The 208,881-nt window shown below is 63.6% G+C and carries 182 protein-coding genes, 1 tRNA gene and 1 pseudogene (1 of these 184 only partly in view); 87 read left to right on the top strand and 97 right to left on the bottom strand.

Features of this window, described 5'->3' with window-relative positions; translation table 11 throughout:
* Positions 1 to 462: 462 nt before the first annotated feature.
* The gene (locus AC07Y9_RS06265) at positions 463 to 804 is read right to left on the bottom strand and encodes a DUF6124 family protein (RefSeq protein ID WP_007929666.1); all 342 of its coding nucleotides are present in this window, start codon (positions 802 to 804) and stop codon (positions 463 to 465) included.
* A 131-nt stretch (positions 805 to 935) separates the two neighbouring features.
* Here AC07Y9_RS06265 and AC07Y9_RS06260 point away from each other — a divergent pair, with 131 nt between their 5' ends.
* Positions 936 to 1,601 carry a LexA family protein gene (locus tag AC07Y9_RS06260; protein ID WP_102679857.1) on the top strand — a complete coding sequence of 222 codons (666 nt, stop codon included), beginning with the start codon at positions 936 to 938 and terminating at the stop codon, positions 1,599 to 1,601.
* Between the two features lie 56 nt (positions 1,602 to 1,657).
* Here the strand turns inward: AC07Y9_RS06260 and AC07Y9_RS06255 are convergent, their stop codons facing one another.
* The 4 genes from AC07Y9_RS06255 to AC07Y9_RS06240 form a co-directional block, all read right to left on the bottom strand.
* A complete protein-coding gene (locus AC07Y9_RS06255; protein WP_102679856.1) occupies positions 1,658 to 3,604 on the bottom strand; it encodes an acetyl/propionyl/methylcrotonyl-CoA carboxylase subunit alpha in 1,947 nt (648 codons plus the stop codon).
* The gene (locus tag AC07Y9_RS06250; protein ID WP_102679855.1) at positions 3,604 to 4,419 is read right to left on the bottom strand and encodes a gamma-carboxygeranoyl-CoA hydratase; all 816 of its coding nucleotides are present in this window, start codon (positions 4,417 to 4,419) and stop codon (positions 3,604 to 3,606) included. Before AC07Y9_RS06250 ends, AC07Y9_RS06255 begins: the two co-directional genes overlap by 1 nt.
* A 17-nt stretch (positions 4,420 to 4,436) precedes the next feature.
* Positions 4,437 to 6,041, bottom strand: coding sequence for a carboxyl transferase domain-containing protein (locus AC07Y9_RS06245; protein WP_102679854.1), 1,605 nt, complete (start codon positions 6,039 to 6,041; stop codon positions 4,437 to 4,439).
* A 106-nt stretch (positions 6,042 to 6,147) separates the two neighbouring features.
* Positions 6,148 to 7,311: an isovaleryl-CoA dehydrogenase gene (locus AC07Y9_RS06240; RefSeq protein WP_102679853.1), complete on the bottom strand. Its 1,164-nt coding sequence runs from the start codon at positions 7,309 to 7,311 to the stop codon at positions 6,148 to 6,150.
* Positions 7,312 to 7,564: 253 nt separating this feature from the next.
* On the opposite strand from AC07Y9_RS06240, the gene AC07Y9_RS06235 reads away from it, so the two are divergent.
* Positions 7,565 to 9,259, top strand: coding sequence for an AMP-binding protein (locus AC07Y9_RS06235; RefSeq protein WP_087091637.1), 1,695 nt, complete (start codon positions 7,565 to 7,567; stop codon positions 9,257 to 9,259).
* Positions 9,260 to 9,916: 657 nt separating this feature from the next.
* On the opposite strand, the gene AC07Y9_RS06230 is transcribed toward AC07Y9_RS06235, so the two are convergent.
* The 3 genes from AC07Y9_RS06230 to AC07Y9_RS06220 form a co-directional block, all read right to left on the bottom strand.
* The gene (locus tag AC07Y9_RS06230) at positions 9,917 to 10,816 is read right to left on the bottom strand and encodes a hydroxymethylglutaryl-CoA lyase (protein WP_038577780.1); all 900 of its coding nucleotides are present in this window, start codon (positions 10,814 to 10,816) and stop codon (positions 9,917 to 9,919) included.
* Positions 10,817 to 10,972: 156 nt separating this feature from the next.
* Positions 10,973 to 11,377 (bottom strand): MerR family transcriptional regulator, encoded by a 405-nt coding sequence (locus AC07Y9_RS06225; protein ID WP_007929654.1) that lies wholly within the window; start codon positions 11,375 to 11,377, stop codon positions 10,973 to 10,975.
* A gap of 168 nt (positions 11,378 to 11,545) precedes the next feature.
* Positions 11,546 to 12,472 (bottom strand): LysR family transcriptional regulator, encoded by a 927-nt coding sequence (locus tag AC07Y9_RS06220; RefSeq protein WP_009044615.1) that lies wholly within the window; start codon positions 12,470 to 12,472, stop codon positions 11,546 to 11,548.
* A gap of 193 nt (positions 12,473 to 12,665) precedes the next feature.
* Here AC07Y9_RS06220 and AC07Y9_RS06215 point away from each other — a divergent pair, with 193 nt between their 5' ends.
* Entirely contained in the window at positions 12,666 to 13,895 is a 1,230-nt protein-coding gene (locus tag AC07Y9_RS06215; protein ID WP_009049813.1) for an acyl-CoA dehydrogenase, read from the top strand.
* A 92-nt stretch (positions 13,896 to 13,987) separates the two neighbouring features.
* Here the strand turns inward: AC07Y9_RS06215 and AC07Y9_RS06210 are convergent, their stop codons facing one another.
* The gene (locus AC07Y9_RS06210) at positions 13,988 to 15,370 is read right to left on the bottom strand and encodes a substrate-binding domain-containing protein (protein ID WP_102679852.1); all 1,383 of its coding nucleotides are present in this window, start codon (positions 15,368 to 15,370) and stop codon (positions 13,988 to 13,990) included.
* A gap of 250 nt (positions 15,371 to 15,620) precedes the next feature.
* On the opposite strand from AC07Y9_RS06210, the gene AC07Y9_RS06205 reads away from it, so the two are divergent.
* Entirely contained in the window at positions 15,621 to 15,947 is a 327-nt protein-coding gene (locus AC07Y9_RS06205; protein WP_102679851.1) for a YegP family protein, read from the top strand.
* Between the two features lie 55 nt (positions 15,948 to 16,002).
* Here the strand turns inward: AC07Y9_RS06205 and xthA are convergent, their stop codons facing one another.
* Positions 16,003 to 16,815: an exodeoxyribonuclease III gene (xthA, locus tag AC07Y9_RS06200; protein WP_102679850.1), complete on the bottom strand. Its 813-nt coding sequence runs from the start codon at positions 16,813 to 16,815 to the stop codon at positions 16,003 to 16,005.
* 203 nt (positions 16,816 to 17,018) lie between these two features.
* Here xthA and AC07Y9_RS06195 point away from each other — a divergent pair, with 203 nt between their 5' ends.
* The 7 genes from AC07Y9_RS06195 (at position 17,019) to AC07Y9_RS06165 (ending at position 28,097) form a co-directional block, all read left to right on the top strand.
* On the top strand, positions 17,019 to 17,669 hold the full coding sequence (locus AC07Y9_RS06195) for a GNAT family N-acetyltransferase (RefSeq protein WP_009044610.1): 651 nt from the start codon (positions 17,019 to 17,021) through the stop codon (positions 17,667 to 17,669).
* Between the two features lie 63 nt (positions 17,670 to 17,732).
* Positions 17,733 to 19,460: an autotransporter assembly complex protein TamA gene (locus AC07Y9_RS06190; protein WP_037035517.1), complete on the top strand. Its 1,728-nt coding sequence runs from the start codon at positions 17,733 to 17,735 to the stop codon at positions 19,458 to 19,460.
* A complete protein-coding gene (locus tag AC07Y9_RS06185; RefSeq protein ID WP_102679849.1) occupies positions 19,457 to 23,131 on the top strand; it encodes a translocation/assembly module TamB domain-containing protein in 3,675 nt (1,224 codons plus the stop codon). The genes AC07Y9_RS06190 and AC07Y9_RS06185 overlap by 4 nt, the downstream gene beginning before the upstream one ends.
* Before the next feature lie 209 nt (positions 23,132 to 23,340).
* Positions 23,341 to 23,814, top strand: a complete 474-nt coding sequence (locus tag AC07Y9_RS06180) for a MarR family winged helix-turn-helix transcriptional regulator (protein ID WP_025804726.1) — start codon at positions 23,341 to 23,343, stop codon at positions 23,812 to 23,814.
* Positions 23,815 to 25,284 (top strand): efflux transporter outer membrane subunit, encoded by a 1,470-nt coding sequence (locus AC07Y9_RS06175; protein WP_062825318.1) that lies wholly within the window; start codon positions 23,815 to 23,817, stop codon positions 25,282 to 25,284.
* A 15-nt stretch (positions 25,285 to 25,299) separates the two neighbouring features.
* Positions 25,300 to 26,502, top strand: a complete 1,203-nt coding sequence (locus tag AC07Y9_RS06170) for an HlyD family secretion protein (RefSeq protein ID WP_102679848.1) — start codon at positions 25,300 to 25,302, stop codon at positions 26,500 to 26,502.
* A gap of 65 nt (positions 26,503 to 26,567) precedes the next feature.
* A complete protein-coding gene (locus AC07Y9_RS06165) occupies positions 26,568 to 28,097 on the top strand; it encodes a DHA2 family efflux MFS transporter permease subunit (RefSeq protein WP_102679847.1) in 1,530 nt (509 codons plus the stop codon).
* Between the two features lie 158 nt (positions 28,098 to 28,255).
* Here AC07Y9_RS06165 and lpxH read toward each other — a convergent pair whose 3' ends face one another.
* On the bottom strand, positions 28,256 to 29,005 hold the full coding sequence (lpxH, locus tag AC07Y9_RS06160) for a UDP-2,3-diacylglucosamine diphosphatase (protein ID WP_102679846.1): 750 nt from the start codon (positions 29,003 to 29,005) through the stop codon (positions 28,256 to 28,258).
* Entirely contained in the window at positions 29,002 to 29,505 is a 504-nt protein-coding gene (locus AC07Y9_RS06155) for a peptidylprolyl isomerase (RefSeq protein WP_007929634.1), read from the bottom strand. Before AC07Y9_RS06155 ends, lpxH begins: the two co-directional genes overlap by 4 nt.
* 277 nt (positions 29,506 to 29,782) lie before the next feature.
* On the opposite strand from AC07Y9_RS06155, the gene AC07Y9_RS06150 reads away from it, so the two are divergent.
* Complete coding sequence (locus tag AC07Y9_RS06150; RefSeq protein ID WP_102679845.1) at positions 29,783 to 31,480, top strand: glutamine--tRNA ligase/YqeY domain fusion protein; 1,698 nt, start codon at positions 29,783 to 29,785, stop codon at positions 31,478 to 31,480.
* Between the two features lie 18 nt (positions 31,481 to 31,498).
* Positions 31,499 to 32,881, top strand: coding sequence for a cysteine--tRNA ligase (cysS, locus tag AC07Y9_RS06145; protein ID WP_053261852.1), 1,383 nt, complete (start codon positions 31,499 to 31,501; stop codon positions 32,879 to 32,881).
* A 79-nt stretch (positions 32,882 to 32,960) separates the two neighbouring features.
* Here the strand turns inward: cysS and AC07Y9_RS06140 are convergent, their stop codons facing one another.
* On the bottom strand, positions 32,961 to 34,811 hold the full coding sequence (locus tag AC07Y9_RS06140; protein ID WP_102679844.1) for a sigma-54-dependent Fis family transcriptional regulator: 1,851 nt from the start codon (positions 34,809 to 34,811) through the stop codon (positions 32,961 to 32,963).
* Positions 34,812 to 35,105: 294 nt separating this feature from the next.
* On the opposite strand from AC07Y9_RS06140, the gene AC07Y9_RS06135 reads away from it, so the two are divergent.
* From AC07Y9_RS06135 to AC07Y9_RS06110, 6 genes are read left to right on the top strand one after another with little or no spacing between them, the layout of a single operon-like run.
* Positions 35,106 to 36,200 carry an ABC transporter ATP-binding protein gene (locus AC07Y9_RS06135; RefSeq protein WP_102679843.1) on the top strand — a complete coding sequence of 365 codons (1,095 nt, stop codon included), beginning with the start codon at positions 35,106 to 35,108 and terminating at the stop codon, positions 36,198 to 36,200.
* Positions 36,200 to 37,315, top strand: a complete 1,116-nt coding sequence (locus AC07Y9_RS06130) for an ABC transporter ATP-binding protein (protein WP_102679842.1) — start codon at positions 36,200 to 36,202, stop codon at positions 37,313 to 37,315. The genes AC07Y9_RS06135 and AC07Y9_RS06130 overlap by 1 nt, the downstream gene beginning before the upstream one ends.
* Entirely contained in the window at positions 37,312 to 38,178 is an 867-nt protein-coding gene (locus tag AC07Y9_RS06125; RefSeq protein ID WP_007929620.1) for a carbohydrate ABC transporter permease, read from the top strand. The genes AC07Y9_RS06130 and AC07Y9_RS06125 overlap by 4 nt, the downstream gene beginning before the upstream one ends.
* An 11-nt stretch (positions 38,179 to 38,189) precedes the next feature.
* Positions 38,190 to 38,990 (top strand): carbohydrate ABC transporter permease, encoded by an 801-nt coding sequence (locus AC07Y9_RS06120; protein ID WP_007929618.1) that lies wholly within the window; start codon positions 38,190 to 38,192, stop codon positions 38,988 to 38,990.
* A gap of 10 nt (positions 38,991 to 39,000) precedes the next feature.
* Positions 39,001 to 39,273, top strand: coding sequence for a DUF2160 domain-containing protein (locus tag AC07Y9_RS06115; protein WP_009044596.1), 273 nt, complete (start codon positions 39,001 to 39,003; stop codon positions 39,271 to 39,273).
* A 50-nt stretch (positions 39,274 to 39,323) separates the two neighbouring features.
* Positions 39,324 to 41,066, top strand: coding sequence for an ABC transporter substrate-binding protein (locus tag AC07Y9_RS06110; protein WP_087091627.1), 1,743 nt, complete (start codon positions 39,324 to 39,326; stop codon positions 41,064 to 41,066).
* Positions 41,067 to 41,244: 178 nt separating this feature from the next.
* On the opposite strand, the pseudogene AC07Y9_RS06105 reads toward AC07Y9_RS06110, so the two are convergent.
* From AC07Y9_RS06105 to AC07Y9_RS05995, 23 genes and pseudogenes are all read right to left on the bottom strand, one after another.
* Positions 41,245 to 41,329: pseudogene (locus AC07Y9_RS06105) on the bottom strand (transcriptional regulator); the annotation flags it as partial.
* Between the two features lie 188 nt (positions 41,330 to 41,517).
* Entirely contained in the window at positions 41,518 to 42,981 is a 1,464-nt protein-coding gene (gene nuoN, locus AC07Y9_RS06100) for an NADH-quinone oxidoreductase subunit NuoN (protein ID WP_007929613.1), read from the bottom strand.
* Positions 42,982 to 42,988: 7 nt separating this feature from the next.
* A complete protein-coding gene (nuoM, locus tag AC07Y9_RS06095) occupies positions 42,989 to 44,521 on the bottom strand; it encodes an NADH-quinone oxidoreductase subunit M (protein WP_007929612.1) in 1,533 nt (510 codons plus the stop codon).
* A gap of 39 nt (positions 44,522 to 44,560) precedes the next feature.
* Positions 44,561 to 46,414, bottom strand: coding sequence for an NADH-quinone oxidoreductase subunit L (gene nuoL / locus AC07Y9_RS06090; protein ID WP_007929611.1), 1,854 nt, complete (start codon positions 46,412 to 46,414; stop codon positions 44,561 to 44,563).
* On the bottom strand, positions 46,411 to 46,719 hold the full coding sequence (gene nuoK, locus AC07Y9_RS06085) for an NADH-quinone oxidoreductase subunit NuoK (protein ID WP_085985111.1): 309 nt from the start codon (positions 46,717 to 46,719) through the stop codon (positions 46,411 to 46,413). The genes nuoL and nuoK overlap by 4 nt, the downstream gene beginning before the upstream one ends.
* A gap of 13 nt (positions 46,720 to 46,732) precedes the next feature.
* Positions 46,733 to 47,233 (bottom strand): NADH-quinone oxidoreductase subunit J, encoded by a 501-nt coding sequence (gene nuoJ, locus AC07Y9_RS06080; RefSeq protein WP_007929608.1) that lies wholly within the window; start codon positions 47,231 to 47,233, stop codon positions 46,733 to 46,735.
* A 9-nt stretch (positions 47,234 to 47,242) separates the two neighbouring features.
* Complete coding sequence (gene nuoI, locus AC07Y9_RS06075) at positions 47,243 to 47,791, bottom strand: NADH-quinone oxidoreductase subunit NuoI (RefSeq protein ID WP_003223795.1); 549 nt, start codon at positions 47,789 to 47,791, stop codon at positions 47,243 to 47,245.
* Between the two features lie 11 nt (positions 47,792 to 47,802).
* Positions 47,803 to 48,810, bottom strand: coding sequence for an NADH-quinone oxidoreductase subunit NuoH (gene nuoH, locus AC07Y9_RS06070; RefSeq protein ID WP_007929607.1), 1,008 nt, complete (start codon positions 48,808 to 48,810; stop codon positions 47,803 to 47,805).
* The gene (gene nuoG / locus AC07Y9_RS06065) at positions 48,807 to 51,521 is read right to left on the bottom strand and encodes an NADH-quinone oxidoreductase subunit NuoG (protein ID WP_102679841.1); all 2,715 of its coding nucleotides are present in this window, start codon (positions 51,519 to 51,521) and stop codon (positions 48,807 to 48,809) included. The genes nuoH and nuoG overlap by 4 nt, the downstream gene beginning before the upstream one ends.
* A 125-nt stretch (positions 51,522 to 51,646) precedes the next feature.
* The gene (gene nuoF / locus AC07Y9_RS06060) at positions 51,647 to 53,005 is read right to left on the bottom strand and encodes an NADH-quinone oxidoreductase subunit NuoF (RefSeq protein ID WP_102679840.1); all 1,359 of its coding nucleotides are present in this window, start codon (positions 53,003 to 53,005) and stop codon (positions 51,647 to 51,649) included.
* On the bottom strand, positions 53,002 to 53,499 hold the full coding sequence (nuoE, locus tag AC07Y9_RS06055; protein ID WP_007929184.1) for an NADH-quinone oxidoreductase subunit NuoE: 498 nt from the start codon (positions 53,497 to 53,499) through the stop codon (positions 53,002 to 53,004). The genes nuoF and nuoE overlap by 4 nt, the downstream gene beginning before the upstream one ends.
* A 2-nt stretch (positions 53,500 to 53,501) precedes the next feature.
* On the bottom strand, positions 53,502 to 55,283 hold the full coding sequence (gene nuoC, locus AC07Y9_RS06050; protein WP_007929185.1) for an NADH-quinone oxidoreductase subunit C/D: 1,782 nt from the start codon (positions 55,281 to 55,283) through the stop codon (positions 53,502 to 53,504).
* Positions 55,284 to 55,355: 72 nt separating this feature from the next.
* Positions 55,356 to 56,030 (bottom strand): NuoB/complex I 20 kDa subunit family protein, encoded by a 675-nt coding sequence (locus AC07Y9_RS06045; protein WP_007929186.1) that lies wholly within the window; start codon positions 56,028 to 56,030, stop codon positions 55,356 to 55,358.
* 10 nt (positions 56,031 to 56,040) lie between these two features.
* On the bottom strand, positions 56,041 to 56,454 hold the full coding sequence (locus tag AC07Y9_RS06040) for an NADH-quinone oxidoreductase subunit A (RefSeq protein ID WP_007929187.1): 414 nt from the start codon (positions 56,452 to 56,454) through the stop codon (positions 56,041 to 56,043).
* Positions 56,455 to 57,053: 599 nt separating this feature from the next.
* Positions 57,054 to 58,379: an isocitrate lyase gene (gene aceA, locus AC07Y9_RS06035; RefSeq protein ID WP_007929188.1), complete on the bottom strand. Its 1,326-nt coding sequence runs from the start codon at positions 58,377 to 58,379 to the stop codon at positions 57,054 to 57,056.
* A 511-nt stretch (positions 58,380 to 58,890) separates the two neighbouring features.
* Positions 58,891 to 59,646: a secretin N-terminal domain-containing protein gene (locus AC07Y9_RS06030; RefSeq protein WP_102679839.1), complete on the bottom strand. Its 756-nt coding sequence runs from the start codon at positions 59,644 to 59,646 to the stop codon at positions 58,891 to 58,893.
* A 196-nt stretch (positions 59,647 to 59,842) separates the two neighbouring features.
* Entirely contained in the window at positions 59,843 to 60,268 is a 426-nt protein-coding gene (locus tag AC07Y9_RS06025) for a GNAT family N-acetyltransferase (RefSeq protein ID WP_007929190.1), read from the bottom strand.
* Entirely contained in the window at positions 60,261 to 61,427 is a 1,167-nt protein-coding gene (locus AC07Y9_RS06020) for a ribosomal protein uL16 3-hydroxylase (protein ID WP_102679838.1), read from the bottom strand. The genes AC07Y9_RS06025 and AC07Y9_RS06020 overlap by 8 nt, the downstream gene beginning before the upstream one ends.
* Positions 61,428 to 61,509: 82 nt before the next feature.
* Positions 61,510 to 62,880 carry an adenylosuccinate lyase gene (gene purB, locus AC07Y9_RS06015; RefSeq protein ID WP_007929192.1) on the bottom strand — a complete coding sequence of 457 codons (1,371 nt, stop codon included), beginning with the start codon at positions 62,878 to 62,880 and terminating at the stop codon, positions 61,510 to 61,512.
* Positions 62,881 to 63,006: 126 nt separating this feature from the next.
* Positions 63,007 to 63,630: a high frequency lysogenization protein HflD gene (gene hflD / locus AC07Y9_RS06010; protein ID WP_007929193.1), complete on the bottom strand. Its 624-nt coding sequence runs from the start codon at positions 63,628 to 63,630 to the stop codon at positions 63,007 to 63,009.
* On the bottom strand, positions 63,627 to 64,751 hold the full coding sequence (mnmA, locus tag AC07Y9_RS06005) for a tRNA 2-thiouridine(34) synthase MnmA (protein ID WP_009044586.1): 1,125 nt from the start codon (positions 64,749 to 64,751) through the stop codon (positions 63,627 to 63,629). The genes hflD and mnmA overlap by 4 nt, the downstream gene beginning before the upstream one ends.
* A gap of 71 nt (positions 64,752 to 64,822) precedes the next feature.
* Complete coding sequence (locus tag AC07Y9_RS06000) at positions 64,823 to 65,269, bottom strand: NUDIX hydrolase (protein WP_007929196.1); 447 nt, start codon at positions 65,267 to 65,269, stop codon at positions 64,823 to 64,825.
* A 117-nt stretch (positions 65,270 to 65,386) separates the two neighbouring features.
* Positions 65,387 to 67,612, bottom strand: a complete 2,226-nt coding sequence (locus AC07Y9_RS05995; protein WP_102679837.1) for an NADP-dependent isocitrate dehydrogenase — start codon at positions 67,610 to 67,612, stop codon at positions 65,387 to 65,389.
* Positions 67,613 to 68,117: 505 nt separating this feature from the next.
* Between AC07Y9_RS05995 and icd the strand changes: the two genes are divergently transcribed.
* Positions 68,118 to 69,374 (top strand): NADP-dependent isocitrate dehydrogenase, encoded by a 1,257-nt coding sequence (icd, locus tag AC07Y9_RS05990; RefSeq protein WP_102679836.1) that lies wholly within the window; start codon positions 68,118 to 68,120, stop codon positions 69,372 to 69,374.
* A gap of 90 nt (positions 69,375 to 69,464) precedes the next feature.
* Here the strand turns inward: icd and cspD are convergent, their stop codons facing one another.
* Complete coding sequence (gene cspD, locus AC07Y9_RS05985) at positions 69,465 to 69,722, bottom strand: cold shock domain-containing protein CspD (protein WP_009044583.1); 258 nt, start codon at positions 69,720 to 69,722, stop codon at positions 69,465 to 69,467.
* A 226-nt stretch (positions 69,723 to 69,948) separates the two neighbouring features.
* Here cspD and clpS point away from each other — a divergent pair, with 226 nt between their 5' ends.
* Positions 69,949 to 70,311, top strand: coding sequence for an ATP-dependent Clp protease adapter ClpS (gene clpS / locus AC07Y9_RS05980; protein ID WP_009044582.1), 363 nt, complete (start codon positions 69,949 to 69,951; stop codon positions 70,309 to 70,311).
* Between the two features lie 29 nt (positions 70,312 to 70,340).
* Positions 70,341 to 72,611 (top strand): ATP-dependent Clp protease ATP-binding subunit ClpA, encoded by a 2,271-nt coding sequence (gene clpA, locus AC07Y9_RS05975; protein WP_007929214.1) that lies wholly within the window; start codon positions 70,341 to 70,343, stop codon positions 72,609 to 72,611.
* 121 nt (positions 72,612 to 72,732) lie between these two features.
* Here the strand turns inward: clpA and infA are convergent, their stop codons facing one another.
* From infA to trxB, 4 genes are all read right to left on the bottom strand, one after another.
* Complete coding sequence (gene infA / locus AC07Y9_RS05970; protein ID WP_002553999.1) at positions 72,733 to 72,951, bottom strand: translation initiation factor IF-1; 219 nt, start codon at positions 72,949 to 72,951, stop codon at positions 72,733 to 72,735.
* A 100-nt stretch (positions 72,952 to 73,051) separates the two neighbouring features.
* Positions 73,052 to 73,759, bottom strand: coding sequence for an arginyltransferase (locus AC07Y9_RS05965; protein WP_087091617.1), 708 nt, complete (start codon positions 73,757 to 73,759; stop codon positions 73,052 to 73,054).
* 57 nt (positions 73,760 to 73,816) lie between these two features.
* Entirely contained in the window at positions 73,817 to 74,497 is a 681-nt protein-coding gene (aat, locus tag AC07Y9_RS05960) for a leucyl/phenylalanyl-tRNA--protein transferase (RefSeq protein ID WP_102679835.1), read from the bottom strand.
* A 71-nt stretch (positions 74,498 to 74,568) separates the two neighbouring features.
* Positions 74,569 to 75,519: a thioredoxin-disulfide reductase gene (trxB, locus tag AC07Y9_RS05955; protein WP_102679834.1), complete on the bottom strand. Its 951-nt coding sequence runs from the start codon at positions 75,517 to 75,519 to the stop codon at positions 74,569 to 74,571.
* A gap of 317 nt (positions 75,520 to 75,836) precedes the next feature.
* Here trxB and ftsK point away from each other — a divergent pair, with 317 nt between their 5' ends.
* The 6 genes from ftsK to cysG all read left to right on the top strand — a co-directional run bounded on the left by ftsK (position 75,837) and on the right by cysG (position 83,353).
* Complete coding sequence (gene ftsK, locus AC07Y9_RS05950) at positions 75,837 to 78,245, top strand: DNA translocase FtsK (RefSeq protein WP_009044578.1); 2,409 nt, start codon at positions 75,837 to 75,839, stop codon at positions 78,243 to 78,245.
* 65 nt (positions 78,246 to 78,310) lie between these two features.
* Positions 78,311 to 78,934, top strand: a complete 624-nt coding sequence (gene lolA / locus AC07Y9_RS05945) for an outer membrane lipoprotein periplasmic chaperone LolA (protein WP_007929220.1) — start codon at positions 78,311 to 78,313, stop codon at positions 78,932 to 78,934.
* A 30-nt stretch (positions 78,935 to 78,964) separates the two neighbouring features.
* Positions 78,965 to 80,290, top strand: a complete 1,326-nt coding sequence (locus AC07Y9_RS05940; RefSeq protein ID WP_009044577.1) for a replication-associated recombination protein A — start codon at positions 78,965 to 78,967, stop codon at positions 80,288 to 80,290.
* The gene (gene crcB, locus AC07Y9_RS05935; RefSeq protein ID WP_007929222.1) at positions 80,287 to 80,661 is read left to right on the top strand and encodes a fluoride efflux transporter CrcB; all 375 of its coding nucleotides are present in this window, start codon (positions 80,287 to 80,289) and stop codon (positions 80,659 to 80,661) included. The genes AC07Y9_RS05940 and crcB overlap by 4 nt, the downstream gene beginning before the upstream one ends.
* 16 nt (positions 80,662 to 80,677) lie before the next feature.
* Positions 80,678 to 81,958: a serine--tRNA ligase gene (gene serS, locus AC07Y9_RS05930; protein WP_062825336.1), complete on the top strand. Its 1,281-nt coding sequence runs from the start codon at positions 80,678 to 80,680 to the stop codon at positions 81,956 to 81,958.
* Positions 81,959 to 83,353 (top strand): siroheme synthase CysG, encoded by a 1,395-nt coding sequence (cysG, locus tag AC07Y9_RS05925; protein WP_102679833.1) that lies wholly within the window; start codon positions 81,959 to 81,961, stop codon positions 83,351 to 83,353.
* 74 nt (positions 83,354 to 83,427) lie between these two features.
* On the opposite strand, the gene AC07Y9_RS05920 is transcribed toward cysG, so the two are convergent.
* From AC07Y9_RS05920 to AC07Y9_RS05885, 8 genes are all read right to left on the bottom strand, one after another.
* A complete protein-coding gene (locus tag AC07Y9_RS05920; protein ID WP_102679832.1) occupies positions 83,428 to 84,429 on the bottom strand; it encodes a glutathione S-transferase family protein in 1,002 nt (333 codons plus the stop codon).
* An 88-nt stretch (positions 84,430 to 84,517) separates the two neighbouring features.
* Positions 84,518 to 85,519 (bottom strand): glycosyl transferase family protein, encoded by a 1,002-nt coding sequence (locus tag AC07Y9_RS05915; protein WP_102679831.1) that lies wholly within the window; start codon positions 85,517 to 85,519, stop codon positions 84,518 to 84,520.
* Complete coding sequence (locus tag AC07Y9_RS05910) at positions 85,516 to 85,851, bottom strand: TusE/DsrC/DsvC family sulfur relay protein (RefSeq protein ID WP_007929238.1); 336 nt, start codon at positions 85,849 to 85,851, stop codon at positions 85,516 to 85,518. The genes AC07Y9_RS05915 and AC07Y9_RS05910 overlap by 4 nt, the downstream gene beginning before the upstream one ends.
* Positions 85,848 to 86,147 (bottom strand): sulfurtransferase complex subunit TusB, encoded by a 300-nt coding sequence (gene tusB, locus AC07Y9_RS05905; RefSeq protein ID WP_087091608.1) that lies wholly within the window; start codon positions 86,145 to 86,147, stop codon positions 85,848 to 85,850. The genes AC07Y9_RS05910 and tusB overlap by 4 nt, the downstream gene beginning before the upstream one ends.
* The gene (tusC, locus tag AC07Y9_RS05900; protein WP_085534145.1) at positions 86,147 to 86,509 is read right to left on the bottom strand and encodes a sulfurtransferase complex subunit TusC; all 363 of its coding nucleotides are present in this window, start codon (positions 86,507 to 86,509) and stop codon (positions 86,147 to 86,149) included. The genes tusB and tusC overlap by 1 nt, the downstream gene beginning before the upstream one ends.
* Before the next feature lie 3 nt (positions 86,510 to 86,512).
* Entirely contained in the window at positions 86,513 to 86,905 is a 393-nt protein-coding gene (gene tusD, locus AC07Y9_RS05895; RefSeq protein ID WP_007929241.1) for a sulfurtransferase complex subunit TusD, read from the bottom strand.
* A gap of 64 nt (positions 86,906 to 86,969) precedes the next feature.
* Entirely contained in the window at positions 86,970 to 87,674 is a 705-nt protein-coding gene (locus AC07Y9_RS05890; RefSeq protein WP_102679830.1) for a YoaK family protein, read from the bottom strand.
* A gap of 51 nt (positions 87,675 to 87,725) precedes the next feature.
* On the bottom strand, positions 87,726 to 88,058 hold the full coding sequence (locus tag AC07Y9_RS05885; protein WP_102679829.1) for a DUF6388 family protein: 333 nt from the start codon (positions 88,056 to 88,058) through the stop codon (positions 87,726 to 87,728).
* Positions 88,059 to 88,339: 281 nt separating this feature from the next.
* Between AC07Y9_RS05885 and AC07Y9_RS05880 the strand changes: the two genes are divergently transcribed.
* Positions 88,340 to 88,588 (top strand): DUF1652 domain-containing protein, encoded by a 249-nt coding sequence (locus AC07Y9_RS05880; protein WP_053261828.1) that lies wholly within the window; start codon positions 88,340 to 88,342, stop codon positions 88,586 to 88,588.
* Between the two features lie 78 nt (positions 88,589 to 88,666).
* Here the strand turns inward: AC07Y9_RS05880 and AC07Y9_RS05875 are convergent, their stop codons facing one another.
* The gene (locus AC07Y9_RS05875; RefSeq protein WP_007929246.1) at positions 88,667 to 88,900 is read right to left on the bottom strand and encodes a DUF6555 family protein; all 234 of its coding nucleotides are present in this window, start codon (positions 88,898 to 88,900) and stop codon (positions 88,667 to 88,669) included.
* Between the two features lie 395 nt (positions 88,901 to 89,295).
* Between AC07Y9_RS05875 and AC07Y9_RS05870 the strand changes: the two genes are divergently transcribed.
* The 3 genes from AC07Y9_RS05870 to AC07Y9_RS05860 all read left to right on the top strand — a co-directional run bounded on the left by AC07Y9_RS05870 (position 89,296) and on the right by AC07Y9_RS05860 (position 92,630).
* Positions 89,296 to 89,631 carry a hypothetical protein gene (locus AC07Y9_RS05870; RefSeq protein ID WP_007929247.1) on the top strand — a complete coding sequence of 112 codons (336 nt, stop codon included), beginning with the start codon at positions 89,296 to 89,298 and terminating at the stop codon, positions 89,629 to 89,631.
* Positions 89,632 to 90,331: 700 nt separating this feature from the next.
* Complete coding sequence (gene mqo / locus AC07Y9_RS05865) at positions 90,332 to 91,978, top strand: malate dehydrogenase (quinone) (protein ID WP_053261826.1); 1,647 nt, start codon at positions 90,332 to 90,334, stop codon at positions 91,976 to 91,978.
* 253 nt (positions 91,979 to 92,231) lie between these two features.
* Positions 92,232 to 92,630, top strand: coding sequence for a hypothetical protein (locus tag AC07Y9_RS05860; RefSeq protein WP_102679828.1), 399 nt, complete (start codon positions 92,232 to 92,234; stop codon positions 92,628 to 92,630).
* 12 nt (positions 92,631 to 92,642) lie between these two features.
* Here AC07Y9_RS05860 and AC07Y9_RS05855 read toward each other — a convergent pair whose 3' ends face one another.
* The 6 genes from AC07Y9_RS05855 to AC07Y9_RS05830 all read right to left on the bottom strand — a co-directional run bounded on the left by AC07Y9_RS05855 (position 92,643) and on the right by AC07Y9_RS05830 (position 103,464).
* The gene (locus AC07Y9_RS05855; protein WP_102679827.1) at positions 92,643 to 94,826 is read right to left on the bottom strand and encodes a TonB-dependent siderophore receptor; all 2,184 of its coding nucleotides are present in this window, start codon (positions 94,824 to 94,826) and stop codon (positions 92,643 to 92,645) included.
* A 305-nt stretch (positions 94,827 to 95,131) separates the two neighbouring features.
* Entirely contained in the window at positions 95,132 to 96,538 is a 1,407-nt protein-coding gene (locus AC07Y9_RS05850) for an ATP-binding protein (protein ID WP_087091603.1), read from the bottom strand.
* Positions 96,535 to 98,346, bottom strand: coding sequence for a DAHL domain-containing sensor histidine kinase (locus AC07Y9_RS05845; protein WP_102679826.1), 1,812 nt, complete (start codon positions 98,344 to 98,346; stop codon positions 96,535 to 96,537). The genes AC07Y9_RS05850 and AC07Y9_RS05845 overlap by 4 nt, the downstream gene beginning before the upstream one ends.
* Positions 98,343 to 99,296, bottom strand: a complete 954-nt coding sequence (locus AC07Y9_RS05840; RefSeq protein ID WP_102679825.1) for a cytochrome-c peroxidase — start codon at positions 99,294 to 99,296, stop codon at positions 98,343 to 98,345. Before AC07Y9_RS05840 ends, AC07Y9_RS05845 begins: the two co-directional genes overlap by 4 nt.
* 26 nt (positions 99,297 to 99,322) lie before the next feature.
* The gene (locus AC07Y9_RS05835) at positions 99,323 to 101,191 is read right to left on the bottom strand and encodes a putative bifunctional diguanylate cyclase/phosphodiesterase (RefSeq protein WP_102679824.1); all 1,869 of its coding nucleotides are present in this window, start codon (positions 101,189 to 101,191) and stop codon (positions 99,323 to 99,325) included.
* Positions 101,188 to 103,464, bottom strand: coding sequence for a GGDEF/EAL domain-containing response regulator (locus AC07Y9_RS05830; protein WP_102679823.1), 2,277 nt, complete (start codon positions 103,462 to 103,464; stop codon positions 101,188 to 101,190). Before AC07Y9_RS05830 ends, AC07Y9_RS05835 begins: the two co-directional genes overlap by 4 nt.
* A 213-nt stretch (positions 103,465 to 103,677) precedes the next feature.
* On the opposite strand from AC07Y9_RS05830, the gene nosR reads away from it, so the two are divergent.
* On the top strand, positions 103,678 to 105,036 hold the full coding sequence (gene nosR, locus AC07Y9_RS05825) for a response regulator c-di-GMP phosphodiesterase, NosR family (RefSeq protein WP_007929289.1): 1,359 nt from the start codon (positions 103,678 to 103,680) through the stop codon (positions 105,034 to 105,036).
* 12 nt (positions 105,037 to 105,048) lie between these two features.
* Here nosR and AC07Y9_RS05820 read toward each other — a convergent pair whose 3' ends face one another.
* The gene (locus tag AC07Y9_RS05820; protein WP_102679821.1) at positions 105,049 to 105,762 is read right to left on the bottom strand and encodes a murein L,D-transpeptidase catalytic domain family protein; all 714 of its coding nucleotides are present in this window, start codon (positions 105,760 to 105,762) and stop codon (positions 105,049 to 105,051) included.
* 141 nt (positions 105,763 to 105,903) lie between these two features.
* Here AC07Y9_RS05820 and AC07Y9_RS05815 point away from each other — a divergent pair, with 141 nt between their 5' ends.
* The 3 genes from AC07Y9_RS05815 to AC07Y9_RS05805 all read left to right on the top strand — a co-directional run bounded on the left by AC07Y9_RS05815 (position 105,904) and on the right by AC07Y9_RS05805 (position 108,338).
* Positions 105,904 to 107,475 (top strand): L,D-transpeptidase family protein, encoded by a 1,572-nt coding sequence (locus tag AC07Y9_RS05815; RefSeq protein WP_102679858.1) that lies wholly within the window; start codon positions 105,904 to 105,906, stop codon positions 107,473 to 107,475.
* Positions 107,476 to 107,583: 108 nt separating this feature from the next.
* A complete protein-coding gene (locus AC07Y9_RS05810) occupies positions 107,584 to 107,856 on the top strand; it encodes a hypothetical protein (RefSeq protein ID WP_087091596.1) in 273 nt (90 codons plus the stop codon).
* A gap of 158 nt (positions 107,857 to 108,014) precedes the next feature.
* Positions 108,015 to 108,338 (top strand): hypothetical protein, encoded by a 324-nt coding sequence (locus AC07Y9_RS05805; RefSeq protein WP_173679778.1) that lies wholly within the window; start codon positions 108,015 to 108,017, stop codon positions 108,336 to 108,338.
* Positions 108,339 to 108,413: 75 nt separating this feature from the next.
* Here AC07Y9_RS05805 and AC07Y9_RS05800 read toward each other — a convergent pair whose 3' ends face one another.
* Positions 108,414 to 108,881 carry a chemotaxis protein gene (locus AC07Y9_RS05800; RefSeq protein ID WP_102679819.1) on the bottom strand — a complete coding sequence of 156 codons (468 nt, stop codon included), beginning with the start codon at positions 108,879 to 108,881 and terminating at the stop codon, positions 108,414 to 108,416.
* A 167-nt stretch (positions 108,882 to 109,048) separates the two neighbouring features.
* Here AC07Y9_RS05800 and AC07Y9_RS05795 point away from each other — a divergent pair, with 167 nt between their 5' ends.
* From AC07Y9_RS05795 to AC07Y9_RS05780, 4 genes are all read left to right on the top strand, one after another.
* A complete protein-coding gene (locus tag AC07Y9_RS05795; protein ID WP_172963055.1) occupies positions 109,049 to 109,285 on the top strand; it encodes a hypothetical protein in 237 nt (78 codons plus the stop codon).
* Positions 109,286 to 109,371: 86 nt separating this feature from the next.
* Entirely contained in the window at positions 109,372 to 109,788 is a 417-nt protein-coding gene (locus AC07Y9_RS05790; protein WP_102679818.1) for a bleomycin resistance protein, read from the top strand.
* 130 nt (positions 109,789 to 109,918) lie between these two features.
* A complete protein-coding gene (locus AC07Y9_RS05785; RefSeq protein ID WP_007929308.1) occupies positions 109,919 to 110,110 on the top strand; it encodes a hypothetical protein in 192 nt (63 codons plus the stop codon).
* A gap of 421 nt (positions 110,111 to 110,531) precedes the next feature.
* Positions 110,532 to 110,966 carry a GNAT family N-acetyltransferase gene (locus AC07Y9_RS05780; RefSeq protein ID WP_102679817.1) on the top strand — a complete coding sequence of 145 codons (435 nt, stop codon included), beginning with the start codon at positions 110,532 to 110,534 and terminating at the stop codon, positions 110,964 to 110,966.
* A 151-nt stretch (positions 110,967 to 111,117) separates the two neighbouring features.
* Here the strand turns inward: AC07Y9_RS05780 and AC07Y9_RS05775 are convergent.
* Positions 111,118 to 111,205: transfer RNA gene (locus AC07Y9_RS05775), tRNA-Ser, on the bottom strand.
* Positions 111,206 to 111,328: 123 nt separating this feature from the next.
* Here AC07Y9_RS05775 and AC07Y9_RS05770 point away from each other — a divergent pair.
* Positions 111,329 to 112,000, top strand: a complete 672-nt coding sequence (locus tag AC07Y9_RS05770) for a Bax inhibitor-1/YccA family protein (RefSeq protein WP_102679816.1) — start codon at positions 111,329 to 111,331, stop codon at positions 111,998 to 112,000.
* A gap of 70 nt (positions 112,001 to 112,070) precedes the next feature.
* Here the strand turns inward: AC07Y9_RS05770 and AC07Y9_RS05765 are convergent, their stop codons facing one another.
* Positions 112,071 to 112,400, bottom strand: a complete 330-nt coding sequence (locus AC07Y9_RS05765) for a YceK/YidQ family lipoprotein (RefSeq protein ID WP_102679815.1) — start codon at positions 112,398 to 112,400, stop codon at positions 112,071 to 112,073.
* Positions 112,401 to 112,482: 82 nt separating this feature from the next.
* Entirely contained in the window at positions 112,483 to 112,920 is a 438-nt protein-coding gene (locus AC07Y9_RS05760) for an Lrp/AsnC family transcriptional regulator (protein WP_009044531.1), read from the bottom strand.
* Between the two features lie 132 nt (positions 112,921 to 113,052).
* Here AC07Y9_RS05760 and AC07Y9_RS05755 point away from each other — a divergent pair, with 132 nt between their 5' ends.
* The 3 genes from AC07Y9_RS05755 to AC07Y9_RS05745 all read left to right on the top strand — a co-directional run bounded on the left by AC07Y9_RS05755 (position 113,053) and on the right by AC07Y9_RS05745 (position 117,631).
* The gene (locus tag AC07Y9_RS05755) at positions 113,053 to 113,949 is read left to right on the top strand and encodes a DMT family transporter (RefSeq protein WP_102679814.1); all 897 of its coding nucleotides are present in this window, start codon (positions 113,053 to 113,055) and stop codon (positions 113,947 to 113,949) included.
* 333 nt (positions 113,950 to 114,282) lie between these two features.
* Positions 114,283 to 116,538, top strand: a complete 2,256-nt coding sequence (locus tag AC07Y9_RS05750) for an FdhF/YdeP family oxidoreductase (RefSeq protein ID WP_102679813.1) — start codon at positions 114,283 to 114,285, stop codon at positions 116,536 to 116,538.
* 139 nt (positions 116,539 to 116,677) lie between these two features.
* Positions 116,678 to 117,631, top strand: a complete 954-nt coding sequence (locus AC07Y9_RS05745) for a Dyp-type peroxidase (protein ID WP_102679812.1) — start codon at positions 116,678 to 116,680, stop codon at positions 117,629 to 117,631.
* A gap of 125 nt (positions 117,632 to 117,756) precedes the next feature.
* Here AC07Y9_RS05745 and AC07Y9_RS05740 read toward each other — a convergent pair whose 3' ends face one another.
* The 5 genes from AC07Y9_RS05740 to AC07Y9_RS05720 form a co-directional block, all read right to left on the bottom strand.
* Complete coding sequence (locus AC07Y9_RS05740) at positions 117,757 to 117,918, bottom strand: DUF2474 domain-containing protein (protein ID WP_102679811.1); 162 nt, start codon at positions 117,916 to 117,918, stop codon at positions 117,757 to 117,759.
* Entirely contained in the window at positions 117,905 to 118,060 is a 156-nt protein-coding gene (locus AC07Y9_RS05735; protein ID WP_164523768.1) for a hypothetical protein, read from the bottom strand. Before AC07Y9_RS05735 ends, AC07Y9_RS05740 begins: the two co-directional genes overlap by 14 nt.
* Complete coding sequence (cydB, locus tag AC07Y9_RS05730; RefSeq protein ID WP_053261802.1) at positions 118,047 to 119,063, bottom strand: cytochrome d ubiquinol oxidase subunit II; 1,017 nt, start codon at positions 119,061 to 119,063, stop codon at positions 118,047 to 118,049. Before cydB ends, AC07Y9_RS05735 begins: the two co-directional genes overlap by 14 nt.
* A gap of 15 nt (positions 119,064 to 119,078) precedes the next feature.
* Entirely contained in the window at positions 119,079 to 120,500 is a 1,422-nt protein-coding gene (locus tag AC07Y9_RS05725) for a cytochrome ubiquinol oxidase subunit I (RefSeq protein WP_102679810.1), read from the bottom strand.
* Between the two features lie 127 nt (positions 120,501 to 120,627).
* Complete coding sequence (locus tag AC07Y9_RS05720) at positions 120,628 to 122,952, bottom strand: FdhF/YdeP family oxidoreductase (protein WP_102679809.1); 2,325 nt, start codon at positions 122,950 to 122,952, stop codon at positions 120,628 to 120,630.
* Positions 122,953 to 123,399: 447 nt separating this feature from the next.
* Here AC07Y9_RS05720 and moaA point away from each other — a divergent pair, with 447 nt between their 5' ends.
* From moaA to moaE, 5 genes are all read left to right on the top strand, one after another.
* On the top strand, positions 123,400 to 124,398 hold the full coding sequence (gene moaA / locus AC07Y9_RS05715) for a GTP 3',8-cyclase MoaA (protein WP_102679808.1): 999 nt from the start codon (positions 123,400 to 123,402) through the stop codon (positions 124,396 to 124,398).
* Between the two features lie 39 nt (positions 124,399 to 124,437).
* Positions 124,438 to 125,337: a bestrophin family protein gene (locus tag AC07Y9_RS05710; protein WP_102679807.1), complete on the top strand. Its 900-nt coding sequence runs from the start codon at positions 124,438 to 124,440 to the stop codon at positions 125,335 to 125,337.
* A 74-nt stretch (positions 125,338 to 125,411) separates the two neighbouring features.
* Positions 125,412 to 125,906, top strand: coding sequence for a cyclic pyranopterin monophosphate synthase MoaC (moaC, locus tag AC07Y9_RS05705; protein WP_102679806.1), 495 nt, complete (start codon positions 125,412 to 125,414; stop codon positions 125,904 to 125,906).
* Positions 125,903 to 126,154 carry a MoaD/ThiS family protein gene (locus AC07Y9_RS05700; RefSeq protein ID WP_007929322.1) on the top strand — a complete coding sequence of 84 codons (252 nt, stop codon included), beginning with the start codon at positions 125,903 to 125,905 and terminating at the stop codon, positions 126,152 to 126,154. Before moaC ends, AC07Y9_RS05700 begins: the two co-directional genes overlap by 4 nt.
* Positions 126,155 to 126,157: 3 nt before the next feature.
* Entirely contained in the window at positions 126,158 to 126,604 is a 447-nt protein-coding gene (gene moaE / locus AC07Y9_RS05695) for a molybdopterin synthase catalytic subunit MoaE (RefSeq protein ID WP_007929323.1), read from the top strand.
* Between the two features lie 30 nt (positions 126,605 to 126,634).
* Here moaE and AC07Y9_RS05690 read toward each other — a convergent pair whose 3' ends face one another.
* Together AC07Y9_RS05690 and mobA are read right to left on the bottom strand one after the other, a co-directional pair.
* A complete protein-coding gene (locus AC07Y9_RS05690; RefSeq protein WP_102679805.1) occupies positions 126,635 to 127,537 on the bottom strand; it encodes a LysR family transcriptional regulator in 903 nt (300 codons plus the stop codon).
* A 136-nt stretch (positions 127,538 to 127,673) separates the two neighbouring features.
* On the bottom strand, positions 127,674 to 128,264 hold the full coding sequence (gene mobA, locus AC07Y9_RS05685; RefSeq protein ID WP_102679804.1) for a molybdenum cofactor guanylyltransferase MobA: 591 nt from the start codon (positions 128,262 to 128,264) through the stop codon (positions 127,674 to 127,676).
* Between the two features lie 251 nt (positions 128,265 to 128,515).
* On the opposite strand from mobA, the gene moaB reads away from it, so the two are divergent.
* Positions 128,516 to 129,055 carry a molybdenum cofactor biosynthesis protein B gene (gene moaB, locus AC07Y9_RS05680; protein ID WP_009044515.1) on the top strand — a complete coding sequence of 180 codons (540 nt, stop codon included), beginning with the start codon at positions 128,516 to 128,518 and terminating at the stop codon, positions 129,053 to 129,055.
* On the top strand, positions 129,052 to 130,257 hold the full coding sequence (locus AC07Y9_RS05675; protein ID WP_102679803.1) for a molybdopterin molybdotransferase MoeA: 1,206 nt from the start codon (positions 129,052 to 129,054) through the stop codon (positions 130,255 to 130,257). Before moaB ends, AC07Y9_RS05675 begins: the two co-directional genes overlap by 4 nt.
* Before the next feature lie 31 nt (positions 130,258 to 130,288).
* Here the strand turns inward: AC07Y9_RS05675 and AC07Y9_RS05670 are convergent, their stop codons facing one another.
* The 4 genes from AC07Y9_RS05670 to AC07Y9_RS05655 form a co-directional block, all read right to left on the bottom strand.
* The gene (locus tag AC07Y9_RS05670) at positions 130,289 to 131,329 is read right to left on the bottom strand and encodes an FUSC family protein (RefSeq protein WP_053261792.1); all 1,041 of its coding nucleotides are present in this window, start codon (positions 131,327 to 131,329) and stop codon (positions 130,289 to 130,291) included.
* A 187-nt stretch (positions 131,330 to 131,516) separates the two neighbouring features.
* On the bottom strand, positions 131,517 to 133,142 hold the full coding sequence (locus AC07Y9_RS05665) for an NADP-dependent glyceraldehyde-3-phosphate dehydrogenase (RefSeq protein ID WP_102679802.1): 1,626 nt from the start codon (positions 133,140 to 133,142) through the stop codon (positions 131,517 to 131,519).
* 231 nt (positions 133,143 to 133,373) lie between these two features.
* Positions 133,374 to 134,411 carry an AraC family transcriptional regulator gene (locus tag AC07Y9_RS05660; protein WP_102679801.1) on the bottom strand — a complete coding sequence of 346 codons (1,038 nt, stop codon included), beginning with the start codon at positions 134,409 to 134,411 and terminating at the stop codon, positions 133,374 to 133,376.
* A 9-nt stretch (positions 134,412 to 134,420) separates the two neighbouring features.
* Positions 134,421 to 135,335 (bottom strand): GGDEF domain-containing protein, encoded by a 915-nt coding sequence (locus AC07Y9_RS05655; protein ID WP_102679800.1) that lies wholly within the window; start codon positions 135,333 to 135,335, stop codon positions 134,421 to 134,423.
* Between the two features lie 383 nt (positions 135,336 to 135,718).
* Between AC07Y9_RS05655 and AC07Y9_RS05650 the strand changes: the two genes are divergently transcribed.
* The 8 genes from AC07Y9_RS05650 to AC07Y9_RS05615 all read left to right on the top strand — a co-directional run bounded on the left by AC07Y9_RS05650 (position 135,719) and on the right by AC07Y9_RS05615 (position 145,849).
* Entirely contained in the window at positions 135,719 to 138,253 is a 2,535-nt protein-coding gene (locus tag AC07Y9_RS05650; protein WP_102681506.1) for a TonB-dependent receptor, read from the top strand.
* Positions 138,254 to 138,404: 151 nt separating this feature from the next.
* Positions 138,405 to 140,303 (top strand): phytase, encoded by a 1,899-nt coding sequence (locus tag AC07Y9_RS05645; RefSeq protein ID WP_102681507.1) that lies wholly within the window; start codon positions 138,405 to 138,407, stop codon positions 140,301 to 140,303.
* A gap of 91 nt (positions 140,304 to 140,394) precedes the next feature.
* The gene (gene tolQ / locus AC07Y9_RS05640) at positions 140,395 to 141,105 is read left to right on the top strand and encodes a protein TolQ (protein WP_087091567.1); all 711 of its coding nucleotides are present in this window, start codon (positions 140,395 to 140,397) and stop codon (positions 141,103 to 141,105) included.
* 13 nt (positions 141,106 to 141,118) lie between these two features.
* Positions 141,119 to 141,565: a protein TolR gene (tolR, locus tag AC07Y9_RS05635; protein ID WP_102681508.1), complete on the top strand. Its 447-nt coding sequence runs from the start codon at positions 141,119 to 141,121 to the stop codon at positions 141,563 to 141,565.
* Complete coding sequence (locus AC07Y9_RS05630; RefSeq protein ID WP_102681509.1) at positions 141,562 to 142,398, top strand: energy transducer TonB; 837 nt, start codon at positions 141,562 to 141,564, stop codon at positions 142,396 to 142,398. The genes tolR and AC07Y9_RS05630 overlap by 4 nt, the downstream gene beginning before the upstream one ends.
* A gap of 342 nt (positions 142,399 to 142,740) precedes the next feature.
* Complete coding sequence (locus AC07Y9_RS05625; protein ID WP_087091564.1) at positions 142,741 to 143,142, top strand: c-type cytochrome; 402 nt, start codon at positions 142,741 to 142,743, stop codon at positions 143,140 to 143,142.
* An 86-nt stretch (positions 143,143 to 143,228) separates the two neighbouring features.
* The gene (locus AC07Y9_RS05620) at positions 143,229 to 144,557 is read left to right on the top strand and encodes a D-arabinono-1,4-lactone oxidase (protein ID WP_173679828.1); all 1,329 of its coding nucleotides are present in this window, start codon (positions 143,229 to 143,231) and stop codon (positions 144,555 to 144,557) included.
* Positions 144,558 to 144,640: 83 nt separating this feature from the next.
* A complete protein-coding gene (locus tag AC07Y9_RS05615) occupies positions 144,641 to 145,849 on the top strand; it encodes a DSD1 family PLP-dependent enzyme (protein ID WP_173679829.1) in 1,209 nt (402 codons plus the stop codon).
* On the opposite strand, the gene AC07Y9_RS05610 is transcribed toward AC07Y9_RS05615, so the two are convergent.
* Together AC07Y9_RS05610 and AC07Y9_RS05605 are read right to left on the bottom strand one after the other, a co-directional pair.
* Positions 145,846 to 145,998, bottom strand: a complete 153-nt coding sequence (locus tag AC07Y9_RS05610; protein ID WP_157832263.1) for a hypothetical protein — start codon at positions 145,996 to 145,998, stop codon at positions 145,846 to 145,848. The genes AC07Y9_RS05615 and AC07Y9_RS05610 overlap by 4 nt on opposite strands.
* Positions 145,999 to 146,012: 14 nt before the next feature.
* Positions 146,013 to 146,963 carry a SphA family protein gene (locus AC07Y9_RS05605; protein ID WP_087091561.1) on the bottom strand — a complete coding sequence of 317 codons (951 nt, stop codon included), beginning with the start codon at positions 146,961 to 146,963 and terminating at the stop codon, positions 146,013 to 146,015.
* Between the two features lie 260 nt (positions 146,964 to 147,223).
* On the opposite strand from AC07Y9_RS05605, the gene AC07Y9_RS05600 reads away from it, so the two are divergent.
* The 3 genes from AC07Y9_RS05600 to AC07Y9_RS05590 all read left to right on the top strand — a co-directional run bounded on the left by AC07Y9_RS05600 (position 147,224) and on the right by AC07Y9_RS05590 (position 150,243).
* Complete coding sequence (locus AC07Y9_RS05600) at positions 147,224 to 148,261, top strand: AraC family transcriptional regulator (RefSeq protein WP_102679499.1); 1,038 nt, start codon at positions 147,224 to 147,226, stop codon at positions 148,259 to 148,261.
* 100 nt (positions 148,262 to 148,361) lie between these two features.
* Positions 148,362 to 149,246 carry a Dyp-type peroxidase gene (locus tag AC07Y9_RS05595; RefSeq protein WP_102679500.1) on the top strand — a complete coding sequence of 295 codons (885 nt, stop codon included), beginning with the start codon at positions 148,362 to 148,364 and terminating at the stop codon, positions 149,244 to 149,246.
* A gap of 28 nt (positions 149,247 to 149,274) precedes the next feature.
* Entirely contained in the window at positions 149,275 to 150,243 is a 969-nt protein-coding gene (locus tag AC07Y9_RS05590; RefSeq protein ID WP_102679501.1) for a Gfo/Idh/MocA family protein, read from the top strand.
* Positions 150,244 to 150,399: 156 nt separating this feature from the next.
* Here the strand turns inward: AC07Y9_RS05590 and AC07Y9_RS05585 are convergent, their stop codons facing one another.
* The 3 genes from AC07Y9_RS05585 to AC07Y9_RS05575 form a co-directional block, all read right to left on the bottom strand.
* Positions 150,400 to 152,058 (bottom strand): phosphoethanolamine transferase, encoded by a 1,659-nt coding sequence (locus AC07Y9_RS05585; protein ID WP_371858197.1) that lies wholly within the window; start codon positions 152,056 to 152,058, stop codon positions 150,400 to 150,402.
* A 132-nt stretch (positions 152,059 to 152,190) separates the two neighbouring features.
* Positions 152,191 to 152,928, bottom strand: coding sequence for a TorF family putative porin (locus tag AC07Y9_RS05580; RefSeq protein WP_102679502.1), 738 nt, complete (start codon positions 152,926 to 152,928; stop codon positions 152,191 to 152,193).
* 158 nt (positions 152,929 to 153,086) lie between these two features.
* Complete coding sequence (locus AC07Y9_RS05575) at positions 153,087 to 154,829, bottom strand: amidohydrolase (RefSeq protein WP_102679503.1); 1,743 nt, start codon at positions 154,827 to 154,829, stop codon at positions 153,087 to 153,089.
* Between the two features lie 103 nt (positions 154,830 to 154,932).
* Between AC07Y9_RS05575 and AC07Y9_RS05570 the strand changes: the two genes are divergently transcribed.
* The 11 genes from AC07Y9_RS05570 (at position 154,933) to AC07Y9_RS05520 (ending at position 169,245) form a co-directional block, all read left to right on the top strand.
* Complete coding sequence (locus AC07Y9_RS05570) at positions 154,933 to 155,850, top strand: LysR family transcriptional regulator (protein ID WP_102679504.1); 918 nt, start codon at positions 154,933 to 154,935, stop codon at positions 155,848 to 155,850.
* Positions 155,851 to 155,888: 38 nt separating this feature from the next.
* On the top strand, positions 155,889 to 156,506 hold the full coding sequence (gene lexA / locus AC07Y9_RS05565; RefSeq protein ID WP_053261774.1) for a transcriptional repressor LexA: 618 nt from the start codon (positions 155,889 to 155,891) through the stop codon (positions 156,504 to 156,506).
* Positions 156,506 to 157,123 carry a translesion DNA synthesis-associated protein ImuA gene (gene imuA, locus AC07Y9_RS05560; protein WP_092421174.1) on the top strand — a complete coding sequence of 206 codons (618 nt, stop codon included), beginning with the start codon at positions 156,506 to 156,508 and terminating at the stop codon, positions 157,121 to 157,123. Before lexA ends, imuA begins: the two co-directional genes overlap by 1 nt.
* A 7-nt stretch (positions 157,124 to 157,130) precedes the next feature.
* Positions 157,131 to 158,546, top strand: a complete 1,416-nt coding sequence (locus tag AC07Y9_RS05555) for a Y-family DNA polymerase (RefSeq protein WP_102679505.1) — start codon at positions 157,131 to 157,133, stop codon at positions 158,544 to 158,546.
* The gene (locus AC07Y9_RS05550; RefSeq protein ID WP_102679506.1) at positions 158,543 to 161,626 is read left to right on the top strand and encodes an error-prone DNA polymerase; all 3,084 of its coding nucleotides are present in this window, start codon (positions 158,543 to 158,545) and stop codon (positions 161,624 to 161,626) included. Before AC07Y9_RS05555 ends, AC07Y9_RS05550 begins: the two co-directional genes overlap by 4 nt.
* A gap of 267 nt (positions 161,627 to 161,893) precedes the next feature.
* Complete coding sequence (locus AC07Y9_RS05545) at positions 161,894 to 162,550, top strand: CsgG/HfaB family protein (RefSeq protein ID WP_223816008.1); 657 nt, start codon at positions 161,894 to 161,896, stop codon at positions 162,548 to 162,550.
* A gap of 26 nt (positions 162,551 to 162,576) precedes the next feature.
* The gene (locus AC07Y9_RS05540) at positions 162,577 to 162,948 is read left to right on the top strand and encodes a DUF4810 domain-containing protein (RefSeq protein WP_087091552.1); all 372 of its coding nucleotides are present in this window, start codon (positions 162,577 to 162,579) and stop codon (positions 162,946 to 162,948) included.
* A complete protein-coding gene (locus tag AC07Y9_RS05535) occupies positions 162,945 to 163,604 on the top strand; it encodes a DUF799 domain-containing protein (protein WP_087091551.1) in 660 nt (219 codons plus the stop codon). Before AC07Y9_RS05540 ends, AC07Y9_RS05535 begins: the two co-directional genes overlap by 4 nt.
* 267 nt (positions 163,605 to 163,871) lie before the next feature.
* Positions 163,872 to 165,983, top strand: coding sequence for a hybrid sensor histidine kinase/response regulator (locus tag AC07Y9_RS05530; protein WP_102679507.1), 2,112 nt, complete (start codon positions 163,872 to 163,874; stop codon positions 165,981 to 165,983).
* A gap of 168 nt (positions 165,984 to 166,151) precedes the next feature.
* A complete protein-coding gene (locus tag AC07Y9_RS05525) occupies positions 166,152 to 168,812 on the top strand; it encodes an excinuclease ABC subunit UvrA (protein ID WP_102679508.1) in 2,661 nt (886 codons plus the stop codon).
* Positions 168,813 to 169,011: 199 nt separating this feature from the next.
* On the top strand, positions 169,012 to 169,245 hold the full coding sequence (locus tag AC07Y9_RS05520) for a DUF465 domain-containing protein (RefSeq protein ID WP_007932361.1): 234 nt from the start codon (positions 169,012 to 169,014) through the stop codon (positions 169,243 to 169,245).
* Between the two features lie 175 nt (positions 169,246 to 169,420).
* On the opposite strand, the gene AC07Y9_RS05515 is transcribed toward AC07Y9_RS05520, so the two are convergent.
* The 3 genes from AC07Y9_RS05515 to AC07Y9_RS05505 all read right to left on the bottom strand — a co-directional run bounded on the left by AC07Y9_RS05515 (position 169,421) and on the right by AC07Y9_RS05505 (position 172,001).
* On the bottom strand, positions 169,421 to 169,558 hold the full coding sequence (locus AC07Y9_RS05515) for a PA0050 family protein (RefSeq protein WP_007932359.1): 138 nt from the start codon (positions 169,556 to 169,558) through the stop codon (positions 169,421 to 169,423).
* Positions 169,559 to 169,697: 139 nt separating this feature from the next.
* On the bottom strand, positions 169,698 to 170,807 hold the full coding sequence (locus AC07Y9_RS05510) for an SMP-30/gluconolactonase/LRE family protein (protein WP_102679509.1): 1,110 nt from the start codon (positions 170,805 to 170,807) through the stop codon (positions 169,698 to 169,700).
* Positions 170,808 to 170,831: 24 nt separating this feature from the next.
* Positions 170,832 to 172,001 carry an SRPBCC family protein gene (locus AC07Y9_RS05505; RefSeq protein WP_102679510.1) on the bottom strand — a complete coding sequence of 390 codons (1,170 nt, stop codon included), beginning with the start codon at positions 171,999 to 172,001 and terminating at the stop codon, positions 170,832 to 170,834.
* Between the two features lie 94 nt (positions 172,002 to 172,095).
* Here AC07Y9_RS05505 and bsrA point away from each other — a divergent pair, with 94 nt between their 5' ends.
* Positions 172,096 to 173,034 (top strand): LysR family transcriptional regulator BsrA, encoded by a 939-nt coding sequence (gene bsrA, locus AC07Y9_RS05500; protein WP_007932353.1) that lies wholly within the window; start codon positions 172,096 to 172,098, stop codon positions 173,032 to 173,034.
* Positions 173,035 to 173,158: 124 nt separating this feature from the next.
* Positions 173,159 to 173,785: a thiol:disulfide interchange protein DsbA/DsbL gene (locus tag AC07Y9_RS05495; protein WP_102679511.1), complete on the top strand. Its 627-nt coding sequence runs from the start codon at positions 173,159 to 173,161 to the stop codon at positions 173,783 to 173,785.
* 108 nt (positions 173,786 to 173,893) lie between these two features.
* On the opposite strand, the gene AC07Y9_RS05490 is transcribed toward AC07Y9_RS05495, so the two are convergent.
* From AC07Y9_RS05490 to AC07Y9_RS05455, 8 genes are all read right to left on the bottom strand, one after another.
* Positions 173,894 to 175,306 (bottom strand): amidase, encoded by a 1,413-nt coding sequence (locus AC07Y9_RS05490; protein WP_102679512.1) that lies wholly within the window; start codon positions 175,304 to 175,306, stop codon positions 173,894 to 173,896.
* The gene (locus tag AC07Y9_RS05485) at positions 175,303 to 176,583 is read right to left on the bottom strand and encodes a Zn-dependent hydrolase (protein ID WP_102679513.1); all 1,281 of its coding nucleotides are present in this window, start codon (positions 176,581 to 176,583) and stop codon (positions 175,303 to 175,305) included. Before AC07Y9_RS05485 ends, AC07Y9_RS05490 begins: the two co-directional genes overlap by 4 nt.
* A 13-nt stretch (positions 176,584 to 176,596) precedes the next feature.
* The gene (locus tag AC07Y9_RS05480; protein WP_007932342.1) at positions 176,597 to 177,292 is read right to left on the bottom strand and encodes an ABC transporter ATP-binding protein; all 696 of its coding nucleotides are present in this window, start codon (positions 177,290 to 177,292) and stop codon (positions 176,597 to 176,599) included.
* On the bottom strand, positions 177,292 to 178,044 hold the full coding sequence (locus tag AC07Y9_RS05475; RefSeq protein ID WP_007932340.1) for an ABC transporter ATP-binding protein: 753 nt from the start codon (positions 178,042 to 178,044) through the stop codon (positions 177,292 to 177,294). The genes AC07Y9_RS05480 and AC07Y9_RS05475 overlap by 1 nt, the downstream gene beginning before the upstream one ends.
* Positions 178,041 to 179,051 (bottom strand): branched-chain amino acid ABC transporter permease, encoded by a 1,011-nt coding sequence (locus AC07Y9_RS05470; protein WP_092421150.1) that lies wholly within the window; start codon positions 179,049 to 179,051, stop codon positions 178,041 to 178,043. The genes AC07Y9_RS05475 and AC07Y9_RS05470 overlap by 4 nt, the downstream gene beginning before the upstream one ends.
* A gap of 2 nt (positions 179,052 to 179,053) precedes the next feature.
* Positions 179,054 to 179,914 carry a branched-chain amino acid ABC transporter permease gene (locus AC07Y9_RS05465; protein ID WP_009044477.1) on the bottom strand — a complete coding sequence of 287 codons (861 nt, stop codon included), beginning with the start codon at positions 179,912 to 179,914 and terminating at the stop codon, positions 179,054 to 179,056.
* Positions 179,915 to 179,995: 81 nt separating this feature from the next.
* Entirely contained in the window at positions 179,996 to 181,198 is a 1,203-nt protein-coding gene (locus AC07Y9_RS05460) for an ABC transporter substrate-binding protein (protein ID WP_102679514.1), read from the bottom strand.
* A gap of 112 nt (positions 181,199 to 181,310) precedes the next feature.
* Positions 181,311 to 182,081, bottom strand: a complete 771-nt coding sequence (locus tag AC07Y9_RS05455) for a FadR/GntR family transcriptional regulator (protein WP_102679515.1) — start codon at positions 182,079 to 182,081, stop codon at positions 181,311 to 181,313.
* Positions 182,082 to 182,297: 216 nt separating this feature from the next.
* Here AC07Y9_RS05455 and AC07Y9_RS05450 point away from each other — a divergent pair, with 216 nt between their 5' ends.
* A complete protein-coding gene (locus tag AC07Y9_RS05450; RefSeq protein ID WP_102679516.1) occupies positions 182,298 to 182,702 on the top strand; it encodes a DUF488 domain-containing protein in 405 nt (134 codons plus the stop codon).
* A gap of 12 nt (positions 182,703 to 182,714) precedes the next feature.
* Here AC07Y9_RS05450 and AC07Y9_RS05445 read toward each other — a convergent pair whose 3' ends face one another.
* Positions 182,715 to 183,176, bottom strand: a complete 462-nt coding sequence (locus AC07Y9_RS05445) for a hypothetical protein (protein WP_102679517.1) — start codon at positions 183,174 to 183,176, stop codon at positions 182,715 to 182,717.
* A 105-nt stretch (positions 183,177 to 183,281) separates the two neighbouring features.
* A complete protein-coding gene (locus AC07Y9_RS05440) occupies positions 183,282 to 183,560 on the bottom strand; it encodes a hypothetical protein (RefSeq protein ID WP_102679518.1) in 279 nt (92 codons plus the stop codon).
* A 198-nt stretch (positions 183,561 to 183,758) separates the two neighbouring features.
* Between AC07Y9_RS05440 and AC07Y9_RS05435 the strand changes: the two genes are divergently transcribed.
* Entirely contained in the window at positions 183,759 to 186,446 is a 2,688-nt protein-coding gene (locus tag AC07Y9_RS05435) for an MGH1-like glycoside hydrolase domain-containing protein (RefSeq protein ID WP_102679519.1), read from the top strand.
* Between the two features lie 182 nt (positions 186,447 to 186,628).
* On the opposite strand, the gene AC07Y9_RS05430 is transcribed toward AC07Y9_RS05435, so the two are convergent.
* Complete coding sequence (locus AC07Y9_RS05430; protein WP_102679520.1) at positions 186,629 to 188,347, bottom strand: hydrogenase maturation protein; 1,719 nt, start codon at positions 188,345 to 188,347, stop codon at positions 186,629 to 186,631.
* 301 nt (positions 188,348 to 188,648) lie between these two features.
* Between AC07Y9_RS05430 and AC07Y9_RS05425 the strand changes: the two genes are divergently transcribed.
* The 8 genes from AC07Y9_RS05425 to AC07Y9_RS05390 all read left to right on the top strand — a co-directional run bounded on the left by AC07Y9_RS05425 (position 188,649) and on the right by AC07Y9_RS05390 (position 202,176).
* Positions 188,649 to 189,161: a sigma-70 family RNA polymerase sigma factor gene (locus AC07Y9_RS05425; protein ID WP_007921828.1), complete on the top strand. Its 513-nt coding sequence runs from the start codon at positions 188,649 to 188,651 to the stop codon at positions 189,159 to 189,161.
* A complete protein-coding gene (locus AC07Y9_RS05420; protein WP_102679521.1) occupies positions 189,158 to 190,111 on the top strand; it encodes a FecR domain-containing protein in 954 nt (317 codons plus the stop codon). Before AC07Y9_RS05425 ends, AC07Y9_RS05420 begins: the two co-directional genes overlap by 4 nt.
* A 105-nt stretch (positions 190,112 to 190,216) precedes the next feature.
* Positions 190,217 to 193,156 carry a TonB-dependent receptor gene (locus AC07Y9_RS05415; RefSeq protein WP_102679522.1) on the top strand — a complete coding sequence of 980 codons (2,940 nt, stop codon included), beginning with the start codon at positions 190,217 to 190,219 and terminating at the stop codon, positions 193,154 to 193,156.
* Between the two features lie 302 nt (positions 193,157 to 193,458).
* A complete protein-coding gene (locus AC07Y9_RS05410; protein WP_102690456.1) occupies positions 193,459 to 196,353 on the top strand; it encodes a TonB-dependent receptor in 2,895 nt (964 codons plus the stop codon).
* A gap of 272 nt (positions 196,354 to 196,625) precedes the next feature.
* Complete coding sequence (locus tag AC07Y9_RS05405; RefSeq protein ID WP_102679524.1) at positions 196,626 to 198,479, top strand: extracellular solute-binding protein; 1,854 nt, start codon at positions 196,626 to 196,628, stop codon at positions 198,477 to 198,479.
* Positions 198,466 to 199,530 (top strand): microcin C ABC transporter permease YejB, encoded by a 1,065-nt coding sequence (locus tag AC07Y9_RS05400; protein WP_087091530.1) that lies wholly within the window; start codon positions 198,466 to 198,468, stop codon positions 199,528 to 199,530. The genes AC07Y9_RS05405 and AC07Y9_RS05400 overlap by 14 nt, the downstream gene beginning before the upstream one ends.
* Positions 199,530 to 200,552: an ABC transporter permease gene (locus tag AC07Y9_RS05395; RefSeq protein WP_102679525.1), complete on the top strand. Its 1,023-nt coding sequence runs from the start codon at positions 199,530 to 199,532 to the stop codon at positions 200,550 to 200,552. The genes AC07Y9_RS05400 and AC07Y9_RS05395 overlap by 1 nt, the downstream gene beginning before the upstream one ends.
* 1 nt (position 200,553) lies before the next feature.
* Complete coding sequence (locus tag AC07Y9_RS05390) at positions 200,554 to 202,176, top strand: ABC transporter ATP-binding protein (RefSeq protein WP_102679526.1); 1,623 nt, start codon at positions 200,554 to 200,556, stop codon at positions 202,174 to 202,176.
* 81 nt (positions 202,177 to 202,257) lie between these two features.
* Here AC07Y9_RS05390 and AC07Y9_RS05385 read toward each other — a convergent pair whose 3' ends face one another.
* Both AC07Y9_RS05385 and AC07Y9_RS05380 read right to left on the bottom strand, forming a co-directional pair.
* Positions 202,258 to 202,572 carry an SCP2 sterol-binding domain-containing protein gene (locus tag AC07Y9_RS05385; protein ID WP_007921837.1) on the bottom strand — a complete coding sequence of 105 codons (315 nt, stop codon included), beginning with the start codon at positions 202,570 to 202,572 and terminating at the stop codon, positions 202,258 to 202,260.
* A 50-nt stretch (positions 202,573 to 202,622) separates the two neighbouring features.
* The gene (locus tag AC07Y9_RS05380; protein WP_102679527.1) at positions 202,623 to 203,333 is read right to left on the bottom strand and encodes a histidine phosphatase family protein; all 711 of its coding nucleotides are present in this window, start codon (positions 203,331 to 203,333) and stop codon (positions 202,623 to 202,625) included.
* Between the two features lie 204 nt (positions 203,334 to 203,537).
* On the opposite strand from AC07Y9_RS05380, the gene sohB reads away from it, so the two are divergent.
* Positions 203,538 to 204,560 (top strand): protease SohB, encoded by a 1,023-nt coding sequence (gene sohB / locus AC07Y9_RS05375; RefSeq protein ID WP_102679528.1) that lies wholly within the window; start codon positions 203,538 to 203,540, stop codon positions 204,558 to 204,560.
* A 163-nt stretch (positions 204,561 to 204,723) separates the two neighbouring features.
* Here the strand turns inward: sohB and AC07Y9_RS05370 are convergent, their stop codons facing one another.
* Together AC07Y9_RS05370 and AC07Y9_RS05365 are read right to left on the bottom strand one after the other, a co-directional pair.
* A complete protein-coding gene (locus AC07Y9_RS05370) occupies positions 204,724 to 205,218 on the bottom strand; it encodes a DUF934 domain-containing protein (RefSeq protein ID WP_102679529.1) in 495 nt (164 codons plus the stop codon).
* A complete protein-coding gene (locus AC07Y9_RS05365) occupies positions 205,202 to 206,860 on the bottom strand; it encodes a nitrite/sulfite reductase (RefSeq protein ID WP_102679530.1) in 1,659 nt (552 codons plus the stop codon). The genes AC07Y9_RS05370 and AC07Y9_RS05365 overlap by 17 nt, the downstream gene beginning before the upstream one ends.
* A gap of 497 nt (positions 206,861 to 207,357) precedes the next feature.
* Between AC07Y9_RS05365 and AC07Y9_RS05360 the strand changes: the two genes are divergently transcribed.
* Positions 207,358 to 208,455, top strand: coding sequence for an ABC transporter substrate-binding protein (locus tag AC07Y9_RS05360; RefSeq protein ID WP_102679531.1), 1,098 nt, complete (start codon positions 207,358 to 207,360; stop codon positions 208,453 to 208,455).
* A 7-nt stretch (positions 208,456 to 208,462) separates the two neighbouring features.
* On the opposite strand, the gene AC07Y9_RS05355 is transcribed toward AC07Y9_RS05360, so the two are convergent.
* Together AC07Y9_RS05355 and metH are read right to left on the bottom strand one after the other, a co-directional pair.
* The gene (locus AC07Y9_RS05355) at positions 208,463 to 208,681 is read right to left on the bottom strand and encodes a DUF2970 domain-containing protein (protein WP_102679532.1); all 219 of its coding nucleotides are present in this window, start codon (positions 208,679 to 208,681) and stop codon (positions 208,463 to 208,465) included.
* Between the two features lie 173 nt (positions 208,682 to 208,854).
* Positions 208,855 to 208,881, bottom strand: the 3' portion of a protein-coding gene (gene metH / locus AC07Y9_RS05350; protein ID WP_102679533.1) for a methionine synthase. 3,684 nt of this gene lie beyond the right edge of the window; the window shows 27 of its 3,711 coding nt (coding positions 3,685-3,711); the start codon falls outside the window, past its right edge; it ends in the stop codon at positions 208,855 to 208,857.

Below are 208,881 nucleotides of genomic sequence, written 5' to 3'. Positions count from 1 at the left end.
GAGTTACAGGGGGGCAATTTCGGCGGGAGAGGGGGGCGTCGTCCTTGACGCGAAAGCAGCTTAGAAGCTATGCGATTGATTCTCAAGCGCTGTTTTTGCATTTGCGAGCCGTTGCGGCGGGCGTCGGCTTGCAATGAGGCATTCTTTTGCTATCATCGCCGCCAATTTAGCGGTACCCAGTCTTCATTAGCCTGAAGCCAAGCCAGAAAAACTGGCAGAAAAAAAAGACCCGGCAAAAAGCCGGGTCAAAAACCGTGATTAGCCTGATGAGGAGATAATCCAGGAGTCCGACCTAAGGTCTCTTGGGTTATCGACTGATCTCGCGACCAGTTGCTTGCAATAATAATCATTATCATTTGCAAGTCAAATGTTTTTCCCCGCCTTTTAGAAAATAATTTCCTGCCCCTGTTGCCAGCCCTGTTCATCGGCCGGATCGCCCGTGGGCGAATTCTGCCGTGGCGCTCATTCCGGGCGATGGCTGTCCAGCGAGCGATCCACCAGCGCCTTGGCCATGTCGATCATGTGCACCACGGAAAACGCCAGGTCGCGCCGGGTACCCCGCAGGTGGTCGGCGGCCTCGTAGGCACTGGCCGCGGCGCAACGCAGCAGGTCGGAAGCGTGGATCATCGCTTCCTCGCTGCTGATGCTGTGTTTGACCTCGAAGAACTTCTCGTCGATCGACGATTCTGCAATAGCCGGTTTCAAGTAGTAGTCCATGGCCCGGCGAGCGGCCTCGCTGTCCTTGAGGGCGTTGAAGCCGACATCGGTTTCCAGTTCCGGTGCATCTTTGCTGGTTGTGCTCATGAGCGGTTCCATCCTTTGACGTGGAATAAGAGGGTCTGAGGAATGGTAATACTTAATGTATTTGTGACTAGGTTTCAAATACTACAACTTGTGTGTTGAGGGCCGAAATACACAACGTATTGTTCCGCTCCATGGACAAATGGATCGAGTTGGTTAAATCCAACATGAAGGACCGCAAGGTCACACAAGAAAAGCTCGCGGAACGCCTGGGCATGTCCCAGGGCGGCATCGGCCACTGGCTGAGCAAACGACGCCAGCCGAAGATCGAAGACATGAACCGGGTGCTGGAAGAAATCGGCCTGGGTTTTCTCGAAGTCGCGCTGGTGATCCGCGAAAAACCACAGGTGGATGACGACGGCCAACTGCTGCTGGAAGGGCCGTCGTTGGTGCAGAAGTACAACCCGTACTTCCGCTATCCGGTCAGCGACTGGCGGGGCGTTGGCGAGGTGCGCGAGGCCGGTGGCGTGGGCTACGCCAGCGAGCGTTACGAGCTGTCCGACTACCAGGCCGAAGGCTCGGCTTTCTGGCTGGTCGTGGTGGGCGACGCGATGATTGCCCCGAGCGGCCTGAGCATCGCCCAGGACATGTTGATCCTGGTGGACCCGGCGGTGGAGGCGGTTCCCGGCAAGCTGGTGATCGTGCAATGCCCGGGCAGCACCGAAGCGATTTTCCGCAAGCTGGTGGAGGAGGGTGGGCAGCGTTATCTGGTGCCGCTGAATCCGACTTACCCGAAGGCGCTTTACAGCGATGACTGTCGGATTATTGGTGTCGTGGTGCAGGCTACCGCTAAATTCTGACGTAAAAATACGATCGTTCCCGCAAGGCTGCGGGAACGATCTTCTGCCTCAGGAGCTTATTCCAGCTCCACCAGGGCACTTCCCTCACTGACCATTTCGCCTTCCTGGCAATACAGCGCCTTGACCACCCCGGCTTGCGGTGCGCGGATGCTGTGTTCCATCTTCATCGCTTCCAGAACCACCAGTTGCGCGCCAGCTTCGACGCTCTGCCCGGCTTGCACCAGAACCCGCACGATGCTGCCGTTCATGGGCGCGGTCAGGCCTCCATGATGGCCGTGGCTGGCTTCCACCGCGGCAATCGGGTCATAGGCCGTGACCCGGTGCATCTCGCCCTGCCACTGCAGGTACAGGCTGTCGCCCTGGCGAATCGCCCGGTGCTGCTGGCGCAGCCCCTTGTGTTCGATCGACAGCTGCTCGCCGTGCAAGGCCATGGCCGCGTTGTGGGGGGCCAGCTTGATCGCCCGGTCCTGGCCCTCGCAGTCGAGGTGCAGCACGGTTTCCCACGGCAGGCCGATGCGCAGGCCGCTGGCCTTGGCCCAGGGCGAGTGGCGGTCGTCGGCGCGCAGCTGGTCCGGCTGGCTCTGGGCGAACGCCTGGGCGGCGGCTTGCCAGAACTCGTCGCTCAAGGCGCTGGCCGGTGGCAGCAACTGGTCCTGATAGCGCGGGATAAAGCCGGTATCCAGCTCGGCGGCGGCGAAGGCCGGATGGGCGATGATGCGCCGCAGGAACGCCAGGTTGGTCTTCAGCCCGCCAATGGCGAACTCGTCGAGCATGGCCAGCAGGCGCAAACGCGCCTGCTCGCGGTTTTCGCCCCAGGCAATCAGTTTGCCGAGCATCGGATCGTAGAACGGCGAAACGCTGTCGCCTTGCTCGACGCCGCTGTCGACCCGACGTCCAGGACCTGCCGCCGATTCGCGGTACAGCGCCAGGCGCCCGGTGGCCGGGAGGAAGTCATTGCCCGGGTCCTCGGCGTACAGCCGCACTTCGATCGCGTGCCCGATCAGCGGCACCTGGTCCTGGGTGATCGGCAGTGCTTCGCCCTGGGCCACGCGGATTTGCCAGGCCACCAGGTCCAGTCCAGTGATGGCTTCGGTGACCGGGTGCTCCACTTGCAGGCGGGTGTTCATTTCCATGAAGAAGAATTCGCCGCGCGAATCCAGCAGGAATTCCACGGTGCCGGCGCCGACGTAACCGATGGCCTGCGCCGCGCGCACCGCGGCTTCGCCCATGGCCTTGCGCTGCTCGACGCTCAGGCCGGGGGCCGGGGCTTCTTCGACGACTTTCTGGTGGCGCCGCTGGATCGAGCAGTCGCGCTCGTTGAGGTACAGGCAGTTGCCGTGCTGGTCGGCGAACACCTGGATCTCCACGTGACGCGGCTTGAGCACGTACTTTTCCACCAGCATCCGCGAATCGCCGAAGGACGACTGCGCCTCACGCTGGGCCGAGGCCAGGGCTTCGGCCAGCTGGCTGACGTCCTCCACCACTTTCATGCCCTTGCCGCCACCGCCGGCGGTGGCCTTGAGCAGCACCGGGTAGCCGATGCGTTCGGCGGCGACGCGGAAGGTTTCCAGGTCCTGGGCTTCGCCGTGGTAACCGGGGACCAGGGGCACGCCGGCGGTTTCCATCAGTGCCTTGGCCGCCGATTTGCTGCCCATGGCGTCGATGGCCGACGCCGGCGGGCCGAGAAAGATCAGGCCGGCGGCTTCGATGGCGCGGGCGAAGCCGGCGTTCTCCGACAGAAAACCGTAGCCCGGGTGAATCGCCTGGGCGCCGCTGGTCTTGGCGGCGGCGATCAGTTTGTCGATCTGCAGGTAGCTGTCGGCGGCCTTGCTGCCGCCCAGGTCGATGCGCAGGTCGGCTTCGCGGCTGTGGCGGGCGTCACGGTCGGTGGCGCTGTGCACGGCCACGGTGGTCAGGCCCAGGGCCTTGGCGGTGCGCATCACGCGGCAGGCGATCTCGCCGCGGTTGGCCACCAGCAGAGTGGTCAGGACAGGGGCGCTCATTAACGCGACTCCTTGGTGATCTGGTCGGGCTGCCAGCTGGGCGAGCGCTTTTGCAGAAAGGCGCGCAGGCCTTCCTGGCCTTCGGGGCTGACGCGGATGCGGGCAATGGCGTTTTCGCAGTAACGGCGCAGGGCCGGGGTCAGGGCGCCGTTGCCGACTTCGCGCAGCAGGTCCTTGCTGGCGCGCATGGCGCACGGGCTGTTGAGCAGCAGGTTGTCGATCCACGACGCCACTTGCTGTTCCAGCTCGGCCGTCGGGTAGCTTTCCGCCAGCAGGCCGATTTCCCGGGCCCGCTGGCCGCTGAAGCGCTCGGCGGTCAGGGCGTAGCGGCGCGCCGCGCGTTCGCCGATGGCTTGCACCACGAACGGGCTGATCACCGCCGGGGCCAGGCCGATGCGTACTTCCGACAGGCAGAATTGCGCATCGTCGGCACCGATGGCCATGTCGCAGCAACTGATCAGGCCCAGGGCCCCGCCAAAGGCCGCGCCTTGCACCACGGCCAGGGTCGGGATCTTCAGCTTGGCCAGGTTGTACATCAGCTCGGCCAGCTCGCGGGCGTCGTCGAGGTTGGTGTGGTAGTCGAGTTCGGCCGACTGCTGCATCCAGGCCAGGTCGGCGCCGGCGCTGAAGTGCTTGCCGCGGCCGCGCACCAGCAAAAAGCGCAGGGCCGGATCGCTTTGCACCTGATCCAGGGCGAGGATCAGCTCGCGGATCATTTCGGCGTTGAAGGCGTTGTTCTTTTCCTCGCGGCTGAGCCACAGGGTAGCGAAGCCACGCGGGTCCTTCAGCAGTTCCAGGGTGTTGAAGTCGTTCATGTCGATTTCGCTCCGGGTCACATGCGGAACACGCCGAAGCGGCTCTGTTCGATAGGGGCGTTGAGGGACGCGGACAAGGCCAGCGCCAGGACGTCGCGAGTCTGCGCCGGGTCGATGACGCCGTCGTCCCACAGCCGGGCGCTGGAGTAATACGGATGGCCCTGGTGTTCGTACTGGTCGAGGATCGGCTGCTTGATCTCGGCTTCCTGGGCGGCGCTGAACGTCTGTCCGCTGCGTTCGGCCTGTTCGCGCTTGACCTGCACCAGCACCCCGGCGGCTTGTTCGGCGCCCATCACGCCGATCCTCGCGTTGGGCCACATCCACAGGAAACGTGGGTCGTAGGCGCGGCCGCACATGCCGTAGTTACCGGCGCCGAAGCTGCCGCCGATGATCACCGTGAACTTCGGCACCTTGGCGCAGGCCACCGCGGTCACCAGCTTGGCGCCGTGCTTGGCGATGCCGCCGGCTTCGTATTTCTGCCCGACCATGAAGCCGGTGATGTTCTGCAGGAACAGCAGCGGGATGCCGCGCTGGCAGGCCAGTTCGATGAAGTGCGCGCCTTTCTGCGCGGCCTCGGCGAAGAGGATGCCGTTGTTGGCGAGGATGGCGATCGGGTAACCGTGCAGGTGGGCGAAGCCGCACACCAGGGTGGTGCCGAACAGCGCCTTGAACTCATCGAAGACCGAAGCGTCCACCAGCCGCGCGATGACTTCGCGCACATCGAAAGGTTGTTTGGCGTCCGCCGGGATCACCCCGTACAGCTCGTCGCTGGCATACAGCGGGGCGATCGGCGTGCGTTGCTGCAACTCGCCCTGTTTGCGCCAGTTGAGGTTGGCGATGCTGCGCCGGGCCAGGGCCAGGGCGTGTTCGTCGCTGTCGGCGTAATGGTCGGCGACACCGGAGATCTTGCAGTGCACATCGGCGCCGCCGAGGTCTTCGGCGCTGACCACTTCACCGGTGGCGGCTTTCACCAGCGGCGGGCCGGCGAGGAAGATGGTGGCCTGTTCGCGGACCATGATCGCTTCGTCGGCCATGGCCGGCACGTAGGCGCCACCGGCGGTGCAGGAGCCCATGACCACGGCGATCTGCGGGATGCCCTGGGCGCTCATGTTGGCCTGGTTGAAGAAGATCCGCCCGAAGTGTTCGCGGTCGGGGAACACCTCGTCCTGGCGCGGCAGGTTGGCGCCGCCCGAATCCACCAGGTAGATGCAAGGCAGGCGGTTCTGCTGGGCGATGGTCTGGGCGCGCAGGTGTTTTTTTACGGTCAGCGGGTAATAGGAGCCGCCTTTCACCGTGGCGTCGTTGGCCACGATCATGCATTCGACGCCTTCGACCCGGCCGATGCCGGCAATCACCCCGGCGGCCGGCACGTCTTCGCCATACACCTGATACGCCGCCAGCTGGCTGACTTCGAGGAAGGGCGAGCCCGGGTCGAGCAGGCGGTTGATGCGCTCGCGCGGCAGCAGTTTGCCACGCGAGGTGTGCCGTTCCTGGGCTTTGGCGCCGCCGCCTTGCTGGACCTGGGCGAGCAGGGTGTGCAGGGCGTCGACCTGGGCCAGCATGCTGGCAGCGTTCTGCGCGAATTCCGGCGATCTTGGGTTTAACTGAGATTTCAGAATCATTGAGGCTCCCAGCGCAGCTCGAAGCGACAAGCTTCAAGCTGCTAGAGTAAATCGGCGTTACGGCAGCTATGGCTTGCCGCTTGTAGCTCGCAACTTGCAGCTGCTCTTACTTGGTTTCGTTGAACAGTTCGCGACCGATCAGCATGCGGCGGATTTCGCTGGTGCCGGCGCCGATTTCATACAACTTGGCGTCACGCAGCAGGCGGCCGGCGGGGAACTCGTTGATGTAGCCGTTGCCGCCAAGGATCTGGATTGCGTCCAGGGCCATCTGGGTAGCGCGTTCGGCGCTGTAGAGGATCACCCCGGCGGCGTCCTTGCGCGTGGTTTCGCCACGCTCGCAGGCCTGGGCCACGGCATACAGGTAGGCGCGGCTGGCGTTGAGCTGGGTGTACATGTCGGCGACCTTGCCCTGGATCAGCTGGAACTCGCCGATGCTCTGGCCGAACTGCTTGCGGTCATGGATGTAGGGCACTACCAGGTCCATGCAGGCCTGCATGATCCCGGTCGGGCCGCCGGAGAGCACCACGCGCTCGTAGTCCAGGCCGCTCATCAGCACCTTAACGCCGCCATTGAGCACGCCGAGGATGTTCTCTTCCGGGACTTCCACATCGTCGAAGAACAGCTCGCAGGTGTTGGAGCCGCGCATGCCCAGCTTGTCGAACTTGTTGCTGCGGCTGAAGCCTTTCCAGTCGCGCTCGACGATGAACGCGGTGATGCCGTGCGGGCCCTTTTCCAGGTCGGTCTTGGCGTAGATCACATAGGTGTTGGCGTCGGGGCCGTTGGTGATCCAGGTCTTGCTGCCGTTGAGCACGTAGCGATCGCCACGCTTGTCGGCGCGCAGCTTCATCGAGACCACGTCGGAGCCGGCGTTGGGTTCGCTCATGGCCAGGGCGCCGATGTGTTCGCCGCTGATCAGCTTGGGCAGGTAGTGGCTTTTCTGTTGGTGGTTGCCGTTGCGGTTGATCTGGTTGACGCAGAGGTTGGAGTGGGCGCCGTAGGAGAGGGCGACCGAGGCCGAGCCGCGGCTGATTTCTTCCATGGCCACCACGTGGGCCAGGTAGCCCAGGCCGGCGCCGCTGTATTCTTCCGGCACGGTGATGCCCAGCAGGCCCATGTCGCCGAACTTGCGCCACATGTCGGCGGGGAACAGGTTGTCGATGTCGATCTGTGCCGCCCGTGGCGCCAGCTCGGCCTTGACGAAGGCCTGCACCTGGTCGCGGAGCATGTCGATGGTTTCGCCGAGGGCAAAGTTCAGGGTCGGATAGCTCATGGGGGCACCTTCAAACTTGTTTTTATGTAAGGGAGTCGGGCTGTGGAGAGCGGCTGATTCGGCTCTCACCTTTACGTTAACGTAAGCCTGCGACGGGTGGCTGTCAATCACCCTTTACGTAAACGTCAACTTGCGCGAATCTGTAGGAGCCGAGCTTGCTGGCGATGAAGGATAACGCGGTCGTATAGCGACACCGCGGCGCTCCAATCGCGGGCAAGCCTCGCTCCTACAATAAAGACAATAGGGGGTCATCATGGATCAACCCGCATCCGCGCCGGGGCGCAGTTACACTCGAGGCACGCAGGACAAGGCCTTGCTGGCGCTGACCATCGGTCAGGCGTTCGATCGCACGGTGGCGTCATACCCTCGGGGCGAAGCCCTGGTGGTGCGTCATCAGCAGCTGCGCTACAGCTGGCAGCAACTGGCCGAAACCGTCGATCTGCATGCCCGGGCGCTGCTGGCCCTGGGGCTCAAGACCGGCGACCGGCTGGGCATCTGGGCCCCCAACTGTGCCCAGTGGTGCATCAGCCAGTTCGCCAGTGCCAAGATCGGCGCGATCCTGGTGAACATCAATCCGGCCTATCGCAGCTCCGAACTGGAATACGTGCTCAAGCAGTCCGGCTGCCAGTGGCTGGTGTGCGCCGGCGCGTTCAAGACCTCCGATTACCACGCCATGCTCCAGGGCCTGGCACCCGAACTGGCGCAGCAGTCCATCGGCCAGCTGCAAAGCGAGCGCCTGCCGGATTTGCGCGGCGTGATCAGCCTCGATGCCCAGCCGCCGTCGGGCTTTCTGCCCTGGTCGCAGCTGGCCGACCTGGGGGCCGGCGTCAGCGTCGAAGCGCTGCGCGAACGCCAGGACAGCCTGGACCCCGACCAGGCGGTGAATATCCAGTACACCTCCGGCACCACCGGTTTCCCCAAGGGCGCGACCCTCAGCCACTACAACATCCTCAACAACGGTTACATGGTCGGCGAGAGCCTGGGCCTGGGCCACGAGGACCGCCTGGTGATCCCGGTGCCGCTGTACCACTGCTTCGGCATGGTCATGGGCAACCTGGGCTGCGTGACCCACGGCACGACCATGATCTACCCCAACGATGCCTTCGATCCGCTGCTGACCCTGGGCGCCGTGGCCGAGGAAAAGGCCACCGGGCTGTACGGCGTGCCGACCATGTTCATCGCCATGCTCGACCAGCCGCGGCGGGCCGAGTTCGACCTGTCGAGCCTGCGCACCGGGATCATGGCCGGGGCCACCTGTCCGATCGAGGTGATGCGGCGGGTGATCAGCGAGATGCACATGAGCGAAGTGCAGATCGCCTACGGCATGACCGAAACCAGCCCTGTGTCGTTGCAGACCGGCCCGGCGGACGAGCTCGAGCTGCGCGTGACCACGGTCGGCCGCACCCAGCCGCAGCTGGAAAGCAAGATCATCGATGAGGCGGGCAATATCGTGCCGCGCGGCACCATCGGCGAGCTCTGCACCCGCGGTTACAGCGTGATGCTGGGCTACTGGAACAACCCCCAGGGCACGGCCGAAGCCATCGACCAGGCCGGCTGGATGCATACCGGCGACCTGGCGACCATGAACGAGCAGGGTTACGTGTGCATCGCCGGGCGTAACAAGGACATGATCATCCGCGGCGGCGAGAACATTTATCCGCGCGAGCTGGAGGAGTTTTTCTTCACCCACCCGGCGGTGGCCGACGTGCAGGTGATCGGCATCCCGTGCTCGAAATATGGCGAAGAGATCGTCGCCTGGATCAAGTTCCACCCCGGCCACAGCGCCAGCGAGGAGGAACTGCAGGCCTGGTGCAAGGCGCGTATTGCTCACTTCAAGACGCCGCGGTACTTCAAGTTCGTCGAGGAATTCCCGATGACCGTGACCGGCAAGATCCAGAAGTTCAGGATGCGCGAGATCAGCATCGAGGAGTTGCGCGGGCGTTCCTGAGCCATTCGAGCAGGCTCCCGCGAATATGTGCGGGAGCGGCTCGCGAGCCGTTTTGGGGGGCGCAGCCGAGTCAGGAGAGGGGAGGGAAACAGGAAGGCCGGAAAGCACAAAGGGGAGCCGAAGCTCCCCTTTAATTTTTGTCGTTGCGTGCTCTTTTTTTATTATTGAGGGGCGGTCTGTTGTTGTTTTTGGCAACCGTTACCCTTTACCGCTGTTTTTGGCGATCCCCATCCGGGATCAAGAGCAAACGTATTTTTTTGAGCGCTGATCTATTTTCTCGCTTGAGCGACCAACCAGTTCGGGAGCTACCTTGGGGTAGTTTTATTGTTCTCTGCCCGGTTGCGGGTGGCTCTTATTGTTAAAGACACCCTGGAAAACACATCCTCTCCAAAAAAATCTGTTAGCTGCGTCTCTGCCGTGTTGTTTTTGTTATGTCAGAGTCGTTTCGTCTTATTTTTATTAGCTTTGCTGCTTTTTATTCTTGTTATGCCAGAGATATAGCAGAAGCCATGCCAACTTTTTAAAACCCTTTAAAATCAATGGTTTGATAAAAATGGCCTTTCATCTGTACCGCTAGAAAATCGACAAACTGTTTCCGTGTTACCCGTTTCGAGCGTGCGCCAGAGCGGCCGGTAACACCCTGAAACAGGCGTGCCCTCAACCTGGGTAACGGGCCTTGGCGACGCGCGAGCCGGTGGGCCGCCCCAGCACGGAGCAGATCTGCTGGCCGGCGAGGATCAGGCGCTCCATGTCGATACCGGTTTCGATGCCCAGCCCGTTGAGCAGGTACAGCACGTCCTCGCTGGCGACGTTGCCGCTGGCGCCCTTGGCATAGGGGCAGCCGCCGAGCCCGGCGATCGAGCTGTCGAACACCGCGATGCCTTCCAGCAGGCTGGCGTAGATATTGGCCAGGGCCTGGCCATAAGTGTCGTGGAAGTGCCCGGCGAGCTTGTCCCGCGGAACATGGGCGGCCACCACCTCGAACATGCGGCGGGTAGCGCCGGCGGTGCCAGTGCCGATGGTGTCGCCCAGGGACACTTCGTAGCAGCCCATGCTGTACAGCTCGCGGGCGACCACGGCGACCTGTTCCGGTGCTACCTCGCCTTCGTAAGGGCAGCCCAGCACGCAGGACACGTAACCGCGCACGGTAACGCCGTGCTGTTTCGCTGCCTCCATGATCGGCACGAAGCGCTCCAGGCTTTCGCTGATGGAGCAGTTGATGTTGCGCTGGGAGAAGGCCTCGGAGGCGGCGGCGAACACCGCGACTTCCTTGACCCCGGCGGCCAGGGCGTCTTCGAAACCGCGCAGGTTCGGGGCGAGGGCGCCGTAGGTCACCCCCGGCTTGCGCTGGATCTGCGCGAACACTTCGGCGGACCCGGCCATCTGCGGTACCCATTTGGGCGAGACGAAACTGCCGACTTCTATATAGCCGAGCCCGGCCGCGCTCAGGGCATCCACCAGTTGCACCTTGTCGGCGACGCTGATGGGCTGGGCTTCGTTCTGCAAACCGTCGCGAGGACCGACTTCGACCAGGCGGACATGGGTGGGGAGGGACATGAGAGCTTTACCTATATTAAGTGGGCACTAATGTAGCCGCTGCCGCAGGCTGCGCTCGGCGACGAAGTCGACGCAAAACCAGGCGCTACGGTCTGTCTGGCAGATTGTCTGTGTTACTGGCGCGGCCGCTTTGCGAGCGATCGCCGCCTGGGGTGGTTACTGCACGGCGCTTTTCTGATTCTGGATGGTCTGCTCCAGCGCCTGGGTGCAGCGCTCTTCCGCAGTGTCCAGCTCCAGCTTCATCTGTTCGATGTCCAGCAACTGTTGCTCCAGCTGCTCACGGCGCTCGGCGATTTTCGCCAGCATGCTGTGCAGCTGTTTCAGGTTGCCGCTGCTGGGGTCGTAGAGTTCGATCAGTTCGCGGCATTCGGCCAGGGAGAAGCCGATGCGCTTGCCGCGCAGGATCAGCTTCAGGCTGACCTTGTCCCGTGGCGAGTAGATGCGTTCCTGGCCACGGCGTTCGGGGGCGAGCAGGCCTTGTTCTTCATAGAAACGGATGGCCCGGGTAGTGATGTCGAGCTCGCGGGCGAGGTCGGAAATGCTGTAGGTCTGGCTGCTCATGGGGGCACTCGAAAAAGGTCTTGGCGTTAAGCTAATTCGAGGTTGACGTATACGTCAAGCAGGATGCCGCCCTATCCGTAGGAGCGAGGCTTGCCCGCGATGGGTCCGCAGAGGTTTCCCTGAACCACCACGTTCTCCCTTATCGCGGGTAAGCGTTGCGCATGCGCATCACTTTTCGAGTTTTTTCTCGTGGGCCGTCACCTGCTGGCACAGCTCGATCATCTGCTCGCGCATCCAGCGGTTGGCCGGGTCCTGGTCGGTGCTTTCGTGCCAGTAGAGGTGGGTTTCCAGCGGCGGTACGTCGTTGACCGGCAGGTTGAATGCCTGCAGGTCATGGCGGCGGGCGAAGCGCTCGGGCACGGTCATGACCATGTCGGTCTGCTGCAGCACTTGCGAGGCCATCAGGTAATGCTGGGAACGCAGGGCGATCTTGCGCTGGATGCCCATCTTGCCCAGGGCCAGGTCGACGTAACCCAGGCCGCTGCGACGGCTGGAAATATGGATGTGGGTCAGCGACAGGTAGTCGTCGAGGCTGAGTTTTTCCTTGTTCGCCAGCGGGTGGCTCTTGCGCATGGCGCACACATAGCGGTCTTCCATCAGCTTGACGTGGCGGACCTGCGGGTCGGTGTTGAGCGGGGCATCGACGGCGAAATCCAGGCGGCCGGCGGCCAGTTCCTTGGTGGTTTCCCGGCGTTTGGACAGGAAACTCTCGATGATCACTGTGGGCGCCAGGCGCCGCAGGCGCTGGAACAGTGGCGGCAGGATCACCGCCTCGGTCAGGTCGGTCATGCTGATGCGGTAGGTCTTGACCGCCTGCAAGGGGTTGAAGATGCGGCTTTCCTGCACCGACACCCGCAGCAGCGAAAGGGCGTTGCGCACCGGGCCGATGATGTTCTGCGCCATGGGCGTGGGCACCATGCCCTGGGCGGTCCGCACGAACAGCGGGTCGTTGAAGGTCTCGCGCAGGCGGGCCAGGGCGTTGGAGACAGCGGGCTGAGTGATGCCGACGATCTGCCCGGCGCGGGTCAGGTTGGCTTCGGTGTAGATCGCGTCGAAGACGATGAAAAGGTTGAGGTCGACCTTGCTCAGATTCATTGCGCTGCACTCTTATTGTTAGGGGCCGGTATTGTTAGGGGCCGGAGGCTGGACTGATTGGCCTGCCCGATCAGTCAATCATATATCGGTGATGAATGTTAATACACGCCGAGAATAGGCTAGGTAAATTTTCGTAAGCTGTTCTAGCATCGGTTCCATGCCCTCAACCACCTCGCCAAGAAGGTAGCTGCCCATGGATTTCGCCTATTCACCCAAGGTTCAGGAACTGCGTGAGCGCGTGACCGCGTTCATGGACACTTATGTCTATCCGGCTGAAGCGGTGTTCGAGCGCCAGGTCGCCGAAGGCGATCGCTGGCAGCCGACGGCGATCATGGAAGAGCTCAAACTCAAGGCCAAGGCCGAGGGCCTGTGGAACCTGTTCCTGCCCGAGTCGGAACTCGGCGCCGGCCTGACCAACCTCGAATACGCGCCGCTGGCGGAAATCATGGGCCGCTCCCTGCTGGGGCCGGAACCCTTCAACTGCTCGGCACCGGACACCGGCAACATGGAAGTGCTGGTGCGTTACGCCAATGAAGAGCAGAAGCAACGCTGGCTGGAGCCGCTGCTGCGCGGCGAGATCCGCTCCGCCTTCGCCATGACCGAGCCGGACGTGGCGTCGTCCGACGCCACCAACATGGCCGCCCGCGCCGTGCGCGATGGCGACGAATGGGTGATCAACGGCAAGAAGTGGTGGACTTCGGGAGCCTGCGACCCGCGTTGCAAGATCCTGATCTTCATGGGGCTGAGTAACCCCGATGCGCCGCGCCACCAGCAGCACTCGATGATCCTGGTGCCGGTCGACACCCCCGGGGTGAAGATTGTCCGGCCGCTGCCGGTGTTCGGTTACGACGACGCACCCCACGGCCATGCCGAAGTGCTGTTCGACAATGTGCGGGTGCCGTACGAGAACGTGCTGCTGGGCGAAGGCCGTGGTTTCGAGATCGCCCAGGGCCGCCTTGGCCCGGGCCGGATTCACCACTGCATGCGTTCGATCGGCATGGCCGAGCGCGCGCTGGAACTGATGTGCAAGCGTGCGGTGAGCCGTACCGCTTTCGGCAAGCCGCTGGCGCGCCTGGGCGGTAACGTCGACAAGATCGCCGATTCGCGGATGGAGATCGACATGGCGCGCCTGCTGACCCTGAAGGCGGCGTACATGATGGATACCGTCGGCAACAAGGTGGCGAAAAGCGAGATCGCCCAGATCAAGGTGGTGGCGCCGAACGTGGCCTTGAAGGTGATCGACCGGGCCATCCAGATTCATGGCGGGGCCGGGGTCTCCAACGATTTCCCGCTGGCCTACATGTACGCCATGCAGCGCACGCTGCGCCTGGCCGACGGTCCGGACGAAGTGCACCGCGCGGCCATCGGCAAGTTCGAAATCGGCAAGTACGTGCCCAAGGAAATGCTGCGCAGCGGGCATTAAAGTGATCGCGGGCAAGCCTCGCTCCTACGGAAGAATCTGTAGGAGCGAGGCTTGCCCGCGAAGCTGCCTCGACTACACCGCTGGTTTCTCTCTCAATACACCCAGACTTCCACCCGCCGATTCTTGATCCGCCCCTCGTCCGCGGTATTGGTCGCGACTGGCATCTGCGCGCCAAAACCGCGGATCTCGCGCAACACCACACCGTTTCTCACCAGTTCCCGGCGCACGGTCATGGCTCTGAGCTTGGACAGCAGCGCCGCGCGTGCCGGATCGTTCTTGGCATCGCCGAAGCCGACCAGGGTCACGCGCTTGGCCAGCTTGTCGTGCCGCTTGAGAAAGTCCAGGACCCGTGGCAGGTCCTGGCGCGCCTTGTTGTCGAGGGTGGCGCTGCCTTCCTCGAAGCGGAAATTCACGGTCAGGCGCTGCGCCTGCCGGGCGATGGCCTGGTAACCCTCGGGCATCTGCGGGGCGGGGGCGACACTCATGGCCAGCACCGTCTGGGCAATAAAACCGGTGGTCGCGACTATGGCCTGGCCCCTGGCGCTCTGGGTGAAACGCACCAGGGCCCTGGCCCAGGGGTTTTGCTCATCGGGAGGAAGGTAGAAGTACAGGCGCCGTGACAGTGGGTAGTCCTCGGTGGCAATCAGGCTGTCGAGGGGCAGCATCGGTTGCGAGCCGCCGTCGACGATCGCCACGGCCTTGGCCTGGCGCACATAAGGCAGGCCGATAAAACCGATGCCCTGGGGATCGCGGCTGACCGCGTCGGAGAGTTGTTCGCTGGACTCGAAGCGTTTCGCCGTGGCGCTCAGGTTCTTGTCGCGGCGTGCCAGCACCAGTTCCTTGAACGTGTCGTAGGTGCCGGAGCGGTCATCGCGGGCGTACAAGTGAATGGCGCCGCCGACGCCGCCCAGTTCTTCCCAGGTTTTCACCTCGCCGCTGAACACCCGCGCCAGTTGTTCGGTGTCCAGCCGCGCCAGCGGGTTGTGCGGGTGGAGGATGATGGCCAGGCCGTCGATGGCGATCACCTGTTCGGCGTCGGGGTCTTTCAGGTCGCCGAGGGCTTCCAGCTCCACCAGTTCGCTGTCCTTGATCGGCCGTGACGCGGCGGCGAGGTCGGCGCTGGCGTTCTTCAACGCGGCAAAGCCGGTACTGGAGCCATGCGCGGCGATCTCGACGACAACGCGCTGGCCCTGGGCATTCTGGCCGGTCACCCGACGTTCGTTGTCTTTGCCCGTCGCCTCGATCCGTATGTCGAGCAAACCTTGTTCTTGCATCAGGCCCTTGACCAGGGCCGGGCCCAGCGCGGCACCGATGGTGTTGGAGCCCTGGATGCGCAGCACCGGCTGGTTGTCGCCAGCCAGGGGCAGGGCGGCGAACACCGACCAGGGCAGGGCGTAGCAGACGAAGCCGACCAGCAGCAGGCAGAGGGTTCGGCACCAGAGGTCCGGTTCACTGACGGTACAAACGCGTGACATGCGGCAATGGCCTTCTATGGCGGGAGCGAGTGCGGCGAGATTAAGTCAGGGAGGTGACGGGGATGTGACGGTTGATGGGGGTAATCGGAGCGTTCCCCTGGCTTTTCAGAATGCTCTTAAAGACCCGGCACGGCTGGCTCAGTAGAGTTGAAAACTTTGTCTGGAGGGGAATTGGCGCACGCCGACTCTCGTCGTCACCAGGCGTCGATGCAGCCCTGGCTGCAATTTGCTTGTGTCAAAGGAGTATGAAATGAGTGGCTGGTTCGAGATGAAGCAATATGGCAGCGGTGGTTTCAGGTTCTTGCTGAAGTCCAAGGACGCGCAGACCATGCTTCAAAGCGACCGTTACCCTTGTCGTGAGAGTGTCGAGGCAGCCATTGCGCTGCTCCGCAAGCACTGCACGTCCCCGGGTAGTTACGAAAAGAAGATCGCCCCCGGTGGCAAACCTTACTTCAATCTCAAGGCCGGCAAGGAGGTGATCCTGGTCAGCCACTTGTATGACTCGGAGCCGACCCGTGAGTCCGCCATCGAGGCCATCATGCAGGCTGGCACCAGCACCCGGATCGAGCTGTGCTGAGACGCTGAAACATTAAAAAAGCCCATCTCAGGATGGGCTTTTTTGTGCCGGGCGATCAGCTCAGTTCGAGCCAGATCGGGGCGTGGTCGGAAGGTTTCTCCATGCCGCGCAGGTCGTAGTCGACCCCGGCATCCTTGATCCGTGGCATCAGGCCGCGAGAGGCCATGATCAGGTCGATGCGCAGGCCGCGCTTGGGCTCGTCCTCGAAACCGCGGCTGCGGTAGTCGAACCAGCTGAAACGATCGGCCACCTCGGGGTTGAGGTGGCGGAAACTGTCCACCAGGCCCCAGTTCTTCAGGCGGGCCATCCACTCGCGCTCTTCCGGCAGGAAGCTGCACTTGCCGGTTTTCAGCCAGCGTTTCATGTTGTCCGGGCCGATGCCGATGTCGCAGTCTTCCGGGGAAATGTTCACGTCGCCCATGACCACCAGCGGCTGCTCGTTGCTGAAGCGGGTTTCCAGCAGGTGCTGCAGGTCGTTGTAGAAACGTTGCTTGGCCGGGAACTTGGTGGGGTGGTCGCGGCTTTCGCCCTGGGGGAAGTAGCCGTTCATGATGGTCACCGGGGTGCCATCGACATCGGCGAAGGTGCCCCAGATAAAACGCCGCTGGGCATCTTCATCGTCGCCATCGAAGCCTTTGTACAGGTCCAGCGGCGCCTGGCGCGAGAGCAGGGCGACGCCGTAGTGGCCTTTCTGCCCATGGTAATGCACGTGATAACCCAGCGCCTGGACTTCGGCCAGGGGGAACTGGTCGTCCGACACCTTGGTTTCCTGCAGGCCGATGACGTCCGGTTGATGCTTTTCGATCAGCGCCGCCAACTGATGGGGGCGGGCGCGCAGCCCGTTGATGTTGAACGAGACGATCTTCATGGTCGGCAGTCCTGGCAAAACTGCGATGCTAGCCGACAAGTCGCGCGGCGGCCAGCGTGGCGGCAGGGCAGATGCGCTGCTAAGGTCCATGGGCGGTGGAACGATCACGAGCCTGAAAGGTTCGTAGCTATAACAACCGCGCAGAAGAACGCCGCCACCCAGCGCGGCCACTTCAAGCCGGGCCCAGGGGGAGACCAATCGCCATGCCTGAAACTTCGACTGCCATCGCCGACATTCACATGCTCGACAGCGGCTACGCCCGCGAAGCCCGCTCCCTGCTGTACCAGGCTTATCGCCACGAGCCGACTTTCGCTTATCTGTTCGAGTCCGAACGCCCGGGTTACGAACAACGGGTGCGGGCCACGGTGCGGGAGCTGGTCAAGCAGCACTTCATTCAGGACCTGCCGGCCATCGGCCTGTTGGTCAATGACCGGCTGATCGGCATCGCCCTGATCGCACCGCCCCAGCGTCGCCTGGGCATTACCGAGAGTTGGGCCTGGCGCCTGCGGATGGTGCTCAGTACCGGTTTCCGTTGCACCCGGCGTTACCTGGACTATCACGCCGCGGTGCTGGGTTGCCTGCCCAGCGATTCGGTGCACGTCCTGCCCTTGCTGGGGATTCATCCGCAATTCCAGGGCAAGCACTTCGGTGAGCAGTTGCTGCAGGCGGTGCACAACTGGTGCGCGGTGGATGAACACTCCCAGGGTGTGGTGCTGGACACCGGCAACCCGCGTTACCTGGCGTTCTATGAGCGCCAGGGTTATGAAGAGATTGGCGAGATCGCCGTCGGTCCGGTCCGCGAGCACGTTTTCTTTCACGCCAACCCGCAGGTTCTGCAAAGCGCGACCGGCTGAACAGAACTTTCCTCACATTTGTGCGCTCTATCGGGCTCCCAGCTCGTGATAGCATTCGCGCCTATGAAGTTTTCAGGAAGATTCACCAGCGGCTTGTTGCTGCTGTTCACAAGCTGTGCGGCACTGGCGCAAAGCGAATTGGACGTCAGGGTCAAACCCTCCAACGATGAACTCAAGGCCAATGTGGAAGGCTACATCGGCGGGGTGGGCGATCGCGACGAGGAAGCCCTGCTGCGTTTCAGCCGTGGCGCCGAGGAGCAGGCCCGCAAGGCCGCCCAGGCCCTGGGCTACTACCAGCCGCAGATCAGCAGCGAAGTCAAAGGCGGCGAAAAGCCGCGTTTGGTGCTGAATATCGATCCTGGCGAGCCGGTGCACCTGCGCAACGTCACCATCCGGGTCGACGGCCCGGCGGCCTCCCTCAAGGGCTTTCGGGTGCCCAGGAGCGACCAGCTGAAAAGCGGCGCGGTCCTCAATCACGGTCATTACGAAGACGCCAAGCGGCTGATCCAGAACCAGGCGTCGCGCTATGGCTTTTTCAGTGGGCGTTTCACCCGGCAGAAGCTGGCCGTGGACCCCCAGGCCGGGGTGGCGGATATCGAGCTGGTCTACGAAAGCGGTCCGCGTTACGCCCTGGGCAAGGTCAGTTTTGCCGGCGATACACCGTTCGACGAAGACCTGCTGCAACGCATGGTGCCGTTCAAGGCCGGTACTCCCTACGACTCCGAGCTGATCGCCGAGCTTAACCAGGCACTGCAATCGAGCGGTTACTTCGAGGGCGTGCGGGTCGACGCGGCGCCGACCGCGGCCGCCGCCGAGGTGATTCCGGTGGCGGTCCAGCTGGAAACCCGCAAGCCGCGCACCATGGGCCTGGGCCTGGGCTTTTCCACCGACGTCGGGCCGCGGGCCAAAGCCAACTGGACCCGGCACTGGGTCAACGCCCAAGGCCACAGCTACGGCTGGGAGGCGGAAGTCTCCGCGCCGCGACAGAACGTCGGCCTGTTCTACGACATACCGCTGGACCCGCCGCTGACCGACAAGCTGCGTTTTGCCGGCGGCTACCAGAACGAAGAAATCGCCAATACCGACACCCTGAGTAAACTGCTCACCCTCGGTCCCGAGTGGCACAGCAAGTTGCCCAGCGGCTGGCAGCGAGTCATCTCGTTGAAGTGGCAACGCGAGGAATACCGCCTGGGCGACGACTCGGGCCTGAGTACCCTGTTGATGCCCGGCATCAGTTATTCCTACCTGCGCAGCGATAACCGCATCGACCCGCACAACGGCTATCGCCTGCAATTCGACAGCAAGGTGGCCAAGGAAGGGCTGGGTTCGGACACCAACCTGTTATATGGCACCGTGCTGCTCAAGGGCCTGACCACGGTGTGGGACAACCATCGCTTCCTCGGCCGGGTGCAGTTCGGTGGCAGCGCCACCAACGGTTACAAGAAGATCCCGCCGTCGCTGCGCTTTTTCGCCGGTGGCGACCAGAGCGTGCGCGGTTACGACTACCAGAGCCTGTCGCCGGAGAACTCCGACGGCGACCGGATCGGCGGGCGCTACATGGTGGCCGGCAGCGTCGAGTATCAGTACTCCATCGCGGAAAAATGGCGCCTGGCGACCTTTGTCGACCAGGGCAACTCCTTCGACAAACTTGAACTGCCGAACCTCAAGACCGGGGTCGGTGTCGGCGTGCGCTGGGTGTCCCCGGTGGGGCCGATCCGCCTCGACCTGGCCCATGCGCTGGACGATGACGGCGGCATTCGCTTGCACTTTTCCATGGGGCCTGAGCTGTGAAGCGTGGTTTGAAGATCGCGGCGCTGGCGCTGCTTGTGCTGGTGGCGGGGCTGGTACTGGCGCTGGCTTCGATACTCGGCACCCAGGCCGGCAGTCGCTGGGCCCTGGGCCTGGTGCCGGGTTTGACGGTGGAGAACTTCGCCGGCCACTTAGGGGGACAGTGGAGCGCCGATCATCTGCTGTGGCAGCAGGACAGCAGCCGGGTCGAACTCCAGGCGCCGAAATTCGCTTGGTCGCCGGCGTGCCTGATGCGCATGACCCTGTGCATCGAGCAACTGGACGTGGAGCAGGTCAGCCTGCAATTCCCGCCGGGCGCGGAAGAACAAAGCAGCGGCCCGATCAGCCTGCCGGATCTGCAGTTGCCCCTGGCTATCGAGCTGGGGCAGGTACGGGTCGGCAGCCTGCAGTTCAATGGCAGCGAGGAGCTCAAGGGCCTGCAGCTGGCGGCGCAGTGGACGGCCAAGGGCCTGCAGATCGACTCGGTGAGCCTGCAACGCGACGACCTCAGCCTGAATCTTTCGGGGTTGCTGTCGCCCAGCGGCGACTGGCCACTGAGTGCCACCGGTACCCTGACCCTGCCGGCGCCGGGCAGTGAACCCTGGGCGTTGGCGCTGAAGGTCGATGGCGACCTGCTGAAGACCCTCAAGCTTGCGGCCGACAGCAGCGGTTACTTGCAAGGCCAATTGAGCGGTGAGCTGCAACCGTTGGTGGAGAACCTGCCGGCCCAGGTGCGGATCACCGCCGATGGCTTCAAGGCCAGCGCCGAGCTGCCCGATACCCTGATGCTCAACCAGCTGGAACTGACCGGCAAAGGCGACCTCAAGGCGGGTTACCAACTGCTGGGCAAGGCCAGCCTGCCGGCCGAGCAGGGGCCGGTGGCCCTGGCGCTGCAAGGCAAGGTCGACGCCAAGGGCGCGCAGATCGCCGCGCTGGACCTGAGCGCCAACGACAAGCAGAACCTCAAGCTGACGGGCCAGCTGGACTGGAGCCAGGGCCTGAACGCCGAAGCCAGGCTCGACTGGCTGGATTTCCCCTGGCATCGCCTGTACCCGCTGATCGAAGAGCCCGCGGTGGCGGTGCGCCGCTTCACTGCCGAGGTCGCCTACCGCGATGGCAACTACTTGGGCAACTTCAAGGGTGACCTCGATGGCCCGGCGGGGGCGTTCAGCCTCAGCAGCCCGTTCAGAGGCGACCTGACGAAAATCTTCCTGCCCCAGTTCAAGCTGGCCGCCGGCCAGGGCAAGGCCGAAGGCCACCTGAACCTGCAATTCGCCGACGGCATCGCCTGGGATACCGCCCTGGACCTGTCGGCGATCAACCCGGCGTACTGGGTCGCCGAGCTGCCGGGCACTTTGGCCGGGCCGCTGCGCAGCCAGGGCGAAATGAAGAACGAGCAACTCAAGCTCAACGCCGACCTCGACCTCAAGGGCAGGCTGCGCGGCCAGCCCGCGGTGCTGCAGGCCAAGGCCGATGGCGCTGGCGAGCAGTGGAACCTGAGCACCCTGGACATCCGCCTGGGCGACAACCGCATCAACGGTTCCGGCCGCCTGCAACAGCGTTTGGCCGGGCAACTCGATATCAAGCTGCCGCGTCTCGGCCAGCTGTGGCCCGAGCTGCGTGGCCAGCTCAACGGCCGCCTCGATGTGGCCGGCACCCTGAAGGCGCCGCAGGGCAAGCTCGACCTGCAAGGCCAGCAACTAGTGTTCGCCGACAATCGCCTGCAGAGCCTCAAGCTCGATGCCAACCTGGACAGCGCGCAACGGGCGCAAATCGACCTCAAGGGGGCCGGCATCCAGGTCGGTGGAACCGCGCTGGGCACGCTGACGGCCAGCGGCCAGGGCGATATCAAGAGCCAGAAGCTGCAGCTGGACCTGCAAGGCCCGCAGCTCAAGCTGGCACTGGGCCTGGACGGCAAGCTGGACCAGGGCAACTGGCGCGGGCGCCTGGCCAGCGGCGATATCCAGACCGGTGGCCAGGACTGGAGGCTGCAAGCCCCGGCCAAGCTCGAATACCTGGCCGACGGCAAGCTCAACTTCGGCGCCCATTGCTGGGCCAGCGGCGATGCCAGCCTGTGTGGCGAGGATCAGCGGCTGATGCCCGAGCCCAAGTTGCGCTACCACCTCAAGCAGTTCCCGATCGACAGCCTCGCGCAGTGGTTGCCCAAGGACTTCGCCTGGAAGGGCCGGCTCAATGCCGATATCAAGCTGGACGTACCGGCTGGCGGCCCGCAGGGGCGGATCCTGCTGGACGCCAGCGGCGGCACCTTGCGGGTCAAGGAAAAGCAGCAGTGGCTGGACTTCCCGTACCAGACGCTGAAACTCGACACCACCCTCAACCCCAAGCGTATCGACACCCAGCTGGCGTTCAGTGGCGGCAAGCTCGGTGAGCTGATGCTGCAGACGCAGATCAATCCGCTGCCGAAAAACAAGCCGCTGTCCGGCGAGTTCCGCCTCAGCGGCCTGGACCTGGCGGTGGCGCGGCCGTTCGTGCCAATGGTCGAAAAGCTCACCGGCACCCTCAATGGCAGCGGGCGCATCTCCGGCGGTCTGCTGGCGCCGCAGGTCAATGGCAACCTGGCCCTTAGTGGTGGCGAAGTTTCCGGCCCTGAATTGCCCATCAGCCTCCAGGACCTGCAATTGCAGGCGCTGATCGCCGGTGAAAGCGTGCAGTTGAGCGGCGGCTGGAAGAGCGGCAAGGCCGGCCAGGGCAGTCTGAACGGCAATATCGCCTGGGGTCAGGCGCTGGTGGTGGACCTGAGCCTGAAAGGCTCGCAACTGCCGGTCACCGTCGAGCCCTATGCGGTGCTGGACGTGGCGCCGGACCTGAAGATCTCGATGAAGGACGACAAGCTGGCGATCGCCGGCAAGGTCCATGTGCCCAAGGGTGAAATCACCATCCGTGAATTGCCGCCATCGACGGTCAAGGTGTCGGACGACACGGTGATCATCGGCCACCAGACCGAGGAGGGCAAAGCACCGATGGCCATGGCGATGGACATCGATGTGGTGGTCGGCGAGGACAAGCTCAGCTTCACCGGTTTCGGCCTGACCGCCAACCTGCAAGGCCACGTGCACATCGGCGACAACATGGACACCCGTGGCGAGTTGTGGCTCAACGACGGCCGCTACCGCGCCTACGGCCAGCGCCTGACCGTGCGCCGGGCACGCCTGCTGTTCGCCGGGCCGATCGACCAGCCGTACCTGGACATCGAGGCGATCCGCCAGACCGATGACGTGATCGCCGGTATCCGCCTCAGTGGCAGCGCCGAACAACCGACCACGCAGATCTTCTCGGAACCGGCCATGAGCCAGGAGCAGGCGCTGTCCTACCTGGTGCTCGGGCGTCCCTTGAGTACCACCGGCGAGGACAACAACATGCTGGCGCAAGCTGCCCTGGGCCTGGGCCTGATGGGCAGCTCGAACATCACCGGCGGGCTGGCCAAGGACCTGGGGATCGACGACTTCCAGCTCGACACCCAGGGCAGCGGCAACACCACCAGCGTGGTGGCCAGCGGCAATATCTCCGAGCGGCTCAGCCTGCGTTACGGGGTGGGGGTCTTCGAGCCGGCCAACACCATCGCCCTGCGCTACAAGCTGAGCAAAAAGGTCTACCTGGAAGCGGCCAGCGGCGTCGCCAGCTCGCTGGATATCTTCTACAAGCGCGACTTCTAGCTCGTCGGCAATCCAGTCCCCTTTGGCGAGGGGGCTGGTGTTCACCACGCCGCCCCTCCAGCCGGTATTTCTCCCGCCGATTCTTGACTTCAAGGCTTTCCCATTAATTAGCTTAATAGTAAGCATGCTAATTATTGTTTGGATATTGGCTGCCTAGGCAGTAACATCTCGACATACTTTCGCTGCCTAGGCAGCTAACAGGTGATCAGATGAAGCACTTCACCCCAGACGGTTTCCAAAATTGCCACCTCGGGCTCTTGCTGGGCCGCGCGGCCCTGCTCAAGGACCGGATCATCGACACCCACATGGAACCCCACGGCATCACCGCCGCGCAGTTCAAGGTGCTGATCATCATGGCCCAGTTCGGCGTCGACACCCCGGCCGAGCTCTGCCGCCACCTGTCCCTGGACAGCGGTTCCATGACCCGCATGCTCGATCGCCTGGAGCAGAAGGACTTCCTCGCCCGCCAACGCTCGGAGCACGACCGCCGTCAGGTGCGCCTGGTGCTCACCGAGGAGGGCCAGAAGCTCGCCGACCGTCTGCCGCACATCGGTGCCGACGCCATGAATGAATTGGCCGGCGCCATTACCCCCGAAGAGTTGAAAACCCTGGAACAGCTCCTCAAGAAAATTTTGCTGGCGGCCGGTGACCCGATCACTGTGTTGCGGGTAGGTGATAAGTAAATGAGCAGTAAAACCTTGCGTGCCCGTTTGAGCCTGGTGCTGCTGGCCATGAGCCTGGCCGGATGTGCCAACTACAGTGGCCTGACAACCGAAGGGGTGAGCCTCGATGCCAAATCCCTCAAGGCCGGACAATCCCTGAGTGGCGTGACCCTGTCGCCGGCGGCCTGGCCGAAGAGCGACTGGTGGAAGAGCCTGGGCGATCCACAGCTCGATGGCTTGATCCGCGAAGCCCTGCACGACAGTCCCGACATGCAGATCGCCAGCGCCCGGGCCCACCAGGCCAGCGCGGCGGCCTATGCCGCGGACGCGGCACGCATGCCGACTCTGGACGCCAGCGGCAGTGTCAGCCGCTCGCGCCTGTCCCGTTCGCAGGACCCGAGCGGGCAGGGCGACAACTACAGCACGATGCGCAGCCTGACAGGCAACTTCAATTACACCTTCGACCTCTGGGGCGGCCAGCGCGATACCTGGGAAGCCGCCCTGGGCCAGGCGCGCGCCGCCGAGATCGATCGCCAGGCCGCGCAACTGACCCTGGCCGCCGACGTGGCCCGGGCCTACAGCGACCTGGGCCAGGCGCATATCGTCCATGACCTGGCCACTGAAGACCTCAAGCGCACCCGGCAGATGCTCGACCTGAGCCAGAAACGCCTGAGCTCGGGCATCGACAGCCAGTACCAGTACCAGCAGACCGAAAGCCTGGAGGCCAGCTCCGAAGCCAGCCTGATCGATGCCGAGAAAAACCTGCAGAGCGCCAAGATCGCCCTCGCGGTATTGCTCGGCAAAGGCCCGGACCGGGGCAACGAAATCGCCCGGCCGAAAGTCCTGCAGGCCAGCGCGGTGGCGTTGCCGTCGGTGCTGCCGGCGGAACTGCTGGGCCGCCGTCCGGACCTGGTGGCCGCGCGCTGGCGGGTCGAGGCGGCGAGCAAGAGCATCGACGCCGGCAAGACCAACTTCTATCCCAACCTCAACCTGAGCGCCGCTGCCGGCACTCAAGCATTGCTGGGGGACGCGATGTTCGGATCGGCCAGCCGCTTCTTCAATATCGCCCCGACCGTGTCGCTGCCGATCTTCGACGGTGGCCGCCTGCGCGCCGACCTGGATGCCCGGGACGCCGACTACGACCTGGCCGTGGCGCAGTACAACAAGAGCCTGGTGAATGCCCTGGGGGATGTCAGCGACACCATTTCCCAGCTGCGTGACATCGGTCGGCAGATCGCCGCCCAGCAACACGCCACCGACATCGCCCAGGACTCCTACGACACCGTGGTCCAGCGTTACGGCTCGGGGATCGGCAATTACCTGGACGTGCTCAGCATCGAGCAGCAATTGCTGCAGGCCCAGCGTCAGCTGGCGACCCTGAATGCCCAGCAGATCGACCTGTCGATCCAACTGATGCAGGCCCTGGGCGGTGGTTTCCAGACCGACAATCTGGCCGCGGCCACTCCGACCCCAGCCTCGCGCACTCAATAATTCAAGGTACTCATCATGGCCACTGTCGAAACCAACAACGCTCCCGAAAATACCCAGGACACCGCCAACCCGCGCAAGCGCAAGGTCATGCTGCTGGGCCTGGTGGCGCTGATCGTCCTGGGCGGGCTGGGGGTCTTTGCCTGGTACGAACTCTACGGACGCTGGAATGAAGGCACCGACGACGCCTATGTGAACGGCAACGTGGTGGAAATCACCCCGCTGGTCACCGGTACGGTGGTCAGCATCGGCGCCGACGATGGCGACCTGGTCCACGAAGGCCAGGTGCTGGTCAACTTCGACCCCAACGATGCCGAGGTCGGCCTGCAAAGCGCCGAGGCCAACCTGGCCCGTACCGTGCGCCAGGTGCGCGGGCTGTACAGCAACGTCGACGGCATGCGCGCCCAGGTGGCGGCGCAGAAGGCCGAAGTGCAGAAAGCCCAGGACAACTTCAGCCGCCGCCGGACCCTCGCCAGCAGCGGGGCGATTTCCCAGGAAGAACTGTCCCATGCCCGTGACGACCTGACCTCGGCGCAGAACGCCCTGGCCAATGCCCAGCAGCAGCTCAACACCACCAACGCGCTGGTGGACGACACCGTGGTATCGAACCATCCGGACGTGCAGGCGGCCGCCGCGCAACTGCGCCAGGCCTACCTGACCAACGCCCGCAGCACCCTGATCGCCCCGGTGACCGGTTATGTCGCCAAGCGCACCGTGCAACTGGGCCAGCGGGTACAGCCGGGCACCGCATTGATGGCGGTGATCCCGCTCGACCAGCTGTGGATCGACGCCAACTTCAAGGAAACCCAGCTGCGTGACATGCGCATCGGTCAGCCGGTGGACATCGAAGCCGATATCTACGGCAGCGACGTCAAGTACAGCGGCACCATCGACAGCCTGGGCGCCGGTACCGGCAGTGCCTTTGCCCTGTTGCCGGCGCAGAACGCCACCGGCAACTGGATCAAGATCGTGCAGCGGGTACCGGTGCGCATCCATGTGAATGCCGAAGAACTGGCCAGGCACCCGCTGCGGGTCGGCCTGTCGACGGTGGTCAACGTCGACCTGCATGACCAGAGCGGCCCCGTGCTGGCCCAGCAGCCGCCACAAAAGGCGTCGTTCAGTACCAGCGTCTACGACCGCCAGCTGGGCGAGGCCGATGCCTTGATCGCCCGCCTGATCCACGACAACAGCGCCGCCATCGGCAAGACCGCGCAGCGCTGATTCGCCGATCCCTCTGCTGCGGCCGTTAGCGGCCGCGGCGTCTGCCTCGCTTCATAGGATTCGCGATGAGCAATAACGCCTCTTTCACGCCGCCCAGCCTGTTGCTCAGCACCATCGGCCTGTCGCTGGCGACCTTCATGCAGGTGCTCGACACCACCATCGCCAACGTGGCCCTGCCGACCATATCGGGCAACCTCGGGGTGAGTTCGGAGCAGGGCACCTGGGTGATCACCTCGTTTGCCGTGAGCAACGCCATCGCCTTGCCGCTGACCGGCTGGCTGAGCCGGCGCTTCGGCGAGGTGAAGCTGTTTATCTGGGCCACCCTGCTGTTCGTGCTGGCCTCGTTCCTCTGCGGGATTTCCACCTCCATGCCCGAGCTGGTGGGCTTTCGTGTGCTGCAAGGGGTGGTGGCCGGGCCGTTGTACCCGATGACCCAGACCCTGCTGATTGCAGTCTACCCACCGGCGAAAAGGGGCATGGCCCTGGCGCTGCTGGCGATGGTCACGGTGGTGGCGCCGATTGCCGGGCCGATTCTCGGCGGCTGGATCACCGACAGTTACAGCTGGCCGTGGATCTTCTTCATCAACGTGCCGATCGGCCTGTTCGCCGCCTGGGTGGTCAGGCAGCAGCTGAAGGCGCGGCCGGTGGTGACCAGTCGCCAGCCGATGGACTACATCGGCCTGCTGAGCCTGATTGTCGGCGTCGGTGCCTTGCAGATCGTGCTCGACAAGGGCAACGACCTGGACTGGTTCGAATCCAACTTCATCGTTATCGGTACGTTGATCTCAGTGATCGCCCTGGCGGTGTTCGTGATCTGGGAAATGACCGACCGCCATCCGGTGGTCAACCTGCGGTTGTTCGCCCACCGCAACTTCCGCATCGGCACCATCGTGCTGGTGGGCGGTTATGCCGGTTTCTTCGGCATCAACCTGATCCTGCCGCAGTGGGTGCAGACCCAGATGGGCTATACCGCGACCTGGGCCGGCCTGTCGGTGGCGCCGATGGGCATCCTGCCGGTGCTGATGTCGCCTTTCGTCGGCAAGTACGCGCACAAGTTCGACCTGCGCTTGCTGGCCGGTCTGGCGTTCCTGGCGATCGGCCTGAGCTGCTTTATGCGCGCCGGGTTCACCAACGAGGTGGACTTCCAGCACATCGCTCTGGTGCAGCTGTTCATGGGTATCGGCGTGGCGCTGTTCTTCATGCCGACCCTGAGCATCCTGATGTCGGACCTGCCGCCGCACCAGATTGCCGATGGCGCCGGCCTGGCCACCTTCCTTCGGACCCTGGGTGGCAGTTTCGCCGCCTCGCTGACCACCTGGATCTGGATCCGCCGGGCGAACGAGCATCATGCCTACATGGGCGAACACATCAGTACCTTCGAACCTGCCACCCGCGATGCCCTGAACGCCTTGGGCGGTGCCAGCAACCAGGCCTACGCGCAGCTGGACCAGGTGCTGACCGGGCAGGCGTACATGATGTCCACCGTGGACTACTTCACGCTGCTGGGCTGGAGCTTCATGGCGCTGATCCTGCTGGTGTGGCTGGCCAAGCCACCGTTCACCGCCAAGGCCGGGCCGGCGTCGGCGGGGCATTGAGGGTGCGGTAGGGCAGAGGAATTATCGCGAGCAAGCTCGCTCCTACAAAAAGGTACGTCTTGCTGTAGGAGCGAGCTTGCTCGCGATAGAACGCGCAGCGTTCGCCTGGAAGGCCTCGCAACAAGGCCCTTCGGGCCTTATCGCAGCCTGCGGCGGCGCTACAGGCGGGGCAATGCCTGCTGCGACGGCACGAAGTCGAAAGCCGCCAGCTGGAAGCCCTGTTCATCCACCTGCAAGGCCCAGCCCTGACGGTCCCAGTCCCCCAGCACGATGCGCTTGGCGGCCTGGTCGCCGATCTGCAACTTGTGGATGGCCGGGCGGTGGGTGTGGCCGTGGACCAGGGTCCGCACCTTGAACGCCTGCATGATCCGCGGCACTTCGTCCGGGGTCACGTCGACGATGTCGTTGGCCTTCATGCGAGTTTGCGCGCGGCTTTCATTGCGCAGCTTGCGCGCCAGCTTGTGCCGGGTGCGCAGCGGCAGGTGCCTGAGGATCCACAACGAAACCGGGTTGCGCAGGTAGCGGCGCATGCGCATGTAGGCTTCGTCGCGGGTGCACAGGCTGTCGCCGTGCATCAGCAGCACCGGCTCGCCGTAGAAGTCGACCACGCTCGGGTCCTTGAGCAGGGTCGCGCCCGCGGCCTTGCAGAAGGCCTTGCCGAGCATGAAGTCGCGATTGCCATGCATCAGGAAAACCTGCGTGCCGCTGTTGCTGAGCTCGCGTAGTGCCTGGCAAATGGAAAGTTGGTAGGGGGTCATGGCGTCGTCGCCGATCCAGACCTCGAAAAAATCTCCCAGGATATACAGCGCTTGCGCCGAGCGGGCACGCCCGCCCAGTAAATCCAGAAACGCCCGGGTAATGTCCGGGCGCTCCTCTTCCAGATGCAAATCTGAAATCAGCAGTATCACTCAACGATCTCGGCTTTCTCGATGATCACGTCTTCTGCCGGTACGTCCTGGTGGCCGGCCTTCATGGTGGTGGCCACGCCTTTGATCTTGTCGACCACTTCGGTGCCGGCGACCACTTTGCCGAATACCGCGTAGCCCCAGCCCTGCACGGTCTTGCCGCTGTGGTTGAGGAAGCTGTTGTCAGCGACGTTGATAAAGAACTGCGCGGAAGCCGAATGCGGCTCCATGGTGCGGGCCATGGCGACGGTGTACTTGTCGTTGGAAAGACCGTTGTCGGCTTCGTTCTGGATGCTTGGACGCTTGTCTTTCTTTTCTTTCATGCCTGGCTCGAAACCGCCGCCCTGGATCATGAAGTTACCGATGACGCGGTGGAATACGGTGTTTTCGTAATGACCGGCTTTAACGTATTCGACGAAGTTGGCCACGGTGACCGGGGCTTTCTCGGCGTTCAGTTCCAGCACGATGTCGCCGTGGTTGGTGGTCAGTTTGACTTGGGTCATGATCGGTACTCTTTATAAGGAGGAGCGTTTTCAAGGAATTCCCGGGTTCCGGGAGGCAGGCCTGGGGCCCGCGGGCCGGAACCGCGCTGGCAAAAATCCGCCAAGGTGCGCAGTTTAGCGTGACGGGCGTGAAATTCGAGGCTGTTTTTTCATTTGCGACGGATTAATCGCGGCAGATTTAAAGCCCGCTCTGTCAGGGGCTTGACCGCATCGGCTATGATATCCGTTTTGATTTATCAGGCCGCACCGGCCGCGCACTTGTACGTTCAAGGATCCTATGAGCAAGCCCACTGTCGACCCTACCTCGAATTCCAAGACCGGACCGGCCGTTCCGGTCAACTTCCTGCGCCCGATCATCCAGGCGGACCTGGACTCGGGTAAGCACACACAGATCGTGACCCGCTTCCCGCCGGAACCCAACGGCTACCTGCACATCGGTCACGCCAAGTCGATCTGCGTGAACTTCGGGCTGGCCCAGGAGTTCGGCGGCGTCACCCACCTGCGTTTCGACGACACCAACCCGGCCAAGGAAGACCAGGAATACATCGACGCCATCGAAAGCGACGTCAAGTGGCTGGGCTTCGAGTGGTCCGGTGAAGTGCGCTACGCCTCGCAATACTTCGACCAGCTGCACGACTGGGCGGTGGAGCTGATCAAGGCGGGCAAGGCCTATGTCGACGACCTGACCCCCGAGCAGGCCAAGGAATACCGTGGCAGCCTGACCGAGCCGGGCAAGAACAGCCCGTTCCGCGATCGCAGCGTCGAAGAGAACCTGGATCTGTTTGCCCGCATGCGCGCTGGCGAATTCCCGGACGGTGCACGTGTGCTGCGGGCCAAGATCGACATGGCCTCGCCGAACATGAACCTGCGCGACCCGATCATGTATCGCATCCGCCATGCGCATCACCACCAGACCGGCGACAAGTGGTGCATCTACCCGAACTACGACTTCACCCACGGTCAGTCGGACGCCATCGAAGGCATCACCCACTCGATCTGCACCCTGGAGTTCGAAAGCCATCGCCCGTTGTACGAATGGTTCCTGGAAAACCTGCCGGTGCCGGCACAGCCGCGCCAGTACGAGTTCAGCCGCCTGAACCTGAACTACACCATCACCAGCAAGCGCAAGCTCAAGCAACTGGTGGACGAGAAGCACGTCAATGGTTGGGACGACCCGCGCATGTCGACCCTGTCGGGCTTCCGCCGTCGTGGCTACACGCCGAAATCCATCCGCAATTTCTGCGAAATGGTCGGCACCAACCGTTCCGACGGCGTGGTGGACTTCGGCATGCTGGAATTCAGCATCCGTGACGACCTCGACCACAGCGCCCCGCGCGCCATGTGCGTGTTGCGTCCGCTGAAGGTGGTGATCACCAACTACCCGCAAGACCAGGTCGAGAACCTCGAACTGCCGCGTCACCCGAAAGAAGACATGGGTGTGCGGGTCTTGCCGTTCGCCCGTGAAATCTACATCGATCGCGACGACTTCATGGAAGAGCCGCCAAAGGGCTACAAGCGCCTGGAACCAGCCGGCGAAGTGCGCCTGCGCGGCAGCTACGTGATCCGCGCCGACGAGGCGATCAAGGACGCCGATGGCAACATCGTCGAGCTGCGTTGCTCGTACGACCCGGACACCCTGGGCAAGAACCCGGAAGGGCGCAAGGTCAAGGGCGTGATCCACTGGGTGCCGGCCGCCGCCAGCGTCGAGTGCGAAGTGCGCCTGTACGATCGCCTGTTCCGTTCGCCGAACCCGGAGAAGGCCGAAGACAGCGCAAGTTTCCTGGACAACATCAACCCTGACTCCCTGCAGGTCCTCACTGGTTGTCGTGCCGAACCCTCGCTGGGCAACGCACAGCCGGAAGACCGTTTCCAGTTCGAGCGCGAAGGTTACTTCTGCGCGGATATCAAGGACTCGAAACCGGGTGCACCGGTATTCAACCGTACCGTGACCCTGCGCGACTCCTGGGGTCAGTGATCAGTTAAGGAACTCCTTGTGCTAACGATCTACAACACGCTCACCAAGAGCAAAGAAGTCTTCAAGCCGCTCGATGGCAACAAGGTGCGCATGTACGTGTGCGGCATGACCGTGTACGACTACTGCCACCTGGGCCACGGCCGCAGCATGGTCGCCTTCGACCTGGTGACCCGCTGGCTGCGTTTCAGCGGCTACGACCTGACCTATGTGCGCAACATCACCGACATCGACGACAAGATCATCAATCGGGCCAACGAGAACGGCGAGTCGTTCGAGGCGTTGACCGAGCGCATGATCGCGGCGATGCACGAAGACGAAGCGCGCCTGAACATCAAGAAGCCGGACATGGAGCCGCGTGCCACCGACCATATCGCCGGCATGCACGCGATGATCCAGACCCTGATCGACAAGGGCTATGCCTACGCGCCGGGCAACGGTGACGTGTACTACCGGGTCGGCAAGTTCCTCGGTTACGGCAAGCTGTCGCGCAAGAAGATCGAAGACCTGCGCATCGGCGCGCGGATCGAAGTCGACGAGTCGAAACAGGACCCGCTGGACTTCGTGCTATGGAAAGCCGCCAAGCCGGGCGAGCCGAGCTGGGAATCGCCATGGGGCGCCGGGCGTCCGGGCTGGCACATCGAATGCTCGGTGATGTCGACCTGCTGCCTGGGCGAGACCTTCGACATTCATGGCGGCGGCAGCGACCTCGAGTTCCCGCACCATGAAAACGAGATCGCCCAGAGCGAGGCGGCCACCGGCAAGACCTACGCCAATGCCTGGATGCATTGCGGCATGATCCGCATCAATGGCGAGAAGATGTCCAAGTCCTTGAACAACTTCTTCACCATCCGCGACGTGCTCGACAAATACCATCCGGAAGTGGTGCGTTACCTGTTGGTGTCGAGCCACTACCGCAGCGCGATCAACTACTCGGAAGACAACCTCAAGGACGCCAAGGGCGCCCTGGAGCGTTTCTACCACGCCCTCAAAGGCCTGCCGACTGTACCGGCCGCCGGTGGCGAAGCCTTCGTCGAGCGTTTCACCGAGGTGATGAACGACGACTTCGGCACGCCGGAAGCCTGTGCGGTGCTGTTCGAGATGGTGCGCGAGATCAACCGTCTGCGCGAGAGCGATCTCAATGCGGCGGCCGGTCTGGCGGCGCGCCTGCGGGAGCTGGCGGACGTGCTGGGTGTGCTGCAGCTGGACGCCGACGACTTCCTGCAGGCCGGTGCCGAAGGCCGGGTCGACGCAGCGCAGGTCGAAGCGCTGATCCAGGCGCGCCTGGCGGCCCGGGCCAACAAGGACTGGGCCGAGTCCGACCGCATCCGCGACCAGATCACCGCCATGGGCGTGGTGCTGGAAGACGGCAAGGGCGGGACTACCTGGCGCCTGGCTGACTGATCGTTGTACTGGCGACAAACAGAAACCCGCCTTGCGCGGGTTTTTGTTTGCCTGCCACTCGAGGGCGGGGTGCGGGCGATCAACCCTCCTGCTGGCGCAATCTTTTATAGAGGGTATTGCGACTCACCCCCAGGCGCCGGGCCAGCAGGGAGATGTTGCCGCCCACGGCCTTGAGCTGGCGGTGCAGGTCGGCGCTGTCTTGCAGGTCGATGTCGCCGGGCGGTTCGTGGCTGGTGGCTGGCTCCATGTCCAGGTCGACAAAAAAGTCGTCCGGCAGGTGCTCGGCGCGGATCGGCTGTTCTTCGGCCATGGCCAGCGCCACCTGCATCACGCTGCTGACCTGGCGCAGGTTGCCCGGCCAGGGATGGCGCTCGAACAGTTCCTGGACGTCGCGGCTGAGCCCGGCCCATTGGCCGGGCTCGCGATGCTGTTCCCAGATGCGCTTGAACAGCGCCTGTTTGTCGCTGCGTTCGCGCAGGGGCGGCAACTCCAGGGTCAGGCCGCCGATGCGGTAATACAGGTCCTCGCGGAAACGCCCGAGTTGTACCTGTTCGCGCAGGGAACGGTTGGTCGCCGAGATGATGCGGATGTCCACCGGGAACAGTTCGCTGCTGCCCACCGGTTGTACGCAGCGCTCCTGCAGCACACGCAACAGGCGGGCCTGGGTCGGCAAGGGCATGTCGCCGATTTCGTCGAGGAACAGCGTGCCTTTGTCGGCCTTGCGGATCAGGCCAATGCTGCCTTTCTGGCTGGCGCCGGTGAAGGCGCCTTTCTCGTAGCCGAACAACTCGGACTCCACCAGTTCGGCGGGAATCGCCGCGCAGTTCACGGCAATGAACGCCTGTTTGCTCCGCGAGCTGGCTTGATGCAGGGCCTTGACGAAAACTTCCTTGCCGACGCCGGTTTCGCCGTGGATCAGCAGCGGAATGTCCTTTTCCAGCAGCCGTTCGGCCTGGCGCACGGCTTTCTCCACCCGGCTGTCGCCGAAGTGCAGGGTGTTCAGGCTGATGGCATCTGTGTTGGCGGGAGCCGGACGGGAAGGTGGCTCGACGAAGACTCGGGCCTGGATCGGCATCTGCCTTGGACGCTTGAGCAGGCAATGGAAGCGGTTGCGACCGGCGGCCTGCAGGGCGAAGGGCAGGCCTTCGGGCTGGTTGAGCAATTCCAGCAGGGACACCTTGAACAGGCTTTCGATGCCGACCCGCGACAGGCTGATGCCCAGCAGGTTGTCGGCGCGGCGGTTGGCCGAAAGCACCTGGCCGCTGTCATCGAAGATCAGCAAGCCGGCCCACTGGCTGTCGAGGTTGTTCAGGCCGGTGTTGAAGGTCAGCTGGAAATGCCGGCCTTGGAACAGGTTGAGGATCAGCCGGTTCTCCACGGTCTGGCTCATCATCTTGACCATGCCCAGGGTATGGGAGGGCGGCAGGTAGCTGTCGCTGGAGACGTCCAGCACCGCGATCACCCGGCGCTCGGCATCGAAGATCGGCGCGGCCGAGCCGGTCATGAAGCGGTTGGCCTTGAGAAAGTGTTCATCGTGCTCGATATGCACCGCCTGTTCGCAAGCCAGGGCGGTGCCGATGGCGTTAGTCCCACTGCAGTGTTCCAGCCAGCTGGCGCCGGCGCTGAAACCACGGGCCAGGCTCGGCTGGATAAAACGCTGGGTGCCCCAGGACGTCAGCACCTGGCCCTGGTTGTCGGCGAGCATGATCAGGCAATTGGAGTTGCTGAGGATGTTCTCGTAGTAGGGCAGGACTTCCTGGTGGGTGGTCTGCACCAGGGCATGCTGGCTCTCCAGCAACTGGGCGATGCGCTCGGCGGGCAGTTGATCGAAGGCGGGCGCGCTCTGGTGGCTGAGGCCAAAGGCCCGGCAGCGACTCCAGGAGTCCTTGATGATGGTCTCGTGAGACAGCGGTGAGGCAGGTGCGCTCATGGCGGTAGGTCTCTGAAAACGCTTTTATTGTTGTTATTGGCCTATGCCCGGGACTGTGGCGTTTACGGGCAAAAGCGTCCATCCAGTGTTGTTCACTCTTGTTCATTGTCAACCGCCGGACTGTTCAGTTGTTCAGTGCGGGTTGTTCATTTCTGTTCAGCTGTGAACCTTCCAATAGCCTGTCTTTTAATAAATATCAGGCTTATCAGTGGCTTGGTTTGCTGCCGCGGTTCTGGCACGAAAGTCGCTCTGCTGCTGCGGTCGCTTGACTCCAATAATAAAAAAGGCCGAGCCATGTCATTAACGCTGGAGCACGTCAGCCGTGTCGTCGAGGGCCAGACCTGGATCGATGACATCTCGCTGCGCTTTGAACCCGGTTCCTTCAATGTCCTGCTGGGGCGCACGCTGTCCGGCAAGACCAGCCTGATGCGCCTGATCGCCGGGCTCGACAAGCCCGCCAGCGGGCGCATCCTGATGAACGGCGTGGACGTCACCGGGCGCCCGGTGCGACTGCGCAACGTGTCGATGGTCTATCAGCAGTTCATCAACTACCCGACCATGACCGTGTTCGAGAATATCGCCTCGCCGCTGCGCCAGGCCGGCGTTTCGGCGCAACTGATCGAGAGCAAGGTGCTGGAGACGGCGAAGATGCTGCGGATCGAGAAGTTCCTGCAGCGCCATCCGCTGGAGCTGTCCGGCGGCCAGCAGCAGCGCACGGCGATGGCCCGGGCGCTGGTCAAGGATGCCGAGCTGATCCTGTTCGACGAGCCGCTGGTCAACCTCGACTACAAGCTGCGCGAAGAGCTGCGCCAGGAGATGCGCGAGCTGTTCCAGGCCCGCCACACCATCGCCATCTACGCCACCACCGAGCCCAACGAGGCGCTGGCCCTGGGCGGCACCACCACCATCCTCCAAGAGGGGCGCCTGGTGCAGAGCGGCAAGACCGCCGAGGTCTATCACCAGCCCCAGACGGTGCTGGCCGCCGAGCTGTTCTCCGAACCGCCGATCAACCTGATGCCGGGGCGCATCGCCGGCAATGAAGTGAGCTTCGCCAATTTCGTGCACTTTCCGCTGAACGTCGATCTGCGCCCGGTCGGCGAGGGCGAGTTCCGCTTTGGCGTGCGGCCCAGCCATATCTCCCTGGTGCCGAGCAACGACGACGACCTGGAGCTGGCGGTGACCGTCGAGGTGGCGGAAATCAGCGGCTCGGAAACCTTCCTGCATGTGCGCAACGAACAATTCCTATTGGTGCTGCACCTGCCCGGCGTGCACGAATACGACGTCGACGCGCCGATCCGCATTTATATCCCCACCCACAAACTGTTCGTCTTCGATGCCCAGGGCCGTCTGGTCCAGGCGCCGGGGCGGCGCGTCGCGAGGGTTGCCTGATGGCCGAGATCCGTTTGCACAACCTCGCCCACAGTTACACCAGTACCCCGGCCGGTCCCGAGGACTATGCGATCCGCGAGATGAACCACGTCTGGGAGCAGGGCGGCGCCTATGCCTTGCTCGGGCCGTCCGGCTGCGGCAAGTCGACCTTGCTCAACATCATTTCCGGGCTGCTCAGCCCTTCCCAGGGGCAGGTGCTGTTCGATACCCGGGTGGTCAACGAGCTGACTCCCGAGAAGCGCAACATCGCCCAGGTTTTCCAGTTCCCGGTGGTCTACGACACCATGACGGTGTTCGACAACCTGGCCTTCCCGCTGCGCAACCAGGGCCTGGCCGAGGCCAGGGTGCACAGCAAGGTGCAGGAGATCGCCGAGGTCCTCGACTTGCAGGCGCTGCTGAACAAGAAGGCGCGCAACCTCAGCGCCGACGAAAAGCAGAAGGTTTCCATGGGCCGCGGCCTGGTGCGCGATGACGTATCGGCGATCCTGTTCGACGAGCCGCTGACGGTGATCGACCCGCACCTGAAGTGGAAGCTGCGGCGCAAGCTCAAGCAGATCCACGAGCAGTTCAACATCACCATGGTCTACGTCACCCACGACCAGCTCGAAGCCTCGACCTTCGCCGACAAGATCGCGGTGATGTACGGCGGGCAGATCGTCCAGTTCGGTACCCCGCGGGAGCTGTTCGAGCGGCCGAGCCACACCTTTGTCGGCTACTTCATCGGCAGCCCGGGGATGAACCTGATCGAGGTCCGGGCAGAGGCCGGCGGTGTCAGGTTCGCCGGCACCCATCTGGCCTTGCCCGAGGCCTTGCAGCAGCGGATCGCCGAGACCGATTACCAGAGCCTGAAAGTCGGCATTCGCCCGGAGTTCATCCATGTCTGGGACGAGCCTTACGAGGAGGCGCTGCAGGCCGACGTGGTCCACATCGAGGACCTGGGTACCTACAAGATCATGACCCTGAACCTCGACGGCGCGGTCTTGAAAGTGCGGCTGGCCGAAGACAAACCGGTGCCGCAGGGCAGGGCCTGCATCAGCTTCCCAGCGCAGTGGCTGATGGTCTACGCCGACGAATACCTGCTGGAGGCCCACGCCACGAACGAGGTTCAGCCATGAACAAAGTGCAGAACAACAAAGCCTGGTGGCTGGTATTGCCGGTGTTCCTGCTGGTGGCCTTCAGTGCGGTGATCCCGATGATGACCGTGGTCAACTATTCGGTGCAGGACATTTTCGACCAGTCCAGCCGCTATTTCGTCGGCGCCGACTGGTACCGCCAGGTGCTGCTCGACCCGCGCCTGCACGACTCGCTGCTGCGCCAGTTCATCTATTCAGCCTGCGTGCTGCTGATCGAAATCCCCTTGGGCATCGCCATCGCCCTGACCATGCCGAGCAAGGGGCGCTGGTCGTCGGTGGTGCTGATCATCCTCGCCATTCCGCTGCTGATCCCATGGAACGTGGTGGGCACCATCTGGCAGATCTTCGGCCGCGCCGACATCGGCCTGATGGGCTCGGCGCTGAATGCCCTGGGCATCGATTACAACTACGCGGCCAACACCATGGATGCCTGGGTCACGGTGCTGGTGATGGATGTGTGGCACTGGACCTCGCTGGTGGCGCTGCTGTGCTTTTCGGGGCTGCGGGCGATCCCGGACGTGTATTACCAGGCGGCGCGCATCGACCGGGCGTCGAACTGGGCGGTGTTCCGCCATATCCAGTTGCCGAAGATGAAAAGCGTGCTGCTGATCGCGGTGATGCTGCGCTTCATGGACAGTTTCATGATCTACACCGAGCCGTTCGTGCTCACCGGCGGCGGGCCGGGCAACGCCACGACCTTCCTTAGTCAGACCCTGACCCAGATGGCGATCGGTCAGTTCGACCTGGGCCCGGCCGCAGCGTTCTCCCTGGTGTACTTCCTGATCATCCTGCTGGTGTCCTGGCTGTTCTACACCGCCATGACCCACTCCGACGCCAATCGCTGAGGACGGCCGCCATGACCAAGCGCAAGCTGATACCGCTGCTGATCTACATCCTGTTCCTGCTGGTGCCGATCTACTGGTTGCTGAACATGTCGTTCAAGAGCAACAACGAGATTCTCGGCAGCCTGACCCTGTGGCCCCAGGACTTCACCTGGCACAACTACAAGGTGATCTTCACCGACCCCAGCTGGTACACCGGCTACCTCAACTCGCTGTATTACGTCAGCTTGAACACGGTGATTTCCCTGAGCGTGGCGCTGCCGGCGGCCTATGCCTTTTCGCGCTACCGCTTCCTCGGCGACAAGCACCTGTTCTTCTGGCTGCTGACCAACCGCATGGCGCCGCCGGCGGTATTCCTGCTGCCGTTCTTCCAGCTGTATTCGTCCATCGGCCTGTTCGATACGCACATTGCCGTGGCCCTGGCCCACTGCCTGTTCAACGTGCCGCTGGCGGTATGGATTCTCGAAGGCTTCATGTCTGGGGTGCCGAAGGAAATCGACGAGACCGCCTACATCGACGGCTACAGCTTTCCCAAGTTCTTCGTGAAGATCTTCGTCCCGCTGATCGGTTCGGGGATCGGCGTGACGGCGTTCTTCTGCTTCATGTTTTCCTGGGTCGAGCTGTTGCTGGCGCGGACTTTGACCTCGGTGAACGCCAAGCCGATCGCCGCGGTGATGACCCGCACCGTGTCCGCCTCCGGTATCGACTGGGGCGTGCTGGCGGCCGCCGGGGTGCTGACCATTCTGCCGGGCATGCTGGTGATCTGGTTTGTTCGCAACCATGTGGCCAAGGGCTTTGCCCTGGGCCGGGTATGAGGAACCGTTGATGGAATGGATGAACTGGACCGCCCCGACGGCGGCATTCTTCGGTGTCATTGCCTTGATCCTGCTGGGCATGACCACTTGGGAGCTGCGTTCGCCGAGCATCCCTCGGCGCGGCTTCCTGCCGATTGCCACCACCCGTGGCGATCGTCTGTTTATCGGTCTTCTCGGCAGCGCCTACCTGCATCTGCTGGTAATCGGCGCCACCGACTGGAGCATCTGGGTGGCGTTCGTGCTGTCCCTGGTGTGGCTGTTGGCTGTGATGCGTTGGGGCTAGCCGGGCGCGTGCGCGGCGGTCCTGCTTCGAAATTCAACCGGGAGGTCTCTATGTTCGACAAAAACAATAAGCTGCGACATAGCGTTTCATTAGCGGCCATGCTGGCATTGAGCGGCCTGAGCGCGACGGCCTGGGCCGACGCCTATGAGGACGCCGCGAAAAAATGGATCGGCAGCGAGTTCAAGCCATCCACCCTGACCGCGGAACAACAGCTGGAAGAGCTGAAGTGGTTCATCAAGGCGTCCGAGCCGTTTCGCGGGATGAAGATCAACGTGGTCTCGGAAACCATCGCCACCCATGAATACGAGTCCAAGGTGCTGGCCAAGGCCTTCAGCGAAATCACCGGGATCAAGCTGACCCACGACCTGCTGCAGGAAGGCGACGTGGTGGAGAAGCTGCAGACCCAGATGCAGTCGGACAAGAACATCTATGACGGCTGGGTCAACGACTCCGACCTGATCGGCACGCACTTTCGTTATGGCAAGACTGAATCCATCACCGACCTGATGGCCAACGAAGGCAAGGACTACACCTCGCCGACCCTGGACATCAAGGACTTCATCGGCATTTCCTTCACCACCGCGCCGGACGGCAAGATCTATCAGTTGCCCGACCAGCAGTTCGCCAACCTGTACTGGTTCCGCGCCGACTGGTTCGAGCGGGCCGACCTGAAAGCCAAGTTCAAGGAGAAGTACGGCTACGAGCTGGGTGTGCCGGTGAACTGGTCGGCCTATGAGGACATCGCCAAGTTCTTCAGCGAGGACGTCAAGGAGATCGACGGCAAGCGGGTCTACGGGCATATGGACTACGGCAAGAAGGACCCGTCCCTGGGTTGGCGCTTCACCGATGCCTGGTTCTCCATGGCCGGCGGCGGCGACAAGGGCTTGCCCAATGGCTTGCCGGTGGACGAGTGGGGGATCCGCGTCGAGGACTGCCATCCGGTGGGCTCCAGCGTGACCCGAGGCGGCGACACCAACGGCCCGGCGGCGGTGTTCGCCACCACCAAATACGTCGACTGGATGAAAAAGTACGCGCCACCGGAAGCGGCGGGCATGACCTTCTCCGAGTCCGGGCCGGTGCCGTCCCAGGGCAATATCGCCCAGCAGATCTTCTGGTACACCGCCTTCACTGCCGACATGACCAAGCCGGGCCTGGCGGTGATGAACGCCGACGGCACGCCAAAATGGCGCATGGCGCCGTCGCCGCGTGGACCGTACTGGGAAGAGGGCATGAAGCTGGGGTATCAGGACGTGGGTTCCTGGACCTTCATGAAGTCCACCCCGGAGAAGCAGAAACTCGCGGCCTGGCTCTATGCCCAGTTCGTGACCTCGAAAACCGTGTCGCTGAAGAAAACCATCGTCGGCCTGACGCCGATCCGCGAATCGGACATCAACTCCCAGGCGATGACCGACCTGGCGCCGAAGCTCGGTGGCCTGGTGGAGTTCTATCGCAGCCCGGCCCGGGTGCAGTGGACGCCGACCGGCACCAACGTGCCGGACTATCCACGCCTGGCGCAGTTGTGGTGGAGCCATATCGCCGAAGCCGCCAGCGGCGAGAAAACCCCGCAACAGGCGCTCGATGGCCTGGCCAAGGACCAGGACGCGATCATGACCCGGCTCGAGCGCTCGAAAGCCCAGGCCACCTGCGCACCGAAAATGAACCCCGAGCGCGACGCGCAATACTGGTTTGACCAGCCGGGCGCGCCGAAACCGAAACTGGCCAACGAGAAACCCAAGGGGGAAACCGTGAGCTACAGCGAACTGCTCAAGTCGTGGGAGGCTGCGCGCAAATAAGGTTGTGGATCGGTAATGCGCAACGGCACCTTCGGGTGCCGTTTTTTTCGAGGCGCGCGATGATTGCGTTGTCGCTTTCGCGAGCAAGCCTACCCTGGCTGCTTCGTGGCGCAGGTGCCGACGGTCTTCAGTTCTGTAGGTGTAGAGGGTTGCCGCTCGATTGCTCGCGACAGCGTCCTGGTGGGTAGTGTGATCCTGCCGTGGCGTTCATCTGCCAGCGCTTCAAGGCCTTCGATCAACTCGGAAAAGATGTCTCGTCTCATCGTCTTTCCTTGCCTCTATTTGAGTGTGGCGTGTGGAGTTCACTTTAAAGCCAGGCACAGTTCGGGTATGTCAGGCATCACGGATTTGCTTGAAGGGCAATTCGCAGGGCAGGGGAGGGCCGTTCCCATAAATGCAAAACGGCGCCCGAAGGCGCCGTCTTGTTTTACTGCGGATCGTGCTTGAGCGATCAGCCCGCCAGACCGGATTGCTGGACCAGGATCAGCAGCGGTTGTGGGTAGACGCCGAGGAAGAACGCCAGGACCGCGATGGCCAGCAGCATCACGCCGCCGGCTTTCTGTTCCCAGTGCAGCTGGGCGTCGACGCGGCGCAGGTTCGGCTCGATCAGGTACAGGGTGACCATGACGCGCAGGTAGTAGAACACGCCGATGGCGCTGCCCAGGACCAGGGAGCCGACCAGCCACCATTGGTGCGCTTCGACACCGGTGGCGATGATGTAGAACTTGCCGATGAAGCCCGCGGTCAGCGGGATGCCGGCCAGGGACAGCATCATCACGGTCAGTACAGCGGTCAGGTACGGACGGCGCCAGAACAGGCCGCGGTACTCGTACAGGGCATCCGCGTCGCGACCCTTGTAGGGCGAGGACATCAGGGTGATCACGCCGAAGGCGCCGAGGCTGGTGATCACGTAGGTGACCAGGTAGACGCCGATGGCTTCCATCGCCAGGCCCTTGCTCGCCACCAGGGCGATCAGCAGGTAACCGAAGTGGGCGATGGACGAGTAACCCAGCAGACGCTTGAGGTTGCTCTGGGTCAGCGCCAGCAGGTTACCGAACAGGATCGAGGCAATCGCGATCAGGGTCAGCACGGTGTTCAGGACACCGCTGCTGGCCACCGGCGAAATCTGGAACAGACGCACCATCACCGCGAATACCGCTACCTTGCTCGCGGTGGCCAGGAAGGCCGCCACAGGCGCCGGGGCCCCTTCGTAGACGTCCGGGGTCCACAGGTGGAAGGGTACCAGCGACAGCTTGAACGCCAGGCCGATCAGCATCATGCCCAGGCCCAGTTGGGCCAGCGGGCTAGGCAGGCCGGTCGCGGCCAGGGCCTGACCGATGCCGTTGAAGCTCAGGCTGCCGGCTTCGGCGTAGAGCAGGGCCATGCCGAACAACAGGAACGCGGAACCGGCGGCCGACAGCACCATGTACTTGATGCCGGCTTCCAGCGAGCGCTTGTTGAAGAAGGCATAAGCCACCAGGCCGTAGACCGGTACCGAGAGCAGCTCCAGGCCGATGAACAAGCCAGCCAGGTGCTGCGCACTGACCAGAACCAGGCCGCCGGCGGCGGCCATCAGGATCAGCAGGTACAGTTCTTCGCGGTTGCCCGGGTAACCGGTGCCGCCGTCGCCCAGGTAGGCATGGGCGAGGGTGACGCAGGCCAGGGTGGCCACCAGGATCAGCGCCATGTACAGGCAGGCGAACTGGTCGATCTGCAGCAATGGAGTCACCGCCAGAGGGGTGACTTTCAGGGCCGGGAGGATCGACAGCAACGCCAGGTTCAGACCGGCGACCGACAGCAGGAAGGTTTGCGAATGGTTGCGACGCCAGGCGATAGCCAGCATCACCACAATGATGGTGAGGCTGGTGATCAACAGCGGCGCAAGCGCGATAAAGTGTTGAATCGTAAAGTCCATAGCGCTCTTACCGGGCCGAAGCGAGTTGAGTGAAGGCGGTGCCGAGCCATTGCTGCACGCCACTCATGGTGGCGGCAGAGGTATCGAGGAACGGTTGCGGGTAGATGCCGATGTAAATCAGCAGCGCCGCCAGTCCGACCACCATGATCAGTTCGCGAGCGTCCATGCCGTGCAGGACCGCGTCCGACTTGGCGGGGCCGAAGTAGGCGCGGTGAATCATGATCAGCGAATAGACCGAACCGAATACCAGACCGGACGTCGCGAGCACGGTGACCCATGGAGCACGGGCGAAGGTGCCGATCAGGATCAGGAATTCGCCGACGAAGTTACCGGTCGCCGGCAAGCCCAGCGAGGCCGCGGCGAAGAACAGGCTGATGGCTGGCAGGTAGGCGATCTTCGACCACAGGCCGCCCATTTCACGCATGTCGCGGGTGTGGGTGCGCTCGTAGAGCTGGCCGCAGAGGATAAAGAGTGCCGCCGCCGACAGGCCGTGAGCCAGCATCTGGATCACCGCGCCCTGCAGGGCCAGCTGGCTGCCGGAGTAGATGCCGATCAGCACGAAGCCCATGTGCGAAACGCTGGAGAATGCCACCAGGCGCTTGATGTCGGTCTGGGCGAAGGCCAGGAAGGCACCGTAGAAGATCCCGATCAGACCCAGGGTCATGGCGATCGGCGCGAACTCGGCCGAGGCATTCGGGAACAGCGGCAGGGCGAAACGCAGCAGGCCGTAGGCCGCGGTCTTCAGCAAGATGCCGGCGAGGTCCACGGAGCCCGCGGTCGGTGCCTGGGCGTGAGCGTCAGGCAGCCAGGAGTGGAACGGCACCACCGGCAATTTCACCGCGAAGGCGATGAAGAAGCCGAGCATCAGCACGTACTCGGTGGTGGTCGACATCTTGGTCTTCAACAGGTCGGCGTAGTTGAAGGTGATCACGCCGGTGTCGTTGAAGTTGACCAGCACCAGACCGAGGATCGCCACCAGCATGATCAGGCCGGAAGCCTGAGTGAAGATGAAGAACTTGGTCGCGGCGTAGATCCGGGTTTTCTTGCCGTCCGAAGAACTGTGACCCCAGAGCGCGATGAGGAAGTACATCGGCACCAGCATCATTTCCCAGAAGAAGAAGAACATGAACAGGTCGAGGGCGAGGAACACGCCGACGACACCGCCCAGGATCCACATCAGGTTCAGGTGGAAGAAGCCCACGTGACGCTGGATCTCTTTCCAGGAGCAGAGGACGGACAGCACGCCCAGGAGGCCGGTCAGCAGGATCATCAACAGCGACAGGCCATCGAGGGCCAGGTGCACGTTGATGCCGAAGCGCTCGATCCAGACGTGCTTGAACTCCAGGGTCCAGGTCGGATCGGCGCCAGGTGCCGGAGCGAATGAATAGTCGCCATGGGCCCACAGCCAGAGGCCGAGAGCGAGTTCCAGGGACATGGTCAGCAGCGCAATCCAGCGGGGGAGGGTGGCGCCGAAGCGCTCACCCATCCAGCACAGCAGGCCGCCGATGAAGGGGATCAGGATTAGCCAAGGCAGAATCATGACGGGCTCAATTCCTTTCGCAAGTTCGCAAGGTTCATATCAGACCGCTACCAGCACGACGGCGCCGATAACCAGCACGGCACCAGCAGCCATCGAGGCGGCGTACCAACGCAGTTGACCGGTTTCCGTACGGCTCAGGGAGTTGTGGCCCCCTTTGGCCAGACGCGGGATCAGACCGATGGTCTGGTCGAGCGGGTCTTTGCGCAGTACATGGCTGATCGCCAGATATGGCTTGACGAACAGTTTGTCGTAGATCCAGTCGAAGCCCCAGGCAGCGAACCACCAGGCCGAGAGGATGCGGCCGATGCCGCTGTTGGCGACGGCGGTAACGAAGCGACGCTTGCCGAGGAACAGCAGCGCGGCCAGCAGGATACCGGCGATGGCGATGGCGCCCGACGCCAGTTCCAGGCTGTGCTTGGCTTCGCCACCGGCATGGCCGACGCTTTGCGGCAGCACACCGTGCAGCGGTGGAGTGATCATGGCGCCGACGGCGGTCGACAGAATGATCAGCACCGACAGCGGCAGCCAGTGGCTGATGCCGTGGCCGGCATGGGCTTCGGTCTTGGCTTCACCGTGGAAGGTGATGAAGATCAGGCGGAAGGTGTACAGCGAGGTCATGAAGGCCCCCACCAGACCGGCATACAGCAGGCCGTGGTTACCGCTGGCGAAGGCTTCCCAGAGGATCTCGTCCTTGGAGTAGAAACCGGCGGTGACCAGTGGCAAGGCCGCCAGGGCCGCGCCGCCGACGATGAAGCTGGCGTAGGCCAGTGGCAGTTTCTTCCACAGGCCGCCCATCTTGAAGATGTTCTGCTCGTGGTGGCAGGCAACGATCACCGCACCGGAGGCAAGGAACAGCAGGGCCTTGAAGAAGGCGTGGGTCATCAGGTGGAAGATCGCGCCATCCCAGGCGCCAACGCCCAGGGCCAGGAACATGTAGCCGATCTGGCTCATGGTCGAGTAGGCGAGAATCCGCTTGATGTCGGTCTGGACCAGCGCGGCGAAGCCGGCCAGGACCAGAGTCACGCCACCGACGACGCCCACCAGGTGCAGGATATCCGGCGCCAGGGCGAACAGACCGTGGGTACGGGCGATCAGGTAGACACCGGCGGTCACCATGGTTGCGGCGTGGATCAGGGCCGAAACCGGGGTAGGGCCGGCCATCGCGTCCGCCAGCCAGGTCTGCAGCGGCAGCTGGGCGGATTTACCGACCGCGCCACCCAGCAGCATCAGGGTCGCCAGGACGATCCAGAAGTCGCCGGCCTGGAACTTCGCAGGCGCCGCGACCAGCAGTTGCTGGATATTCAGGGTGCCCAGCTGCTGGAACAGGATGAACAGGCCGATGGCCATGAACACGTCGCCGATGCGGGTGACGATAAAGGCCTTGAGTGCCGCGTTACCGTTGTTGCGGTTGCTGTAGTAGAAACCGATCAGCAGGTACGAACACAGGCCCACGCCTTCCCAGCCGAAGTACAGGAACAACAGGTCATCGCCGAGCACCAGGAACAGCATGCTGGCGATGAACAGGTTGGTGTAGGCGAAGAAGCGTGAGTAACCGTCTTCACCGCGCATGTACCAGGACGCGAACAGGTGGATCAGGAAGCCCACGCCCACCACCACGCCGAGCATGGTCACGGACAGGCCATCCAGATACAGGGCGAAGGTCGGCTTGAAGTCGCCTACGGTCATCCACTGCCACAGCACCTGGGTGTAGTGGCCACCTTCCGGCGGGGCGACGTTGAATTGCCAGATCACATAAGCCGCGACAATCGCCGACAGGCCAACGGAGCCGACACCGATCAGGGCGGCGAGGTTTTCCGAGAGGCGTCCACGGGAGAACGACAGCAGCAGGAAACCGATCAGGGGGAACAGGAAAGTCAGATAGAGAAGGTTCATCCGCGCATCTCGCTGGCAGCGTCGATATCGAGAGTGTGGAAGCGGCGATACAGCTGCAACAGGATCGCCAGGCCGATACTGGCCTCGGCGGCTGCCAGGCTGATCACCAGGATGAACATGATCTGTCCATCCGGCTGCGCCCATCTGGCACCTGCGACGATGAAGGCCAGGGCGGAGGCGTTCATCATCACTTCCAGGCTCATCAGCACGAAGAGAATGTTGCGGCGCACCATCAGGCCGACCAGGCCAAGGCAGAACAGGATGCCGGCAACGGCCAGGCCATGCTCCAGAGGGATAGTTCCGATAGTAGGCATGGTCTTACTCCTTCGCCTCGTTGCGGCCCAGGTGGAACGCCGTGACGGCTGCGGCGAGCAGCAGCATCGAGGCGAGTTCGACCACCAGCAGATAAGGACCGAACAGGCTGATGCCCACGGCCTTGGCGTCCACGGTGGTGTGGCCGACACCGGTACCGCTCTGGTGGCTGAACAGCACGTACAGCAGTTCCACCAGCAGCAGGGCGGCAAGCACCACCGGCCCCAGCCAGATTCCCGGCTTGAGCCAGATGCGTTCCTGCTGAACCGAGGCAGGCCCCAGGTTCAGCATCATCACCACGAACACGAACAGCACCATGATGGCGCCAGCATAGGCGATCACTTCCAGTACGCCGGCGAACGGCGCGCCGAGGCTGAAGAAGGTCATCGCCACGGCGATCAGCGAAATGATCAGGTAGAGCAGGGCGTGCACAGGGTTGGTGTTGGTCACCACGCGGAGCGTGGAGACAACGGCGACACCTGACGCGAAATAGAAAGCGAATTCCATCTTTCTTCCTTAAGGCAGCAAGCTCTTCACGTTGATCGGCTCGGCTTCGTTTTGCGCGGAGCCTTTTGGCTTACCGGCAATGGCCATACCTGCAACACGATAGAAGTTGTAATCAGGGTTCTTTCCGGGGCCGGAGATCAGCAGATCTTCTTTCTCGTAAACCAGGTCCTGACGTTTGAACTCGGCCATCTCGAAATCCGGGGTCAGCTGGATCGCGGTGGTCGGGCAGGCTTCCTCGCAGAGGCCGCAGAAGATGCAACGCGAGAAGTTGATGCGGAAGAAGTCCGGGTACCAGCGACCGTCTTCGGTTTCAGCTTTCTGCAGCGAGATGCATCCCACCGGGCATGCCACGGCGCACAGGTTGCAGGCTACGCAACGCTCTTCGCCATCGGGGTCGCGGGTCAGCACGATGCGGCCGCGGTAGCGGGGCGGCAGGTAGACCGGCTCTTCCGGGTATTGCAGGGTGTCGCGCTTGCGAAAGCCATGGCCGAAGACCATCACCAGGCTGCGCAGTTGGGTACCAGTACCCTTAACGATGTCGCCAATATATTTGAACATGGGTCAAATCCTCACTGAACCGCGCCTGCTGGCGTGTTCAACAACACAAGCGCAGCAGTCACCAGCAAATTGATCAGGGTCAGCGGCAGGCAGAATTTCCAGCTGAAGTCCATCACCTGGTCATAACGCGGACGCGGGATGGAAGCGCGCAGCAGGATGAACAGCATGATGAAGAACGCGGTCTTCAGGGCGAACCAGACGAAGGACAGTTGCGGCAGGATGCCGAACGGACCGTGCCAGCCACCGAAGAACAGGGTGACCAGCAGTGCCGAGATCAGGATGATGCCGATGTACTCGCCAACGAAGAACATGCCCCATTTCATGCCGGCGTATTCAATGTGGTAACCGTCGGCCAGTTCCTGTTCCGCTTCCGGCTGGTCGAACGGGTGACGGTGAGTCACGGCCACGCCAGCGATGAAGAAGGTACAGAAGCCGAAGAACTGCGGAATGATGAACCACAGGTTCTGCGCCTGGTAGTCGACGATGTCGCGCATGTTGAACGAGCCGACCTGGGCCACGATGCCCATCAGCGCCAGGCCCATGAACACTTCATAGGACACGGTCTGGGCCGAGGCGCGCAGGCTGCCGAGCAGGGCGAACTTGTTGTTGCTCGACCAGCCGGCGAACAGCACCGCGTAGACCGACAGGCCGGCCATGGCGAAGAAGAACAGCAGGCCGATGTTCAGGTCCGCCACGCCCCAGGTCGGGGTGATCGGGATGATCGCGAAAGCGATCAGCAAGGCGCTCATGGCCACGACCGGTGCCAGGGTGAAGATCACCTTGTCGGCAAACGGCGGGGTCCAGTCTTCCTTGAAGAACATCTTCAGCATGTCGGCGGCGATCTGGAACATGCCGAACGGGCCAACGCGGTTCGGACCGTAACGGTCCTGCCACCAGCCCAGCAGGCGACGTTCGACAAAGCTGAGCAAGGCACCTGCGACCACCACGGCCAGCATGATGACCAGGGCTTTGACGACCGCCAGGATCACGTCGATCACTTCAGGGGTGAACCAGGTCATTGCGCTGCCTCCTGCAGACCGTCAACGGATTTGCCAAAGAACGCCGGTGGAATGCCCGCCAGGCCTGCCGGCAGGGCCACCAGGCCAGCGCCCAGCTCTTCGTTGATGCGCAGCGGTAGACGCAAGGTCTGGCCCGCCACGCTCACGGCGAGCAGCGCGCCATCGTTGACGCCCAGGCGGTCGGCTTCGGACTTGGCCAGGGAGACGTAGGCGGCCGGGATGCGTTCCTGGACCGGAGCGGCTTTCGAAGAGTTCTCCTCGCTGCCGAACAGGTGGTAGAACGGCACCGCCTGCCAGGTGCCCTGGGCAGGGGAGAAGGCGCGCGGCACGCTGGCGAACCAGCCGAGGCTGTCGCCCTGGCTTTCGATCAGGCGGGTGCCCGGATCGCCGGCACGCAGATGACCACCGACTTCGTCCTGGAACTTGTTCCAGGCTTGCGGCGAGTTCCAGCCCGGCGACCAGGCGAACGGCACCTGGGAGCGCGGTTCCACGGAGCCCGAGTAACCTTCCATGGAGAAGGAGAACGCGGTGTCCTGGTCTTGCGGGGTACGTGGCTCGTGCACGCTGATATCGGCGCGCATGGCGGTACGGCCGCTGTAACGCAGCGGTTCGCGAGCCAGCTTCAGGCCCTTGATGCGGAACGACGCCGATGGCGCGGCATCGACGATGTGCGCCAGTTGCGGGTTGCTCTGGGCGCAGGCGGCGGTCACGTGGTCCAGCTGGGTCCAGTCCACCGGCTTGTTCAGCAGGGTAGAGCGCAGGGCATGCAGCCAGCGCCAGCCTTCGTGAACCAGGATGCTGGCATCCATATAGGTTGGATCGAACACCTGGAAGAAGCGCTGGGCACGGCCTTCCTGGCTAACCAGGGTGCCGTCGCCCTCGGCGAAGCTGGCCGCTGGCAGGACCAGGTGCGCGCGATCGCTGGTGGCGGTCTTCTGGTGGTCGGCGACGATCAGCACTTTCGCGGCGTTCAGCGCGGCATCGACCTTGGCGGCGTCGGTGCGGGTGTACAGATCGTTTTCCAGCACGACCAGGGCGTCGGCCTGGCCGTCGATGACCGCTTGCAGGGCGGCGTCCACCGATTCGCCACCGAGCATGGCCAGGCCGAGGCTGTTGGCCTCGGGCACGATCAGGCTGATGGAACCGTTCTTCTCGCGCAGCTTGAGGGCCTTGGCGATGTTCGCCGCGGCTTCGATCAGCGCCTTGGAACCCAGGGAGGTGCCGGCGATGATCAGTGGGCGCTTGGCGGCGAGGAGGGCGTCGGCGATGCGCTTGGCCAGCTCAAAGGCTTCGCTGTCCAGGTCTTCGACGGCCGGGGCGCTGGCGTCCAGGGCGTGGGCCACGGCGAAACCGATGCGCGCCAGGTCGTCGGGAGCGGCGTGTACACACTCCTCGGCGACGTCGTCGAGCTTGGTTTCAGCGATGCTTGCAATGAACAGCGGGTTCAGCGCGTGCTGGCCGATGTTTTTCACCGCGGCGTCGAGCCATGGCTGGACGCGCATGGCGTCGGCCATCTCTTCGGCCTTGCCCTTGACCGACTGGCGCAGGGCCAGGGCCATGCGGGCGGCGGTCTGGGTCAGGTCCTCGCCGAGGACGAACACTGCATCGTGGTCTTCGATGTCGCGCATGGTCGGCACGGGCAGCGGGCTGTTTCTCAGCACTTGCAGGACCAGGCGGATGCGCTCCAGTTCGGCGGCTTCGATACCGCTGTAGAAGTGCTCGGCGCCTACCAGTTCACGCAGGGCGTAGTTGCTTTCCAGGCTGGCGCGAGGCGAACCGATACCGACGATATTGCGCCCGCGCAGCAGGTCGGCGGCCTTGTCCAGCGCCTGGTCCAGGTTCAGCTTGGTACCGTCGTTCAGCAGCGGCTGGCGTGGACGGTCTTCGCGGTTGACGTAGCCGTAGCCGAAACGGCCACGGTCGCATAGGAAGTACTGGTTCACCGAACCGTTGTAGCGGTTCTCGATGCGCCGCAGTTCGCCGTAGCGCTCGCCCGGGGAAATGTTGCAACCGCTGGAGCAGCCATGGCAGATGCTCGGCGAGAACTGCATGTCCCATTTGCGGTTGTAGCGCTCGGAGTGAGTCTTGTCGGTGAACACACCGGTCGGGCAGACCTCGGTGAGGTTGCCGGAGAACTCGCTTTCCAGGGTGCCGTCTTCAACGCGACCGAAGTACACGTTGTCGTGGGCGCCGAACACACCAAGGTCGGTGCCGCCGGCATAGTCCTTGTAGAAACGCACGCAACGGTAGCAGGCGATGCAGCGGTTCATCTCGTGAGCGATGAACGGGCCGAGTTCCTGGTTCTGGTGGGTACGCTTGGTGAAGCGATAACGGCGCTCGTTGTGGCCGGTCATCACGGTCATGTCTTGCAGGTGGCAGTGACCGCCTTCCTCGCAGACCGGGCAGTCGTGCGGGTGGTTGGTCATCAGCCATTCGACGACACTGGCGCGGAAGGCCTTGGATTCTTCATCGTCGATGGAGATCCAGGTGTTGTCGGTGGCGGGAGTCATGCAGGACATGACGATGCGACCACGGGTGTCGTTCTCGTCGGTGTATTGCTTGACCGCGCACTGGCGACAGGCACCGACGCTACCGAGAGCGGGGTGCCAGCAGAAATAAGGGATGTCGAGGCCTAGTGACAGACATGCCTGTAACAGGTTGTCCGCCCCATCGACTTCGAGCGCTTTGCCGTCTACGTGGATAGTGGCCATGGTTCAAAGTTCTTCGTTGGCCCGGTGTCAGCGGGCGTGGCTAATGGAATCTTGGTGCTCGCCTGGCGCGTCGCGGCGTCTTCAGGCGATACGAGGGCGGCACGGACCACCCTCGTTCGATACGTTTACGCGCCGACTACGATCGGCCGGGCCAGAGGCGGGATGGCGGCAGCACTGGTAGCTGCGATGCCGGCCTCGAACTCTGGACGGAAATACTTGATGGCACTGCCCAATGGCTCCACGGCGCCCGGTGCGTGAGCACAGAAGGTCTTGCCTGGGCCGAGGAAACCGACCAGACCCAGCAGGGTCTCGATATCACCGGCTTGCCCTTCGCCTTTCTCGAGGGCGCGCAGCAGCTTGACGCTCCACGGCAGGCCATCGCGGCAAGGGGTGCAGAAGCCGCAGGATTCGCGGGCAAAGAACTCTTCCATGTTGCGCAGCAGCGAGACCATGTTGATGCTGTCGTCGACCGCCATGGCCAGGCCGGTACCCATGCGGGTGCCTACCTTGGCGATGCCGCCGGCGTACATTTGCGCATCCAGGTGTTCAGGCAACAGGAAACCGGTACCGGCGCCGCCGGGCTGCCAGCACTTGAGCTTGAAGCCGTCGCGCATGCCACCGGCATAGTCTTCGAACAGCTCGCGCGCGGTCACGCCGAACGGCAGCTCCCACAGCCCAGGGTTCTTCACTTTGCCGGAGAAGCCCATCAGCTTGGTGCCGTGGTCTTCACTGCCTTCGCGAGCGAGGGATTTGTACCACTCCACGCCGTCGCCGATGATCGCTGGCACGTTGCACAGGGTCTCGACGTTGTTCACGCAGGTCGGCTTGCCCCACACGCCGACGGCGGCGGGGAAGGGCGGCTTGGAGCGCGGGTTGGCGCGGCGGCCTTCGAGGGAGTTGATCAGTGCGGTTTCTTCACCGCAGATGTAACGCCCGGCACCGGTGTGGACGAACAGCTCGAAGTCGAAGCCCGAGCCGAGGATGTTCTTGCCCAGCAGGCCCGCGGCCTTGGCTTCTTCCACGGCACGGTTGAGGTGCTTGGCGGCGGTGGTGTACTCGCCCCGCAGGAAGATGTAGCCGCGGTAGGTTTTCAGCGCGCGGGCGCTGATCAGCATGCCTTCGATCAGCAGATGGGGCAGTTGCTCCATCAGCATGCGGTCTTTCCAGGTGTTGGGTTCCATTTCATCCGCGTTGCACAGCAGGTAGCGGATGTTCATGGATTCGTCTTTGGGCATCAGGCCCCACTTCACGCCAGTGGGGAAACCCGCGCCGCCGCGGCCCTTGAGGCCGGCGTCCTTGACGGTCTGGACGATGTCGTCCTGGGACAGGTCGGCGAAGGCCTTGCGCGCAGCGGCGTAGCCGTTCTTGGCCTGGTACTCGTCGAGCCATACCGGTTCGCCGTCGTCGCGCAGGCGCCAGGTCAGCGGATGGGTTTCCGGGCTGCGCTGGATGCGGTTGGCAGGGCCGAAGGATGTCAGGGTCATACGTAGCCCTCCAACAGTTTGGCCACGCCAGCAGGCTGCACGTCGCCGAAAGTGTCGTCGTCGATCATCAGCGCCGGGGCCTTGTCGCAGTTGCCCAGGCAGCATACCGGCAGCAGGGTGAAGCGGCCGTCGGCAGTGGTCTGGCCGAGGCCGATGCCCAGCTCGCTCTGGATCTGGCTGACCACGGACTCGTGGCCGCCGATGTAGCAGACCATGCTGTCGCAGACACGGATGATGTGACGGCCGACCGGCTGACGGAAGATCTGGCTGTAGAACGTCGCCACGCCTTCTACGTCGCTGGCCGGGATGCCGAGGATCTCGCCGATGGCGTAGAGCGCGCCATCAGGCACCCAGCCACGTTCCTTCTGGACGATCTTCAGGGCTTCGATAGACGCCGCGCGCGGGTCTTCGTAGTGATGCAGCTCGTGCTCGATGGCCGAGCGCTCGGTTTCGCTCAGGGCGAAACGGTCTGTCTGGATAAGCGTGCTGTTCATGCTTAGCGGTCCACGTCGGCCATAACGAAGTCGATACTACCCAGGTACGCGATCAAGTCCGCGACCATGCTGCCGCGGATCACCGAAGGGATCTGCTGCAGGTGGGCGAAGCTCGGGGTGCGGATCCGGGTGCGGTAGCTCATGGTGCCGCCATCGCTCGTCAGGTAATAACTGTTGATGCCCTTGGTCGCTTCGATCATCTGGAAGGACTCGTTGGCCGGCATGACCGGGCCCCACGAAACCTGCAGGAAGTGCGTGATCAGGGTCTCGATGTGCTGCAGCGTGCGCTCTTTCGGTGGCGGCGTGGTCAGCGGGTGGTCCGCCTTGTACGGGCCTTCCGGCATGTTGCGCAGGCACTGGTCGATGATCTTGATGCTCTGGCGCATCTCTTCGACGCGGACCATGCAGCGGTCGTAGGCATCGCCGTTGGCCGCCAGCGGTACTTCGAATTCGAAGTTCTCGTAGCCGGAGTAGGGGCGCGCTTTACGCAGGTCGAAATCGCAACCGGTGGAACGCAGGCCGGCACCGGTGACGCCCCATTCCAGGGCTTCCTTGGTGTTGTAGGCGGCGACGCCGATGGTACGACCCTTGAGGATGCTGTTCTGCAGGGCGGCCTTGGTGTATTCGTCGAGGCGCTTGGGCAGCCAGTCGACGAAGTCTTTCACCAGTTTTTCCCAGCCGCGCGGCAGGTCGTGGGCGACGCCGCCGATGCGGTACCAGGCCGGGTGCAGGCGGAAACCGGTGATCGCTTCGATCACGGTGTAGGCGCGCTGACGGTCGGTGAAGGTGAAGAACACCGGGGTCATGGCGCCGACGTCCTGGATGTAGGTGCCCAGGAACAGCAGGTGGCTGGTGATCCGGAAGAACTCGGCCATCATGATGCGGATGACGTCGACCTTCTCCGGCACCTTGATCCCGGCCAGTTTCTCGACCGAGAGCACGTACGGCAGGTTGTTCATCACGCCGCCGAGGTAGTCGATACGGTCGGTGTACGGGATGAAGCTGTGCCAGGACTGACGCTCGGCCATCTTCTCGGCGCCACGGTGGTGGTAGCCGATGTCCGGTACGCAGTCGACGATCTCTTCGCCGTCCAGCTGCAGGATGATGCGGAAGGCACCGTGGGCCGAAGGGTGGTTCGGGCCCAGGTTGAGGAACATGTAGTCCTCGTTGGCGCCGGAACGCTTCATGCCCCAGTCTTCCGGCTTGAAGCGCGCGGCTTCTTCTTCCAGTTGTTGCTTGGCCAGGGTCAGGCTGAACGGATCGAACTCGGTGGCGCGCGCCGGGAAGTCCTTGCGCAGCGGGTGACCTTCCCAGGTCGGCGGCATCATGATGCGCGACAGGTGAGGGTGGCCGGCGAAGTCGATGCCGAACATGTCCCAGACTTCACGCTCGTACCAGTTGGCGTTCGGCCAGATACCGGTCACGGTCGGCAAGCTGAGGTCGCTCTCGGACAAGGCGACCTTGATCATTACGTCACTATTACGTTCGATCGACAGCAGGTGGTAGAACACGCTGAAGTCGGCGCCTGGCAGCCCTTGACGCTTGGTGCGCAGACGCTCGTCCACGCCATGCAGGTCATAGAGCATGACGTACGGCTTGGGCAGGTTGCGCAGGAAGGTCAGGACTTCGACGAGTTTGGCACGGGTAACCCACAGCACCGGCATGCCGGTGCGGGTAGCCTGGGCGGTGAACGCCTCAGGGCCAAAACGGTTATTGAGTTCGACGACCACATCCTGGTCGTCTGCCTTATAAGGCGGGATGTACAGAGCACTGCCTGTAGTCATGGTTTTTTATCGCTTTCGGTCAACGTAAAGAATGAAGCCAGTTTTTCGTTCTTTGTAAGAAGCGTTCTGGAATCAGACTTCGTCGGGGCTGCGCAGGTTGGTTACCTGAATACGCTGTTCGCGGCGCTGTTCCTTTTGCGACGGCATTTCGGCGCGATACACGCCTTGGTCACCGACGACCCAGGAAAGTGGGCGACGCTCCTGGCCAATCGACTCCTGCAAGAGCATCAGGCCTTGCAGAAAAGCTTCAGGGCGGGGCGGGCAGCCAGGCACGTAGACGTCCACGGGCAGGAACTTGTCCACCCCTTGAACGACGGAATAGATGTCGTACATGCCACCGGAGTTGGCGCACGAACCCATGGAGATGACCCACTTCGGTTCGAGCATTTGCTCGTAGAGGCGCTGAATGATCGGCGCCATCTTGATGAAGCAGGTTCCGGCAATAACCATGAAATCCGCCTGGCGCGGTGATGCCCGGATAACTTCGGCGCCGAAGCGCGCGATGTCGTGGGGCGCCGTGAAGGCGGTGGTCATTTCCACGTAGCAGCAGGACAGGCCGAAGTTGTACGGCCACAGGGAGTTCTTACGCCCCCAGTTGACCGCGCCGCTCAGCACGTCTTCCAGCTTGCCCATGAAGATGTTTTTGTGGACTTGATCTTCTAACGGATCGGAAACGGTTTCCCGTTCGCCGATCGGATACTGCTCGTTAGGAGCATCGGGGTCGATCCTGGTGAGATTGTATTGCATCGCCAAAGCCTCATTGTTTTAGCTTCGCCTGCCGCTTACGGCGACCTTCCGGAGCCCAATCAAGAGCCCCCACCCGCCAAAGGTAGACAAGACCTGCCAACAGAATTGCTATGAAAACGAGAGCTTCGACGAATCCGGTCCAGCCGCTTTCGCGGACGGACACAGACCAGGCAAAGAGAAAGAGGGCTTCGATATCGAAGATCACGAAGAGCATCGCGACCAGATAGAATTTGGCTGAGAGCCGCAAGCGGGCGCCACCGGTAGGTAGCATGCCGGACTCGAACGGTTCGTTTTTGCTGCGGCCCCAGGCTTTTGACCCGAGGAGGCTGGAGACGCCGAGCATGAAGGCGCAGAGGCCGCCTACACCCAGAAGGAAAATGGCAAAGCCCCAGTTGTGGGCCATGAGTCCTGTCGCTTCGGGCATGCTGGTAATCCTTAACAGAGAGCAAAGGTCTCTGAGCTTGATAAAGAAATAAAGCAGTGACGATATGTCGCAGTGCAATCAATCGCCGTGATTTTATGGCTAAACACCGGGCAAGTAAATTTTCATGGCGAAATTATTTAGCGGAATAAGGACATAGCTCCCCTTGCAAGCCCCGTAACCCACGGCCTGTGGGCATTAGCGGGTGTTTTGTTAATTATGTTTTGTCCTCGCTGTAACGAACATTACCGCCTCTAAATGATAATCAATATTATTTGGCGCTGCTTTTAAACAATGGTTCTCATGAAGAGCCGCTAAGTTGTCTTTTATATGCTCGTTACTGCAAGTTGCGAGCGAGCCCCTTTTACCCGCTTTTTTCTCCACGCATACCGCTCTGGATCAATGTTTTGCCTGATTGGCAGGGTGTCCGGGCCGACGCCGTCGCGAGCAGGCTCGTTGCTGTCGCAGCTTGGGGGTTGCCGGTGATGCTTGCAAAAGCTGCAGGCAAAAAAACGCCCCGAACCAGTCGGGGCGTCAGATGTGCAGCACTGCAGTTAGCTTTTACCGGGTCTGCAATGGCCGTTTTTCAGCGCGAAGTCGAATCAGTGGAACTGTTCTTCTTCGGTGGAGCCGGTCAGTGCGGTTACCGAAGACGAGCCGCCCTGGATCACGGTGGTCATGTCGTCGAAGTAGCCGGTGCCCACTTCCTGCTGGTGAGCCACGAAGGTGTAACCCTTGGCGGCGTCGGCGAATTCCTGCTCCTGCAGCTTCACGTAGGCGGTCATGTCGTTGCGGGCGTAGTCGTGCGCCAGGTTGAACATGCTGTGCCACATGTTGTGAATGCCAGCCAGGGTGATGAACTGGTGCTTGTAGCCCATGGCGGACAGTTCGCGCTGGAACTTGGCGATGGTCGCGTCGTCCAGGTTCTTCTTCCAGTTGAAGGAAGGCGAGCAGTTGTACGACAGGATCTGGTCCGGGTATTCCTTCTTGATCGCTTCGGCGAAGCGGCGGGCTTCGTCCAGGTCCGGCTTGGCGGTTTCGCACCAGATCAGGTCGGCATACGGCGCGTAGGCCAAGCCGCGAGCGATGGCCTGGTCGAGGCCGGCGCGCACTTTATAGAAGCCTTCCTGGGTGCGGGTGCCGGTCACGAACGGCTGGTCGTACGGGTCGCAGTCGGAGGTCAGCAGGTCGGCGGCGTTAGCGTCGGTGCGGGCCAGGATGATGGTCGGTACGCCGGCAACGTCGGCCGCCAGGCGGGCAGCGGTCAGCTTCTGCACGGCTTCCTGGGTCGGAACCAGTACCTTGCCGCCCATGTGGCCGCATTTCTTCACGGAAGCCAGCTGGTCTTCGAAGTGAACGCCAGCGGCGCCTGCTTCGATCATGCTCTTCATCAGCTCGTAGGCGTTCAGCACGCCGCCGAAACCGGCTTCTGCGTCAGCCACGATCGGTGCGAAGTAGTCGATATAGCCTTCGTCACCCGGGTTCTTGCCGGACTTCCACTGGATCTGGTCGGCGCGACGGAACGAGTTGTTGATGCGCTTGACCACGGTTGGAACGGAGTCCACCGGGTACAGCGACTGGTCCGGGTACATCGATTCGGCGGAGTTGTTGTCCGCGGCAACCTGCCAGCCCGACAGGTAGATCGCCTGGATGCCGGCTTTGACTTGCTGTACAGCCTGGCCGCCGGTCAGGGCGCCCATGCAGTTGACGAAATCTTTCTCAGGACGGAAGGACGGTTTGGCACCCTGGGTCACCAGGTTCCAGAGCTTCTCGGCGCCCATGCGTGCCAGGGTGTGCTCAGGTTGAACCGAGCCACGCAGACGGACAACGTCGGCAGCGGAATAAGTGCGAGTCACGCCTTTCCAGCGCGGGTTTTCAGCCCAGTCTTTTTCAAGGGCTGCAATTTGCTGTTCGCGTGTCAGTGCCATGGAGATAAACCTCGTCGCGTCTTGTGTGAAAAGTCGTTCTTGGGCGGAAAATTCCGACTCGCCAGATACGCAGGTCAAAGGGTGCGTAGTTGGCTGCTCGCTGACCAGAAGCTTAGGCGGTCAAGTCGGGTATGACGCGATGGCGACGGTTGAACGATGGGCTCAAGGGGGAAGTGAGCAGGTGAGGGCCAGCTGTCGGGCGCATTCGGGCGTCGTGGGCCTTCATACGAACCATCAGTGTGTTGCCGATCTACCTAATTAGCTTCCGTCCCTCGGGACAACCTCGTTCCAGTCGCAATCTCGTCAAACACACCTTGTGGGCGGTACAGACACGAATCGGCTCAGGTGGGTAGGTTAGAGCAGCGATCCGAAGGCCCTTGCCAGGGCCCCTGATTAGCGGGAGCGAGGCCATCATGCCTTCGGTTTTTTGCCTCGTCAAACGTTTTGTAGTGCTTTTTTTTCACCACTACATCTTTGGTCTAATACGACTAATCAGTCAGTTTCCGGTGCTTTAGTCCAAGGCGTCGACTTTCACTCGCAAGGTCATGTCATCCCGGCCCTGAGTCGAGTAGCTGCGGGTTGTAGCCTGTTTGTCGGCCTGGTTCTGGCGATTGACGCCGGCCAGGGTGATCCACTCGCCAAGACGGCCGCTGACAGTTGTGTCGGTACTTTGCACATTCACTACATCGGGACGTTCCTGGCTCATGCGGTCACGGTTGGTACTGATGCTCAGGTGGACGGTTTCGCCGGTGACGCTGGCCGTGACGTAGAAACCCTGGGTGACGTTGCGATACTGGGTCTGGTTCTGCAGGCGGCCGTAAGGATCGGTCTGGGTGGTGGTCAGCGGCACGCTCTGGCCGACCTGGATCAGGGCCGGTATGCCTTCGCTGGCCTGGATCTGCTGGATGCCGCCATCGCGGCTGACGGTGCTGCGGCTGATGATGCGGGTTTGCGGCGCGCCGTTGAGCGAATAACCCTGGTTGTTCTGGGTGTTGTTTTCGTTGGTGTCGACCGTAATCAGCAGGCGTTTGGCGGCGGTATCCAGTTGCGTGATGAAGGCGCGCAGTTCCTCGATCTTCTCAGGTTCCGCATTGACGATCAGCTGGTTGCCGTAGGCGCTGACCTGGCCTTCCTTGCCGAGGAAGTTCTGTGCGACGGGCAGCAGGTCGGCGCTGGTGCGGTTGTTCAGGGGCACGATCTCGGTCGCGGCTGTGACTGAAAAGCTTGCAGTCAGCAGCAGCGTCGTGAGCAGGGTGCGTAAGGACATGTCCGTTATCTCCGCTAGGGGTGGAAGCCTTGAGTTTGACAGTTTGTCGGCCCGCGGTGGGGCAAGTTGAATCGCCGATGGCAAAACGCCCCAGCCTCCCTGGAGCCAGCTTAGCTTGCTGGATCCGGGGAGGCCGGGGCGTTTTGTGACGCTTGGCAGGACATCGTCAGCAGGTTCGCTGCTGCGCGGGGCTTGCTCAGGCGTTGCCGCGAACCATGTCGACGTGAGGAATGCCCGCTTCCAGGAATTCCTCGCTGACGATGCTGAAACCCAGGCGCTCATAGAAGGCGGTAGCCTGGACCTGGGCGCTGAGCATCAGCTGCTTGAGGCCACGTTTCTCGGCTTCGCCGATCACTGCCTGCATCAGCGCATCGCCGACCTTCAGGCCGCGCCAGTCCTTGAGCACCGATACCCGGCCGATCTGCCCATCGGGCAGCAGGCGTGCGGTGCCGATCGGAAAGTCGCCTTCGAGCGCGAGGAAATGCACCGCGCTGTCGTCGTCGGCGTCCCACTCCAGTTCAGGGGGGACGGATTGCTCGATGATGAACACCGCTTCACGAATGCGCCGGATCTCGGCGTTATCCTTTTGCCAGTCTGCGACACGTACGCGAATCTTATTCATCGGCAAATCCCAGGCTTCCTTGCTTGACCAGTTCGCACAGCAGGCTGCGTCCATCGTCGTCCGCCAGCCATGGGCCGAGGTTGTCGAGGTGCAGCGCGTCGGCGGCGCAAATCATCTTCAGCAGTTCGCGCAGCTTGCCCGGCAGGTAGCGGCTCTGGCCGCTGGCGAACAGCAGCAGGTCGTCGTCGACTTCGGACCAGGCCAGGCGCGCGCTCGGGTTGCGGATCAGGATGGCGCCCTGCTTGAGGCTGCCGAGCAGGTCTTCTTCTTCCAGCTCGGGGCCGACCACCAGTTCCGGGTAGCGCGGCTCGGTCATGAACTGGCCGAACCAGGTCAGCAGCATGCGCTCGTCGCTCATGTGCTCGGCCAGCAGGCCCTTGAGGCGATCGAGGGCGTCGTGCTGGATCTGGTGCGGATCGCTGACAGGTTGCACGTCGGCGTCGGTATAGCGCTCTTCATCCGGCAGGTACTGGCTGAGGAAGTCGGTGAAGTGGGTCAGCACTTCGGCGGCGCTCGGGGCGCGGAAGCCCACCGAGTAGGTCATGCAGTCGTTCACCGCGACGCCGTAGTGGGCCAGGCGCGGTGGCAGGTAAAGCATGTCGCCGGGCTCCAGGACCCAGCTTTCGGTTTCTTCGAACTCGGCGAGGATGCGCAGGTCCGCGTGCTGCAGCAGCGGGCTCTCTGCGTCGCACATCTGGCCGATCTTCCAGTTGCGCTTGCCGTGGCCTTGCAGCAGGAACACATCGTAGTTATCGAAGTGCGGGCCGACGTTACCGCCGGGAGCGGCGAAGCTGATCATCACATCGTCGATGCGCCAGCTCGGCAGGAAACGGAAATGCTCCAGCAGTTCGGCGACTTCCGGCACGAACTGGTCGACGGCCTGGACCAGTAGGGTCCAGTCACGCTCCGGCAGCTTGCTGAACTCGTCTTCGGCGAACGGGCCGCGACGGAGTTCCCAAGGGCGTTCGCCATGCTCGATGACCAGGCGCGATTCGACCTCTTCTTCCAGCGCCAGGCCGGCCAGTTCGTCGGCGTCGATCGGGCTTTCGAAGTCGGGCAGGGCCTGACGGATCAGCAGGGGCTTTTTCTGCCAGTAGTCACGCAGGAATTCCCGTGCGCTGATGCCGCCCAGAAGTTGAAGAGGAATATCAGGATTCATGTGTAACCTATTGAAAAAATGCACTTTTCATACGGGAATAAAAACGCCCGGCGCTGCCGGGCGTCAAAGGTCTTGCCATCGATCAGATGCGTTTGGCTTGCGCCGCGGCATTGCCGATGTAGCTGGCCGGGGTAAGCTTTTTCAGCTCGGCCTTGGCGGCTTCAGGCATTTCCAACGCGTCGATGAAGGTCTGCAGTGCTTCAGGGCTGATGCCCTTGCCGCGCGTCAGTTCCTTGAGTTTTTCGTACGGGTTTTCGATGTTGTAGCGGCGCATCACGGTCTGGATCGGCTCGGCCAGGACTTCCCAGCAGGCATCCAGGTCTTCGGCGATTTTCTGGGCGTTGAGCTCCAGCTTGCTGATGCCTTTGAGGCTGGCCTCGTAAGCGATCACGCTGTGGGCGAAACCGACGCCCAGGTTACGCAGGACGGTGGAGTCGGTCAGGTCGCGCTGCCAGCGGGAGATCGGCAGTTTGCTCGCCAGGTGCTGGAACAGCGCGTTGGCGATACCCAGGTTGCCTTCGGAGTTTTCGAAGTCGATCGGGTTGACCTTGTGCGGCATGGTCGAGGAACCGATTTCGCCGGCGATGGTGCGCTGCTTGAAGTAGCCCAGGGAGATGTAACCCCAGATATCGCGATCGAAGTCGATCAGGATGGTGTTGAAGCGCGCGATGGCGTCGAACAGCTCGGCGATGTAGTCGTGCGGCTCGATCTGCGTGGTGTACGGGTTGAAGCTCAGGCCCAGCTCGTCTTCGATGAAGGCGCGGGCGTTGGCTTCCCAGTCGATTTCCGGGTAGGCCGACAGGTGTGCGTTGTAGTTGCCCACGGCACCGTTGATCTTGCCCAGCAGTGGCACGGCGGCGACCTGAGCGATCTGGCGCTCCAGGCGGTACACCACGTTCGCCAGTTCTTTGCCCAGGGTGGTCGGCGAGGCCGGCTGGCCGTGGGTGCGCGACAGCATCGGCACGTCGGCGAAGCGCAGTGCCAGTTCGCGGATAGCCCCGGCGGTCTGGCGCATCAGCGGCAGCATCACTTCGTCGCGGCCTTCGCGCAGCATCAGGGCGTGGGACAGGTTGTTGATGTCCTCGCTAGTGCAGGCGAAGTGGATGAATTCGCTGACGTTGGCCAGTTCAGGCAGCTTGGCGGCCTGTTCCTTGAGCAGGTACTCGATGGCCTTGACGTCGTGGTTGGTAGTGCGTTCGATCTCTTTGACACGCTCGGCGTGCTCCAGAGAGAAGTTTTCCGCCAGGGTGTTCAGCACGGCGTTGGCTTCGGCGGAGAACGCCGGCACTTCGCTGATGGCGGAATGGGCGGCCAGGCGCTGGAGCCAGCGCACTTCGACCAGGACGCGAGCACGGATCAGGCCGTATTCGCTGAAAATGGGGCGCAGGGCCTGGGTTTTGCCGGCGTAGCGGCCGTCAACAGGGGAAACCGCAGTGAGCGAAGAGAGCTGCATGGGGTGTTCTCGGACAGTCGGGCAACGAAATGGGGCGCGTATCATACATGAAAATATCCGCCGGTCCGTTGCCAACTGACCAGCGTCTTACGCGTTACTGACTACAAAAGGTCTTGCGGGCGCAGTTCAGCTGCTGCGCATCAGCGGATAAAGCTCTTTGAGCAGTTTGCGGCGGCTGATCACCAGCTGCCAGCGGTGGCCGCCCAGCTGGCGCCACAGCCGCGCCGAACGGATGCCGGCCAGCAGCAGGGCGCGGATCTTCGAGGCATTGCTCGGCTGCTGCAGGTTGCGCATGTCGCCATGCACCTGGATCCGCTGGCGCAAGGTGCTCAGGGTGTCCTGGTACAGCGAGCCGCAAGCGGCAACCACGTTTTCGTGGGCCGGGCCGAAATGTTCGACCTGGGACTGAATCTGCGGCAGGCGCTTGCCGATGATTTCCAGCAGGTCGTCGCGCTTGGCCAGCTGGCGCTCCAGGCCGAGCATCGACAGGGCGTAGCGCAATGGCTCGCGCTGCAGGGTGCTGGGGTCACGTTCCAGGGCGCCGATCAGGGCGCGATAACCTTCACGCAGGTTGATGTCGTCGCCACCGTAGACTTCCAGGGTGTCTTTCGGATCGCGGATCAGCAGGCTGCCAAGCATGCAGCTCAAGGCTGCTTCGGTGACCTGGCCGGTCTTGGCGATCTTGTCCACCAGCACGGCGGCGAGAAACACGCCGCCCAATGCCGTCAGTTGCTCCTGGGTCGGGCTCATGCCTTGCTGCTCCAGGGCTCTGCGACTTCGATCACGCCGCCGCCCAGGCAGATTTCGCCGTCATAGAAGACTACGGATTGGCCGGGGGTGACCGCGCGTTGCGGGTCATCGAAGGTGGCGCGGTAGCCGCTGGCGGTCTTTTCCAGGGTGCAAGGCTGGTCGCTCTGGCGGTAGCGCACTTTCGCGGTGAGGCGGCGCGGTTGGCTCAGGTCGATCGGGTTGACCCAATAGATGTCGGAGGCGAGCAGGGCGCGGGAGAACAGCCACGGGTGATCGTTGCCCTGGCCAACGATCAGCTCGTTGTGCTCCAGATCCTTGATCAGCACGTACCACGGCTCATCGCCGGCGTCCTTGAGGCCGCCGATGCCCAGGCCCTGGCGCTGGCCGATGGTGTGGTACATCAGGCCGTGGTGGCGGCCGATCACTTCACCTTCGGTGGTCTTGATCTCGCCGGGCTGGGCCGGCAGGTATTGCTTGAGGAAGTCGCTGAAGCGTCGTTCACCAATAAAGCAGATACCGGTGGAGTCCTTCTTCTTGGCGGTGGCCAGGTCGTGTTTCTCGGCGATCGCGCGGACTTCGGGCTTTTCCAGCTCGCCTACCGGAAATAGGGTCTTGGCGATCTGTTCGCCGCCGACGGCGTGCAGGAAGTAACTCTGGTCCTTGTTCGGATCCAGGCCCTTGAGCAGTTCGGTGCGCCCATCGATGTCGCGGCGGCGCACATAGTGGCCGGTGGCGATCAGGTCGGCGCCGAGCATCATGGCGTAGTCGAGGAACGCCTTGAACTTGATTTCACGGTTGCACAGGATGTCCGGGTTCGGCGTGCGGCCGGCCTTGTATTCGGCCAGGAAGTGCTCGAACACATTGTCCCAGTACTCGGCGGCGAAGTTGGCGGTGTGCAGCTTGATACCGATCTTGTCGCACACGGCCTGGGCGTCCGCGAGGTCGTCCATGGCGGTGCAGTACTCGGTTCCGTCGTCTTCCTCCCAGTTCTTCATGAACAGGCCTTCCACCTGGTAACCCTGCTCCATCAGCAGGAGGGCGGAAACGGAAGAGTCCACGCCGCCGGACATGCCGACGATGACGCGCTTCTTTTGGGTGTCAGAAGGGGCTGGATCACGCATAGGAATTCAACGGGTGTCTTGAAAAAGGACGCGATTCTAACAGGCTGAGGCCTGCAAGGCTAAAACTGCGGTTAAAGCGACGGACGGATCAGCTCGAGGCTGTGCAGTTGGCCGGCCAGATAGTCGTCGACGCAGCGGATAATCAGCTCGCTGCGCCATTGCGGGCGCAAGGCCAGCAGTTCGTCGCGGCTCAGCCAGCGCGGGCCGATGATGCCGTCGTCCAATTGATAGTCGGGATGGTGCCTGAGCGGTTTGCCGGCAAAGCAGACGCGTTGGTAGGTCACGCCATTGCTGGGGGCGGTGTACAGGTAGATGCCGACCACGCCGGTCAGCTCGATGTCCCAGCCGGTTTCTTCCAGGGTTTCGCGAATGGCCGCCTGGAGCAGGCTTTCGTCCGGGTCCAGGTGCCCGGCGGGCTGGTTGAGCACCGCCTGCTCGCCCTGGAACTCCTCGACGAACAGGAAGCGTCCCTGATCCTCAACGATGGTGGCGACGGTGATGTGGGGTTGCCATTCCATATATAAAGCTCCGTCTTGAGTGGGTGGACATCATAAGGCGAACGCCAGTCCTACAGGTGTTGTCCAAAAAGCACAAACCCCGGCACCTGGCCGGGGTTTGTATGACAGCGGTGTTGCTTAAGCCAGCGCAGCGATAGACGCGTTGAGGGTGGCGCTTGGGCGCATGGCCTTGCTCACCAGCTCAGGGTTGGCGCTGTAGTAGCCGCCGATGTCCACTGGCTTGCCTTGAACGCCGTTGAGTTCGGCGACGATGGTCGCTTCGTTCTCGGTCAGGGTCTTGGCCAGGGTGCTGAACTGCGCTTGCAGGGCGGTATCTTCAGTCTGGGCGGCCAGGGCCTGGGCCCAGTACAGCGCCAGGTAGAAGTGGCTGCCGCGGTTGTCGATGTTGCCGACCTTGCGCGATGGTGACTTGTTGTTGTCGAGGAACTGACCGGTTGCCTGGTCGAGGGTCTTGGCCAGTACCAGCGCTTTCGGATTGTTGTAGGTGTTGCCCAGGTGCTCCAGGGAAGCGGCCAAGGCCAGGAACTCACCCAGGGAATCCCAGCGCAGGAAGTTTTCTTCCAGCAGCTGCTGCACGTGCTTCGGAGCCGAACCGCCGGCGCCGGTTTCGAACAGGCCGCCACCGTTCATCAGCGGCACGATCGACAGCATCTTGGCGCTGGTGCCCAGTTCCATGATCGGGAACAGGTCGGTCAGGTAGTCGCGCAGCACGTTGCCGGTGACGGAGATGGTGTCCTTGCCTTCGCGGGTGCGGGCCAGGGTGAACTTCATGGCATCGACTGGCGACATCACGCGGATGTCCAGGCCGGCGGTGTCGTGATCCTTCAGGTAAGCCTGGACCTTCTCGATCATCACGCCGTCGTGGGCACGCATCGGGTCCAGCCAGAAAATCGCTGGCGTGCTGCTGGCGCGAGCGCGGTTGACGGCCAGTTTGACCCAGTCCTGGATCGGCGCGTCCTTGGTCTGGCACATGCGGAAGATGTCGCCGGCTTCGACGGCCTGTTCCAGCAGCAGGTTGCCCTTGCTGTCGGTGACGCGAACGACGCCGTCAGCCTTGATCTGGAAGGTCTTGTCGTGGGAGCCGTACTCTTCGGCTTTCTTCGCCATCAGGCCAACGTTCGGCACGCTGCCCATGGTGGTCGGGTCGAAGGCGCCATTGGCCTTGCAGTCTTCGATCACGGCCTGGTAGATGGTGGCGTAGCAGCGATCCGGAATCAGCGCCTTGGTGTCGTGCAACTGGCCGTCGGTGCCCCACATTTTGCCGGAGTCACGGATCATGGCTGGCATCGAGGCGTCGACGATCACGTCGCTCGGCACGTGCAGGTTGGTGATGCCTTTGTCGGAGTTGACCATGGCCAGGGCAGGGCGCACGGCGTAGACGGCCTGGATGTCGGCTTCGATCTGCGCTTGCTGCTCCGCGGGCAGGGCCTTGATGCGGGCGTACAGGTCGCCGATGCCGTTGTTCAGGTTGAAGCCGATCTGGCTCAGCACGTCGGCGTGCTTGCTCAGGGCGTCCTGATAGAACTCGGCAACGATCTGGCCGAACATGATCGGGTCGGAAACCTTCATCATGGTGGCTTTCAGGTGCACCGACAGCAGTACGCCTTGCTTCTTGGCGTCTTCGATCTCGGCGGCAACGAAAGCCCGCAGGGCCTTCTTGCTCATGACTGCGCAATCGAGGATCTCGCCGGCTTGTACGGCGGTTTTTTCCTTCAGGACGGTAGCGCTACCGTCTTGAGCGATCAGCTCGATCTTCACAGTGTCCTGGGCGTCGATCAGGGCGGCTTTTTCGCTGCCGTAGAAATCGCCCTGGCTCATGTGAGCAACGTGGGACTTGGAGTCTTTGGCCCAGGCGCCCATTTTGTGCGGGTGCTTGCGCGCGTAGTTCTTGACCGAAAGCGGAGCGCGGCGGTCGGAGTTGCCTTCACGCAGGACCGGGTTCACGGCGCTGCCCTTGACCTTGTCGTAGCGCGCCTTGGTGTCTTTGTCGGCGTCGCTGGTCACGGTTTCCGGGTAGTCCGGCAGGGCGTAGCCCTTGGCTTGCAGTTCTTTGATCGCGGCCTGAAGCTGCGGTGCCGAAGCACTGATGTTCGGCAGCTTGATGATGTTGGCTTCAGGCGTTACGGCCAGGTCGCCCAGCTCGGCCAGGTGGTCCGGTACGGCTTTGTCGCCCAGCAGCTCCGGGAAGCTGGCAAGAATACGCCCTGCGAGAGAGATGTCGCGGGTTTCCACGGCAATATCAGCGGAAGCGGTGAAGGCTTCGACGATAGGGAGCAGCGAGTAGGTGGCGAGGGCGGGGGCTTCGTCGGTGAAGGTATAGATGATCTTCGAGCGGGTGGGCATATTCGGATTAACTCTCTTCTTTGCTAAAGCGTGCGCAGAAACTCGAGGGGGCGCCGGGTAAGCGCGTTCGTTCAAAGTCATCCGTGAACCGAATGTCGAGGTTTCTTCGCGGTGATGTTGGGTGCATCAGTCGAGCGTCAAGCGGGTGGGCTGCGGTAACAACCCGGCTTTGGGCGGAAAGTCTCGGCTCCTTTTTTCCAGTAGCAGAGCGCTCAGCCGTCGTGACTCTGTGGTCAGCGGCGGCATTATACATAGGTAGCTGGCAAAACGCCGACGGTTCATATGCAACCGATCTCGTCCATTGGTCTAAAGGTCGCAGGCGGGGTGGCGGCGTAGAGTCCTCCGCAGTGCTCAAGTTTGGCGCTTTTCCCTTTGCTTTCAGGCTTGTAGGCCACGAACTGCGCAGCCTTCACGGCATATGAGCGGAACATGAGGTTCCCGTCCAGATTCAACTGGGGTACGCTCGAACGCAGCCAGATGTTCAATCCACACAACGGAGTTCAGCATGGGATACAAGAAGATTCAGGTTCCAGCAGTCGGCGACAAAATCACCGTCAACGCAGACCATTCTCTCAATGTTCCTAACAACCCGATTATCCCTTTCATCGAAGGCGATGGTATTGGCGTTGATATCAGCCCGGTCATGATCAAGGTTGTCGATGCTGCTGTTAAGAAGGCCTACGGCGGCGAGCGCAAAATCTCCTGGATGGAAGTCTATGCCGGCGAGAAAGCAACTCAAGTGTACGACCAGGACACCTGGCTCCCTCAGGAAACCCTGGACGCAGTCAAGGATTACGTGGTTTCCATCAAGGGTCCGCTGACCACTCCGGTAGGTGGCGGTATCCGTTCCCTGAACGTGGCCCTGCGTCAGCAGCTTGACCTGTATGTGTGCCTGCGCCCGGTGCGCTGGTTCGAAGGCGTGCCGAGCCCGGTGAAGAAGCCTGGCGATGTCGACATGACCATTTTCCGTGAGAACTCGGAAGACATTTACGCCGGTATCGAATGGAGGGCCGGCTCCGCCGAAGCCACCAAGGTCATCAAGTTCCTCAAAGAAGAAATGGGCGTCACCAAGATCCGTTTCGACGAAAACTGCGGTATCGGCGTCAAGCCGGTTTCCCTGCAGGGCACCAAGCGTCTGGCGCGCAAAGCGCTGCAATATGTGGTCGACAACGACCGCGATTCGCTGACCATCGTGCATAAAGGCAACATCATGAAGTTCACCGAAGGTGCCTTCAAGGAGTGGGCCTATGAGGTGGCGGCGGAAGAATTTGGCGCGACGCTGCTCGATGGCGGCCCGTGGATGCAGTTCAAGAACCCGAAAACCGGCAAGAACGTGATCGTCAAGGACGCCATCGCCGATGCGATGCTCCAGCAGATCCTGCTGCGTCCGGCCGAATATGACGTGATCGCGACCCTCAACCTGAACGGTGACTACCTGTCCGACGCACTGGCGGCTGAAGTGGGCGGGATCGGCATCGCTCCGGGCGCCAACCTGTCCGACACCGTGGCCATGTTCGAGGCGACCCACGGTACGGCGCCGAAGTACGCGGGTAAGGACCAGGTGAACCCGGGTTCGCTGATCCTGTCCGCGGAAATGATGCTGCGTCACATGGGCTGGACCGAAGCGGCCGACCTGATCATCAAGGGCACCAACGGCGCCATTGGTGCCAAGACCGTGACCTACGACTTCGAGCGCCTGATGGAAGGCGCCACGCTGTTGTCGTCTTCGGCGTTCGGCGATGCGCTGATCTCTCACATGTAAATTGACACGCTCCAAATGAAACGGCCGGCTCAATCGATTGAGCCGGCCGTTTTTTTATGACTGTTTTTTATGACTGGATGCTGAAGATTTTCAGCTCAGGGCCGTTTCCTGGTAGGAGGGGGCTGCGGCGGGGGTGTTCTGGGTCTTGATGGATTGGATTTTCACGGCGTGCAGGCCCTTGGGTCCTTGAGTGATCTCAAAGCTCACGGCCTGGCCGGCTTTCAAGGTTTTGTAGCCTTCCATCTCGATGGCCGAGTAGTGGGCGAAAAGGTCGTCGCTTTTACCCTCCTCATTAATGAAGCCATAACCCTTGGCGTTGTTGAACCACTTGACCTTGCCGCTTGCCATGCTCATATCCCTCTGCAACAGACTCCATCACTGGAGTATCATCCAGTTCATCCGTACCGGAATCCGAAAATATAGGATTGACGGTACGGACCTTTATTACCCAATGTGGGCTCTATTGGTTGTAACACCGTTTTGCCGATAGTCAAGGTGACCCGGCGGTCGGAGTTGAAATCCCCCTGGAGTGCCCCCACCACTGTATTTGCTCAACTAACGAACCTTTCTTTCCATGCATGCAATCAGCCAGATTCGACTAACATTCAATCAGGATCGCCCGGATTTCCAAGACGACGATTCCGCTGGCTTGGCTGTACAGGAAGCTAAGCCGACGTTGCAGGCTCCGCCGATGTACAAGGTGGTTTTGTTCAATGATGACTACACACCGATGGATTTCGTCGTCGAAGTGCTCGAGGTGTTTTTTAACCTGAATCGCGAGCTGGCGACCAAGGTAATGCTGGCCGTTCACACAGAAGGACGGGCAGTATGTGGATTGTTTACCCGCGACATCGCCGAGACCAAGGCCATGCAGGTCAACCAGTACGCCAGGGAAAGCCAGCATCCGCTACTCTGTGAAATCGAGAAGGACGGTTAACGCCGACCACTTGGGTATGAGGTGAAGCTATGTTAAACCGCGAGCTCGAAGTCACCCTCAATCTCGCCTTCAAAGAGGCTCGTTCGAAGCGTCATGAGTTCATGACCGTCGAGCACCTCTTGTTGGCTCTTTTGGATAATGAGGCCGCCGCCACCGTTTTGCGTGCCTGCGGAGCAAACCTCGACAAACTCAAGCACGACCTGCAGGAGTTCATTGACTCCACCACGCCGCTGATTCCTGTGCACGACGAGGATCGCGAAACCCAGCCAACCCTGGGCTTCCAGCGTGTGCTGCAACGTGCTGTCTTTCATGTGCAGAGCTCGGGCAAGCGCGAAGTGACCGGCGCCAATGTGCTGGTTGCGATCTTCAGTGAGCAAGAGAGTCAGGCGGTGTTCCTGCTGAAACAGCAGAGCGTTGCCCGCATCGATGTCGTCAACTACATCGCCCATGGCATCTCCAAAGTGCCGGGGCATGGCGATCATTCCGAAGGTGAGCAGGATATGCAGGACGATGAAGGCGGTGAGTCTTCCTCTTCAGGTAATCCGCTGGATGCTTATGCCAGCAATCTCAATGAGCTGGCGCGCCAGGGGCGTATCGACCCGTTGGTCGGTCGTGAGCAGGAAGTCGAGCGTGTGGCGCAGATTCTTGCGCGTCGGCGCAAGAACAACCCGCTGCTGGTGGGCGAGGCCGGGGTCGGTAAAACGGCCATCGCCGAAGGTCTGGCCAAGCGCATCGTCGACAGTCAGGTGCCTGATCTGTTGGCCAGTAGCGTGGTGTACTCCCTGGATCTCGGCGCGTTGCTGGCGGGTACCAAATACCGCGGCGATTTCGAGAAGCGCTTCAAGGCGTTGCTGGGCGAGTTGAAGAAACGTCCGCAGGCGATCCTGTTCATCGACGAGATTCATACCATCATTGGCGCCGGGGCGGCGTCCGGTGGGGTGATGGATGCCTCGAACCTGCTCAAGCCGCTGCTTTCCTCGGGCGACATCCGTTGCATCGGTTCGACCACCTTCCAGGAGTTCCGTGGAATTTTCGAGAAGGACCGGGCCTTGGCTCGCCGTTTCCAGAAGGTCGATGTGTCCGAGCCTTCGGTAGAGGACACCATCGGTATTCTGCGCGGCCTCAAGGGGCGTTTCGAGCTGCACCACAGCATCGAGTACAGCGATGAGGCATTGCGCGCCGCCGCCGAACTGGCGTCGCGTTATATCAATGACCGGCATATGCCCGACAAGGCGATCGACGTGATCGACGAGGCGGGCGCCTATCAGCGTCTGCAGCCTGTCGACAAGCGCGTAAAACGCATAGAGGTTGCTCAGGTCGAGGATATCGTGGCGAAAATCGCGCGGATTCCGCCGAAACACGTCACCAGTTCCGACAAGGAGCTGCTGCGTAACCTCGAGCGCGACCTGAAGCTGACGGTGTTCGGCCAGGATGCGGCGATCGACTCGCTGTCGACCGCGATCAAGCTGTCCCGTGCCGGCCTGAAGTCGCCGGACAAGCCTGTCGGTTCGTTCCTGTTCGCCGGGCCTACCGGTGTCGGTAAGACCGAGGCTGCACGGCAGTTGGCCAAGGCGCTGGGTATCGAACTGGTGCGTTTCGACATGTCCGAGTACATGGAGCGTCACACCGTATCGCGTCTGATCGGTGCGCCTCCGGGTTATGTCGGTTTCGACCAGGGCGGTTTGCTGACCGAAGCGATTACCAAGCAGCCTCATTGCGTATTGCTGCTCGATGAAATCGAAAAGGCCCACCCGGAAGTCTTCAACCTGCTGCTGCAGGTGATGGACCACGGTACCTTGACCGATAACAACGGGCGCAAGGCGGATTTCCGCAACGTGATCGTGATCATGACCACCAACGCAGGTGCAGAGACCGCGGCGCGGGCTTCCATCGGGTTCACTCATCAGGATCACTCTTCCGATGCCATGGAAGTGATCAAGAAGAGCTTCACGCCGGAATTCCGTAACCGTCTGGACACCATTATCCAGTTTGGTCGCCTCAGTCATGAGGTCATCAAGAGCGTGGTGGACAAGTTCCTTACCGAACTGCAGGCGCAGCTGGAGGACAAGCGCGTTCAGCTGGAAGTCACCGATGCGGCCCGCAGCTGGCTGGCGGCTGGTGGTTACGATGTGACCATGGGCGCTCGTCCTATGGCGCGCCTGATCCAGGACAAGATCAAGCGTCCGCTGGCGGAGGAGATACTCTTTGGCGAACTGGCCGAACATGGCGGTGTGGTGCACATCGACATCAAGGATGGCGAGCTGACCTTCGAGTTCGAGACCACCGCAGAAATGGCCTGACCGGCCGCAATAAAAAAGGCGCCGCAAGGCGCCTTTTTTATATCTGTTCTGTAGGCAGGCAGAGTAAATCGCAGGCAAACAAAAACGCCCGGCATGGGCCGGGCGTCTTGTATTGACTTGCTTAGCGAGCGCGGTAAGTGATGCGCCCTTTGCTCAAGTCATAGGGCGTCAGTTCGACGCGCACTTTGTCACCGGTAAGAATACGAATGTAGTTCTTGCGCATCTTGCCGGAGATATGCGCGGTTACGACGTGCCCATTTTCCAACTCCACACGAAACATGGTGTTGGGCAGGGTGTCGACGACAGTGCCTTCCATTTCGAAGCTGTCTTCTTTCGACATGCAGTAAAGCCCTCGGTGTCCAATGAATGGCCCGGTGCAACTGCGCCAGGCAAAAGCGGCGTGCATTGTGCCCGAAAAGTGGGGTTCAAGCCAAGGGCTTCTAGTTCAGGATGACCCATCTCTGGTTAATCAGCAGCTCAATGGGCCGATATTGGGTCTTGTAGTTCATCTTTTTGCAGTTCTTGATCCAGTATCCGAGGTAGACCGCGTCCAGACCCAGGCGCAAGGCTTCGCCGATCTGCCACAGAATGGCGTAGCGGCCGAGGCTGCGGCGCTCTTCATCGGGTTCGTAGAAGGTGTAGACCGCGGAAAGGCCATTGGGTAGCAGATCGGTGACGGCCACGGCGAGCAGGCGCCCATCGAGGCGGAACTCGTAGAATCTGGAGAAGGGCAGATCGCGAACCAGAAAGGTCGAGAACTGATCGCGGCTGGGTGGGTACATGTCGCCATCGGCGTGGCGTTGCTCGATATAACGCTGGTAAAGGTCGAAATACTCTTCGCTGAACCCCGGTTTGGCAGGCTGGACTTTCAGGTCGGCATTGCGTTTGAGAATACGTTTTTGCTGACGATTGGGTACAAACTGCGCGGCAGGAATGCGTGCCGGAACACAGGCATTGCAGTTCTGGCAATGCGGCCGGTACAGGTGGTCGCCACTGCGGCGAAAGCCCATTTCCGACAGATCTGCGTAGACATGCACATCCATGGGCTGGCTAGGATCGAGGAACAGCGTGGTCGCCTGTTCTTCGGGCAGGTAGCTGCAAGAGTGGGGCTGAGTGGCATAAAACTTCAAACGCGCCAACTCGGTCATGAATCAACCCTCGGGATTAGCTTTGAATTAAGTGTAAGCCACACCGGCAAAACCCGCCTAGGAAACCCATATGGCGCGGCTGGGCTGGTCCAGATGGCGCCGCAGATAGCCGGCGAACTCCTGGCGGGGGATGGCGCGGGCGCCCAGGCTGTGCAAGTGGTCGGTGGGCATCTGGCAGTCGATCAGGGCGAAGCCCCATGCCCGTAAATGTTGGACCAGCGTGACGAAGCCGAATTTCGACGCATTGTCGGCCCGACTGAACATCGATTCGCCAAAAAACAGCTGGCCCATTGCTAGCCCATACAGCCCGCCCACCAGCAAACCCTGATCCCAGACTTCGACCGAATGGGCATAACCGCGCTTGTGCAGTTCAAGGTAGGCATCCTGCATCGATTCAGTGATCCAGGTGCCGTCGGCATAAGGGCGTGGCGCCGCGCAGGCGCTGATGACCGCGGCAAAATCCTGATCGAAGGTGACCTGGTAGCGCTGCTGACGCAGCAGCTTGCCCAGGCTGCGGGATACATGCAGTTCGTCTGGAAATAACACTGTGCGCGGGTCGGGTGACCACCAGAGGATGGGCTGGCCTTCGGAAAACCAGGGAAAGCAGCCGTGGCGATAGGCCTGGATCAACCGGTCGGCCGACAGGTCGCCGCCGGCGGCCAACAGGCCGTTGGGGGTGCGCAGGGCCTTTTCCAGCGGGGGAAAGTCGAAGGTGTTGCGTTGTAACCAGGTCAGCATGGCATTCAGACTTGCGGAAGGGGAGGGCGGTGGCGGGCCTGCAAGGCCCGCCGCAAGCGTAGGTCGGGAGGTCAGTTGTCGTCGAGGAATTTCTCTGCATCCAGGGCCGCCATGCAGCCCGCACCCGCGGAAGTGACGGCCTGGCGGTACACATGGTCGGCCACATCGCCCGCGGCGAACACGCCCGGGATGCCGGTAGCCGTGGCGTCGCCTTCGCTGTCACCCTTGACCAGCAGATAGCCATCGCGCATTTCCAGCTGGCCCTTGAACAGATCCGTATTGGGCTTGTGACCGATGGCGATGAATACGCCGGCCAGCGCGAGTTCCTGGGTCTCTCCGGTCAGACTGTCGCGCAGTCGGGCGCCAGTGACGCCGCTGGCATCGCCCAGCACCTCATCGAGATTCTGGTTCCAGTGCAGGCGGATATTGCCCTTGGCGGCTTTGTCGAACAGCTTGTCCTGGAGGATTTTCTCCGCGCGCAGCTTGTCGCGCCGGTGCACCAGGTGAACCTCTTTGGCGATGTTGGAGAGGTACAGGGCTTCCTCCACGGCGGTGTTGCCGCCGCCGATCACGGCAACTACTTGATTGCGATAGAAAAAGCCGTCACAGGTAGCGCAGGCGGATACACCCTTGCCGGCGAAGGTTTCTTCGGAGGGCAGGCCCAGGTACTGGGCCGATGCACCCGTGGCGATGATCAGTGCGTCGCAGCTGTAGGTGCCGCTGTCGCCCTTGAGGATAAAGGGTCGCTGCTGCAACTCCGCAGTATGGATGTGGTCGTAGACGATCTCGGTGTCGAAGCGTTCAGCGTGTTTTTGCATGCGCTCCATCAGCACCGGGCCGGTCAGGCCTTCGACATCGCCTGGCCAATTGTCGACCTCGACGGTAGTGGTCAGTTGACCGCCCGCTTGCAGGCCGGTGATGACGGTCGGTTTGAGGTTGGCGCGGGCGGCATAAACGGCAGCGCTGTAACCGGCAGGGCCGGAGCCCAGAATGATCAGGCGTGAATGCTTCGCTTCGGTCATAAAAACACCTCATAAGCCTTTGTCACAAAAGAGAATGCATGCTCAAATTGAATACTGCGTAAAGTGTTCCTGATTATGCTACACCCAGTATTGAGCAGCGTGGCACGGCGCTTACAAACCCGTACAATGCGGGTTTGTATCCCTATGTGGAATACATCGGCATTGCACGCGGCAGCTCTTACAGTTTCGCAATGCGTGGGCAGAATGTTAAAAGTAGCCCCAGTTACGCTCGTCAACTTTTTTACCTGCCTGGATTGGGCAGTATTTTTTAGTCGATCAACAGTTGGACGCGCCCATGGCGCAGGAAAAGACGCGTTTTGAAGAAATCCACCGCAGCACCTAAAACAGTAGTCCCACTCTGGCGCCAGCAATTGCACTACCGGCTCAAGGAAGGTGCGTTGATCGCCATTGGGGCCTTGTGCCTGTTCCTGATGATGGCATTGCTGACATATGGCAAGGACGATCCGGGCTGGAGTCATAACAGCAAGATCGAAGATGTACAGAACTTCGGTGGTCCTGCGGGCTCTTACAGCGCCGATATCCTGTTTATGGTGTTGGGTTACTTCGCCTATATCTTCCCGTTGTTATTGGCGATCAAGACTTATCAGATCTTCCGTCAGCGCCATGAGCCGTGGCAGTGGAGCGGCTGGCTGTTTTCCTGGCGCCTGATCGGCCTGGTATTCCTGGTGCTGTCCGGTGCCGCGTTGGCGCATATCCATTTCCATGCGGCGACCGGCCTGCCGGCTGGCGCAGGCGGGGCACTGGGTGAAAGCCTGGGCGACCTGGCCAAGAACGCGCTGAATATCCAGGGCAGTACCCTGATGTTTATCGCGCTGTTCCTGTTCGGCCTGACCGTTTTTACCGATCTTTCCTGGTTCAAGGTCATGGATGTGACCGGCAAGATCACCCTCGACCTGTTCGAACTGTTCCAGGGCGCCGCCAACCGCTGGTGGGCGGCCCGTACCGAGCGCAAGCAACTGGTCGCCCAATTGCGGGAAGTGGATGCCCGGGTCGATGAAGTGGTCGCTCCGACCGTGACCGACAAGCGTGAGCAGGCCAAGGTCAAGGAGCGCCTGATCGAGCGCGAGCAGGCTCTGAGCAAGCACATGTCCGACCGTGAGAAACAGGTCCCGCCGGTGATTGCCCCGGCCCCAGTCAAAGCGCCCGAACCCAGCAAACGCGTGCAGAAAGAGAAACAGGTCCCGCTGTTCATCGATAGCGCGGTCGAAGGCACCTTGCCGCCTATCTCTATTCTCGATCCGGCGGAAAAGAAACAACTCAACTACTCCCCCGAGTCGCTGGCCGCCGTCGGCCATCTGCTGGAAATCAAGCTCAAGGAGTTCGGGGTCGAGGTGTCGGTGGACTCCATCCACCCGGGCCCGGTGATTACCCGTTATGAAATCCAGCCGGCCGCCGGTGTGAAAGTCAGCCGTATCGCCAACCTGGCCAAGGACCTGGCGCGTTCGCTGGCGGTGACCAGCGTGCGGGTGGTGGAAGTGATTCCCGGCAAGACCACCGTGGGTATCGAGATTCCCAACGAAGACCGGCAGATCGTGCGCTTCTCCGAAGTGCTGTCGACCCCGGAATACGACAACTTCAAATCCCCGGTCACCCTGGCCCTGGGCCACGATATCGGCGGCAAGCCGATCATCACCGACCTGGCCAAGATGCCTCACCTGCTGGTGGCCGGTACCACCGGTTCCGGTAAGTCGGTGGGTGTGAACGCGATGATCCTGTCGATCCTGTTCAAGTCCGGCCCGGAAGACGCCAAGCTGATCATGATCGACCCGAAAATGCTCGAGCTGTCGATCTACGAAGGCATCCCGCACCTGTTGTGCCCGGTGGTGACCGACATGAAGGACGCCGCCAACGCCCTGCGCTGGAGCGTGGCCGAGATGGAGCGGCGCTACAAGCTGATGGCGAAGATGGGCGTGCGTAACCTGTCGGGCTTCAACGCCAAGGTTAAAGAAGCGATCGAAGCCGGTACGCCGCTGACCGACCCACTGTACAACCGCGAAAGTATTCACGACGAAGCGCCGCTGCTGACCAAGCTGCCGACCATCGTCGTGGTGGTCGATGAATTCGCCGACATGATGATGATCGTCGGCAAGAAGGTCGAAGAACTGATCGCGCGGATCGCCCAGAAAGCCCGTGCCGCGGGGATCCACCTGATCCTGGCGACCCAGCGTCCGTCGGTGGACGTGATCACCGGCCTGATCAAGGCCAACATCCCGACCCGAATGGCGTTCCAGGTATCGAGCAAGATCGACTCGCGGACCATCATCGACCAGGGCGGCGCCGAACAACTGCTGGGTCACGGTGACATGCTCTACATGCCGCCGGGCACCAGCCTGCCGATTCGCGTCCACGGCGCCTTCGTCTCTGACGATGAGGTGCATCGTGTGGTGGAGGCCTGGAAACTGCGCGGCGCGCCGGAGTACAACGACGACATCCTCAACGGTGTCGAAGAAGCCGGTAGCGGCTTCGACGGCGGCAGCGGCGGTGGTGACGGTGACGACGCCGAGACCGACGCGCTGTACGACGAAGCGGTGCAGTTCGTCCTCGAGAGCCGCCGGGCATCGATCTCCGCGGTTCAGCGCAAGCTCAAGATCGGCTACAACCGCGCGGCCCGCATGATCGAAGCCATGGAAATGGCCGGTGTGGTGACCGCCATGAACACCAACGGCTCGCGCGAAGTGATAGCGCCGGGTCCGATGCGCGACTAATGACCCGACACAGGCGGCGCGCCCCAGCGCCGCCGGTTTTTTCCACGAATCTAATGAGGACTCCCATGCGTCTTATCCGCATGTTGCTGGTACCGGTACTGGCTTTAACGACGCTGTCGGCCCATGCCGATCAGAAAGACGTGGCGCGCCTGACCCAGTTGCTCGAAAAGTCCCAGACCCTGACTGCGCGTTTCTCGCAGCTGACCCTCGACGGCAGCGGCACCCAGCTGCAGGAAACCGCTGGCGACATGGCGCTGAAGCGCCCGGGCCTGTTCTACTGGCACACCGATGCGCCGCAGGAGCAACTGATGGTCTCCGACGGCAAGAAGGTTTCCCTGTGGGACCCGGACCTGGAACAGGTCACCATCAAGACCCTGGACCAGCGCCTGACCCAGACCCCAGCCTTGTTGTTGTCGGGCGATGTGTCGAAAATCAGTGAAAGCTTCGACATCAGCGCCAAGGAAGCCGGTGGCGTGGTGGACTTCATCCTCAAGCCGAAAACCAAGGACACCCTGTTCGACAGCCTGCGCCTGTCGTTCCGCAACGGCCTGGTGAATGACATGCAACTGATCGACAGTGTTGGCCAGCGCACCAATATCCTGTTCACCGGGGTCAAGGCCAACGAGCCGATCGCCGCTTCCAAGTTCAAGTTCGACATCCCCAAGGGTGCCGACGTGATCCAAGAATAAGTCGCCGCCAAGAGGTTTCAATCGTCCGCCATGGATCTGTTTCGCAGTGACCCGATCGCCCAACCCCTGGCCGCGCGCCTGCGCCCGGCCAACCTGGACGAGTACGTCGGTCAGGAGCATGTGCTCGCCCGCGGCAAGCCTCTGCGCGAAGCGCTGGAACAGGGGGCCTTGCACTCGATGATCTTCTGGGGGCCGCCGGGCGTAGGCAAGACCACCCTGGCGCGGCTCCTGGCGAAAGTCTCGGATGCGCACTTCGAAACGGTCTCTGCGGTGCTGGCCGGGGTCAAGGAGATCCGCCAGGCGGTGGAAATCGCCAAGCAGCAGGCGGCCCAGTACGGGCGCCGGACCATCCTGTTCGTCGACGAAGTGCACCGTTTCAACAAGTCGCAGCAGGATGCCTTCCTGCCCTATGTCGAAGACGGCACCCTGATTTTCATCGGTGCGACCACCGAGAACCCGTCCTTCGAGCTGAACAACGCGCTGTTGTCCCGGGCCCGGGTGTATGTGCTCAAGAGCCTCGACGAGGCGGCGCTGCACAAGCTGGTGCAGCGGGCCTTGACTGAAGAGCGCGGGCTGGGCAAGCGCCAGCTGAGCCTCAGCGACGAAGGCTTTCAGATGCTCCTGGCGGCGGCGGACGGCGATGGCCGGCGCCTGCTCAACCTGCTGGAGAATGCTTCCGATCTCGCCGAAGACGGCACGCAAATCGGCGTCGAGCTGCTGCAAAGCCTGCTGGGCGATACCCGCCGGCGTTTCGACAAGGGCGGCGAAGCCTTCTACGACCAGATATCGGCGCTGCACAAATCAGTCCGCGGTTCCAACCCGGACGGTGCCTTGTACTGGTTCGCGCGGATGCTCGACGGTGGTTGCGACCCGCTGTACCTGGCGCGGCGCGTGGTGCGCATGGCCAGCGAAGACATCGGCAACGCCGATCCACGGGCATTGAGCCTGTGCCTGGCGGCCTGGGACGTGCAGGAGCGCCTTGGCAGCCCCGAAGGCGAGCTGGCGGTGGCCCAGGCCATCACCTACCTGGCCTGCGCGCCGAAAAGCAACGCCGTGTACATGGGCTTCAAGGCCGCCATGCGCAGCGCTGCCGAGCATGGGTCGCTGGAAGTGCCGCTGCACCTGCGCAATGCGCCGACCAAACTGATGAAGCAACTGGGTTACGGCGACGAATATCGTTATGCCCATGATGAGCCGGACGCCTACGCGGCCGGCGAAGACTACTTTCCCGAGGCGCTGGAGCCGCAACCCTTCTATCAACCCGTGCCCCGTGGCCTGGAACTGAAGATCGGCGAGAAGCTCAAGCACCTGGCGGAGCTTGACCGGGCCAGCCCCAAGCAGCGGAGAAAACCGTGATCCCGTTGATCCTTGCCGTCTCGGTGGGTGGTATTGCCGGAACCCTGTTGCGCTTTGCCACCGGTAACTGGATCAGCGCCAATTGGCCGCGGCACTTCTATACCGCGACGCTGGCCGTTAATATCGTGGGCTGCCTGCTGATCGGTGTGCTGTACGGCCTGTTTCTGATACGCCCGGAGGTGCCCATCGAGGTGCGCGCCGGGTTGATGGTGGGCTTCCTTGGCGGCCTGACGACTTTTTCATCCTTTTCACTGGATACGGTGCGTCTGCTGGAAAGCGGACAGATACCGCTGGCCCTGGGCTATGCGGCCATCAGCGTATTCGGCGGGCTGCTCGCGACCTGGGCCGGCCTGTCCCTGACCAAACTTTGATAAACGAGAGACCGACATGCTCGATTCCAAACTGTTACGTAGCAACCTTCAGGACGTAGCGGACCGCCTGGCATCCCGTGGCTTTGCCCTGGATGTAGCACGCATCGAAGCGCTGGAAGAACAGCGCAAGACCGTCCAGACCCGCACCGAACAACTGCAGGCCGAACGTAACGCGCGCTCCAAGTCCATCGGTCAGGCCAAGCAGCGCGGCGAAGACATCGCGCCACTGATGGCCGACGTCGAGCGCATGGCGGGCGAGTTGGCGGTCGGCAAGGTTGAGCTGGACGCCATTCAAACCGAGCTGGATGCGATCCTGCAGGGCATCCCGAACCTGCCCCACGAATCGGTGCCGGTTGGCGACGACGAAGAGGGCAACGTTGAAGTGCGCCGCTGGGGCACGCCGACGGCGTTCGACTTCCCGATCCTGGACCACGTCGCCCTGGGTGAAAAACACGGCTGGCTGGACTTCGAGACCGCGGCCAAGCTGTCGGGCGCGCGTTTTGCCCTGCTGCGCGGGCCGATCGCCCGTCTGCACCGCGCCCTGGCGCAGTTCATGATCAACCTGCACACCAGCGAACACGGTTACGAAGAGGCCTACACCCCTTACCTGGTGCAGGCACCGGCGTTGGTGGGGACCGGCCAATTGCCGAAGTTCGAAGAAGACCTGTTCAAGATCAGCCGTGAAAACGAAGCCGATCTGTACCTGATCCCGACCGCCGAAGTGTCGCTGACCAATATCGTGGCCGGCGAGATCCTCGATTCGAAGCAGCTGCCGATCAAGTTCGTCGCCCACACCCCGTGCTTCCGCAGTGAAGCCGGTTCGTCGGGCCGCGACACCCGCGGCATGATTCGCCAGCACCAGTTCGACAAGGTCGAGATGGTCCAGATCGTCGAGCCATCGACTTCCATGGAAGCCCTGGAAGGCCTGACCGCCAACGCCGAGAAAGTCCTGCAACTGCTGGAGCTGCCTTACCGCACTCTGGCGCTGTGCACCGGCGACATGGGCTTCAGCGCGGTCAAGACTTACGATCTGGAAGTGTGGATCCCGAGCCAGGACAAGTACCGCGAGATTTCGTCGTGCTCCAACTGCGGCGACTTCCAGGCCCGCCGCATGCAGGCGCGCTTCCGCAACCCGGAAACCGGCAAGCCGGAACTGGTGCATACCCTGAACGGTTCCGGCCTGGCAGTCGGTCGTACCCTGGTGGCGGTGCTGGAGAACTACCAGCAGGCCGACGGTTCGATCCGTGTGCCTGAGGTGCTCAAGCCTTACATGGGCGGCCTCGAGGTCATCGGCTAAATGGAATTTCTGCCGCTGTTTCATAACCTGCGCGGCAGTCGTGTGTTGGTGGTCGGCGGCGGGGAGATTGCCTTGCGCAAATCCCGCCTGCTGGCCGACGCCGGTGCGCTGCTGCGGGTAGTTGCACCTGAAGTGGAACCCCAGTTGCGCGAGCTGGTCACGGCCAGCGGCGGCGAATGCCTGTCGCGCGGTTATGTCGAGGCGGACCTGGACGGCTGTGTGCTGATCATCGCCGCCACCGACGACGAACCGCTCAATGCCCAGGTCTCCGCCGACGCTCATCGGCGCTGCGTGCCGGTCAATGTGGTGGACGCGCCGGCCCTGTGCAGCGTGATCTTCCCGGCGATCGTCGACCGTTCGCCGCTGGTGATCGCCGTCTCCAGTGGCGGCGATGCGCCGGTGCTGGCGCGCCTGATCCGGGCCAAGCTGGAAACCTGGATTCCCTCGACCTATGGTCAGCTGGCCGGCTTGGCCGCGCGTTTTCGCAATCAGGTCAAAGGCCTGTTTCCGGACGTGCAGCAGCGTCGTGCCTTTTGGGAAGACGTGTTCCAGGGACCGATCGCCGACCGGCAGCTGGCCGGGCAGGGCGAGGAGGCCGAGCGCTTGCTGCAGGCCAAGATCGCCGGCGAAGCGCCCCATGCACCGGGCGAGGTGTATCTGGTGGGGGCAGGGCCGGGCGATCCGGATCTGCTGACCTTCCGCGCCTTGCGCCTGATGCAGCAAGCCGATGTGGTGCTCTACGATCGCCTCGTAGCTCCGGCGATTCTCGAGCTGTGCCGGCGCGATGCCGAGCGGGTGTATGTCGGCAAGCGCCGCGCTGATCACGCCTTGCCCCAGGAACAGATCAACCAGCAACTGGTGGACCTGGCCAAACAGGGCAAGCGCGTGCTGCGTCTGAAGGGTGGCGATCCGTTCATCTTCGGCCGTGGCGGCGAAGAGATCGAAGAGCTGGCGGCCCATGGCATTCCGTTCCAGGTGGTGCCGGGAATTACCGCGGCCAGCGGTTGCGCGGCCTATGCCGGCATTCCTTTGACCCACCGTGACTATGCGCAGTCCGTGCGTTTCGTCACCGGACACCTGAAGGATGGCACCACCGATCTGCCCTGGGCCGACCTGGTCGCGCCTGCACAGACCCTGGTGTTCTATATGGGCCTGGTGGGCTTGCCGGTGATCTGCGAGCAACTGATCCAGCATGGCCGTTCGGCGGATACGCCGGCCGCCTTGATCCAGCAGGGCACGACCGCCAACCAGCGAGTGTTCACCGGCACCCTGGCGGATCTGCCGAAGCTGGTGGCGGAGCATGAAGTGCATGCGCCGACCCTGGTGATCGTCGGCGAAGTGGTGCAGCTTCGCGAGAAGCTCGCCTGGTTCGAAGGCGCGCAGTCGCAGGTCTGAAAGCATCGCGGGCAAGCTCGCTCCTACAGGTATCCGCGATCCCTGTAGGAGCGAGCTTGCTCGCGATAGCGATCTCAACCTTTGCGCCAAACTCCACGCCCGCTCAAACGCTCGCGATCATGCGCCGCATCGAAGTCCTGCGCCGGCCCTTTCGGCACGATGCCGGTCGGGTTGATGGTGCGATGGCTGGCGTAGTAGTGCCCCTTGATATGGGTGAAGTCCACGGTTTCGCCGATCCCCGGCCATTGGTACAGCTCGCGCAGCCAGTTCGACAGGTTCGGATAGTCGGCGATCCGCCGCAGGTTGCACTTGAAGTGACCGTAATACACCGCGTCGAAGCGGATCAGCGTGGTAAACAGGCGGATGTCCGCTTCCGTCAGGTATTCGCCGGCCAGGTAGCGTTGGCCGCCCAGGCGCCGTTCCAGCCAGTCGAGTTCGGCGAACAGATCGTCGAAGGCCGCTTCGTAGGCTTGCTGCGAAGTGGCGAAGCCGGCGCGATACACGCCATTGTTCACCGCCGGATAGATGCGCGCGTTCAGTTCGTCGATTTCGCGGCGTAGCGGCTCCGGATAGAAGTCCAGGCTGTTACCGCTCAGGTCATCGAAGGCGCTGTTGAACATGCGGATGATTTCCGCCGACTCGTTGCTGACGATGCGTTTCTGCTGCTTGTCCCAGAGCACGGGCACGGTGACGCGGCCGGTGTAGTCGCGGGTGTCGGCGGTGTAGCGTTGGTGGAGGAAATCCAGGTGGTCCAGCTGGTCGCCGCTGGAGCCCAGGGCCCGGTCGAAAGTCCAGCCCTGTTCCAGCATCAGCCAGCTGACCACCGACACATCGATCAGGCTTTCCAAACCCTTGAGCTTGCGCAGGATCAGCGTGCGGTGCGCCCAGGGGCAGGCCAGGGATACGTACAGATGATAACGGCCGGCTTCCGCGCGAAAACCGCCTTCGCCGCTAGGGCCTGGTTTGCCGTCAGCGGTCACCCAGTTGCGGCGTTGCGCCTGTTCGCGCTGGAAGGCGCCGTCTTTGCTGCTTTCGTACCACTGGTCGTGCCAGCGTCCTTCAATCAGCAGGCCCATAAAAAACTCCTCGGTCAGCGTGCATTGGAGTGCAGTCTAATCCGAGGAGTTCGAACGAATTACGCAAAAGTCGGACGGTTATGATCGGTTAAATCGATCTATCGCGCGCGTCCCAGTAGTGCCGAGCCTGCTCGAAAGCCTGTTCCCGGGGCATGCCGAGCCCGCGCAGGGCCAGGGCCATGGTGGCGATCAGCGCCAGTTGTGGGTAGCTGTCCTGCACATCGCCGCGCCAGACGGCTTTCAGGTGCTCGGGGTCGAGGCTGGCCGGTTTGACATGGCGCTGCTCGGATAGCGCCGGCCATTCCTCATCCCAACTGATACCGCCGGTGCTGCCATACAGATGGCTGGCGCTGTCCGGGTTGATCTCGATTTCGCCGCCGTCGCCCTTGATCACAATGACGTTGTCCCCCAGCAGGCCGCTGGCATCGCGATGCACGCCCTGATAGCCGGGGTGGAAGATGCTTTGCAGGCCGCAGCGCGCGCCCAACGGGTTGAGGATGCGCGCCAGGGAGTGGATCGGCGAGCGCAGGCCCAGGGTGTTGCGCAGGTCGATCATGCGTTGCAGTTGGGGTGCCCAGTCGCCCAGGGGGATGAAGGCCAGGTTGCCCTGGGCCAGCGCGGCATCGACCGCCTGCCAGTCGCGGCACAGCGGGATGTGCAGCTGCTCCAGCAATTGCTCGGTGTACAGCCGGCCGGCGGTATGGGCGCCGCCACCGTGCAGCAGGATACGCACGCCGTTTTGCGCCAGGCACTTGGCGGCCAGCAGGAACCAGGGCAGGTGGCGCTTTTTGCCGGCATAGCTGGGCCAGTCCAGGTCGACCTTGATTGGTGGCGCCTGCAGGCGCTGGCGCAGGGCTTCGGTAAAGCCCGCCAGCTCCTCGGGGCTTTCTTCCTTGTGCCGCAACAGCATCAGGAAGGCGCCGAGCTGGGTGTCCTCGACCTTGTCGTCGAGCAGCATGCCCATGGCTTCCCGGGCTTCTTCGCGGGTGAGGCTGCGGGCGCCGCGTTTGCCTTTGCCGAGAATGCGCACGAACTGCGCGAAAGGATGCTCGGCGGGCGTCTCGATGGTCAGCGGGGTGTAATCGGTCATAAGCAATTGGTCGGCTTGGGCAGGCCCGCCAGCTTGGCGGCAAGTTTGGCGGGAGTGCCTTTGAACAGTCGGTTCAGGTGCAGGCTGTTGCCCTTGTCCGGGCCCAGCTTCAAGGCGGTGTATTTGATCAGTGGGCGGGTTGCGGGCGACAGCTGGAACTCCTGGTAGAAGCCGCGCAGCAGCTCGAGGATTTCCCAGTGCTCGGGGGTCAGTTCGATCTGTTCCGCCGCGGCCAGGGCAGCGGCCACTTCGCTGGACCAGTCGCCCAGTTCCACCAGGTAGCCGTCCTTGTCCAGGGCGATGGCGCGTTCGCCGACAGTCAGTGCGTTCATAACCAGCTGTTGACCTTGTCGTACTGGATCGACAGCGCGACGAACGCCGGGTAATCGATACTCGTGGCCCAGGCCGGAACCTCCAGGCCTCGGGCCTGGTGGTCTTCCGCCAAAATGTAGAGCGACAGCGTCTCGCCGCGTGCCTGCAGGGCCGCCAGCGGCGCGCTGCCAGGCTGCAGGGCGTACACCGCATCGCCGCACAGGAGGATGGCATCCTGCGGGCCGAGCAGGCGCAGGCAACTGGTCAGCCGGGAGTCGGTGAAGGGCGAGTGGGACAGCACGTGCAAGGTCGACATCAGAGGGTGATCACCTGATCAAAACGGTCAATGAGTGCGCCGAGTTCGGCCGGGGCCAGGACCTGCACCTCGTCCAGGTTCAGCGCGGCCGGGTCCAGGCCGCGTTCCGCCACGCTGGCGCCGCAGGCGAACAGCTGCTCCACACCAAACAGCGGCAGGGCCTGCAGATTGGCGCTGAGGTCCTTTTGCTGCACGGCAGCGGCTTTTTGCCCAGGGGCCAGCTGAAACACGCCATCGTCAAGAAACAGCAGGCCGATCGGCAAGTCGAAGGCGCCGCCCGCCAGCACGATATCCAGGGCTTCGCGGGCGCCGGGGCCGGACCAGGGGGCCTGGCGGCTGATGATCAACAGGGATTGCGCCATGTTTCATGGCCCTCCGAAACAGATCAGGCGGTCGGCCGCCTGTACGGCGTCGTGCAACTGGCCGAGCCCGGAAAGCTCCCAGGGCGCGCTCAGGTTGACGGCCGGGCGCTGGTAGCGCGCGGCTTCCTCCTGGTTCAACACCCCGCGGCGCAGGGCCGCGGCAATGCACACCACGCCATCGAGCTGGTGCTCGCTGACGAAGGTTCGCCATTGCGCGGGCAGGTCCGGTTCGTCCTGCGGGGTGACGATGTTGTCCGATGCGCTGTGCACGCCATCCTGATAGAAAAACAGCCGCACGATCTCGTGGCCGCCAGCCAGCGCTGCCTGGGCGAATGCCAGGGCGCGGCGCGAGGAGGGCGCGTGAGCGGCGGAAAAAAGGGCAATGGCGAACTTCATGTAGAACTCTGTCTGCAAACCTGGGGCCATGATAAAGCTTTATGCCGGGCCCGGCGAAGTGGCTTTAGCGCGGCATATAGCCCAGTTGCCAGCGATGGGGGATCTTCAGCGACAACAGTCCCAGCAGCGCCGACAGCAGGCCGCTGACGAACAGGGCCGTGAGGCCCAGATGCTGCTCCAGAACGGCGCCCAGCACGGCGCCGGCGAACATGCCGCCCCAGGGCACCAGCTGGATGCGCCAGCCATTGCGCCGTTCGCCGAGCATCCAGCGGCCCAGGCCGCGGCCAAAGCGCGACAGGGCGCCGGTGACATAGGTCAGGCCCACGGGCAGCCCGTTCACTTCCTCGACGGCAGCATTGAGCATGCCCATGGCGATGATCGCCGCCAGCACCGCCGGTAGCTGTTGTTCAAACGGCCAGGCGGCTGCCGCGCACAGCAGCGTGGCAATGCACAACAGCAGCGGCAAGGCCCGGCGGCCGCCCAAGCGGCTGACGACGATGCCCAGGGCGTTGCCGGCGATGAAGGTGACGACCAGCAGCACCAGATGCAGGGTCAGGGCCAGGTCGGCATCGCTGATGGCGACGGCCAGGCGCGTGGTGTTGCCGCTCATGAAGGAGACGAAGTCCCCGGTGGCCATAAAGCCGATGGCGTCGGTCATGCCGGCCAGCACCGACAGGCTGGCGACCAGGCACAGGCCTATGCGGCCGCGCCATTTCTGGCGCCGCAGCAGCTCCGGGTTACTGCGAAGGCTGGTGGAAGAGGGCAGCATCAGCGTTGACTCATGGTGACAATGATCCTTTATCGAAGGCCCGAGCGGCGCTCAATCGCGTGGCAGGCCGTGTAGCTCGCAATACTCGCTCCAGGGCATGCCGGCCATTTCCGCCACTTCCCGGTGCACTTCGAGCCGCCGCGTGGCAAATTCCTCCGCGCTCTGCACGGTCAACTGCAGGCTCAGTTCCCAGGCAAACAGACCCTGGCGTTCCGCCTCGGCCTCGAAGGCTTCATGCAGTTGCTCCGCGCGGTATTGCTCCTGGGTTTCGCCCCTGGCCTGGGCAGCCAAGGGATTGAGGTGATCGAGTGCTTCACGAAGTTCCGGGCGCGCTGCGAGAAACTTTTGCAGGGCCACTTCATGCGGGTGTTCGGGTGCGGCCATCGGCGATCCTGGATGGGGTTGAAGGAAGTCGTTTCGGATTTGGGAGGTGCGAAAGCCCAGCGACCATAACGCCTGGCTGGTCCAGCGTCAAAATGCTCCCGGGTGGAGTTGCCGCGACGGAAGGTCAGGGCCGTGCTCGCACCGTGCCACTGAGCGGATTGGCCAGGTAAAAATGCGTGCTGGGTAACACTTCCAGTGAATGCCTGGGTATGAGCCCCGTTCTTGTGACCTACTCTCAACGAGCACTCTCTCCAAATGGCGCCGCCAAGGAGGAATTTCTCATGCTCTCGATGGACGAGCTTCGCCAGATCCTGGAGTCCGGTTTCCTGCCGCTTTCCTGCACCTGCACCGTCAACCCCGACGGCTCCCTGGCAATCAAGGTTTTCGAGCCGCAAAGCGGACGGATCGATCTGTTCATTACCGGGGTATCGACCGAGCATCTCACCAGTGTTCGCGCGGCGGCCAATTTCGTCGGTGAGTTGCGGACTGAAATCAGGGCGGGGCGTCGGGCATTTGCCGGCGGTTTCTAATCGTTGTGCAAGTGGATCATCGGGCAGGTTGAGCGCTTCCTTGCGCCAGTGTCGGACGTCTGAGTTGTGCGGGGAGGGCTAGTTTTCAGACAACTCTCTCCAGTTCGCCAGCGTGACGCCGCTGCGCTCGGCGAATATCTGCATGGTGCGGTAGGTCCCGCCGCAGGGGGTGTCATGGGTAATCAGGCACCCGGAATGCAGAAAGGCCAGATACCAGGTGTCGCTGTCGCTCAATCGCGCGCCCTGGTAAGTGAAGGTTCTTTGCGAACCTGCGAAACAGTAGCGAATTTCGAAAGTCTTGATGCTGTTCATCGCCGCGTCCTTTGGGCTGTGTTAGGTGGTGGCGATTCAAGATTATTCCCAAAAGGACGCGTTGACTTGCACCACTCATCCGAACTGCATGGACAGTCGCCGTTCGCATCCTAAAATGCCTCGCGGCATTCTCCTGTACCCCAAACGCCCCTGGCTGAAACCACCCTCAATGGGTGTCATGTTGCGCCAGGCAGCGGGCGTTTTCCGTCAATCGAGGCCTTTGTGGACAAACTGCTATTTGCCTGTCCGGGACGTGATGGGGTTAACGTTTTTTTGACCGATATCAGGTGATGATCGTGGGGCGGGAATACCGTTCGGCGAAAGAAGCAGGTGTTTCTAACGATAAGCCCGGGCAAGTGATACATTTCTCGACTTTTTAGGGATGAGGAAGACATATGCGAGTTTGGCTAGGCGCGTCGCTGATGGGACTGTTGGCCGGGTGTTCGTTACCCACGGCTTTGGCACCGGGCAAGCCGAACGTCAGTGAGCTGACTGGCAAAACGCCGAAAGATTACGCGCAGTGTGTTCTGCCGGCCTGGCAGCGCGAAACGCCCAGGAGCACCCAGTCCGATATCTCCAACGGCTATCGGATCACCGCTCCTGGCAGCCTGGCATCGGATGAGATCGTGGAAGTGGTGAAATCGAAGAACGGCAGCCTGGTCTCGCTCTACCAGGGAACACCCTGGGCCAAGTCCGCGGTGCTGAAAAAGGCCGTGCATGATTGCCTGTAGGCCGCTTCATGCCTTCTGTGAAGGGCTTGTCAAAGTGACAGCCCGTTGCTGTTGAATCGCGCGTTCCTGCCCACAAAAAAGCCCTGACTAATCAGGGCTTTTTTTGTGCCGGGTCTTGTCCGGGCCTCACCTTGTTCGCCTTCAGGCGAACTCTTGAATCATCAAGGTCCTTTTCTGCATAAAAACAGGACAAATCTGACAGTTTTTTTGACGGCTTTATCCGTCCAGTAGACAATGGCGCGTTAGCCACCACCCATGATGGCCATTATGTCCGTTTTCAGCAGGAGGGCTGCCAGGGTTGGGGGCGATCCCTGTATGCGATACCCGTGGCCTTGCCGCTGTCAGGCGGTGATCGAGGGCGTTGGCAGCAGGCCGATCGTAGTACCGGGTGTTGTTGACTCACTCCTTCGGTTACACCCGACTAGTCTCTCTATGGGAATGTGGTTTTAGCGGGCGTTTCGGACCGTCGATCGACGCTGTCCGAAGGCGTCCCAACAAAATAGTGTCACTCAAGTAGCTGAAGCCAATAGCGAATAAGAAGTCAGCGCAGGAGCGACATATAAACTGAGGTCGATAGTGTCATGTCGGCCTTGTGTGCCCACCCTTCAGTTCTTCTGAGTGCGGGAACCCATGGCGGTGCCGGGGCGACTGATGATCGAGAATGGGGGGGCGGATGGCGTTCTATCGTAGGAACTACTGTATGTTGAAAAAAGTGAACACGGCCCTGCTGGGCTTGGCGATGACGATGGGGCTCAGCTCTGCGTACGCCGCCGAGACCAAGAAAGTGGATGTGCTGCTCATCGGTGGCGGCATCATGAGTTCGACCCTGGGTGTCTGGCTCAATGAGCTGGAGCCGGGCTGGTCGATGGAAATGGTCGAGCGTCTCGACGGCGTTGCCGAAGAAAGCTCGAACGGCTGGAACAACGCCGGTACCGGTCACTCTGCCCTGGCGGAGCTGAACTACACCCCGGAAAACAAGGACGGCAAGGTCGAGATCGCCAAGGCCATCGAGATCAACGAAGCGTTCCAGATTTCCCGCCAGTTCTGGTCGTGGCAAGTCAAGAACAATGTCCTGAAGGACCCGCGTTCGTTCATCAACTCCACTCCGCACATGAGCTTCGTGTGGGGCGATGACAACATCAAGTTCCTGAAGAAACGCTACGAAGCACTGCAGGCGAGCCCGCTGTTCGCCGGCATGCAGTACTCCGAAGACCCGGAGCAGATCAAGCAGTGGGTCCCGCTGATGATGCAAGGGCGCGATCCGAAGCAGAAGATCGCCGCCACCTGGTCGCCGCTCGGCACCGACGTGAACTTCGGCGAGATCACCCGTCAGTTCGTCGGCCACCTGAAAGCCCAGCCGAACTTCTCGCTCAAGCTGTCGAGCGAAGTGGAAGACATCAAGCGTAACGAAGATGGCTCCTGGCGCGTGGTGTACAAGAACCTGAAAGACGGTACCGAAACCCAGACCGACGCCAAGTTCGTGTTCATCGGCGCCGGCGGCGGTGCCCTGCACCTGCTGCAGAAGTCGGGCATTCCTGAAGCCCAGGAATATGCCGGTTTCCCTGTGGGCGGCTCGTTCCTGGTGACCGAGAACCCGGCGATCGCCGAGCAGCACCTGGCGAAGGCCTACGGCAAGGCGTCGGTCGGCGCTCCACCGATGTCGGTTCCGCACCTGGACACCCGCGTGCTGGACGGCAAGCGCGTGATCCTGTTTGGCCCGTTCGCGACCTTCTCCACCAAGTTCCTCAAGGAAGGTTCGTACCTCGACCTGCTGACCACTACCACCACTCACAACATCTGGCCCATGACCAAGGTCGGCATCAAGGAGTACCCGCTGGTCGAGTACCTCGCCGGCCAGCTGATGCTGTCGGATGAAGATCGCCTGAATGCCCTGAAAGAGTACTTCCCTAACGCCAAGGCTGAAGACTGGCGTCTGTGGCAGGCCGGCCAACGCGTGCAGATCATCAAGCGCGACGAGCAGCTGGGTGGCGTGCTGAAACTGGGCACCGAGATCGTCAGCGCCAAGGACGGCAGCATTGCCGGCCTGCTGGGGGCTTCGCCAGGTGCTTCGACCGCCGCGCCGATCATGCTCAGCGTGCTGGAGAAGGTCTTCAAGGACAAGGTCGCGACTCCGGCCTGGCAGGCGAAGCTGCATCAGATCGTGCCGAGCTACGGCACCCAGCTCAACGGCAGTCCTGAGCGTGTCGCTCAAGAGTGGGCCTACACCAGCGAAGTGCTGCAATTGACTCCGCCACCGGCCATCGGCCAGATGGCTGCACCTGCGCAACCTGCGGCTGAAAAGCCAAAGGCGCCAGTGAGCAACCCGTCGGCTGACATGGCACTGTAATACCGGCCGCGCCCGACCTGTCGGGTGAACCGGAACCTGGGGCGGATATCCGCTCCAGGCTAAAAAAAACGCCGCTCCCAGGAGCGGCGTTGTTGTTTGTGCGGCGCATTCAAGAGCCTTCCCTCGCGTCCTGCAACCCTGCCTTGCGCCCATGGCGCATTTCTAACCGAAACATCCAAGTCACGCCTGCCCGGGAACTATTGCCGGGAAATCCCTTTCCATAAGCTCGACGCAATGATGCCTGGAGAAGGCGATGTTCAGAGCTGGCTCGTTAATCTCGATCGTCTCGATTCTGCTGTCGATCCCGCTGGATGCCGGCGCGGAGTCCGGCACGCAGGCAAATGCCCGGTACTCCAACGATCATGCGAATTGGGAACGCCTTCCCGTGGTCAATGACTACCAGGTGAGAGCACTGTTGCAGGCTTCGAAGCGGGACTGGAGCCCGGCCGCAGCGCTGCCGGCCGATGCCAGGCAGAACCTTCGCCGGGGCAGGACGTTGCCCAAGCAGCAATCGCGACGCTTGAACCCCAGGCTGGTCCAGCAGTTGCCGCGTTACGACGGCTACCAATGGTGGCGCGCGGGCTCCGATCTGCTGCTGGTCAGGACCTCGAACCGGATGATCTTCGACGTCCTGGTCGATGCCTTCCAGTAGGACTGGCCCCGATCAGAAGTTGATCGAGGCGCTCAACCGCGCGGTCAGGGGCGCGCCCTGGAACAGGTAGCCATCGCCCATGTATTCACTGGCGTCACGCCAGTAGCGCTTGTCGAACAGGTTGTCCACGGTCAGCCGGAACACGGTGTCGTAACCGTCGATGCGGGTGCTGTAGCGGCTGCCGATGTTGAACACGGCGTAGCTGCCGGTCTGCACCTCGCCCTCGCGGTTGGCGTACTTGCGACCGCTGTACTGCACGCCGCCGAGCAGCGCCAGGCCATCGAACCAGGGCAGGGCGTAGTCGCCGTAGAGGCTGGCGCGCAGGGTCGGCACGTTGAGCGCCTGATGACCTTCGTACTCCGGGGTGTCGCTGCCGGTGACTCGTGCGCGGATCGCCGCGACGCTGGCCGAGACCTGCAGGCGTTGGCTGGCCCAGCCATTGGCCGAGAGTTCCAGGCCGGTGTTCTTCTGTTCGCCCTGCTGGGTGAAGGTGAAGGTGCCGTCGCCATTCGGCCGGGAGTATTGGTAGGCCTGGCGGATCTGGAACAGCGCCGCGGCCAGGCTGATGCGCTGCCAGTCGTACTTGATGCCGGCCTCGATCTGCCGTGACACGGTAGGCGCGAGGATTTCAAAGGCATTGCTGGCGAACCACGGCGCCTCGCCACCCAGGGACAGGCCCTTGCTGTAGCGGGTGTACAGCGCCAGGTTCTGCACCGGCTTGTAGATCAGCGCGGCCTGGGGCAGGAACACATAACGCTGGGTGTGGCGGGTGGTATCGCCCTGGCTGTCGAAGGTTTCCTCGTCCAGGCGTACCTCGCGCCCGCCGAGCACGGTCTGCCAGTGTTCGTTGAAACTGATGCGGTCGTTGAAGAACAGGCCGTACTGGCGGCTGTCCAGGCGGCGGTAGGAGTCGTTGAGCGGTCCGTCGTAACGGGCGAAATCCGCTGGCTCGCGGTCGATGTTGGCGCTACCGATCATCTGGTTGATCGGGTCGCGTTTGTCCACCACGCGGCGGAATGCGCTGGTGCCGATGCTGAGTTCGTGACCCAGGCCGCCGGTGTCGAAGTTGCCGCTGAGGACGGCCTGAACCTCGTCGTTGCGCCGGGTATCGTCCGGGCTGCGGAAATCGTAGATGTCGTAGTCGCCCTCGGGGCTGAAGTGGTTGGGCACCGCGGCGCCGGCGCAGCTGGCGGCACCGTAGCAGCCCCAGGCGAACGAGCTGTAGTCGTCGATCACCACCCGGCTGCGCGAGGCGCTGAGGTTGCCTTTCCACTGGTCGTTGAAGCGGTACTCGAAGTTGCCGTTGAGGTTCAGCGCGTCGGTGCCGACCGGCTTCGAACCGCTCTGGTGCGCCAGGAGCTTTTTCGGCGAGGCGTGGTGCGGCAGGCTGGAGCCGCCGAGCAATTGATAACCCGGGGCCGAGCGCTGTTCCTTGGTCTGGTACTCGATGTCCAGTTGCAGCAGGGCGTCGGGGCTGATGTTCCAGTCGAAGGCCAGGGAGGCGAAGTCGCGCTGGCCATTGGTGTGTTCGACATAGGAGTGGATGTCCTCGTGGGCCAGGTTGGCGCGCAGCCCGAACTGCTGCTCGCTGCCGAACCAGCCACCGACATCGGTGGCCACATAGCCGCTGCCGCGATCGTCGGTAGAGACTGTGACCGAGCGCACGTCGGTGGGGCGCTTGGTCACGTAGTTGATCAGCCCGCCGGGCTCGCTGACGCCGCTCTGCAGGCCGTTCAGCCCCTTGAGCAATTCCACCTGCTGCTTGTTTTCCAGGCCGACGTTCTGCTCGCCGGTGATGCTGCGGCCGTTGATCCGATAGCTGTTGGCGGCATTCAGGGAGAAGCCGCGCACCGTGAAATTCTCGTAGTAGCCGACCGGCGCATAACTTTCGCCGACCGAGGCGTCGTTCTTCAGCACCTCGCTGAGCAGGCGGGCCTGCTGGTCCTTGATCAAGTCTTCATTGATCACCGCGATCGAGGCGGGGGCATCGAGCAGGGGAGCCGCCTCGAAACCGCCAACCGCGGCGCTGCTGGCCTGATAACCGGAGCGGTCTTCGCCGGTCACGGTCAGTGCCGGCAGTTCGGTCTCGGCGGCCTGGGCCACGGGCGCGGCACCGGCCAGCAGCAGGCTCAGCAGATTGCGCGCGAACCGCGGGGCGGGCAGCCCCTGGCGGGAGGCCCGGTAAAGCATATCCATGAAAACTCCTCGACGATGGCGATCCCGGCCTCGGCGAGTACCAGGCACAAAGGGCCAGGTGCGCTCGGGAAAGCGTCGTGCTGTTTAAGACGGGGGAAGCGTGTGTGCCCTGAGGGCGTCAGGCCGGATGTACTCCGGTGGCCATTGGCAAGACGAAATCGGCGACCCATTCTTGAGGCGCGCCATCATACAAGAGATCGGGCCTGCGGCATGCCCCGGCGTACCGCGTCGCTTGGATCGCCAGCAAGCCTGGCTCCTACAGAAGCAGCAGTGGTGTCTAGCCTGTGGCCGGAGTGCGGGGGCGTTCAGCCGGCCTTTCTGCTCTGATGCACCGGAAGCTCGACGCGGAAGGTGGTGCCGACGCCGACCTCGCTGCGTACCGAGATGTCGCCGCGGTGTTTCTTGACGATGCCGTAGGACAGCGACAGCCCCAGCCCCGTGCCCTGGCCCACGGGTTTGGTGGTGAAAAACGGGTCGAAGATTTTCTGCAGGCTGTCCGGCGGGATGCCCGAGCCATTGTCGGCCACTTCGATCCACACGTTCTCGCCCTCGACGCCGTTGCGCAGGGTGATGGTGCCCCGTTCGTTGCCCATGGCCTGGGCGGCGTTGACGATCAGGTTCATCACCACCTGGTTGATCTGCGAAGGCAGGCACTCGACCTCCGGCAGCTCGGCGTACTCCTTGATCACGTCGGCCTTGTACTTGATCTCGGCGGCGACGATGTTCAGGGTCGAGTCGATGCCCTGTTGCAGGTTCGCCCATTGCCATTCCTGGGTCGAATCGACCCGGGAAAAGTCCTTGAGGTCCTTGACGATCTGGCTGACCCGGCCGATGCCGTCCTTGGACTCCTTGATCAGCAGCGGAATGTCCTCGAGGAGGAAATCCAGCTCGATATCCGTGCGCAACTGTTTCAGCCGATCGCGCAGCTCGCTGGCGCCGATCCCGGTTTCGGCATTGCCGTAAGCCTCGAGCATCTCCTGCAGGCGCTTGAAGTAGCTGTCCAGGGCGCCGAGGTTGGAGGAAATGAAGCCGACCGGGTTGTTGATTTCATGGGCGACCCCGGCGGCCAGCTGGCCCAGGGAGGCGAGCTTTTCCGATTGCACCAGTTGGCTTTCCAGCAGCTTGCGTTCGTCGATTTCCCGTCGCAGCGCGGCGCTGGCCTGCTTGAACGCCAGGGTACGTTGCTCCACCCGTTCTTCCAGCTCGCTCATCTGCAGCTGCGCGCGCATGGTCATTTCCCATTTGGTGGTGAGGGTGTTGGCCATCTGCTGGACTTCGATATTGTCGAAGGGCTTTTTCAGGATCAGCAGCCGGTCGTGGCCGTTCAGGCGATCGAGCAACTCGTCCCAGGAGTAGTCGGAGTAGGCGGTACACACCACCACTTGCAGCAGTGGGTCGTGCTTCCACAACTCTTCGATGGTTTGCGCGCCGTCCCAGCCATCGGGCATGCGCATGTCGACGAAGGCCAGGGCATAGGGTTGGCCCTTGCCCGCCGCTTCCAGCAGTTTGCCCAGGCCTTCCTGGCCACCGTAGGCCGAATCCAGTTCGAACACTGTGGCGGCGGTTTTTGGCGCGCTGCCGAACAATGCGCTTTCCATCGCATCGAGGTCGGCGCTGTCGCCGGTCTTGGGCGTAAGGATCTTGCGGAAGTCGTCGTGGATCGCCGGGGTGTCGTCAATCAGCAGGATGCGCCGGTTTATCGGGTTGTTCATGCCTCAACCTCGGCGGTGATCAGGGGGATTTGCAGGACGAACAGCGCGCCTTTGCCCGGGCCGTCGCTATGGGCGGTCAGGTGGCCATTCATCTCGATGGCCGCCAGGGCGCAACTGTGCAGGCCGAACCCATGGCCTTCCTTGCGGGTGGTGAAGCCGTGGGCAAAGATGCGGGTCATGTTTTCCGGAGCGATGCCTTCGCCTTCGTCACGCACGCTGATCTGCAAGGTCTCGCCGTCGACCACCGCTGCCGCCAGGGTCATGTTGCGCGTCTGGTTGGACAGGTCGGACATGGCGTACTTGGCGTTGCTGATCAGGTTGATCAGGATCAGCAGCAGGCGATGCTTGTCGCCCATGATCAGTGGTACGTCGGCGTATTCCTTGCGCACGGTCACATGATGGCGGGTGAGGGCGCCGGAGTTCATCCGCAGCGCGTCTTCGAGCAGTTCGCTGACCGACAGCGGTTCCAGCAGGCTGCTGGCGCCCGCATAGGATTGCTGGGTAGCGACGATGTCCTTGATGTGATCGACGCTTTTGCTCAGTTGGCTCAGCTCCTCGGTCATGCCTTGCTGTTCCAGGTCGATGGCCTCGACCAGCTGGTTCAGGTAGCCGGGCAGCAATTTGCCCTTTTCGTCCTCGGTGAGATAGCTGCCCAGGTCCTGCTTGTGTTGGTTGATCAACTGCATCGCCTTGCCCAGCCCCTGGGCCTTGCTGTTGCGCAGCTTGCGGCTGACCAGGTCGGCGGAGATGTTCACGCTGTTGAGCACGTTACCGACGTTGTGCAGGACATTGGTGGCAATTTCCGCCATGCCGGCCTGGCGGGCGGTGTCGAGCAGTTCGCTCTGGGTGTCCTTGAGCTGGCGCGTGCGCTCTTCGACCCGTTGTTCGAGTTCGTCGTTGGCGGCCACCAGGGCGCGGTTCATCTGGTTGATCTCGGCAAAACTGCGGATCAGGCGAATGCCCAGCCAGATCAACAGCAGTACCAGCAGCGCGGAAAACAGCAGCAGGTAGAAATGGTATCGCTGGTCGACGGCCTCGGCCTGTTGCTGGTCGCGGTTGAGCAGGACGGTGATGTCGTCCAGGCGCTCGTCGACCGGCACCACTTCGATTTCCTCGAGCAGGCGGTTGACCTTGGGTTGCTCGCGCAGGATCAGCTCGACGTGGTTGCTGAGGGTATCGATCAGGCCATGGAAGTCCGTGGGCAAGCGCTCCTTGTTGACCGTCAGCTTGTTCAGGCCCACCAGGATATCCGCGGCCCTGTCGTCGGAGGTGACCTGGGCGAACTCCAGGCTGCTGAGCAACAGGTCGTAGGTATCGGTGGCGATGTTCTGCAGCTGCAGTTTGTCCGCGTCGTGCAGTTGGGCCAGCTCCTGCTGGATATCGTCCTCGGCGGTCGGCAGGAAGGCCAGGGAGTTGCGCAGCACAGAGTTGTGCGACTTGAACTGTTCCACCAGCCGGGTCTTTTCCTTTATCGCGTTCAGGTAGCCGTCATGGGCATTGCGCCACAGCGGCGAATCGTTGCGCTGGTTCTGCGCCTCCATCGAGTCGAATTTCTGCCACAGGCGTGTCATTTCCCCCAGTGGCGAAACCAACGGGTCGTAGTTATGGGTGATGGCCACCCTGGCCTTGAGTATTTCGTTTTCCCACAGCGAGTCCTGCTGCTTGATCTGGCGGATCAGGTCGCGCGATTCGGTGTAGGTCACGGTCTGGTCGGACCTGGATTTGAGGTAGAGAAAGAGCAGGATCGAAGCCATCAATACCGCCAGGGCGGCGAGCAACAGGATGCTTACGCGACGGGATACTTTCATAAGGGGTTGCCTTCCCATTCGCCGGTCAGGGTCTTGAGGAATTTGACGATCAGGCGTTTGTCTTCCTCGGACGGCGTACGTCCCAGCTGGTACTTGAACATCACCGCCACCGCGCCTTCGAGGGTGGCTTGCGAACCGTCGTGGAAGTACGGCGCCGTGACCGCGACGTTACGCAGGCTCGGCACCTTGAACACATTGCGGTCGTCTTCTTCGCCCGTGACGTTGAAGCGCCCCAGGTCGGCCTCGGTAGGGTTGCCCCGGGCCGCGAAGTAGTCGCCGAGCACGCCGAACTTCTGGAACATGTTGCCGCCGATATTCACCCCCTGGTGACAGGCGATGCAGCCGTATTCCTGGAAGCGCTGGTAGCCGTACTTTTCCTCGATGTCGAGGATCTCGGTGTTGCCCGCCAGGTATCGGTCGAAGCGCGAGTTGGCGCTGAGCAGGGTGCGTTCGTAATCGGCCAGGGCGCCCTGGATGTTGGCCTGGGACACACCACCGGGGTAGGCATCGGCGAAGGCGGTGCGATAGGCCGGGTCGTCGGCGATGCGCTGTACCACGACTTTCCAGTCGCTGCCCATTTCGCTGGGGCTCTGCACCACGATGTGCACCTGCTCTTCCAGGGTTTCGGCCCGACCGTCCCAGAACTGGTGGAAGTTCAGGCTGGCGTTGAACACGCTCGGGGTGTTGACCGCCACGGGCTTGCCATCGAAACCCAGGGAGTGCGGAACAGTATCGGCACCGCCCCGATCAAGGCGATGACAACTGGCGCACGACAGGCTGTTGTTCACCGACAGGCGCGGGTCGTTGAACAAGCGTCGTCCCAGTTCGACCCGTTTGCTGTCCAGCGCCGGTGCTGCGGGGAGGGGTTTGAGCGGTCCTTCCAATGGCGCGGCCTCGGCGCCTGGAGCGAGCAGCAGGTTGGCCGAAAGGAGTAATGCAAGTGACGACATGGTCGGTATCCTTACCAGGCACAACTTCATGGATGGGGCAGGTGAGGTCGCTGGGATTCGGTCAGGAAGCGGGCGAATTCCTCGGGCTCCACGGCCTTGCTGAAGTAGAAACCCTGGCCTTCCTCGCAGTGGTGACGCTTGAGAAAGTCCAGTTGTTCGGCGGTCTCCACGCCTTCGGCGATGATGCTCAGGTTGAGGCTTTTACCCAGGTCGATGATGCTGCTGACCAGTTTCGCGTCGTTGCTGTCGGTGCTCAGGTCACGCACGAACGACTGGTCGATCTTCAACACGTCGACCGGGAATTTCTGCAGGTAGCTCAAGCTCGAGTAGCCGGTGCCAAAGTCGTCGATGGCCAGGCGAACCCCCAGCTGCTTGATGGCATGGAGCGTGGCGATGGTGGCGTCGACGTTCTGCATCAGCACGCTTTCGGTGATTTCCAGTTCCAGCAACGTCGGGTCGAGCCCGGTCTCGGCCAGCGTGCGGGTGAGGCGTTCGACATAGTCGTGCTGACGGAAGTCGATGGCCGACACATTCACCGACATGCAGATGGGTGGCAGGCCCTGCGCTTGCCAGGCCTGCGATTGCAGGCAGGCACGGCGCAATACCCATTGGCTGAGGGCGGCGATCAGCCCGCTGTCTTCGGCCACCGGGATGAAGTCCGAGGGGAACACCCAGCCATGGCCGGGCCGGTTCCAGCGCACCAGTGCCTCGGCACCGACCACCGTGCCTCGCGCCAGGTCCAGCTTGGGCTGGTAGTGCAGGACGAACTCCTCACGTTGCAACGCCAGGCGCAGGCCGGTTTCCAGGGTCTGCTGCTGGCGCGCGCGCAGGTTCATGTCTTCGATGAAAAAGCTGAAGTTGTTGGGGCCGCAGTCCTTGACGTTGCGCATGGCAGTCTCGGCGTTCTTGATCAGCGTTACGGCATCGGCGCCGTCGTAGGGATAGATGCTGATGCCCAGGCTGGCGGTGACCGTCAGGTCGTGGCCCGCCACGGAATGAGGGGTATTGATGGCGGCCAGGAGTTTTTCGGCCACCCCTCGGGTCTGCTGTGGGTGCAGGATGTCGCCGATAATCACCACGAACTCGTCCGAACCGTAGCGAAATACCGAGTCGGTTTCGCGCACCGTGGTCGCCAGGCTGCGGGCGACGAGCTTGAGCATCTCGTCTCCCGCCGGGTGCCCGAGTGCGTTGTTGATGCGCTTGAAACGGTCCAGGCCGATGAACATCACCGCCAACTGGCGGTCATGGCGGCGGGACTGGGACAGATGCTGGGTCAGGCGATCACCGAGCAAGGTACTGTTGGGCAGCCCGGTGAGCACATCGTAGTGCAGCAGGTGCGACACACTCAGCAGTTCCTGGACCCGTTCCTCGATGGTCTGTTCCAGGTTGCGCATCTTGCTCGCCGCGTCCTGAGCCAGCTGCCATTTCCAGGTCAGGGCGCTGGCCATCTGGCGAATTTCGAGGCTGTCGAACGGCTTTTTCAGGATCAGCAGCTGGTCGCCGAACTCGATACGTTCGGCCATGGCTTCCCATGAGTAATCGGAGAACGCGGTACATAGGGCGATCTGCAACTGCGGATCGGTTTTCCACAGATGCTCGATGGTCTGCAGGCCATCCCAGCCGGGTGGCATGCGCATGTCGATAAAGGCCAGGGCATACGGCCGGCCTTCGGCCTGGGCGCGCTTGACCAGTTCCACGGCTTCCTCGCCCTGGTAGGCCGAGTCAAGCTCGAAGTGCTGATGGGGTCTGCGGCTGGCGCCCAGCAGCAAGGCTTCGGTCTTGCCCAGAGGCCCTTCGTTTTCGGGGCTGAGAATCTTGCGAAAGTCCTGATGGATCGCCGGTGTGTCGTCGATGATCAGAATTCGCCGATTGGGCACCACGGATAACGGGCTCACCTGAAATTCTCCGACGTCGGATCCGCCGATCTGGTGCTGCCATCCACAGCAGCAGACCTGGCCTTGAGCAGTTCGCCAGCCTGGTCGCTGTCGACCGCGGCACCGAGCGAGTGCCCCAGTGACGTGCCGCTGGATATCAAGGTCGTGCGCTGCTCCTGGGTTTCCACCCCTTCAGCGGTGACCCCGATACCCACCTCGCGGGCGAAGTTGAGGATGGCCCGGAGCGTCATGGCGTTGTCCGGGTCGCTGCTGGCGCTGTCGAGAAAGCGCTGGGCCAGCTTGAGGTGGTTGACCCTGTAGGTCTTGAGGTAGTCGAACGAGGAGTACTCGGTGCCGAAATCGTCGATGGCGATCTTCACGCCCAGCTCGCACAGCCTGGGCAGGATGTCGTTGTGGGTCCACTTGGTCTGGGCCAGGGTGCCCTCGGTCACGTCGAATCTCAGGTCCCACGGGCACAGGTCCCAGCGCGCGGTGGTGCGCAATACGTCGTAGATCAGTTCTGGCCCGGTCTTGAGCTGGACCAGGGACAAATGGATCGCAATCAATGGCGGTGCCACGTTCTGGTCGCGCCAGGCGCGCATCTGCCGGCAGGCCTGGTCCAGCAGCCAATGACCGAGGGCGATGACGATGCCGGTCTTCTCGGCCGCGGGCATGAAGTCCTCGGCCTCGAGCCAGCCGCGCAGGGGGTGGAGCCAACGAACCTGGGTCGCCATGCCGAGGATCCTGCCGGTACCGAGATCGACTTCCGGCAGGTAATGCAGGTGCAGTTCGTCGCGTTCCAGGGCCAGCTTCAGGTCGTTGGCCAGGGTCACCCGCTCCGTGACCTCCTGGTTGATTTCCTCGCTGTGGAAATGGAACTGGTTGCGGCCCTTGTCCTTGGAGCGATACAGCGCCATGTCCGACTGCGCCATCAGGCTGTCGGCACTCAGGGTCTGCGGGCTGTAGAGGCTGATGCCGATGCTCACCGAGATGCGCACCTCGTTGCCTTCCAGGGAGTAGGGGAGCAGCAGGGTGTCGCGGATTTTCGTCGCCAGCGCGGCGCAATGCGTGGCCTCGTCGACGTCCAGTTGCAGGATCGCGAACTCGTCGCCGCCCAGGCGCGCCACCACATCGTTTTCCCGGGTGCAGGCCTTGATGCGCCGGGCCACTTCCTGCAGCAGCAAGTCACCAATGGGGTGGCCGAGGGTGTCGTTGATGCGCTTGAAGTGGTCCAGGTCCAGGTAAAACATCGCGAAGGGCGCGGCTCCTCGTCGGGCCGCGGCGAATGCCTGGTGCAGGCGCTCGATCAGGGTGGCGCGGTTGGCCATCCCGGTCAGGCTGTCGGTGCGGGCCATCAGGGCCATTTTTTCTTCGGCCAGCTTGCGTTCGGTAATGTCGAGGATGATCCCTTCCACCTCGACCAATTGGCCCTGGTCGTTGCGTACCGGAATATAGCGGTTTTCCACCCAGCGAAAGGCACCATCGCCGGTGCGCATGCGGAACTCGATGGACGCTCCCGCCACATCCCGATCGAGGATCCGCAGCATGGCGTTCTTGACCTTGGCCTGGTCGTCGGGGTGGATCAGGGTCTGGGCCCAGTCGGCCGAGGCCACCAGTTGCGCCGCCACATGGCCGAACTTGGTGATGTTGTGGGAGATGTACATCAGCGTGAACGATGGCTCGCCCCGCAGACGATAGAGGATGGTGGGGCTGTTCTGCACGATGATGTTGGCGTCGGCCAACTCGCGGGTGCGTTCCTCGACCGCCTGTTCCAGCTGATCCATTTTCAGCTCGGCGTCTTCGGTCATCTGCCATTTTACGGTCAGGGCGCTGGCCATCTGGCGGATCTCGATGGCGTCGAAGGGCTTTTTCAGGATCAGCAGGCGGTCGCCCAGTTGCAGGCGCTCGGCGATGTCTTCCCAGGAATAGTCGGAGTAGGCGGTGCACAGGGCGATTTGCAGCTTGGGGTCGACCTGCCACAGCCGCTCGATGGTTTCCAGGCCGTCCCAGCCGGGCGGCATGCGCATGTCGATGAACGCCATGGCATAAGGCGCATCGTGATCCAGCGCTGCCTGTACCTTGTCCAGCGCCTCCCGGCCCTGAAACGCCGAGTCGAGAAAAAAATGCTCCAGCGAGGCACTGACGGGCGTACCGAATAGGGCGGCTTCGGCGTCGCTGAGGCTGTCCCCGGGGGCATCCGTGCAGGCGAGGATCTTGCGAAAGTCCTCATGGATCGACGCCGTGTCGTCGACGATCAGAATTCGCCGGTTGGTCCGGTCTGCCGACACCATCATCGGCGTGCTCCAACTCGGTGCGGGCACCTTGTATATAAGCTCATCGGGCTTCCCTTCCTGCTTCCTGAACATGCAATCCATTTTGGCCTTGAGCATAGTCAGGCTCCCCCGTATGCGCTAATCGGCCGGCGTCAGATTCATGCCGAAACACTACAAGTCATCTAGCCTGTCCCAGAAGGCAGGTCTGATCGAAGTCAAAGGGGAGGGGGAACCATGGAAGAACATACAGCGGGCGCAGCCCAGGACAGACCGACGGTACTGCTGGTCGACGATGAGGAATCGATTCTCAATAGCCTTCGTCGGCTGTTACGCAGCCAGCCTTACGACATCCTGTTGGCCGACAGCGGTGCCAAGGCCCTGGAGATCCTCGAACAACGGCCGGTCGACGTGGTCATGAGTGACGCCCGCATGCCGAGCATGGACGGCGCGACCTTGCTGGCCCATATCCATCAGCGTTATCCATCGACGCTGCGCATCCTGCTCACTGGTTATGCCGACATGGCCTTGATCGCCAAGGCCATCAATGAAGGGCAGATCCATCGGTATATCAGCAAGCCCTGGAACGACGAGGACATGCTGGTGACGCTGCGCCAGGCCCTGGCCCATCACAATTCCGAAAGCGAGCGCCAGCGTCTGGAAGCCCTGACCCGGCAACAGAACGAGCAATTGAAAACCCTCAACTCGACCCTGGAAAAGCATGTGGCGGCGCGCACCGCCGAGCTGCAACAGACCGCCGACATGCTCGATCTGGCGTATGAAGAGCTCAAGCGCAGCTACGTGACCGGTACCGAGGTGTTTTCGCTGCTGGCCAACCTGCGCTTGCCCAAGGCCAAGCAGACCAACCGGCAGATCATTGAGCTGATTCGCGTCTATTGCATCACCCATGGCCTGGACGAAGCCGACAGCCGCAACATGACCATGGCCGCCGCGCTGTACAACATCGGCAAGCTGAGCTGGACCGACAGCATGATGACCGCGCCCGCGGATTTGCTGCACCACAACGAGCGCGACCTGTACCGGGCCTACCCGAAGCAGAGCGAGTCGCTGCTGATGACCCTGGAGCCGATGAAGGACGCGGCGCGCATCATCCTGCATCACCAGGAACGCTGGGACGGCAGCGGTTTTCCCGATCATCTCAAGGGCGAGGCCATTCCGCTGGGCTCGCGCTGGCTCAAGCTGGCCGTGGACTTCATCGAGCTGCAACGCGGGCTGATACTCGAACGGCAGATGAACAGCGATGAGGCGCTGCTGTTCATTCGCAAATACGCCGGCAAACTCTACGACCCCGACCTGGTGGAGGATTTCGTCGGCGTCTGCGCGGCTTATCAGAGCGATGTCACCCTGGCCGATCCGACGGTCAGGGTCCTGACAACGCGCGACCTGGCCCCGGGTATGACCCTGGCGCGCAACCTGAATGCCGACAATGGCATGCTGTTGCTCAATGCCGGCAAGGTGCTGAGCGGCCCGCTGGTGGACAAGCTCATCGCCTTCGAAGCGATGGAAGGGGCGAAGTACAGCATCTTCGTCAAAATACCCGAAGAGCCGGAAACGGCGGCCTCGGCCGCCGGTTAAGGAGCGAAGGGGTTAACCGCCGCTGGCGGCGACAATGCTGGCCACCTGGCGTGGCTGGCAGTTGAGATAGGGTGAGGATTTCAGCCAACGCTGGTCGGGGTACCAGGAAAACATGAACTGACCGTCCTTGAGGCGGTCGATCACCTGGCGCGCCACCTGCGGACGCACGGCCGGGCAACCCAGGCTGCGGCCGATGCGCCCTTGGCGTCGGCTCCACAGGGGGCTCACATAGTCGGCCGCGTGAATCACGATATCCCGATCGCGGGCGAGGTCATTGAAGCCTGGCTCCAGGCCGTCCATGCGCAGCGAATAACCGTGGCTGCCTTCATAACTTTCCTGGGTGCGGAACAGGCCGAGGCTGGACTGGAAACTGCCCATGCGATTGGAAAACTGGGTGGCGAAGTTCTCCCCGGATTTCTGCCCGTGGGCGACCAGGTCGCGCAGCACCAGGGTTCTTTTATTCAAGTCGAAGATCCACAGGCGGCGGGCGGTGGAAGGTTGCGAATAGTCGATGACCGCCAGGTGCCGGGCCTGCCTGGCGCCACTGTTGACTGCGCATTGCATGGCGCTCAAGGCACTTTTCAGCACTTGGGGATTGAGTTCTGGAGCGGCGTGGGCGAGGCTGTTGTAAAGCAGCGGAGTCGTGTTGTTGGTGGCGAGCGCGGGGCTGCAGATCGCGCCTAGGGTGGTCATTGCCAGACAGAGCCGGCGCAAGAAGGTCAGCATTCTAGAGTGTCCCCACAGTCACTTTGGCTCCTGACATCCTGTCGCTCTCCTGGCAGTTCTGGTTACAGGTGGTTGGATGATTTTTCGCAGCCACTGCCGAGGTTGACCATCACAATGATGGCCATGATTGGAGTAAAGCAGTTGTTCAAAAAACACGCATGTTACTTGAGCCTTTTCCTGCTCGCTGCGCCGTTGGTCGCGACTGCTCAGGATGTACCGGTCGATCATGAGAACCCTGTGCAACAGGTATTCACTCGATTGTCCGCCGCCTGTCCGGGGTTGGCGGTGCACCTGGACATTCTCGCCCAGAGCCTGTTACAGGCTTTTTACCAACAGCAGGGTGACCAGCCGCTCTGGTCGTCCAGCGCACGTTTGGAGGCATTGCAGGCCCAGTTGCAGCAACTGGCCGACGATGGCCTGGACCCGGCCGACTACCGTTCGCCGGCCAGTGCGCTCGCGGGCGACGCGCTGTGCGCCGATTTGAGCTTCAGCCAGCATTACCTGCAGGCCCTGCATGACCTGCATTATGGCCGTCTGTCGCAGGCCCGTTTCGAGCCGATGTGGCACGCCCATCCCTCACAGCTGGATCGTCAGGCACAGGTGCTTGCCATCGCCGGGCCCGGCCTGCAGGACATCCCGGCGGCCTTCGCGCTGGCGCGGCCGAGCCTCGAGCAATATCAGAACCTGCGCCAGCTGTATGCCCAGCAGCGCCAGCTGGCGATGCCCCATTGGCAGCCCCTTCCCAGCGGGCCGCTGTTGCGTCCGCAGATGCAGGACGCGCGAGTGCCGGAACTGGCGCAACGGCTGTTCAAGGAGGGGTACCTGAGCACCCTCGCCAACGAAGGCGACACCCTTTACAGCAGCGACCTGGTGAGTGCGGTGAAAAGCTTCCAGCTCAGCCATTCGCTGCAAGCCGATGGGGTGATCGGCGCGGGGACCTTGAATGAACTGAACATCAGCCCGCAGATGCGCCGCGAACAGCTGCGCATCAACCTCGAACGCTTTCGCTGGCTGGCGCAGGACATGGAGCCCGACAGCCTGCTGGTCAACCTGGCCGCGGCGCAGTTGATCGTCTATCAGGACGGCGTGCCGGTCTGGCAGACCCGGACCCAGGTGGGGCGTGCCGAGCGTCAGACGCCCTTGTTGAAATCCCAGGTCACGCGCCTGACCCTGAACCCGACCTGGACGGTGCCGCCGACCATTTTCCGCGAAGACAAGCTGCCGGAAATTCGCCGCGACCAGTCCTTCCTCAATCGGCAGAACCTACAGGTGCTCGACAGCGAAGGGCATCCCCTGGCGGTGGAGGATATCGACTGGGACAACCCCGGCAATATCCTCCTGCGCCAGGAAGCCGGACCGAGAAACCCGCTGGGGCAGATGGCGATCCGCTTCCCCAACCCATTCTCGGTGTACCTGCACGACACGCCCAGCCAGGCGCTGTTCAACAAGGGGCCAAGGGCCTTCAGTTCGGGCTGCGTGCGGGTCGAGCATGCGTTGCAGCTGCGCGATCTGCTGGTGAGCCCGGCGGAACGGGTGCGCACCGACGAATTGCTGAGCACCGGGCTCACTCATGAGTTCAGGCTATCGACGCCGGTACCGATCCTGCTCACGTACTGGACGGCGCAAGCCGACAGCCATGGCCAGCTGTCCTATGCCCCGGACATCTACGGACGGGACGCGGCCTTGCTGGTGGCGCTGGACAGCAAGCTTTGAGGGCTTGGCCACTGGCATGGCACGCTGTGCCTTTGGTCAGGAACCGCTGAACATCTGTCGGCGCGTGACGATCTGAATAAGTAAGAGGGCCATGAAGGAGAATCGGAAATGGTTCAGCGTCGCCGTCATCACATCTCGCAGCTGTCCCTTCGTATCGAAGGCCTGCGGGCCAATGTCCTGCAATTCAAGCAGGATGAGTTCCAGATCCAGCAAGCCCTGTGCGGCGCTTCGGCGACAGCGAAGGTGCGCGATCTGGAGGATGCCTTCGATGAGATCCGGGAATCGATCAATCACACCGAGGCCTTGCTGGAAGCCCTGGTCCAGGTCGCAGGTGGAGCCGGGGAAGAGGGTGCAGGAGCTTGCCAGGCCGCTGGACGTTAAGGAAGGCCGGCGCTGGGGCCGCCTACGGGCACCGTTAAACGATTGATGAAAACCCGGCCGCTGCGCCGGGTTTTTTATGGCGACACGAATGGCTATCATCGCTCGGTGATTTTTCAGCGTAGGGCGCCATGGCCTTTTTCGAGTTATTCGACCAATTCATGAGAAGCATGCTGGCGGCCTGGCTCTTTGTCGGTATCTGCCAGCTGGCCCGGTTCGTCTTCTCGCAGGCTCCGTCCAGGTTGTCCGGATGGATCACCCTCGCCGGGCTGGCCTTCTTGATGGTCTACCCCTGCGGTTGGGACTGGGCTTCCGGCTTCATGGAGAACGCCTGGGTGGCGATGTGCAGGGTCTACCAGCATTCGGCCTCTCAACTGACGCTGTTTCTGGCGGATGCGGCGGGCGCGGCGCTGGGCGGCCTGGTGGCCTACCTGATGTCGCGCTATGTCATGGCGGCCCCGGCGCCACTGAAACCTGCCGGTTGAAGCGCTGACAGATAGAGGATCGGCCTCGCCACTGCGCGGGGCTTTTTATTGTCGGCGAACCCCCAACATCTCCTCTCAACCCTTGGGGGCGGCGAGGTGGTTGGAGAGCTTCCTCTGTCCGGTGGAGAGCTTCAGTTCATTCTCTGTCCGGCGTAAATCATTGGTTCTGGATGTGAGTTGACTGGTCAGGGCCGCCAACTCGACCTGGACCCCTTGCGCCTTGGCTTCGCGTTCTTTGTCGCTCAGGGACGGATCGTTCTTGATCGTCTCAAACTCCTCCATTTTCTTCTGGATCTTTTCCTGTATCTCGCGAATGACCTTGAGAATCTTCTTTACGGACTCAGGCAGGTTGCTGGCATCGATATCCGCATTCTTGTTCTGTTCTTCGGCGGCTTTGGCCTTTCCTTCTTGAGAGAGCAAGACTTTGACGCCTTCCTGTGGCGCGGCTTGGTCTTCATCGCTGCCGAGTTCGGTGGGAGCGATGTGGGAGGAGGGGGAGGCTACCGGGACTGTCATGGTGATAGTTACAGAGTTGATTAGCATGAATTTCTCCTTGAGGCCACCAATGGTATCGGCTGTCCGGGGGTATTCTTGAGCGGTTTTCGGGCAGGAGGTTGGTCGTCGGTGTCCGAGCATGCAGGATCCCCATCGACTGGCATGAATGAATGGGCTGTGCCTTACTCGAATTTCATTTACTGAGGGATGCGGCCATGACTGAGCGTCATTTGAACTACAGTGAAACGCTTTCGAATGGGTGCCAGATCAAGGTGCGGTCAGAGATCCTCAGAGATGGCTCGCTCAAGATGTTCATCGGCATCTACAAGCCGGATGGCAGCGTTATCGTCGAAGACAATGACCTGGCCCCGGATGGCTTGGACATGGAAGATGCGTTTGAGTGGGGGATCGACAGGGCCAAGAAGATTGGCAGCGGGCAGAAGGTTCAATGACTGGTAATGCCGAGTGCTAAATAAGCCGGTAATGACAGAGAACCAGGGTAAATTGGCCGGCCAAGGAACTGAATGGATGCAAGAACATGTTCAAGTTGAACGCCCTGGTGCCGGAACTGATCGTTTCGGATCTGAAACAGAGTCTGTATTTCTACTGTGATGTGTTGGGTTTCAGGGTCGAGTATGATCGCCCCGAAGACCAGTTTGCCTTTCTCTCCTTTGGCAACAGCCAGATCATGCTGGAGCAGGACTGGCATGACGATTCGCCCTGGCGCGTAGGGCCCCTGGAGCCTCCCTATGGCCGAGGCATGAACCTTTCCATCGAGTGTCCGGATGTGTCGGCCCTGGTTTCCGCGCTTGAGGCCGCCGGTTGCCCGATCAGGAGACCTGTCGAAGAACATTGGTACCGCAGCCATGATCGACAGTTCGGGCAGAGGAATTTCCTGGTCCTGGATCCCGATGGCTATCTGCTTCGTTTTGCGCAGGATATTGGCGTGAAATAGCTGCCAGGCGGTGCCGGAAACCTGTGCGGTCCAATTGGTTCCACACCGTTTGCCGGCTATCCGCTAGCGCGGGGGCTGTTGGCGATTGAGGCGTAAAATGGCGGTGCTACCTCGTCAAAAGGAGCCCCATATGATCGCCGACCAAGTAAGCAAACAGGCGTCGGAGCAAAGAGTCTGGGATCAATACTTCTGCGCTGCGTTGATTGCCGAAAGCAATCTGACGGCACCGGTCGTAGGAGAGGCCACTCATGAAGACAGGCAGAACCTGTTGATCGAAAGAGCCAAAACTCTCGCCGACAAGATGATGGCATGTAGAAAATAATCGAAGCCCAGCCAGAGTGCTGGGCTTTTTGCATCCTCCTTGCACATGAAGGTCTGTTGACTGTTATGCCCGTGACGATGACGGTGCTCTGTAGTACGCACTGCCTTACTTGCATGTGATGGGTGCCTTTGCCGTGTTCACGTTGTTTGCCTGTGTCGTGGCGCTGATAGTCGCCAATACAGCGGGCGCTATGGATGATCAGTGGTCGCGCACTGGCAGCAAGTGAGGGTTGGAGTGCTGCGAGTGCCGTATAGCGTGCTGTAGATGCTCTGGGCCTTTGGCGTACCCAATGTAACCAGCGTCAATTAGCCAGTTCATCGTCGCATTTGCGCTTTCCATCAGAACTATCGCTGAGCGTAATGGCATCTGGGGCATTGAAGCTGAAGTAAACTCCGGCGAATTTGACCGGAGGGACGCGATCATGAATTGGCAAATCAGACAGGCCGTCTTGAGCGATATCGAATGGTTGCTGCGTGTGGATCCTATCGCGGCAAAAGACCACGGCCGTCGAGCACAAATAGAAAGGGTAGTAGGCACGGGTGAATGCTGGGTTGCTTGTGAGACGAGCGATCCCAGTGTCCCGATCGGTTACGGCTGTTTGGACACAAGTTTTTTCGGGGAGTGGTTCATCCCGCTTGTAGTCGTCTCAAACGCCCATAGACGTTCTGGTGTAGGTCGGCAAATCGTTGCTCACTTAGAGCATTGTTCCTCTGCCAGAAAGATCTTCACTTCGACCAACACGTCCAATGCACCCATGCGGCAATTGTTGGTACAGCTTGGATATCAATACAGCGGGACCGTGGAGAATCTTGACCCTGGTGATCCAGAGCTGATTTTTGTGAAGTTTTTGAATTAACTCCGCACAACAACGGCGGCAAGGTTTTCACCATCCATGTTGCGCTGTAGACGCTGGTTACCTTTGCGGTGGGACTCCCAAAAGCAGCATCGATCCTCAAGCCCCAGAAACGAAAAAGCCCCGAATAATCGGGGCTTTAGCGTGACGAATATGGCGGAGGCGATGGGATTCGAACTCATGGACCTGTTACAGTCGACGGTTTTCAAGACCGTTGCCTTAAACCACTCGGCCACACCTCCGTTTTTGTTGCGGGCGCCATAATACCTGAATGAAACACACTGTCAAACTCTGTACATAGCTTGTTGCAGAGCGTCTGTTATGATCTTTGCCACTGAACGTTTCAAACCAACAGGAGTGTCGCCATGCGCGAACAGGATTACGCAGTTAATAACAGCGTGCAGGCCGAGCAGCTAGAAGTTAGCCGCGTCCTGCGCAACACCTACGGCCTACTCGCTCTCACTCTCGCCTTCAGTGGCGTGATGGCTTACGTGGCCCAGCAGATGCGGGTCGGTTATCCGAACATTTTCGTGGTGCTGATCGGTTTCTACGGTCTGTTCTTCCTCACCAACAAACTCCGTGATTCGGCCTGGGGCCTGGTGTCGGCGTTTGCCCTGACCGGTTTCATGGGCTTTCTGCTCGGCCCGATCCTCAACCGTTACCTGGGCATGCAGGGCGGCGCGGAAGTTGTCAGCTCGGCATTTGCGATGACCGCCCTGGTATTTGGTGGCCTGTCGGCCTACGTGCTGATCTCCCGCAAGGACATGAGCTTCCTCGGTGGTTTCATCACCGCCGGTTTCTTCGTCCTGCTGGGGGCGACGCTGGCCAGCCTGTTCTTCCAGGTCAGCGGTCTGCAACTGGCGATCAGCGCGGGCTTCGTGCTGTTCTCCTCGGTGTGCATCCTGTACCAGACCAGCGCCATCATCCATGGCGGCGAGCGTAACTACATCATGGCGACCATCAGCCTGTATGTATCGATCTACAACCTGTTCGTCAGCCTGTTGCAGCTGTTCGGCATCATGGGTCGCGACGACTGATCGTCAAGCCTGAAACAAAAAGCCCGCTTCGGCGGGCTTTTTGTTGTCTGCAATCTGAACGTCCGGGACGCTAGTCGGCAATGATCAGGCTGCCATCGGTTTGTTGCTGATAGATGGTGTAGGGCAACAGCAAGGTGTCGAGTACGCCTGAGACGGCCATGTCGAGCAGCATGGCTTGGTTCGAGGCCGGGCCGGTATGAGTTGCGCCGTTCTCTGGCTCAGGGGCGTGCAGGCTGCAGAAATCGTAAGTCACGCCACTGTAGATACGCGGGACGCCACCGCAGTAGGTTTTTCGCTCCTTGAGTTTCTCGCTGGCCACCGCATCCTCCCTGAAGACGGTATCGATGGTTCCACAACCTGAAAGCATCAATGCCGCCAGCAACAGAAAAGAGGTTTTCACGGTGCGAATCCTTCGTCGATGAGGTCCTGAGTCTAGCCAGTTTTTGGGTGCCGGGGGCAAACGCCGTGTGTGAGCCCAGGCATTACGCCATCGGCGGTAACCGCCGTTTCACCGGGCTTTTCTTGACGATCGCGGTGTTGGTTTCCGCGCAGCTGTTGAGATGGTCGAGCAGGCTGTCCAGTTGCTCCATGTCGCGTACATGCAGGCGGGCGATAAAGCAGTCCTCGCCCGTGACCTTGTCGCATTCGGTGAACTCGGGGATGGCCAGGATCTGTCGTTCGACTTCCTGGAGTTTCCCCGGCAGCGGCCGGATGCGCACGATGGCCTGCAATTGATAGCCGAAGAACTTCGGGTCGACTTCGACGGTATAGGCCTTGAGCACACCACGCTCTTCCAGGCGTCGCAGGCGTTCGGCGACGCTGGGCGAGGACAGTCCGCTGATCTGCGCCAGGGCCTTGAGCGAACGGCGTGAATCTTCCATCAGGGCGCTGATCAGCGCCTGGTCAATTTCGTCGATCATGTCAGCCTCATTAGGTAAAACCTAAGAAATACCTTGATAAAAAAGGTGTAAGCCGATTTTAGCCTACCGTTGAGTCTTGAGCGGGGCAGGAGCCGATTGTCATACTTTTGGCTCTTGTTGAGGAGAGTGATCATGGACAAATTGTTACGCCGCGGTTCACTGGAAATGACCGCCGCCATGTTGATTTCCGGGACCATCGGCTGGTTCGTGCTGGTGTCCGGGCAGCCGGTGCTGGACGTGGTGTTCTGGCGCTGCATGTTCGGCGCCGCGACCCTGCTGCTGATCTGTGCCGGCTTCGGCTTTCTGCGCCCCGGCATCCTGACGCGCACCACCTTTCTCCTCGCCGTGCTCAGCGGTGTCGCCATCGTCGGCAACTGGGTGCTGCTGTTCGCCTCCTATTCCCGGGCCTCGATCGCCATCGGCACCGCGGTCTACAACGTCCAGCCGTTCATGCTGGTGGGGCTCGCGGCGCTGTTCCTCGGCGAGAAAATCACCGCGCAGAAACTGTTCTGGCTGAGCATTTCCTTCGCCGGGATGCTGGCGATCGTCAGCGCCCATGGCGAGCAGGGCGCGGCGGGCAATGACTATCTGCTGGGAATCGCCCTGGCGCTGGGGGCGGCCCTGCTGTATGCCTTCGCCGCGCTCTTGATCAAGCGCCTGACCGGCACGCCGCCGCACCTGATCGCGTTGATCCAGGTCTGCACCGGGGTGTTGCTGCTGGCGCCCTGGGCCAATCTCTCCGCGCTGCCCACGGCACCGGAGGCCTGGGCCAGCCTGCTGACCCTGGGCATCGTCCATACCGGGGTGATGTACGTGCTGCTGTACGGCGCGATCCAGAAACTGCCGACCGCGCTGACCGGCGCGCTGTCGTTCATCTATCCGATCGCGGCGATCTTCGTCGACTGGTTCGCCTTCGGCCATCGCCTGGAACTGCTGCAATGGATCGGCGTGATCGCCATCCTGCTGGCGGCGGCCGGCATGCAGCAGGGCTGGAGCCTGGGCTTGCGCCGTCGGGTGGCGGCACAGTGAGCATTGGGTCCAGGTGAGTGACGGGCTGTCGAATTAATACGAATGATAAGTAACTACCTGATTTGCCAGCTATTGGTTGCCTTGACAGGCGGGGACACACCACTAAGGTTTTAACTCAGGGTGAAAGATTCAAGCGCAACCCTTCGTCGTTGATTCAAAGGTTTCAAATCCTCAAACCCGGTTCTGGGTTGCGTGTCTTTTTTGCTGTTCAGGTGTGACATCTACCGTCCCCCGATTTGGGTCGGTAGGTCGTTACCGAATGCCGCCATGGCGGCGGATCCCAGGCAACCAACGACTCTCGTCTACAGGGCAGGGGGCGTATGGGGAGCGATCATGACGACTCGACGTAAGGTACCCGGTGTTCGTAACTACGACGGTCCCGCTGGCGGCTGGGGGGCGCTCAAGGCCACCGCGACAGCGGTTAGAGAGCAGATGGATACGCTGAAAGCGCCCATCACCCTGATGCGCACCAACCAGCCTGATGGCTTCGACTGCCCAGGCTGCGCCTGGCCCGACAAGGAGCACAAATCCACCTTCCAGTTCTGTGAAAACGGCGCCAAGGCGGTGACCTGGGAGGCGACCAACAAACGGGTCACCCCGGACTTCTTCGCCAATCATCCGGTCGCCTCGTTGTTGCACCGCAGCGATTACGAGCTGGAGGACCTGGGACGTATCACCCATCCCCTGGTATATGACCGTGCCAGCGACACCTACCAGCCGATCGAATGGGAGGCGGCGTTCGCACGAATAGGCGAGATACTCCGGGGGCTGCAACCGGAGCAGGTCGAGTTCTATACCTCTGGCAGGGCCTCCAATGAAGCGGCCTATCTGTACCAGCTGTTCATCCGGGAATACGGCAGCAACAACTTTCCCGATTGTTCCAACATGTGCCACGAACCGACCAGCGTCGGGTTGCCGCGATCCATTGGTATCGGCAAAGGCACGGTGTCGCTGGACGACTTCGATACCTGCGAACTGATCATCTCCATCGGCCACAACCCCGGCACCAACCACCCACGCATGATGGGCACGCTGCACGAGGCCTCGCGGCGCAAGGTGCCGATCATGGTCTTCAACCCCCTGCGCGAACGCGCGCTCGAGCGCTTTGCCGATCCGCAGAACATGATTGAAATGGCGACTTACGGCTCCACCCGGATCGCCTCGTCCTACTTCCAGGTAAAAGCCGGAGGCGACGCGGCGGCGATCAAGGGGATCATGAAGGCGCTGCTGGAGCTGGAGCGGACGGTGGGCGAAGTCCTCGACCATGACTTCATCGCCCAGCACACCCAGGGTTTCGACGAGCTGGTCGCCGATTTGCACGCCACGGCCTGGCCCGATATAGAACAGGCCAGCGGCCTGCAGCAGGCCGAGCTGGAAAAGGTCGCCGCCGCTTACGCAAAATCCAACGCCACCATCGTCACCTACGGCATGGGCATCACCCAGCACAACGAAGGCACGGCCAATGTCCGGCTGATCTGTGACCTGCTGATGTTGCGCGGTAACTTTGGCAAGCCTGGCGCGGGCATTTGCCCGTTGCGCGGCCATTCCAATGTCCAGGGCAACCGGACCGTGGGCATTACCGAGAAGCCGTCGAAGGCATTTCTCGACAGGCTGGAGAAAGTATTCGGCTTCAAGCCGCCAGCGGCCCACGGCCACGATTCGGTAAAAGCGATGCAGGCCATGATCGCGGGCACGGCCAAGGCGCTGATTTGCCTGGGAGGCAATTTTGCCGTCGCCTTGCCCGATCCGGGCCAGTGTTTTCCGGCCATGGGCAAGCTCGACCTGAGCGTGCATATCGGCACCAAGCTCAATCGCTCCCATCTGCTGGTCGCCAGGGAGTCCTATCTGTTTCCCTGCCTGGGGCGCACTGAATTGGACGTACAGGACGGGATGCGCCAGTCGATCACCGTCGAGGATTCGATGTCGATGGTCCACGCATCGGCCGGCAAGCTGACCCCGGCATCCGAGTTCCTGCGCTCGGAACCGGCGATAGTGGCCGGCATTGCCCAGGCCACGCTGCCAGGCAGCAAGGTGCCCTGGCAGGAACTGGTCGCCGACTACGACAAGATCCGCGACCTGATCGAGAAAACGGTGCCCGGCTTCGAGGCGTTCAACCAGCGCATCCGCATGCCGCTGCCGCCCACCGAGCGCATATGGCTCACGCCCTCGGGCAAGGCCGAGTTCTTTGTCTTTCCCGGGCTGCATGAAGACAAGGTGGTCGATGGCGCGGACGTCCTGCGCCTGATCACTATTCGCAGCCATGACCAGTACAACACCACCATCTATGCCATGGACGATCGTTATCGCGGGGTATTCGGCCGGCGCGACGTGTTGTTCATCAATCAGGCGGACCTGGATGCCCGTGGCCTGGCCCATGGCGACCTGGTGGATATCGAGACGGTCACCCAGGGGCGCAAGCTGCGCTACGAGAAAATCACCGCGATCGAATACAAGATTTCCCCGGGCTCGGTCGCGGCCTATTACCCCGAAGCCAACCAGCTGGTGCCGCTGGATTACATCGACGTGGATAGCGGGACGCCGTCCTACAAATCGGTTCCGGTACGGATTGTGCGCTCGACGCTGAACTGACCCTGGCGATCCAGGGAAGGGCGCGCATGGGGCGCCCCTTTTTTCATCGGTGGGCTTTCATGAGCGCGAGGCTCGCTGCCGGACTGCAGCGCCGCGATTATTTGCTACTCTGCGGTCTTTCCCGTTCCGCCGAGTGCTCATGCCCATGTCCAACGATATTCCTGAACCACAATCCGTCTGCAACCCGATTACCAGCAGCGCGATCTTTATCGTCGCCACCCTGGCCCCCGGCAGTGACGCCGCCGCCAAGGTGCGGGGCTGGTGCGAGGATGTGGCGGGCCTCACTCGTTCGGTCGGCAAGCGGGTGCCCGCGGGTAACCTGTCGTGCGTCTGCGGTTTTGCTTCGGCGGCCTGGGACCGGCTGTTTGGCGGTCCGCGCCCGGCCTCGCTGCACGCCTTTCGCGAGTTCGGCCCGCAAGAGCGCCGGGCCGTGGCGACCCCCGGCGACATCCTGCTGCACATTCGCGCGGACCAGATGGACCTGTGCTTCGAACTGGCGACGCAACTGATCGGGGCATTGGGCGATGCGATCTCGGTGGTCGATGAGGTACAGGGTTTCCGCTACTTCGACATGCGTAGCATCATCGGTTTTGTCGATGGCACGGAAAACCCGGTCGGGCGCAAGGCCATCGAGTTCACCCTGGTCGGCGATGAAGACCCTGCGTTCAGCGGCGGCAGTTATGTGCTGGTGCAGAAGTACCTGCACAACATGAACGCCTGGAACGAGCTGTCGGTCGAGGCGCAGGAACGTGTCATCGGGCGCAAGAAGCTGTCCGATATCGAACTCGACGATGCCGTCAAGCCGACCTCTTCCCACAGTGCCTTGACCACCATCACCAAGGACGGCGAAGAGGTGAAGATCCTGCGCGACAACATGCCGTTCGGTCGGCCGGGGGTCGGGGAGTTCGGCACCTATTTCATCGGTTACGCGCGCTCGCCGGAGCCTATCGAGCAGATGCTGGAAAACATGTTTGTCGGCCGGCCGGCGGGCAACTATGACCGCTTGCTGGATTTCAGCACGGCGGTGACCGGCGGCCTGTTCTTCGTGCCTTCCGCCGATCTGCTGGAAGCGTTGGCCGAACGCCAGCCCTGATCCAGATGTAAAGAGCCCGCGAGGTGAGGGCCTCGCGGGCTCGTTGCACCTGGCGGATGCTATTCAATGGTTGCCGGGACCGCGCACCGGGAAAGGCGCCAGGCCTTTACCGGGGCGATCAGCAATCAGTGAGTGCTCATGCCGGCCATGTGCATCATCAGCCGCAACAGACCGGCCACCGCACCCAGGGCCAGCACACTGCCCAGCCAGATGCCCACCAGCCATGCCAGCCGCCGATACCAGGGGGCGCTCGGGCTGCCGGTGGTCGATATCTCAGAGCGTTCCATAAGCCAACTCCATCATCAGTGCGGTGGCGGCGGCCAGCATCACCAGCCCGCCGAGGAACAGCAGGCTCAGCTGCGCCACCTGCTGGTAGAAAGGCCTCTGCCTGGTATTGGTTCGAAGGGTTTCGCTGTCAATGGTAACCATCGCCGATCCTCACTTTGCCGCGGAACACGTAGTAGCTCCAGCAGGTGTACATCAGGATGATCGGCAGGATGAACAGGGTGCCGATCAGGATGAACAGCTGGCTGGACGGGGGCGATGCGGCCTGCCACAGGCTGATGGAAGGCGGCACGATGTTCGGCCAGATGCTGAAGGCCAGGCCGATGTAGCCCAGGAACACCAGCGCCAGGGTGAACACGAACGGCCAGTGCGAGTGATGCTGGCGCAAGGTGCGCAGCAGCCCGAACAGCGCCAGCAGCGCGAGAACCACAAGAGCGCCGAAGACCACGATATGCGCGTGGGTGAACCAGCGGCTGGCGATTTCCGGGTGCAGCATGGGCGTCCACACACAGAGCACCGCGACCACCGCCATCAGTACGAACGCCAGTGGCCGGGTGTAGTGGCGCATGCGCGATTCGAGCATGCCTTCGGTCTTGACTAGTAGCCAGGTGCTGCCCAGCAGTGCGTAGGCGACAATCAGGCCCAGGCCGCAGAACAGCGGGAACGGCGCCAGCCAGTCCAGGTTGCCGCCGGCGAACTGGCGATCGACCACCGGGATCCCGGCGATATAGCTGCCAATCACGATGCCCTGGCAGAAGGTCGCCAGCAGCGAGCCGCCGATGAACGCCATGTCCCAGATATGACGTTTTTCCGGGCTGGCCTTGAAGCGGAACTCAAAGGCCACGCCGCGGAAGATCAAGCCGGCCAGCATGAAGATCAGCGGCAGGTACAAGGCCTCCAGAATCACCGAATAGGCCAGCGGGAAGGCCCCGTACAGCGCCGCGCCACCGAGGATCAGCCAGGTTTCGTTACCGTCCCAGACCGGCGCCACGGTGTTCATCATCACATCGCGCTCCTGCGCGTCCGGGATGAGCGGGAAGAGGATCCCCAGTCCCAGGTCGAAGCCATCCATGATGACGTACATCATCACCCCGAAAGCGATGATCACGCCCCAGATCAACGACAGATCTATACCTTGAATGCCCATGGGCAAGCTCCTTGTTCAGTTGACGGGGTTGCCGGACGCGAAGGTCTCGGTGACCGCGGACAGCGGCCGGCGCGGCGTGCGGTCCTGGCCGGGGCCGCCTTGTGGCGGATGATCGTGATGCGGCTGCGGGCCTTTGCGGACCAGCTTCATCATGTAGGCGATGCCCACGGTGAACACCGAGAAGTAGATCAGCACGAACAACGCGAGCGAGATGCTCAACTGGCTGACCGAGTGGTTCGACGCCGCGTCGGCGGTGCGCTGCAAGCCGTACACCACCCACGGCTGGCGGCCGACCTCGGTGGTAATCCAGCCGGCCAGCATGGCGATCAGGCCGGTCGGGCCCATGAATAGCACCAGGCGCAGGAACAACCGGTTGCGGTACAGCGCGCCGTTGCGGCGCAAGGCCAGGCCGAGCAGGCCGGTGAGGATCATCAACATGCCCAGCCCGGCCATGATCCGGAAGCTGAAGAAGATGATGGTCGCGTTCGGCCGGTCCTCTTTCGGGAAGCTCTTGAGCGCCGGGATCTGCTTGTCCAGGCTGTGGGTCAGGATCAGGCTGCCCAGGTAAGGCACTTCGATCGCATAACCGGTCTTCTCGGCGTCCATGTCGGGGATGCCGAACAGCACCAGCGGCGTCGGTTCGTTACCGATGTTTTCCCAGTGGCCTTCGATGGCGGCGATTTTCGCCGGCTGATGTTCCAGGGTGTTCAGGCCATGGGCATCGCCGACCACTGCCTGGATCGGCGCCACGATCAGGGCCATCCACATCGCCATCGACAGCATCTTGCGCACTTGTGGCGTGTCGTTCTTGCGCAGCAGGTGCCAGGCCGCGGACGAGCCGACAAAAAACGCCGTGGCGACGAACGCGGCGATCGCCATGTGCGCCAGGCGGAACGGGAACGACGGGTTGAACACGATGGCCAGCCAGTCCATCGGCACGATCCGCCCATCGACGATGGAGAAGCCCTGTGGCGTCTGCATCCAGCTGTTGGAGGCGAGGATCCAGAAGGTCGAGATCAGCGTGCCGATGGCGACCATGACCGTGGAGAAGAAGTGCAGCCCGCGGCCGACCCGGTTCCAGCCGAACAGCATCACCCCGAGGAAACCGGCCTCGAGGAAAAACGCGGTCAGCACTTCATAGGTCAGCAGGGGCCCGGTAATGCTCCCGGCGAAGTCCGAGAAGCGACTCCAGTTGGTGCCGAACTCATAGGCCATGACCAGCCCGGAGACCACCCCCATGCCGAAGTTGACGGCAAAGATTTTCGACCAGAAGTGATACAGGTCCTTGTAGACCGAGTTATTGCTTTTCAGCCAGAGGCCTTCGAGCACTGCCAGGAAGCTGGCCAGCCCGATGGTGATGGCGGGAAATATGATGTGGAACGAGACCGTGAACGCGAATTGAATTCGCGCGAGGTCAAGCGCTTCCAGGTTTGACATGACGATACCCTCAGAGTGGCTCGATACGTGTGCACGGCCCGGCCGACTGCGTGAGCCTCGCGGCTCGCGGTCAACGGCAATGCAGGTTTCGAAAGGGCCGGGGCGACGCGCGCCGCCCCGGGCAGGTTCAATCGACGGAGGACTGGATCAGGTTGCTGACCGGCGCCGGTTCAAGGCGAATCGCAATGAACTTCGAGGTCGGGGTGAAGGTGCGGTCGCCGTAGCTTTCCAGCGGCACCAGAGGGTTGGTTTCCGGGTAGTAGGCGGCGGCCTGGCCGGCGGGAATGTCGTAGGCGATCAGGGTGAAGCCGCTCACCCGGCGCTCGCGACCGTCGCCCCACAGCGAGATCATGTCGACCTTCTGCCCCGGCTCGTAGCCCAGCTTGCGAATGTCCTGCTCGTTGACGAACACCACGTCGCGCATGCCGTAGACCCCGCGATAACGATCGTCCAGGCCATACAGGGTGGTGTTGTACTGGTCGTGGGAACGCATGGTCTGCAGGATCAGCTCCGGCTTCACGCCCAGGTCGCGCACGCCCTGGCTCACCAGGTGTTCCGGCAATACGCCGGGGGTGAACTGGGCCTTGCCGGTGGCGGTTTTCCAGATGCGCTGGGCGGCGTCGTTACCCAGGTGGAAACCACCGGGGTGCAGCAGCTTCTGGTTGAAGTCCTTGAAGCCGGGAATGGTGTCGGCGATCAGGTTGCGGATGCGGCTGTAGTCCTCGATCACCCAGAGCCAGTCGATGGGGTGGCTGCCGAGGGTGGCATTGGCGATCCCGGCGATGATCGCCGGTTCCGAACGCATCAGCGGCGACTTGGGTTTCAGCTGGCCGTGGGAGATGTGCACCATGCTGAAGGTGTCTTCCACGGTGACGCCTTGCGGGCCCTGGGCTTGCAGGTCGATATCGGTGCGCCCCAGGCATGGCAGGATCAGCGCCTCGCGGCCGGTGACCAGGTGGCTGCGGTTGAGCTTGGTGGCGATGTGCACGGTCAACTCGCAGTTGCGCAGCGCGGCATGGGTGCGCGGGCTGTCGGGGGTGGCCTGGGCGAAGTTGCCCCCCAGGCCGATGAACACCTTGGCCCGACCTTCTTCCATGGCGGCGATCGCCATCACCGTGTTGTGCCCGTGCTTGCGCGGCGCCTTGAAGGCAAAACGCGCTTCCAGGGCATCGAGCAACTCGGTGGGAGCCAGTTCGTTGATGCCCATGGTGCGGTCGCCCTGCACGTTACTGTGGCCGCGCACCGGCGACAGCCCGGCGCCCGGACGGCCGATATTACCGCGCAGCAGTTGCACGTTGACCACTTCCTGCACGGTCAGCACCGAGTGGGTGTGCTGGGTCACGCCCATGGCCCAGCACATGATCACCCGCTTGGCCTTGCGATACATGCGCGCGGCCAGCTCGATGTCCTTCAGGGACAGCCCGGACTGTTCGAGGATGTGCTCCCAACTGGTGGCGTCGACTTCGGCCAGGTAGGCGTCCAGGCCCGAGGTGTGCTCGGCGATGAAGGCGCGGTCGAATACCGCCTCGCCGTTGTCGGCCAGGGCTTCGCGTTCCCACTGCCAGAGGAACTTGGCGATGCCGCGCATGGCCGCCATGTCGCCGCCCAGGGCCGGGCGGAAGTAGGCGGAGGAGGTGGGCTCGGAGCCGTTGGTGAGCATCTCCAGCGGATGCTGCGGGTGCTGGAAGCGTTCCAGGCCACGCTCTTTCAGTGGGTTGAAACAGATCACCTGGGCACCGCGTTTCACCGCTTCACGCAGCGGTTCTAGCATCCGCGGGTGGTTGGTGCCAGGGTTCTGGCCGATGACAAAAATTGCGTCGGCTTCCCCCAGGTCCTCGAAGGTCACCGTGCCCTTGCCCACGCCGACACTGTCGTCCATGCCCAGGCCGCTGGCCTCGTGGCACATGTTCGAGCAGTCGGGGAAGTTGTTGGTGCCGTAGGCACGCACGAACAGCTGGTAGAGGTAGGCGGCCTCGTTGCTGGCCCGGCCCGAGGTGTAGAACTCGGCCTGGTCGGGCGACTCCAGCCCGTTCAGGTGCCTGGCGATCAGGGCGAAGGCGTCGTCCCAGCTGGTTTCGACGTAACGATCCAGGCTGGCGTCGTAACGCATCGGGTGGGTCAGGCGGCCCTGGTATTCGAGCCAGTAGTCGCTTTGCGCCGCCAGTGCCGACACCGTGTATTTGTTGAAGAAGGCCGGGTTGACCAGGCGCCCGGTGGCTTCCCAGTTGACCGCCTTGGCGCCGTTCTCGCAGAACTTGACCATGCCGTTTTCCGGCGACTCGCCCCAGGCACAGCCCGGGCAGTCGAAGCCGCCGTTCTGGTTGGTCTTGAGCATGGTGCGAATATTCTTGAAAGCGTTTTCGCTGCCCAGCCAGTTCCTGGTCACGGCAATCAATGCGCCCCAACCGGCCGCCGCCCCCTTGTACGGTTTATAGCGTTCAACTTCGCTCATGATACTTCTCCAGGACATTGCACGTAGGCTGCGCCTAATGCCGAGTCATTGTTAATGACTGTTTTCTTGTGTGCATGAATAACCAACTTTAAGTGGCAGTTAATTACAGGCTGCACAGGTTTATGCACTTCGCGGATATTGCTTCAGGACTGCGGGGTCAAGCCTAAGCCGCTTATAAAGTGCCTGTCTAATCGCAAATAATGACCGGATGATCGAAATGCTCTATCAAGGAAAAAATCGATAATAATCAATTAATTAACTACTTAATATGGTCCGGAATTGGATGATTTTTCTTCTGATAAATCCCATCGATCAACCGGTTGTTAATAGCAATTAGACGGTGATTTGAAATGTCCTTAGTCTTGCCTCAAACAAGGCCCTCTATAACGGTGGCCTTCCAATAACGGCACTCGGGTCGATACACCTGAAGTGCTGACGGAGGCGGTAATGTCAGATCGAATCCTGCAGGATGGTTTTTCCAGGCGAGTCGACTATCTGCGAATGTCGGTGACCGATCGCTGCGACTTCCGCTGTGTGTATTGCATGGCCGAAGACATGCAGTTCCTGCCGCGGCAACGCATCCTGACCCTGGAGGAGCTCTATCAGCTGGCGCAAAGTTTCGTCGCCCTGGGCACCCGGAAAATCCGCCTGACCGGGGGCGAACCCTTGATCCGCCCGGGCGTCGTCGAGCTGTGCCGGCGCATCGCCGCGCTGCCGGGGCTGCGCGAGCTGTGCATGACCACCAATGGCTCGCAGCTGGGCAAGCTGGCGGCGCCCTTGTTCGAGGCCGGGCTCAAGCGCCTGAACATCAGCATCGACAGCCTCGATGCCACGCGTTTTCGCGAGCTGACCCGCACCGGCGACCTGGCCCAGGTCATCGCCGGCATCGATGCGGCGAACGCCGCCGGTTTCCAGCACACCAAGCTCAACTGCGTGGTGATGAAAGGGCGCAACGATCATGAGATCAACGACCTGGTGGGCTTTGCCATCGACCGTGGGCTGGACATCTCCTTTATCGAAGAGATGCCCCTGGGGGTGATCAGCGAACACAGCCGCGCCGATGCGTTCTTTTCCAGCACCCAGGTGCGCGAGCGCATCGCCGAGCGCTACACCCTGATCGACTCCACCGAATCGACCCAGGGGCCGTCGCGTTACTGGCGCCTGGCCGAGGCGCCGGAGATTCGCCTGGGGTTCATCTCGCCCCACAGCCACAACTTCTGCGCCACCTGCAACCGGGTGCGGCTGACCGTCGAGGGCCGGTTGCTGCTGTGCCTGGGCAACGAGCATTCGGTCGATTTGAAGCAGGTGCTGCGCAGCCATCCGGGCGAGCCGCAGCGCCTGGAGCGGGCAATCATCGAGGCGATGAAAATCAAGCCGTACCGCCACAACTTCGCACTCAATGACGAGGTGCAAGTGGTGCGGTTCATGAACATGACCGGCGGCTAGCCCGCGCGGTTTTCCCCTCTGCAAAAAGGCTGTCTTGCGATGATCGTCAGATCCAAACCCAACCTGATCAATGTGCTGATCTCCCTCAAGGGCTCGATTGCCAAGCGCATCGCCCTGCGCAGCCTGCTGGTGACCCTGCTGGCCTCGGCCATCGTGTTTATCGAGACCCTGTACCCGACCTATTTCTCCAGGGTCAATGCCACGCCGTTCACCCTGTTGGGCCTGTCGCTGTCGATCTTCATGAGCTTTCGCAACAACGCCTGCTACGACCGCTGGTATGAAGCGCGCAAGGCCCTGGGCACGCTGGTGACGGAGGTGCGTTCGATGATCCGCGAAACCCAGGCGATCAAGGACCCGCGGCAGCGCGGCAAGATCCTGCGCGACCTCTGCGGCTTCGCCCATGCCCTCAACGCCAGGCTGCGCCAGGAAGACCAACTGAGCGCGGCGGGCACCTGGCTGAGCCAGTTGCCGCCGGCCCAGGCGCCCAACGTGCCGGACAGCATCCTGCGCCACGTCGGCCAACAGTGTTCGACCCTGGCCGAATCCGGGGCGATCAGCGAATGGCGCTACACGCTGATGGCCAATCACCTGAGCAGCCTGACCAACGCCCAGACCGTCTGCGAGCGGATCAAGGGCACGCCATTGCCTTTTCCCTACACGCTGTTGCTGCACCGCACCAGCTACATGTTCTGCATCCTGCTGCCCTTTGCCATGGCCGAGCCCCTGGGCTGGCTGACGCCGATCTTCACGGCCATCGTCAGTTACACGTTTTTCGGCCTGGACGCCATTGGCGACGAGCTGGAAGACCCTTTCGGCCGGGACGAGAACGACCTGCCGACCAATGCCCTGGTGCGCACCATCGAGCGTGAAGTGCTCGATGCCCTGGGGGCCACCCAGTTGCCGCCGGTGCTGCAACCGGTGGACTTCGTGCTGAGCTGACCGGCGCCCATGCATTCGCCCCGGTTCCCCCGGGCCACATCACTCAACCCAGCCAACAGGCTGCGAGGATAACCATGAACCACGATTCCACGATCCTGACTCACCTGGACGCCGAAGGCCGGGCCAACATGGTCGATGTCAGCGACAAGCCGCCCACCGACCGCGAAGCCCAGGCCCAGGCCTGGGTGCGCATGCAGCCCGCCACCTTTCAGATGATCCAGCGCAACGGCCACCCCAAGGGCGACGTGTTCGCGGTCGCGCGCATCGCGGGCATCATGGCGGCGAAGAAAACCCATGAACTCATCCCGCTGTGCCACCCGTTGCTGCTCAGCTCGATTCACCTCGAACTGAAGGCGGTCGAGCCCGACAGCGTCAGGATTGTCGCCACCTGCCGGCTCAACGGCCGCACCGGTGTCGAACTCGAAGCCCTCACCGCGGCCAGCGTCGCCGCGCTGACCCTCTACGACATGTGCAAGGCGGTCGATCGTGGGATGGTCATCGACAGCATCCAGCTGCTGAAGAAACAGGGCGGGCGATCGGGCAGCTTTGACGCGGGAGTCACAGCATGATCCTGGTCAACTACTTTGCCCGTTATCGCGAGCAGCTCGGTATTGGCGGCGAGAAGATCGCGCTGGATGATTCGTTGCGCAGCGTCGGCGACGTGAGGACGTTGCTGATGGCCAGGGGCGAGACCTGGCAGGCGGTGCTCGGCGAAACCAGCCTGATGTGCGCGCTGAACCAGGACCTGTGCAACCTCGACGCGCCCATCGAGGACTTCGACGAGATCGCGTTTTTTCCGCAAGTCACCGGGGGCTGAGCCATGACCGTGTACGTCCAGGCCGAGGCCTTCGACCTCGATCGACTGCACCGCGAGGTGCACGGCGGGGACCCCGGCGTTGGCGCGCTGGTGACCTTCGTCGGCTATGTGCGTGACCTGAACCTGGGGGAGCAGGTCGGCAGCCTGTTCCTCGAACATTACCCGGGCATGACCGAGCGTTCGTTGCAGCGCATCGTCGATGAGGCTCATGAGCGCTGGCCATTGCAACGGGTAAGGGTCGTGCATCGGGTGGGGGCGTTGCAGGTGGCTGAGCCGATCGTGTTTGTCGGCGTCGCCAGCGCCCATCGGCAGGCGGCCTTCGAGGCCTGCGCCTTCCTGATGGACTACCTGAAAACCCGCGCGCCGTTCTGGAAGCGCGAACAGACCTCGTCCGGCGAGCGTTGGGTGCAGGGCAGGGAGAGCGACCAACTGGCCGCCAGTCGCTGGTAGGGCAGGGATGCGCCCTGCGGCGCAGCACCTTCAGTCGGCCGTTGGCGCTTGCCCGGCAAACAGTTTCCTGGCTTCGGCAAAGCACTTTTCGGCGATGGCCGAGCGCGGTTCGGTCTTGCGCATCACCAGGCCCAGGGGCGCCAGCACGCTGGCATCCGGCAGGTTGATGAAGGCCAGGTTCTCGATCGGGTTTTCCAGGGTGCTGGACAGCGGCATGATTGAGCAGCAGAAGCCTTCGTGAATCGCCTGGAACAGCTGATAGGTCGAATCGCTTTCGAGGATCGGCTGCGGGTCGAGGCCGCGGCTGCGGAAACTCAGGTCGATGGATTTGCGGTAGTGCATGCCATTGCTGATCATCCCCAGGGGCAGCTCGGCGGCCTCTTCCCAGCTCATTTCGCTGCCTTCGAAATGGAAGTGGCGGGTGTCGTACAGCAGGCCGACGCGGGTTTCGCCGATCTCGAAAAACTCGAAATAGTTCGGGTTCACGTGGTCCAGGTAACACACGCCCAGGTCCAGCTGGTTGTTGCCCAGGCCTTCGATGATCTGGTCCGAGCTCATGGACGACAGGGCGAACTTGAGCTCCGGGAAACTCTTGGAAAGACCCTGGACGTAGCCGATCGGGTTGAAGCTGCTCAGCGGCACCAGGCCCAGGCGCAGGCTACCGACCAGTTGGCCACGGCACGCGGCGGCCTCGGCGAACAGCCCGTCATGGGCGGCGAGCAGGGTCCGCGCCCAGGCCAGCACCCGTTCGCCGGCCTCGGTGAAACCTTCGAAGCGCTGGCCACGCTTGACCAGCACCAGGTCCAGCTCGTCCTCCAGGTTGCGCAAGCGCATGGACAGGGTCGGCTGGGTGATGTGGCAGCGCGCCGCGGCCTGGCCGAAGTGTCGGGTCTGGTCCAGGGCGATAAGGAACTTGAGTTGTTTGATGTCCACGATGGCACCTGTTGAAGAAGGGTTTGATGTCAGGGGTAAGTCCAGGATGCACGAAGCGTTTGGAAATCCCGATCCGACCTTTGGAGGAAAAGACTGTGCGTCCGTTCGGTGGCACGCGGAGCTGTAAAAAACGCCGTTAAAAAAGTAGCTCAGGGGTATTGAAGTTGCTCAGGCGCGGGTCGTCCTCGGCGCAGACCAGGGCCTGCGGCCGGTGCTTCGACAAGGCGCGCTGCAGGCTGCGTTCGCCGGCGTCCCAGTCGTGTTGCAGGCTCGCCAGCAAGGCCGTGGGGATCAGGCTGAACATGGGCTGCCAGTGGCCGGCCTGTTGCACCATCAGCACCGAGTCCGGGGCAGGGTGCGCCGCCAGCATGGCGCCGATCAGCGCGCCGTCGATTTTCGGCGCGTCGCAGGCGAACACCAGCAGCCACGGATGACGCGCCACGGCCAGGCCGGCGAGCACGCCCGCCAGGGGCCCCGGGAAATCCTTCTGCGAGTCTTCGACCAGTTGGTCGGCATAGGCCCGATACTGCTCGGCGTTGCGGTTGCAGGAGATGATCAGGTCGTCGGTGAAAGGTCGGACCGCCGCCTGCACATGGGCGATCAGCGGCTTGCCCTGCCAGGGCAGCAGGCCCTTGTCCCGTCCGCCCATGCGCGCGCCACGGCCGCCGGCCAGCAGCAGCACCGAGCAGGGGATGGACGAAGGGGCGGCGGGGCAGGTCGGGGTCATTGTTCGAGGCACGCTGGTTGGGGGCTCAGACGATCTCATTGTCGCCCCTTCGAGTCCAATCGGAAGTATCGAATGAGCGATCAAAAGGCTCTATCGGCCGCGGATTTCACCGGCGTGGGCCGGTACTCCAGGGGGAAAGAGTCCTTGATAGATATGCTCGATAAAGTGGTCGGCCAGAGTGATTAGACACTGACGGTTTCAGCGCTTTAGCCTCTGGCCATGGTTTTTATGACTGCCCGCCGGAGAAAGACATGAGTGTGAAATCGGATGCATTGTTTGTCCCCCTGAATATCGCCGTGCTGACCGTCAGCGATACCCGCGAATACGCCACCGACACCTCCGGGCAATTGCTCGTCAGCCGCCTGCTGGAAGCTGGCCACACCCTGAGCGAGCGCAACCTGCTCAAGGATGACCTGTACAAGATCCGCGCCCAGGTCGCGTTGTGGATCGCCGATGAAACTATCCAGGTGGTGCTGATTACCGGCGGCACCGGCTTCACCGGGCGCGACAGCACGCCCGAGGCGGTGAGCTGTTTGCTGGACAAGCGGATCGACGGTTTCGGCGAACTGTTCCGGGCGATTTCCATTCTCGATATCGGCACCTCCACCGTGCAGAGCCGGGCCCTGGCCGGGCTGTCCAACGGCACCCTGGTGTGCTGCCTGCCGGGTTCTACGGGCGCCTGCCGGACCGCCTGGGAAGGCATCCTCGCCGAGCAGCTCGACGCCCGCCACCGGCCGTGCAATTTCGTGCCGCACCTCAAGCAGGTGCAAGCCTGCGGGACCCGCGGATGAGCGCCTCACCGCTGATGCCGGTGGAGGAGGCCATCGCCCGCTTGCTGGCCATGGCCGAGGCGCAACGCCTGCAGGACAGCGAGCCGGTGGCGCTGGGCGAGGCGCGGCAACGGGTGTTGGCCAGCGATCTGGTGGCGACCCTCGACCTGCCGCCCTGGCCGAACAGCGCCATGGACGGTTATGCCTTGAACCTCGATGCCTGGGACGGCCAGCCGCTGGCGGTGTCGCAACGCATTTTCGCCGGCCAGGCCCCCGAGCCGTTGCGGCCGGGCACCTGCGCGCGAATCTTCACCGGCGCGCCGCTGCCCGAGGGCGCCAACAGCATCGAGATGCAGGAGAACGTCGAACGGCTTGACGACGGTCGCGTGCGCTTCAAGCAGCCGCTCAAGGCCGGCCAGAATATTCGCCCGCAGGGCCAGGAGAACCGCGCCGGACAAGTGCTGCTGCGCGCCGGCAAACGCCTGGGGCCTTTCGAACTGGCTATCGCCGCGGCCCAGGGCTGTACCCATTTGCCGCTGGTGCGGCGGCCACGGGTGGCGTTGCTGTCGACGGGCGATGAACTGGCCGAGCCGGGCACCGCCTTGCGCCCCGGCTGCATCTACAACAGCAATCGCACCCTGCTCAGTCACTGGTTGAGCGCCCTGGGCTGCGAGGTGGTCGATGCCGGAATTCTCCCCGACCAGCCGCAGCAGACCCGGCTGCGCCTGGAACAATTGCAGTGCGCCGCGGACCTGATCCTGACCACCGGCGGCGTGTCCGCCGGCGACGCCGATTGCCTCGGCCAGGTACTGCGCGAGTGCGCCACCCCGGTGTTCTGGAAGCTCGCGATAAAACCCGGCAAGCCGCTGACCGTGGGGCGCTTCGGCACCGTGCCGGTGATCGGCCTGCCCGGCAACCCGACCTCGGCCCTGGTGACCTTTGGCCTGCTGGCCCGGCCGTATCTGTTGCGCATCCAGGGCGTCGAAGAGGTCATGCCCTTGAGCTTCCCGGTCAGCGTCGGTTTCGACTGGCCGAAAGCGGGAAGCCGCCGCGAATACCTGCGGGCCAGGCTGGAGGAGGGCCGTGCGGTGCTCTATCCGAACCAGAGTTCTGGCGTGTTGCTGGGCGCTTCATGGGCCGATGGGCTGGTGGAAATCCTTGAGGGCAGCACCTTGCGGGCCGGCGAGCCGGCGCGCTTCATTCCGTTCAGCGAGTTGTTCTAGCCGGCGCGGTCTGGCGGCAGGCGCGGGGCACTCAGATCTTCCAGTGCTCCGCGCTTTTGGCCAGGCGCTGGCGCATCTCGTTGAGGTTGGCCACCAGTTGCCGGGTCAGCAGGCGGTAGCCGTCCAGCGCGCTGTAGACCGAGGTGTCGAGGGTCGAGGAGGACGGGCCATCCAGGGGCCGCCCCAGGCGTCTGGTGGCGCCGGATTGCAGGGCGCGGGCCATGCCCACCAGCTGTATGCGCACCTGCCGGTGCTCATGCTTCATGAGCTGTTGCAACTGTTCGCGGGCCTGTGGATCGCTGAGGTCCGGCCGGGTATTGCCGAGGATTTCCAGGGTGCTGAAGCACATGCGCAGGTTGCGCTGGATGGCGTCCAGTTCGGTCATGGAGATCCGCACTTCCTTGGACACCGAGGGCATCAGCGAGCGCAGTTGCAGCAAGGTGCTGTTGAGGCGCCCGAGCAACTTCAGGTGTTCGTCGTCGGTCACCGACTGGCCGCCGATGATGCGTCCGTAAAGGGTGGCGCAGTCGCGCAAGGCGCTGGCCAGGTTGTAGCGCCAGGAGTAGACCGCATACAGCGGAATGGCGAAGGAGAACGCCAGGGCCAGGGCGATACCGATGAGGATATCCACGGTGCGCCACAGGCCATCGCTGACGTGGTTGTCGCCATGGCCGGCGACGATGAACACGGTGATCGCCGCCAGCAGCGCGGTGTAGCCGCCCTTGCCGATGGCGTGATAGGAGAAATACCCGCACACCACCGACATCCCCAGGTAGGTCAGCCAGGACAGGCCCAGGTAAGCCTGCTGCACCACCAGCACCAGGCCGACGCCCGCGCCGATCAAGGTGCCGATGGCCCGTTCCGCGGCCTTCTTGCCAATGTTGCCGTGGTGCTGCAAGCCGCCGATCACCACCAGCATGGTCACCGACGCCCATTCGCCGTGAGGCAGATTGAGGCCGGTGGTCAGCGCGATGGTGGCCAGCAACCCCAGGGCCACGCGCACCGCATGGATCAGCTTGGCGTAGCGGTAGCGCCGATACGGGTCCAGTACCGGGAGCAGGAAGCGGCGCAACAGCGGTGGCAGGCGGAAGGTCTGGCCCAGGGGAAGTTCTCCGTTTTAGGCTCTGTACGAAAAGTGGCTGCGCTCGGTCATGCTGCGTTAAAAACAGGCTCGGAATGCTCATGTAGGTCCCTACACTCCGCTTCCTCGCCTGTTTTTGCCTTGCCTGACCTTCGCTCGCCGACTTTTCGTAAAGACCCTAGAAAATGTAATCGGTGGTCAGGAAGCTCGACTCGCGGTTACGGATGATGTCGCTGATCAGCTCCTTGTTGCTCTCCTGGAACTTGGTGGCCACCAGGGTGCGGATCGAGAAGGTGCGCAACGCGTCATGCACAGACAACGTACCTTCGGCGGAGTTCTTGCGCCCGTTGAACGGGTAGGTGTCCGGGCCGCGCTGGCACTGGGCGTTGAGGTTGATCCGCCCGACCTGGTTGGCGAAGGTGTCCACCAGATGCCCGACTTGTGCCGGCTCGGTGCCGAAGATACTCAGCTGCTGGCCGAAGTCCGATTCCAGGACGTAGTCGATCACTGTTTCCAGGTCGCGATACGGCACGATCGGCACCACCGGCCCGAACTGCTCTTCCTGGTACACGCGCATCTGGCTGTTCACCGGGTACAGCACCGCCGGGTAGAAGAACGACGCCCGCGTTTCGCCGCCGCCGGGGTTGACCACTGTGGCGCCCTTGTCGATGGCGTCGGCCACCAGGGCATGCAGGTAATCGACCTTGCCCGACTCCGGCAGCGGCGTCAGCGCCACCCCCGGTTCCCACGGCATGCCGGGCTTGAGGCTGAGCAGCTTGGCGTTGAATTTCTCGATAAAGGCATCGACCACGGTTTCGTGGACGAAGAGGATCTTCAGCGCGGTGCAGCGCTGGCCGTTGAACGACAGCGAGCCGGTGACCGCCTCGTTGACCGCGTTATCCAGGTCCACGTGCGGCAGCACGATGCCGGGGTTTTTCGCGTCCAGGCCCAGGGCGGCGCGCAGGCGGTGCGGCTTGGGGTGCAGTTTCTTCAGGTCGCTGGCGGCCTTGTTGGTGCCGATAAAGGCGAAGATATCGATCTTGCCGCTGGCCATCAGCGCGCTGACGGTTTCCCGGCCGCTGCCGTAGATCACATTGATCACCCCGGCCGGGAAGCTGTCGCGGAAGGCTTCCAGCAGCGGGCGGATCAGCAGCACGCCGAACTTGGCCGGCTTGAACACCACGGTGTTGCCCATGATCAGCGCCGGGATCAGGGTGGTGAAGGTCTCGTTCAGCGGGTAGTTGTACGGGCCCATGCACAGGGCCACGCCCAGGGGCACGCGGCGGATCTGGCCGAGGGTGTCCTGCTCCAGCTCGAAGCGGCTGGAGCGGCGGTCGAGTTCCTTGAGGGCGTTGATGGTGTCGACGATGTAGTCGCAGGTGCGGTCGAACTCTTTTTCCGAGTCCTTGAGGTTCTTGCCGATTTCCCACATCAGCAGCTTGACCACCGCCGAGCGCTGTTCGCGCATGCGCCCGAGGAAGGCTTCGACGTGCTGGATGCGTTCGGCCACGCGCATCGTCGGCCACGCGCCCTGGCCACGGTCGTAGGCGCGCACGGCGGCGTCGAGGGCGGTCAGCGCGGTGTCGGCGTCGAGCAGCGGGGTGCTGCCGAGAATCACTTGTTCGTCGCCATGGGCGGTGGCCAGGTACACCGGGCTGCGCACCAGGGCCAGGGGCCCGTTCCAGGTCTGCAACTGACCGTCGACCAGGTACTCGCGTTGTTCGACCTGGCCGTCCAGGCGGTACTGCTCGGGGATGTCGGCGGCGACGGGAAACAGCGTGTTCAACAGATGGGCTGTGGTCATGACTCTATTCCGTAATGGCAATGGGCAATGCACCGGCGGGCTGGAGCGCGCCGGCGCTGACGAGCAAGACAGGTCTCCAGGGGGTTGTTTCTACGGGTATACGCCCTGGTGTCTCGGGTCTTTAGCAAAAAGCTGGGCCAAAATGGCGGAAAGTCGTGCAGCAGAGGTGTGATGGTGTGGTTCTTTGGGCCAAGAGTAGCCGCTTTTTCCCATGGAAAAACAGCCTTTGTTTCAACCGGCGCTGAACAATTGGCGGATCAGCCTGGGGGTGCTGCCGGTCCAGCGCTTGAACGAGCGGCGGAAATTCGCCGCATCGTTGAAGCTCAGGTACTCGGCGACTTCCTCGTTGCTCAGGCCCTTGATCCGGTACAGGTACAGCGCCACATGCTTGCGCACCAGGTCCGCCTGCTGCTGGAAACCGCTGTCGTGCTTGTGCAGCTTGCGCTTGAGGGTGGCCGGGCTCATGCCGAAGGCCTGGGCCGTCTGTTCCAGGCTCGGTGCCTGGCGCACCCGGCCTTGCAGGTAGCGGTAGACACAGTCGAGGAAGCTTGAGGCAAAGCCCAGTTGCTCGAGCTGGCCCTGGGCTTCCTGGCGCGCCACCTGGCCGGCGGTGGCCGAGGCGTTGGGCCAGGGCTGAGTGAGGAATTCCCGGGGGATGCGCATCAGGTCCATCGGGCGCTTGAACTGGGTGTGCTCGCCCAGGTGCACCCAGTACTGCTCGACATAACGCGGCTCGGCATGGCTGAAGCTGCATTCCCAGGGCAGGCGCTGGCCGCTCAGCCACTGACTCATGGCCACCAGCGAGGTCATGCTGGCCTCCAGCAGGAAACGCCATTGATCGCCGGCGCCGCAGCTGTCCAGCCAGTAGAAGTAGGCGTGCTGGTCGTCCAGCAGCAAGCGCGGGCTGGCCAGTGGGCTGAGCAGCGCCTGTTGCTGCACCAGGGTGTCGAGGGCCTGGTGCAGGTTCTGCGCGTGGCGCAGGGCGTGGCTGGCGGCGCCGTAGTGCCCGGGCAGCAGGCGCTGGCCGAACAGGAAGCTGCTGTCGTCGGCGTCCAGCAGCCGTCGGCTGTTGCCGATCAGGCCGAGAAACTGCTGCGGGCTGAGGCGGGTCTGGCCGGCCAGGATGTCCTCGTGGAACAGCCCGGTGCCGCGCAGCAGGCGATGGCTGTCGATGTCCCGCGACAGCGCCAGGTCGATCAGGCTGGCCGGCTGGTAATGCCCGGGAATGAACCGGCTGTCGTTTTCGTACCAACGGGTCTTCAGGGTCATGGCCGGGCCTCAGGCGCTTTTCGCCAGCGGCTGCTTGGCCCGGGCCAGGGCCAGGTTGAGGCGCTTGAGCAGCACCTCCGGCGTCTCGTCGAGGGCCATCACCACCGCGGTGCAGGCGCACAGCTGCAAGCGTTCGCCGTGCTGGCGGCTCTTGTGCGCCAGGCTCCGTACCGCCTGTTGCAGCTCCTGGGCCAGCAGCCGCGCCTGGCTCTCGCCGGTGTTCGGCAGCAGCACCACGAAGCGGTCGCCGGCCAACCGGCAGAGCAGGTCCTGGCGACGCAGGTTGAGCAGCAGCAAATGGCTCAGCGCCTGCAGCACCGCGTCGCCCTCGGCGTGGCCGAAGTCCTGGTTGATCGCGGCGAAGTTGTCCAGGTCCAGGGCCAGCAGCGACAGCGGCTGCTGCTGGCGCTGGCTGTCCTGCAGGCTGTCGGCCAGCTGGCGCTTGAGGTAGTCGGCGCCGCCCAGCGGGGTGAGCTTGTCGAACAGCCGGTGCTCGCGGAACAGCCGTTCGCGTTTCTCCATCTGCGCGCTGATCGCCAGCTGTTCGCGGTGCCAGTGGTAGATGCCGATGGTCAGCAGGACCATGCCCACCGGCATCGGCGCGGATTCCAGCCAGTGGTCCCAGGCGATGCTGTCGGGCAGGCGGATGAACTCGTCGAGGCTGTCGATCCACCAGGAGAAGAATATGCAGCTCAGGCCCAGGGCCAGGTAGTTGGTGACCCGTCCCGCCGGGCGGCTTTTCAGCACCAGGCCGAGCCAGATCAGGGCCAGCAGGGCGGTACCGCCTTCGCCGATTATGTCCAGCCACACCCATTCGCTGACCGCCTTCAACTCGCCACAGGCCAGGTGCAGGAGCAGGCCGAGATTGGCCGCCAGCAGCAGGGTGGCGAGTTTCCATCGGTGGGGTTTGAGCACTGAGAACATGGCCGCGATCCTTTGGCGAAGAAGCAATGCGCGCCAGCACAGCAGATGTGTGTGACAGCCGGGTGACGGCGGCGAAGCGGGTGGGGGAGGTCGAATCAGCTCATCGTGACGGTGTGTTTTTTTTGCGATCTGGGGGCGGTGTGGCCGCTGACGTTGCGCGGCGTAGGAGCGAGGCTTGCCCGCGAAAGCGTCAGACCAGTCACCGCCAACCCCCGGGAAAAGGTCATTTCAGCTCACTTTGCCCCTCGAACCCGGCCCAAACCCCGCTTCAAGGGCCTCCCCGCCAACCCCTGTCACGGAACCGTCATTCGCCGACCCTAGCTTGCCCTCCCAGTTGCCGGGCCCCTTGCCTGGCGTCACCGGACTCTTGGGGGAGGACCATCATGTACAAGCGCAGCAGCACCGCCGGCCTGCTCGGCTTCACGCTCACCGCCCTGGCCATGGCGATCGCCAGCGACCGCCTGAGCGCCGCCGAAGCCGACTCGAGTAAAACCACCGAACACCTGGAAGTGGTCGGCCAGGCCGCGAGCATCGACCAGGCGCTCAAGGAGCAGCGCAGCGCCGACAGCATCAAGAGCGTGGTGCACGCCGACGGCGTGGCCCAGTTGCCGGACGAGAACGTCGCCGAAGCGGCGCAGCGCCTGCCGGGCATCAGCGTCGAGCGCGACCAGGGCGAAGGGCGCTTCGTCAGCGTGCGTGGCCTGGGCCCGGACCTCAACAGCGTGACCATCAACGGCACCCTGGTGCCGGCCCCGGAAAGCGAACGCCGCGCCGTGGCCCTGGACGTGCTGCCCTCGGAGCTGGTGCAGTCGCTGTCGGTGATCAAGACCCTGACCCCGGACATGGACGCCAACTCCCTGGGCGGCACCGTCGATGTGCAGAGCCTTTCGGCCTTCGATCACAAGGGCCTGTTCTACACCGGCAGCAGTGAAGCCAGCTACGACCGGAACACTCACCAGACCAGCCCGAAATTCTCCGGCGCGGTCAGCGACCGCTTCAGCCTCGGCGACGGCATCGACAACTTCGGCGTGGCCGCAGCCCTGAGCTGGCAGAAGCGCGACTTCGGTTCGGACAACGTCGAGACCGGCGGCGCCTGGGACTTCGAACAGGGCGCGAAACTGCAGGAGTTCGAACAGCGCGACTACGACATCAGCCGCGAGCGCGCCGGCGGCGGCCTGAACTTCGACTACAAGCCGGACGACCTCAGCAGTTACTACCTGCGCACCCTGTACAGCCGCTACAAGGACAGCGAGACACGCAACGCCGCCAGCCTGGAGTTCGCCGAGCCCCAGGCGGCCGGCGAGCTGGGCGACGCCGAAGGTAAACGCAAGCTCAAGCAGCGCGAGGAAACCCAGGAGATCCAGTCCTACGTGTTCGGCGGCGAGCGCATGTTCGGCCTCTGGACCCTCAGCGGCCAGGCCGGCTACAGCCGCTCCAGCGAAGACAGCCCGGGGCACATCGCCAACGCGGTGTTCGAAGGCAACGACGACTTCGCCGACAGCGGTTTCTACGACAAGGACAAGCCGCGGCCGATCGTCGGCCAGGGTTTCTACGACCCGGGCAACTTCAGCCTGGACAAGGTCGAGTGGGAAAAGCAGCGCACCACCGACACCGAGAAAAACCTGCGCCTGGACCTGGCCCGCGACTACGACCTCAGCGGCTATGCGTCCCAGGTCAAGTTCGGCGGCAAGGTCAGCCGGCGCAACAAGGACAACGACCTCGACGCCTGGGTCTACAAGGACTTCGACGAACTGGGTTTCAGCGACGAGCAGCTCAACCTCGACCGCTTCCGCAAAGGCAGCGTCGACTATCGCCTCGGCCGCTTCGGCCCGGGCATCAGCGGCGGCTCGATCAAGCAGTTGATTGGCGGCCTGGACCGCGATGCGTTCTTCGACGAAACCGAATCCCGGGTCAACGACTTCAAGATCCGCGAAGACATCAACGCCGGCTACCTGATGAACACCGTCGATATCGACGACTGGCGCTTTATCGCCGGCCTGCGCTACGAAGGCACCGAGTTCGAAGCCAAGGGCACCGGCGCCACCGACGGCGAGTTCCAGTCCACCAAGACCAAGCGTCGTTACCACCACTGGCTGCCGGGCCTGCACGCGCGTTACCAGCTGGACAAGAACACCCAGGTGCGCGCGGCCTGGACCAAGGCGGTGGTGCGCCCGACCTTCGGCCAGCTGGCGCCGGGTTTTGTCATCGACGATGACGAAGCCAGCTTCGGCAACCCGGACCTCAAGCCGCTGGAGTCGAGCAACCTGGACCTGGGCATCGAGCACTTCATGGGTCGCGCCGGCACCGTCTCGGCCTTCGTGTTCTACAAGGACATCAAGAACTTCGTCTACAACACTGACCTGGCCGGCACCGGCGCCTGGACCGACTTCGCCGAGGCGCACACCTTCGCCAACGACGACAGCGCCAAGCTGTACGGCCTGGAACTGGCCTACTCGCAGAAATTCGACTGGCTGCCGGCGCCGTGGAACGGCCTGCTGCTGGGGGCCAACGCCACCTTCAGCCGCTCCGACGCAGAGATCAAGGGCTTCGATGCCGCCAGCGGGGTCAACCGCAAGCGCAGCATCGACCTGCCGAACCAGTCGGACACCGTCGGCAACCTGATGCTCGGCTGGGAAAACGACAAGCTCAGCCTGCGCCTGTCGGCCAACTACAAGTCGGACTACCTCTATGAGCTGGCCTCGATCAACGACAAGGCCCACGACCTGCACGTCGATGCCCAGACCTTCGTCGATTTCAGCGCCCGCTACTCGCTGACCAAGAGCCTGCAGCTCAGCTTCGAGGCGCAGAACCTCACCGACGAGCCGTACTTCGTCTACACCGGTCACCGCTCCTACAACGGCCAGTACGAGGAGTACGGCCCGACCTACAAGCTCGGCCTGACCTTCACCCACTTCTAATCCACACCGCACACGCTGTAGGAGCGAGCTTGCTCGCGAAGGTCTTGAACGATGACGCGGGCTGTTTGTAAGCACGCGCTGTCTTGAGGTTTTTCGCGAGCAAGCTCGCTCCTACAGAGGGCGGTTTGCCTGACAAGGATTTTGCCTGTTCATGAGAAGTTCCTACCTGTACCTGTTGATGGCTGCGTTGACCTGCGGCCAGACGATGGCCGCCGATCTGGCTCTGCGCCCTTGGGCACCGGCACTTGAGGCAGATGCCATCACCTTCCTGCCCAACGGCTCCGAGCGCCTCGCCGCGAGCAACCGTGACGGCCTGCTGTTGCTGGATGCCGAGGGGGCCGAGCTGGCTCGCTTCAAAGGCAACTTCAGCAGCCTGGATACCCGCGCCGCCGGCCGCCAGGTGCTGGTCGCGAGCCTGGACAACGATCGCCAGCAGGCGCTGCTGGTCAGCCTCGATCCACAGAGCCGCCAGTGGGGCCAGACGCTGTACCTGCCGGCGCGGGACTTCCCGGTCAACGGCCTGTGCCTGTACCGCGACGAGGCCAGCAACCTGTTCCTGTTCCTGGTGGGCGAGGAGGGCAAGGGCGAGCAATGGTTGGTGGGCACCGGCGCCCGGCTGAGCGCCACGGCGCAACGGGTGCGCGGCGTACCGCTGCCGCCGGCGGCGCAGTTCTGCCAGGTGGACGATGGTGCCAATCAGTTGCTGGTCAACGAAGAGAACGTCGGCTGGTGGGCCTACCCGGCGCACCCCGAGGCGCAGGTCGAGCGGCGGCCGGTGGCCATGCGCGCGCCCTTCGGCGACATCGCCAAGGCCGCCGGCGCCATGGCCCTGGTGCCGGGCGGCGTGCTGGCGCTCGACCCCAAGGCGGCGCGCTTGCACCTTTATCAGCAGGGCGACCAACAACAGGGCGAAGGCTGGTCGCCCAGGGCCAACCTGAGCTTGCCCGGCCTGAAGGAGCCGGAAAACCTCGCCGTGCAGGCCAGCGCCAAGGGCCTGCAAGTGCTGGTGCGCGACGATGACGATGGGCAGATCTACCAGGGCCGGCTGGACTGGCAGGCCACCCCGGTGCCGCCGGTGCCGGTGCTGCCGAATGTGCCGGCCCTGAGCCAGAGCGAGCCGGTGGGGCGCCAGGGCGACGCGGCGGACGACCCGGCGATCTGGATTCATCCGCGCCAGCCGGCGCTGAGCCGGGTGCTGGGCACCAACAAGAAGCAGGGGCTGCTGGCCTACGACCTGCAAGGCAAGTTGCTCCAGGAGTTGCCGGTGGGGCGGCTGAACAACGTCGACCTGCGGGCGAACTTCAAGCTGGGCACCCAGGTGGTCGACCTGGCGGTGGCGAGCAACCGCGATCACAACAGCCTCAGCCTGTTCAGCATCGATCGCGCCAGCGGCGAGCTGCACGAAGCCGGGGAGATCCCCACACCGCTCAAGGAAATCTACGGCATCTGCCTGTTCCAGCCGGCCAGCGGCGAGCTGTATGCCTTCGCCAACGGCAAGGACGGCCGCTTCCTGCAATACCGCCTGAGTGCCGCCGATGGCCGGGTCCAGGGCGAGCTGGTGCGCCAGTTCAAGGTCGACAGCCAGCCGGAAGGCTGTGTCGCCGACGACCAGCGCCAGCGCCTGTTCCTCGGCGAGGAAGACGTCGGCGTGTGGGCGGTGGATGCCCGCGCCGACCAGCCGGCCAACCTCACCAGCGTGATCAAGGTCGGCCCGCAGCTGCATGCCGATGTCGAGGGCCTGGCGCTGTACCAGAGCGAGACGCATGACTACCTGGTGATTTCCAGCCAGGGCAACGACAGCTATGTGTTGCTCGATGCCGAGCCGCCGTTCGCCTCCCGCGGGGTCTTCCGGGTCGGCCTGAATGCCGCCGCGGGCATCGACGGGGCGTCGGAAACCGATGGCCTGGAAGTCACCTCGGCCAACCTCGGCGGGCCCTGGAGCCGGGGCTTGCTGGTGGTCCAGGACGGCCGCAAGCGCATGCCCGAGCAGACCCAGAACTTCAAGTTCGTGCCCTGGGCCGAGGTGGCCAGGGCGCTGCAACTGCCCTGAGCTGTCATTAACCGTTCATCAACATGTCATCGAATAGCCCCGGCGCCGTCGTGCATTGACGGCCCGGGCGCACAGGCAAAGGAGTTTCACCATGCAGGCGACACTGGAACACATGACCATCTGGGGGCTGATCAGCGATGCCAGCCTGTTGGTCAAGGCAGTCATGCTCACCCTGTTGCTGGCGTCGTTGCTCAGCTGGTACCTGATCATCCAGCGCAGCAGCGTGCTCAAGCGCACCGAACGCCAGCTCGACGCCTTCGTCCAGCGCTTTCGCGGCAGCGCCGAACTGACCCCGCTGTACCGCGAAAGCCTGCAACAGGCGGACGGCGAGGGCGGTGTCGAGCCGATCTTCCAGGCCGGTTTCCAGGCCTACAGCCAGCTGCGCCAGCAGGGTGGCAACCCGGCCGGGGTGGTGCTCGAAGGGGTCGAGCGTTCGCTGTACGTGGCCATCAGCGAGCAGGAAATCCGCCTGGAAAAAGGTTTGCAGTTCCTCGCCACGGTGGGTTCGGTCAGCCCCTATATCGGCCTGTTCGGCACCGTGTGGGGGATCATGAATTCCTTCCTCGGCCTGTCCCAGGTGCAGCAGGCGACCCTGTCCACCGTGGCCCCGGGCATCGCCGAAGCGCTGATCGCCACCGCCATCGGCCTGTTCGCGGCGATTCCCGCGGTGATTGCCTACAACCGTTTCGCCGCCCGCGGCCAGACCCTGCTGACCCGCTACTACGCCTTCGGCAACGAACTGCAGGCGCGCTTGCATCGCCAGCTGCACGGCGCGTCGTCGAACCTGGCCGTCGCGGCCTGAGAGGAGAGTGCAGATGCTAGTCAGGCCGCAACGCAAGCACGGGCCCAAGGCCGAAATGAACGTGGTGCCCTACATCGACGTAATGCTGGTGCTGCTGGTGATCTTCATGGTCACCGCGCCGATGCTCAGCCAGGGGGTGAAGATCGAGTTGCCCAAGGTCGCCAGCGAGGCCCTGGCCACTGATACCCGGCAGCAGATCCTGACCCTGTCGGTGAAGGCCGAGGGCGGCTACTACTGGAACCTCGGCGGCGAGCTGGATACGCGCCAGCAGACCGACAGCGCGGTGGACCTCGACGAGATGCGCGCCAAGGTGGCGCAAATCGTCGCCGCGCGCAGCGATACCCAGGTCTACATCCGCGCCGACCAGGACGCCGGCTACGGCCTGGTGGTGGCGGCCATGGCGGCGTTGCAGCAGGGCGGGGTGAGCAACCTGGGGCTGGTGACCGAGGCCCCGCAATGACGGCGATGATCATGCACAGTCCACGGCAGGCTTTCGACGAATTCTCCCTGCAACCCTCGCCCAGGCACTGGCGGTCCCATGCGCTGGCCGCAGCCCTGGCAGTGGCGCTGCACGCCGGGGTGCTGGCGCTGCTGGTGGCGGGCTGGTCGGTAGAGCCGCCGGCCGCCGAACAGCCGGCGGTGTTGCGTACCCAACTGGTGATGCTGCCGCCAGCGCCACAAGCGCCCGAGCCCGCGCCGGCTTTAGTCGAGCCCGTACCGACACCCGCACCGCCGGAGCCGCTGCTCGCGGCTCCGGTCGAGCCGGTCAAGCCTGCTATCGATCCACAGCTCCAGGCGCGCAAGCTCGAACAGGCGGCACTGGCGCGCAAACGGGTCGAAGACAAGAAGCGCGAGCAACTGGCCGAGCAGCAGCGCGAGCGCCAGGAAAACCAACAGCGCAGCCGCGAAGCCGAGCAGCAGCGCCTGGCCCAGGAGCAAGCTCAACAGCAGCAGCGTGCCGAACAGGCCCGCTTGGCCGCCGAGCGCGCCCGGCAACAAGCTGCCGCCCAGGCCGCGGCCGACAGCCGCCAATACCTGCCCCTGAGCAAGGAGGCCCCGGACTACCCGCAACGCGCCCTGGACAAGCACATCGAGGGCGACTGCACCGTGGAATACAGCGTCAACCCGCAAGGCAAGGTGGAGCACCCCAAGGTGCTCGATGGCTGCCACCCGCTGTTTATCCGCCCCTCTCTGGCGGCGGCCAACACCTTCCGCTACCAACCGCGCATCGTCGACGGCCAGGCGGTGTCGGTGCCCGCGGTGCGCAACACCTTTCACTACCGCATCAAATAGCCCCGGCTGTTGTTCTCCAGCAGCAGTGGCCGGCTGTTGCTCGATTGCCCGTGTAGCGGCGGTCCCCAGGCCCCCGCGTTATCGTTAACGGTTTTTCGCGGGCAAGCCTCGCTCCTACAGAAGCCCGCGCAATCCTGTAGGAGCGAGCGGGCGGCGATCCGACTTGCGCGCGATGAACGATAACGCGGTCCACCGGTAAACCGCGGCGCCCCCATCGTGGGCAAGCGTCTGCCCCTGGCCGCAGATGCCCCCCTCGCTGGCCCGCAATGCCCTCAGGCCGTGGCCGCGCCTGGCTTAGTGTTGGCTCTGGGTCGATCCCGACCGTCACCCGAGAGGAACACCATGCCGGCACCGACTGCCTCGCTGCGGTTTTCATCCGTCGTCACACCGTATCGCCTGGGGCGCATCGCCCTGTGGCTGGCGCTGGGCGGGCTGCTGGTTGCCTGCGGCGACAAGCCCGCGCCGCCATCGGCGGCTACCCTGCAACAGCTGCCCGACGACTCGGCGCTGGCGCGGATCTATGACAGCAGCTGCAAACTCTGCCACGCCAACCCGGCGTCCGGCGCGCCGCTGACCGGCGATATCCAGGCCTGGCGCCCGCGCATCGCCCAGGGCGCCGATACCCTGCTGGACCACAGCATCAACGGCTATAACGGCATGCCGCCGATGGGCCTGTGCATGCAGTGTTCCGAGGAGCAGTTCCTCGGCCTGATCCGCTTCATGTCCGCACAAGACCTCCAATAATCCGGCACAAGGACACTGGCATGAGCATGCCCCTCACACGACGTCAGCTATTGCAACGCGCCGCAGTGGCCGGGACCTTCAGTGCGCTGGCCAGCAACCCGCTGCTGGCCGAGCTGGCGCGGGCGCCCCGGCTGATTCCCTGGCGCAACTGGTCCGGCGCGCAAAGCTGCCTGCCCCTGGCGCGGCTGGCGCCCAAGGACCTGGACGAGCTGGTGCAGGTGATTCGCCAGACCCCGGGCAAGATCCGTCCGGTGGGTTCGGGGCACTCCTTCAGCGCCCTGGTGCCCACCGACGGCACGCTGCTGTCGCTGAGTTTTTTCAGCGGCCTGCTCAGCCACGATGCCGCCACCTTGCAGGCCGAGTTCGCCGCCGGCACGCAGATATCGCGCATGGGCGCGCCGCTCAAGGCGATCGGCCAGGCCCTGCCGAACATGGCCGACATCGACTACCAGACCCTGGCCGGGGCCATCGCCACCTCGACCCACGGCACCGGCGTCGGCTTCAAGTCCTATTCGGCCCAGGTGTGCGGCCTGCAACTGGTGACCGCCAGCGGCGAGGTGCTGGACTGCGACAGCCGCCGTAACGCCGAAATCTTCAACACAGCGCGGGTCTCCCTCGGTGCGTTGGGCGTGGCCACCCGGGTGCGTCTGCAGAATCGCCCGGCCTATCGCCTGCGGGAAAAACAGTGGATCGCCAAGACCGAGGAACTGCTCGAAGACCTGGCGAAAAACACCCGCGAGAACCAGCACTGGGAAATGCTGGTGGTCACCCATTCCGACTACGCACTGTCGATCGCCCTGAATGAAACCGAAGACCCGGCGACCCCGCCCGTGGACCCGACGGAAGAGGGCGGCAACGAGTTCGTCAACCTGATCGAGAACCTCGATAAATACCTCAGCGACTTTCCCGAAACCCGCCGCACCCTGCTCAACAGCCTGCGGCATTTCGCCCGCTTCGACGACCGGGTCGGCGACTCCTACGAGGTCTACGCCAACGTGCGCAACGTGCGCTTCAACGAAATGGAGTACTCGGTGCCGGCCGAGCACGGCCCGGCCTGCCTGCGGGAAATCCTCAAGCTGATCCGCGACAAGGACCTGCGCACCTGGTTTCCCATCGAGTACCGCTATGTCCAGGCCGACGACATTGCCCTGAGCATGTTCGAGGGCCGCGACAGCTGTTCGATCTCGGTGCACCAGCACTACGCCATGGACCACCACAACTTCTTCGCCGCCATCGAACCGATCTTCTGGAAGTACGCCGGCCGCCCGCACTGGGGCAAGTTGCACAGCCTCAACGCCCGGCAGTTGCAGGCGCTGTACCCGCGCTGGCGGGAATTCACCCGGGTGCGCGAAGCGCTGGACCCCGGCGGCAAGTTCCTCAATGCACACCTGTCGTCCATCCTGGGCGTGGTCTGAAGGAGATAAAAAGCATGAATCGACGCAACTTCCTGCTCGGTACCGCGGGTGTCGGCGCCTTGTTGGCAGGCGTGGGTGCCTGGCTGCGGCCCGCCGACCGGGGCGGGCCCTACAGCGACTATTTCCGCGCGCTGAACCAGGAACTCAAGGCCCACGGCCCGATGCGCCCGGTGCTGCTGATCGACCTCGATCGCCTGGACCACAACATCGATGTGGTGCTGCAGTCGGTCAAGCGCGGCGGCAAGCAGCTGCGGCTGGTGGAGAAATCCCTGCCGTCGCCGGGGCTGCTGGCGTACATCGGCCAGCGTGCCGGCACCCAGCGCCTGATGTCGTTCCACCAGCCGTTCCTCAATCACGATGCCATGCGTTTTCCCGAGGCCGATATCCTGCTGGGCAAGCCGCTGCCGGTGCGCTCGGCGCAGCTGTTCTACCAGGGCCACAAAGGCCGGTTCGACCCGGCCCGGCAGTTGCAATGGCTGATCGATACCCCGGAACGTTTGCAGCAATACCTGGCCCTGGCCCGCGGCCTGGGCACCCGGCTGCGGATCAATATCGAGCTGGATGTCGGCCTGCACCGCGGTGGGGTGAAGGACAGCAGCGGCCTGGGGCCGCTGCTGACCCTGATCGCGGCCAACCCCCAACACCTGGAGTTCGCCGGTTTCATGGGCTACGACCCCTTTGTCGGCATGGGCGTGCCGGGCATTCTCGGCTCGCCCGAAGCGCTGTTCGCCAAGGTCATGCAGCGCTACCAGAGCGCCGTGGACTTCACCCGGCAACGCCATCCGGCGCTCTGGCAGCCGGGGCTGACCCTCAATACCGCCGGCAGCCCCAGCTACCGCATGCATGAGCGGGAACAGTTGAGCAGCGAGGTGTCGGTGGGCACGGCGATGCTCAAGCCGACCCATTACGACCTGCCATCCCTCAGCGAACATCGGCCCGCAGCCTACATCGCTACCCCGGTGCTGAAAAACACTGGCCCGGTGCGCATCCCGGCGCTGGACGACAAGTCGAAGCTGTTGGCCTGGTGGGACCCGAACCAGCGCGAGACATTCTTCATCTACGGCGGCAACTGGCAGGCCGAGTTCGAGTCGCCGGCGGGGCTGCAAAGCAACGGTCTGTTCGGCCGCAGTTCCAACCAGGAGATGGTCAACGGCTCGCCCGCCGTGGGCCTGGGACCGGACGACCAGGTGTTCCTGCGGCCGATGCAGAGCGAAGCGCTGCTGCTGCAATTCGGCGACCTGCTGGCGGTGCGCGGTGGGCGGATCGTCGAGCGCTGGCCGGTCTACAGCTAGGTTTTTGCGCTGCTGCCGAGGGCCTCATCGCGGGCAATCGAGCAGGCGCGTCCTTCTTCTGTAGGAGCGAGCGGGCGGCGATCCGACTTGCCCGCGATGACCGTGACGCGGAATGTCTGAACCACCGCGTTATCGTTCATCGCGCGCAAGCTGCGCTCCTACATTACAAAGAGAACGGAATCGTCAGCTTGGCCCACAGCATCTCGCCCTCGGGCCGGTTCTCGACGTCGAACTCCTTGGCCCAGCGGATCTCCGCGCTGGCGTACTTGAGGAAGGTCAGGTACAGCGCCGGGCCGATGGCGAACACCTGGCCGCGCACGCCGTCGTCCACGTCCTCGCCGAGAAACTGCACGGTGCGGCCGTACTGTTTGTCGTCGCTGGTCTGCTTCAGGTAGTAGCCGTTGAGCCCCAGGCTCAGGTTGTCGGTCACCTTGTAGCTGGCGGAATAGTCGAAGTGGAAAATCTGCCCGGACTTGTAGTCGGTGGCGTGGTTTTCCTCGTTGAAGCTGTAGGTGGTCTTCAGCGACAGCTCGGTGCGCGGGGTCGGCAGCCAGGTCACCGAAACCAGCGGCTTGTAGGTGTAGAAGTTGTTGCTGGTGTTGGCCAGGCGCGTCGCGTCGTACTTGCCGGTGGGAATGGTGATTTCCACGGCGGCGCCCAGGGTCAGGTTCTTGCCCAGGTCCCACAGGATGATCGGCGCGATGGTGGTGTCGCCCATGCTTTCGCGCTGGTCCTTGAGGCCGAAGACCCCCACCTGCTGGCGCAGATAGGGCTGCGCCACATAGCCGCCGAGGCGCCCGCCGAATACCCGCAGCGGGCTCAGGTAGTCGAGGCGGGGAATGATCGCGTCGGAGACGATCCGCACGTCCGGCACCTTGCCGCCCAGGGAGCTGATATTCAGCTTCCGCGCTTCGTAGTGGTTGTAATACAGGTTGAAGGCGAACATGTGGTCCGGCAGGCCGTTGACGTCCAGCGGCAGGATGAAAAAACCGTCGGTGCCGGGGCCGATATTGTCGACCCCGGATTCGCTGGCCGGGGCCAGGGTGGGCAGGGCGGCGAGGCAGGCCAGGCTGGCGGCGAGGCGCCGGGGGAGAGGGGTGCGGGTCGAATTCATGTTCGGGCTCTTATTATTGTCAGTGGGCGCGCAGTGGGCGCCCCATAGGAATAAGCCTTCGACGCCCGGGCAGGCAGGGTATTGGCGGCCACTGAGGGGGACTTTCGCGGCCAGCCTGCAATGACTTGTTACATCCTTCCGTGAACGCGAGCGGAAAACGCTATGCTGAGCGGGCGCTCGCCTCGCCCTGGCGGTGGCTGGGAGCGGGGCGCATAACCAGAATAAGCATTGCAGCCGAACCGGCTCGGGACCCGATGCCCATGCAGATGAAAGCCGTCGATCCACAGTACCAACTGGCCCTGGTTTCACCCTTTCTGTTGCAGACCCTGGCCGAAGTCGCCGGCAGCCACGGCGTCGATCCGCACACCCTGTGCCGTGGCCTGGGCTTTACCCTCGACGACCTGCAGGACCCCGCGCAACGCATCTCCTACCGCCAGGCCGTGGCGATGATCCAGCGCGCGCTCAAGGCCTTGCCCCGGCAGGGCCTGGGCCTGTGGGTCGGGCATCAGAACGTGCTCGGCACCCTGGGCCTGCTGGGGCATGTGCTGTCGCTGTGCAAGACCCTGCGCGATGCCTTCGACATCGGCATCCGCCACCAGTACACCTCGGGCGGCATTGTCAGCTGCACGGTGCGGCAGCAGGGCGACGAATTTTTCGTCGAGGCCGAATGCCGGCTGCCCTACAGCGACGTACAGATCTTTGCCGTCGAAGAGTTCTTCGCCAGCCTGCCGGTCTATGGCCGTGCCCTGGTCGGCGCCGATTTCAAGGCGCTGCGGGTCGAGTTCATGCACGCCGCCCCGGCCTACCAGGACGAGTACCTGCGCCTGCTGGGGCCCGACGTGCACTTCGGCTGCCTGCACAACCGCATGGTCATCGCCGGCGAATGGCTTGATACGCGCCTGCCCAACCACCACGCCGTGGCCCTGCGCCAGGCGCTCAAGCTGCTGGAACTGGAAAGCGCCCAGGTGCACCGCAAGCTGGACCTGATCCAGGCGGTGGAGCGGGCCATCTCCCGCGACCTGACCCAGGGCAGCCATATCGACCAGGTCGCCAGCGACCTGAACATGAGCGGGCGCACCCTGCGCCGGCGCCTGAGCGAGCACGACCTGACCTTCGACGCATTGCTGGAGCAGGTGCGCCGGGCGCGCACCCTGAGCCTGCTGGCCAACCCGCAGCTGTCCATCGAGCGCATCACCGAGGCGGTGGGCTACAGCGACGTGCGCAGTTTTCGCCGGGCGTTCAAGCGCTGGACTGGCCTGAGCCCCAGTGCCTATCGGGAGGAGGGCGGCCAGGCGTAGGACAGGGGCGTGGCCCTTCACCGCGTCACTTCATGGGTGTCTAAACCCCCACAAATTGTGGTGCTCCGGGTAAACTCCGGGCTTTCTTCAAGGAGTCGCTATGAGTTACTACCAGCCGGGCATTCTTGCCACCCCCGTTCCGAGCCAGGCTCGTCACCTGTTTTTCGCCCTCGAATCCATCGAGGCGCTGCCGGCGGCGATCGATCGTCTGCTGACGCTGGTGGACGGGAAAACGGCGGTAGCAGGGTTTGGCGCGTCGCTGGTCAAGGCGCTGGGCGCCCGCGTACAGGGGCTCAAGGCCTTCCCGGCGCTGACCGGGGTCGGTGTCGACAACCCTTCGACCCAGCACGCGCTGTGGGTCTGGCTGCATGGCGAAGACCGCGGCGAGCTGCTGCACCGCAGCAACGCCCTGGCGGCCGCCCTGGCCCCGGCGCTGCGCCTGGTGCAGATGAACGAAGCCTTCCGCCACAAGACCGGCCACGACCTGACCGGTTACGAGGACGGCACCGAAAACCCCCACGATGAAGAGGCAGTTTCCGCGGCCCTGGCCGACGGCAGCGACGGCCTGCGCGGTGGCAGCTTTGCCGCGATCCAGCAATGGCAGCACGACTTCAAGGGCTTTGCCGCGATGCATCAGGAGGAGCGCGACAACATCATCGGCCGCCGCCTGAGCGACAACGAAGAGCTGGACGACGCGCCGGACTCGGCCCACGTCAAGCGCACCGCCCAGGAGAGCTTCACCCCCGAGGCCTTTATGGTGCGCCGTTCGATGCCGTGGATCGAAGGCGACAAGGGCGGCCTGATGTTCCTCGCCTTCGGCCACAGCCTCCAGGCCTTCGAAGTCCAGCTGCGACGCATGAGCGGCCTGGAAGACGGCATAGTCGACGGCCTGTACCGCATGAGCCGGCCGATCACCGGCGGCTACTACTGGTGCCCGCCGCTGCTGGACGGTCGCCTCGACCTGCGCGCCCTGCAAGCGGTCTGACCGGCCCATGGGCACAGGAGGAGAGGGCATGCCGCCTGTGCGCTGGGGCATGATCGGTTGTGGCAGCGTCACCGAGCGCAAGAGCGGCCCGGCCTTCTACAAGGCACCGGGTTCGGCCCTGGTGGCGGTGATGGGCCGGCGCCTGGAAGCGGTGCGGGACTATGCGGCGCGCCACGGCATCGCGCGTTTCTACACCGATGCCCAGGCGCTGATCGACGACCCCGAGGTGGACGCGGTGTACATCGCCACGCCCCCCGACAGTCACCACGCCTACAGCTTGCGGGTGGCCGCCGCCGGCAAGCACTGCTGCGTGGAAAAGCCGATGGCGTTGAACGCCGCGCAAAGCCTGGAGATGCAGCAGGTTTTCCAGCGGGCCGGCTTGCACCTGTTCGTGTCCTATTACCGCCGTTCCCTGCCGCGCTTCCAGCAGGTGCGACAATGGCTGCGGGACGGGCGCATCGGTGAGGTCCGCCACCTGAGCTGGACCTTGACCAAGGCGCCGTCCGAGGCCGATCGCAATGGCGACCGCAATTGGCGTACCGACCCCCGGATCGCCGGCGGCGGTTACTTCGCCGACCTGGCGAGCCACGGCCTGGACCTGTTCCAGTACCTGCTGGGGGACATCACCGAGGTCGCCGGTTTCACCGCGCGGCAGGCCGGGCTGTACAGCGCCGAGGACGCGGTGAGCGCCAGCTGGCGCTTCGCCTGCGGCGTCCTGGGCACGGGGGCCTGGAACTTCGTCGCGGACCGTCGGGTGGACCGGGTGGAGATCATCGGCAGCCAGGGGCGTATCGGCTTCTCGGTGTTCGACGAGCATCCGCTGCGCTTGGACGCCGATGAACAGCTGAGCCTGTTCATCGACAACCCCGAGCACATCCAGTGGCACCACGTGCTGGGCATGAACGCCCATATCCGTGGCGAAGCGCAGCACCCGGCGCTGGCCGCCGAGGCGGTGAAAACCGACCGGGTCATGGACCTGATCCTCAAGCGCGGTTAGACCCTACGGAACGTGCGCGATCTTCTTCTGTAGGAGCGCAGCTTGCTCGCGAAGGCCGCGACGCGGGGTATCTGACACACCGCGTTATCGTTCATCGCGAGCAAGTCGGATCGCCGCCCGTTCGCTCCTACAGAAGCCAAGCGCTATCCAGCGGCGCTAGTGTGCCGCGGTCATGTTCGGTCGGCACGAATGGAAGATGTCCAGCTGCGGCTGGTACAGGCTGGTCCTGATCTCGAACAGCCCGAGCACCGAGTGGAACAGGTTGTCGTGGCTCAGGTCCGGCTCGCCGCTCTTGCCTTGCAGGCAGTCGCGCTGGATGCCCAGGTCATTCAGGGCCTGCTGGCCGAACCACATCAGCATTGGCACATGGGTCTGCGCCTGCGGCGCCAGGGCGTAGGGCGCGGCGTGCAGGTACAGGCCGTTTTCGCCGAGGGACTCGCCATGGTCGGAGACGTACAGCATCGAGGTGTCGAAGCGTTGCTGGTTGTGCTTGAGCAGCTCGATGACCCGGGCCAGGAAGTGGTCGGTGTAGAGGATGGTGTTGTCGTAGACGTTCACCAGTTCCTCGCTGCTGCAACTGCCCAGCTGGTTGGTGTGGCAGATCGGGGTGAAGCGCTCCAGGTTCTTCGGGTAGCGCTCGTAGTACTCTGGGCCGTGGCTGCCGTCGGCGTGCAGGACGATGATCGCGTTGTCGCCGAGGCGGTCGATGTACTGCTGCAGGTCCACCAGCAGGGCCTCGTCCAGGCAGTTCTTGCCGTCGCAGAAGGGGCTCGGCTGGGTCTTGGGAATGTCGCGGTTCGGCACCCGCAGGCAGGTGCCCTTGCAGTCGCTGTTGTTGTCCAGCCACAGCACCTGCACGCCGGCCCGTTGCAGTACATCCAGCAGGCCTTCGTAGGTCTTGCCCTTCTTGTCGCTGTAGTCCTCGCGGGGAAACATCGAGAACATGCACGGCACCGAGACCGCGGTCGAGGTGCCGCAGGAGTGCACCTGGGTGAAGTTGAGGATGTCCAGCTTGGCCAGCTCCGGGTTGGTCTCCCGGGCATAGCCGTTGAGGGAGAAATGGTCGGCGCGGGCGGTTTCGCCGACCACCAGGATCATTAGCGACTTCTTCTCCCGGGCGCTGGCCTGGGCGCTCATCGCCGCGTCCTGGCCGATCGGCTGGATCACCAGGTGTTGCTTGATCCCCAGGCTCTGCTTGGCGTATTTGCCGAGGGCGTAGATGTAGTTGGTCGGGTTGATGAAGTGGGTCAGCTTGTCTTCTTCGCGAAAGATCGGCGCGTAGGTGGAATAGAAGGCGCCGACCGAGACCGCGATCACCAGCACACAGCCGGCGATCACCAGCAGCTTGTTCAGCAGGCCGCGAAAGAACGGCCGGTAGCGCACCGGGGTGTGCCAGATCAGCACCACCGGCAGCAGGCCCAGCACCAGCAGGTAGCCCAGCAGCTTGAAGTTGAACAGCGCGGCGGCTTCGCCCGGGTTGGTCTCGAACACGTTCTGCACCATCACCGTGTCGATGGTGATGCCGTACTGGTTCATGAAATACGCGGCGGCGGCCGAGGTCAGGGCCACCAGGCTCAGCGCCGGCTTGAGGGTCCAGCGGAAGGACACCAGGGTCAGCAGCAGGGTGATGGCGGCCCACAGGAACAGCCCAAAAGAAGCGAAGAACGCCAGCTTGTGCAGGCCTTGCAGGCTGATCAGGTTGCCCAGCGCGTGCCAGGTGGCGAAGTTGTAGAGCAGCACCAGCGCCAGGGAAAACAGCAGCACCAGGCGGGTCGATGTGATTGACGCGAATCGCAGTCCTTTGCCCAAGACCATTTCAGTTCGTTCCTCTACCTGTGATGAAGGCGCCAGCAGTTGCACTGCCGACTATAGATAGGGATTGGTAAAAAAAATGTCGAAAGGGCGCTGCTTTTCGTATCGGTTCACGCCAACCAGCGCCCGCCGGATTCAGAAGGTCTTCCTGGCACTGGCGACCCAGGTCGCGCCACACAGGTCGCTGAACCCGTAATTGCCGGTGCACTGGCTTTTCGACAGGTCGGTATCGATATAGCTCAGGCCCAGTACCACGCCCGCCACTTCGCGGGTCAATCTGGCCTCCCATTCGTGGTAGGCATCCTCACCCTGGCCCGAGGCCGAGATCAGTCGCGGGTCCTTGAAGTCCATCTCGCCGTAACGCAGCTTCAAGCCCAGGCCCAGGGGCAGCTCGGTTTCGTAGCCGAGGTAGCGGTACAGGGTGCTCTGCTGGCTGTCGATGCCCGGCGCATCGTTGGAGTAATAGGCCCCCAGGCTGAACCCGTAGGCGCTGAAAATTCCGTAGACCTCGCTCTGGTTGAATTGCCCTTCCCTGGGGTAGCTGTACTTGAGGTAGCCCAGGTCGAGGCTGACCGCGTCGCTGGCCTGCCACAGCCAGCCGGCGTAGTAGTCGACTTCCTGGCGGGTCTTCAGGCCGCCGCCGAAATCGACGTTGGAGGTCCAGGCGCCCAGGTACAGGCCGCTGCTGTGCAGCAGGGTCGCGGCGGCCTGCGCGGCGGGATCGTTCTGGGTCTGGGAAATGCCGCGGGTGCGGTAGTCGCTGGCCAGGGTCAGCTCCAGTTCCACGGCAACGTCATCGTTCAAGGGCAGGGCCTGGCTGCCCGGGGGCAACAGGCTCAAGGCACCGATGGCGAACAGGCTGAGGGTCTTCATGTGGGCGTCCCGTATTGTTGTGATTGTTATGGGCAGGTTTCGGGCAAGGCTGCGCCGGCCCACACGCGCAAGGACGTGGGGCGGGGCAGTGGATCAGTTTTTTTAGATGGGTCGGTTTAGCGAGATCGGGTTAGATGCATCGGATTAGATGCATCGGGTTAAAGAGGTCGGGCGTAGACTTCGCGGCCGGCGAACCAGGTCTGCAGCACCTGGGTTTCGTGCAGGGCCTTTTCGTCGACCTTGAACACGTCGCGGTCCAGCACGATGAAATCGGCCTGTTTGCCGGCGCTCAGCGAGCCGATCCGTTGCTCCAGGCCGATGGCGCGGGCGGCATTGAGGGTGTAGGCGTAGAACATGGTTTCGCGGTCCAGGCGCTCGTCGGCGTTGAGCACCCCCAGCGGCCCCTTGCGAGTGATGGCCTGGGCGATGGCGTTCCACGGGTTGGGCGAGGACACCGGCCAGTCGCTGGCCCCGGCGAGGGTCGCGCCCTGCTTGAGCAGGGAGTGCGCCGGGTACTGGTAACGGAAGGCCAGGGCGCTGACGTAGGGCTTGATCATGTCCAGGGTGTAGTCGTCGGCCGAGGCCCACAGCAGTTGCATCGAGGCGATGACCCCTAGCGGCTTGAAGCGGGCGAACTCTTTCGGGTTGACCATCTGCAGGTGGGTGATGGAGTGGGCGATGCCGCTCTGGCGGTCCTTGCGCGCCTGGGCGATGCCGTTGAGGGATTCGCGCACCGCGCGGTCGCCGATCGCATGGATGTGCACCCGCCAGCCGCGCTGGTCGATGGCGCTGACCAGCTCACCGAAATGCTCGGGATCGATCAGCAGTTCGCCCTGTTTGTGCGAGTTGCTGTAGGGATCGATCATCGCCGCGCTCTGGGCCGGGTACTCGATCACCCCGTCGGCGAAGATCTTGACCCCGGGCAGGGTCAGGTTGGGGATGCCCTGGAATTGCTGGCGCACCTGCTCCAGCACGTCGAGGTCGGCAGGGCGGCTTTTCGGGTTGGCCACCAGCAGCGCGGCGACATGGGCGCTCATGCCGCCGCTCTCGGCCAGCGCCTTGTAGGCCGGCAGCACACCGACGGTCTGGGCGGTGGGCTTGAGGGCGAATACCGCCTCGCCGGGAGCCGCGTTGGCCGCCGGGTCCATCCAGGCGGTGATGCCCAGGCTGTTGTTGTAGCGCACCGCCGATTGCGCCGCGTTGAGCAGGGCGGCAGCGCTGGGCACCGGCATTTTCGCCGCGACCCGGTCCCAGCCGGCGTCCACCAGGAAGCCGTTGGGGCGGCCGTCGGCGAGCTTGCCGATGGTGTCGCGCTCGGCCTGCGGCAGGTTCTTGAGCAGGGCGGCGTCGATGCCGGCGCGCTCGAGCATCGCATTGTTGGCCCAGGCGGTATGGTGATCGCTGCCGGTGAACACCACCGGCACCCTGGCCCATTCGCCGGCGTTGAAGCGCTGGCCCAGGGCTTCGGCCTGGGCCCAGTAGGCCGAGCTCATGCCGGCGATGCCGAGGACATCGCCATGCCTGGCCTTGCCGTCGTCGCGCCAGGCACGCAGCTTTTTCTCCAGCTCGTCGAGACCGACCACCTCGTCCTGCATGTTGGCCGAGGTCATTTCCAGGCCGCCGAAGATCGCGTGGGAATGGCTGTCGATCAGGCCGGGCATCAGGGTCTTGCCGCCCAGGTCGATGACCCGGGTGCCGGTTTCGATCAGGGCCTTGATCTGCGCGTCGCTGCCCACCTGCAGCACCTTGCCGTCGGCCACCGCCAGGGCCTGGGCCTTGGGTTGGGCGCGGTCGGCGGTGAACACCTGGCCGTTGAACAGCACCAGGTCGGTGGTGGCCATGGCTTCCATTGAGGCAAAACTCACTGCAATCGCCAGCAGATTCGGGATGAATCTTTTCATTGAGTATTTCCTTGTTATTGCGTCTGATGGCCAGCTTATTGGCTTGCCAGAGCCGACAGAACGCCTCGCTGACGAAAAACGTTTTTGCCTGAATGGAAAAAGCATGGACAAGTTGAGTGCACTGAAAATGTTCGTGGTCACCGCGCAGCTGGGCAGTTTCAGTCGAGCCGCCGAGCAGTTGGGCAAGACCCCCTCGGCCCTGACCAAGGCGGTCAATCACCTGGAGGTCGAGCTGGGCGCGCGCTTGTTCGAGCGCAGCACCCGGCGGATCCTGCTGACGGAAGTGGGGCGGCTCTACCTGGACACCGCGCGCCAGGTCCTGCAGCGGCTGGAGGAGGCCGGTGAGGAAATCGAGCAGTTGCAGCATGGCCTGCGCGGCAACCTGAAAATCACCGCGCCGCTGGCCTATGGGCAGGCCTTTCTCGACCAGGTGTGTGGCGGTTTCCTCGAACAGTACCCGCAGATCGACCTGCAGGTGGACCTGTGCGACGAGTTCGTCAACCTGCTGGAAAGCGGCTACGACCTGGCCCTGCGCGAAGGCCATGACGACCTGCCGGGGCTGATCGCCCGGGTGGTCGGCAGCAATTGCCTGGCCCTGTGCGCCAGCCCGGCCTACCTGGCGCGCAAGGGTGTGGCGGTGACGCCGCAGACCCTCGACGAACACGAATGGTTGCTCTATCGCCATCCTTTGCTCAGCCGCGAATTCTGGTGGGTCGAACGGGACGGGCAACGCCTGAGCCTGGCGCAACCCCGGGCACCGCGGCTGCGCAGCGACAATTACGACCTGCTGCTGGCCAATGCCCTGGCCGGGCGCGGGTTGCTGCACACCCCGTTGTGGAGCGCCGCGCCTTACCTGGCCGACGGCCGCCTGGTACGGGTGATGGCCGACTATTCCATCGACCCCGACTGCTTCGGGCCGCACATCCTCGCGGTCTACCCCAGCCACCGGCGGGCCACGGCCAAAGTGCTGGCGTTCATCGATTACATCAGCGCGTTCCTGGCGAGCCGTGGCCTGGGCTGACTGGCGGTTCTTGTCAGGAAAACCCGGTAGGAGTACAAATGTACTCCATGACCACTTTATCTCCCCGCCGCAGTGCCATCCTGACCTTTATCCGCGAGCGCATCGCCGAACATGGCCAGCCCCCGAGCCTCGCTGAAATCAGCGAGGCCTTCGGCTTCGCCTCGCGCAGCGTGGCGCGCAAGCATGTCGTGGCGCTGACCGAAGCCGGCTTCATCGAGGTCAACCCCAACCAGGCCCGGGGCATCCGCCTGCTCAACCAGCCGCCGCGCCCCGAACTGCTCGACATCCCGGTGCTCGGCCGGGTCGCCGCCGGCCTGCCGATCGGCGCCGATGCCGAGGTGCACAGCCGCTTGCTGCTCGACCCGGCGCTGTTTTCCCGTACCCCCGACTACCTGCTGCGGGTCCAGGGCGACTCGATGATCGAGGACGGCATCCTCGACGGTGACCTGGTGGCGGTGCGCCGCGACAGTGAGGTGCGCAACGGCCAGATCGTGGTGGCGCGGCTGGACGGCGAGGTCACCATCAAGCGTTTCGAACGCCTGGCCGAGGGCGTGCGCCTGCTGCCGCGCAACCCGGCCTATGCGCCGATCCTGATCGGCGAGGACCGCGACCTGGCCATCGAAGGGGTGTTCTGTGGCCTGGTGAGGCAAGGCTGATGGGCGCCGTCGTGGCACTGGAGACGCTGTTCAATGCCGGCCGGGTGTGGAAGGGCCGCCCGACGGCGCCCGCGGCCAGCCCGCAACCCACCGGCCACGCCATGCTGGACGCGGCCTTGCCCGGCGGCGGCTGGCCGGAAGCGGCGCTGACGGAAATCCTCATCGCCGCCCAGGGTGTCGGCGAGCTGCAACTGCTGTGGCCGACCCTGGCCCGGCTCTCGGCCGCCGGCGAACGCATCGTGCTGGTGGCGCCGCCCCATGTGCCGTACCCCCAGGCCTGGCAGAGCGCCGGGGTCGACCTGCGCCAGTTGGCGGTGATCCAGGCCGGCGAGCGGGATGCCCTGTGGGCCGCCGAGCAGTGCCTGCGTTCGGGCAGTTGCGGGGCCGTGTTGTGCTGGCCGCAACAGGCCGACGACCGCGCCTTGCGGCGTTTGCAGGTGGCGGCCGAGACCGGCCAGACCCTGGCCTTTGCCTACCGCTCCCTCAAGGAAGCCATCAACCCTTCGCCGGCGGCCCTGCGCCTTGCCGTGGAGGCGCGGCCGGCGCAGCTGCGGGTGCTCAAGTGCCGTGGCGGCCTGGCCCATTCGGCGCCGATCGCCTTCGCCCCGGGGCCCTGAGGTTGCCATGCGCTGGGTCTGTATTTTGTTCCCGCAATTGGCGCTGGACGCGGCGCTGCGCCAGCGCCCCGAACCGGAGGCCGCGCTGGCGCTGCTCAGCGGGACGCCGCAGCGCCGGGTGATCCAGGCGGTGAATGCCGCGGGCCGCGAGCTGGGGTTGCGCCCCGGGCAGTCGTTGACCGCCGCCCAGGCCCTGAGCAAGGACTTCGCCAGCGCCGAATACGACGCCGAGGAAATTGCCCGTTGGCAGCAGTTTCTCGCGGCCTGGGCTTACCGCTTCAGTTCCCAGGTCAGCGTGCATTACCCGCGCACCCTGGTGTTCGAGATCGAGTCGAGCCTGGGTCTGTTCGGCCCCTGGCCGCAGCTGGAGGCGCGCCTGCGCCAGGAGCTGGGCGAGCTGGGTTTTCGCCACCGCATCGTCAGCGCGCCGAATCCGGCGGCGGCCCGGGTGCTGGCCAATGCCTACGACGGGCTGGCGGTGACCGACCTGGAGCAATTGCGCCAGGCCCTGGGGCGCATGCCCGTGGAGCGTCTCGGCCTGCCGCCGGGCGCGGCCACCGCCTTGTCGCGCATGGGCCTGCGCACCTTCGCCCAGGTGCGTGGGCTGCCCCGGGACACCCTGGCCCGGCGTTTCGACGCGGGCCTGCTCAAGCACCTGGACACTCTTTTGGGCGAGCGCTCCCTGGCGCTGGCGTTCTATCAGACGCCGGACCGTTTCGACTTGCGTATCGAGTTGAATTTCGATGTGCTGTCCCATCAGGCCCTGCTGTTTCCCCTGCGCCGCCTGGCCAGCGATCTGGCGGCGTTTCTCTGTGGCCGTGACAGCGGGGTGCAGCGCTTCGAGCTGCACCTGGAACATGTCGAGCTGCCCGACACCCTGGTCAAGGTTGGCCTGCTCAGCGCCGAGCGCGAGCCGGGGATGCTGTTCGAACTGGCGCGCGGGCGCCTGGAGCAAATCCAGGTGCCGGCGCCGGTGCGTGGTGTGCGCCTGGTGGCCGAGGATCTGCCGCGCTTCGTGCCGCAGCACCGCGAGCTGTTCGACGAGCGCCCGCAGCAATCCCTGCCCTGGGAGCAACTGCGCGAGCGCCTGCGCGCCCGCCTGGGGGACGAGGCGGTGCATGGCTTGCGCTTCCACTCGGACCACCGCCCCGAATGCAGCTGGCAGCCGGTCGGCGACAGCCAGGCCTGCCCGCTGCTGCCTGGGCCCCGGCGCCCGGGCTGGCTGCTGCGCGAGCCGCTGGTGCTGCCAGAAGGGGCGGCGCACATCCTTATGGGGCCGGAACGCATCGAGTCCGGCTGGTGGGACGGCGGCGACGTGCGCCGCGATTACTATCTGATCGAAACCCGCGGCGGCCAGCAGGGCTGGGCGTATCGCCCGGTGGGCGAGGCGGGCCCCTTGCTGTTGCAGGGCTGGTTCGCATGAAGGGCTACGCCGAACTGCACTGCCTGTCGAACTTCAGTTTCCAGCGCGGTGCCTCCAGTGCCCGCGAGCTGTTCGAGCGGGCGGCGGCCCAGGGCTACCAGGCCCTGGCGATTACCGACGAATGCAGCCTGGCCGGCATCGTCCGGGCCTGGCAGGCCTCCAAGGACAGCAACCTGGCGCTGATCGTCGGCAGCGAAATGCGTCTCGACGACGGTCCCAGGCTGGTGTTGCTGGTGGAGAACCTGGAGGGTTATCAGGGCCTGTGCCGGCTGATCACCCGTGGCCGGCGCCGGGCGCAGAAGGGCCAGTACCAGCTGCTGCGCGAAGACTTCGAACAACCCTTGCCGGGGCTGTTGGCCCTGTGGCTGGCGGACGAGCAGCCACAGGAGCAACAGCAGGAAACCGGACGCTGGTTGCAACAGGTGTTCGCCGACCGGTTGTGGCTGGCGGTGGAGCTGCACTGCGGCCAGGACGATCAGCGGCGCCTGGGCGAACTGCTGGCGCTGGCCCGAGGGCTGGGCATTGCCGCCGTGGCCTGCGGCGATGTGCATATGCATGTACGCGGGCGGCGGGCCTTGCAGGACACCATGACCGCGATCCGCCATCACGTGCGGGTGGCCGAGGCCGGCCAGCGCCTGCACCCCAATGGCGAACGGCATTTGCGCAGTATCGAGGCGTTGCGCGGGCTGTATCCGCCGGCCCTGCTGGAGGAGTCGCTGAAGATCGCCGAACGCTGCCATTTCGACCTTGGGCAACTGCACTACCAATATCCCCGGGAGCTGGTGCCCCAAGGGCAGACGCCCGCCAGCTGGCTGCGCGAGCTGACCGAGCGCGGCATCGTCAAGCGCTGGCCCGGGGGCGCCAAGCCCAAGGTGCTCAAGCAGATCGACGATGAGCTGGAGCTGATCACCGAGCTGGGGTACGAGAGCTATTTCCTCACGGTGCACGACATCGTCAACTTTGCCCGCGGCCAGTCGATCCTCTGCCAGGGCCGGGGCTCGGCGGCCAACTCGGTGGTGTGTTTCGCCCTGGGCATCACCGAGATCGACCCGGACCGCTCGACCCTGCTGTTCGAGCGTTTTCTCTCCCGCGAGCGCAACGAGCCGCCGGATATCGACGTGGACTTCGAGCACGATCGTCGCGAGGAAGTCCTGCAGTACGTGTTCCAGCGTTACGGCCGCCACCGCGCCGCGCTGACCGCGGTGGTCAGCACCTACCACGGCGCCGGCGCGGTGCGCGATGTGGCCAAGGCCCTGGGCCTGCCGCCGGACCAGGTCAACGCCCTGGCCGATTGCTGCGGCCACTGGAGCGATACGCCGCCGGTCGTCGAGCGCCTGCGGGAGGCCGGTTTCGACCCGGACAGCCCGGTGCTGCGCCGGGTCCTGAGCCTGACCGGGCAACTGATCGGCTTTCCCCGGCACTTGTCCCAGCACCCCGGCGGCTTCGTGATTTCCGAGCAGCCGCTGGACACCCTGGTGCCGGTGGAAAACGCGGCCATGGTCGAGCGCACCATCATCCAGTGGGACAAGGACGACCTGGACGCGGTCGGGCTGCTCAAGGTGGACGTGCTGGCGCTGGGCATGCTCAGCGCGATTCGCCGCTGTTTCGATCTGATCCATGGCTATCGGGACCAGCGGCTAAGCCTGGCCAGCATCCCCGCCGAGGACCCGGCCACCTACGAAATGATCGGCCGCGCCGACACCATCGGCGTGTTCCAGATCGAGTCGCGGGCGCAGATGTCGATGCTGCCCCGGCTCAAGCCGAAGAACTTCTATGACCTGGTGATCGAGGTGGCCATCGTCCGGCCGGGGCCGATCCAGGGCGGCATGGTCCATCCGTACCTGCGCCGGCGTGACAAAAAGGAGAAGGTGACCTATCCCTCGGCGGAGCTCAAAGAGGTGCTGGAGCGAACCCTGGGCGTGCCGCTGTTCCAGGAGCAGGTGATGCAGATCGCCATCGTCGCCGCCGACTACACCCCCGGCGAGGCCGACCAGTTGCGCCGCTCCATGGCCGCCTGGAAACGCCACGGCGGCCTGGAACCCCATCGCCTGCGCCTGCGCGACGGCATGCGCGCCAATGGCTACAGCGACGAGTTCGCCGCGCAGATCTTCGAGCAGATCAAAGGCTTCGGCAGCTACGGTTTCCCCGAGTCCCACGCCGCCAGTTTCGCCTTGCTGACCTATGCCAGCTGCTGGCTCAAATGCCACGAGCCGGCGGCCTTCGCCTGCGCCCTGATCAACAGCTGGCCCATGGGTTTCTACAGCCCCGACCAGATTCTCCAGGACGCGCGCCGGCATCAGTTGGCGATTCGTCCGGTGGACGTGCGCGCCAGCACCTGGGATTGCAGCCTGGAGCCGCTGGCCGGCGCGCAGCCGGCGTTGCGCCTGGGGCTGCGGATGATCAAGGGCTTTCGCGAAGACGACGCGCGGCGGATCGAGGCGGCGCGTGGGCATGGCCCGTTTGTCGACATCGCCGACCTCGGGCAACGGGCGCGCCTGGACAGCCGCGCCCAGGAGCTGCTGGCCGATGCCGGTGCCCTGCGCGGGCTGGTCGGGCACCGGTATCGGGCGCGCTGGGAAGTGGCGGGGGTGCAGCAACAGCTCGGCCTGTTCGCCGGCCTGCCGCGCCAGGAGGAAGCGCCGGTGGTCTTGCCGCGACCGACGGTCGGCGAAGACCTGCAGGCCGATTACCTGAGCGTCGGCACTACCCTGGGGCCGCATCCGCTGGCCTTGCTGCGGGGCGAGCTCAAGGCCCGGCGCTGCCGCAGTTCCCGCGAGCTGCTGGAGGTCGAGCACGGGCGCCCGGTGAGCATCGCCGGGCTGGTCACCGGGCGCCAGCGACCGGGCACCGCCAGCGGCGTGACCTTCGTCACCCTGGAAGACGAGTTCGGCAACGTCAACGTGGTGGTCTGGCGTGACCTGGCCGAGCGCCAGCGCAAGGTCCTGGTGGGCGCGCAGTTGCTCAAGGTCGACGGCACCCTGGAAACCGAAGGCGAGGTCCGCCACCTGATCGCCGGGCGCCTGAGCGACCTCAGCGACCTGCTGAGCGGTATCAGCGTGCGCAGCCGGGACTTTCGCTGACGGAGCGAGCGCTTGCCCAAAGGTGCAGGCGTAGGGCGGAGCGCCCGGCAGTCAATCGACTGGCGCCAGAGTTTTTATTTCTTTTCGCAATGATGGCACTTTGGCATAATCGCCGCCGCCGACGCCTCCTGCGTCACGTTTCAGCGTGCCCTGACTGCTATTTCCGAACCCGCAGAAGCCGTGTTTCGCAAGGCTGTGGCAGGGCGCAGGCACTTTTTTATGAATACTCAAAAGGAACGCAGAGTGAGACTGATCTCGAAGTTGGTGATGTCGGGCGTAGCGTTGGCTGTACTGGCGGGCATGAGCGGTTGTGCCACTGAAAGCTCCCGGGCGTTGCCGGTGGAGAAGGTCCAGAGCGCCAATCAGGTGTGGACCGGGGCTCGGGTACCGATGGCGGTGGGCAAGTTCGATAACCGCTCCAGCTACATGCGCGGGATTTTCTCCGACGGCGTCGACCGCCTCGGTGGCCAGGCCAAGACCATCCTGATTACCCACCTGCAGCAGACCCACCGCTTCAATGTGCTGGATCGCGACAACATGGGCGAGATCCAGCAGGAAGCGGCGATCAAGGGCCAGGCGCAGAAGCTCAAGGGCGCGGACTTCGTGGTGACCGGCGATGTCACCGAGTTCGGCCGCAAGGAAACCGGCGACCACCAGCTGTTCGGCATTCTCGGCCGTGGCAAGACCCAGGTGGCCTATGCCAAGGTGGCATTGAACATCGTCAACATCAGCACTTCCGAAGTGGTGTATTCGACCCAGGGTGCCGGTGAGTACGCCCTGTCCAACCGCGAGGTGATCGGCTTCGGCGGCACCGCCTCCTACGACTCGACCCTCAACGGCAAGGTCCTCGATCTGGCCATGCGCGAGGCCGTCAACCGCATGGTCGAGGCGATTGACGCCGGCGCCTGGAAACCCAGCCGCTGATCAACACCGCTGACAGGGAGAAGAGCATGTTCAACACCCAGATGGCCCGGCCGCTGATGGCCGCCACGTTGCTGGGCAGCGTATTGCTGGCCGGTTGCAGTGGGCCGAAGACGCTTTACCAGTGGGAAACCTACCAGACCCAGACCTACGAGTACTTCAAGGGCGAGGAGGCCAAGGAGGCCCAAGTCGAAGCGCTGGAACGCGACCTGCAGAAGATCAAGTCCACCGGCAAGGCGGTGCCGCCGGGTTACCACGCGCACCTGGGCATGCTCTATGCGGGCCTGGGCAAGGACGACCAGATGGTGCAGCAGTTCAACACCGAGAAGGCGCTGTTCCCCGAATCCACGCCGTACATGGACTTTCTGCTGAAGAACGCCAAGAAGGGAGCCGGCCAATGAACCTCTACACCTTGCGCAACCTGTTGGGCCTGTTGGCCGTCAGCCTGCTGGTGGGCTGCGCCACGCCCAAGACCGTGGACTACTCGGCCTACAAGCAGGCCCGGCCGAAGTCGATCCTGGTGCTGCCGCCGCTCAACGAGTCGCCGGACGTCAAGGCCACCTACAGCATGCTGTCCCAGGTGACCTTTCCCCTGGCCGAAGCCGGTTATTACGTGATGCCGATCGCGGTGGTGGATGAAACCTTCCGCCACAACGGCCTGACCAACCCGGCGGACATCCATGGCTTGTCGCCGGCCAAGCTCAACGAGATCTTTGGCGCCGATGCCGGGCTGTATATCACCGTCAAGGAATACGGAACCAGCTACATGCTGATCAGCAGTGCCACTGTGGTCACCGCCAGTGCCACCCTGGTCGACCTGAAGACCGGCACCACGCTGTGGACCGGCACTGCCCGGGCCTCCAGCGAAGAGGGCAACAATAACAGCGGCGGTGGCCTGGTGGGCATGCTGATCACCGCCGCGGTGAAGCAGATCATCAACACCTCCACCGACGCCGGTCACCCGATCGCCGGCATCACCAGCCAGCGCTTGCTGTCGGCCGGGCAACACGCGGGCCTGTTGTACGGTCCGCGCTCGCCGAAATACGGCACCGACTGAGGTCTTCAGGGCGGGCAATCCGCCCTGTGCCAGGCGGCGCCTGCGAGCGTCCGCCTGGACCTTGCGCCTAGGCTGTTTGTTCAATAGTGCCCGGCGCACGCTGGGGGCGCTCGCGGGCAGGGCGTCCGACCAGCGGCAGCGGTGATTCGGCCTCATGGCTGAAAATCTTGAAACCATCCGTGTGCAGGGTGCTCAAAGGCTCTGGAGGCTGCTGCGTCGCGACCTCCTGAAAATTCATGCTTGCCATGCTTTTCGTAGAGTTCGCTCATGCCGTTCTTATCCGATCCTCATGGTTGCCAGGGCTGGAGAGGCGAGATGGCCGGGCGCATCCAGGCGTTCGACTGGTCCGTCACCGAGCTGGGCGCGCTGGAGCAGTGGTCGTCGAGCCTGTGCAGCGCCGTGCAACTGTTGCTGGCCTCGCCGGTGCCGCTGGTCATGCTCTGGGGCCGCTCGGGCTACATGATCTACAACGATGCCTACGCCGAATTCGCCGGCGGCCGGCATCCGTACCTGCTCGGCCGCCAGGTGGAGCTGGGCTGGCCGGAAGTGGCGGATTTCAACCGCCATGTGCTGGACACCTGCCTGGCGGGCGGGACCCTGTCGTACCGCAACAAAGAGCTGGTCCTGCTGCGCAACGGCCAGCCGGAACATGTCTGGATGGACCTCTACTACAGCCCGGTGGCCGGCGACGACCAGGCCCCGGCCGGGGTCATGGCGATCGTGGTCGAGACCACCGCCCACGTGCTGTCCGAGCAGCGCCGCCAGGAAGTCGAGAACGCCTACCGCGCGGAAAACGAACGGGTGCAGCTGGCGCTCAATGCCGGGGCGTTGCTGGGTTCCTTTGTCTGGGACATCAAGGCCGATCGGCTGTCGGGCGACGAGCGTTTTGCCCGGACCTTTTCCTACCCGCTGGAGCAGCCGCTGGACGACCTGTCGATGGCGGTCGCCGATGGCCGGGTGCACCCCGAGGATCTGCCGCGGATCAAGGAACAGGCCGCCTACAGCGTGAAAAAGGGCGTGCCCTACAACACCGAATACCGGATCCGCCGGGAGGACGGCAGTTACCTGTGGGTCATGGGCTGTGGCCGTTGCGAGTTCGACGACGCAGGACAGGCCTTGCGCTTTCCCGGCGTGCTGATCGATATCCACGAACGCAAGATGGCCGAAGAGTCGCTGCTGCAACTGACGCGCAACCTCGAGCAGCGGGTGGCCGAGGAGGTCAACGCGCGGGTCTCGGCCGAGGAGCAGTTGCGCCAGGTGCAGAAGCTCGAAGCCATTGGCGGCATGACCGGTGGCGTGGCCCACGACTTCAACAACCTGCTGCAAGTGATCGCCGGCAACCTGCACCTGCTGGCGCGCCATGAGCCGGACAATGCCAATGTGCAGCGGCGGGTCGGCGCGGCCATTACCGCGGTCGAGCGCGGCGCCAAGCTGTCCGCGCAATTGCTCGCGTTCGCCCGGCGCCAGCCGCTGTCGCCCGAGGTCTACAACCCCCGCCGGATCCCCGACAGCCTGAGTGAGCTGCTGCAACGGGCCCTCGGCGAAACCATCGACATCGATGTGCAACTGCCGGCGAAGCCCTGGTGCATCAAGGTCGATCGCAGCCAGCTGGAAAATGCCTTGCTCAACCTGGCGATCAACGCCCGCGACGCCATGAAGGGTGAGGGCACCATCGGCATCCGCGGCGAAAATGTGATGCTCGACCGCGGTTTCTGCGCCGGCAAGGGCATCAGCCCCGGTGACTACCTGTGCCTGTCGGTGGCCGATACCGGCGATGGCATGCCGCCCGAGGTGCTCAAGCAGGCGTTCGAGCCGTTCTTCACCACCAAGCGCGACGGCCAGGGCACCGGGCTGGGACTGAGCATGGTGTTCGGTTTCGTCAAGCAGAGCGGCGGCCATATCGAGATGCTCAGCACGCCGGGGCAGGGCACCACGGTGCGCATGTATTTTGTCCGCAGCACCGAACAGGAGCCGGGAGAGGCGCCCCGGCGCGGGCAGCGGCCTGGCCACGGCCAGGAAACCATCCTGGTGGTGGAGGACAACGAGGACGTCCGCGCGGCGGCGGTCGAGCTGCTGGAGAGCGCCGGCTACAAGGTGCTGGTGGCGGCCAATGGCGATGCGGCCATGCAACTGCTGCTGAGCGGCGCCCGGGTCGAGCTGATCTTCACCGATGTGGTGATGCCCGGCCTGATCAAAAGCACTGACCTTGCGCTCTGGGCCAAGACCCAGTCGCCGGCCGTGGCGGTGCTGTTCACCTCGGGGCATACCCGCGACATCATTTCCTGCAATCACCAGCTCAGCCCGGACACCCACCTGTTGAGCAAGCCCTACAGCCCGGATGCCCTGACCGCCATGGTCAGGTCGGTGCTGGAGGCGTGAGGCCATAAGCGGGGAAAAGTCCGCCAAACGTTCGACATCCGCGGTTGCTCAAAACCCCGGGCCCATGCACCCTGCACCTCGGTCGGGTGGCTGCCGGTCGCCGGTGCTGGCGCCGTGGGGCTTTCTGACTTGACCTCTGTTCCGACACCTCCGATACAAGGCTGTCCCATGACTTCAGCGCGCAACACGCCTTCGCCCCAGGTTTTGTCTTCCTTGCCCGCGAACAGCTCGGGTTTTGTCAGGGTGCGCGGCGCCCGCGAACACAACCTGCGCAACGTCGACGTGGATATTCCCCGCGATGCGCTGGTGGTGTTCACCGGGGTCTCCGGCTCCGGCAAATCGTCCCTGGCGTTCTCGACCCTGTATGCCGAGGCCCAGCGCCGCTACTTCGAATCGGTGGCGCCCTACGCCCGGCGCCTGATCGATCAGGTCGGGGTGCCGGATGTCGACGCCATCGAAGGCCTGCCGCCGGCGGTGGCCCTGCAACAGCAGCGCGGCACGCCGAGCACCCGCTCTTCGGTGGGCAGCGTCACCACCTTGTCCAGCCTGATCCGCATGCTCTATTCCCGGGCTGGCAGCTACCCGCCGGGACAGCCGATGCTCTACGCCGAAGACTTCTCGCCCAACACCCCGCAAGGGGCCTGCCCCAACTGTCACGGCCTGGGCCGGGTCTACGAGGTCAGTGAGGCGTCCATGGTCCCGGACCCTTCGCTGACCATCCGCCAGCGCGCGGTGGCGTCCTGGCCGCTGGCCTGGCAAGGGCAGAACCAGCGCGACATCCTCGTGACCCTGGGCTACGACGTCGATATTCCCTGGCGCGACCTGCCGCAAGAACAGCGCGACTGGATCCTGTTTACCGAAGAAACCCCGACCGTGCCGGTGTACGCCGGGCTGACCCCGGAGCAGACCCGCGAGGCCCTCAAGCGCAAGCAGGAACCGAGCTACATGGGCACCTTCAGCGGGGCCCGGCGCTATGTGCTGCACACCTTCACCCATTCGCAAAGCGCGCTGATGAAAAAGCGCGTGTCGCAGTTCATGCTCGGCAGCCCGTGCCCGCTGTGCGAGGGCAAGCGGCTGAAGCGCGAGGCGCTGTCGGTGACCTTCGCCGGCCTCGACATCGGCGAGCTGTCGCAGATGCCCCTGCTGCAACTGGCCGAGGTGCTCAAGCCGGTGGCCGCCCAGGCTTACCTGGAACAGGCCGAGGAGGCCGGCGAGGTCTGGAGCCACGAACAGACCCAGGCCGCGCGCCAACAACGGATCACCCAGGGTGCGCCGGGGCATGTCGGAGGGCCGGATGTGCGGCACACGCCGAACCTGTCCCTGGAAAAGCGCCTGGCCGCGCAACGCATCGCCCAGGACCTGCTGGAGCGGGTCAGCACCTTGACTGGCCTGGGCCTGGGTTACCTGGCCCTGGAGCGCAGCACGCCGACCCTGTCGTCCGGCGAGTTGCAGCGTCTGCGCCTGGCGACTCAATTGGGCTCGCAACTGTTCGGGGTGATCTACGTGCTCGACGAGCCTTCGGCCGGCCTGCACCCGGCGGACGCCGAGGCATTGTTCGAGGCCCTGCAGCAGCTCAAGGCTTCGGGCAATTCGCTGTTCGTGGTCGAGCACGACCTGCAGACCATGCGCCGCGCCGACTGGCTGATCGACGTCGGCCCGGCGGCGGGCGAGCAGGGCGGCCAGGTGCTGTACAGCGGTCCGCCGGCGGGGTTGGCCCAGGTCGCGCAGTCGCAGACCCGCGCCTACCTGTTCGCCGAACAGGCGCCGGCCCGCCGTACCGCGCGCCAGGCCCAGGGCTGGCTGCGCCTGGAGGGCATCAGCCGCAACAACCTGAAGGACCTGAGCGCGGAATTCCCCCTCGGCTGTTTTACCGCGGTGACCGGGGTGTCGGGCTCCGGCAAGTCGAGCCTGGTCAGCCAGGCCTTGCTGGAACTGGTGGGCGCGCACCTCGGGCGGCCGCAGGGCAACGAAGAACCGGAGGAGCTGAACCTGGAAGATGACGCCCCGCAGGCCAGCAGCGGCGAAGTCACCGCCGGGCTGGAGCGGATCAAGCGCCTGGTGCAGGTGGACCAGAAACCCATCGGCCGTACCCCGCGCTCGAACCTGGCGACCTACACCGGGCTGTTCGACCATGTGCGCAAGCTGTTCGCCGCCACCCCCGAGGCGCGCGCGCTGGGCTACGACGCCGGGCAGTTCTCCTTCAACGTCGCCAAGGGCCGCTGCCCGGCCTGCGAAGGCGAAGGTTTTGTCAGCGTCGAGCTGCTGTTCATGCCCAGCGTCTATGCGCCGTGCCCGACCTGCCACGGCGCGCGTTACAACCCGCAGACCCTGGCCATCCAGTGGCAAGGCCTGGACATCGCCCAGGTCCTGCAACTGACGGTGCAGGAGGCGGTCGAGGTGTTCGCCGGACAGGCGAGCATCCGCCGTTCCCTGGAAGTCTTGCGCGATATCGGCCTGGGTTACCTGCGCCTCGGCCAGCCGGCCACCGAGCTGTCCGGTGGCGAAGCGCAGCGGATCAAGCTGGCCACCGAGCTGCAGCGCAACCCCCGCGGCGCCACCCTGTATGTGCTGGACGAGCCGACCACCGGCCTGCATCCGCGGGATGTCGATCGCCTGCTGGAACAACTGGACAACCTGGTGCGGGCCGGCCATAGCGTGGTGGTGGTCGAGCATGAAATGCGCGTGGTGGCCCAGGCCGACTGGGTGATCGATATCGGCCCGGGCGCTGGCGACCAGGGCGGCAAAGTGGTGGTCAGCGGGACGCCACAGCAGGTGGCCAGGCACCGCAAGAGCCGCACCGCGCCGTTTCTGGCCCAGGCGCTGGGGTGAGTCGCGGCACCCTCCGCGGGGCTTCGCTCGTGGCGGGTTGGAGGCGGGCGGTGGGGCGCGGGAAATGTCGCTGAAGGCGACGAACGGTTAGCGCTGTGGTCTGATTGACGGTCGACAGACAGCGGTGGTGGAGGTCATTCTGGTAACTGGCGAGCGCCTGTAAGTGCGCTTGCTACCGATCAACAAACGGAGGTGTTTCATGCCGGTGCCCCATGACCTGTATCAGGACCTGAGCTACAGCAAAGAAGACATTCAACAGCGCCGGGCCAGTGACCCGCACTTGAATGCCTTGTTCGACAAATACTCCAGCATTGATGATCAGGTGCTCAAAGCGGAGGCCGCGGCGGCCGCTGACGAGGAGCTGAAACGACTCAAGGAAAAGCGGCTGCTGATCAAGGACGAAATCTCCGAGAAGCTGACCGCCCGCTTCTGACCCCGACCCTGTCCTGAGCGAGATGTCCCGAGGCTTCGGGCGTCTCGCCAGGTTCTACGCAATCCAGAGCATTGGCTGCTCTTTCCGCTATTTGCCCGTTTACTCCCCTGTATCGACCCGCACCCTTGGCGAGACGCGCCCGAGTCGGGCGCGCCTGTTTCAGCGCCTGCCTGCCTCAAGGGCACTCGCAGGTGCTCGGGCCGAATACCGGGCCTGCACAGGGATCTTCGGACGGTCCGAACACCGGGCACGCGGCCAGCGCCGACAGGGATGAAGTGAGCAGCAGGGAAGCCAGGAGGATTTTGATTTTCATGGGGGATCCACTCTCAATGTGATGGGAATCAATCGGATTCGATTGTTTGTCTTTCCTTGGTGGGCGCCGGTGACGGCGCCGCGCGGGACAGCTTAGATCAGAATCTGGCGAGCATGCCGGTGCCCATGCCGTTATCGCATCAAGGCGCCTTTGACAGCGCGACGCTCAGCGGCAGGCGCGCCATGTGCGTGGCCTTGAGCGAGCCGAAGTACAGCGCGTCGCCGTATTCGCGCACCGTGGTGATCGGTGCGTAGTTGCCGGCGCTGGCGTCCTGCAGGTTGGCGATGACCTGGCCCTGGGTATCCAGGCCGAGGACGAAGCCGCGTTTTTCCACCGGCTTGGGCAGCACGGTCATGGCCCGCACGATCATCTTGCGCATCAGCGGGTAGGGCGCGGTGCCGTCCAGCAGGACATTGCGCGGGGCGTAGAGCGCCACCCAGAAACGCCCCTGGCCGTTGAAGCTGAGGTTGTCCGGCAGCCCCGGCAGGTTGTCGATGAACAGGTCGTGGGTGCCGGCCTTGGCGCCGCTGAGCCAGTAGCGGCTGATCCGGTAGGCGCCGGTTTCGTTGACCAGCACATAGCTTTCCTCGGGGCCGAGGGCGACGCCGTTGGCGAACTCCAGGCCGCCCAGCAACTGTTCGGTCTGGCCGGTCTGGAAGTCATAGCGCAGCAGGCGCCCGTCGCCGCCGTGCTCGATCACCGCCTCGCCATCCTGGCCGTAGCCCCAGCGGCTGGTGGCGTCGCTGAAGTAGGCATAACGCCCGGCGGCGTCCACTGCCACATCGTCGGTAAAACCGAAGGGCAGGCCGTTGGCGGAGGTGGTGAGGGTGCTCAGCTGGCCCTTGGCATCCAGCGCCAGCAGGCCCTTGACCGCGTCGGCGATGATCAGCCGGCCATCCGGATGCCGGGCCAGGCCCAGGGGGCGTCCGCCGGTATGGGCCAGTACCTGCAGGGTGCTGCCGTCCAGGGCGGTGCGGATCACCCGCCCGTCATGCAGGCCGCTGATCAGCGAGCCGTCTTCCAGCAACAGGGCTTCCGGCCCGTCGATATTCAGCGCGCCCACCGTTTGCACGCCCTTGAGTTTCTGGTTTTCGGCGTACAGGCCGCTCTTCAGCGAAGGCGCCACCGGCGGGGTCCAGGCCAATGGCTGGACCTTGGTCGGCATCAGCAGCAGAAAGGCGCCGATGGCGATGACCACGACCAACAGCAGATGGCGAAACTTGATCCGACGGGGTGCGACGGGCTTCATCGAGGGTGGCTCCTGGTGATGGGTTCAGGTCGCGCTCTGCGGCGCGACGTCGGCGCCCCGGGGAATCGCCCGTTGCGCCATCTCGCACAAGGCTAGCAGGGAGTCGGCGGACTCCCGTTCTATCCGCCTTCTGAATAGCAGGCGATTGCCCAGGCGCATCAGCAGGCCGTCGAAGCGGTATTCCAGTGTGCGGATAAAGCGCGTGCGGTGGGCGTCCAGCGCCTGGCATTCGTAGGTCACCACCAACTCCAGGCCATGATCGCCCTTGGCCGCGGCGCTCCAGCGATGCCCGGGCAGGTACTCGTCGACCCGCCAGCTCAGGTGCCCGCTGCGCCCGCCGGCGTGGATGTCTTCCTCGAAGCGCGCGCCGGCGGGCAGGGCCCCGGCCGGACCCTGGACCTTCAGCGACGAGGGGTGCCACTCCGGCCAGCGGCTGGAGGCGCAGGCGTAGTCGAGCAGGGCCACCGGGTTGCGCGGAATATCGATCTGATGCTGCATGCGGGTCATGGACGAGGACCTTGTCGATAGAGAGGAGGTGGCGGGTTCCGGCTCCCAGTACAGGGTGCCGAACAGGTAATCCATCAGCGGCAGGACGATGTTGAAATTGCGCTCCTGCATCAGCTCGCGACGGTGATGCAGCTCATGCAGGCGGCGCATCTGGCGGATCCACGGCAGCCGCGCCAGCGGGTGCTCGGCCGGCAGGTGTTCGCAGGCATGGAACACCTCGTAGGCCAGGTAACCGATCAGGGTGCAGCTGGCGAACAGCGCTGCGACATTGGCATTCCAGAACTTCAGCAGCCACCACAGCGGCAGGGCGAACAGTAGGCTGTGGACCACGATCAGCCAGGCCGGAAACAGGATCACCCGCCAGTCCCGGGGGCCGTCGTAGGTCATGTACCCGGGCACGAAGAAACTGTGGTGATCGCCGCTGTGGCGGGCGTAGAACATTCGCGCGAAGGCCTGCTTGTGGTGGCCCAGCCAACGGTGCACGACGTAGATGCACAGGTTGAAGAACAGCAGCGCCACCGGCACCGCCAGCCACTCCAGGGGCTGTACCTGGTGCAGGGTGCTCCACAGCAGGGCGATGCATGCAATGCCATAGGCCAGCACGAAACCGCCGTGCAGCCACGGGTTGTAGCGCGGATGAACCGCGGCGCGGTAACGCTCGCGAAATGCCAGGGTGGTTTGCCTCAAGGCCGTTCTCCAGTGGGTTTTATTGTTCTTGTTGACAGAAGATTAGTCCTGCTCGAATTATCCAGCTAATGGATATTCGGAATGGGCATTATTCATGAAGCTGAATTTGCGGCACCTGGATCTCAACCTGCTCTTGGTGTTCGACGCGCTGATGCAGGAGCAGAACCTGTCCCGCGCGGCCGTGCGCCTGAACCTCAGCCAGCCGGCCGTGAGCAACGCCCTGGCGCGCCTGCGCAGCCAGCTCGATGAGCCGCTGTTCATCCGCACCGCCCGGGGCATGCAGCCCACACCGCGGGCCCATGTGCTGCACGGTTCGGTGCGCCAGGCCCTACGCCTGCTGCAGGAAGGCCTGGACCCGGGTAGCGAGTTCGACCCGGCGGCGGCCGACCAGACCTTTACCCTGTCGATGAACGACTACGCCCAGGCGCGCCTGTTGCCGGCGCTGTCGCGGCGCCTGCAAAGCGCCGCGCCCAAGGTGCGCCTGGCGGTGCGCAGCGATGCCGCCGACTCCCTGCCGGCCTGGCTGACCACCGGGATGCTCGACCTGGCGGTGGACTACCTGTACTTCGACGACCCCGACCTCTGCTACCAGCCGCTGCTGGAAGAACAGCTGGTGGTGATCGGCCGTATCGACCACCCGGCCTTCGAGCCGCAGCTCGGCCTCAAGGCCTATGAGCAGAGCCGGCACGTGGCGATTCCGGACCGGGGCGGGCGCGGCTCGCCGCTGGAGATCGTCCTCGGTTCGGCCAAGGTCCAGCGCCATGTGCAGCTGTTCGTCCCGCATTACCTGAGCATTCCCTTGATCGTCGCCCAGTCGGATTTGCTGGGCACGGTGCCGCGGCGCCTGGCGGAGCACTTCTGCGCGCTGATGCCGATCCGCATCGCCGAGCTGCCCTTGGTGGCGCCGCCGGTGCAGGTCAGCCTGATCTGGCATCGCCAGCAGGAGCGGGTGCCGGGGCATCGCTGGCTGCGCGAGGAAATCATCGCCCTGGCCGCCCGGTTCGCGCAGCAGCCGGAGCTGTCCGGGCGTTGATGACAAAAAACCAACAAAAGATTGGGACTGGTCCGATTGGCACCGCGGACACCGCCTGTATCCTTTGGGGCCCGCTTGACGAGCAGCCGTGCTGACTCAGAGGCGTCAACCCATTGGAGATTGCATGCGTCACTCGATTCTGAACATTGCCCTGGCAGCCAGCTGCCTCTTTGGCCTGGCCGGGCAGACCGCCATGGCGGCGGTGGATGCCAGCCAGTACGTGGAACTCAAGGATGCCGTGCCGCAGGTCGTGCCCGGCAAGATCGAAGTGGTGGAACTGTTTTCCTACGGCTGCGGCCACTGCTACAACCTCGAAGCCTCGATCAACCCCTGGGCCGCCCAGCTTCCCGAAGACGTGAACTTCGTCAAGCTGCCGGCCATGTTCGGCGGGATCTGGGATGTCTACGGCCAGCTGTACCTGACCCTGGCGACCATGGACGCCAAGCCCGAGGTGCACCACGCGGTATTCGAGGCGATCCACCGCGGCAACCGCCTGAAAACCCCCGAGGCCATGGCCGAGCTGCTCAAAGGCCAGGGCATCGAGCCGGCGAAGTTCCTCGCCACCTACAACTCCTTCGCCGTGCAGGCCAAGGTGATGGACGCGAAAAAACGCACCGCGGCCTACCAGGCCACCGGCGTGCCGTCGCTGGTGGTGGACGGCAAGTACCGCTTCGGCATGACCAACAATGGCGCCAAAGGCCTGTTCGCGGTGGCGGACCAGTTGATCGCCCAGGTGCGGGCGGCAAAATAAGCCCTCGATCCCCTGGCCGCTGTCCAGCCGGCGAGGCTCGGCAGCGGCTCCAGGGCATCGAGCGGTAGTCAAAAAGGGCATCGCTAGCGATGCCCCTCATTAGCGCTGTCAGTCCTTGATCCGCGGCGCCTGCGGATGCGGGCTCGGGAACGCCTGCTCATAAGCCCGGCACAGGCGCAGCACCTGATCATCGGCAAACCGCGCCCCCACCACCTGCAGGCCCACCGGCAAGCCGTCCTCGGCGAAGCCGCACGGCACCGAGGCGGCCGGTTGCTGGGTGAGGTTGAAGGGGTAGCTGAAGGGCGTCCATTCCATCCATTCGCCCAGGCCGGAACCCGGTGGCACGTTGTGCCCGGCGGCGAAGGCGGTGAGCGGCAGCATGGGCGAGACCAGCAGGTCGTAGCGCCTGTGGAACCCGGCCATGTGCGCCACCAGCGCCGCGCGGGCTTCCAGGGCCAGGGTGTAGTCGTGAAGGCTGATGCCTTCACCCTGCCGGGCAATGCGCAGCAGGCCCGGGTCGAGCTGCTGGCGTTGCTCCTGGCTCAGTTGCCCGGCCAGCCGCGCGGCGCCGGCGAACCACAGGGTATTGAACAACTCCAGCGGGTCGCTGAACCCCGGGTCGACCTGCTCGACGTCGGCACCCAGTTGCGCCAGGCGTTCCACCGCCCGGGCCACCACCCGCGCCACCTGTGGCTGCACCTTCACGTAGCCGAAGTCGGCGCTGTAGGCGATACGCAGGCCTTTGAGGTCAGTGCTCTGCGGCAACCAGGGCGTGCTGCGTGGGGCCCCGGCAAGGCCGTCGCGGGCATCCGGGCGGGCGACGGTTTGCAGCATCAGCAGCGCATCGTCGACGGTGCGGGTCATCGGCCCCAGGTGCGAGAGGATAGTCATGGCGCTGGCCGGCCACTGCGGCACGTAGCCGAAGGTCGGCTTGATCCCGAAGGTGCCGGTGAAGGCGCAGGGAATGCGGATCGAACCACCGGCATCGCTGCCCTGGTGCAGCACGCCGAGGTTCAGCGCGGCCGCGGCGGCCGCGCCACCGGAGGAGCCACCGGCGGTGGTGCGGGTGTCCCAGGGGTTGCGGGTGATGCCGTACAGCGGGTTGTCGGTCACGCCTTTCCAGCCGAACTCCGGGGTGGTGGTCTTGCCCAGCAGCACCGCGCCGGCGTTGCGCATAAAGGCCGGGAAGGGCGCATCGACGTCCCAGGGGCCGCTGGCGGAGGTGGTTTTCGAGCCCTTGCGGGTGGGCATGCCACGGGTCAGGGTCAGGTCCTTGATCGAGGCCGGCACGCCGTCCAGCGCACCGCAGGGCTGGCCCTTGAACCAGCGCTGCTCGGAGGCTTTTGCCGCGTCCAGCGCGCCTTGCGGGTCGACATGGCAATAGGCGTTGACCTGCGGGTTGAAGCGCTCGATGCGCGCCAGGGCGTCCTCGGTCGCTTCCACCGGCGACAGGCGCTTGTCACGGTAATGGGCGAGCAGTTCGACGCCGCTCATCTCGGCGATTTCGCGGTGTCGGGTCATGCTGTCGCTCCTACTTGCGCCGCGTTGACCATGGCCCGCAGCAACACGGCGCAACCGTCGGCCAGGTCCTGGGGCGCGGCGTTTTCGATTTCGTTGTGGCTGATGCCGCCTTCGCAGGGCACGAAGATCATTCCGGCGGGGCCCAGCTCGGCGATGAAGATCGCGTCGTGCCCGGCGCCGCTGACGATGTCCATATGGCTCAGGCCCAGCTGTTCGGCGCCCTGGCGTACTGCGGCGACGCAGGCGGGGTCGAAGTCCAGTGGCGGGAAATCGGCGGTGGGGGTCAGTTCGAAGCCCAGGCCGTGCTGCTGGCAGGTGTCCTCGATCACCTGGCGCACCTCGTCGACCATGGCTTGCAGTTTGTCGGCATGCAGGTGGCGCAGGTCGAGGGTCATCTGCACCTGGCCGGGAATCACATTGCGCGAGCCCGGGTGCAGGCTCAGGCAGCCGACCGTGCCACAGGCGTGAGGCTGTTGCTCGTGGGCGATGCGGTTGACCGCGCTGACCACTTGGGCGGCGCCCACCAGGGCATCCTTGCGCAAGTGCATCGGCGTCGGCCCGGCATGGGCCTCGACCCCGGTCAGGGTCAGGTCGAACCACTTCTGGCCGAGGCAGCCCATGACCACGCCTATGGTGGTCTGGCGGTCTTCCAGCACCGGGCCCTGTTCGATGTGCGCCTCGAAATACGCGCCCACCGGATGGCCGAGCACCGCCCGCGAGCCGGCATAACCGATACGCCGCAACTCGCTGCCCACCGACAGCCCCTGTTCGTCCTGCTTGCGCAGGGTGTCGTCGAGGTCGAACTTACCGGCGAACACCCCCGAGCCCATCATGCACGGCGGGAAGCGCGACCCTTCTTCGTTGGTCCAGACCACCACCTCGAGCGGCGCCTCGGTCTGCAGGCCGAGGTCGTTGAGGGTGCGGATCACCTCCAGGCCGGCCATCACCCCGTAGCAACCGTCGAACTTGCCGCCAGTGGGCTGGGTGTCGATATGGCTGCCGGTCATCACTGGTGGCAGCTGCGGGTTACGCCCGGCGCGGCGAGCGAAGATATTGCCGATGCCGTCGATGCTGACGCTGCACCCGGCCTCTTCGCACCAGCGCACGAACAGGTCGCGGGCCTGGCGGTCGAGGTCGGTCAGGGCCAGGCGGCACACGCCGCCCTTGGCGGTGGCGCCCAGCCGCGCGAGGTCCATCAGCGATTGCCAGAGGCGTTCGCGGTTGACCAGCGGGGTGCTGTCTTGCAACGGGGGTACGGACACAATCGGACGGTTCATTTCATCTCTCCCCTCAGGCGCTCAGGGCCAGGTAGCGGTTCTTGATGCTCGGGTCGGCGCGGAAGTCGGCGGCGCTGCCCTGGTAGACCACACGACCCTGTTCGAGGACGTAATGGCGGTCGGCGAGCTTGTCGCAGACCATCAGGTTCTGTTCCACCAGCAGCACCGGCAGGCCGTCGTCCTTGATCTTGCGCAGGATCTTCACCAGCTCGTCGACGATCACCGGGGCCAGGCCTTCGGTGGGTTCGTCGAGAATCAGCAGCTTGGGATCGTTGAGCAGGGCACGGGCGATGGCGAGCATCTGCTGCTCGCCGCCGGACAGCGCGTGGCCGGCGTTTTTGCGCCGCTCCTTGAGGCGCGGGAACATGCCGTAGACATCCTCCAGCTGCCAGCGGCTGCTCTTGCGCTGGGCGATGCGCAGGTTTTCCTCGACGCTGAGCAGGCGGAAGATGCCGCGGTGTTCCGGCACCAGCGCCAGGCCCTGGCGGGCGATCTCGAAGATCTTCTTGCCCACCAGCTCCTGGCCGTTGAAGCGGATCTGCCCCTGGCGCGGGCAGATGATCCCGAGGATGCTGCGCAGGGTCGTGGTCTTGCCCGCGCCGTTGCGCCCCAGCAGGGTCACCAGTTCGCCGGCGTCGACCTGCAGCGAGACGCCTTCGAGGACGTGGCTCTTGTCGTAGTAGGAATGGATATTCTCGACGGTCAGCATCAGGCGGCTTCTCCCAGGTAGGCGATGCGCACGCGCTCGTCGGCGCGGACGAATTGCGGTGTGCCCTCGACCAGGATCTGGCCGTGGCTCATGACGGTGATGCGTTGGCTGATGGACATGACGATGCTCATGTTGTGTTCGATCAGTAGCACCGTGTGGTCGCGGCCCAGGTCGCTGATCAGCTGGGTCATGATCGGGATGTCGTCGATGCCCATGCCGGAGGTCGGCTCGTCGAGCATCAGCAGTTTCGGCCTGGAGCAGATCGACATGCCGACTTCCAGCACCCGCTGCTGGCCGTGGGACAGTTCGCCGGCGAGGGTGTCGGCGCGTGCCGTCAGTTGCAGGCGTTCGAGCACCTGGTCGGCCATCTCCAGATGTTCGCGGCGGCTGTCGACGTGGCGCCAGAAGTTCAGCGCCGCCAGGCCATCGCGGCCCTGGGCGGCCAGGCGCAGGTTTTCCCGCACGCTGAGGTTCTGGAACAGGCTGGTCAGTTGGAACGAACGGGCCATGCCCAGGCCGACCCGGCCGTGGGCCGGTTTCTTGATGATGTTCTTGCCGTTGAACAGGATCGCCCCGGCGGTGGCCTGGCGTTCGCCGGTCAGGCAGTGGAACAGGCTGGTCTTGCCGGCGCCGTTGGGGCCGATGATGGTGTGGATGGTGCCGGCCTCGACCTTCAGGTTGACGCCGTTGACCGCGTGGAAGGCGCCATAGGCCAGCTCCAGGTCCTGGGTTTGCAGCAGGTACTGCGTCATGACAGTTTCTCCTCGGTCGGCAGGGCCGCCTTGCGTGGCCCCCGGATGCGTTCGAACAGGCTCGACAAGCCGCCCCACAAACCGCCGCGCATGAACACCACCACCAGGATCAGGATGATCCCCAGCAGCATCAGCCAGCGTGGCCAGAGGTCGGACAGGAACTCGCCGAGCAGCACGATGGAACCGGCGCCCAGCAGGGAGCCGAACAGCGAGCCGGTGCCGCCGACTATGGTCATGATCAGGATGTTTTCCGACATCGCCAGGTCGATGTTCGACAGCGGCACGAAATGCAGGAGCATGGCGTACAGCGCCCCGGCGATCCCGGTGACCGCGCCGGACAGCATGAACACCAGGATCTTGAAGTGCCGGGTGTCGTAGCCGATGGCGGCGGCGCGGGTTTCGTTCTCGCGGATCGCCATCAGCGTGCTGCCGAACGGCGAGGCGATCACCCGACGGGCGCCGATGAAGATCAGCAGGAACAGCACCGCGACAAAGGCGTAGAAGTAGCGCGCGTCGTTCAGCGACAGCAGCACGGTGTCGCCGAGGCGGATCTCCGGGCGCGGCACGCTGAGCAGGCCGTTGTCGCCGCCGGTCCAGTCGCTCAGGGTGTAGGCGATGAAGTAGGCCATCTGGCTGAAGGCCAGGGTCAGCATCACGAAGTAGATGCCGGTGCGCCGGATCGCCAGGGCGCCCACCAGCAACGCCAGCAGCGCGCCCACCAGGGCCGCGCCGAACAGGGCGCTGAACAGGCCCAGCTGCAGGTGGATCATCAGCAGCGCGGCGCAGTAGGCCCCGGCGCCGAAGAAGATGCCCTGGCCGAACGACAGCAGGCCGGTGTAGCCCAGCAGCAGGTTACAGGCCAGCGCCGCGAGGGCGAAGATCAGGATCTCGGTGGCCAGGGTCGCCGACGGCAGCACCAGCGGCAGGCCGATCAGTACCGCGACCACCAGCCACGGCAGGGCACGCGACTGGGTCTTGGCGAACGGCAGGGGATTTTTCTCGCTCATGTTCATGCTCTCCCGAACAGGCCGTAGGGACGGACCAGAATCACCGCCGCCATGGCGCCGTAGATCATCAGGCTGGCGCCTTGCGGCCAGAGGGTGGTCATCAGGCTCTGCACCACACCCACCAGCAGGCCGCCCACCAGCGCGCCGCTGAACGAACCCATGCCGCCGATCACCACCACCACGAAGGCCACCCCGAGGATTTCCGGGCCGACAAAGGGCTGGGCGCCACGCAATGGGGCGAACAGCACCCCGGCGATCCCGGCCAGGGCCACGCCGAGGGCGAAGGTCATGGAGAACAGGCGAAAGATGTTGGTGCCCAGCAGCGACACGGTCTCGGTGCTTTCGCTGCCGGCGCGCACCAGGGCGCCGAAGCGCGTGCGCTCCAGCAGCAGCCACAGCGCCAGCCCGACCAGCGCCGAGAAGACGATGAGGAACAGGCGGTAGTAGGGGTAGACGAAGTCGCCGACGATCAGCACGCCGCGCAGCAGTTCCGGCACCGCGACGCTTTTGCCGACGGGGCCCCAGATCAGCACGCTGGCTTCCTGGATGATCAGCGCGATGCCCAGGGTCACCAGGATCTGGAAGGTGTGGGGCAGGTGGTAGATGCGCTGGATCAATAATCGCTCGATGGCCCAGGCCAGGGCCGCGACCACCAGCGGCGCGACCAGCAGCGCCAGCCAGAAGCTGCCGGTGAGGCTGACGGCGGTGTAGCAGATGTAGGCCCCGAGCAGGAAGAACGCGCCGTGGGCGAAGTTGACGAAGTTCAGCAGGCCGAAAATGATCGTCAGGCCCACTGCGATCAGGAAGTAGATCATCCCCAGGCCGAGGCCGTTGAGGATCTGGAACAGGTAAAGATTGAGCATGCGGGTACCCTCGGCAGGGGGCCGGCGACTGTCGTCGGGCGGCCCGCTGCCTCTAGCCAGCGATAAAAAGGTCGGTCGGGGTCAGGCCAGGTTGCAGCCGGTGGCGCCGACATCCGGGAACGAGCGCCCGGAGCTGAGCACTTCGGCCAGGTCGTCCTTGTCGCACATGTTGGCCGTGGCCTTGCCCTGCAGCAGGTAGTAATCCTTGATCACCTGATGGTCGCCGGCGCGGATGCTTTCCTCGCCGGTCGGGCCCTGGTACGTCAGGCCTTGCATGGCCTTGGCCACGGTCGCGCCGTCGAAACTGCCGGTGGCGGCTATGGTGTCGAGCATGATCCGGGTGCCGATGTAGTCGGCGGCCAGCGGGTAGGTGGGGTTGATGCCGTACTTGGCCTGGGTCAGCTTGACCAGCTCGCGGTTGAGCGGGGTGTCGACCTGGTGCCAGTACTGCGCGCCGAGGTAGACGCCTTCGAGCACGTCGCTGCCCAGTTCCTGGAACTGGTCGAGCCCGGCGGACCACACCAGCAGCACTTTCATGCGTTCCTTGATGCCGAAGTTGACCGCCTGGCGCAGGGCGTTGGAGGACTGGCTGCCGAAGTTGAGCAGCACCAGCACGTCGGGCTGGGCGGCGATGGCGTTGGTCAGGTAGCCGGAGAATTCCTGTTCCTGCAACGAGTGATAGCTGTTGCCGACGTGCTCGATGCCATGCTCGGCGCAGACCTGTCTGGCGCCTTCCAGCAGTGCTTCGCCGAATACGTATTGCGGGGTGATGGTGTACCAGCGCTTGGCCTCGGGCAGGCGCTTGATCAGCGGCACCATGGTTTCGCGAATGGCGCCGTAGGTCGGCACCGACCAGCGAAAGGTCGAGGCGTTGCAGTCCTTGCCGGTGACTTCGTCGGCGCCCACCGGGGTCATGAACACGCCGTTGACCTTGCCCACCTCCTTGGCCACCGCCAGCGCCGAAGACGACAGGGTGCAGCCCTGGAAGAATCGCGCGCCGTCCTGGGCAATCGCCTCCTGCACCTTGCGCACCGCCTTGCCGGCGTTGCCTTCGGTGTCGATCACCTTGTAGTTCAGCGGGCGGCCGAGCAGGGTCGGGTACTGCTCCACCGCCAGGCGCGAGCCCATGTCGGCGAACTTGCCGTAGCTGGCGAAGGCCCCGGACATCGACTTGAGCCCGTAGAAGGTAAAGGGTTCGGCGGCAAAGGCGTTGCGTACCCCCAGCGGAAGGCTGAGGCCTGCGGCAACGGTCAGACTGGCTTTCAACAACGTACGACGCTGCATGGGGTAACTCCCTGGTTTAGTTATTGGCAGGAGTGGCAATGGCAAAACGGCGCAGCAGCCTGTGTTCAGGCTTTGTTATTGGCGAAGCGGCGTGTGGCGGGTGCGGCGGTTATCAATGGTGGTGGTCGAACTCCAGCAGGAAGTGTTGGGTGACCTCGCCCTCGAGGGCGCTCATATGGTGTTCGGCGTCGCACATGTGTTCGTGCATCAGATGGCGTACCGCGGTTTCGTCCTCGGCTTTGAAGGCCAGCAACAGGCGCTTGTGGTAATCGAGGTTGGCGGCGTCGAACTGCTTGCGCTTGGGCTTGTAGGCCTTCTTCAGCACCACCAGGTCGCGCAGCAGGTCGTTGAGGAACTGCGCCATGAAACTCAGCAGCGGGTTGGGGCAGGCGCGGCCCAGCAGGTTGTGGAATTCCAGCTCGGCGATGCGCTGTTCGCGCTGGCCGGCCTCGCTGTCTTCCGGGGCGCTGCAGAAGTCGATATTGGCCTGCAGCGCCGCAAAGTCGTCGGCGCTCAGGCGGCCAATCACCGACACCGCCAGCTCCACCTCGATGACCTTGCGCAGCTGGTACACCTGCTCGCCGTCCATCTGCTGGAAGTGCAGGTAATTGCGCAGGGCGCGGCTCGCCGGTTCGGTGCCGGCCTGGTTCAGGTAGGCGCCGCCGCTGGGGCCGGTGCGGGTGTTGACCAGCCCTTCGACCTCCAGCGCCTTGAGCGCTTCGCGGGCCGAACCCTTGGAACACTGGAAGCTTTCCATCAGCTCGCGCTCGGTCGGCAAACGATCGCCGGGACGCAGGGCGTTGATCACAATGGAACGCTTGACCGACTCGACAATCACGTCGGAAAGCTTCTGGCGTTTGCGGCGAACAGGTCGTTTGAGCATGTTTTCGATTTATCGTATTAATGCGGATAAATAGTACTTAATAGGGCTGCGCCCGCTGCGTCAATCGTCCTGGAGGCGAGCTGTCGTTTTCAATGTGGGAGGGTCGTAATCAGAACCAGGGTGAGTGGCGGCGAGGCACTTGTCGAAGGTCCTCCATCCTGTGTCCAGCCACTAAGCTGATGGCAGGCCATGCGCTGCCATAGACGGGAGGAAATCATGATTCTGTGCAAACGCGCCTACGAGCCGGCGAACCCCGACGACGGCTATCGGGTGCTGGTGGACCGCCTGTGGCCGCGCAACTGTCGCAAGGAGCGGTTGCCGCTGGACGAGTGGTTGAAAGACCTGGCGCCGTCCAGCGGATTGCGTCGTGCCTTCAAGTCCGGCGAGCTGGATTTCGCCACCTTCCGCAACCGTTACCGCCAGGAACTGGCGGCCCGCCCCGAGCATTGGTGGGCGTTGCTGGAACGCGCGCAAAAGGGCCGCCTGACCCTGGTGTACTCGGCCCACGATGAAGCGCACAACAATGCCCGGGTGCTGGCCGAGTGGCTGGAAGACGAACTGGACCGGCAGGGCGAGGGGAGTTCGCCGGTGTGCTATGCGCACCTGTCGCCGCCTGAGTGAAGGCGCTGGGTTTCAGGGGTGCTTCAACATCACATAGGCCTCGCCACCACGCCGGTCGTGCATCAGCAGGAAGGTCTGCTGGTCGAGGGTGATTTTCGCCGGCAGGTGCTGCGCCACCGGGGTGCTGGAGAACTGCTCGGCCAGCTTGAGAAATTGCGCGGTCAGGGTCTTGTCCCGCTGCGACGGCGTGGTCACCGCGCATTGCTTGCCTTTCTGCACCTGGACCCCAAGGCTGTGGTCCGGCCTGAGCCCCATCCGCGCATACCCGGCATTGTCCAGCCTGGCGATGCCATAGGCCTTGGCCGCGCTGTCGGCCCCGGCGAAGGAGGGCGCGGACTTCAGGCAGATATCGCGAAAGGCCAGCACGCCTTCGGCGATGGCCGCCGCTTCCTTGTCGATGACTTCGGGCGGACTGGCGCAGCCGGCCAACAGGGCCAGGGCCAGGCTCAAAGGGCTCAGGATCGCGCGGTTCATCGGACCTCCCAGGCATTCACGGGGCATGCTTATAGCCTAGCCAAGCTTCAGCCTGCGGGGGACCTGGGTGATGGGCGCCTTATGACAGGCGCCGAAAAAAGCAGCTCAGTTGAACCCGACCGACCATCGGCTCACCGTTTCCGGCTCATGGCGCTGGCTCGGGTCGGTTTCGTAATTGCACTGGGGGCCGCTGCAGGCGTGCTCCAGGGTGATCGGCGCCTTGAACTCCAGGTGGAATTTCGTCGGCTCCTGCTCTGCTGCAGAGCTAGCCGTTGTCTCTGCCAGGGCGGGCATCGGGTAGCTCAGGTCCAGGCCTTCGGCCTGTGCCGGCAGGGCCAATACACAGAGCACAAGGCTCGCCAGGAGGGTGTTGTCGCTGAACATCGTGGGTACCGCGTTTGCACAAAAGGGTTGCCGAGTATAACGAGCGTCTTGCCGGAAATTTAAGCCAAAGGCTCTATCACGGGCTTTGTGCGACAACGGGTCGCTGTTGGCGCCTCGCAGCATGAAACATTTGTCATGGGCCGCCGGCGCCACCAGCCCCTACACTGGCTTTCACCTCCATGGCTCACGGACACCCCCATGACGGCAGCAGCGGCGGCAAGCATCCTCGAAACGGTCGAAGGCCAGCGCCTCAATGGCGAGGCCTGCGAACCCTGGCGCGAGTGGGGGCCGTACCTGAGCGAGCGGCAGTGGGGCACGGTGCGCGAGGACTACAGCGCCGATGGCGATGCCTGGGCCTACTTGCCCCACGACCATGCGCGCAGCCGTGCCTACCGCTGGGGCGAGGACGGGTTGGCGGGGTTCTCCGACAAGGCCCAGCACTGGTGCCTGGGGCTGGCCCTGTGGAACGAGCGCGACAGCATTCTCAAGGAGCGCCTGTTCGGCCTGAACAACGCCGAAGGCAATCACGGCGAAGACGTCAAGGAGCTGTATTTCTACCTCGATGGCGTGCCCAGCCATGCCTATATGCGCATGCTCTACAAATACCCGCAGGCGGCCTTTCCCTATGAGGACCTGCTGCGGGAAAACGCCCGGCGCGGCCTGGACGACACCGAGTACGAGATCCTCGACACCGGGGTATTCGAGGACGATCGCTACTTCGACGTGACTGTGGAATACGCCAAGCACGCGGTCGACGACATCTTCATGCGGGTCACGGTGCACAACCGTTTTCATCAGCCGGCGCGTTTGCGGGTCTTGCCCCAGGTCTGGGCGCGCAATACCTGGAGCTGGGGCGGCGACTCGCGCAAGCCGAGCTTGCGCCTGGAGGGCGAGCAATTGCTGGCCCGGCATCCGCGGTGCTCGCCGATGCAGGTCAGCGCCTGGGGGCCGGAGCCTTGCGAGTGGCTGTTCTGCAACAATGAAACCAACTTCCCGAAGCTCGATGGCCTCGCCGCGCCCGGTCCGTTCAAGGACGGGATCAACGACTACCTGCTGGGAGGTTCCGCCAGCGCCATTGCCCGTGACGGCGGAACCCGCGCCGCCGCTCACTTCACCCTGGAGCTGGCCGGGCTGGAGAGCAAAAGCGTATACCTGCGTTTTGCTCCGGCTGGCTCGCCCCAGGTCAGCGCCCGGAGCCTGTTCGAACAACGGCGGGCCGAGGCCGACGCGTTCTACGCCGCGCTGCAACAGGGCATCGCCGATGCCGACGCACGCAATGTGCAGCGCCAGGCCCTGGCCGGTCTGCTGTGGTCCAAGCAACTCTACGATTTCGACGTCAACCGCTGGCTCGATGGCGACCCCGGACAACCGGCGCCGCCGGCGTCACACGCCCATCTGCGCAACAGCCATTGGCGGCACCTGGCGAACTTCGACATCGTGGCCATGCCCGACACCTGGGAATACCCCTGGTACGCCTCATGGGACCTAGGTTTCCAGGCGGTGGCCCTGGCCTTGATCGACCCGGGCTTCGCCAAGCACCAGCTGTTGCTGCTGGTCAAAGACCGCTTCATGCATCCCAACGGGCAGTTGCCGGCCTACGAGTGGCGCTTCGACGACGCCAACCCGCCGGTGCATGCCTGGGCCAGCTGGCGGGTGTACCAGCGGGAAAAAGCCCTGACCGGCCAGGGCGACATGGACTTTCTCGAACGGATCTTCCACAAGCTGCTGCTGAACTTCTCCTGGTGGGTCAACCGCAAGGACGCCGAAGGGCGCAACCTGTTCCAGGGTGGTTTCCTCGGCCTCGACAATATCGGGCTGTTCGACCGCTCGGCGCCCTTGCCGCCGGGCTACACCCTGGACCAGGCCGACGGCACCGCCTGGGTCGCGGCCTATGCCCTGGACCTGATGCGCATTGCCCTGGAACTGGCCAGGCGCAACCCGGTGTACGTGGACATCGCGGTGAAGTTCTTCGAGCACTTCCTGTACATCGCCGGGGCCATCAACCGGCTGGACAACGGCGACACAGGGCTGTGGGATGAGCAGGACCGGTTCTTCTACGACGTGCTGCATCGCCCCGACGGTGGCAACGAACCGCTGCGCCTGCGTTCCATCGTCGGCCTGATGCCGCTGTTCGCCGTGCAGGTGCTGGAGCAGCATGAACACGAATGCCTGCCGGGGCTGCGTGAGCGTTTGCTGGAGTTCATGCACCATCGGCCGGACCTGGCCAGCCTGGTGTCGCGCTGGAACGAACCGGGGCAGGGTAATCGCCTGTTGCTCGCACTGCTGCGCGGCGAGCGCACCAAGGACTTGCTCAAGCGCATGCTCGACGAGGCGGAGTTTCTTTCCGAGTTCGGTATCCGCTCGCTGTCCAGGGTCTTCGCCGAACACCCCTTCGCCCTGCAGGTCGACGGTCATCAGTTGCGCGCCCGTTACGCGCCGGCCGATTCCGACTCACGGCTGTATGGCGGCAACTCCAACTGGCGCGGGCCGCTGTGGATGCCGATCAACTACATGCTGATCGAGTCGCTGCGCGAGTTTCATCGCTACTACGCCGACAACTTCTCGGTGGAATACCCCAGCGGGTCCGGCTACCTGGCGTCCCTGGAGGAAGTCGCCGACAGCCTGAGCCAGCGCCTGACCCGCCTGTTCCTGCGCGACGAGGACGGGTGCCGCCCATCGATGTGCGCCTACGCGCAGTTGCAGGCCGATCCCCGGGACCGGGATCTGCTGCTGTTCCACGAGTACTTCCACGGCGACACCGGCCGCGGCCTGGGGGCCAGCCACCAGACCGGCTGGACGGCGCTGGTGGCGTTGTTGTTGCAGCCTGTAGCCGCTGCCGAGCCTACGAGGCTGCGACAAGGCCCGCAGGGCCTTCAGCGGTCTTGAAAACGCCGCGCCCCTGCCGGTCGATCGCAGGCTGCGCCAGCGGCTACAGGGAGCCTGGGTCTGTAGCCGCTGCCGAGCCTGCGAGGCTGCGACAAGGCCCGCAGGGCCTTCAGCGGTCTTGAAAGCGCCGCGCCCCTGCGGGTCGATCGCAGGCTGCGCCAGCGGCTACAGGGGCGGGGGGATCAGGCGCTCAAGGTATCCGGCTGCGGCACGGCCCAATCCTCGATCAACCGCTGCGGGGTGCAGCAGGTCTTGCGCTTGTAGACGAAGCCGGCGCATTTCTCGGCGAAGCCGTGGCGGTTCTGCACCATGTCCTGGTGCATCTGTTCCAGCTCGGCGTTGCGGCAGTGCTGCATCAGTTGCGGGTCGGCGTTGGCCTTGCGCTCGCGCAGGGCCTGGTATTTCGGTTCGGTCAGCACGGCGTTGGCCCGCTGCAGCAGCCACAGGCCGAACTCGTCGGGGCAGCGCGGGCCGACTTCCTGGACCATGCCCATCTGCAGGGCCTGGAAAGCGTTGATCGGCAGGCATTCGTCGGTGAGTTTGTGCGCCATGGCGTGGCCGACGGCGCGGGGCAGGCTGTAGGTCCAGTATTCCGAGCCGTACAGGCCCATGCTCTTGTAGTGCGGGTTGTAGACGGTATTGGCCCGGGCCAGCACCACGTCGGCCGCCAGCGCCAGCATCAGGCCGCCGGCCCCGGCATTGCCGGTGAGGCCGCTGACCACCAGCTGGCGAGCGCTGAGCAGCTCCTTGCAGACGTCGTCGATGGCCTGGATGTTGTTCCAGGCTTCCAGGCCCGGCACCGGCGCGGCCTGGATTACGTTGAGGTGCACGCCGTTGCAGAACGCGCCACGCCCGCCCTTGATCAGCAGCACCTGGGTGTCCCGGGCCTTGGCCCATTGCAGCGCGCTGACCAGGCGCTGGCAGTGTTCGGTGCTCATGGCGCCGTTGTAGAACTCGAAGGTCAGCTCGCCGACGTGGCCCGACTCGCGGTAGCGGATCGGCTGGTAGGCCTCGTCGCTGAACGGCTCGCTGGCGACCGACCAGTGCAGATGAGGCACGCCGTCCAGTTGACCGGCCAGCACATGGCGGGCCGGTAGCTTGAAGTGTTCGGTGCCCGGCCGGGCCTTGCGCTTGAGGGAGCCGATCCACAGGCTGCGGTCGCCGCAGGCCACCAGCACCGCATCGTCGTGCACCGCCAGCAGTTCTCCGGGGATGCCGCTGCGGCTATCCAGGTGCGCGTCATACAGGTAGTACTGCCCGCCGGCGAGGCTGGCCAGGACCCCGGGCTGGCCGTCGGCGGCGTCGATGCAGCGCTTGATGAAGGCGGCGCTGTCGTGCCAACTGAAGCTGCGGTCGTCCTGTTTCATGTTCGGTTGCAGGCGGCCGCGCACCTGCGGCTGGCTGTAGTCCAGGGGCACAGGGACGAAGTCGCTGCCGAATTTCTCCACCACATCGCGGATGCAGTAGATCGCCGCGTCGGCCACCGGCCCGTTGTACAGCTCGGACTTGCGCACCTGCGCGGGCACCTTGAATTCCCTGGTGGACCAGACCGGCCCGGCGTCCATTTCTTCCACCGCCTGCAGGGCGGTGACGCCCCAGCGCTCGAGGTTGTTGCTGATGGCCCAGTCCAGGGCGCTGGCGCCGCGGTCGCCGACGATGCCTGGGTGGATGATGATCACCGGGCGGGTCGGGTGGCGCCACAGTTGCTCGGGCACCCGGTCCTTGAGGAAGGGGCAGATCACCAGGTCGGCGTCCGCCTGTTCGATCTGCCGGCAAACGTCTTCTTCGTTGGTGAACAGCACCACGCTGGGACGGTGGCCGGACTGGCGCAGGTCCAGCCAGGCACGCTGGGTGAGACCGTTGAAGGCGGTGGACAGCAGAATGATCTTCAGCGATTGCATAGCGACTCTTCCTTGAGGATGAAGCGGGGCCGGCCGTTCCGAAAGCCGTCCCTGGCCGATGGAGGCGCCAGAGTAGAGAGGACCTTTGGGCGTCCTGCTGACCGAGATCAATCAAGTGCGTCGGGCGGCGCGGCGAGGCGCCGGATTACATATATTCGTTAGTTAGCCTGGGTGAATTTTTAATTACTTCCAAATAGATTCAGCCCTGTTGCACAGTCGCTCCCCTAATCCTGGGTCGGCAATGTCCCGAACCAGCCAGACGATTTCGAGAGGGGGGAGCTGTCTTGTGAGGGAGCCAGGCATGGGTGCGAATCGGAACCCTCATTACTCACTGATCGGGCAGATGTTCAAACGCGACTATCAGTGGCTGTGTGCCTCGGTGGGTCGCGTCCTGGGCTGCCATCACAGCGCCCAGGACATCGCCTCGGAAACCTTCGTGCGGGTGCTGGCCCTGCCGGACCCCGCGGCCATCCGCGAGCCCCGGGCACTGCTGACCACCATCGCCCGGCGCCTGGTCTACGAAGGCTGGCGGCGCCAGGACCTGGAGCGCGCCTACCTGGAAAGCCTGGCCCTGGCGCCAACGCCGGTGCACCCGTCACCCGAGGAGCGGGCGCTGGTGATCGAAGCGCTGCTGGCCGTGGACCGCTTGCTCAACGGTTTGTCCGCCAAGGCCAAGGCGGCCTTTCTCTACCATCAGCTCGACGGTCTGACCTACGCCGAAATCGGCCAGCAGCTGGGGGTGTCCACCAGTCGCGTGCAGCAGTACATGGCCGAGGCGTTCAAGCGCTGTTATCAGGCGATGGTCGACGCATGAGCCGGCCGCGCGCGAACGAGGCGCTGGTGGATGAAGCGGCGCAATGGATGGCCCTCCTGCAATCGGGGCAGATGAATGCCCAGGAGCGCCAGGCATTCCACGACTGGCGCGCCGCCGACCCGCAGCATGAGCAGATCATCGCGCTGATGAGCGGCGGCCTGGGGGCGCTGCGCAGCCAGGCGTTGCGCAACCTGTCCCGGGACAGCCTGCTGCACAGCCTGAATGCGCCGTCGAGCCGTCGGCGTTTTATCGGCGGCAGCCTGAGTGTGATGGCCCTGGCCTTGGCCGCGACCTTGCTCGGCCGACGCTACAACCTGCTGCCCGAGGCGGGCGCCCTGTACACCGGCACTGGCGAGCGCCGCGACTTCACCCTGGCCGACGGCAGCGCCCTGACCCTCAATGCCCGCAGCCAGGTCGTGAGCTGTTTCGATGCCCGGCAGCGGCTGTTGCAGTTGCGCAACGGCCAACTGCTGGTGGATGTGGCCAGGGACCCGCAGCGGCCCTTCGTGGTGGAAACCGAACACGGGCGCATGCGGGCTTTGGGCACGAAGTTCCTGGTGGAGCGCGGCGAGGACTGGACGCGCCTGGTGATGCTGCATTCGCAGGTCGAGGTGCTCACCGCCAGTGGCGCGCGGCAGGTGGTCGAGGCCGGCGAAAGCCTGCGTTTCGACGCTCGGCAACTGTTGCTGCTGGAGCGTGCCAAGGGCCATGAAAGCGCCTGGACCTCGGGGGTATTCGAGGCCCGCGACCGGCCCCTGAGCGAGGTGATCGACAGCTTGCGCGGCTACCGGCGCGGCATCATCCGCCTCAGCCCCCAGGTGGCCGACCTGCGCCTGAGCGGCATCTATCCCCTGGACGACAGCGACCGCAGCCTGCAGTTGCTCGAGCGTTCGCTGCCGATCCGCGTCAGCTACCACAGCCCGTACTGGGTCAGCATCGAGCCGCGCTGAAGGGCGCGGTTATAACCCCATAACCCCTTGGCCTAACCGCCACCCTATAAAAACCCGTCAGTCGCTGCTCATTCCCTGCAACCGCATTCAACAGGGAATCGCTCCATGCACTCATCGATCCTTTTCCACCCACCGCGCCTGTCACTGATGTTGACCCTGGCGTTCGGCGCTTGTGGCAGCGCCGCCTGGGCCCAGCAGGCAGAAGCCCGGCAGCTAGAGGCCAGGCAGATCACCTTCGACATTGCCGCCGGCCCGCTGGACGAGGTGCTGCTGGATATCTCGCGGCAGAGCGGGGTGCCGATTTCCTTCCGCCAGGACCTGGTGCAGGGCAAGCGCAGCCCGGCCATTCGTGGTGCCCTGGGCGGCCAGCAGGCGGTGGACAGGGCCCTGCAAGGCAGCGGCCTGGAGGCCCAGCACAGTGAGCAGGGGCTGATCATTCGCAATGCTCCGGCCAGTGCCAAGGCCAGCCCTAAAGTCAGCGCCGTGGCGCCGGTACGCGCGCCGGACCCGCAGTTGGAAAAGGTCACGGTGACCGGCTCGCGCATCGCCCGCGCCCAGTCCGACGGCGCCACTCCGGTGAACGTGATTACCCATGAAGAGATGGAGGCCCGCGGTTACCGCAACGTCTACGACGCCCTGGCGACCCAGACGCAGAACACCGGCATGACCCAGGGCGAGGACTACGGCAACACTTTCCAGCCCGCCGCCAGCGCCCTCAACCTGCGGGGGCTGGGCCCCAACCACACGCTGGTGCTGATCAACGGCCGGCGGGTCGCGGACTATCCGACGGCCTATGGCGGCCAGGTCAACTTCACCAACCTGGCCAACATTCCTTCGGCGATCATCGACCGTATCGAGGTTCTCAGCAGCGGCGCCTCGGCCATCTACGGCTCCGATGCGATCGCCGGGGTGGTCAACATCATCCTCAAGGAGAAGGCCAGCGGCATCGACGTCAACCTGCGTGGCGGCACCACCGAGCGGGGCGGCGGCGATAACCCGCGCCTGCAGATCAGCGGCGGTGGCAGTTGGGGGGATTTCGATGGCCTGTTCGGCCTGGAGCTGACCCATCGCCAGCCGATCTGGGCCGACGATCGCGGTTTCATGGATCGCGGGCCGGCCCTGGACGTCGGTTACCGGCGCAACCTCGACAGCGGCAAATACATCGGCCCTGGCTGCGGCGCCTACTCCGGGGTGTTTGCCAACCACCTCAGTGGCAGCGGCGGGCGCTGCACCACCGACCAGGTCTACAACGATTACTGGACCTTGCAGACGCAGAAGGAAAACTACGACGGCTACACCCGCGGCACCTGGCATTTCAGCGACAGCGGCAAGGTCTTCGCCGACCTGATGTATGGCCTGGACCATATCCAGAACAACACCCGCGGGCCGAGCTTCACCTCGCCCGACTTCATCAACCGGAACACGGGTAACCTGGAGCGCTGGTTCCGGCGTTTCTCCGAGGAGGAAATCGGCGGCCGCACCAGCAACAACAGCAAGTGGCGCGACACCTCCTGGACCGGCACCCTGGGCCTGTCCGACCGGATCGCCGACACGGCCTGGAGCTACGAGCTGGCGGCCAACCGCTCGGAGTACCGCAGCGTGCGCACCACCCGCTATACGCCGTCGGCCACTATTCGCGATTTCTACCTGGGGCCGCAGCTGGGCGAGCAGGGCGGGTATCCGCTGTTCGCCCCGGATGCCTCACGGCTTGACCGGCCGCTGACCGAAGAGGAGTGGCGGCAGTTTCGCCGCAACCTGACCCAGACCAGCAAGTCGGTGTCGCAGAGCTACAACGCCTCGCTCAACGGCGAGCTGTTCGACTTGCCGGCCGGGCCGGTGGGCTTCGCCGGCATCCTTGAGCTGGGCAAGCAGGAATACCGCGTCGACCCGGACGATGGGCTCAACGACGGCAGTTTCTACGGCACCACGCCGGCGCAGAGTTCCGGTGGCTCGCGCAAGCGTTATGCCGCCGGCGGCGAGTTCAGTGTGCCGATCAGCGACAGCCTGCTGGCGTCGCTGGCGGGGCGCTGGGACCAGTACAAATTCAGCGGCCGCACCGAGCAGCAGAAGACCTACAACCTGGGCCTGGAATGGCGCCCGCTGAACAGCCTGCTGCTGCGCGGCAGCTACGGCACCAGCTTCCGCGCCCCGGACCTGAACTACATCTACCAGGCCGACACCAACGGCTATGTGCCGGACCAGATCGACTACTACGGGTGCAGCCAGGGTGTCGAGGGCGCCTGCGATCGCGGGCGGGTGGACTACACCCAGAGCGGCACCGCCGACCTCAAGTCCGAGCGGGGCAAGTCCTGGACCTACGGGTTCGTCTGGTCGCCGTCGCGCAATTTCGATGTGTCGGTGGATTACTGGCGCGTGCAGATCGAGGACCTGCTGACCACCGTCGACCAGAACCGCCTGTTGCAAGAGGAAAACGCCTGCCGCAGTGGCGCCATGGACATCAACTCGGCCAGCTGCCAGGCGACCCTGGCGCGCATCCAGCGCAACCCGGGCACTGCCGCGGTGGACCCGAACCGCTTGCAGCGGGTGCAGATCAATGCGATCAACGCCGCCAGCGAACGGGTCAGCGGGCTCGACCTGAAAAGCAATATCCGCTGGGGCGCCGGGGAGTACGGGGCGTTCAGTTCGACCCTGGGCTACACCCTGGTGCTCTCGCATTTCTACAAGGAATCGGACGACGCGCCGACCCAGGACTGGCGCGTGGACCGCAGCAATCACGACTGGCGCAGCAAGGTCAACGCCAGCCTGACCTGGGATTACCTGCACTACACCGCGACCCTGCTGGGCATCCGCTATGGCAGCGTGACCAACGGCAACGCGGACGGGCGCCTGTCGCCCTGGACCGTGTTCAACGCCAGCGCCCGCTACAAGGTCAACGACCGCGCCAGCGTCGGCCTGACCGTCAACAACCTGCTGAACCAGGTCAAGCGCGACGACTCCGGCGGCTGGCCGTATTACCCCACCGGCAACTACGACCCCTACGGCCGCCAATGGTGGCTGGATGTGAGTTATCACTTTGGCGGCTGAACCCTCCCTATGGCTGATGGTGTCTGGCCTGATGCACCGCGGCGCCTGCATCGCGAGCAAGCTGCGCTCCTACAGGTTTTGTTGCGCCTGCAAAAATGGAGGCCTTTGCGTGATTCCTCTGTAGGAGCGAAGCTTGCTCGCGATGGCGTTGTATCTGACCCGCCGCTATTGCGAGCAAGCTTCGCTCCTACGGGGCAGACGAACAGGCATAAGCTCATCACCCAACGGTCTAGATCGGCCTCTATAAAAACCTCCGGGCCGTTGCACATCCCTGCATACACCTAATGCAGGGATGGTTGTCCATGAGTCTGTTCGTACCCCGTAGATCCCCTTTGAGCCTGGCCTTGCTGGCGGCGCTGAATGTATTGCCGGCCTGGGCCGCGACCACCCCGTTCAACCTGCCCGCGGGGCCGCTGGACCAGACCCTGCTGCAGATTTCCCGGCAGACCGGCCTGCCGATTTCCTTCGAGCAGAAGCTGGTGAGCGGCCGTTATGCGCCGGCGATCCAGGGCCAGCTCGACCAGCACCAGGCGCTGACCCTGGCCTTGCAGGACAGCGGCCTGAAGGAGCAGCAGGACACCCAGGGCGTGACCCTCGTGGCGGACACCGGCACTGCCAGCACCGCCCCGGCATTTGCTGAGCCCACCACCCAGTTGCAGCGGGTGGAAGTGACCGGCACCGCGATCCGCCGGGTCGATGCCGAGACCGCGGTGCCGGTCACCGTGCTGCGGGTCGAGAAGCTGCGCGAGCAGGGCGTGACCACCACCGAAGAGCTGATCAACCGGATTTCCGCCAACCAGTCCTCGGTCGGTTCCGGGCGCTCGGTGGGCTCCAGCAGTGGCGGGGCGGCCTATGCCGACCTGCGCGGCATAGGCCCGAACAAGACCCTGGTGCTGCTCAACGGCCGGCGCCTGAGCAACAACGCGACCAATGCCATCAACGGCTCCGGGGTCGACCTCAACACCATTCCGTTTGCCGCCATCGACCGGGTCGAGGTGCTGCGCGACGGCGCGTCCGCGCTGTACGGCACCGACGCCATCGGCGGGGTGATCAACTTCATCACCAAGAAGAGCCTGACCCGTGGCCAGGTCAGTACCGGCTACGACACCCCGAGCCATTCCGGCGGTGGCCAGAGCAAGAACTTCAGCGGCAGCTGGGGCATCGGCGACCTGGAGGAAGACCGCTTCAACGTGTTCGGCGTGGTCAGCTACGACAAACAAGAGCGCCTGGCCGCCAAGGATCGCGGCTACACCCACAACTACCAGCCCGGTCGGGGCCTGGACTACACCTCCGGCACCGCTTCGCCGGCCAACTGGAGCCAGGGCGCCAATGCCACCAACCCGCTGGCCGGCTCCGGCTGCAACGCGCCGGGCTTGCTGTCGCGCAACGGCATCTGCCGCCAGAGCCTGTGGAGTTACCTGGACCTGGTGCCGGAAACCGAAAAGACCTCGGCCTTCGCCAAGGCCACCGGCAAGCTCAGCGACGATCACAACGTCAGCCTCGAATACTTCTGGGCGCGTAACGAGAACCGCACCCAGATCGGCCCCGGCACCCTGATGGGCAATCAGGTCAACCCGGGCACGGCCTTTTATCCGGGCAATGGCATCACCCCGGGGCCGAGCGGCTTTGCCCTCGACCCGACGCAACCGGTGGCGGCCAACTGGCGGGAAACCGATGTCGGCGCCCGCCGCCATGAAGACGACAACACCGGCCAGCGCCTGCTGCTGAGTTTCGATGGCAGCGCGGCGGGCTGGGACTACAACATCGGCGCCTCGTACAACCAGAACAAGGTGGTCAGTACCATCCGCAGCGGCTACGTGAACGATGTGGCGGTGTCTGAGGGCATCGCCAATGGCGTGATCAACCCCTTCGGCCCGCAGACCGCGGCAGGCAGCGCGTTGTTGGCGGCCAATACGGTGGACGGCGATTACGCCACGGCGGTCGGGCGGGTCAAGGCCATCGACGGGCGGGTCAGCCGCGAGATCGGCGACTGGTTCGGCTCCGGCCCCGCGGCCCTGGCCCTGGGCGGCGAGTACCGCAAGGAAGACTTCCACCAGGATTTCGCCCAGTTCGCCGGCAATGTGCAGAGCCTGGGCATCGACCCCAACGGCAGTGTGTCGGGCGACCGCAGCGTGCAGGCGCAGTACGCCGAACTCAACGTGCCGGTGCTCGACAGCCTGGAGCTGACGGCGGCGATCCGGCATGACAAATACAGCGACTTTGGCAGTACCACCAACCCCAAGTATTCGTTCCGCTTCCAGCCCTTCAAGGAGCTGGTGCTGCGCGGCGCCTACAGTGAAGGCTTCCGCGCGCCGTCGCTGTACGAGCTGTACAACCCGACCTTTACCACCTTCACCAACGCCAACTACAACGACCCGCGGCTATGCCCCGGCGGCACCCCGGCCAATGGCGGGATCGGCAACCGCGACTGCGCCCAGCAGTTCAACCGCAGCACCGGCGGCAACACCGAGCTGAAGCCGGAAACCGCGCGCAACGTGACATTCGGCTTCGTCTACCAACCGTTCGAGCGGCTCAATGCCGGGCTGGATTTCTGGTGGATCAAGGTCGCCAACCAGATCGCCGAGTTTCCCGAGTCGGCGCCGTTCGACAATCCCGACCTGTACGCCGACCGGCTGGTGCGCAAGGCCGACGGCTCCATCGATCATGTGGTCACGGGCATGGCCAACCTGGGCAAGCTCAAGACCAGCGGGGTCGATGTCAGCCTCGACTATCGCCTGCCAGCCACTGCCTGGGGCGAGTTCGGCCTGGGGCTGCAAGGCACCTACGTCACCCGCTACGACTACCAGCAACAGCTCAAGGGCGAATACATCGACAAGCTCGGGGATTTTCGCGGCGGCGACTTCGCCTCGGCCGGCGCGGTGGCGCGCTGGCGCCACAGCCTGACCGCGACCTGGAACCAGGGGCCGCTGGGCGCGACCCTGACCAACCGCTACACCAGCGGTTACCACGACTCCGACCGCGACAGCCATAACCGCGTCGGCTCCTACAACGTCTGGGACCTGGCCGGCACCTACACCTGGCGCCAGGCCCTGGGCGTGACCCTCGGGGTGAAGAACCTGTTCGACCGCGAGCCGCCGTTCAGCAACCAGACCTACACCTTCCAGAGCGGCTACGACCCACGCTACTCGGACCCGTTCGGACGGACCCTGTACACGCGGCTCAGTTACAACTTCTGATCCGTTCAGCAATAAAGGTCCGGATACTTTTTAGTAACCAAAGGTTCTAAAACCCGCTCTATAAAAATGCCCGATCAGTTGCACATGACAGGCAGGAGCGGGGTGTTTCGGGTGGAGAGATAAGGCTGGGAGTCGAGTGGCGGCTGGACGATCTTTCGCGAGCAAGCTCGCTCCTACAGAAGCGCACAGGTCCTCTGTAGGAGCGAGCTTGCTCGCGATGACGCTGGTACGAACGCCGTCATCCTGGCCCCTGTTCAAAGAGGCATCATTCCATGCTGTTGCAACGCGCTGTGCTGTTCTGGCTCTGCCTGCTGCCGAGCCCCGTGCTGCTGGCCGCCGTGCAACCGTCGCTGACGGTCTACGGCGAAGCCCCGAAATACCCCGCCGGTTTCCAGCACTTCGACTACGTCAACCCGGACGCGCCCAAGGGCGGCAGCCTGCGCCGTTCCTCCCTGGAAAGCGGGCCTTTCGACCATCTGCTTCCCTACATCGACAAAGGCACTGGCGTGGCCGATATCGACGGCTGGCTGTACGCGCCGCTGGCCTATCGCTCCAAGGATGAGCCCTACACCGTGTACGGCCTGGTGGCCGAAGGCCTGGAGCTGGCCGCGGACCGTTCCTGGCTGCGCTTTTACCTCAACCCGCGGGCGCGCTTCGACGATGGCAGCCCGATCACCGCTGAGGACGTGCGCTACACCTTCGAGCTGTTGATGACCCAGGGCAGCTTCGTCTACCGCCAGCAGTTCGCCGATGTCGCCGAGGTGCAGGTGGAGTCGCCGACCCGGGTGCGTTTTGTGTTCAAGAACACTGAGAGCCGGACCTTGCCCCTGGACCTGGCATCGCTGCCGGTGTTGCCCGAGCACTGGTGGCGCGGCCGCAATTTCGCCGACGGTGGCGGCTTCGAAGCGCCGCTGGGCAGCGGGCCATACCGGGTGAGCGCGGTGGACGCCGGGCGCAGCGTTGACTTCGAGCGGGTCAAGGACTGGTGGGGGCAGGACCTGCCGGTGGTCCGCGGGCGCTACAACTTCGACCGGCTGCGGGTGGAGTTCTTCGCCGACACCGATGTGTCGCGGCAGATCCTCAAGGCCGGCGGCTACGACTACAACCGCGAGTTCTCCGCCACCGGCTACACCATCGGTTATGCCGGCACCGCGCTGGAGCAGGGGCGGCTGGTGCGCGAACACCTGGCGCCGGGTTCGGCCCTGGGCGCCCAGGGCTTTATTTTCAACTTGCAGAAACCGCAGTTCCGGGACCGCCGGGTGCGCCAGGCGATCGCCATGCTCTGGGACTTCGAGTGGAGCAACCGGCAGATGATGCGCAGCCTGTATCTGCGCCAGCAGAGCTTCTTTTCCCACAGCGAACTGGCGGCAGCGGCGCTGCCGGACGCGCAAGAATTGAAGATCCTCGAATCCTGGCGCGGGCAGGTCCCGGACGAGGTCTTTACCCAGGTGTTCCAGGCGCCGCGCACCGACGGCAGCGGGATCATCCGCCCGCAGCAGTTGCAGGCCCTGAAGCTGCTGGAACAGGCGGGCTGGAAACCCCAGGGCGATCAGTTGCGCAACGCCGCCGGCGAGCCCCTGCATTTCACCTTTCTCAACGGCCAGAAAGGCCTGGAGCGTTTGCTGCTGCCGTTCAAGCGCAACCTGGCGCAGATCGGCATCGGCTTCGATATCCGCCAGGTTGACACCGCGCAATACACCAACCGCGTGCGCAGCCGCGACTACGACATGATCATCGCCGCCTACCCGGTGTCCCAGGCGCCGGGGCGCGAGCTGTTCAACTACTTCGGTTCGGTGAGCGCCGACGACCCGGGCTCGAACAACTACATGGCGCTGCGCGATCCGGCGGTGGACGGGCTGATCAATGCCCTGGTGCAGGCCGACAGCCGCGCCAGCATGCTGGCCCACGCCCGGGCGCTGGACCGGGTGTTGCAGTGGGGCTACTACTGGATTCCCAACTACTACCCGCCGGGCATTTCCTCGGTGTGGTGGAACCGCTTTGGCCGGCCGGCCATTGCCCCCCTGTACGACGCCGGGCTCGACACCTGGTGGGAGGTCAGCGCCGAGGCACTGACCCTGAGCCAGATGCGCCAACGTAGCGGGGAGGCGGTCCATGCTGGCTTATAGCGCGCGGCGCCTGCTGCTGATCGTGCCCACCTTGCTGTGCATCCTGCTGGTGAACTTCGTCATCGTCCAGGCGGCGCCCGGCGGCCCGGTGGAGCAGGCCATCGCCCGCCTGCAAGGCATTGGCGGCGCCGCGGCGGTGGGCGGCGGGCATGTCGAGACGGTGGGCGGCGAGTCCCGCGCCACCCGTGGCCTGGACCCCAAGCTGCTGGCCGATATCGAGCGCCAGTACGGCTTCGACAAACCTGCCGGAGAGCGTTTGTGGCTGATGCTCAAGCACTATGCGCGGCTGGATTTCGGCGACAGTTTCTTTCGTGGCGCCAAGGTCACCGAGCTGATCGCACAGAAGCTGCCGGTGACCTTGTCGCTGGGCCTGTGGGCGACGCTGATCACCTACCTGGTGTCGATCCCGCTGGGGATTCGCAAGGCCATTCATGACGGCTCGGCCTTCGATGTCTGGAGCAGCGCGGCGATCGTCATCGGTTATGCGATGCCGGGGTTCCTGTTCGCCCTGCTGCTGATCGTGGTGTTCGGCGGCGGCACCTTGCTCGACTGGTTCCCGGTGCGGGGGCTGGTGTCGGAGAACTTCGCCCAGCTCTCGGCTTGGGGCAAGGTCGTCGATTATTTCTGGCACCTGGTGCTGCCGGTCAGCGCCCTGGTGATCGGTGGTTTCGCCACCTTGACCCTGCTGACCAAGAACAGCTTTCTCAACGAGATTTCCCGCCTGTATGTGGTCACCGCCCGGGCCAAGGGCCTGAGCGAACGGCAGGTGCTGTACGGCCATGTGTTTCGCAACGCCATGCTGCTGGTGGTCGCCGGCTTGCCCCAGGCCCTGGTCAATGTGTTCTTCGGCGGCTCGCTGCTGATCGAGGTGATCTTCTCCCTCGACGGCCTCGGGCGCCTGAGCTACGACGCCGCGGTGTCGCGGGATTACCCGGTGGTGTTCGGCTCGCTGTTCATCTTCACCCTGTTCGGTCTGCTGATAAAACTGCTCGGCGACCTGTGCTACACCCTGGTCGATCCGCGCATCGACTTCAGTGCAAGGAGCGCCTGATGTTGACCTTGTCTCCCATAGGCCAGCGGCGCTGGCAGCGCTTCAAGTCCCACCGGCGCGGCTGGTGGTCGTTGTGGCTGTTCGTCGCGCTGTTCGCTTTGACCCTCGGCGGTGAGCTGATCGCCAACGACAAGCCTTTGCTGGTGGCTTACCAGGGCCAGTGGTATTTCCCGGCGTTCAAGCGTTACACCGAGCAGCAGTTCGGCGGCGAGCTGCCGTTCCAGCCGGATTACCGCAGCGCTTCGGTGCGCCAGTTGATCGAAGGGCAGGGCGGCTGGTTGCTGTTCGCGCCGATTCCTTTCGCTTTCGACACGGTCAACTACGACCTCACGGAACCGGCGCCCAGTCCGCCCTCGGCGCAGAACTGGCTGGGCACCGACGACCAGGCCCGGGACGTGCTGGCGCGGGTGATCTTCGGCACCCGGGTGTCGCTGCTGTTCGCCCTGGCGCTGACCGCCGCCAGCACGCTGATCGGCATCGCCGCCGGCGCCCTGCAGGGCTATTACGGCGGCTGGATCGACCTGTTGGGGCAGCGCCTGCAGGAGGTCTGGTCGGGGCTGCCGGTGCTGTATCTGCTGATCATTCTCTCGGGGTTCGTCGAGCCGGGTTTCTGGTGGCTGCTGGGGATCATGGTGCTGTTTTCCTGGCTGGCCCTGGTGGATGTGGTGCGCGCCGAGTTCCTGCGCAGCCGCGGCCTGGAGTACGTCAAGGCGGCGCGGGCCCTGGGTGTCGGCGATACCCAGGTGATGCTGCGGCACATCCTGCCCAACGCCATGAGCGCCACCCTGACGTACCTGCCGTTCATCCTCACCGGGGCCATCGCCACCCTGTCGGCCCTGGATTTCCTGGGTTTCGGCATGCCCGCCGGCAGCGCGTCCCTGGGCGAGTTGATCGGCCAGGGCAAAAGCAATCTGCAGGCGCCCTGGTTGGGGCTGACGGCGTTTTTCGCCCTGGCGCTGATTCTGTCGTTGCTGGTGTTTATCGGCGAAGCCTGCCGCGACGCCTTCGATCCGAGGCATTGAGATGAGTGAACGACTGATTGAACTGCGCGGCCTGCGGGTGGCGTTCAAGGCCACTGAGGTGGTGCATGGCATCGACCTGGAGATCCGCCGCGGCGAATGCCTGGCGCTGGTGGGCGAATCCGGCTCCGGCAAGTCGGTGACGGCCCACAGCCTCCTGCAATTGCTCGACCCGGGCAGCACGCGCATCGCGGGCAGCATCCGTTATCGCGGCGAAGAGTTGCTCGGCGCCAGCCCGGCGCGCTTGTGCCAGCTGCGCGGCAACCGTATCGCGATGATCTTCCAGGAGCCCATGAGCTCGCTGAACCCCCTGCATAGCCTGGAGCGACAGCTGGGGGAAACCCTGCGCCTGCACAAAGGCATGGCCGGCAGCCAGGCCCGCGAACGGATCCTGGAACTGCTGCGTCTGGTGGGCATCCAGCAGCCGGAGCAGCGCTTGCAGGCCTATCCCCATCAGCTCTCCGGCGGGCAACGCCAGCGGGTGATGATCGCCATGGCCCTGGCCTGCGAACCGGAGCTGCTGATCGCCGACGAGCCGACCACCGCCCTCGACGTGACGGTGCAGCGCAAGATCCTGCTACTGCTCAAGGACCTGCAGCAGCGCCTGGGCATGGCCTTGCTGCTGATCAGCCACGACCTCAACCTGGTGCGCAGCATCGCCCAGCGGGTGGCGGTGATGCGTGCCGGGGAGATAGTCGAAACGGCGGGCTGCGCGCAGCTGTTCGCCGATCCTCGGCATCCCTACAGCGTCCAGCTGCTGAATGCCGAGCCCGGCGGCCAGGCGCTGCGCCGCGGGCCCAGCGAGACCCTGCTGGCGGTGGACGGGCTGAAGGTCTGGTTCCGCCAGGGCGGTGGCTGGCTGCGGCCCAGGCGTTACCTGAAGGCGGTGAACGGCATCGACCTGCAACTGCAACGGGGCAAGACCCTGGGCATTGTCGGTGAATCCGGCTCGGGCAAGTCGACCCTGGGCCAGGCGATCCTGCGGCTGATCGAGTCCGAAGGCCGCATCCGCTTCAAGGGGCAGGACCTGCACAGCCTCGACGGCAAGCAACTGCGGCCGTTGCGTCGGCAACTGCAAGTGGTGTTCCAGGACCCCTTCGGCAGCCTCAGCCCGCGTCTCAGCGTGCAGCAGATCATTGCCGAAGGCTTGCTGGTGCATAGCGAGCTGAATGCGTGGCAACGCGAGCAGGCGGTGGTCGAAGCCTTGCAGGAGGTCGGCCTCGACCCGGCCAGCCGCCATCGCTATCCCCATGAATTCTCCGGCGGCCAGCGCCAGCGCATCGCCATTGCCCGCGCCCTGGTGCTCAAGCCGGAACTGATCCTGCTCGACGAACCGACTTCGGCCCTCGACCGCACGGTGCAGAAACAGGTGGTGGCGCTGCTACGCCGCTTGCAACAGGAGCATGGTCTGACCTACCTGTTCATCAGCCACGACCTGGCGGTGGTGCGGGCGCTGGCCCATGACCTGATCGTGATGAAGGATGGCGAAGTGGTGGAGCGCGGCGAGACCGAGCAACTGTTCGACACGGCGCGCCATCCCTATACCCGGGAGCTGCTGGCGGCGTCCTCGGTGATGGCGGCTCCCGTCACTGGCTTGCCGCTGGCCGAGCCCCTTGGCGCCGACTGAAAGCGCGGGCCTGAAACGACGAATCCCGCCGGAAGGCGGGATTCGTGGGCAAGACAAGGGCTTCCCTGGGGAAGCGCTTACTTAGGCCGGGAACAGTTCGCTCAGCTTCATCGCCAGCATCATGTCGCCTTCGGCGCGCAGTTTGCCGCCCATGAAGGCCTGCATGCCGTCGGTTTCGCCGCTGACGATGCCTTGCAGGGTTTCGCCGTCCATTACCAGCGTGACCTGGGCGTCCGGGTTCTCGCCTTCCTTGAGCTCGCAAGTGCTGTCTTTGACGATCAGCGAGAAGTTCTTGGTGTCATCGATACGGAAACCGAAAACCAGGTCCAGGCCGGCAGCGGCAGCTGGGTTGAACTTGGCTTTCATGGCTTGTACGGCGTCGGCTACGGAGGTCATGGTTCGATCCTTTTATGGGTTGTTACAGCAAGGGTCACAGTGATCCGGACTCAGCGGAAAGTGATGAGTTCCGGGGCCTTCAGCAGTTGCAGGTGGGCATGGCTGTTGAAGGAAGCCAGGGCAACCTCGCGACCGCGAAACTTCAGCTGGTTGAGCGAGGTATTGACGATTTGCCAATTCAGTTCGAAGGCCTGGGCGGCAGGCATCCGGGTAATCAGGTGGAGCAGGGCGGTGATGGTGCCGCCGGAGGTGAACACGGCGATTTTCTGGGTGTTGTCGGCTTGGTCCAGAATACGTTGCAGGCCGGCCTGCACCCGTTCGACGAACCCCAGCCAGCTTTCCAGGCCCGGTGGATCGTAGGTACCGGCCAGCCAGCGGTCGATGATCAGGGCGAAGATGCGCTGGAATTCGGCGCGGTTCTGCGCGGCGTTGCGCAGGATGTCCAGGGCGTTGGGCTCCTCGGACAACATATCGGGCAGCAGGGCGCGGATCACCGCGTCGGCATCGAATTCGTTGAACGCCGAATCGGTTTCCAGGATCGGCGTGGGCAGGCCTGCGGCGCTGAACTGCTGCAGGGCGGAATTGGCGGTGTGTTGCTGGCGGCGCAGGTCGCCCGCCAGGCAGCGATCGAAGTTCACCCCCAGTTCGACCAAGTGTTGACCGAGCACTTCGGCCTGGCGCACACCCGTGGTCGACAGGACGTCGTAGTCGTCCGCACCGAAGGAGGCCTGGCCATGTCGAATCAGATAGATGCTACCCACGTCCGCGTCATCCCGGTACGTTGAAAGTTTTGCGAGGTTATGAGGATGCCGGTGAGCTGTCAATGAAAAAACATACGCTTGTTTGAAATGCCCGTTAGAGCACGGTAACAGGAGGTTTCGCGACTGGTCGACGCCTGGCTGCGCCGGTATGCTGGAGCCATTCCGCCACGTGTTGGCAGTGATGCACGTCTTTAAGGAGTCCCTGTGGAGTTTCTCTCCGAGTACGCCAGTTTCCTGGCCAAAACCGTCACCCTGGTCATCGCCATCCTGGTGGTGCTGATCACCGCTGCCTCGCTGCGCAGCAAAGGCCGGCGCAAGGGTGCCGGGCAGCTGCATGTGAGCAAGCTCAACGATTTCTACAAGGGGCTGCGCGAGCGTCTGGAGCAGAGCCTGCTCGACAAGGACCAGCTCAAGGCACTGCGCAAGTCCGAGGCCAAGGCCGAGAAAAAACACAAGAAGCAGCACGAGGAAAAACCGCGGGTGTTCGTGCTGGATTTCAGCGGCGATATCAAGGCCTCGGCCACCGAGGGGCTGCGCCACGAAATCACCGCGCTGCTGAGCCTGGCCACGCCCAAGGATGAAGTGGTGCTGCGCCTGGAAAGCGCCGGCGGCATGGTGCACAGCTATGGGCTGGCCTCGTCGCAACTGGCGCGGATTCGCCAGGCCGGCGTGCCGTTGACGGTGTGCATCGACAAGGTCGCGGCCAGCGGCGGCTACATGATGGCGTGCATTGGCGAGAAGATCATCAGCGCGCCGTTCGCCATCCTCGGCTCGATCGGCGTGGTGGCGCAACTGCCCAACGTCAACCGCCTGCTGAAAAAACACGACATCGACTTCGAAGTGCTGACTGCCGGTGAGTACAAGCGCACCCTGACCGTGTTTGGCGAAAACACCGAAAAGGGGCGGGAGAAATTCCAGGAAGACCTGGATGTCACCCATCAGTTGTTCAAGAACTTCGTCTCCCGTTATCGGCCGCAACTGGTCATCGACGAGGTGGCCACCGGTGAAGTCTGGCTGGGTGTCGCGGCGTTGGAAAAGCACCTGATCGACGAGCTGAAAACCAGCGACGAATACCTGGCCGAGCGCGCCAAGAGCGCCGAGCTGTTCCACCTGCATTACGCCGAGCGCAAGAGCCTGCAGGAGCGGGTAGGGCTGGCGGCCAGCGGTTCCATCGACCGTGTGCTGCTGACCTGGTGGAGTCGCCTGACCCAGCAGCGTTTCTGGTAAGGGGCACCACGGGAACGTGTTTCTTTTGTAGGAGCGAGGCTTGCCCGCGATCGCGGGCACCGCGTTAAAGATGCGGCATTTAAAAATGCCGCGTTTAAAGATGACAGACACAAAAAAGCCCTGAACCGGTTTCCCGGTCCAGGGCTTTTTGTTGGCGCGGGCCTTAGCGGCGACGGAACAGCGGCAGCGGTTCGTCGGTGGCGGCCTGGTAGGTCACGGAGAAGTCCTTGAGGCTTTCCAGGGCTTCGTACGGGTCCTTGTCGGCGCGCAGGGCGTAAGCGTCGAACCCGCAGCGGCGCAGGTAGAACAGCTGGTCGCGCAGCACATCGCCGATCGCTCGCAGCTCGCCCTTGAAGCCGTAGCGGTCACGCAGCAGGCGGGCGTTGGAGTAGTTGCGGCCGTCGGTGAAGGCCGGGAAGTTCAGGGCGATGACCTGGAAGTGCTGCACGTCACCGCCGATCTCTTCGGCTTCTTCATCGGCGTCCAGCCACACGCCCAGGCCGCCGTCGCGGGCCTTGAGGGCGTGAGCGTGCTCGCGCCACAGGGCCAGCGGCACGATCAGGTCGTCGCAGTTGGAAATGCCGTCGAGGGTCGCGTCCTTGGGCAGCAGGTGCCAGGTTTCGTCGATGACCTCGTTGTTCTTAATGATTCGCTGCATAGACGCGCTCCTTGAAGAGGTCGATGCCAATACGTTGGTAGGTGTCGATGAAGCGCTCGTCTTCGGTACGTTGTTCCACGTACACGTCGATCAGCTTCGAGATCACATCGGGCATGTCGTCCTGGGCGAAGGACGGGCCGAGGATCTTGCCCAGGCTGGCGTCGCGGCTGGCGCTGCCACCGAGGGAAACCTGATAGAACTCTTCGCCTTTCTTGTCCACCCCGAGGATGCCGATATGGCCCACGTGGTGGTGGCCGCAAGCGTTCATGCAACCGGAGATGTTCAGGTCCAGCTCGCCGATGTCGAACAGGTAGTCCAAGTCATCGAAACGGCGCTGGATGGACTCGGCGATCGGGATCGACTTGGCGTTGGCCAGGGAGCAGAAATCACCACCCGGGCAGCAGATGATGTCGGTCAGCAGGCCGATGTTCGGCGTGGCGAAACCTTGCTCGCGCAGCTCGCCCCACAGGGTGAACAGTTGGCTCTGCTCGACGTCGGCGAGAATCACGTTCTGCTCGTGGGAGGTGCGCAGCTGGCCGAAGCTGTAGCGGTCGGCCAGGTCGGCGATGCCGTCCAACTGCTTGTCGGTGACGTCGCCCGGGGCTACGCCCGTGGGTTTCAGCGACAGGGTCACGGCGACATAGCCCGGCTTCTTGTGGGCCAGGGTGTTGCGCGTGCGCCAGCGGGCGAAGCCCGGATATTGTTTGTCGAGCTCGGCCAGCTCGGCGTCCTGGTTGGCCAGGGCCTTGTAGTCCGGATCGACGAAGTGCTTGGCCACGCGATGCACTTCGGCTTCGGTCAGGGTGGTCTGGCCGCCGCGCAGGTGAGCCATTTCCGCTTCGACCTTCTCGGCGAACACCTCTGGAGTCAGGGCCTTGACCAGGATCTTGATCCGCGCCTTGTACTTGTTGTCACGCCGGCCGTAGCGGTTGTAGACCCGCAGGATGGCGTCGAGGTAGCTCAACAGGTCCTGCCACGGCAGGAACTCGTTGATGAAGGCGCCGACCACCGGGGTCCGGCCCAGGCCGCCACCGACCAGGACCCGGAAGCCCAGTTCGCCGGCGGCGTTGTGCACCGGCTCCAGGCCGATGTCGTGGACTTCGATGGCCGCGCGGTCTGAGGTCGAACCGTTGATGGCGATCTTGAACTTGCGCGGCAGGTAGGCGAATTCAGGGTGGAAGGTGGTCCACTGACGGACGATTTCACACCAGGGGCGCGGGTCGATCAGCTCATCGGCGGCGACGCCGGCGAACTGGTCGGTGGTGACGTTGCGCAGGCAGTTGCCGCTGGTCTGGATGGCGTGCATCTGCACGGTCGCCAGCTCGGCCAGGATGTCCGGGATGTCTTCCAGCGCCGGCCAGTTGAACTGCACGTTCTGCCGGGTACTGATGTGGGCGTAGCCCTTGTCGTAGTCGCGAGCGATCCTGGCCATCATCCGTGCTTGGCGCGAAGTCAGCTGGCCATAAGGCACCGCCACCCGCAGCATCGGGGCAAAACGTTGGATATAGAGGCCATTCTGCAGGCGCAGAGGGCGGAATTCTTCTTCGCTCAGCTCGCCTGCCAGATAGCGCCGGGTCTGATCACGGAACTGCTTGACGCGGTCCTCGATGATCCGCTGATCGTACTCGTCGTATACGTACATATAGATCCTGTTCTCAGGCTTATCAGGTGACGCAGAGGCGGATGTCACCCAAGAAATTCTGCGCGCACGGCCGCGCACTCCCAACGGAGCCGGGCGAAGATACCAGTTTGCAGTTATGCGCAAAAGTGATGTTTGAGTATATGCAAAGAACCAAAACGACTAACGGTATCCGGCCGGCTCAAACCCACATTTGTGGTGAGGGCAATCCTCGACTTAACTGTGCTCGAGTCTTTGTGCAGTCACCGATAAAACCGACAAGAGGCGATGCTATGAGCAATCCAACCAAGGCAAGGAAAAGCGACAGCGCTGTCGATGCTTGGGCCATTCTCTTTCTGATCATTCTGGTCGTGGGAACGGCGGTGTTCTGGGTCAGTCATCAATAGTTGCGGTCAAGCGATGAGCAGAGTCCGAATTGTCTGTGGGAAATGACGATTTGCCGACATAGGCCAGTATTTTGCCAGTTATACTGCGGGCAATATTCCGGGACTCTGGTCGCAATGTTCAAGGCGTTTGGTAAGTGTCTGCTGCTGGTGCTGCTTGTACTGAGTCCAACGTTCTGGGCCATGGCCCATGCCACCTCGGTCGTGTTTTTGAATCCGGGCCACTCCACTGAAACCTTCTGGGTCGGGTATTCCCAATTCATGCAGGCCGCGGCCAATGACCTCGGCCTGGATTTGCGCGTGCGTTATTCGCAGCGCGATTCGCAAACCACTATCCGCCAGGCCCGGGAAGCCCTGCAGGGCCCGGACCGGCCAGATTACCTGGTGGTGGTCAACGAGCAATATGTTGCGCCGGAGATCCTGCGCCTGTCCCAGGGCAGCGGGGTGAAGCTGTTCGTTGTCAACAACGCGCTGACCGCCGATCAGCAACGCTTGCTGGACGAGCACCAGAGCCGTTATCCCGACTGGATCGGCAGCATGATCGCCAACGACGAAGAAGCCGGCTACCTGATGCTCAAGGAGCTGATTCGCCGTCATGGCCCGCTCGCTCCCGGGCAGTACATCGACCTGCTGGCGTTCTCAGGCGTGAAGAACACTCCGGTGGCGCAATCACGCGAACAAGGCTTGAGGCGAGCATTGGCGGAGCATCCCGAGGTGCGCCTGCGGCAGCTGGTGTATGGCGAGTGGAATCGCCAGCGTGCCTTTGAGCAGGCCCAGCAGTTGCTCAAGCGCTATCCGCAGACGCAGTTGATCTGGTCGGCCAACGACGAGATGGCCCTGGGAGCGATGGAGGCGCTGGAGCAGCAAGGGCGGCGACCGGGCAAGGATGTGCTGTTCAGCGCCCTGAACAGCTCGCCGCAGGCCTTGCAGGCATTGATCGACGGACGCCTGACGGCGCTGATCGCCGGGCACTTCACCCTGGGGGGCTGGGCAATGGTGGTCCTCAACGACGATGCCCGGGGGCTGAAGCCTGCGACCCATGGCGGCCCGGACTGGCAACTGGGCGTGTTCCAGTTCCTGGACAAGGTCCAGGCGCAGCGTCTGCTGGAGTTGCAGGGGACACAGCAATACGGCGTGGACTTTCGCGGGCTGTCGGCCGAGGGCAAGCCGGCCGGCTACCGTTATCCCTTCTCGCTGGATCTGTTGCTGCGCTGACAGGCGTTCAAAGCCCCGTCAAATGCAGCACCAACTTGACGATACCGAACAGGGTCAAGGCGAACACCGCCGTGAACAGAATGCCCAGGATCACGAAATGGCTGGGTTTGCCGTGGGTGAAGTCGCGCTTGCGGTTCTTGCCGCTCTGCACGCCAAAGGCAGCAGCGGCGACGCTTTGCAGCATCTGCCAGAAGGTCGGCTGCTTGTCGTTGGTGGGGTCGTCCATAAATCCCTCGACACAAGTGGGTGTGGGGAAAGCATAGACAATATTCGCGTAGCTCCCGCCCATACACCCTGTAGGAGCGAGCTTGCTCGCGATCAAAACGTCAAGACAGCGCGATTCTTCAGATTCACCGCGTCATCGTTGACGTCTATCGCGAGCAAGCTCGCTCCTGCAATTTAGTTGTCGTAGCCCAGGTTCGGTGC

This window comes from Pseudomonas sp. GW456-L12, from assembly GCF_059424045.1.
The sequence above is the reverse complement of the archived record's forward strand: the minus strand, read 5'-3'. Positions and strand labels throughout refer to the sequence as shown.

What these genes read in the sequence shown, in the direction of transcription:
- AC07Y9_RS05440 (WP_102679518.1), bottom strand. Translation starts at nt 183,560, where the DNA reads ATGTTCAGCGACAACACCCTCCTGGCGAGCCTTGTGCTCTGTGTATTG.
- AC07Y9_RS06190 (WP_037035517.1), top strand. Translation starts at nt 17,733, where the DNA reads ATGAAGTTTTCAGGAAGATTCACCAGCGGCTTGTTGCTGCTGTTCACA.
- AC07Y9_RS05995 (WP_102679837.1), bottom strand. Translation starts at nt 67,612, where the DNA reads ATGCCCACCCGCTCGAAGATCATCTATACCTTCACCGACGAAGCCCCC.
- trxB (WP_102679834.1), bottom strand. Translation starts at nt 75,519, where the DNA reads ATGACCGAAGCGAAGCATTCACGCCTGATCATTCTGGGCTCCGGCCCT.
- moaE (WP_007929323.1), top strand. Translation starts at nt 126,158, where the DNA reads ATGACCGTGTACGTCCAGGCCGAGGCCTTCGACCTCGATCGACTGCAC.
- AC07Y9_RS06245 (WP_102679854.1), bottom strand. Translation starts at nt 6,041, where the DNA reads ATGATTCTGAAATCTCAGTTAAACCCAAGATCGCCGGAATTCGCGCAG.
- AC07Y9_RS05605 (WP_087091561.1), bottom strand. Translation starts at nt 146,963, where the DNA reads ATGAATTCGACCCGCACCCCTCTCCCCCGGCGCCTCGCCGCCAGCCTG.
- aceA (WP_007929188.1), bottom strand. Translation starts at nt 58,379, where the DNA reads ATGGCACTGACACGCGAACAGCAAATTGCAGCCCTTGAAAAAGACTGG.
- AC07Y9_RS05855 (WP_102679827.1), bottom strand. Translation starts at nt 94,826, where the DNA reads ATGGATATGCTTTACCGGGCCTCCCGCCAGGGGCTGCCCGCCCCGCGG.
- AC07Y9_RS05740 (WP_102679811.1), bottom strand. Translation starts at nt 117,918, where the DNA reads ATGGAACGCTCTGAGATATCGACCACCGGCAGCCCGAGCGCCCCCTGG.
- aat (WP_102679835.1), bottom strand. Translation starts at nt 74,497, where the DNA reads ATGCTGACCTGGTTACAACGCAACACCTTCGACTTTCCCCCGCTGGAA.
- hflD (WP_007929193.1), bottom strand. Translation starts at nt 63,630, where the DNA reads ATGAGCCCGACCCAGGAGCAACTGACGGCATTGGGCGGCGTGTTTCTC.
- AC07Y9_RS05840 (WP_102679825.1), bottom strand. Translation starts at nt 99,296, where the DNA reads ATGTCGTCACTTGCATTACTCCTTTCGGCCAACCTGCTGCTCGCTCCA.
- AC07Y9_RS05450 (WP_102679516.1), top strand. Translation starts at nt 182,298, where the DNA reads ATGATTCTGTGCAAACGCGCCTACGAGCCGGCGAACCCCGACGACGGC.
- AC07Y9_RS06000 (WP_007929196.1), bottom strand. Translation starts at nt 65,269, where the DNA reads ATGGAATGGCAACCCCACATCACCGTCGCCACCATCGTTGAGGATCAG.
- AC07Y9_RS05785 (WP_007929308.1), top strand. Translation starts at nt 109,919, where the DNA reads ATGATCGCCGACCAAGTAAGCAAACAGGCGTCGGAGCAAAGAGTCTGG.
- AC07Y9_RS06045 (WP_007929186.1), bottom strand. Translation starts at nt 56,030, where the DNA reads ATGCAATACAATCTCACCAGGATCGACCCCGATGCTCCTAACGAGCAG.
- AC07Y9_RS05395 (WP_102679525.1), top strand. Translation starts at nt 199,530, where the DNA reads ATGTTGACCTTGTCTCCCATAGGCCAGCGGCGCTGGCAGCGCTTCAAG.
- AC07Y9_RS06250 (WP_102679855.1), bottom strand. Translation starts at nt 4,419, where the DNA reads ATGAACGACTTCAACACCCTGGAACTGCTGAAGGACCCGCGTGGCTTC.
- AC07Y9_RS06115 (WP_009044596.1), top strand. Translation starts at nt 39,001, where the DNA reads ATGGAATGGATGAACTGGACCGCCCCGACGGCGGCATTCTTCGGTGTC.
- nuoN (WP_007929613.1), bottom strand. Translation starts at nt 42,981, where the DNA reads ATGGACTTTACGATTCAACACTTTATCGCGCTTGCGCCGCTGTTGATC.
- mqo (WP_053261826.1), top strand. Translation starts at nt 90,332, where the DNA reads ATGTTGAAAAAAGTGAACACGGCCCTGCTGGGCTTGGCGATGACGATG.
- AC07Y9_RS05370 (WP_102679529.1), bottom strand. Translation starts at nt 205,218, where the DNA reads ATGCAGCGAATCATTAAGAACAACGAGGTCATCGACGAAACCTGGCAC.
- AC07Y9_RS06230 (WP_038577780.1), bottom strand. Translation starts at nt 10,816, where the DNA reads ATGTCCCTCCCCACCCATGTCCGCCTGGTCGAAGTCGGTCCTCGCGAC.
- AC07Y9_RS05725 (WP_102679810.1), bottom strand. Translation starts at nt 120,500, where the DNA reads ATGTCAAACCTGGAAGCGCTTGACCTCGCGCGAATTCAATTCGCGTTC.
- nuoG (WP_102679841.1), bottom strand. Translation starts at nt 51,521, where the DNA reads ATGGCCACTATCCACGTAGACGGCAAAGCGCTCGAAGTCGATGGGGCG.
- AC07Y9_RS05790 (WP_102679818.1), top strand. Translation starts at nt 109,372, where the DNA reads ATGTTCAAGTTGAACGCCCTGGTGCCGGAACTGATCGTTTCGGATCTG.
- nuoJ (WP_007929608.1), bottom strand. Translation starts at nt 47,233, where the DNA reads ATGGAATTCGCTTTCTATTTCGCGTCAGGTGTCGCCGTTGTCTCCACG.
- AC07Y9_RS05555 (WP_102679505.1), top strand. Translation starts at nt 157,131, where the DNA reads ATGCGCTGGGTCTGTATTTTGTTCCCGCAATTGGCGCTGGACGCGGCG.
- AC07Y9_RS05445 (WP_102679517.1), bottom strand. Translation starts at nt 183,176, where the DNA reads ATGAACCGCGCGATCCTGAGCCCTTTGAGCCTGGCCCTGGCCCTGTTG.
- AC07Y9_RS05880 (WP_053261828.1), top strand. Translation starts at nt 88,340, where the DNA reads ATGCTCTCGATGGACGAGCTTCGCCAGATCCTGGAGTCCGGTTTCCTG.
- AC07Y9_RS05830 (WP_102679823.1), bottom strand. Translation starts at nt 103,464, where the DNA reads ATGATGGTGTCGGCAGACCGGACCAACCGGCGAATTCTGATCGTCGAC.
- nuoL (WP_007929611.1), bottom strand. Translation starts at nt 46,414, where the DNA reads ATGAACCTTCTCTATCTGACTTTCCTGTTCCCCCTGATCGGTTTCCTG.
- moaB (WP_009044515.1), top strand. Translation starts at nt 128,516, where the DNA reads ATGAGTGTGAAATCGGATGCATTGTTTGTCCCCCTGAATATCGCCGTG.
- AC07Y9_RS05490 (WP_102679512.1), bottom strand. Translation starts at nt 175,306, where the DNA reads ATGACCCGACACCGCGAAATCGCCGAGATGAGCGGCGTCGAACTGCTC.
- AC07Y9_RS06205 (WP_102679851.1), top strand. Translation starts at nt 15,621, where the DNA reads ATGAGTGGCTGGTTCGAGATGAAGCAATATGGCAGCGGTGGTTTCAGG.
- tusC (WP_085534145.1), bottom strand. Translation starts at nt 86,509, where the DNA reads ATGGCGCAATCCCTGTTGATCATCAGCCGCCAGGCCCCCTGGTCCGGC.
- AC07Y9_RS05940 (WP_009044577.1), top strand. Translation starts at nt 78,965, where the DNA reads ATGGATCTGTTTCGCAGTGACCCGATCGCCCAACCCCTGGCCGCGCGC.
- tusB (WP_087091608.1), bottom strand. Translation starts at nt 86,147, where the DNA reads ATGTCGACCTTGCACGTGCTGTCCCACTCGCCCTTCACCGACTCCCGG.
- tolR (WP_102681508.1), top strand. Translation starts at nt 141,119, where the DNA reads ATGCTAGTCAGGCCGCAACGCAAGCACGGGCCCAAGGCCGAAATGAAC.
- cspD (WP_009044583.1), bottom strand. Translation starts at nt 69,722, where the DNA reads ATGGCAAGCGGCAAGGTCAAGTGGTTCAACAACGCCAAGGGTTATGGC.
- AC07Y9_RS05890 (WP_102679830.1), bottom strand. Translation starts at nt 87,674, where the DNA reads ATGCTGCCCTCTTCCACCAGCCTTCGCAGTAACCCGGAGCTGCTGCGG.
- AC07Y9_RS05800 (WP_102679819.1), bottom strand. Translation starts at nt 108,881, where the DNA reads ATGCTAATCAACTCTGTAACTATCACCATGACAGTCCCGGTAGCCTCC.
- AC07Y9_RS05575 (WP_102679503.1), bottom strand. Translation starts at nt 154,829, where the DNA reads ATGAAAAGATTCATCCCGAATCTGCTGGCGATTGCAGTGAGTTTTGCC.
- AC07Y9_RS05820 (WP_102679821.1), bottom strand. Translation starts at nt 105,762, where the DNA reads ATGCTGACCTTCTTGCGCCGGCTCTGTCTGGCAATGACCACCCTAGGC.
- nuoM (WP_007929612.1), bottom strand. Translation starts at nt 44,521, where the DNA reads ATGATTCTGCCTTGGCTAATCCTGATCCCCTTCATCGGCGGCCTGCTG.
- AC07Y9_RS05760 (WP_009044531.1), bottom strand. Translation starts at nt 112,920, where the DNA reads ATGATCGACGAAATTGACCAGGCGCTGATCAGCGCCCTGATGGAAGAT.
- AC07Y9_RS05515 (WP_007932359.1), bottom strand. Translation starts at nt 169,558, where the DNA reads ATGAAAATCAAAATCCTCCTGGCTTCCCTGCTGCTCACTTCATCCCTG.
- AC07Y9_RS05810 (WP_087091596.1), top strand. Translation starts at nt 107,584, where the DNA reads ATGGTTCAGCGTCGCCGTCATCACATCTCGCAGCTGTCCCTTCGTATC.
- AC07Y9_RS05650 (WP_102681506.1), top strand. Translation starts at nt 135,719, where the DNA reads ATGTACAAGCGCAGCAGCACCGCCGGCCTGCTCGGCTTCACGCTCACC.
- AC07Y9_RS06240 (WP_102679853.1), bottom strand. Translation starts at nt 7,311, where the DNA reads ATGAGCTATCCGACCCTGAACTTTGCCCTCGGCGAAACCATCGACATG.
- AC07Y9_RS05875 (WP_007929246.1), bottom strand. Translation starts at nt 88,900, where the DNA reads ATGAACAGCATCAAGACTTTCGAAATTCGCTACTGTTTCGCAGGTTCG.
- AC07Y9_RS05530 (WP_102679507.1), top strand. Translation starts at nt 163,872, where the DNA reads ATGCCGTTCTTATCCGATCCTCATGGTTGCCAGGGCTGGAGAGGCGAG.
- serS (WP_062825336.1), top strand. Translation starts at nt 80,678, where the DNA reads ATGCTCGATTCCAAACTGTTACGTAGCAACCTTCAGGACGTAGCGGAC.
- nuoI (WP_003223795.1), bottom strand. Translation starts at nt 47,791, where the DNA reads ATGTTCAAATATATTGGCGACATCGTTAAGGGTACTGGTACCCAACTG.
- AC07Y9_RS06175 (WP_062825318.1), top strand. Translation starts at nt 23,815, where the DNA reads ATGAGCAGTAAAACCTTGCGTGCCCGTTTGAGCCTGGTGCTGCTGGCC.
- AC07Y9_RS05700 (WP_007929322.1), top strand. Translation starts at nt 125,903, where the DNA reads ATGATCCTGGTCAACTACTTTGCCCGTTATCGCGAGCAGCTCGGTATT.
- AC07Y9_RS06260 (WP_102679857.1), top strand. Translation starts at nt 936, where the DNA reads ATGGACAAATGGATCGAGTTGGTTAAATCCAACATGAAGGACCGCAAG.
- tusD (WP_007929241.1), bottom strand. Translation starts at nt 86,905, where the DNA reads ATGAAGTTCGCCATTGCCCTTTTTTCCGCCGCTCACGCGCCCTCCTCG.
- AC07Y9_RS05845 (WP_102679826.1), bottom strand. Translation starts at nt 98,346, where the DNA reads ATGAAAGTATCCCGTCGCGTAAGCATCCTGTTGCTCGCCGCCCTGGCG.
- AC07Y9_RS05485 (WP_102679513.1), bottom strand. Translation starts at nt 176,583, where the DNA reads ATGAACCGTCCGATTGTGTCCGTACCCCCGTTGCAAGACAGCACCCCG.
- AC07Y9_RS05885 (WP_102679829.1), bottom strand. Translation starts at nt 88,058, where the DNA reads ATGGCCGCACCCGAACACCCGCATGAAGTGGCCCTGCAAAAGTTTCTC.
- nuoF (WP_102679840.1), bottom strand. Translation starts at nt 53,005, where the DNA reads ATGACCCTGACATCCTTCGGCCCTGCCAACCGCATCCAGCGCAGCCCG.
- nuoC (WP_007929185.1), bottom strand. Translation starts at nt 55,283, where the DNA reads ATGACTACAGGCAGTGCTCTGTACATCCCGCCTTATAAGGCAGACGAC.
- AC07Y9_RS05910 (WP_007929238.1), bottom strand. Translation starts at nt 85,851, where the DNA reads ATGAACGCACTGACTGTCGGCGAACGCGCCATCGCCCTGGACAAGGAC.
- AC07Y9_RS06040 (WP_007929187.1), bottom strand. Translation starts at nt 56,454, where the DNA reads ATGCCCGAAGCGACAGGACTCATGGCCCACAACTGGGGCTTTGCCATT.
- AC07Y9_RS05550 (WP_102679506.1), top strand. Translation starts at nt 158,543, where the DNA reads ATGAAGGGCTACGCCGAACTGCACTGCCTGTCGAACTTCAGTTTCCAG.
- AC07Y9_RS05570 (WP_102679504.1), top strand. Translation starts at nt 154,933, where the DNA reads ATGGACAAGTTGAGTGCACTGAAAATGTTCGTGGTCACCGCGCAGCTG.
- AC07Y9_RS05675 (WP_102679803.1), top strand. Translation starts at nt 129,052, where the DNA reads ATGAGCGCCTCACCGCTGATGCCGGTGGAGGAGGCCATCGCCCGCTTG.
- AC07Y9_RS05590 (WP_102679501.1), top strand. Translation starts at nt 149,275, where the DNA reads ATGCCGCCTGTGCGCTGGGGCATGATCGGTTGTGGCAGCGTCACCGAG.
- mobA (WP_102679804.1), bottom strand. Translation starts at nt 128,264, where the DNA reads ATGACCCCGACCTGCCCCGCCGCCCCTTCGTCCATCCCCTGCTCGGTG.
- AC07Y9_RS05850 (WP_087091603.1), bottom strand. Translation starts at nt 96,538, where the DNA reads ATGAACAACCCGATAAACCGGCGCATCCTGCTGATTGACGACACCCCG.
- clpS (WP_009044582.1), top strand. Translation starts at nt 69,949, where the DNA reads ATGCATGCAATCAGCCAGATTCGACTAACATTCAATCAGGATCGCCCG.
- AC07Y9_RS05455 (WP_102679515.1), bottom strand. Translation starts at nt 182,081, where the DNA reads ATGCTCAAACGACCTGTTCGCCGCAAACGCCAGAAGCTTTCCGACGTG.
- AC07Y9_RS05720 (WP_102679809.1), bottom strand. Translation starts at nt 122,952, where the DNA reads ATGAGCGAAGTTGAACGCTATAAACCGTACAAGGGGGCGGCGGCCGGT.
- AC07Y9_RS05390 (WP_102679526.1), top strand. Translation starts at nt 200,554, where the DNA reads ATGAGTGAACGACTGATTGAACTGCGCGGCCTGCGGGTGGCGTTCAAG.
- AC07Y9_RS05870 (WP_007929247.1), top strand. Translation starts at nt 89,296, where the DNA reads ATGCGAGTTTGGCTAGGCGCGTCGCTGATGGGACTGTTGGCCGGGTGT.
- moaC (WP_102679806.1), top strand. Translation starts at nt 125,412, where the DNA reads ATGAACCACGATTCCACGATCCTGACTCACCTGGACGCCGAAGGCCGG.
- AC07Y9_RS05735 (WP_164523768.1), bottom strand. Translation starts at nt 118,060, where the DNA reads ATGGTTACCATTGACAGCGAAACCCTTCGAACCAATACCAGGCAGAGG.
- AC07Y9_RS05915 (WP_102679831.1), bottom strand. Translation starts at nt 85,519, where the DNA reads ATGACCGATTACACCCCGCTGACCATCGAGACGCCCGCCGAGCATCCT.
- AC07Y9_RS05745 (WP_102679812.1), top strand. Translation starts at nt 116,678, where the DNA reads ATGCCCATGTCCAACGATATTCCTGAACCACAATCCGTCTGCAACCCG.
- AC07Y9_RS06120 (WP_007929618.1), top strand. Translation starts at nt 38,190, where the DNA reads ATGACCAAGCGCAAGCTGATACCGCTGCTGATCTACATCCTGTTCCTG.
- bsrA (WP_007932353.1), top strand. Translation starts at nt 172,096, where the DNA reads ATGAAGCTGAATTTGCGGCACCTGGATCTCAACCTGCTCTTGGTGTTC.
- AC07Y9_RS05355 (WP_102679532.1), bottom strand. Translation starts at nt 208,681, where the DNA reads ATGGACGACCCCACCAACGACAAGCAGCCGACCTTCTGGCAGATGCTG.
- AC07Y9_RS06020 (WP_102679838.1), bottom strand. Translation starts at nt 61,427, where the DNA reads ATGAATCCTGATATTCCTCTTCAACTTCTGGGCGGCATCAGCGCACGG.
- AC07Y9_RS05805 (WP_173679778.1), top strand. Translation starts at nt 108,015, where the DNA reads ATGAGAAGCATGCTGGCGGCCTGGCTCTTTGTCGGTATCTGCCAGCTG.
- AC07Y9_RS06030 (WP_102679839.1), bottom strand. Translation starts at nt 59,646, where the DNA reads ATGTCCTTACGCACCCTGCTCACGACGCTGCTGCTGACTGCAAGCTTT.
- icd (WP_102679836.1), top strand. Translation starts at nt 68,118, where the DNA reads ATGGGATACAAGAAGATTCAGGTTCCAGCAGTCGGCGACAAAATCACC.
- AC07Y9_RS06130 (WP_102679842.1), top strand. Translation starts at nt 36,200, where the DNA reads ATGGCCGAGATCCGTTTGCACAACCTCGCCCACAGTTACACCAGTACC.
- AC07Y9_RS05665 (WP_102679802.1), bottom strand. Translation starts at nt 133,142, where the DNA reads ATGACCACAGCCCATCTGTTGAACACGCTGTTTCCCGTCGCCGCCGAC.
- AC07Y9_RS06225 (WP_007929654.1), bottom strand. Translation starts at nt 11,377, where the DNA reads ATGAGCAGCCAGACCTACAGCATTTCCGACCTCGCCCGCGAGCTCGAC.
- AC07Y9_RS06150 (WP_102679845.1), top strand. Translation starts at nt 29,783, where the DNA reads ATGAGCAAGCCCACTGTCGACCCTACCTCGAATTCCAAGACCGGACCG.
- AC07Y9_RS06195 (WP_009044610.1), top strand. Translation starts at nt 17,019, where the DNA reads ATGCCTGAAACTTCGACTGCCATCGCCGACATTCACATGCTCGACAGC.
- AC07Y9_RS05520 (WP_007932361.1), top strand. Translation starts at nt 169,012, where the DNA reads ATGCCGGTGCCCCATGACCTGTATCAGGACCTGAGCTACAGCAAAGAA.
- mnmA (WP_009044586.1), bottom strand. Translation starts at nt 64,751, where the DNA reads ATGCGTGATCCAGCCCCTTCTGACACCCAAAAGAAGCGCGTCATCGTC.
- AC07Y9_RS05755 (WP_102679814.1), top strand. Translation starts at nt 113,053, where the DNA reads ATGGACAAATTGTTACGCCGCGGTTCACTGGAAATGACCGCCGCCATG.
- AC07Y9_RS06255 (WP_102679856.1), bottom strand. Translation starts at nt 3,604, where the DNA reads ATGAGCGCCCCTGTCCTGACCACTCTGCTGGTGGCCAACCGCGGCGAG.
- AC07Y9_RS05360 (WP_102679531.1), top strand. Translation starts at nt 207,358, where the DNA reads ATGTTCAAGGCGTTTGGTAAGTGTCTGCTGCTGGTGCTGCTTGTACTG.
- imuA (WP_092421174.1), top strand. Translation starts at nt 156,506, where the DNA reads ATGGGCGCCGTCGTGGCACTGGAGACGCTGTTCAATGCCGGCCGGGTG.
- AC07Y9_RS05430 (WP_102679520.1), bottom strand. Translation starts at nt 188,347, where the DNA reads ATGCAATCGCTGAAGATCATTCTGCTGTCCACCGCCTTCAACGGTCTC.
- AC07Y9_RS05625 (WP_087091564.1), top strand. Translation starts at nt 142,741, where the DNA reads ATGCCGGCACCGACTGCCTCGCTGCGGTTTTCATCCGTCGTCACACCG.
- purB (WP_007929192.1), bottom strand. Translation starts at nt 62,880, where the DNA reads ATGCAGCTCTCTTCGCTCACTGCGGTTTCCCCTGTTGACGGCCGCTAC.
- clpA (WP_007929214.1), top strand. Translation starts at nt 70,341, where the DNA reads ATGTTAAACCGCGAGCTCGAAGTCACCCTCAATCTCGCCTTCAAAGAG.
- AC07Y9_RS05965 (WP_087091617.1), bottom strand. Translation starts at nt 73,759, where the DNA reads ATGACCGAGTTGGCGCGTTTGAAGTTTTATGCCACTCAGCCCCACTCT.
- AC07Y9_RS05415 (WP_102679522.1), top strand. Translation starts at nt 190,217, where the DNA reads ATGCACTCATCGATCCTTTTCCACCCACCGCGCCTGTCACTGATGTTG.
- AC07Y9_RS05365 (WP_102679530.1), bottom strand. Translation starts at nt 206,860, where the DNA reads ATGTACGTATACGACGAGTACGATCAGCGGATCATCGAGGACCGCGTC.
- AC07Y9_RS05630 (WP_102681509.1), top strand. Translation starts at nt 141,562, where the DNA reads ATGACGGCGATGATCATGCACAGTCCACGGCAGGCTTTCGACGAATTC.
- AC07Y9_RS05860 (WP_102679828.1), top strand. Translation starts at nt 92,232, where the DNA reads ATGTTCAGAGCTGGCTCGTTAATCTCGATCGTCTCGATTCTGCTGTCG.
- cysG (WP_102679833.1), top strand. Translation starts at nt 81,959, where the DNA reads ATGGAATTTCTGCCGCTGTTTCATAACCTGCGCGGCAGTCGTGTGTTG.
- AC07Y9_RS05405 (WP_102679524.1), top strand. Translation starts at nt 196,626, where the DNA reads ATGCTGTTGCAACGCGCTGTGCTGTTCTGGCTCTGCCTGCTGCCGAGC.
- AC07Y9_RS06265 (WP_007929666.1), bottom strand. Translation starts at nt 804, where the DNA reads ATGAGCACAACCAGCAAAGATGCACCGGAACTGGAAACCGATGTCGGC.
- AC07Y9_RS06140 (WP_102679844.1), bottom strand. Translation starts at nt 34,811, where the DNA reads ATGAGCGCACCTGCCTCACCGCTGTCTCACGAGACCATCATCAAGGAC.
- AC07Y9_RS06165 (WP_102679847.1), top strand. Translation starts at nt 26,568, where the DNA reads ATGAGCAATAACGCCTCTTTCACGCCGCCCAGCCTGTTGCTCAGCACC.
- AC07Y9_RS05645 (WP_102681507.1), top strand. Translation starts at nt 138,405, where the DNA reads ATGAGAAGTTCCTACCTGTACCTGTTGATGGCTGCGTTGACCTGCGGC.
- moaA (WP_102679808.1), top strand. Translation starts at nt 123,400, where the DNA reads ATGTCAGATCGAATCCTGCAGGATGGTTTTTCCAGGCGAGTCGACTAT.
- AC07Y9_RS05595 (WP_102679500.1), top strand. Translation starts at nt 148,362, where the DNA reads ATGAGTTACTACCAGCCGGGCATTCTTGCCACCCCCGTTCCGAGCCAG.
- AC07Y9_RS05795 (WP_172963055.1), top strand. Translation starts at nt 109,049, where the DNA reads ATGACTGAGCGTCATTTGAACTACAGTGAAACGCTTTCGAATGGGTGC.
- AC07Y9_RS05540 (WP_087091552.1), top strand. Translation starts at nt 162,577, where the DNA reads ATGTTCAACACCCAGATGGCCCGGCCGCTGATGGCCGCCACGTTGCTG.
- AC07Y9_RS05710 (WP_102679807.1), top strand. Translation starts at nt 124,438, where the DNA reads ATGATCGTCAGATCCAAACCCAACCTGATCAATGTGCTGATCTCCCTC.
- AC07Y9_RS05435 (WP_102679519.1), top strand. Translation starts at nt 183,759, where the DNA reads ATGACGGCAGCAGCGGCGGCAAGCATCCTCGAAACGGTCGAAGGCCAG.
- AC07Y9_RS06155 (WP_007929634.1), bottom strand. Translation starts at nt 29,505, where the DNA reads ATGACCCAAGTCAAACTGACCACCAACCACGGCGACATCGTGCTGGAA.
- AC07Y9_RS05470 (WP_092421150.1), bottom strand. Translation starts at nt 179,051, where the DNA reads ATGAGCGAGAAAAATCCCCTGCCGTTCGCCAAGACCCAGTCGCGTGCC.
- nuoH (WP_007929607.1), bottom strand. Translation starts at nt 48,810, where the DNA reads ATGACCTGGTTCACCCCTGAAGTGATCGACGTGATCCTGGCGGTCGTC.
- AC07Y9_RS05750 (WP_102679813.1), top strand. Translation starts at nt 114,283, where the DNA reads ATGACGACTCGACGTAAGGTACCCGGTGTTCGTAACTACGACGGTCCC.
- AC07Y9_RS05770 (WP_102679816.1), top strand. Translation starts at nt 111,329, where the DNA reads ATGCGCGAACAGGATTACGCAGTTAATAACAGCGTGCAGGCCGAGCAG.
- AC07Y9_RS05600 (WP_102679499.1), top strand. Translation starts at nt 147,224, where the DNA reads ATGCAGATGAAAGCCGTCGATCCACAGTACCAACTGGCCCTGGTTTCA.
- AC07Y9_RS05425 (WP_007921828.1), top strand. Translation starts at nt 188,649, where the DNA reads ATGGGTGCGAATCGGAACCCTCATTACTCACTGATCGGGCAGATGTTC.
- AC07Y9_RS05920 (WP_102679832.1), bottom strand. Translation starts at nt 84,429, where the DNA reads ATGGGCCTGCTGATTGAAGGACGCTGGCACGACCAGTGGTACGAAAGC.
- AC07Y9_RS05465 (WP_009044477.1), bottom strand. Translation starts at nt 179,914, where the DNA reads ATGCTCAATCTTTACCTGTTCCAGATCCTCAACGGCCTCGGCCTGGGG.
- AC07Y9_RS06235 (WP_087091637.1), top strand. Translation starts at nt 7,565, where the DNA reads ATGGATCAACCCGCATCCGCGCCGGGGCGCAGTTACACTCGAGGCACG.
- AC07Y9_RS05480 (WP_007932342.1), bottom strand. Translation starts at nt 177,292, where the DNA reads ATGCTGACCGTCGAGAATATCCATTCCTACTACGACAAGAGCCACGTC.
- nuoE (WP_007929184.1), bottom strand. Translation starts at nt 53,499, where the DNA reads ATGAACAGCACGCTTATCCAGACAGACCGTTTCGCCCTGAGCGAAACC.
- AC07Y9_RS06110 (WP_087091627.1), top strand. Translation starts at nt 39,324, where the DNA reads ATGTTCGACAAAAACAATAAGCTGCGACATAGCGTTTCATTAGCGGCC.
- AC07Y9_RS05420 (WP_102679521.1), top strand. Translation starts at nt 189,158, where the DNA reads ATGAGCCGGCCGCGCGCGAACGAGGCGCTGGTGGATGAAGCGGCGCAA.
- AC07Y9_RS06125 (WP_007929620.1), top strand. Translation starts at nt 37,312, where the DNA reads ATGAACAAAGTGCAGAACAACAAAGCCTGGTGGCTGGTATTGCCGGTG.
- lolA (WP_007929220.1), top strand. Translation starts at nt 78,311, where the DNA reads ATGCGTCTTATCCGCATGTTGCTGGTACCGGTACTGGCTTTAACGACG.
- tolQ (WP_087091567.1), top strand. Translation starts at nt 140,395, where the DNA reads ATGCAGGCGACACTGGAACACATGACCATCTGGGGGCTGATCAGCGAT.
- cydB (WP_053261802.1), bottom strand. Translation starts at nt 119,063, where the DNA reads ATGGGCATTCAAGGTATAGATCTGTCGTTGATCTGGGGCGTGATCATC.
- nosR (WP_007929289.1), top strand. Translation starts at nt 103,678, where the DNA reads ATGGAAGAACATACAGCGGGCGCAGCCCAGGACAGACCGACGGTACTG.
- AC07Y9_RS05660 (WP_102679801.1), bottom strand. Translation starts at nt 134,411, where the DNA reads ATGACCCTGAAGACCCGTTGGTACGAAAACGACAGCCGGTTCATTCCC.
- AC07Y9_RS06135 (WP_102679843.1), top strand. Translation starts at nt 35,106, where the DNA reads ATGTCATTAACGCTGGAGCACGTCAGCCGTGTCGTCGAGGGCCAGACC.
- AC07Y9_RS05460 (WP_102679514.1), bottom strand. Translation starts at nt 181,198, where the DNA reads ATGCAGCGTCGTACGTTGTTGAAAGCCAGTCTGACCGTTGCCGCAGGC.
- AC07Y9_RS05525 (WP_102679508.1), top strand. Translation starts at nt 166,152, where the DNA reads ATGACTTCAGCGCGCAACACGCCTTCGCCCCAGGTTTTGTCTTCCTTG.
- AC07Y9_RS05495 (WP_102679511.1), top strand. Translation starts at nt 173,159, where the DNA reads ATGCGTCACTCGATTCTGAACATTGCCCTGGCAGCCAGCTGCCTCTTT.
- infA (WP_002553999.1), bottom strand. Translation starts at nt 72,951, where the DNA reads ATGTCGAAAGAAGACAGCTTCGAAATGGAAGGCACTGTCGTCGACACC.
- AC07Y9_RS05585 (WP_371858197.1), bottom strand. Translation starts at nt 152,058, where the DNA reads ATGGTCTTGGGCAAAGGACTGCGATTCGCGTCAATCACATCGACCCGC.
- xthA (WP_102679850.1), bottom strand. Translation starts at nt 16,815, where the DNA reads ATGAAGATCGTCTCGTTCAACATCAACGGGCTGCGCGCCCGCCCCCAT.
- AC07Y9_RS06170 (WP_102679848.1), top strand. Translation starts at nt 25,300, where the DNA reads ATGGCCACTGTCGAAACCAACAACGCTCCCGAAAATACCCAGGACACC.
- AC07Y9_RS05580 (WP_102679502.1), bottom strand. Translation starts at nt 152,928, where the DNA reads ATGAAGACCCTCAGCCTGTTCGCCATCGGTGCCTTGAGCCTGTTGCCC.
- AC07Y9_RS05385 (WP_007921837.1), bottom strand. Translation starts at nt 202,572, where the DNA reads ATGACCTCCGTAGCCGACGCCGTACAAGCCATGAAAGCCAAGTTCAAC.
- AC07Y9_RS05410 (WP_102690456.1), top strand. Translation starts at nt 193,459, where the DNA reads ATGAGTCTGTTCGTACCCCGTAGATCCCCTTTGAGCCTGGCCTTGCTG.
- AC07Y9_RS05780 (WP_102679817.1), top strand. Translation starts at nt 110,532, where the DNA reads ATGAATTGGCAAATCAGACAGGCCGTCTTGAGCGATATCGAATGGTTG.
- AC07Y9_RS06025 (WP_007929190.1), bottom strand. Translation starts at nt 60,268, where the DNA reads ATGAATAAGATTCGCGTACGTGTCGCAGACTGGCAAAAGGATAACGCC.
- AC07Y9_RS05475 (WP_007932340.1), bottom strand. Translation starts at nt 178,044, where the DNA reads ATGACGCAGTACCTGCTGCAAACCCAGGACCTGGAGCTGGCCTATGGC.
- lexA (WP_053261774.1), top strand. Translation starts at nt 155,889, where the DNA reads ATGTACTCCATGACCACTTTATCTCCCCGCCGCAGTGCCATCCTGACC.
- AC07Y9_RS05545 (WP_223816008.1), top strand. Translation starts at nt 161,894, where the DNA reads ATGTCGGGCGTAGCGTTGGCTGTACTGGCGGGCATGAGCGGTTGTGCC.
- AC07Y9_RS05400 (WP_087091530.1), top strand. Translation starts at nt 198,466, where the DNA reads ATGCTGGCTTATAGCGCGCGGCGCCTGCTGCTGATCGTGCCCACCTTG.
- AC07Y9_RS06215 (WP_009049813.1), top strand. Translation starts at nt 12,666, where the DNA reads ATGGATTTCGCCTATTCACCCAAGGTTCAGGAACTGCGTGAGCGCGTG.
- AC07Y9_RS06210 (WP_102679852.1), bottom strand. Translation starts at nt 15,370, where the DNA reads ATGTCACGCGTTTGTACCGTCAGTGAACCGGACCTCTGGTGCCGAACC.
- AC07Y9_RS05535 (WP_087091551.1), top strand. Translation starts at nt 162,945, where the DNA reads ATGAACCTCTACACCTTGCGCAACCTGTTGGGCCTGTTGGCCGTCAGC.
- AC07Y9_RS05655 (WP_102679800.1), bottom strand. Translation starts at nt 135,335, where the DNA reads ATGTTCTCAGTGCTCAAACCCCACCGATGGAAACTCGCCACCCTGCTG.
- AC07Y9_RS06180 (WP_025804726.1), top strand. Translation starts at nt 23,341, where the DNA reads ATGAAGCACTTCACCCCAGACGGTTTCCAAAATTGCCACCTCGGGCTC.
- AC07Y9_RS06220 (WP_009044615.1), bottom strand. Translation starts at nt 12,472, where the DNA reads ATGAATCTGAGCAAGGTCGACCTCAACCTTTTCATCGTCTTCGACGCG.
- AC07Y9_RS05510 (WP_102679509.1), bottom strand. Translation starts at nt 170,807, where the DNA reads ATGAAGCCCGTCGCACCCCGTCGGATCAAGTTTCGCCATCTGCTGTTG.